Annotated in this window: 165 protein-coding genes, 2 tRNA genes and 5 pseudogenes (1 of these 172 running past the window's edge); 17 read left to right on the forward strand and 155 right to left on the reverse strand. The window is 50.2% G+C overall.

What is annotated here, in order from left to right; genetic code table 11:
* Positions 1–1,183, reverse strand: partial view of a trigger factor gene (gene tig, locus HW447_RS03175; RefSeq protein WP_176253886.1) — the 5' portion only. It extends 104 nt beyond the left edge of the window; the window shows 1,183 of its 1,287 coding nt (coding positions 1–1,183); the start codon lies at positions 1,181–1,183; its stop codon lies beyond the left edge, outside the window.
* A gap of 120 nt (positions 1,184–1,303) precedes the next feature.
* Positions 1,304–1,861, reverse strand: coding sequence for a DJ-1 family glyoxalase III (locus tag HW447_RS03180; RefSeq protein ID WP_176253887.1), 558 nt, complete (start codon positions 1,859–1,861; stop codon positions 1,304–1,306).
* Positions 1,862–2,033: 172 nt separating this feature from the next.
* Here HW447_RS03180 and HW447_RS03185 point away from each other — a divergent pair, with 172 nt between their 5' ends.
* Positions 2,034–2,507 (forward strand): CYTH domain-containing protein, encoded by a 474-nt coding sequence (locus HW447_RS03185; RefSeq protein WP_176253888.1) that lies wholly within the window; start codon positions 2,034–2,036, stop codon positions 2,505–2,507.
* Here HW447_RS03185 and HW447_RS03190 read toward each other — a convergent pair.
* From HW447_RS03190 to HW447_RS03230, 9 genes are all read right to left on the reverse strand, one after another.
* Positions 2,488–3,108 carry an InlB B-repeat-containing protein gene (locus HW447_RS03190; RefSeq protein ID WP_176253889.1) on the reverse strand — a complete coding sequence of 207 codons (621 nt, stop codon included), beginning with the start codon at positions 3,106–3,108 and terminating at the stop codon, positions 2,488–2,490. The two genes, HW447_RS03185 and HW447_RS03190, sit on opposite strands and share 20 nt — an antisense overlap.
* Positions 3,109–3,241: 133 nt before the next feature.
* The gene (locus HW447_RS03195; protein ID WP_176253890.1) at positions 3,242–4,321 is read right to left on the reverse strand and encodes a galactose/methyl galactoside ABC transporter permease MglC; all 1,080 of its coding nucleotides are present in this window, start codon (positions 4,319–4,321) and stop codon (positions 3,242–3,244) included.
* Positions 4,322–4,338: 17 nt separating this feature from the next.
* Entirely contained in the window at positions 4,339–5,841 is a 1,503-nt protein-coding gene (locus HW447_RS03200) for a sugar ABC transporter ATP-binding protein (RefSeq protein WP_176253891.1), read from the reverse strand.
* 92 nt (positions 5,842–5,933) lie between these two features.
* Positions 5,934–7,142 carry a galactose ABC transporter substrate-binding protein gene (locus tag HW447_RS03205; protein ID WP_243176185.1) on the reverse strand — a complete coding sequence of 403 codons (1,209 nt, stop codon included), beginning with the start codon at positions 7,140–7,142 and terminating at the stop codon, positions 5,934–5,936.
* Positions 7,143–7,318: 176 nt separating this feature from the next.
* Positions 7,319–8,368, reverse strand: a complete 1,050-nt coding sequence (locus HW447_RS03210; RefSeq protein WP_176253892.1) for a galactose ABC transporter substrate-binding protein — start codon at positions 8,366–8,368, stop codon at positions 7,319–7,321.
* A gap of 15 nt (positions 8,369–8,383) precedes the next feature.
* A complete protein-coding gene (locus HW447_RS03215) occupies positions 8,384–9,355 on the reverse strand; it encodes a substrate-binding domain-containing protein (protein ID WP_176253893.1) in 972 nt (323 codons plus the stop codon).
* Complete coding sequence (locus tag HW447_RS03220; protein ID WP_176253894.1) at positions 9,342–11,144, reverse strand: sensor histidine kinase; 1,803 nt, start codon at positions 11,142–11,144, stop codon at positions 9,342–9,344. Before HW447_RS03220 ends, HW447_RS03215 begins: the two co-directional genes overlap by 14 nt.
* Positions 11,145–12,782, reverse strand: coding sequence for a response regulator (locus HW447_RS03225; RefSeq protein WP_176253895.1), 1,638 nt, complete (start codon positions 12,780–12,782; stop codon positions 11,145–11,147).
* Positions 12,783–12,857: 75 nt separating this feature from the next.
* Positions 12,858–13,862, reverse strand: a complete 1,005-nt coding sequence (locus HW447_RS03230) for a pectinesterase family protein (RefSeq protein ID WP_408609673.1) — start codon at positions 13,860–13,862, stop codon at positions 12,858–12,860.
* Positions 13,863–14,194: 332 nt separating this feature from the next.
* On the opposite strand from HW447_RS03230, the gene HW447_RS03235 reads away from it, so the two are divergent.
* Positions 14,195–15,604 carry an amidophosphoribosyltransferase gene (locus tag HW447_RS03235; RefSeq protein WP_176253897.1) on the forward strand — a complete coding sequence of 470 codons (1,410 nt, stop codon included), beginning with the start codon at positions 14,195–14,197 and terminating at the stop codon, positions 15,602–15,604.
* 101 nt (positions 15,605–15,705) lie between these two features.
* Here the strand turns inward: HW447_RS03235 and HW447_RS03240 are convergent, their stop codons facing one another.
* From HW447_RS03240 to HW447_RS03315, 16 genes and pseudogenes are all read right to left on the reverse strand, one after another.
* The gene (locus HW447_RS03240; protein ID WP_176253898.1) at positions 15,706–16,206 is read right to left on the reverse strand and encodes a GNAT family N-acetyltransferase; all 501 of its coding nucleotides are present in this window, start codon (positions 16,204–16,206) and stop codon (positions 15,706–15,708) included.
* 157 nt (positions 16,207–16,363) lie between these two features.
* On the reverse strand, positions 16,364–16,999 hold the full coding sequence (locus HW447_RS18370) for a precorrin-8X methylmutase (RefSeq protein ID WP_408609674.1): 636 nt from the start codon (positions 16,997–16,999) through the stop codon (positions 16,364–16,366).
* Positions 17,000–17,110: 111 nt separating this feature from the next.
* Positions 17,111–18,697 (reverse strand): annotated as a pseudogene (locus tag HW447_RS03250) (cobyric acid synthase); the annotation flags it as partial.
* Complete coding sequence (locus tag HW447_RS03255) at positions 18,660–19,799, reverse strand: pyridoxal phosphate-dependent aminotransferase (RefSeq protein WP_176254048.1); 1,140 nt, start codon at positions 19,797–19,799, stop codon at positions 18,660–18,662. The gene HW447_RS03255 and the pseudogene HW447_RS03250, both read right to left, overlap by 38 nt.
* 100 nt (positions 19,800–19,899) lie before the next feature.
* Positions 19,900–20,904 (reverse strand): adenosylcobinamide-phosphate synthase CbiB, encoded by a 1,005-nt coding sequence (cbiB, locus tag HW447_RS03260; RefSeq protein ID WP_176253899.1) that lies wholly within the window; start codon positions 20,902–20,904, stop codon positions 19,900–19,902.
* 23 nt (positions 20,905–20,927) lie between these two features.
* Positions 20,928–21,404: a bifunctional adenosylcobinamide kinase/adenosylcobinamide-phosphate guanylyltransferase gene (locus HW447_RS03265; protein ID WP_176253900.1), complete on the reverse strand. Its 477-nt coding sequence runs from the start codon at positions 21,402–21,404 to the stop codon at positions 20,928–20,930.
* Between the two features lie 48 nt (positions 21,405–21,452).
* A complete protein-coding gene (locus HW447_RS03270) occupies positions 21,453–22,244 on the reverse strand; it encodes an adenosylcobinamide-GDP ribazoletransferase (RefSeq protein WP_176253901.1) in 792 nt (263 codons plus the stop codon).
* Positions 22,241–22,780, reverse strand: a complete 540-nt coding sequence (locus HW447_RS03275; RefSeq protein WP_176253902.1) for a bifunctional adenosylcobinamide kinase/adenosylcobinamide-phosphate guanylyltransferase — start codon at positions 22,778–22,780, stop codon at positions 22,241–22,243. The genes HW447_RS03270 and HW447_RS03275 overlap by 4 nt, the downstream gene beginning before the upstream one ends.
* 28 nt (positions 22,781–22,808) lie before the next feature.
* Positions 22,809–23,891 carry a nicotinate-nucleotide--dimethylbenzimidazole phosphoribosyltransferase gene (gene cobT, locus HW447_RS03280; RefSeq protein ID WP_176253903.1) on the reverse strand — a complete coding sequence of 361 codons (1,083 nt, stop codon included), beginning with the start codon at positions 23,889–23,891 and terminating at the stop codon, positions 22,809–22,811.
* Positions 23,888–25,294 (reverse strand): cobyrinate a,c-diamide synthase, encoded by a 1,407-nt coding sequence (locus HW447_RS03285; protein ID WP_176253904.1) that lies wholly within the window; start codon positions 25,292–25,294, stop codon positions 23,888–23,890. The genes cobT and HW447_RS03285 overlap by 4 nt, the downstream gene beginning before the upstream one ends.
* Positions 25,279–26,595 carry a precorrin-6y C5,15-methyltransferase (decarboxylating) subunit CbiE gene (gene cbiE, locus HW447_RS03290; RefSeq protein WP_176253905.1) on the reverse strand — a complete coding sequence of 439 codons (1,317 nt, stop codon included), beginning with the start codon at positions 26,593–26,595 and terminating at the stop codon, positions 25,279–25,281. The genes HW447_RS03285 and cbiE overlap by 16 nt, the downstream gene beginning before the upstream one ends.
* Positions 26,592–27,431, reverse strand: a complete 840-nt coding sequence (gene cobK / locus HW447_RS03295; protein ID WP_176253906.1) for a precorrin-6A reductase — start codon at positions 27,429–27,431, stop codon at positions 26,592–26,594. The genes cbiE and cobK overlap by 4 nt, the downstream gene beginning before the upstream one ends.
* Positions 27,428–29,011: a precorrin-4 C(11)-methyltransferase gene (cobM, locus tag HW447_RS03300; RefSeq protein ID WP_176254049.1), complete on the reverse strand. Its 1,584-nt coding sequence runs from the start codon at positions 29,009–29,011 to the stop codon at positions 27,428–27,430. The genes cobK and cobM overlap by 4 nt, the downstream gene beginning before the upstream one ends.
* A 33-nt stretch (positions 29,012–29,044) precedes the next feature.
* Positions 29,045–30,244: a cobalt-precorrin-5B (C(1))-methyltransferase CbiD gene (gene cbiD / locus HW447_RS03305; RefSeq protein WP_176253907.1), complete on the reverse strand. Its 1,200-nt coding sequence runs from the start codon at positions 30,242–30,244 to the stop codon at positions 29,045–29,047.
* A gap of 106 nt (positions 30,245–30,350) precedes the next feature.
* Positions 30,351–31,493, reverse strand: a complete 1,143-nt coding sequence (locus HW447_RS03310) for a cobalt-precorrin 5A hydrolase (RefSeq protein ID WP_176253908.1) — start codon at positions 31,491–31,493, stop codon at positions 30,351–30,353.
* Between the two features lie 183 nt (positions 31,494–31,676).
* Positions 31,677–31,901: a small, acid-soluble spore protein, alpha/beta type gene (locus HW447_RS03315; protein ID WP_176253909.1), complete on the reverse strand. Its 225-nt coding sequence runs from the start codon at positions 31,899–31,901 to the stop codon at positions 31,677–31,679.
* Positions 31,902–32,118: 217 nt separating this feature from the next.
* On the opposite strand from HW447_RS03315, the gene HW447_RS03320 reads away from it, so the two are divergent.
* Both HW447_RS03320 and HW447_RS03325 read left to right on the forward strand, forming a co-directional pair.
* Positions 32,119–32,856, forward strand: coding sequence for a LytR/AlgR family response regulator transcription factor (locus HW447_RS03320; RefSeq protein ID WP_176253910.1), 738 nt, complete (start codon positions 32,119–32,121; stop codon positions 32,854–32,856).
* On the forward strand, positions 32,857–34,221 hold the full coding sequence (locus HW447_RS03325; RefSeq protein ID WP_176253911.1) for a sensor histidine kinase: 1,365 nt from the start codon (positions 32,857–32,859) through the stop codon (positions 34,219–34,221).
* Positions 34,222–34,312: 91 nt separating this feature from the next.
* On the opposite strand, the gene HW447_RS03330 is transcribed toward HW447_RS03325, so the two are convergent.
* The 10 genes from HW447_RS03330 to HW447_RS03375 form a co-directional block, all read right to left on the reverse strand.
* A complete protein-coding gene (locus HW447_RS03330) occupies positions 34,313–36,334 on the reverse strand; it encodes a bifunctional 4-hydroxy-3-methylbut-2-enyl diphosphate reductase/30S ribosomal protein S1 (protein ID WP_176253912.1) in 2,022 nt (673 codons plus the stop codon).
* Positions 36,334–37,044: a (d)CMP kinase gene (cmk, locus tag HW447_RS03335; protein ID WP_176253913.1), complete on the reverse strand. Its 711-nt coding sequence runs from the start codon at positions 37,042–37,044 to the stop codon at positions 36,334–36,336. Before cmk ends, HW447_RS03330 begins: the two co-directional genes overlap by 1 nt.
* A gap of 118 nt (positions 37,045–37,162) precedes the next feature.
* The gene (locus HW447_RS03340; RefSeq protein WP_176253914.1) at positions 37,163–38,458 is read right to left on the reverse strand and encodes a BaiN/RdsA family NAD(P)/FAD-dependent oxidoreductase; all 1,296 of its coding nucleotides are present in this window, start codon (positions 38,456–38,458) and stop codon (positions 37,163–37,165) included.
* The gene (gene pap, locus HW447_RS03345; protein WP_176253915.1) at positions 38,451–39,986 is read right to left on the reverse strand and encodes a polyphosphate:AMP phosphotransferase; all 1,536 of its coding nucleotides are present in this window, start codon (positions 39,984–39,986) and stop codon (positions 38,451–38,453) included. Before pap ends, HW447_RS03340 begins: the two co-directional genes overlap by 8 nt.
* 190 nt (positions 39,987–40,176) lie before the next feature.
* Positions 40,177–41,496: an aspartate kinase gene (locus HW447_RS03350; RefSeq protein WP_176253916.1), complete on the reverse strand. Its 1,320-nt coding sequence runs from the start codon at positions 41,494–41,496 to the stop codon at positions 40,177–40,179.
* Between the two features lie 256 nt (positions 41,497–41,752).
* Positions 41,753–43,183 (reverse strand): helix-turn-helix domain-containing protein, encoded by a 1,431-nt coding sequence (locus tag HW447_RS03355; protein ID WP_176253917.1) that lies wholly within the window; start codon positions 43,181–43,183, stop codon positions 41,753–41,755.
* Positions 43,180–44,007: an ABC transporter ATP-binding protein gene (locus HW447_RS03360; RefSeq protein ID WP_176253918.1), complete on the reverse strand. Its 828-nt coding sequence runs from the start codon at positions 44,005–44,007 to the stop codon at positions 43,180–43,182. Before HW447_RS03360 ends, HW447_RS03355 begins: the two co-directional genes overlap by 4 nt.
* A 25-nt stretch (positions 44,008–44,032) precedes the next feature.
* Positions 44,033–44,824: an ABC transporter permease gene (locus tag HW447_RS03365; protein ID WP_176253919.1), complete on the reverse strand. Its 792-nt coding sequence runs from the start codon at positions 44,822–44,824 to the stop codon at positions 44,033–44,035.
* 4 nt (positions 44,825–44,828) lie between these two features.
* On the reverse strand, positions 44,829–45,590 hold the full coding sequence (locus HW447_RS03370) for an ABC transporter permease (RefSeq protein ID WP_176253920.1): 762 nt from the start codon (positions 45,588–45,590) through the stop codon (positions 44,829–44,831).
* 193 nt (positions 45,591–45,783) lie between these two features.
* On the reverse strand, positions 45,784–46,128 hold the full coding sequence (locus tag HW447_RS03375) for a TIGR04076 family protein (RefSeq protein WP_176253921.1): 345 nt from the start codon (positions 46,126–46,128) through the stop codon (positions 45,784–45,786).
* A 142-nt stretch (positions 46,129–46,270) separates the two neighbouring features.
* Between HW447_RS03375 and HW447_RS03380 the strand changes: the two genes are divergently transcribed.
* The gene (locus HW447_RS03380; RefSeq protein WP_176253922.1) at positions 46,271–46,660 is read left to right on the forward strand and encodes a winged helix-turn-helix transcriptional regulator; all 390 of its coding nucleotides are present in this window, start codon (positions 46,271–46,273) and stop codon (positions 46,658–46,660) included.
* A 114-nt stretch (positions 46,661–46,774) separates the two neighbouring features.
* On the opposite strand, the gene HW447_RS03385 is transcribed toward HW447_RS03380, so the two are convergent.
* Both HW447_RS03385 and HW447_RS03390 read right to left on the reverse strand, forming a co-directional pair.
* The gene (locus tag HW447_RS03385) at positions 46,775–50,551 is read right to left on the reverse strand and encodes a phosphoribosylformylglycinamidine synthase (RefSeq protein WP_176253923.1); all 3,777 of its coding nucleotides are present in this window, start codon (positions 50,549–50,551) and stop codon (positions 46,775–46,777) included.
* A gap of 143 nt (positions 50,552–50,694) precedes the next feature.
* A complete protein-coding gene (locus HW447_RS03390) occupies positions 50,695–51,462 on the reverse strand; it encodes a glycerophosphodiester phosphodiesterase (protein ID WP_176253924.1) in 768 nt (255 codons plus the stop codon).
* Between the two features lie 234 nt (positions 51,463–51,696).
* On the opposite strand from HW447_RS03390, the gene HW447_RS03395 reads away from it, so the two are divergent.
* Positions 51,697–53,175 (forward strand): DUF1846 domain-containing protein, encoded by a 1,479-nt coding sequence (locus tag HW447_RS03395; RefSeq protein ID WP_176253925.1) that lies wholly within the window; start codon positions 51,697–51,699, stop codon positions 53,173–53,175.
* Between the two features lie 81 nt (positions 53,176–53,256).
* Here the strand turns inward: HW447_RS03395 and preA are convergent, their stop codons facing one another.
* The 11 genes from preA to HW447_RS03450 form a co-directional block, all read right to left on the reverse strand.
* Entirely contained in the window at positions 53,257–54,465 is a 1,209-nt protein-coding gene (gene preA / locus HW447_RS03400) for an NAD-dependent dihydropyrimidine dehydrogenase subunit PreA (RefSeq protein ID WP_176253926.1), read from the reverse strand.
* Between the two features lie 19 nt (positions 54,466–54,484).
* A complete protein-coding gene (locus HW447_RS03405; protein WP_176253927.1) occupies positions 54,485–55,222 on the reverse strand; it encodes a maleate cis-trans isomerase family protein in 738 nt (245 codons plus the stop codon).
* Between the two features lie 7 nt (positions 55,223–55,229).
* A complete protein-coding gene (locus tag HW447_RS03410) occupies positions 55,230–56,675 on the reverse strand; it encodes an amidohydrolase family protein (RefSeq protein ID WP_176253928.1) in 1,446 nt (481 codons plus the stop codon).
* Positions 56,676–56,678: 3 nt separating this feature from the next.
* Complete coding sequence (locus tag HW447_RS03415; protein WP_176253929.1) at positions 56,679–57,422, reverse strand: nucleoside phosphorylase; 744 nt, start codon at positions 57,420–57,422, stop codon at positions 56,679–56,681.
* 23 nt (positions 57,423–57,445) lie between these two features.
* Complete coding sequence (locus HW447_RS03420; protein ID WP_176253930.1) at positions 57,446–58,399, reverse strand: ABC transporter permease; 954 nt, start codon at positions 58,397–58,399, stop codon at positions 57,446–57,448.
* 14 nt (positions 58,400–58,413) lie between these two features.
* Complete coding sequence (locus HW447_RS03425; RefSeq protein WP_176254050.1) at positions 58,414–59,454, reverse strand: ABC transporter permease; 1,041 nt, start codon at positions 59,452–59,454, stop codon at positions 58,414–58,416.
* 54 nt (positions 59,455–59,508) lie between these two features.
* On the reverse strand, positions 59,509–61,029 hold the full coding sequence (locus tag HW447_RS03430) for an ABC transporter ATP-binding protein (RefSeq protein ID WP_176253931.1): 1,521 nt from the start codon (positions 61,027–61,029) through the stop codon (positions 59,509–59,511).
* A 30-nt stretch (positions 61,030–61,059) separates the two neighbouring features.
* Positions 61,060–62,184, reverse strand: coding sequence for a BMP family lipoprotein (locus tag HW447_RS03435; RefSeq protein WP_176253932.1), 1,125 nt, complete (start codon positions 62,182–62,184; stop codon positions 61,060–61,062).
* Positions 62,185–62,232: 48 nt separating this feature from the next.
* The gene (deoC, locus tag HW447_RS03440; RefSeq protein WP_176253933.1) at positions 62,233–62,886 is read right to left on the reverse strand and encodes a deoxyribose-phosphate aldolase; all 654 of its coding nucleotides are present in this window, start codon (positions 62,884–62,886) and stop codon (positions 62,233–62,235) included.
* A gap of 376 nt (positions 62,887–63,262) precedes the next feature.
* Positions 63,263–63,892: a histidine phosphatase family protein gene (locus HW447_RS03445; RefSeq protein ID WP_176253934.1), complete on the reverse strand. Its 630-nt coding sequence runs from the start codon at positions 63,890–63,892 to the stop codon at positions 63,263–63,265.
* Positions 63,893–63,903: 11 nt separating this feature from the next.
* Positions 63,904–64,554 (reverse strand): sigma-70 family RNA polymerase sigma factor, encoded by a 651-nt coding sequence (locus tag HW447_RS03450; RefSeq protein ID WP_176253935.1) that lies wholly within the window; start codon positions 64,552–64,554, stop codon positions 63,904–63,906.
* A 177-nt stretch (positions 64,555–64,731) separates the two neighbouring features.
* On the opposite strand from HW447_RS03450, the gene HW447_RS03455 reads away from it, so the two are divergent.
* A complete protein-coding gene (locus HW447_RS03455; protein WP_176253936.1) occupies positions 64,732–65,607 on the forward strand; it encodes a LysR family transcriptional regulator in 876 nt (291 codons plus the stop codon).
* Here the strand turns inward: HW447_RS03455 and HW447_RS03460 are convergent.
* From HW447_RS03460 to mobB, 13 genes are all read right to left on the reverse strand, one after another.
* Positions 65,591–68,050: an ATP-dependent DNA helicase gene (locus HW447_RS03460; RefSeq protein WP_176253937.1), complete on the reverse strand. Its 2,460-nt coding sequence runs from the start codon at positions 68,048–68,050 to the stop codon at positions 65,591–65,593. The two genes, HW447_RS03455 and HW447_RS03460, sit on opposite strands and share 17 nt — an antisense overlap.
* 146 nt (positions 68,051–68,196) lie before the next feature.
* Positions 68,197–68,442, reverse strand: a complete 246-nt coding sequence (locus HW447_RS03465) for an HPr family phosphocarrier protein (RefSeq protein WP_176253938.1) — start codon at positions 68,440–68,442, stop codon at positions 68,197–68,199.
* A 289-nt stretch (positions 68,443–68,731) separates the two neighbouring features.
* Complete coding sequence (locus HW447_RS03470) at positions 68,732–69,172, reverse strand: NUMOD1 domain-containing DNA-binding protein (protein WP_176253939.1); 441 nt, start codon at positions 69,170–69,172, stop codon at positions 68,732–68,734.
* A 148-nt stretch (positions 69,173–69,320) separates the two neighbouring features.
* Entirely contained in the window at positions 69,321–70,601 is a 1,281-nt protein-coding gene (locus tag HW447_RS03475) for a DUF4317 domain-containing protein (RefSeq protein ID WP_176253940.1), read from the reverse strand.
* 232 nt (positions 70,602–70,833) lie between these two features.
* A tRNA-Trp gene (locus HW447_RS03480) sits at positions 70,834–70,904 on the reverse strand.
* A gap of 196 nt (positions 70,905–71,100) precedes the next feature.
* Positions 71,101–72,489: a DNA repair protein RadA gene (gene radA / locus HW447_RS03485; protein WP_176253941.1), complete on the reverse strand. Its 1,389-nt coding sequence runs from the start codon at positions 72,487–72,489 to the stop codon at positions 71,101–71,103.
* Positions 72,490–72,648: 159 nt separating this feature from the next.
* Positions 72,649–73,065 carry an endosialidase gene (locus HW447_RS03490; protein WP_176253942.1) on the reverse strand — a complete coding sequence of 139 codons (417 nt, stop codon included), beginning with the start codon at positions 73,063–73,065 and terminating at the stop codon, positions 72,649–72,651.
* A gap of 189 nt (positions 73,066–73,254) precedes the next feature.
* Positions 73,255–75,750, reverse strand: coding sequence for an ATP-dependent Clp protease ATP-binding subunit (locus HW447_RS03495; RefSeq protein WP_176253943.1), 2,496 nt, complete (start codon positions 75,748–75,750; stop codon positions 73,255–73,257).
* A gap of 15 nt (positions 75,751–75,765) precedes the next feature.
* Positions 75,766–76,809, reverse strand: coding sequence for an ATP--guanido phosphotransferase (locus HW447_RS03500; protein WP_176253944.1), 1,044 nt, complete (start codon positions 76,807–76,809; stop codon positions 75,766–75,768).
* Positions 76,806–77,468 carry a UvrB/UvrC motif-containing protein gene (locus HW447_RS03505; RefSeq protein WP_176253945.1) on the reverse strand — a complete coding sequence of 221 codons (663 nt, stop codon included), beginning with the start codon at positions 77,466–77,468 and terminating at the stop codon, positions 76,806–76,808. Before HW447_RS03505 ends, HW447_RS03500 begins: the two co-directional genes overlap by 4 nt.
* A gap of 38 nt (positions 77,469–77,506) precedes the next feature.
* On the reverse strand, positions 77,507–77,893 hold the full coding sequence (locus HW447_RS03510; RefSeq protein WP_176253946.1) for a GntR family transcriptional regulator: 387 nt from the start codon (positions 77,891–77,893) through the stop codon (positions 77,507–77,509).
* A 198-nt stretch (positions 77,894–78,091) separates the two neighbouring features.
* Complete coding sequence (locus tag HW447_RS03515; protein ID WP_176253947.1) at positions 78,092–79,117, reverse strand: threonine aldolase family protein; 1,026 nt, start codon at positions 79,115–79,117, stop codon at positions 78,092–78,094.
* Positions 79,118–79,119: 2 nt separating this feature from the next.
* Positions 79,120–80,292 carry a molybdopterin-guanine dinucleotide biosynthesis protein B gene (mobB, locus tag HW447_RS03520; protein WP_176253948.1) on the reverse strand — a complete coding sequence of 391 codons (1,173 nt, stop codon included), beginning with the start codon at positions 80,290–80,292 and terminating at the stop codon, positions 79,120–79,122.
* Positions 80,293–80,541: 249 nt separating this feature from the next.
* On the opposite strand from mobB, the gene asnB reads away from it, so the two are divergent.
* Positions 80,542–82,401 (forward strand): asparagine synthase (glutamine-hydrolyzing), encoded by a 1,860-nt coding sequence (asnB, locus tag HW447_RS03525; RefSeq protein ID WP_176253949.1) that lies wholly within the window; start codon positions 80,542–80,544, stop codon positions 82,399–82,401.
* A 114-nt stretch (positions 82,402–82,515) separates the two neighbouring features.
* On the opposite strand, the gene HW447_RS03530 is transcribed toward asnB, so the two are convergent.
* The 4 genes from HW447_RS03530 to HW447_RS03545 form a co-directional block, all read right to left on the reverse strand.
* The gene (locus tag HW447_RS03530) at positions 82,516–83,721 is read right to left on the reverse strand and encodes an FprA family A-type flavoprotein (protein WP_176253950.1); all 1,206 of its coding nucleotides are present in this window, start codon (positions 83,719–83,721) and stop codon (positions 82,516–82,518) included.
* 200 nt (positions 83,722–83,921) lie between these two features.
* Positions 83,922–85,487: a cadherin-like beta sandwich domain-containing protein gene (locus HW447_RS03535; protein ID WP_176253951.1), complete on the reverse strand. Its 1,566-nt coding sequence runs from the start codon at positions 85,485–85,487 to the stop codon at positions 83,922–83,924.
* Between the two features lie 55 nt (positions 85,488–85,542).
* The gene (locus HW447_RS03540) at positions 85,543–87,825 is read right to left on the reverse strand and encodes an SH3 domain-containing protein (protein WP_176253952.1); all 2,283 of its coding nucleotides are present in this window, start codon (positions 87,823–87,825) and stop codon (positions 85,543–85,545) included.
* Between the two features lie 150 nt (positions 87,826–87,975).
* Positions 87,976–89,298 (reverse strand): D-alanyl-D-alanine carboxypeptidase family protein, encoded by a 1,323-nt coding sequence (locus HW447_RS03545; RefSeq protein WP_243176188.1) that lies wholly within the window; start codon positions 89,296–89,298, stop codon positions 87,976–87,978.
* A gap of 152 nt (positions 89,299–89,450) precedes the next feature.
* On the opposite strand from HW447_RS03545, the gene HW447_RS03550 reads away from it, so the two are divergent.
* A complete protein-coding gene (locus tag HW447_RS03550; RefSeq protein WP_176253953.1) occupies positions 89,451–90,368 on the forward strand; it encodes an RluA family pseudouridine synthase in 918 nt (305 codons plus the stop codon).
* On the opposite strand, the gene HW447_RS03555 is transcribed toward HW447_RS03550, so the two are convergent.
* From HW447_RS03555 to nrdR, 27 genes and pseudogenes are all read right to left on the reverse strand, one after another.
* Positions 90,341–91,834, reverse strand: coding sequence for an RsmB/NOP family class I SAM-dependent RNA methyltransferase (locus tag HW447_RS03555; RefSeq protein WP_176253954.1), 1,494 nt, complete (start codon positions 91,832–91,834; stop codon positions 90,341–90,343). The two genes, HW447_RS03550 and HW447_RS03555, sit on opposite strands and share 28 nt — an antisense overlap.
* 116 nt (positions 91,835–91,950) lie before the next feature.
* Positions 91,951–92,355 carry a DUF6465 family protein gene (locus HW447_RS03560; RefSeq protein ID WP_176253955.1) on the reverse strand — a complete coding sequence of 135 codons (405 nt, stop codon included), beginning with the start codon at positions 92,353–92,355 and terminating at the stop codon, positions 91,951–91,953.
* Between the two features lie 211 nt (positions 92,356–92,566).
* A complete protein-coding gene (locus tag HW447_RS03565; RefSeq protein ID WP_176253956.1) occupies positions 92,567–94,456 on the reverse strand; it encodes a L,D-transpeptidase family protein in 1,890 nt (629 codons plus the stop codon).
* 51 nt (positions 94,457–94,507) lie between these two features.
* The gene (locus HW447_RS03570) at positions 94,508–95,866 is read right to left on the reverse strand and encodes an MATE family efflux transporter (RefSeq protein WP_176253957.1); all 1,359 of its coding nucleotides are present in this window, start codon (positions 95,864–95,866) and stop codon (positions 94,508–94,510) included.
* 32 nt (positions 95,867–95,898) lie between these two features.
* The gene (gene ytvI / locus HW447_RS03575) at positions 95,899–97,062 is read right to left on the reverse strand and encodes a sporulation integral membrane protein YtvI (RefSeq protein ID WP_176253958.1); all 1,164 of its coding nucleotides are present in this window, start codon (positions 97,060–97,062) and stop codon (positions 95,899–95,901) included.
* A gap of 36 nt (positions 97,063–97,098) precedes the next feature.
* Complete coding sequence (hisC, locus tag HW447_RS03580; protein ID WP_176253959.1) at positions 97,099–98,160, reverse strand: histidinol-phosphate transaminase; 1,062 nt, start codon at positions 98,158–98,160, stop codon at positions 97,099–97,101.
* A 2-nt stretch (positions 98,161–98,162) separates the two neighbouring features.
* On the reverse strand, positions 98,163–99,359 hold the full coding sequence (locus HW447_RS03585) for a pyridoxal phosphate-dependent aminotransferase (RefSeq protein ID WP_176253960.1): 1,197 nt from the start codon (positions 99,357–99,359) through the stop codon (positions 98,163–98,165).
* Between the two features lie 196 nt (positions 99,360–99,555).
* Complete coding sequence (locus tag HW447_RS03590; protein ID WP_176253961.1) at positions 99,556–102,135, reverse strand: DUF6449 domain-containing protein; 2,580 nt, start codon at positions 102,133–102,135, stop codon at positions 99,556–99,558.
* Positions 102,089–102,988: an ABC transporter ATP-binding protein gene (locus HW447_RS03595; protein ID WP_176253962.1), complete on the reverse strand. Its 900-nt coding sequence runs from the start codon at positions 102,986–102,988 to the stop codon at positions 102,089–102,091. The genes HW447_RS03590 and HW447_RS03595 overlap by 47 nt, the downstream gene beginning before the upstream one ends.
* Positions 102,954–103,379: a GntR family transcriptional regulator gene (locus tag HW447_RS03600; RefSeq protein WP_176253963.1), complete on the reverse strand. Its 426-nt coding sequence runs from the start codon at positions 103,377–103,379 to the stop codon at positions 102,954–102,956. Before HW447_RS03600 ends, HW447_RS03595 begins: the two co-directional genes overlap by 35 nt.
* Positions 103,380–103,575: 196 nt before the next feature.
* Entirely contained in the window at positions 103,576–105,180 is a 1,605-nt protein-coding gene (pckA, locus tag HW447_RS03605) for a phosphoenolpyruvate carboxykinase (ATP) (protein WP_176253964.1), read from the reverse strand.
* A gap of 308 nt (positions 105,181–105,488) precedes the next feature.
* The gene (locus tag HW447_RS03610) at positions 105,489–105,953 is read right to left on the reverse strand and encodes a YhcH/YjgK/YiaL family protein (RefSeq protein WP_176253965.1); all 465 of its coding nucleotides are present in this window, start codon (positions 105,951–105,953) and stop codon (positions 105,489–105,491) included.
* A 136-nt stretch (positions 105,954–106,089) separates the two neighbouring features.
* Positions 106,090–106,932: a cell wall hydrolase gene (locus HW447_RS03615; protein WP_176253966.1), complete on the reverse strand. Its 843-nt coding sequence runs from the start codon at positions 106,930–106,932 to the stop codon at positions 106,090–106,092.
* A gap of 508 nt (positions 106,933–107,440) precedes the next feature.
* Positions 107,441–108,322 (reverse strand): shikimate dehydrogenase, encoded by an 882-nt coding sequence (locus tag HW447_RS03620; protein WP_176253967.1) that lies wholly within the window; start codon positions 108,320–108,322, stop codon positions 107,441–107,443.
* A 19-nt stretch (positions 108,323–108,341) separates the two neighbouring features.
* A pseudogene (locus tag HW447_RS03625) lies at positions 108,342–108,875 on the reverse strand (shikimate kinase); the annotation flags it as partial.
* An 84-nt stretch (positions 108,876–108,959) separates the two neighbouring features.
* Entirely contained in the window at positions 108,960–109,760 is an 801-nt protein-coding gene (locus tag HW447_RS03630) for an RnfABCDGE type electron transport complex subunit B (RefSeq protein ID WP_176253969.1), read from the reverse strand.
* Between the two features lie 15 nt (positions 109,761–109,775).
* Positions 109,776–110,351: an electron transport complex protein RnfA gene (locus tag HW447_RS03635; protein ID WP_176253970.1), complete on the reverse strand. Its 576-nt coding sequence runs from the start codon at positions 110,349–110,351 to the stop codon at positions 109,776–109,778.
* A 13-nt stretch (positions 110,352–110,364) separates the two neighbouring features.
* Complete coding sequence (gene rsxE, locus HW447_RS03640; RefSeq protein ID WP_176253971.1) at positions 110,365–111,039, reverse strand: electron transport complex subunit RsxE; 675 nt, start codon at positions 111,037–111,039, stop codon at positions 110,365–110,367.
* A gap of 12 nt (positions 111,040–111,051) precedes the next feature.
* A complete protein-coding gene (locus HW447_RS03645) occupies positions 111,052–111,660 on the reverse strand; it encodes an RnfABCDGE type electron transport complex subunit G (RefSeq protein ID WP_176253972.1) in 609 nt (202 codons plus the stop codon).
* On the reverse strand, positions 111,657–112,598 hold the full coding sequence (locus HW447_RS03650) for an RnfABCDGE type electron transport complex subunit D (RefSeq protein ID WP_176253973.1): 942 nt from the start codon (positions 112,596–112,598) through the stop codon (positions 111,657–111,659). The genes HW447_RS03645 and HW447_RS03650 overlap by 4 nt, the downstream gene beginning before the upstream one ends.
* 15 nt (positions 112,599–112,613) lie before the next feature.
* Positions 112,614–113,939 carry an electron transport complex subunit RsxC gene (gene rsxC, locus HW447_RS03655; RefSeq protein WP_176253974.1) on the reverse strand — a complete coding sequence of 442 codons (1,326 nt, stop codon included), beginning with the start codon at positions 113,937–113,939 and terminating at the stop codon, positions 112,614–112,616.
* A gap of 403 nt (positions 113,940–114,342) precedes the next feature.
* Complete coding sequence (locus HW447_RS03660) at positions 114,343–114,969, reverse strand: flavodoxin family protein (protein WP_176253975.1); 627 nt, start codon at positions 114,967–114,969, stop codon at positions 114,343–114,345.
* Positions 114,970–114,992: 23 nt separating this feature from the next.
* Positions 114,993–118,163, reverse strand: a complete 3,171-nt coding sequence (locus tag HW447_RS03665) for a DEAD/DEAH box helicase (RefSeq protein ID WP_176254052.1) — start codon at positions 118,161–118,163, stop codon at positions 114,993–114,995.
* A 33-nt stretch (positions 118,164–118,196) separates the two neighbouring features.
* Positions 118,197–119,984: an arginine--tRNA ligase gene (gene argS / locus HW447_RS03670; protein ID WP_176253976.1), complete on the reverse strand. Its 1,788-nt coding sequence runs from the start codon at positions 119,982–119,984 to the stop codon at positions 118,197–118,199.
* A 127-nt stretch (positions 119,985–120,111) separates the two neighbouring features.
* Positions 120,112–120,669: an elongation factor P gene (gene efp / locus HW447_RS03675; RefSeq protein ID WP_176253977.1), complete on the reverse strand. Its 558-nt coding sequence runs from the start codon at positions 120,667–120,669 to the stop codon at positions 120,112–120,114.
* A 116-nt stretch (positions 120,670–120,785) separates the two neighbouring features.
* Complete coding sequence (locus HW447_RS03680) at positions 120,786–121,307, reverse strand: YqeG family HAD IIIA-type phosphatase (protein WP_176253978.1); 522 nt, start codon at positions 121,305–121,307, stop codon at positions 120,786–120,788.
* 18 nt (positions 121,308–121,325) lie between these two features.
* Entirely contained in the window at positions 121,326–121,778 is a 453-nt protein-coding gene (gene nrdR / locus HW447_RS03685) for a transcriptional regulator NrdR (protein WP_176253979.1), read from the reverse strand.
* Positions 121,779–122,143: 365 nt separating this feature from the next.
* Here nrdR and aroD point away from each other — a divergent pair, with 365 nt between their 5' ends.
* Positions 122,144–122,902 (forward strand): type I 3-dehydroquinate dehydratase, encoded by a 759-nt coding sequence (gene aroD / locus HW447_RS03690; protein WP_176253980.1) that lies wholly within the window; start codon positions 122,144–122,146, stop codon positions 122,900–122,902.
* A 258-nt stretch (positions 122,903–123,160) separates the two neighbouring features.
* On the opposite strand, the gene HW447_RS03695 is transcribed toward aroD, so the two are convergent.
* From HW447_RS03695 to coaBC, 8 genes are all read right to left on the reverse strand, one after another.
* Positions 123,161–123,424, reverse strand: coding sequence for a YlmC/YmxH family sporulation protein (locus HW447_RS03695; RefSeq protein ID WP_176253981.1), 264 nt, complete (start codon positions 123,422–123,424; stop codon positions 123,161–123,163).
* Positions 123,425–123,574: 150 nt separating this feature from the next.
* On the reverse strand, positions 123,575–124,477 hold the full coding sequence (locus tag HW447_RS03700; RefSeq protein WP_176253982.1) for a MetQ/NlpA family ABC transporter substrate-binding protein: 903 nt from the start codon (positions 124,475–124,477) through the stop codon (positions 123,575–123,577).
* A gap of 56 nt (positions 124,478–124,533) precedes the next feature.
* A complete protein-coding gene (locus tag HW447_RS03705) occupies positions 124,534–125,199 on the reverse strand; it encodes a methionine ABC transporter permease (protein WP_176253983.1) in 666 nt (221 codons plus the stop codon).
* 2 nt (positions 125,200–125,201) lie between these two features.
* Positions 125,202–126,251 carry a methionine ABC transporter ATP-binding protein gene (locus HW447_RS03710; protein ID WP_243176189.1) on the reverse strand — a complete coding sequence of 350 codons (1,050 nt, stop codon included), beginning with the start codon at positions 126,249–126,251 and terminating at the stop codon, positions 125,202–125,204.
* 413 nt (positions 126,252–126,664) lie between these two features.
* Positions 126,665–128,068, reverse strand: coding sequence for a Sapep family Mn(2+)-dependent dipeptidase (locus HW447_RS03715; protein ID WP_176253984.1), 1,404 nt, complete (start codon positions 128,066–128,068; stop codon positions 126,665–126,667).
* Between the two features lie 26 nt (positions 128,069–128,094).
* Positions 128,095–128,547 (reverse strand): GatB/YqeY domain-containing protein, encoded by a 453-nt coding sequence (locus HW447_RS03720; protein ID WP_176253985.1) that lies wholly within the window; start codon positions 128,545–128,547, stop codon positions 128,095–128,097.
* Between the two features lie 41 nt (positions 128,548–128,588).
* On the reverse strand, positions 128,589–130,193 hold the full coding sequence (locus HW447_RS03725) for a peptide chain release factor 3 (protein ID WP_176253986.1): 1,605 nt from the start codon (positions 130,191–130,193) through the stop codon (positions 128,589–128,591).
* Between the two features lie 58 nt (positions 130,194–130,251).
* Positions 130,252–131,454, reverse strand: a complete 1,203-nt coding sequence (gene coaBC, locus HW447_RS03730) for a bifunctional phosphopantothenoylcysteine decarboxylase/phosphopantothenate--cysteine ligase CoaBC (protein ID WP_176253987.1) — start codon at positions 131,452–131,454, stop codon at positions 130,252–130,254.
* A gap of 96 nt (positions 131,455–131,550) precedes the next feature.
* Between coaBC and HW447_RS03735 the strand changes: the two genes are divergently transcribed.
* Positions 131,551–132,318 (forward strand): type III pantothenate kinase, encoded by a 768-nt coding sequence (locus HW447_RS03735; RefSeq protein WP_176253988.1) that lies wholly within the window; start codon positions 131,551–131,553, stop codon positions 132,316–132,318.
* 411 nt (positions 132,319–132,729) lie between these two features.
* Complete coding sequence (gene sigG, locus HW447_RS03740; protein ID WP_176253989.1) at positions 132,730–133,506, forward strand: RNA polymerase sporulation sigma factor SigG; 777 nt, start codon at positions 132,730–132,732, stop codon at positions 133,504–133,506.
* Between the two features lie 61 nt (positions 133,507–133,567).
* On the opposite strand, the pseudogene HW447_RS03745 reads toward sigG, so the two are convergent.
* The 3 genes and pseudogenes from HW447_RS03745 to HW447_RS18375 all read right to left on the reverse strand — a co-directional run.
* Positions 133,568–134,335, reverse strand: a pseudogene (locus HW447_RS03745) (phosphotransferase); the annotation flags it as partial.
* Between the two features lie 8 nt (positions 134,336–134,343).
* A complete protein-coding gene (locus HW447_RS17925; protein ID WP_330588995.1) occupies positions 134,344–134,475 on the reverse strand; it encodes a hypothetical protein in 132 nt (43 codons plus the stop codon).
* Between the two features lie 22 nt (positions 134,476–134,497).
* Positions 134,498–134,959, reverse strand: a pseudogene (locus HW447_RS18375) (1,3-beta-galactosyl-N-acetylhexosamine phosphorylase N-terminal domain-containing protein); the annotation flags it as partial.
* 108 nt (positions 134,960–135,067) lie between these two features.
* Between HW447_RS18375 and HW447_RS03755 the strand changes: the two are divergent.
* Positions 135,068–135,220, forward strand: a pseudogene (locus tag HW447_RS03755) (AraC family transcriptional regulator); the annotation flags it as partial.
* A gap of 155 nt (positions 135,221–135,375) precedes the next feature.
* Positions 135,376–136,359, forward strand: coding sequence for an NYN domain-containing protein (locus HW447_RS03760; protein WP_176253990.1), 984 nt, complete (start codon positions 135,376–135,378; stop codon positions 136,357–136,359).
* A gap of 91 nt (positions 136,360–136,450) precedes the next feature.
* Here the strand turns inward: HW447_RS03760 and sigE are convergent, their stop codons facing one another.
* The 42 genes from sigE to HW447_RS03965 all read right to left on the reverse strand — a co-directional run bounded on the left by sigE (position 136,451) and on the right by HW447_RS03965 (position 186,207).
* Positions 136,451–137,191, reverse strand: a complete 741-nt coding sequence (gene sigE / locus HW447_RS03765) for an RNA polymerase sporulation sigma factor SigE (protein ID WP_176253991.1) — start codon at positions 137,189–137,191, stop codon at positions 136,451–136,453.
* A 41-nt stretch (positions 137,192–137,232) separates the two neighbouring features.
* Positions 137,233–138,084, reverse strand: a complete 852-nt coding sequence (locus HW447_RS03770; protein WP_176253992.1) for a sigma-E processing peptidase SpoIIGA — start codon at positions 138,082–138,084, stop codon at positions 137,233–137,235.
* A 229-nt stretch (positions 138,085–138,313) separates the two neighbouring features.
* Positions 138,314–139,642, reverse strand: coding sequence for a cell division protein FtsZ (ftsZ, locus tag HW447_RS03775; protein WP_176253993.1), 1,329 nt, complete (start codon positions 139,640–139,642; stop codon positions 138,314–138,316).
* Positions 139,643–139,833: 191 nt separating this feature from the next.
* Positions 139,834–140,565, reverse strand: a complete 732-nt coding sequence (locus HW447_RS03780) for a cell division protein FtsQ (RefSeq protein ID WP_176253994.1) — start codon at positions 140,563–140,565, stop codon at positions 139,834–139,836.
* Positions 140,566–140,573: 8 nt separating this feature from the next.
* Positions 140,574–141,881, reverse strand: coding sequence for a UDP-N-acetylglucosamine 1-carboxyvinyltransferase (gene murA / locus HW447_RS03785; RefSeq protein ID WP_176253995.1), 1,308 nt, complete (start codon positions 141,879–141,881; stop codon positions 140,574–140,576).
* 77 nt (positions 141,882–141,958) lie between these two features.
* Complete coding sequence (locus tag HW447_RS03790; RefSeq protein ID WP_243176195.1) at positions 141,959–143,083, reverse strand: FtsW/RodA/SpoVE family cell cycle protein; 1,125 nt, start codon at positions 143,081–143,083, stop codon at positions 141,959–141,961.
* Between the two features lie 343 nt (positions 143,084–143,426).
* Positions 143,427–144,785: a UDP-N-acetylmuramoyl-L-alanine--D-glutamate ligase gene (murD, locus tag HW447_RS03795; protein ID WP_176253996.1), complete on the reverse strand. Its 1,359-nt coding sequence runs from the start codon at positions 144,783–144,785 to the stop codon at positions 143,427–143,429.
* 39 nt (positions 144,786–144,824) lie between these two features.
* A complete protein-coding gene (mraY, locus tag HW447_RS03800) occupies positions 144,825–145,793 on the reverse strand; it encodes a phospho-N-acetylmuramoyl-pentapeptide-transferase (RefSeq protein WP_176254055.1) in 969 nt (322 codons plus the stop codon).
* A 79-nt stretch (positions 145,794–145,872) separates the two neighbouring features.
* Entirely contained in the window at positions 145,873–147,636 is a 1,764-nt protein-coding gene (locus tag HW447_RS03805) for a peptidoglycan D,D-transpeptidase FtsI family protein (protein WP_176253997.1), read from the reverse strand.
* 53 nt (positions 147,637–147,689) lie between these two features.
* Complete coding sequence (locus tag HW447_RS03810; RefSeq protein ID WP_176253998.1) at positions 147,690–150,023, reverse strand: peptidoglycan D,D-transpeptidase FtsI family protein; 2,334 nt, start codon at positions 150,021–150,023, stop codon at positions 147,690–147,692.
* Positions 150,001–150,531: a septum formation initiator family protein gene (locus HW447_RS03815; protein WP_176253999.1), complete on the reverse strand. Its 531-nt coding sequence runs from the start codon at positions 150,529–150,531 to the stop codon at positions 150,001–150,003. The genes HW447_RS03810 and HW447_RS03815 overlap by 23 nt, the downstream gene beginning before the upstream one ends.
* 62 nt (positions 150,532–150,593) lie before the next feature.
* Positions 150,594–151,538 carry a 16S rRNA (cytosine(1402)-N(4))-methyltransferase RsmH gene (gene rsmH / locus HW447_RS03820; RefSeq protein WP_176254000.1) on the reverse strand — a complete coding sequence of 315 codons (945 nt, stop codon included), beginning with the start codon at positions 151,536–151,538 and terminating at the stop codon, positions 150,594–150,596.
* A complete protein-coding gene (gene mraZ / locus HW447_RS03825) occupies positions 151,538–151,963 on the reverse strand; it encodes a division/cell wall cluster transcriptional repressor MraZ (protein ID WP_176254001.1) in 426 nt (141 codons plus the stop codon). Before mraZ ends, rsmH begins: the two co-directional genes overlap by 1 nt.
* A 274-nt stretch (positions 151,964–152,237) precedes the next feature.
* On the reverse strand, positions 152,238–153,122 hold the full coding sequence (lgt, locus tag HW447_RS03830) for a prolipoprotein diacylglyceryl transferase (RefSeq protein WP_176254002.1): 885 nt from the start codon (positions 153,120–153,122) through the stop codon (positions 152,238–152,240).
* 125 nt (positions 153,123–153,247) lie between these two features.
* On the reverse strand, positions 153,248–154,900 hold the full coding sequence (locus HW447_RS03835; RefSeq protein WP_176254003.1) for a nucleoside kinase: 1,653 nt from the start codon (positions 154,898–154,900) through the stop codon (positions 153,248–153,250).
* A gap of 47 nt (positions 154,901–154,947) precedes the next feature.
* Complete coding sequence (locus tag HW447_RS03840) at positions 154,948–155,757, reverse strand: Nif3-like dinuclear metal center hexameric protein (RefSeq protein ID WP_176254004.1); 810 nt, start codon at positions 155,755–155,757, stop codon at positions 154,948–154,950.
* Positions 155,744–156,526 (reverse strand): tRNA (adenine(22)-N(1))-methyltransferase, encoded by a 783-nt coding sequence (locus HW447_RS03845; protein WP_176254005.1) that lies wholly within the window; start codon positions 156,524–156,526, stop codon positions 155,744–155,746. Before HW447_RS03845 ends, HW447_RS03840 begins: the two co-directional genes overlap by 14 nt.
* Positions 156,527–156,619: 93 nt before the next feature.
* Positions 156,620–158,491 (reverse strand): DNA primase, encoded by a 1,872-nt coding sequence (gene dnaG / locus HW447_RS03850; protein WP_176254006.1) that lies wholly within the window; start codon positions 158,489–158,491, stop codon positions 156,620–156,622.
* A 38-nt stretch (positions 158,492–158,529) separates the two neighbouring features.
* A complete protein-coding gene (locus tag HW447_RS03855) occupies positions 158,530–159,537 on the reverse strand; it encodes a deoxyguanosinetriphosphate triphosphohydrolase (protein ID WP_176254007.1) in 1,008 nt (335 codons plus the stop codon).
* 171 nt (positions 159,538–159,708) lie between these two features.
* Positions 159,709–160,710 (reverse strand): 3-dehydro-L-gulonate 2-dehydrogenase, encoded by a 1,002-nt coding sequence (gene yiaK / locus HW447_RS03860; protein ID WP_176254008.1) that lies wholly within the window; start codon positions 160,708–160,710, stop codon positions 159,709–159,711.
* Positions 160,711–160,741: 31 nt separating this feature from the next.
* Positions 160,742–161,215: a YhcH/YjgK/YiaL family protein gene (locus HW447_RS03865; protein WP_176254009.1), complete on the reverse strand. Its 474-nt coding sequence runs from the start codon at positions 161,213–161,215 to the stop codon at positions 160,742–160,744.
* A 315-nt stretch (positions 161,216–161,530) separates the two neighbouring features.
* Complete coding sequence (locus HW447_RS03870) at positions 161,531–162,562, reverse strand: LacI family DNA-binding transcriptional regulator (protein ID WP_243176191.1); 1,032 nt, start codon at positions 162,560–162,562, stop codon at positions 161,531–161,533.
* A gap of 9 nt (positions 162,563–162,571) precedes the next feature.
* Positions 162,572–164,356: an ABC transporter ATP-binding protein gene (locus HW447_RS03875; RefSeq protein WP_176254010.1), complete on the reverse strand. Its 1,785-nt coding sequence runs from the start codon at positions 164,354–164,356 to the stop codon at positions 162,572–162,574.
* Positions 164,343–166,085, reverse strand: coding sequence for an ABC transporter ATP-binding protein (locus HW447_RS03880; RefSeq protein WP_176254011.1), 1,743 nt, complete (start codon positions 166,083–166,085; stop codon positions 164,343–164,345). Before HW447_RS03880 ends, HW447_RS03875 begins: the two co-directional genes overlap by 14 nt.
* Before the next feature lie 27 nt (positions 166,086–166,112).
* On the reverse strand, positions 166,113–166,970 hold the full coding sequence (locus HW447_RS03885) for a YihY/virulence factor BrkB family protein (RefSeq protein WP_176254012.1): 858 nt from the start codon (positions 166,968–166,970) through the stop codon (positions 166,113–166,115).
* A gap of 40 nt (positions 166,971–167,010) precedes the next feature.
* Positions 167,011–167,286 (reverse strand): acylphosphatase, encoded by a 276-nt coding sequence (locus HW447_RS03890; RefSeq protein ID WP_176254013.1) that lies wholly within the window; start codon positions 167,284–167,286, stop codon positions 167,011–167,013.
* A 95-nt stretch (positions 167,287–167,381) separates the two neighbouring features.
* Positions 167,382–168,323: a 2-hydroxyacid dehydrogenase gene (locus tag HW447_RS03895; RefSeq protein ID WP_176254014.1), complete on the reverse strand. Its 942-nt coding sequence runs from the start codon at positions 168,321–168,323 to the stop codon at positions 167,382–167,384.
* A 474-nt stretch (positions 168,324–168,797) separates the two neighbouring features.
* On the reverse strand, positions 168,798–170,321 hold the full coding sequence (locus HW447_RS03900) for a 4Fe-4S dicluster domain-containing protein (RefSeq protein WP_176254015.1): 1,524 nt from the start codon (positions 170,319–170,321) through the stop codon (positions 168,798–168,800).
* Positions 170,322–170,440: 119 nt separating this feature from the next.
* A complete protein-coding gene (locus HW447_RS03905; protein ID WP_176254016.1) occupies positions 170,441–172,399 on the reverse strand; it encodes an ATP-binding protein in 1,959 nt (652 codons plus the stop codon).
* On the reverse strand, positions 172,396–174,456 hold the full coding sequence (locus HW447_RS03910) for a DUF4118 domain-containing protein (RefSeq protein ID WP_176254017.1): 2,061 nt from the start codon (positions 174,454–174,456) through the stop codon (positions 172,396–172,398). The genes HW447_RS03905 and HW447_RS03910 overlap by 4 nt, the downstream gene beginning before the upstream one ends.
* A gap of 10 nt (positions 174,457–174,466) precedes the next feature.
* Positions 174,467–175,105 carry a potassium-transporting ATPase subunit KdpC gene (gene kdpC / locus HW447_RS03915; protein ID WP_176254018.1) on the reverse strand — a complete coding sequence of 213 codons (639 nt, stop codon included), beginning with the start codon at positions 175,103–175,105 and terminating at the stop codon, positions 174,467–174,469.
* A gap of 40 nt (positions 175,106–175,145) precedes the next feature.
* Entirely contained in the window at positions 175,146–177,200 is a 2,055-nt protein-coding gene (gene kdpB, locus HW447_RS03920; protein ID WP_176254019.1) for a potassium-transporting ATPase subunit KdpB, read from the reverse strand.
* A 28-nt stretch (positions 177,201–177,228) separates the two neighbouring features.
* Positions 177,229–178,956 carry a potassium-transporting ATPase subunit KdpA gene (gene kdpA, locus HW447_RS03925; RefSeq protein WP_176254020.1) on the reverse strand — a complete coding sequence of 576 codons (1,728 nt, stop codon included), beginning with the start codon at positions 178,954–178,956 and terminating at the stop codon, positions 177,229–177,231.
* A gap of 40 nt (positions 178,957–178,996) precedes the next feature.
* The gene (kdpF, locus tag HW447_RS03930) at positions 178,997–179,089 is read right to left on the reverse strand and encodes a K(+)-transporting ATPase subunit F (protein WP_176254021.1); all 93 of its coding nucleotides are present in this window, start codon (positions 179,087–179,089) and stop codon (positions 178,997–178,999) included.
* A 43-nt stretch (positions 179,090–179,132) separates the two neighbouring features.
* Positions 179,133–179,255 carry a hypothetical protein gene (locus HW447_RS18100; protein WP_279285650.1) on the reverse strand — a complete coding sequence of 41 codons (123 nt, stop codon included), beginning with the start codon at positions 179,253–179,255 and terminating at the stop codon, positions 179,133–179,135.
* A gap of 108 nt (positions 179,256–179,363) precedes the next feature.
* A complete protein-coding gene (locus HW447_RS03935) occupies positions 179,364–179,558 on the reverse strand; it encodes a hypothetical protein (protein WP_176254022.1) in 195 nt (64 codons plus the stop codon).
* A 150-nt stretch (positions 179,559–179,708) separates the two neighbouring features.
* Positions 179,709–180,626 carry a homoserine O-acetyltransferase MetA gene (gene metA / locus HW447_RS03940; protein ID WP_176254023.1) on the reverse strand — a complete coding sequence of 306 codons (918 nt, stop codon included), beginning with the start codon at positions 180,624–180,626 and terminating at the stop codon, positions 179,709–179,711.
* A 36-nt stretch (positions 180,627–180,662) separates the two neighbouring features.
* Positions 180,663–182,615, reverse strand: a complete 1,953-nt coding sequence (gene ligA, locus HW447_RS03945) for an NAD-dependent DNA ligase LigA (RefSeq protein ID WP_176254024.1) — start codon at positions 182,613–182,615, stop codon at positions 180,663–180,665.
* Positions 182,616–182,631: 16 nt separating this feature from the next.
* Complete coding sequence (locus HW447_RS03950; protein ID WP_176254025.1) at positions 182,632–183,441, reverse strand: pseudouridine synthase; 810 nt, start codon at positions 183,439–183,441, stop codon at positions 182,632–182,634.
* Positions 183,442–183,858: 417 nt separating this feature from the next.
* Positions 183,859–184,896, reverse strand: coding sequence for a tRNA preQ1(34) S-adenosylmethionine ribosyltransferase-isomerase QueA (queA, locus tag HW447_RS03955; RefSeq protein ID WP_176254026.1), 1,038 nt, complete (start codon positions 184,894–184,896; stop codon positions 183,859–183,861).
* 58 nt (positions 184,897–184,954) lie between these two features.
* Complete coding sequence (locus tag HW447_RS03960) at positions 184,955–185,998, reverse strand: hypothetical protein (protein WP_176254027.1); 1,044 nt, start codon at positions 185,996–185,998, stop codon at positions 184,955–184,957.
* 137 nt (positions 185,999–186,135) lie between these two features.
* Positions 186,136–186,207, reverse strand: a tRNA-Arg gene (locus HW447_RS03965).
* A 347-nt stretch (positions 186,208–186,554) separates the two neighbouring features.
* Between HW447_RS03965 and HW447_RS03970 the strand changes: the two genes are divergently transcribed.
* The gene (locus HW447_RS03970) at positions 186,555–187,466 is read left to right on the forward strand and encodes a DUF5688 family protein (RefSeq protein WP_176254028.1); all 912 of its coding nucleotides are present in this window, start codon (positions 186,555–186,557) and stop codon (positions 187,464–187,466) included.
* A gap of 153 nt (positions 187,467–187,619) precedes the next feature.
* Here HW447_RS03970 and HW447_RS03975 read toward each other — a convergent pair whose 3' ends face one another.
* The 5 genes from HW447_RS03975 to HW447_RS04000 all read right to left on the reverse strand — a co-directional run bounded on the left by HW447_RS03975 (position 187,620) and on the right by HW447_RS04000 (position 195,058).
* Positions 187,620–188,801 (reverse strand): N-acetylmuramoyl-L-alanine amidase family protein, encoded by a 1,182-nt coding sequence (locus HW447_RS03975; protein WP_176254029.1) that lies wholly within the window; start codon positions 188,799–188,801, stop codon positions 187,620–187,622.
* Between the two features lie 144 nt (positions 188,802–188,945).
* Positions 188,946–190,928, reverse strand: a complete 1,983-nt coding sequence (gene uvrB, locus HW447_RS03980) for an excinuclease ABC subunit UvrB (protein ID WP_176254030.1) — start codon at positions 190,926–190,928, stop codon at positions 188,946–188,948.
* Positions 190,929–191,213: 285 nt separating this feature from the next.
* Positions 191,214–192,500 carry a site-specific integrase gene (locus HW447_RS03985; RefSeq protein WP_176254031.1) on the reverse strand — a complete coding sequence of 429 codons (1,287 nt, stop codon included), beginning with the start codon at positions 192,498–192,500 and terminating at the stop codon, positions 191,214–191,216.
* Between the two features lies 1 nt (position 192,501).
* Positions 192,502–193,701, reverse strand: a complete 1,200-nt coding sequence (locus tag HW447_RS03990; protein ID WP_176254032.1) for a site-specific integrase — start codon at positions 193,699–193,701, stop codon at positions 192,502–192,504.
* Between the two features lie 862 nt (positions 193,702–194,563).
* Positions 194,564–195,058: a sigma-70 family RNA polymerase sigma factor gene (locus HW447_RS04000; protein ID WP_176254033.1), complete on the reverse strand. Its 495-nt coding sequence runs from the start codon at positions 195,056–195,058 to the stop codon at positions 194,564–194,566.
* 500 nt (positions 195,059–195,558) lie between these two features.
* Here HW447_RS04000 and HW447_RS04005 point away from each other — a divergent pair, with 500 nt between their 5' ends.
* On the forward strand, positions 195,559–196,095 hold the full coding sequence (locus HW447_RS04005) for a helix-turn-helix domain-containing protein (protein ID WP_243176192.1): 537 nt from the start codon (positions 195,559–195,561) through the stop codon (positions 196,093–196,095).
* On the opposite strand, the gene HW447_RS04010 is transcribed toward HW447_RS04005, so the two are convergent.
* The 3 genes from HW447_RS04010 to HW447_RS04020 all read right to left on the reverse strand — a co-directional run bounded on the left by HW447_RS04010 (position 196,054) and on the right by HW447_RS04020 (position 198,711).
* Complete coding sequence (locus HW447_RS04010) at positions 196,054–196,485, reverse strand: winged helix-turn-helix domain-containing protein (RefSeq protein WP_176254034.1); 432 nt, start codon at positions 196,483–196,485, stop codon at positions 196,054–196,056. The two genes, HW447_RS04005 and HW447_RS04010, sit on opposite strands and share 42 nt — an antisense overlap.
* Before the next feature lie 217 nt (positions 196,486–196,702).
* Complete coding sequence (locus HW447_RS04015) at positions 196,703–197,860, reverse strand: iron-containing alcohol dehydrogenase (RefSeq protein ID WP_176254035.1); 1,158 nt, start codon at positions 197,858–197,860, stop codon at positions 196,703–196,705.
* A 44-nt stretch (positions 197,861–197,904) separates the two neighbouring features.
* Positions 197,905–198,711: a dehydroquinate synthase/iron-containing alcohol dehydrogenase family protein gene (locus HW447_RS04020; protein WP_279285651.1), complete on the reverse strand. Its 807-nt coding sequence runs from the start codon at positions 198,709–198,711 to the stop codon at positions 197,905–197,907.
* A gap of 32 nt (positions 198,712–198,743) precedes the next feature.
* On the opposite strand from HW447_RS04020, the gene HW447_RS04025 reads away from it, so the two are divergent.
* Positions 198,744–198,945, forward strand: a 202-nt coding sequence (locus tag HW447_RS04025; RefSeq protein WP_176254037.1) for a transposase, incomplete at its 3' end; no start/stop codon positions are given.

Here is a 198,945-nt window from a genome sequence, read left to right on the forward strand (position 1 = left end):
TGTCAGCTTCCATCTTGTAAGACTCCGCCATCTTTGCGATCTCCTCGTCGATCTTCTCCTCAGAAACCTCAATGTTCTCAGCCTTTGCAACCGCCTCAAGAACCAGTCTTGTCTGAATGCGCTTTACAGCATCAGGACGAAGCTGATCCTTCATCTGATCAACATTCATGCCGGTGTACTTCATGTACAGATCCATGGACAGACCCTGGCTCTGCATACGGCGGGCTGTATCCTGAAGCATATTATCCACCTGAGCGTCTACCATTCTGTCCGGAATCTCCATGGTTGCATTCTCTACTACCTTAGCGACTACACGATCCTCATTCTGAGAAGCAGCTGCCTTCTCTTTTCTCTCCTGCAGCTTCTTCTCGATATCCTTCTTGTACTCGTCCAGCGTATCGAAATCAGAAACCTCAGATGCAAATTCATCATCCAGGACAGGAAGTTCCTTTGCCTTGATCTCCTTTACCGTCACCTTAAACATGGCAGGCTTTCCAGCCAGCTCAGCTGCATGGTACTCTGTCGGGAAGGTAACGTTGACCTCGCACTCCTCGCCGATGTTCTTTCCAATCAGCTGCTCCTCAAAGGTATCGATGAAGGAATGGGAGCCGATGGTCAGAGGATAATCCTCAGCTTTTCCGCCCTCAAAGCCCTTGCCGTCTACAAAGCCTTCGAAATCGATCACGGTCTGATCACCATCAGCTACCGGACGATCCTCAATAGTCAGAAGCCTTGCGTTCTGCTCCTGAACTCTCTTAAGCTCTGCCTCAACATCCTCGGCAGTCACAGAAGCATCTGCCTTCTCTACTTCCACGCCCTTGTACTCACCTAAAGTAACCTCCGGCTTAACAGCAACCAGGGCGCTGTAGATGAATGCCTGATCTTTGCCGATCTGCTCGATGGTAACCTCAGGTCTGGAAACGATATCCAGTCCGCTCTCCTTCATCGCCTCAGCGTAAGAAGCGTTGATCGCCTCATCTGCAGCGTCCTCATAGAAAACAGCCTCGCCGTACATCTTCTCGATCACTGCCTGGGAAGCCTTGCCCTTACGGAAACCAGGGATAGCGAAACGGTTCTTTGTCTTGTTGTAAGCCTTCTTGATCGCAGCCTTAAAATCCTCGGTGCTGACTTCAACGGTCAGCTTCGCCATATTTTTCTCTAACTTTTCTACCTGTACACTCATTATTACGGGTTCCTCCTTAAAATATATGTGATTCGCCCATATCCATGAGGGCGCTACACTTCAATGTAGCATTATACCATGGAGACGGGAAAAAGGCCAGCATTTTTTAAAAAAGTTCCTCTATTTCACCCGATCATACTGAATGGACGCCTTCACATTTCCTGCCTGCTGAGAACCCAGCAGCAGGCGGATCAGTTCGATGCCCAGATCAAGCGCATAGCCAAGGCCTCTGGCCGTAGTAATATTTCCGTCGGTCACAACTCCCTGGACCGTATAGGAAACCCCGTGAAGCATATCCTCAAAACCGGGATAGCAGGTGGCAGTCCTGCCCTTTAACAGATCCATCTCTCCCAGAATACTGGGGGCGGCGCAGATGGCAGCCAGCCTTCTGCCCTGTTTATTGGCGCAGCGGATAGCATCAGCCAGCCCCTCGTGGGCCTTTAAATGATTTGTTCCGGGCATACCGCCCGGCAGGAAAAGCACATCGGCATCATCCGTATTCACCTCTTCAAAAAGAGCGTCTGCAAGAAAGCAGATCCCGTGAGAGCCGGTAATCTCCCGTTTTCCGGTAACAGATATCAGGGTAGTCTCCACTCCGGCCCGTCTTAAAACATCCACCACCGCAAGACACTCCACTTCCTCCAGCCCATCTGCCAGAAATGCAAAAACCTTTGACATAATCATTTCTCCCTTAAATTTATGTTGCCGCCAGGGGCACGTCTTTTTGACATTATTTTATCATTTATCCCTTTTCCTGAAAAGAGATAAATGATATGATACTGTTTGACAAATCATTTAAAATATCAGTAAAAAGCACCAATACAATTCGTAAAAATCAGGAGGGTTCACGATGGAAATCGAACGCAAATACCGAATCGGCCGGTTAGCCGATCTGCCGAAACATTACACAAGCTTTCCCTGCCATGCCATAGAACAGGCATATCTGTGCACCGATCCAGTGATCCGGATCCGCAGGGAGGACGAGTCCTATTACCTCACCTATAAAGGAAAAGGACTCCTTGCCAGGGAAGAATACAACCTTCCCCTGACAAAGGAATCCTATGATCATCTTTTAAAAAAAGCTGACGGCATTATACTGACAAAGACCCGCTGGCTTCTTCCCGCAGAAGGGAATGAGGATCTGACTATTGAACTTGATATTTTTGAAGGCGTCTATAAGGGACTGATTCTGGCGGAAGTCGAATTTCCCACTCTGGAGGCAGCCCAGACCTTTTCCCCTCCGTCCTGGTTTGGCGAGGATGTAACATTTTCCGGCCAGTATCAGAACAGCCGCCTCTCCGACCCTACTCATAAACTGCAGTAAGAACGTGTTCCCCGGTCATAGTGACCCTGCTCTCACAGCTGATCATCTGGCCGCTGTAGATCCAGCCCTTAAAACGGTATCCTTCCTTTTTTGGCTCCGGCAAAACCCCATAGGTCTCCCCGTAGGTCACATATACGGGCTCTGCCTGATCCCTGCCGTCTACCGTTCCCCCGCCCAGATCAAACTTCACAAGAACAGAGGCCGGTTTCCACTGGGCCACCAGGGTCATGTCCCCCTTTACCTGATCATGGTCAAAGGCCCAGTCCCCCTCTGCTTCTTCCCGTTTCCAGGAGACAAATTCATATCCCGGCTTTACAGGATCTTGCGGGCGTTCTACCAGTTTCCCATACCGAAGCTTCTGAAAGGCAATCTCCCCTCCGCCCTGTGTGTCAAAGGTCACGCGATACCCGCCGTTTATGCTGAAAATAACCGTCAGCGCCACAGCCAGAATAATCATTCCAGCGATCAGGCCGTCCAGGATCCGAATGGGTACGTCCTTGCTGCCATAAATCCCCCGGCCAAAAAGCTTTTTCCTTGCCGGATCCGGAGACAGGCCTTCTCCTCCTGTCTCCGTTTCCGGCACTTTCTTCTGTTCGTCCATATACGGATCCTCCTGTATTTTAAAAATTGCTGTCTTTTATACACCAAAGGTGCCGCAAAGGCGGCTTTTCCGCCCTCACAGCACCCCTTTTTCAGCTCCCACAGCCTTAAACGGCCGCAGGGGACATTCCCTATTACTTTCTGACCAGATATTTTCTCATATCGATGGAGCAGGCCACCAGGATAATAAGACCCTTGATGATGTACTGCAGATTCTGGTTAATGGACAGGAAGTTCAGTGCCACGAAGATGATGCGCAGAAGGAACACGCCCATTACCACACCGCTGATCTTACCGGTACCGCCAACGAAAGACACGCCGCCGATTACGCAGGCTGCGATGGCATCGCACTCGTAGTTTAAACCGGTATTGGCCGTATTGGAGCCGATACGTGCAGACTCGATGAAACCGGTCAGGCCGTACATCATACCAGCCAGCGTATGTACCATGATGATGGTCTTATTTACGTTTACGCCGGATACGTTGGCCGCTTCCGGGTTGGAACCTACGGCAAACATATTCTTGCCGAATGCGGTCTTATTCCAGATAAACCACATTACGATGATGATAATGATGGCATACCATACATAGTTGGGGATCGGAATTCCTCCGATAGACAGTACGCTGCCGGTTACAAATTTCTTAAAAGAATCATCCAGGCCGGAAAGAGGCTGTCCGTTGTTGCCGTTGATCATAACATACATCAGCAGGGCGCCGTATACGATCAGCTGTGTGGCCAGGGTAACAATAAACGGATGAAGCTTAAACTTGGCTACGAAAAAACCGTTGACCCAGCCGACCACGCCGCCTACTACCATAACCAGCGGGATAACTACCCAGATAGGCATAACAGGAAGTCCGGGGAACATTCTTGTTGCATAGCTTAAAGACTGCAGCAGGGATGCGGAGATACAGGCAGTTAGGCCTACGACACGTCCGGCAGACAGGTCGGTGCCTGTCAGTACGATACAGCCTGCAATACCGCAGGCAATCGGAATATTAGCCGCTGAAAGGCTGATAATATTTACAATGGAGTTTCCGGAAAGGAACTTGTGGTTCTGTGAATAGGTGTAAATGATGGCAATGATCAGCAGGATATATAATGCATTGTTGATCAGAGTTTCTTTCCAGTAGGTTTTCTTATCTTTTGCATCCAGATTCTTGTAGTAATCGATCTTTCCCTGGATGGCTGCAAAAATATTGAGTCGGCTCATTGGTCCATATCCCCCTTTTATACATATTTAGCTGCAAGTGTCATGATCTCTTCTTGAGATGTGTTTCTGGCGTCCACCTCTCCCGCCAGCTGTCCTCCGGACATTACCAGGATACGGTCGCAAACGCCTAAAAGCTCCGGCATCTCAGAGGATACCATGATGACTACCTTGCCCTCGTTTGCCAGGTCAATGATCAGTTGATAGATCTCATATTTCGCCCCTACGTCGATTCCGCGGGTAGGTTCATCAAGAAGCAGCACCTCTGGCTTTGTAAGAAGCCATCTTCCTAAGATGACCTTCTGCTGGTTGCCGCCGGAAAGGCTGCGGATCTTCGTTCCCTGGGTAGGCGTTTTGGTGTGCATGGCATCAATGGACCACTGGGTATCCTTTTTCATCTTCTTATCATCCAGCATTACCGGAAGCGCCTTTCCCCGGTAATTTTTAAGGTTGGAGATAACCGTATTCTCACGGATATCCAGGATCCCGAAGATGCCGGTGGCACGCCGTTCCTCGGTCAGAAGCGCAAAGCCGTTTTTGATGGATTCCCGTGCATTGCGGTTTAATACCGGCTTACCGTCCAGGCGGATGCTACCTGATTTTCTGGTTGCGATGCCGAAAATATTTTCAAGCACCTCTGTCCGTCCGCTTCCGTCCAGTCCGGCCAGTCCGATGATCTCTCCCTTGCGGACATTGAATGAAACATCATGCAGCAGAGAATACTGGCCGCTTAGATGCTCTACCTCAAGAGCTATCTCTCCTGCCTTGTTGGTCTTTGGCGGGAACTGGTTGTTCAGCTCCCGTCCTACCATGAGCTTGATAATCTTTTCTGTAGTCAGCTCTTTTGCCGGCTCCGTGGCAATCCAGGTGCCGTCGCGCATGACCGTAACCTCATCGGAAATGCGCAGGATTTCTGCCATCTTATGGGAAATGTAGATGATGCCGCAGCCCTTATCCCGGAGCATATTGATAATCTCAAAGAGGTGCTCTACCTCCTGCTCCGTCAAGGATGAGGTGGGTTCGTCAAATACGATCACCTTTGCATCATAGGATACAGCCTTTGCAATCTCCAGCATCTGGCGCTGGGAAACTGGCATGGTGCTCATGATCCTTCTGGGATCTACGTCGATGCCAAGGTCATTGAAAAGTTTCTTTGTATCCTCATACATTTTGTGTTCGTCAATCATAACTCCCTTACGGGGATAGCGTCCCAGCCACAGATTGTCCATAACACTGCGCTTTAACGCCTGATTCAGCTCCTGATGCACCATGGCAACGCCATGCTCCAGAGCCTCTTTTGAATTTTTAAAACTGATCTCGTTGCCTTCCAGGTAAATATGCCCGCTGTCCTTATTATAGATGCCGAACAGACACTTCATCAATGTAGACTTTCCGGCACCGTTCTCACCCATAAGAGCATGAACCGTTCCCCTTTTTACTGTCAGGGAAACTCCGTCTAACGCCTTTACGCCCGGAAACTCCTTGCATATATCTGTCATTTGCAGCAGCACTTCTTTATCCATGCAGCTCCCCTCCCCGCTTTCTTAAATTCGTATGCTCTTTCAAAAAGCGGCCCTGCCTTAAGGCAGAGGCCGCTTTTAAAATCAGACTCTCATCATTCGCCTGTATAAGCAGCGTATGGGATATAAATCTTGTTGCTTACCTTATCGGAGATGTTGAAGCTGTCCGTTCCATCCATTACCGCTTTGCCCTCTGCCACGTTCTGTGTCAGGAAGGAAATTGCCTGTGCCATACCGTCAGCATCCTGCTTGATGGTACCGGTCATCTTGCCGTCAGCAATCAGCTGCTTTGCTGCGTCGGTTGCATCTACGCCGAATACAGGAATCGCAGTGCTTGTGCCGTCACCCAGATTATAGCCCTTATCGTTTAATGCGGAGATCGCACCCTCTGCCATACCGTCGTTGTTGCAGATTACAAGCTCGATCATATTGTTGTTCTCTTTGTTATACTGAGACAGGTTGGTAGTCATGTAGTTATTGGCAGCCGTTGCGCTCCAGTTGCCGTCCTGATCAACCTGATAGCAGTCCTTGTTGGAAGAATCAAAATATTCCAGTTCAGGCTTTCCGGCCTCGGTCAGAATCTTGTTGGCATCCTCCACGCTGTACTGCGTACGGTAGATCGCCTCTACGTTTCCTAACTGACCCATGAACATCGCATAGCTGATCTTTCCGTCGCCGTTTAAGTCTACGGCGTCATAGTTCTCTACCAGATACTTGCCGATCATCTCGCCCTGCATATGGCCTGCCTCAGGCGCGTCCGTTCCTACGAATGCGCACTTGTCATAGCTGCCAAGTACCTTGCCCTCTTCCTCGTCAGACTCAACGGCACGGTTAAAGAAGATAACCGGGATACCTGCTGCCTGAGCCTTGTCTACGATTGCCTGAGAAGCGTCTACGGAACCAGAGGTAACGATATTTACAATCAGGAGGTTAGCGCCTGTACTGATAGCTGTATCGATCTGCTCGTTCTGCGTGGTCTGGTTGCTGTTTGCGTCGTAATCCTGAAAATCAATTCCGGCTGTCTTTAAGGATTCGTCTAAAGCGGTACGTACGCTGGAGATATAGGTATCGCTGTATGTATAGTAGAATACGCCGACCGTCATATCCTCTAACTTCTTGCCTTCCTTCTTTGCTGCCTCGGTAACTGCTTCGCTTACCTTATCTGCTTCAGATCCGGCTGCGGCTGTATCATCTTTCGCTGCTTCTGTTGCCTTGGTCTCAGTAGCGCTGCTTCCGCATCCGGTTGCAGAGAATGCCATCATAGCTGCCAGTGCAGCGGCTGCGGTTCTTCTAAATTTTCTCATAGTTGTAACTCCTCCCAATCTTTTATTTGTCTTGGATACTATGTCCTTCTGACAAGTGTAATTTTAGTTATTTTTTATGCATTTTTCAATGCATTTTTATTTTCCCTATTATCGATTTTCTTTGATTTCTCTATTTTTCGACATTTTATTATGATTTTTTTATTGTTTTTCTACTCTTATTCAGCTTTTGTCCTGATTTCTCCCTCCGGTCTTACCACCGGATAAGAAGGGCATCTGAAATACACACCTTTTTCCAGGGAAATATCCTCCGGCGCTTTCCCCGTCTGCGCCAGGGACAGGGCCATACGGATCATGGTATCCCCATAAGCCTCCCGGTCAATACTGACAGTACCAAGCATATCCGAGGACTGTACAGCCTCCAGGCCTGCGGGAACGCCGTCGATTCCCACCACACAGATCGGGCGTATCAGCCCCAGGCGGCGGATGGCGTCTATGGCTCCCAGTGCCATGTCGTCATTATTGCCAATAACAAGCTCGATCTGTTCGGGAAACTGATCCAGCCACTGCCCCATAAGGGCATCTGCCTGACTTCTCTGCCAGTTGGCTATGCCTCCGGTCAGTTTTTCCACATCTACCCCCCGATCCTTCAGCGTCTGCACCGCCCATTCGGTCCGCATCTGGGAATCCTGGTGTCCCCTCTCCCCCTCCAGGATCACATAGCTTACCTTCCCGTCACCGTCAAGATCCAGGACAAACGGCTCCTTCTCATAGGCGTCTGCCATCATATTTCCCTGGCAGATCCCTTCCGCCTTTGGATCCGCCCCTATATAAAAGAGTTTCTCCCACCGGCTTATATCCTCCTCCACCGGCTCCCTGTTAAAGAAGATTACCGGCACATCCTGATCCATGGCCTTGTCAATGATCACAGACGCCGCAGACCGATCCACCATATTAACGCAGATCACGTCACAGCCCAGGGTCAGAAAACGGTCTACCTGGCTGTTCTGTGTATTCTGATCTTCCCTGGCGTCTACTACATCCAGGATGATCCGTATGCCTGTGTTTTTTTCATATTCCTTTGCCTTCTCCTCCAGCACACGGCAGATAGAATTAAGAAAGGTATCATCCTCTCTGTAAAGGGTAATACCGATGCGCACCTGACTGGCCTCATCCCTTTCCTTCCCCTGTTTTAAAAAGCAGCTATAAAGCGCAAAAACGGCAAGGATGGCAAGAACGGCTCCCATTCCATATCTGTATCCTTTCATTCCGTCTCCTCCTGTTTAATCCATCGGATATAGCATTTTCTCAAACTTCCGGCTGCGGATATCAGGGCGCTCAATATAAAAGGACTCAAGGAGGATCCTCTCTTTTTTCATCCCCTGGCGAATCCCCTTTACCGCCCGTTCCACAGCAAGATACCCTTCATTATAGCAGTTGTGAACCACCAGCCCCCGGATCAGCCCTCTGTCCATCTGATTCAAAAGATAAGCGGTGCTCCCCACGCCGAATACGCCGGCCAAATGACCCGTATAATGGTTGTCACTGTTTAAGATCTGGGCCAGCTCTGTCAGACTTTCAGGATCCAGGGCTGCCACCGTGGCCTTCCCGCTTCCCGGATAGAGCACAGCGTCCAGAGCCGCCTTGAAATCCGCTCCCTCCCTTTGACTGCACAGGATGGCCTCAAAACCATTTTCCCTTAATTTTCCCGTAAACCCCTCATAAATCTCCTGATTGTTCCCCAAAGACAGCCCCTTCGTAAATACATAGACGGGAGAGATACTGTCCGCCTGGGCCGCCACTGCCTGAGCCAAAAGTTCTCCCTCTCTGGCATAATCCCGCATCACTGAGGTAACAGGAAGTTCCTCAGATGGCTGATCCCCCAGAAGGATCAAAGGGCAGGAATAGGCGTAAGATCCCAGTTCCTCTTGTGTTGAATTTTTCTCTGCGGGAGCCAGCACCACGGCTTGAGCTCCGCTGTCGATCTCTCTTGCCACCAGTTCTTTCTGCTGCTTTGCCTCTCCCTCCTGATACAGCGTCACATAGCGGACATCGGCATTAAAATCTCCGGCCGCCTTTTCCACCCCTTTTTTGAAATTGGTATAGCAGGTGTCTGAGGTGGAATCAAACACAACAGACACAGAGTAGATCTCTGCCTTTTTTTCCTTAATGATCAGGTCAGTAGAGGAAAGGAGGAACAAAAGGCCCAAAACAGCACCAAAGATGCACCAGATTATTTTTTCACGCTTTGTCATATTCCTCCCTTTCCCGGATCCGGGAGTATTCCACTGCCGGCAGACGAATGGTCACAACCGTTCCCTCATCCGGCTCCGATTCAATGGAAAGTCCGTATTCTCCGCCAAAATACAGCCGAATCCGCTCATTTACATTTTTCACCCCTATCCCGGAGCCTCTGGATGAGCCGGTATGAGGCTGGTCGGAAAACAGCCTCTTTATCTGCTCCTGCGTCATCCCAAGCCCGTTATCCTCCACCTGGAAATACAGCTCCTTATCTTCCCTCCATGCACGGACCATGATCTCTCCGTCCCCGTCCATAAACTCCATGCCGTGATAAATAGCATTTTCCACCAGAGGCTGGAGCATAAGCTTTAAGCTTGCCAGATCAAGAATCTCTTCCTCTGCCTCAATAGTGTAGGTGAAACGGTTTTTAAAACGCATATTCTGGATCATCAGGTAGTTGCGGACGTGCTCCAGTTCATCCCTTACCGTGATGATGCTCCTGCCTCTGCTTAAGCTGATGCGGAAGAAACGCGCCAGTGCAGTAACCACCTTTACTGCCTGATCCGGCTTTTCATTTTCAATCATCCATACGATGATATCCAGGGTATTGTACAGAAAATGGGGGTTGATCTGGGACTGCAGGGTGTCAAACTCCTGTCTGCGCTTTTTCTCATGCTCCGAGACCACATCCGCCATCAGCACCTGTATCTGCCTTGCCATGCTCTGGACAGACTGACTCAGATGGCGGATCTCGTAAGAGCCCTGCGCATCCACCACTGTATTCAGGTTTCCCCTTTCAATTTCATTGACCGACCGTTCCAGATTCCGTATGGGAACTGTGATCCTGGATGATATATAGGAATTTGTGATCGTCATAAGGGACAGGATAAGGGCCGCCGCAAAGACCACTAAAAGCTGGGTCTTTAAACGGTTTAAGGACACAGCCTGCTCCGGCGCCACACCGATCAGCTTCCAGCCTGTATAGCCTACGCTCTTGACCGTTATGACCCGGTCTTTTCCCTGAAACTCTTCCCGGTAGACACCGTCCCTGTATCCGGCCACCTGACGGTTGTTTTCCTGCTCCATCCCGGAATCGATCAGCTGGGCCCTTGGATGGAAAATGATCTCTCCGTTTCCGTCGGTCAGGTATATATACCCCCCGTTTCCCAGGGTAACGCCGTCCAACAGAAGCTTTAACCCTGTATAATTTAAATGGAGCAGCAATACCCCCTGTCCCGTATCCGTCCCTCTGGTGATCTCCACCGCCCTTGTCATGGGGATCACCCAACGGTACTGGCTGCCGCTGCTTTCAAAGAGCTGCTGCACCTGAGGCAGGAAAAAATGCTGGTTTTCTGTTTTCTGAAGAGTGCAGGAGAACCAGGACTCCTTGGTCACGTCCAGATTATTTCTCACCCGCAGGGCCGGCACTGCCTCCAAAAGCTCCCCATCCTCGGAAAAGAGGGCAATACTGTCCGTCTGGTCCATATTCGTTTCATAAAGAAGGTTGAAATTTGCGTTGACCGATGGGTCTGACAGATCGGCGTCCTTTATGACGCCGTAATAGAGGGAATCGGAAAGCTTCATTACGGTTTTCAAGTAATTTTCCACAGACCGGTTCACCTGATCGATAAGAATCTGATTTTCTTCCATTACCGTCTCCGACACCTGTCCCGACATCCTGGTATACAGGGAAATGCCGATAAAAACACAGGCTGTCACAGCGGTAACAGTAAAATACAGGAAAATAATGGAGCGTATGCTGCCGTTTTGGAACGGCAGCCTGCGCTGGTTAAAAAGCTTCATTTACTTCGCTCCCCTGAATTTCGTGGGCGATACCCCGAAACGTTTCTTAAATACATAACTGAAATAGTTCTGCTCCTGATAGCCCACCTTGGCGGCGATCACATATGTCTTGTCATCGGTCTTGTTAAGAAGCTCCACTGCCTTATCCAGACGCACCTCTGTCAGATAAGCCACATAGGTTTTGCCGGTTTCCTTCTTGAACATGGTGGAAAAATAAGCCGGGCTCATATGGAGATGGCTGCAGATCTTCTCCACAGAGAGCTCCGGCTCCTGGTAATGCTCTAAAATATACTGTCTGGCCTCTTTGATCACCTGTTTCATGGTATTATCCCGCTCCCGGTTCATGGCCTGGTGGATATAGAGGGCCGTATTTAAAAGCCAGACAGAAAAATCCTCTTTTTTCTGAAGGCCGGGCAGCATTTCCAAGGCTCCGTCTTCCTTCAGTTCCCCGTTAAACACCGCCTCCGTATCCAGATCATACATCTGGAGAAGCTGGATCATGGCATTTGCCACTCCCAGCATATAGACCTGCTGCTGCCGGAAATGAACCTTGGCGTCATTCATCCGAACCATGATCCGGCCTGCGGCCTCTTCAATCTTCTCCCTGGGGCCAAACTTGACGGCGGCAATCAGTTCCGCCTCTTCTTTCCCGTCCAGCTCCAGCTTTCCCCGGTTCACCGGCTCCATATCATTGATGTAAATGGTGCTGCCGCTTCCCACGATGGCCTTATAGCCCAGGGAGTTGACGGCCTCCTTGTAGGAGTCGCTGATCCGCCACAGCTGGGCCGAATTATTTCCAATCCCAATGGTGACCGGCACTGCCAGGATCCTGCGCGTCTCCCTGCAGATATCTCCCAATACACTGATGACCCCCGTCTGACTGTTGTCCTCATCAATGGCCGCAATCACGGAAAGCCCAGTTTCTCTCGCCCCGGAGGCATTAAACAGGGCAAAGCGGCAATACTGTCCCAGCTTTTCCTCCAAAATCTGCATAATCGAAATAGGGATCAGATCCTTTTCCCGGTGAATGGCAAGCTCTCCCTGCAGGCCTGTTTCCGGTTCCTCAATGTCAATAGCAGCCGCGATCCATTTCCTGGCTCCCAAAAGATCCAGATCGTACTCCCGCATCCGGCCTTCCACTGTCTCAGGCTCCATATGGCGGCTTATCAGTTCATTCAGGAAATTCTCCCGGAGGATGGGGAGGCTGCGGATATAATTTTCCCGCAGAAGGCTTACGTTTCTCTTCTGCTCGATCTCCTGATCCAGATTCACCTTGATCCGTTTCAGGATAGCCGTCAGTTCTTCCACATTCACCGGCTTTAAGATATACTCGGTCACATTCAGCTTAATGGCCTGTTTGGCGTATTCAAAATCATCATAGCCGGAAAAGATCACAATCTTCATAGAGGGGTATTTCTGGCGGATCCGCTCCGCCAGAGTCAGGCCGTCCATATAGGGCATACGGATATCCGTCAGCACCACATCCGGCTCTAAGGCCTCGATTTTTTCCAAGGCGTCCTCTCCGTTTTCCGCATCCCCGGCCACCTGAAAACCAGCCTCCTCCCAGCCGATTTTGCGGACAATGCTCTTTCTCACTTCTTCTTCGTCATCTACCAGGATGATACGGTACAATTCCATATGTAAACCCCTTCTCTTTTGCGGCTCCCTTACAATACCTCCCGTTTCCGGCAGCATCACTCAGGGGCGGTTTCTTTACCGGCCGCTCATCCAGCCGTCTTTTCCTCCCAGAACACGCGCTCTGGAATAGGGCGTAAGCTCATCCTCATTCAGGAGCGTCACCCACTCCGGACGTTCCTCCGGTACGGCTCCGGGGCCTGTGCTGCCTGCCTCTGCAAAATACAGGGTGTCGTGAGCCTCTCTCTTGCCCCAGTCATGCCAGCCTTCTCTGCGGATGTGCTCCTCCATGCGGCAGTGCAGCAGCACAACCCTGGCGAAATTTCTCCATGGGCGGCCCAGATATACGCTTCTTGGCGGACAGTTTCCCGTAAAATGGCAGCCTTCAAACACGTAGCCGTATTCCTGGCCTTCAGGTGTGGACGCTGCGGTCACATAGCCGTTGATCTCCCGGCCGGTATCCTGAGAATACAGCTCACAGTTCTCAAAATACGCCGTGGCGCTTCCAAAGATAAAGTCGATATCTCCCCGGATAAAACAGTCCTTATAATAGTGGCGGCCATTGATCCTGGGGGCGTACTGCTTGGGACCGATAAAGCCGTTCTTTTCGATTTCTTTCGGCGGAAGAGGGCCTGTAAAGATGGTATCCTGACTGGCGAGCATCCGGCAGTTGTCAAAAAGGATCCGATCTCCGTCCACATAGAGAGCCAGAGCCTGACCCACCACAGCTCCGGGGCCTGCACTGTTTTCAAAGGTCAGATTCCTGGCCGTAAAATCATGGGTATCAATAAAGACAGAATAGGTTCTGAATGTGCCTCTTTTGGTTCCGTCCTCCATCTCCATCCGTGCGCCCAGGTTATAGGTGATCACCGTCTCCTGGGGATCCTCCCCCTCAAAGGTAAGAAAGGGGCGGCGGATAGTCAGGCGCTCCTTGTAAATACCCCTTTTAATATAAATAACGGCCGGACGGATATCATCCTCTTCCAGCGTGTTCAGTGCCTCCGTGATGGTGGAAAACTGGCTGGTGCCGTCCTTTGCCACAATCAGAGTGATCTGCGCCTGCATATTTGCTGTTTCTGTCATTTCTGCCATATAGGTTCTCTCCTGTCTGATCAATATTTCGTCTTTTTATCCTTTGTACTTTGGATTATTATACTATGTTTTTCCATTTTTTGCAATTGCGGCAAAGGTTTATGCAAACCTTACGTTCCTCCCCCTCTTAAAGCATTTTTCCTGTATATCTTATATGTTTTATAAGTATATATAATAAATAATCCCTATTGTGATTCTATTCTAATATATGCTATGATACATACAGCAGAGCTCCTTTGATTCTTCGGAGCTGCGTTTTGCGAAAACGGCGGCTGCTTATCTTTATTCTTTATCTCCATTTACAGAAAGGAAAATGATCTCTTATGGGCGGTTTTTTCGGAGTAGTTTCTAAAAAAAGCTGTACGCTGGATTTGTTCTTCGGCGTAGACTATCATTCACATCTTGGAACCAGGCGGGGCGGCATGGCCGTATATGAAAAGGGACGCGGCTTTGAAAGAGCCATTCACAACATTGAAAATTCCCCCTTCCGCACCAAGTTTGACGGCGACCTGGACGAACTCACCGGCACCATGGGTATCGGCTGTATTTCCGATAACGATCCCCAGCCTCTGCTGATCCAGTCCCACCTTGGCAGCTATGCCATCAGCACAGTGGGAAAAATCAACAACGAGGCGCAGCTGACCCGCTCTGCCTTTGAAAATGGGCATATCCATTTTATGGAAATGAGCGGCGGACGCATCAATGCCACCGAACTGGTAGCCGCTCTGATCAACCAGAAGCCTACCATCACTGAGGGCCTGCGCTACGCCCAGGAGCAGATCGAGGGTTCCATGAGCATCCTGCTGCTGACAGAGGAAGGCCTCTACGCCTCCAGGGACCGGTACGGACGCACCCCTATCGTGATCGGACAGAAGGAGGACGCCTTCTGCGCCTCCTTTGAAAGTTTTGCCTATATCAATCTGGGCTACACCGACTTCAGAGAGCTGGGGCCGGGCGAAATCGTAAAAATCCACGCAGACGGCGTAGAAACCTTAAGCGCGCCGAAAGACGAGATGAAGATCTGTTCCTTCCTCTGGGTTTACTATGGCTATCCTACCTCTACCTACGAGGGCGTCAATGTGGAAAAGATGCGCTATGAATGCGGCAAGCTGCTTGCCAGAAGAGACGAGGCACAGCCGGATATCGTGGCCGGCGTTCCAGATTCCGGCATTGCTCATGCCATCGGTTATGCAAACGAATCCGGCGTTCCCTTTGCCCGCCCGTTTATCAAATATACTCCCACCTGGCCCCGGTCTTTTATGCCCCAGAACCAGAGTCAGAGAAATCTCATCGCAAGGATGAAGCTGATACCCGTAGACGCCCTGATCCGCGGAAATAAGCTTTTGCTCATCGATGATTCCATCGTTCGGGGAACGCAGCTGGGTGAGACTACAGAATTTCTATATCAGAGCGGAGCGAAAGAGGTCCATATCCGCCCCGCCTGCCCGCCGCTGCTCTTTGGCTGTCCCTATCTGAATTTCTCCCGATCTTCCTCTGAGCTGGATCTGATCACCCGCCGCATCATCCGCGACCGGGAAGGGGATAATGTTTCCCAGGAGGTTCTGGACAGTTATGCGGACCCTGACAGCGAAAACTATAAAGCCATGATTGAAGAGATCCGAAAGAGGCTGAATTTTACCACACTGCGGTTCCACCGGCTGGATGATCTGGTAGAATCCGTAGGAATCTCGCCCTGTAAACTTTGCACCTATTGCTGGAATGGAAAGAAATAAACCAAAAGAAAGCAGGAAACATAAAAAGCAGGAAAGCCGCCTTGTAGGACAGACTTCCTGCTTTTTTATACGAAAGAATCATCTCCTTTGCAGACCGGGTTTTATTTTACCTTTCCGTAAATACACAGATCATATGTATTCTCTCCCTTTGTGACCGCTTGTTTCATGATTCCTTCCAGTGCAAATCCATTCTTTTCCAGGACTCTGCGGGATCCCCTGTTAGGTTCATATACCAGACCTGTGATGCGTATGATATCCAGTTTCTTAAAAGCAATTTCACAGATCTGCCTTACCGCCTCCGACATGATCCCCTTAGACCAATGCTCCGTGTCAAGCAGATAACCAATCTCCGCATCCTTACAGTAAACGTCCCCCTTCTGCTCCACTGAGATATTTCCAACGATCTGCCCGTCCACTGTAACAGCACGGAAAATCCCGTCCGCCCCCTCATGCTCTTGAGCCTTCCCCAGCCACCAATCAGCGTCTGTTTCTGTATAAGGGAAGGGAATCCGATTGGATAAATAAGTCCTGTCCGTTGAATTGCACAGTGCGGTTAAACGTTCCCTGTCCTCTAAAGCCCATTTCTTTAATTCAATGTGCATATTCACTGCCTCCTTCTGTCCAAAAAATACCCCTGCTTTGTGAGCGCCCACAGCGTTTGTGTTTTCACTATATCACAGTGAAATTTACTTGTCGACCACTTTATCAGCTGCAGTTTTATACAGTTACACACGGCAATTAGACAGACTCCCTCCCCCTCTACTGTTTAGTCTGATACAACAGTGCATTGCACAAAGCGGCCGCCACATTGCTCCCGCCTTTCCGGCCTCTGGCCACAATATAGGGAGTGTCAGGGAGCGTCAGGATCAGTTCTTTGGACTGGACTACATTTACAAACCCCACCGGGGCGCCGATAATGAGAGCGGGCCGTATTTTCCCATCCCGAACCAGCTCGTAAAGGCGGATCAGCGCCGTAGGGGCATTTCCAATGGCAAAGATACAGGGGCGGGGAGCCATATCACTGCAGAGCCTTGCCGCCTTATCCATACTGGCGACCGCTCTGGTAGAACCGGCCGCAGCCGCCTGAGACGCTACGTCCTCATCTGCCATGAAGCAGACTGCTTCTCCTCCCAGAGCCGCCAGTTTTTTCTTGTTTATCCCGGACCAGGCCATATTGGTGTCAGTAATGATAACGGCTCCGCGGCGCAAAGCCTCCTTTCCCGCCTCTACGGCCCCCTCTGAAAATACCAGCTGATCCGCATAATCAAAATCGGCTGTGGTGTGGATGGCGCGGCGGATCACAAGATCCTGCGCCGGATCAAGCACCTTTCCCATGTCAGCCAGCTCTTCTTTGATAATCTCAAAGCTCCTGCTTTCAATCTCTGCGGGGAGCACCTCCTCCAGTTGGATGTGCGCTGTGTCTGGCTGAATGGTTTTTCTATCTGTGACGTTTTCATCTGTGCTGTTCCTGTTTTCCAAATTCGTCTCTCCTTTCGCCTTTATCCCCCGCTCCGGTCCATTCTGTCCCGGCCCTTCAAGCCCCATAATTTCATAGATCCGTTTCATGTCCAGGGACCGGCGAAGCCCTTCTGCCAGCCGGTCATACTGTCGATCGCGGTAAGCGCTGTAGTTCTCACCGCTGTCTGCATCCAGCGTTATTCCCTTTTTATTTGCCAGCACCTCTGCGATGGTATGGGCGATTCCCGGAGCATCAAAAATACCGTGAACGTAGGCTCCATAACAGTTTCCACGGTTCCAGCCGTCCGCCTGGGCCTGCTTTGTATTCCCTTTCAGGAGATAGCACATGGGCCGGCAGATTTCCGGTTCTTTCCTTCCCCTGGTCCTTCTGGCCGTTCCGGCAGGTCCCTCCTGACAGGCGATCCTGGTGCGGCCCATATGGATCTCATAACCGGAAATACATTTGCCGGAAAGAGCAGCCAGCAGACCGTCCAGTTCTCCGAAAGCCCCCTCGGACCGGGTTCGTATCTTCTCTTCCTCAAAGTCAGTCTCAAGAGGCAGAAGGCCCATTCCCCGGATCCTGCGGCACTGTCCCGATTCAACCCCTTCCTTATCTGAAATTTCCTCGCCCATCATCTGATAACCGCCGCAGATGCCCCAAACCGGCACCTGACGGGCCGCCAGCTTAAGAACGGCCCCCTCCAGACCGTTCTGACGCATCCACAGAAGATCGCTTATGGTATTTTTCGTCCCTGGCAGGATTACCATATCCGGCGTACCAAGCTCAGATACCTTTGTGACATACCGCACCGATACTCCGGAAATACCGTAAAACACATCCAGATCCGTAAAATTGGAGATCCTTGGAAAATGAATCACAGCCAGATCCACCAGCCCCTTTTCCCCGCATGAAAGTTTTCCGCTGAGACTGTCCTCATCCTCTATATCCACATCCATATAGGGAACTACTCCCACCACCGGCAGACCGCACAGCTGCTCCAGCTGGCGGATTCCCGGCTCCAAAATAGAGGGGTCTCCCCTGAATTTATTAACGATCAGGCCGCCGATCCGATCACGCTCCCTTTGCTCCAGAAGAGCCACTGTCCCATAAAGCTGGGCAAAAACGCCGCCCCGGTCAATATCCCCCGCCAGCAGCACCGGCGCATCCACCATGTCTGCCAGCCCCATATTTACGATATCATCCTTTTTTAAATTGATCTCCGCCGGACTTCCTGCTCCCTCGATCACAATAATGTCATACTCTTTTGATAGCCGTTCATAGGCTGCCAGAATCTCCGGGATCAGCCGGCGCTTATAGGCAAAGTAATCCCTGGCGCGCATATTTCCTATGGAAGTGCCGTTTACAATCACCTGAGAACCTACGTCTGTCGTAGGCTTTAAAAGAATGGGGTTCATGTCCGCCGAAGGCTCGATTCCTGCCGCCTCCGCCTGAACCGCCTGGGCCCGCCCCATTTCCAGACCGTCTGCCGTGATGTAGGAATTCAAAGCCATATTCTGGGATTTAAAAGGTGCCACCCGATAGCCGTCCTGCGCAAAAATCCTGCAGAGTCCTGCTGCAAGAAGGCTCTTTCCCGCATTAGACATGGTTCCTTGTATCATAATCGGCCGTGCCATCATTTTTTCCTCCTGTGACTGTGATTATTTCCTTCATTGTTTCCAGAAACTGGTCATTTTCCTCCCTGGTCTTGACACAGATCCGATAAAAGGAGGGATCCAGACCGGGATAATTGGCGCAGCTTCGGATCAGGACCCCCTCTTTCAGCAGACGGTCATAAAGAACCGGTCTGCTCTCCCCCTTGTTTTTCCGGTCTCGAAAAAAAATATAATTGGCCTGCGAGGAAAGTACCTGAAAGCCAAAGCTCTCCAGCCGGCCTTTCATCCGCTCCCGCTCCGGCCCGATCAGCCGCGCTGTCTCCTTTAGATAGTCCTTCTCCCTTAAAGCAGCAATTCCGGCCCGCTGGGCCAGCCCGGAAACAGACCAGGGCTGCCGGACCTGCTCCAGCCTGCGGTTTAATTCAGGATCCGGGCAAAGGCTGTAGCCCAGGCGCAGTCCCGCCATGGCATAAATCTTTGTAAATGCCTTCAGCACGATCACATGGCCCAGTTCCTTCAGATCAGGGATCAGGGAATGTTCTGCCGGATGATCCAAAAAGTCACAGAAACACTCGTCCGCCGCCAGCCATGTACCCAGGGCTTTACATTTTTTCCCAATTTTCACCATATCTTCACGGCTCACCGATCGCCCAGTGGGATTATTGGGGTTACACAGAAAAAGAATATCGTAGGGACGTCCCTTCTTCTGAGCCTCATGAAGGGTCTGGCAGAGCCGGACCGTATCAATGTCAAAGCCGTCCTTCTCTTCCAGAGGAAAAAAATCAATCTCGCAGCCCCACTGAGACAGAGCCTGGCTGTATTCCAGGAAGGACGGAGCCGGAAGAAGACCGCGCTTAGGCCTGATAGCCGCTGTGAGGGCAAAAATCAGATCGGCTGCCCCGTTTCCGCAGCTGATCCATTCCTCCGGCACCTGGTGATACGCTGCCAGGGCCTTTTTTAACGCACGGCAGCCGCTGTCCGGGTAGATAGCGCAGACATTTTCCCGCAGGCACTGCTCCAGTTCTCTTTTTACTCCCTCCGGCAGTCCCAGAGGGTTTATATTAGCGGAATAATCCATCCGGACCGGATGGCTGTAGATATCTCCGCCGTGTGTATAGGGGATTTTCATTGATCTGTCTCCTTTTATACAGGCCGTCCGGCCATATCTTTTCTTCTTTGCAGGTCCTTTTTATTCACAGGCAGCATCAGGGCCGCCGATCCATTTAAAGCATGAATATAAGCGCTGCCAAAACTGCCATCAAGAGCTGCTCTGACCCAAACATCAGACGGCTGACTCCGGCAATGTCATCAGGACATATAGGCCGGTCATCATCACCGATATACGGCTTTTTATGAAGGGTTCCAAAATACCAGGCGTCTCCCGCCAGCCTCAGATGCAGAGCGCCTGCGCAGGCCGCCTCGCCATGGGCCGAGTTGGGGCTTGCATGATTAAAACGATCTCTTTTAAAGATCCTCCAGGCATTCTTTCCATCCATCCCCGGTATAATCCAGGCAGCAGCCGAAAGCAGAATACCGGAAATTCTGGCAGGAATGAAGTTTACTCTATCATCCAGCTTTGCCGCGCCGCGCCCAAACTGAATGTACCTGTCATTTTTATATCCCACCATGGAATCCATGGTATTGACTGCCTTATAAAAGAAACCGCCCGCAGGGCCAAACACCGCCATAAAAAGAAAGGGGGCGATAACTCCGTCTGAGGTATTTTCCGCTACCGTCTCCACCGCGGCCCTGGCGATCCCGTCTTTATCCAGCACCGCCGTATCCCTTCCTACGATCATGGAGACGGCCCTTCTCGCCTTTTCTATATCCCCTTCCTTTAACGCATACGCTACCTTCATGCTCTCAGCCCGAAGGCTTTTGGCCGCCATAAGCTGCCCGCAGAAGAAGCTTTCCGCCAAAAAAAGAAGACCCAGAGCCCAGCTTCCCTTTCTTTCAGGCAAAGTCAGACATATCTCCATGCCTCCAAACAGCACGGCAGGAACCAATGTCCAGAAAAAGCACATACATACTGCAAGGATCCGCCCCCCGAGAAGCAGATTCCCTTTAAAACGTTTTCGCAGCCTGTTTTCCAGTCCGCTTATCATGTGGCCCATCCAGCGCACCGGATGGGGAAGCCAGCAGGGATCCCCCATGATCCAGTCCCAAACACAGCCCGCCAAAAGGGCCAGACTGTGAAATTTCCATAGCTGCATCAGCGTCATCGTCAAAATCAATCCTCCTGCCGCAAATGTTATTTGATCCTCTGCCCCAGCCCGCAGCTTACCCGCCAGACCTCCTTTGCCTCTGCCGCAAGCAGGCAGCAGATCCGCCCTGTCTCCTCCCGGTACTCCCTCTCAAAGGGATCCAGGGGAACGATCCCGTATCCGATCTCGTTAGTTACGAGCACACGGTCCGGACAGGCTGCAAGAAGCTTAGAAACAAGGCCATGGCGATCCGGCAGACAGCAGCCACTTTTACGTTTCCTTCCCCCCTGGATACCGGCCGGGGCGTGAAGGGAAGGATCCGCCGCCAGAAGTCTGCGGATAAAAAGGTGAAACTCACAGACGTAAGCTCCCTGTAAAAATGTCTCCCAGGAAGCAAGACCTCCCTTAACCCATGAAATGCCTCCCCTGTCTTTAATTTTTTCTGAAATATTCAGGCTCTGAGCCCATTTTTCTTCTGCAAAGGCCCGTTTTCCCTGGGCCTCTCCGCCAATGATCAGGATCATGTTTGTTTATCCTCTCTGAATTTCTCTGTGTTTTAACCGGACGAAGGCCTACCTCCTTAACGCCAGAAGCGCCACAGACGCGCTAAGACAGACCAGCTCTCCTGCCTGAAGATAAAAACCGGCCAGATCTCCGGTAATTCCTCCGAAATGCTTCAGGCTCCACCGGTAAAACCAGCCAAAGAGCGCCGCAAGCAGGATCAAAAAGACCAGTGCTGCCTTAAGCCACCAGCTGCCGCCCAAAAGCCCGGCCGCCGCAGGAACTGCCAGCAGCCAGGCGGTCATTCCCAGCCGATCGGTCCGTTTTTCTGCTGCCTCTGCAAAGGCAGCCGCCAAGCCATCCTTTTTCGCAGAAGGAAAGAGCAGCACCGACAGGCCGCTGAGTCCCCGCTCCATAGTCATAAACAGGACAGGCAGCAGATCGTATTTTCCTGCCGTCCGTACCGTAAATTCGTAAAAGACGCCTGCATACAGGAGGATATATACCATCCCATAAATCACCGCAAAAGCTCCCAGATGAGGATCTTTTAAGATTGCCAGTTTCTTTTCCCTGTCTCCAAAGGAGCAGATCCCGTCCATGGTATCAAGAAAGCCGTCCAGATGGATCCCTCCGGTCACAAGCACCGGAAGAGCAGTCCCCCACAGAGCGGTCATTGCCGCAGAAAGCCCCAGCACCTCCCTTGCAAGCCACAGCCACAGGGCCAGAAGCAGTCCCTGGATCAGGCCCACCAGGGGAAAAAAGCACATGGAATGTTTCATCCGTTCCCTGCTCCACTGGATCTGAGGCATGGGAAGCCTGGAATACATGGAAATTGCTATAATACAGGAACTAAGCAGTTTCATCCCTCTGTTTCTCCTTTCAGCACCACCGGGATCCCATAAACCACTTCCACTACCTGGGAGGCTTTCTCAGCCAGAAGGCTATTCAGCCGTCCCATAAGCCGAATATACTCCATGGTTTCCCAAGCGTAAACCTCTCCGTCTGCCCCCACTTCATTGGTAATCACTGCCAGAAAATCCGCCTGACGATCCAGAGAGAGGATGTCCTCAAACAGCATTCCGGCCAGTTTCCCGCTATCTTTCATCATGTTTTTCCCAGAAAACATGGCATTGGCGGCGAGATTGGAAACGCACTCCAGGAGAACGGCATTTTTCCCGTGTTCAGGAATACGCAGCCCTCCCAGTTCCCTTGAACGCTCTATGGTCACAAATCCCTTTCCGGCCCGCATTTTTCTGTGACGCTCCACTTTGCGCCGTCCCTCTTCTCCGTAAACTTCCATGGTTGCCACGTAAAATTTCTGTTCTGTTTTCTCAGCCATGAGCCGGCTTTCCCCGTATGCCGACTTGCCGCTTCCGCTGCCCCCTGTGATCAGGATCATATATCTGCTCCCTCCTGCGGCCTCTGTTTTATGTAAAATGCTGATACTGCTCTACATGAATCTCCTGAAAGGAATCCATATTCCAGTATACAGCGGCTGCCATATCAAGAAGCGGAAAAAGGGCCGCCGCTCCCGTTCCTTCCCCCAGGCACATCCCTGCCTGGATGGCAGCCTTTAGTCCAAGGGCCTCAAGGGCCATGATTCCTGCCGGTTCCGCAGATACGTGGGAGGCCAGCAGATAGCCGGATACTGCCGGACAGATCCGCACTGCCGCCAAAGCCGCTGCTGCTGTGATCAGCCCGTCTAATACCACCGGAATCCGATACAGGGCACAGCCGATATAAAAGCCTGCCAGCGCCGCCAGATCAAAGCCTCCCACCTTGGAAAGAACATCCAGGCCGTCTGCCGGATCCGGGCGGTGAAATGCAATCCCATCCTTTATGACACGGATTTTGCAGGCTAAAGCCGCATCAGAAAGCCCGGCTCCCCGTCCGGTAACAGCCTCCGGCTCAGCCTGCAAAAGCACGGAGAGAACAGCGCTGGAGGTGGTGGTATTTCCAATGCCCATCTCTCCGCAGCCAGCCAGGCGGCAGCCCTTTTTTCGCAAAATACCTGCAGTTTCAATCCCCGTCTCCATGGCCTGTTTTGTTTCCCTTAGGGTCATGGCCCGGTCTTTTAAGAAATTTTTTGTGCCGTATGAAATCTTCCGTTCCAGTACCCCTGTACCGGTCATATCCGAAGCGATTCCCACATCCACCGGAAGAACACCCGCTCCCGTCCTTGCCGCCATCAGGCAGACACAGGAGATCCCCTTTGCCATATTTTTTGCCACAATGGACGTTACCTCCTGGCCTGTCTGTGTGACGCCTTCCTCTACGATCCCGTTGTCGCCGCACATCACAGCAATCCATTTATGATCCAGAGAAAATGAGGATGTTCCCTGAGCGGCCGCGATCCGCACCAGATCCTCTTCCAAAACCCCAAGACTGTTTAATGGTTTTGCCACCTGATCCCAGCGCCTCTTTGCCTCCCTGGCTGCTTCACAGCTGACAGGGAGGATTTTCTCTATGGCGCGCTCCAGGGTGACCTTTCTTTCTGTATTCTGTATCATGATTCTGCCTCGTTTCTTTTCTGTCTGTAGGATATGCAGGTTTGTGCAAACCGGGCTGCAAAAGAGGGACAGGAAGGATAATACAGATGAGGAAAACCAGCCAGCGTATTTTTCTCTGTCCGAATACAGGGCCAGCTCCGGTTTCCTGCAGGTTTTTGAGCCATCATTACCAGTTCATCTTCGGGAACCGCGCAGTCCCAGTAGTGAAATTCATGCCCTCGGATTGCCTCTTCAGGCCTTAAATAAAGCCCCTCTTTCTCCGTGTGGATCTGAATATAGCCAAAACGGCCGTTTTTCCCTCTCCTGTAGCCCTTTCCCCTGAAAATGCCTGCCATGGGCCAGAAGTGCCCTTCAGGATCCTCCAGCTCATCTAAAAGATAGAGATATCCGCCGCATTCTCCCAGAATGGGAAGCCCTTTTTTTGCAGCTTCTCTGACCGCTGTTCCCATGGCTTTGTTTGCGGAAAGTTCTTTTGCATAGAGCTCTGGGTAACCGCCTCCAAACAAAATACCGTCTGTTTCTTCCGGAAGGTTTCTGTCCCTGATCGGACTAAAGGGCACCAGTTCTGCTCCCAGAGTCTCCAGCAGTTTCAGATTATCCTGATAATAAAAGCAAAATGCCTCATCCATGGCGATGCTAAGACGAAAGGACGGGACCAGGCCATCCTTTTCCTTCATCCCAATCGCACCGTTTCCGGCTGTTTTTTCACACGGGCGTCCTTCCTGCCTCCCCAGTTCTACCAGAAATTTCCAGTCAACCGTCTTTTCCAGACACTCGCCCAGACGTCTCATCTGATCCTTAAGGCCCGGTACCTCCTCTGGAAGAACCAGCCCCAGATGACGGCTCCCCACCTTCAGAAAATCCAGCTCCGGCACAAATCCGGCGGCCTGGATCCCGGTCTCACACTCCACAGCCTCACGGATCCTTGGATAGAGCATGGGGGACATCCGGTTAAAGATCACCGCCCGGATCTGACGTCCCCTGCATTGTTCAAATTCTATGAATCCCTTCACCACAGCAGCCAGGGACAAACTGGCTCCTCTGGCATCCACCGCTAAAACCACCGGAATATCCAAGATATGGGCAATCTCCCAGGAGCTGGCCTTTAAGGTATCTCCCCCAAGACCGTCAAAGTACCCCATCACTCCCTCTACCACCGGAAGGTGCTTTTCAGCGCAGCGTCTGTATTTTTCCCGAAGGTGATCCGGTTCCTCAAAATAGCTGTCCAGATTGGAGCCTTCTACTTCCAGGATCCGGCGGTGAAACAGGCCGTCAATGTAATCCGGCCCGCATTTATAGGCAAAGGGGTTATAGCCCTTTCCCTTTAACAGTTCCAGCAGACCGCAGGTGATCATGGTCTTTCCGCTTCCGCTCCCCGGGGCAGCAATCATAAATCCTGCCATTCCAGTTCCTCCACATCTTCTCCCGGATGCTGCATCACCGCAATATACACCGGATTCTGCGCCTTTGGCATATGGTAGCTGCCGACCTGCTCCACCGGCGATGCCTGGATCTGAAGAAGTTCTCCCTCCTCAAAGCCGTACATTCTCATACATTCCAGAATTTCCGCCACCGTTTCCAGTGTAATGGCATTTGCCACGATCCGCACACGTGGATTGGCTTTTAAAAGCCAGCCCACGATTTCCTTCATCCGTCCGCCGCTGCCGCCGATAAAGGCATGGGTAGGCATCTCAAGTCCTTCCAGAGCCTCCGGCGCTTCCCCTGCTATTATGCAAAACCCCTGCCAGTCTCCGAAAAACTTCCTGAAATTGGCGTCAATTAACTCCAGGGCCGCCTCATCTCTTTCGATGGCGCAGACACGGCCGCCTCCGCACTGACGGCGGATGGCAAGTCCCATTTCCACTGCCAGCGAACCGGTGCCTGCGCCAATGTCAAAGCAGACTGCGTCTGCGCCGATGCGAAGCTTTTCCATGGACAGGCGGCGTACACTCTCCTTTGTCATGGGAACCTTTCCCCGAATAAAATCAGTATCTCTTGGATAAATGGCCGGATATATTTGAGATTTTTCCGCATGAGGATTTTCCACAATCGCACAGGCCAGATTTCCGAAGGGATGGGTCTCCTCCTCCATCAAAAGCTCTGCCGGTTTCATCTCACAAAGAATCCTCTCTTCTGCATATGAGAAATTTTCTCCAGCCCATACAGTCACGTATCCCAGGCCGCTGCTTACCAGGCGGCGGCAGAGTTCCGACATACTGCCCTCTTTCCCCAGAAGAATGAAACAGGCTTTATGGCTCCTTACCCAGGCTGCCACATCACAATCTCTTCCGTGACTGCTGATGGGATATACGTCCTGCCAGCTGCGCCCGATTCTGGCACAGAAATAGGACAGGCTGGAAATTCCGGGAATATACTCTACTTCCCATCCCTCCCGGCTAAAGGCGCGGGAGGCCGTTTCTGCCCCGCTGTAAAATCCCGTATCTCCCGACAGAACCAGAGCCGCCTCCATCCATTCAAAGGAGCGCAGCCACTGGATCATATCGCTGGGCTTATAGGCAGACAAAACAGGTTTTCCCTGAATATATGCCTCCACGCTGTCTAACATCCGGCCCGCTCCCATCACTGCCTCTGCTGCCTCCAGCCGGTCGATGGCCTGCCCTGTCAGCTGGTCCTCGCCGCCCATGCCAATGCCTATAAGATAAACAATGGGGTGTTTCTGTGCGTACTGCTGGTTGTCTGTCATTGCCTGTTCCACTCCTTTACTTCATTTTTCACCTGTTCCAGGCTCATTCCCTGGTCTGCGGGCCGCCGGATCACTACTGTCTGAGCGCCGGCCCTTCGGGCCGCCTCCAGTTTTTCTTCAAAGCCTCCCGCTCGTCCGCCGTCCTTTGTCACCAGAAACCGGCAGTTAAATTCTTTCAGCACTGCTTCATTCATTTCTGCTGAAAAAGGCCCCTGCATGGCGATAATGTGCCTCCCGCCATATCCCTGGTCTCTGCACAGCCGCACCGAGTCCTCTAACGGCAGCACCCGGACATAGACCCGCTCTTTGTAATCCGGAATCTGCGAAAAAGGCGCTAATTCCTTGCTCCCTGTGGTCAGGAAAATATTTCCTTCCCGCTCTGCCAGCCAGACGGCCGCCTCTGAAAGGGACGAAACGCAGTGTACGCCGTATTCTTGTTCCGGTCCGGCTGCCTTGGCCCAATGTCCCGTTTGTTCATAGGGCTCCCCTTCTTCCCTCAGGCACCGCAAAAGCCGAACGCCCCTGTTATCTCTACAGGCCTGACGGATATTGGCCGTTGCCTGATCTGCATAGGGATGGGTGGCGTCGATCACCAGACCGACACCCTCTTCCCGGATCAAAGCCCCGATCCCCTCTGTATCCAGACGGCCGCTGCGGATCCTGATGCAGCTTTTAGCGCCGTTTTCTTCATTTGACCTTTCCTCATCGATCAGCTCTGCCCCGTATTCCGTGGCTGTGCATATCACAACGGAAATTCCTTCCTGCTCCAGCCATCGGGCCAAAATCCTTCCTTCCGTAGTTCCTGCAAACAGAAGCAGACTCTTTTGCCGCCTCATTCTGCTGCGGCTCCTTTTCGTTCCATTTTTTTCCGGTGATATCCTCTGGGCGTTACCATACGCCCCCTAAGCTTTTTTGTATCGGAATTTCCAATATACACAGTGGTAAACATATCTGCCTCAGCCTCCATCAGTTCCCTCAGCGTCAGGACTTCCATCTCCTCCCCTGGCCTTCCGATCTGCTTTGCAAAGCCGCAGACTGTTTCCGGGCCGCGGTACTTCATAATCCTCTGGCAGGCCTGGCGCAGATAATCCGGCCGTCCCTTGCTGCGGGGATTATAGATACAGAGTACAAAATCAGCGGCGGCGGCTTTCTCTACCCGCTCCCAGATGGTTTCTATGGGCGTCAGACGGTCGCTTAAGCTGATCACGGCAAAGTCGTGCATCAGAGGGGCTCCCAGCACAGCAGCCCCGGAGCAGGCCGCCGTCACTCCCGGAATCACCCGTATTTCCACCTGTGGGTATTCCTGCGCCAGTTCAAAAAGCAGCCCCGCCATTCCATATACGCCGCCATCTCCGCTGCAGATCATCGCTGTATCCTTTCCTCGGCCGCAAAGTTCAAGCGCCATACGGCAGCGTTCCTCCTCCCTTGTCATGGGAGTGGTGACATATTCCTTATCCGGAAATGCGCTCCGCACAAGATCCGCATATACGGTATAGCCGGCGATCACCTGGCACTGCTCTAAAACCCGTCTGGCCTCTATGGTCATTCCTTCCACTGAGCCGGGGCCGATTCCCACAACATAGAGACAGCCCGGTATGCCGCCCTTTTGCTCCGCAGTCCGGGGGGAAGAGAACGTGTCTGGCAGTCCTGCGTTTTCTTCCTTCTCTGCCCTCCGATACTCCGTCTCAAAGCCCGGATCATATAATTTAGAGCGCTCATATCCCTTCTGTCCTACTGCATCTCCTACTACAATCAGCGCCGTCTTGGTGATTTTCTCTCTGGCAGCCGCCTCCGCCAGGTCATTGATCTGACAGCGCACCACCTTTTCCTCCGGCCATGTCGCTTTATACACAATCGCCGCCGGTGTATCCGCGGGATATCCGCCTCTTATAAGCTCCTCTGACAGCTCCTTGAGCATTCCTGCGCTTAAAAACACGGCCATGGAGGCTCTGTGCGCCGCAAAGGATGCGATGCTCTCCCGCTCCGGTACCGGCGTCCGGCCCGCCATCCGGGTGATCACCACGCTCTGGGAGATCCCCGGCAGCGTATATTCCATCTGAAGGGCTGCCGCAGCACCGCAGAAGGAGCTGACTCCGGGACAGATCTCATAGGGTATTCCCTCATGATCCATGGCATCCATCTGCTCACGGATCGCCCCATAAACACAGGGATCCCCCGTATGAAGCCGCAGGATCTCCTTTCCTTCCTTCCAGCCCTTTTTTATTACCTCCATGACCTGCTCCAGGGTCATATATGCGCTGTCATAAATCTGCGCATCTTTCCTGGCCAGTTCCAGCAATTCCCTGTTTACAAGAGAACCTGCGTAAATGATCACATCCGCCTCCTTTAAAAGTCTGGCTCCTCTCACTGTAATCAGATCTGCGGCCCCCGGGCCTGCTCCAACGATATGTACCATACTGTATCCTTTCTTTCTGTCTGCCATCCTGCCTCATCTGTTTTCTGCGCTGTTTTGAAATCGTTCCAGACACGCGCGCGCGCCCGGTGTCTCTCCAAGAATCCCCCGTTCATTGGTAAACATAATACATTCTATCTTTAATTTCTCCCCCGCCCGTTTCTTCAAATGCTCCCAGGCGCGTTTCATCACCTGCTCCATAACAGCCTCCCGAAGGCCTGTCTGCTGTTCCAATATCAGCAGTCCCTGATCCACCGTCACAGCCTCCAGGATCTTTATGACCTGCTCCCTGGACGCTCCCAGGGCAGCCCCCCAGGCAGCCAGCACCTCCATGCGTCCGTCCGCAGCTGAGGAATGTGTATTCATCACTCCCGCAGCCAGCTTTACCAGTTTTCCGCCATGGCCCACCAAAAGGAGCTCTTTCATTCCCTCCTGTGCCGCCATATCCAGCGTATCTCCGATAAAGTTGCTGCATTTTACCGCCTGTTCCAGATCTATATTCAGCTGGCTGCGCAAAAACGCCTCTCCGTAGTTTCCCGGTGTCAAAATCAGACGCCGGTTCCCTGCCAGATGCTTTTGATGCATCTCCAGCCGTATGGTTTCCAAAAGAGCTTTTTCGCTCATCGGCTCCACCATTCCGCTGGTTCCCAGAATGGAGATACCGCCCAGGATCCCCATTCTGGGATTAAACGTCTGTTTTGCCGTCTCTTTCCCCTGGGGGACGGATATGCAAATCCCAAGAGTTCCATGAAAACCATATTTTTGGCAGGCTTTCTCCACCTCTCCAAAAATCATGGAACGGGGAACGGGATTGATGGCCGGTTTCCCTGCCGGGCAGCTTAACCCCGGTTTCGTCACCATTCCCACGCCGTCTGCAGCAGTCAGTTTCAGATACAGACCATCTCCTTCATATGCATAGCCACATTCAGGCTCCATCCGTTCCTTCTCCATCTTCGCGTATCCCACAGTGGAATATACCAAAAGTCCGTGGGTCGCGTCAGGATCATCCCCCCCATCCTTGCGCACAGCGCAGGAAACCCAGCCGTTTCCTGCCTGGATATCCTCGATTTCCAGTTCCAGTTCAATCCCCTTAGGTACGGTAAGCCTTACCTGTACGATTCTTTTTTTTCCCAGCAGCATGAGAGCAGCGGCCAGAGAAGCCGCTGCCGCACAGGTGCCTGTGGTATAGCCCCACCTTAATTTCTTCTGGTTTTTATATGCAAACATCTCTTTCATGGAAACACCTGATATTCCTCTGTTCATTACTCGAAAAAAAGTATACCATATCACATTTTAATGCACAACGGAAAAATCCTGATCCCTGTTGCCTCCGCGGGTTCTCCTAATCCTTACGGCCAAAACCACAGCTGCTTTTAAGCGGCGGGATCTCCTCCAGTGCTGCCGCTACTGTCACACCGTTTCCTGCGGTTTTCCCAAAAATCAGGCGTCCTCCCTCCCCGCAGGCCGCCCGTTCGCACACATTTCCAATTCCTACCGTATTTTCCACAAAGGGGGATTCAAAAAACGTTCCCTTCACTTTTTTAAGTTCCTCTGCTGTATAAAACTGCAGATTTATTCCTTCTTCTGCGCCAAGTGTCAGGATGGCAGGTTCATCCTTTTTAAGGTCAATGGACGCTATCCGCTTCACCCCGCGCCAGTCGATGCCCGCCTCTGAAAGAACGGTCTTAACCTGTATGCGCAAAAGTTCAGGCGGCACCCCCCGGCGGCACCCGATTCCCAGGACCACCGCTTTGGGAACCAGCCGGAGTATGCCCGCAGACTCTGAAGTTTCTGTACACCCCTCTCCCGGACGGCTATCCCTTAAAATCCCGCAGGGCCAGTCCCGCTGCCCCCCCTTTTCTGTCAGGCCGGTTCTGACTGTTACCCATATATTGTGCCGATGCCAGGTCTCTTCACATCCCCTGGGTATCTGATCTACCTGGAAATCGCTGAAAAATCCCACCGGCTCTCCCTCTAAGATCCGGGCGGAAATCTCCTTTGCCTCCCTGCGGTCTGTGATCTCAAGACCGTTGCCCGCCGCAAAAAGATCTGCCGCAAAGAGACCATTTACATCTGTAGCAGTAGTAACCACAGCCGCTGCCCCCAGCTCATCCGCAATCTCAAGAGCCAGTTCATTGGCCCCTCCCACATGGCCGGACAAAAGCGGCACGCAAAACCGCCCGGCCTCATCGACTGCCACCACCGGAGGATCGCTCAGCTTGTCCTTTACCCAGGGGGCAATCGCCCGCACGGCAATCCCTACAGCCCCCACAAAAATAACTGCATTCTTTTCCTCAAACTGTCTGCCGGTCCACCAAGACAATTCTTCCGCTTGACCGCTCATTCCATCTTTTTTCCATTCTTCTTTTAAAAAGCGTGTGGGAACACGGGTTACGCATTCCACTCCTCTGCTGTTAAAATATGTATACAGACGCCTGCAGATCAACGCGCCTCTTTCTGTAAAACAGACCACTGCAAATTTCACCTGTTTTCTCCCTCTGCTGATCGTATTCTGACATGACAGATTCCCAGAACATCCTAAATCAGACCTGCTCCGCTCTGTCAAACCCCGGCGTGCCGCAGCCGGCATTCCTGCGGCCGGCACGCCTCCCTTTGTCCCGGACTGTGTTTCCTGATGTTATCAGTATAACCCACTCGTTTCCATCTTTCAACCTTCCGAATCTCTCTCCTTAAGCGCCTCTGCCTTAAGCTCCCGTTTCTTTCTTGTCATGATCCCCCCAATCCTTCCGCTTTCTTTGGCTGTCAGGCTGCGCCAGCCCTGTTCCAGTACCTTTTTATCCAGCCCCAGTTCCTGGGCGATCTCAAATTTCAGCTGCTCCTGAGGGCTCATATTGGCAGGATCAAAGGGCTTTTTGCTTTTATTTTTTCCCATATTTTTACAACTCCCTTCGTTTTTCCATATTTATGAAATCTTTCAAGAGAAGTCTGCCCATATTTTTACAATATATACCGATTATCCTTGCTTTTTACTGTTATGTATATTATACTGGATATGAAGGAAATATATCGTTTCATATTAGAATATGAAAAAATTTTTTACCTGATTTCCAGAATACAACCGGTCCCAGCGGCCGGGAGAAGGGGTTACTTTGAATATTGCAATCGTTGACGACTGCCTCCAGGACAGCCGTCATTTGGCTCAGCTTTTAAGCAACTACTGTTCTGTCTGTTCTCTGTCCCTGCAGGTATCAGCGTTCACCCATGCGTCGGATTTTCTCAGATCATGGAAATCCGGCGTTTTCGATTTAATCTTTGTTGATATCTTTCTTGACCAGGATTCAGACACAGCGACCGGCATCCGGCTGGCGGAGCATATCCGCAGAGAGGACACCGGCTGTACCATCATTTTCACAACCGTCAGTCCCGACTATGCCTTAAAGAGTTATTCTCTAAAGGCGCTCGACTATCTCATCAAGCCCATTTCCCAGGAAGATTTTTCCCTGACCATGGACTACTATCTTTCCATGAGAACCCACCGCTGTTCCCACTACATAGAGGTAAAGGAAAGCAGGGTCATGGTAAAGATACTTGTGGACACAATTTTATATACAGATTATTTCAATCACTACATACAGATCCACCTGGCTGACCGGATCATTAAGACGTATATGCGATTTGAAGAATTTTCAAAACTGCTGCTCTGCTATCCGCAGTTTATCAGCTGTTATCGCAACTGTATCATTAACCTTGACAAAGTGATCCGTCTGGAAAAGACGTCCTTTGTCCTTACATCCGGTGAGCATCTGCCTATTACACGAGGTCTAAGACTTCAGATCCATCAGCAATATGCGGATTATCAGTTCCGGAAGATAAATGGAGGACTTTAGATGAACCGTTTCAATCTCCAGTTAATTTCTCTGCTGGTTCTGGATCTGCTGTCAGTGAATCTTCCTTTTTTGTGGATTTTTCATTCGGAATGGCGCTATCATGCCCGCAAGACCGCAGGCATCCTTTTGGGATACCTGATTATGGCCTGCGGGCTCTTTCTTTTTGCAGCCCGGCTCCACACCGGCCTTTCCCGCCACAGCCTCCTGTGGGCTCTTTCCCTGATGGGCAGCTCTTTCTTTTTGTGCCTTTTTCTTACAAAAGTAAAGTTTCAGGCCGTAGCCTATACCCTGTTCCTTTTTAAAAATGTTTCTGACTCAGCCTCCCTGCTGTCCCGAATGATGGCTATAGGGATTACCCATAGAATTTCAGGACTTTCGGAACAGGTATTTACCTGTTTCTGGGAACTGGTTCTGATCCCCTCTGCAGTGGCCATCATCACCGCCGTTATCGGCCCAAGACTGAAAAAAGCAGTCCACTATACCCGATTTCTCCCCGTGTGGCGGCGAATGCTTCTGATCCCTGCGCTTTTTTTCATCATGTTTTACATTGATCTGGGATTAAAGTACAGTCCCTACCTCTATCCTCCCTCCCACAACTACAGTGTCCTCTTCATCACCATTTTCTGGCTGATCTGCGTCTATATCGTCCATATTACTACGCTGCAGATCCTGTTTCTTCTGACCCAGAGCTTTGCGCTGAAAGAGGAGTACCGAACCATGAAGCTGATCTCTGACGCTCTTACCTCCCAGACTGCCAACTTACAGGCCAGCCTGGAACAGCTTCTAAAGGCCCGGCACGACTTCCGGCATCATCTGGTAATCCTGCAGGGACTCATGACCCAGAGTCAGTATCGCAGCGCTGCTGATTACATTGAACGTTATCTTGGAAACAAGGATATCTGCCCGGTTCATACCTACTGCGCCAATACAGCGGTAAACGCCCTGTTAAACTACTATCTTCAGACCGCCAGAGAGCACTCCGTCCATGTAACGGCCAGCATCTGTCTGCCTAAATCATTTTCCATGCCGGATGTAGATTTCTGCACCATCCTTGGAAACCTCCTTTCCAACGCCCTGGAATCCTGCCTGCGCCAGGAAAGCGGAGTCCCGGCCATCTCCGTCAACATCAGTCCCGCCGGCCAGTCCATGATTACCCTGTGCATCCGCAACTCCTATTCCCACGAGATTCGGGAACAGGACGGCCAGTTTATCTCCTCCAAGCGCGGAGACGTAGGCATCGGAACGTCCTCTGTCCGCTATCTGACGGAGCGCTACCATGGCTTTTTAAATTTCCGTCACGAAAACGGTATTTTTGAAGCATCTGTTTTCCTAAATCCTTCCATGGATACGGCCAGCGCATCCTAATCGCCCCTTTGCCCGGCAGCTTCGCCGTCTTATAGAAATAAGGCCCTGCGTACAGTCACGCAGGGCCTTAACTTTGTCATGCCTTATTGGCTTATTTGGAATAGGAATCGATGTCTACATCAGCAACATCCTCGTTCTGAGGAGCTGCCAAGAGAGCCTTTACACTTAAGCTGATCTTGTGATCATCCTCGTTGAAATCAACGACCTTGGCCTCGATCTCCTGACCGATCTTTAATACGTCAGATGGCTTTTCGATATGCTCTCTGGAAATCTGGGAAACGTGCAGCAGTGCGTCTACGCCTGGCTCTAACTCAACAAATGCGCCAAAGTCGGTCATACGTGCCACGCGGCCGCTTACCACGTTGCCTGCCGCATACTTCTCAGCTGCCTGTGCCCATGGATTAGCCTCAGGGAACTTTAAGCTTAACGCGATCTTCTCGCCCTGGATGTCCTTGATCAGAACCGTTACCTTATCGCCGGACTTGAATACCTTCTTAGGATTCTCCACACGGCCCCAGCTCATCTCGGAGATGTGAAGGAGACCGTCAGCGCCGCCCAGATCGATGAATGCACCAAAATCGGTTACGTTCTTTACAGTACCCTCTACCTTGTCGCCTGGCTGGATCCGTGCAAATAATTCTTCCTTCAGCTTTGCCTTCTCAGCCGCTAATAACTGCTTTCTGTCGCCAATGATGCGTCTTCTCTTAGGATTGAACTCTGTGATCACAAACTGGATATCCTGTCCTGCGTACTTGGACAGATCCTTCTCATATGTGTCAGATACAAGGCTGGCAGGAATAAATACTCTTGCGCCCTCAACCTCAACGCTTAATCCGCCGTCTAATACCTGAGTTACCTTGGAAGTCAGAACTTCCTGATTCTCAAATGCCTCCTCCAGACGCTTGTTGCCTCTGTCGGCTGCCATACGCTTGTAAGATAAGGAAACCATGCCTACGCCGTCATTTAATTTAATGACCTTAGCTTCCATCTCTTCACCAATCTGTACCTTTGTAGTCAGATCTACATTATTATCGTTGCTGTACTCATCACGGGTGATAATGCCTTCGGACTTGTTGCCCGCGATGCTCAGAATGATCTCATCTTTGCTCACTTCGATGACCTGACCGGTGACTATCTCTCCTGTACGTATTGGTTTGGTTGATTCTTCCTCTTCCTTTAATAACTCTGCAAAACTCTGCTCTGCCATTCTGGTATGAACCTCCTCAATAATCTTTTTTGGGGTGGATGCCCCAGCTGTAATACCTACGCTGCGCACAGAAGATACACTGTCAGGATCTAAATCGCCGAGTGTCTGAATGTAAAAGGTATTCTTACATTCCTTGAGGCAGATTTCGTAAAGCTTCTGGGTGTTGGAAGAATGTCTGCCGCCGATGACGATCATGGCGTCCACCTCAGAGGCGATCTTCGCTGCCTCCACTTGTCTTTCCTGTGTTGCATTGCAAATCGTATTTAAAACACTACTATCATAACCCTTTTTTAAAATTTTTTCAACTAAATCTTGAAATTTGTTGTAATTAAATGTCGTCTGGGACACTACACACAGCTTTTTGCCCTCCGCCACCTCATATTTTTCAGCTTCCGCCTCATTTTCAATCACTGTGGTGTACTCATTTCCCCAGCCTCGGATGCCCTCCACCTCCGGATGGGCGGGACTTCCGATGATGACCACCGCTTCTCCTGCTGCCGCGTGCTCATCCACAATCCGATGGATCTTCTTTACAAAAGGGCAGGTAGCGTCTGCCACGGCCACGCCGCGCTCCTTTAAGATCTCGTAAATATGACGGCTGACGCCGTGGGAGCGGATGATAACTGTGCCCTGGCCTTTGGGAAGACGTTTCAGATCCTCCTCCGTGTCTATGACCCGCACTCCCTTTTTTTCAAGGTCGCTCACTACCTGCTCATTGTGGATGATCGGTCCGTAGGTGTAAATAGGGCCTTTAGCGGCTCCTTCCTTCACCGCACGGATCTGCTCATAGACCCGGTCAACCGCCCGCTCCACCCCAAAGCAGAAACCGGCCGTTTTTGCTACGGCAACCGTTCGGCTGGACAGGCTCTCCTGCAGGGAGGCTCTGCTTTTTGCTGCCTCGTCCATTACTGCTCCTCCTGTTCCCTTAACGCATGGGCCGCCGCCTGGCAGCCCCGCTCTGCCGCCGCGGCAAAAATCCTCCTTACCACCTCTTCCAGAGTCATCTCAGAGCTGTCCAGCAATATGGCATCCTCTGCCTGCATAAGAGGCGAATGTTCCCGGTGCATATCCCGGTAGTCCCGCTCCTCTATATCTCTCTCAATTTCCTTTATATCCGCCCGGACTCCCCGATCTGCCAGTTCTTTATAACGGCGTCCGGCACGCACGCTTACGGATGCGGTAAGATAGATTTTTACTGGTGCTTCCGGCAGGACGCAGGTACCGATGTCCCGGCCGTCCATGATCACATTTTCCCGTTTCGCCAGTTCCTTCTGGAGTTCTACCAGCTTTTCCCTTACCGGGAGATATCCGGAAATGGCGGAAGCCATATTTCCCACCTCCTCGGATCGGATCAGGCCGGAGACATTTTCTCCGTTTAAGAGCACCTGCTGGACGCCGTCTTTGTAAGTAATCGTCACATCCACCCCGGCGCAGGCTGCGCCGACTGCCGTCTCATCTTTGGGATCAATGCCCTCTCTTAAGAAATGGAGCGCCATTGTGCGGTACATGGCCCCCGTATCAACATATACGAAACCAAGGCGCTTTGCTGCCAATTTTGCGATGGTGCTCTTTCCTGCCCCTGCAGGGCCATCGATTGCTATATTAAAATGTTCCATATTTTCTGTTCTCCTGTTTTTATCGGTGCGGCGTTTCAGCCTTCCCTGTATTCTCTGCCGGCGCGCAAAAGGCGCTGACGCGCTGCCCGTATTTTTAAGCGGTATGGCGCTTTTGCACCTATTCCGGATGCCGGGCCGCCGCCTTTCCTGCCTGCCAGCCGGTAGACCATGCGATCTGCAGGTTAAACCCTCCTGTTACTGCATCCAGATCCAATAGTTCTCCGGCAAAATACAGTCCCCCTACCCGCTTTGACTCCATGGTGGAGGGATCGGTATCCTTTACGCTTATGCCTCCCTGGGTGATAATGGCCTCCTTAAAGGGGCGAAGACCTGTCAATGTGAAGGACAGGCCCTTTGTAACCTCTGCCAGCCGCTGGCGCTCCTGTCTTGTGATCTCATTGACCTGTTTTTCCGGATCAATGCCGCTGCGGCGGATGATCTCTGGGATCAGCTTGGCAGGATACAGGTGGTTTAGGCTGTTTTTAAACTGCTTATTCTTTGCCTCCGCAAAATCCTTTAAAATCCGCTCGTCCAGCTGTTCGGCGGAAAGGGCCGGCTTTAAGTCGATCATCAGCTTCAGCGGCCCCCTGGAAACAGCTTTTGCACAGAAAGAGCTTGCGCTTAAGATCACCGGGCCGCTGACGCCAAAATGAGTAAAGAGCATCTCTCCAAAATCACGGTAAAGCTCTTTTTTGCCGTTATATACCGCAATCTCAATGTTTTTAAGAGAAAGCCCCTGAAGGGCCTTTACCTCCTCCTTTTCCTCAGCCTCAAAGGGCACAAGGGCAGGAAGAAGTTCTGTCACCTTATGGCCCAGCTGCTCTGCCCACTGCTGCCCATCTCCCGTTGAACCGGTAGAAGGATAAGACAGGCCGCCGGTGGCAAGGATCACCGCATCAGCTTCCACTGTCTTTAATTTTCCACCGAATCCCTCCAGAAGAACGCCTCGGCAAACCGGTTTTTCCTCCCCCGTCTCCGGGTCGTTTTTCCGCTGGATGGCCAGCCCCTTTATCTCATGTCTTAAATACACCTTAACCCCCTCCTGACGCATCATCCGCTCCAGGGCGGCGATCACATCCGAAGAATGGTCGGAGCAGGGAAATACACGGTTCCCCCGCTCGACCTTAAGGGGAAGCCCCGCCTGTTCAAACAGCTCCATCACATCCTCATTGGTAAAACTGTAAAAGCTGCTGAACAAAAATTTGCGGTTGGTAACAACCGCTGCAAACAGCTCCTCCATATCGCAGGCATTCGTCACATTGCAGCGGCCCTTTCCCGTGATAAACAGTTTTTTTCCCAATTTTTCATTTTTTTCATACAGACTGACTCTGCAGCCCTCTCTGGCAGCGGCCACAGCGGCGATCATGCCCGCTGCACCTCCGCCTGCCACGATGATATGTTTCTCTTTATCCATGAATCCTCTCTTTTGTGCTCCTATGTTTTTTCCCGCTTTCTTTTGCGGCGATTTTCCTCTCCAGGGCCTCTACCACCGTCTCCAGTACACGAATCCTCGCATAGCGCTTGTCATTTCCCTCTACCACAATCCACGGCGCCCAGGTAGTGGAGGTACGTACCAGCATTTCATTCACTGCTTCCTCATACTGATCCCATTTGGACCGGTTGCGCCAGTCCTCATCTGTAATCTTCCAGCGCTTGGCAGGGTTATTTTCCCGATCCCTGAATCGGCGCTCCTGCTCATCCTTATCAATGTGAAGCCAGAACTTTAACACCACCGCTCCATCATTGGCCAGATGAGATTCCATCTCGTTGATCTCCTGATAAGCCCTTTTCCACTCCGTTTCCGTACAGAAACCCTCGATCCGCTCCACCATCACCCGTCCGTACCAGGTCCGGTCAAACACCGCAATGTGCCCTGCTTTCGGCATATGGTTCCAGAACCGCCACAGGTAATGATGAACCTTCTCAAGGTCATTGGGGGCGGCCGTGGGATTTACCTGGTATCCTCTGGGATCCAGACGGCTGGTCAGCCTTCTGATCACCCCTCCCTTTCCTGCGGCATCCCAGCCCTCAAAACCGATCACCACAGGGATGCGCAGGCGGTAGATCTGGCTGTGAAGGCAGGCCAGACGCTTTTCCAGCTCTTTTAACCTTGTCTTATATTCTTTTTTTGAAAGGGTCTTTGAAAGATCTATGCCGGACAGAACCTCATTGGAAACCGTCTTTTTAAGAGATGTTTTATCCCCCTGCCCTTTCGTATCCCCACCGGCCCTTCTTCCTTCCAGTTCGCATTCCAGACGGCGGATGACCGTATCCGCGATCTTTAAAGCGGCATAATCCTTATCCAGGGCCTCGATGATCGTCCACGGGGCAAAATCCGTGTCCGTCTGCTCCAGCATCTCCTCGTTGATCTGCAGATACCGGCCAAATTCCTGATTTCTTCTCCAGTCTCCCTTTGTAACCCGCCAGGCAGTATCCTTAGAAGCCTCCAGCTTTTCAAACCGTTTCTTCTGTTCCTTCTGGTCAATATACAGGAAAAACTTTATGATTACCGTTTTGTCGTCTGCCAGCTGATTTTCAAAGGAAAGGATATCCTGATAAGCCCCCGGCAGTTTTTCTTCTGACACCAGGCCGTCAAAGCGATCGATCTGGACGCTGCGGTACCAGCTTCTGTCAAAGACGGCAATCCGTCCCCTGGCCGGCGTCTTTATCCAGTAACGCCACAAAAAGGGCCGCAGCCTTTCATCCTCTGACGGGCGGCCGCAGGCGTATACGTCAAAGCCTCTTGGATCCAGGTTCTGGATCAGACGGTTGATCTGGATGCCTTTTCCCGCTGCACCCATGCCCTCAAACACCAGGATCACGGGGATCCCCGCGCTCCTGCACTCCCGCTGCAAAAATCCCAGTTTCTCTCCCGCTGCCTTCATCGCAGCCTGGTACGTTTCCTTGTCCACTGTCCTGTTCAGATCAATCTTTTCCAGCATAACGATCCAGCTCCTCTCTGCCGCAGTGCGTTTTTGTGTGCTGGAAATAAGTATACCACATTTTCCCATCAAATAAAACGGCCCGAACCAAAAATCCGGCTCAGGCTGTTTTCTGTCCGTAACGATTCAGCCATGCCAAATTGCCGCATGGCTGAATCGCTGCTTCTGTTCTGGTAGGATCACGGCTGATTTACAGATCAGCCAGCACGAAAATGTCATAGATGGCGCGTATGGCCTTCTCGAAATCATCGTTTTTGACACCAATAATGATGTTCCATTCACTGGAACCCTGATCGATCATTTTTACATTCACCCTTGCATGGGCCAGGGCGGAGAAAACGCGTCCAGCCGTTCCCTGATTGGCGCGCATTCCTCTCCCAACTACCGCCACCAGAGCCAGATCTGACTCCAGTTCCACCACATCCGGCGAAACAGCCCTGTGGATTCCGGCGATCACCGACTGTTCGTGATCCTCAAACTCAGACTGGTGGACGAAAATCGTCATGGTATCAATCCCCGAAGGCATATGCTCAAAGGAGATGCCGGACTGCTCAAATACGCTTAGAACCTTTCTCCCAAAACCAACCTCGGTATTCATCATGGCCTTTTCAATATTGATGGCGCAAAAGCCTTTCTTCCCGGCTACGCCGGTAATGGTGTGCAGAGGCTTGCGGCAGGTGGTCTCCACGATCAGCGTTCCCCGATCCTCCGGACGGTTGGTATTGCGGATATTGATGGGAATTCCCTCTTTTCTCACCGGGAAAATGGCATCCTCATGAAGAACGCTGGCGCCCATATAGGACAGTTCCCGCAGTTCCCTGTATGTAATCGTCTCAATCACCTCCGGATTATCCACAATCCTGGGATCGGCCACCAGAAATCCTGACACATCTGTCCAGTTCTCATACAGATCCGCATGAACCGCCCTTGCTACGATGGAGCCTGTCACGTCAGAGCCGCCTCTGGAAAATGTCTTTACGCTTCCATCCGGGCGGGAACCATAAAAACCGGGTATCACAGCCCGCTCCACATGGGACAGGCGCTCGGACAGCTCCCTGTTTGTCAGCTCGGCCTCAAAATTCCCCTGCTCATCAAAGAAAATCACCTCTGCGGCGTCTATAAACTCGTATCCCAGATAATGGGCCATCACAATGCCGTTTAAATATTCGCCTCTGGAAGCTGCATAGTCCTTTCCTGCCTTTGCAAGAAAATTCTCCTCCATTCCGGCAAATTCATGATCCAAATTCAGGTTCAGCCCCAGGCCTTCGATGATCTCGTCATACCGGCCGCGGATCTTCTCTAAGATCTTCTTATAGGAGCGTCCCTCTGACGCCGCATCATAACAGGCGTAAAGCATATCTGTTACCTTTTCATCCCTGTCATTGCGCTTTCCCGGCGCAGAGGGAACTACAAACCGTCTGGACTTATCCGCCCGAATGATCTCTCCCACCTTTTTAAACTGCTTTGCACTGGCCAGCGAACTGCCTCCGAATTTAACCACTTTTTTCATAATTGTATGATCTCCTTGCCACATTTTCGAGGGTAATGCTTTTTGGAAATGATATCCCACTTCTATAGAAATGTCAATAGTTTTCGGGGAAATAATTTGCGTACAGTGCACATTTGTACGTGTTGTGCGGACTTTTGAATTCTTTTATTTGCAGTACAGGCAGTCAGGAGATAAAACACATGACATTTAAGGCTTTGAAAAATCAAAAATAGTATATGCACGGCGTGCTGTTCACTTAGATGAACGGATCCAACATTTACAGAAATTCTGTCTGAAACAGGCCTGCCTGACGAAACCTGTTTCGTATTCCCCTCTCTATCCGGCAGATTTTTCTGTACTCTCCTGTCCCAAGACCAAGATCACGGACTGTTTCTTTTAGCTCGCCTTCGTTAAGCCGGATCCACGATCCGTCTTTCATCCGCACTGCCTCCAGAAACAGCTTTTCAAAAGACAGCCTGATCCCCTCTGCTGTCCTTTGAACATTTAAGTCTCTTATCACCATGAAATGCTCCCGCGCAACAGATCCGTCTCTGTCTGCGACCTGAAATACGCACCAGTTTTCGCCCCTTGGAAAGACCATCCTTCCTCCCAGACGTTCCTGATTCCAGCGGATTATGAGCTTCTCCTGCCGGACAGAAAGCTCCTGCGGCTGATGCAATCCTGTCTTTTCACTCTGTACACAGCGCAAGGGAAAGGACAGATATTCCCTTTCCTTCCTAAGGTCTATCCCATAGCCTAAAAGCCTTCCCGCAGGCAGCGCTCCTTCTCTGATTTCATAAGCATGGTATACTGTTCCTGTGGGAAAACCATAATCCGGATATATAAACCGGCACCTTCCCGTCCTTTGGCCGTCCGGTGCCTCTTCCGGTGTCAGCCTTCGTTTTGTCATCTCCCACCGTCCATCCAGCACCTCATCCAGCCGTTCAAAAAGACTTGCAGACCAGGCATCCTTCTTTCCCAGTTCAACAATCCCTCCAAACATGGCCAGAGCTACATCATTTCCCTCATAGCGCACCCGTTCGCCATTTCGTTTCAAGATACGCTCCGCCTGACCCAGAACCGTTTCACAGTCCTCTGATACTGCTAAAAGCGCAAATTTATCCCCCGCAATGCGAAACAGACGATCCCCCGTTTTCATTTCCCGTTCGATTCTCTGCAGGCAGTCTAACACAAAACGTTCTCCTCCTTCTCTTCCGAACGCTGTTTTCAGACATCGGATCCCAGGCGCCTCCATGTCAAAGCAGACCACCCAGGTATGCTCGCGGCATTCCAGCATTTTCCTCATATCCTCCAGATCAAAGCGTCTCCTGAACACGCCGCAGTCGTCGCAGAAAAAGTCCTGTCTGGGGAAAAGCTGCCAGAACGTTCGATTTTTTCTAAATACTGCCGGCGGTTCCTGCCACATTTTCTTAAAAGCTCTTGTAAATACCTCCTGAGACTCAAAACCGTATTCCATGGCAATATCGCAGACCCTGCGTGAAGTAAACAGAAGCTCTTCGGCCGCCTGGGTCAGTTTCCGCCTGGCCACATATTCCATCATCCCATACTGAAAGACTTTCTGGAACAATGCCTTTGTATTGGACCTGGAATAGTAGCAGGCCGCCGCAATCTCTTCTGCCGATAATGGCTCTTTTAAATGTGTCTCTATATACGCAATGACATTTTTTAATCCCTGTTCCTCGTTCATGTCCACCCCCTGAAGCTGTTTTCATAAAGACTTCGCACCATTTCGTCTAAGCCTGCCTTTTCCTTCCCGCAAACTTTTCTGCCGATACAGTAAAAGTCCTCCAAAGATTCATCTAACATCTTTTTTCCCCGATCAATCAGGATCACCCGACTGCAGATTTCGTCTATATCCGTCATGTCATGACTGGTTAAGAGTATGGTAGTCTGCTTTTCACGGTTTAGTTCCCTTAAAAATTTCCGAATGCGATCTTTTGCCACTACATCCAGTCCCACTGTTGGTTCGTCCAGAAATAAAACCTCTGGATCATGAAGCAGGGATGCCGCCAGTTCGGCCCGCATCTTCTGACCCAGACTTAAGCTGCGCACCGGTTTCCTCAGAAATTCTCCCATTCCCAAAATTTCTGTAAAACATTTCACATTCCGCTTAAATACGTTGTCAGGGATCCGGTACATCTTTCGATAAAGTTCAAAGGTGTCCTCCATGGGAAGCTCCCAGTTTAACTGAGACCGCTGGCCAAAAACCACTCCCATATGCCAGGCATTTTCTTTCCGGTTTTTCCATGGAATCCGACCGCCGCAGTCAAGCCTTCCATTATCTGGTACCAAAATCCCGCAGAGCATTTTGATCGTAGTAGATTTTCCCGCACCATTTGGCCCAATATATCCCACCATCTCACCCTTTTCAATGGAAAATGAGATTCCATCCACCGCCTTTTTCTCCGTATACTTCCTGCGGATCAGAGAGCCAAGCATTGCCCTGGCTCCCTTGGGACGTTCAAATACTTTAAATGTTTTTTGCAGATTCTCTGCCTCTATATATGCCATAGATGTTCTCCTGTTTATGTTTTTATCAGGATCCTGTCCCGCTGTAAGCCCGCAGCCCCAGCTGCCAGAATATCCGTGAAAGAAAAAATGCACCGCAGCCCACCGCTGGTGTCAGATATCGGAATATGCCGGAGCAAATCCCCTCCTGGCGGCTGATAAAAAGCTGCACAGGGTAATAGCTGATGAACGCATATGGCAGTACAAACGTTAGAAGTTCTCTGATCCCTCTATGATAAATAGACAGGGGGTATTGGATAAATTCCGTGAGATTTTTATACAAAAGGCGGTATAAGCCTTCGCTGTCCCCGATCCAGAAGGCCGGAACTGCCGTAAACACAAAGCCTGCCGCCTGAATAAGAGAGGCTCCCGCCAAATCCGCCGCCAGCCAGAAAACATTGGAGAGCGTTATGGGGATTTCCAGCCGGATCATACAGATCAGAAGCACCGCGCCGCCAATCAGATAATTGCTCGTATATCCGGCACTCACATGAGTGGCGGCCAGATATAACATCGGATCCGTCGGTTTTGTCAGTACACAGTCCAGCTCTCCCTGACGGATCAGCCGGTATAATTTTCCAAAAGATCCCATAAAAAAGGTAGCTGCCACAGAATACGACAGCACATCAAAAGCATACAGGAGCAGGATCTCCTCCCGATTCCATCCGCCGATCTGTCCAAACCGTTTCAGGAGAATCAAAACCATAATAAGTCCCGTGGACCAGCCCATGATCTTTGCCAACATCCGCATGGCGTATTGCCCCTTATGAGTCAGCTGCGTTAAAAAACCATTTTTAAGAAGAGCTCCATATACTCTCATTTCTTTAACCCCCCTGAATCTCAAGCACTGCCCCGATCCGTTTCCACACTGCCCGCTGTAAAGCCGCTGTCACCAAAAGCCAGCCAAGCTCCAGAAAAATCAGCCGTATGCACTCTGCATCTGTATATCTGCCGAGCCAGATACAGACCGGCTCATACACAGTGAGACGAAAAGGCAGATAACGGCAGATGTTCTCAAGCCACGGCGGATAAAACCACAGGGGAATGGAAAGCCCGGAAAACAGGGTGAACAGACTGTCTGTCATCATCCGCGTGTAAGTTCCGTCCTTCATCCAGAATACCAGCAGACCAGCCGTGTATTGGATGCTGTAGCACAAAACCACCGCCAGCGCTGCAGCTATACTTCCAAAGCATATGGACTGAACCGAGGGAAAAGGAAGTTTCCAGAGCCAGACAGCAGCGGGAATCAGTACCGCTCCTTCTGCCAGAAATCGAAGGAGATTTTCTCCCAGCTGATCAAAGAAAAAGTACCATTTTAAAGAAACAGGGCGGATCAGATCCACCGCAATCATCCCGCTCCTTACCCTGTCCGCCAGTTCCCCGCTGATTCTTGTATCCGTAAGTATTAAAAGCATGAGACTTGCCAGGGTATACGCTGCCGTTTCCCTAAAATCATCCCTTAAAAGAGCCAGCCAGATACAGCCCTTAACATACAGCCGCAGCATATCACCTGCCAGCCTGAGTGCCATTCCCGCCCGATACTGAATCTGGCGCTTCCATCCAAACTTTAAAAGCGCTCCGTACATCTGATTCACCGCCTTACTATTTACTGTGCTCCAACTGATTTTTAAATCTTCACCGGCCCATGTATCTTCGGAGATTTAAAAGAGCACGCCCATGTGTTTCAGTATACTACGGCAGCGCTGCCAGTTTCTTGATGTTTTGGACAAAAACAGAATAAAACGTACCTTCTGGCACTTTCCTTTATACCTGCCCTCATCAGCGGGTCGGTGTGTAGTTTATCTTCGCCTCTTCGTCCACCGCCTCCAGTTTCATGATAACCGGCCTCAGGCCATCGTTGCAGCTGCAGATCGCCACATTGGGCTTATCGATCCAGTCACCGTAATAAAACAGCTCCTTTCCGCAGCCATGGGCCAATGCAAATACATACTGATAGACAGCTTTCCAGGCCTCATCGCAGAATCCATCGGGCTTTGCGTAATCAGCATAAAAAACCTGTCCCTTCTCCATCATCGGACAGGCTGTTAAGTCTTTAACGCCATACTCCTTTGCAAGTTCTGCGTCTAAGGTTGTTTTTAAAATCGTAATCTTCACTTTCTTCATTTTCATATACTCCTTTTGCGCTTTGTTTCCTGACTTCAAACGATTGTGTCCTCTATCCTTTTATGGTATTATACAGGCACAAAGCAGGAACATAAAGTACGCACTTTAATGACATATACTATCTTAAAAGGAAGTGTCAGATATGAGCATGGAAGAATATATAAAAAAGATCCGTTCCCTGACGGATACCCCCTTTGGCTACACGCTTTCAATGATCGGAGGCAAATGGAGGCTGGTAATTCTGTACTGGCTTGTAGAATACGAAGCCATCCGCTTCAACGAACTTCAGCGCAAAATAGGCACCATCACCTATAAAACGCTCAGCAGCCAGTTAAAGGAGATGGAGGCAGACGGCCTTGTTATCCGAACGGAATACCCCCAGATTCCTCCCAGGGTTGAATACAGCCTGTCAGACAAAGGACGGTCTTTATACCCCATAATGGAGGCCATGTGCCAGTGGGGCAGGCAGTACAAAGAACAGCCTCCTGTTTCCTGCCGGGAGCAGGAGCAGAGCAGTTCAGCTTCAGAATAAAGGAAATGATTTCTGTGTCTTTCATACCACCTTTTTACGCACGCAAAAGACGGCCCGGTCTGGGAAAACCGCGCCGTCTTTTGATATGTCTGTTTTCAGCTGCTTTGGCTGTTATCAGAGTTTAAAATACTTCACGCCGGACTCAAAGATCTTCATATCCTGCTCGCCGTAGATATTCACTGCCACAGCCTCTCCCCGTCTCTCGGAGTGAGCCATCTTGCCAAGGATACGTCCGTCAGGGCTGGTAATGCCTTCAACAGCCATATAGGAACCATTTGGATTCCAGTATTCGTCCATGGTCACATTGCCCTTATCGTCTACATACTGGGTGGCAACCTGGCCGTTTGCCATCAGGCGGCGCAGCCATGCCTCATTTGCCACGAAACGCCCCTCTCCGTGGGATGCGGGATTGCAGTACACGCCGCCAAGTTCAGCTCCTGCCAGCCACGGAGATTTGTTGGCAACCACCTTTGTATAAACCATCTTGGAAATGTGGCGTCCGATGGTATTCATTGCCAGGGTCGGGGAATCTGCCTTCTGCTCTATAATCTTTCCCTCCGGAACAAGGCCCAGTTTAATTAACGCCTGGAAACCGTTGCAGATACCCAGCATCAGACCGTCTCTTTCATTTAAAAGCTTCTCAATCTCTTCTTTAATCACCGCATTGCGGAATACAGTGGCAAAGAACTTGGCAGAGCCTTCCGGCTCATCACCGGCGGAGAAACCGCCTGGGAACATCACGATCTGGGCCTTTGCAATCTCCTTCTTATACGCCTCTACAGACTGGCGGATATCCTCTGGGCTCAGATTCTTAAACACCCGCGTTACCACCTTCGCGCCGGCTCTCTCAAAGGCTTTCGTGCTGTCGTATTCGCAGTTGGTGCCTGGGAATACAGGGATAAATACAGATGGCTGTCCAAGCTTGTGGTCACAGATATACACGGCATCTGTACGGTAAAGCTTCTCCTCTACCCTCGCAGCCTCCCCTTCCTTTTCTTTGCCGGTCACGGTGGGGAATACAGTCTCTAAAGTGCCTGTCCATGCCTTTAATGCCTCGTCCATGGAAATACGCACATTTCCATACTCAAAAGCGCCCTGATCGGTTACTTCGCCGATGACAGTATATGGAATGGATAACTCGCCCAGCTTGCCCTCTGCCACCTCGCAGACAATATCGCCCCATGCGGCGGCAAAGAAATCTCCCGGATCTACATTGTGCTCGATCTTCACACCAAGCTTATTTCCAAAGGCCATCTTGCTCACTGCCTCAGCCGCTCCGTGCCCCTCTACCGCATATGCAGACAGGATCTTTCCGGCCTTGATGTCCTCAAATATCTTATGATAGCCGTCCATAATCTGGATATAATCCGGCAGATCGTAGCCGTCCCTTGCCGCCTTAAATACCACAATCCGACTGCCTGCCTTCTTAAACTCCGGCGTAATGATGTTTTTGCTGCTGTTTACATCCACTGCAAAGGATACCAGCGTAGGCGGAACATTGATCTCGCCCTTTTCATCATCAAATGTTCCGGACATACTGTCCTTGCCGCCGATGGAAGGCAGTCCGAAGCCCATCTGTGCGCTGTATGCACCGAGGAGAGCTGCAAACGGCTGGCTCCATCTGGCAGGATCCCCGCTCATCCGGCGGAAATACTCCTGGAAGGTAAAGCGGATCCTGCTGTAATCGCCGCCTGCAGCCACAATCTTTGCAACAGAGGAAACGACGGCATATACGGCTCCGTGGTAAGGACTCCAGCTGGACAGATAGGGATCAAAGCCGTAACTCATCATGGTTACGGTATCCGTATGGCCCTTTAACACCGGAAGCTTGGCTACCATGGCCTGGGTTTCCGTCAACTGGTATCTGCCGCCGTACGGCATAAATACGGATCCAGCCCCGATGGAACCGTCAAACCGCTCTACCAGCCCTTTCTGGGAGCACACATTCAGGCCGGAAAGCATGGTAAGCCACTGGCTCTTTACATCCCCTGCTTCCCTGCGGCCAAAGAGATTGCCCTCACGGCCCGGAATCTCCAAGGTAACGTCTGCTTCCTGATGAGCACCGTTGGTATCCAGGAAAGCGCGGCTGATATCTACAATGGTCTTTCCGCGCCAGTTCATCACAAGTCTTGGACTCTCTGTCACTACCGCTACGGTTACAGCCTCCAGATTTTCCTCTGCCGCATAAGCCAGAAAACGATCCACGTCTTTGGGATCCACCACAACTGCCATACGCTCCTGAGACTCGGAAATGGCGATCTCTGTACCGTCCAGGCCTGCGTATTTCTTAGGAACCCGGTCTAAATCGATCTGAAGGCCGGCAGCCAGTTCGCCAATGGCAACGGATACGCCGCCTGCGCCGAAGTCGTTGCACTTCTTTATAATAGAGCTGACCTCGGGGCGGCGGAACATTCTCTGGATCTTCCGCTCGGTAGGCGCGTTGCCCTTCTGTACCTCAGCGCCGCAGACCTCAATGGATGCGGTGGTATGAACTTTGGAGGAACCAGTGGCGCCGCCGATTCCGTCACGGCCGGTCCGCCCGCCTAAAAGGATAATGATATCGCCCGGATCAGAGGTTTCACGGATCACATATTTTCTGGGAGCCGCGCCCATCACAGCGCCGATCTCCATGCGCTTTGCCACATAGCCCGGATGGTATAATTCCTTTACGTAGCCGGTTGCAAGGCCGATCTGGTTTCCGTAGGAGGAATATCCCTGAGCCGCACTGTTTACAATCTTTCTCTGAGGAAGCTTTCCCTTTAACGTCTCATTTAAAGGCTTCGTAGGATCAGCCGCACCGGTTACACGCATGGCCTGATATACATAGGTACGTCCTGACAGCGGGTCGCGGATTGCTCCGCCAAGACAGGTGGCTGCGCCGCCGAAGGGTTCGATCTCTGTAGGGTGGTTGTGGGTTTCATTTTTAAAGTTCACCAGCCACTCCTCAGTCACTCCGTCGATCTCAACAGGAACCACAATACTGCAGGCATTGATCTCATCAGAGATCTCCATATCCTCCAGCTTCCCCTCTTTTTTCAGCTTTTTCATGGCTATCAGAGCAAGATCCATAAGGCAGACATACTTATCGTCCCTTCCTTTATAGATCTCCTCTCTGTCAGCCAGATACTGCTTGTAGGTATCCTCAATGGGCTTTTTGTACTCGCCCTCTGTAAAGGTCACATTTTTAAGTTCGGTGGAAAAGGTAGTATGACGGCAATGGTCAGACCAGTAGGTATCAAGTACACGGATTTCCGTCACCGTGGGATCCCGGCGTTCTTCTTGTGCATAATACGTCTGAATATGAAGGAAATCCTTAAAGGTCATGGCCAGATTCAGGGTATCATAAAGATCTTTTAAATTCTTCTCAGAGGCAATGGCAAAGCCCTCAAAGCTCTTGATATCCTCCGGCGCTTCAAACTCCGTTACCAGTGTCTCAGGCTTTGTTTCCTCTGCCTGACGGCTGTCCACCGGATTGATGCAGAAATGGCGTATGGCCTCCTCCTGAGCCTGGGTTAGAGGCGCAGTAATCACATAGGTGGTTGCAGTACGGATCACCGGCTCCTCATCTTCTTTCAGAAGCTTTACGCACTGCTCTGCGGAGTCGGCTCTCTGGTCAAACTGGCCTGGCAGGTACTCTACGGAAAATACAAGGTCGTCTGGATTCTTTGGGAACTCCTCCTCGTATACCTTATCTACCGGCGGCTCTGAGAAAATAGTTACCAGGGCCTTTTTATAGGTTTCTTCCGACAGATTTTCAATATCATAGCGGATCAGTACCCGCACATTTTTCACACCTTTTATATCCAGGTAGCTTTCCAGTTCTTCTCTCAGCTCACCGGACTTTACTGCATAGTCGGGCTTCTTCTCTACGAAAATTCGTCTTACGCTCATTTAAAACCTCCTGTTGTTGGCCATAAATCCGCCCCATGAAACCGGGACGCCGAATCGTGCATCATCATTGATTTATTTATATCATAACACAGGCGGTATAAATTAGTAAAGTTAATATATCTAATTATTATTATATTTACACCTTATAAATAGGTTATTTTATTTTTCTCTTCTTCTGCCCCGGCTCCCTTCGCCTTCCTCCACCGGTCCGGCAGTTTTAGATCATTGGTAATCAGGCCATTGCAGCCCCAGCGAACGCATCGATCCATCCCCTCCAGATCATTAACCGTCCAGACATTCACCCTGACTCCCTTATCCCTGCATTCCTTTACCACGGCCTCATCCAGGCCGTGAATATCCGGGTGGTAATATTCCAGCCCAAATCGGCTGCAGTAAAAACCGGCATTTCCAATTCCTTCTTTCTCCACCAGGGCGCCGCAGGGAATTTCGGGCGCAAGTTCCTTCATTTTTACCACAGACAGATGATTAAAGGATGAAAAAATAATCCGGTCTGCCAGTCCGTATCTGCGCACCAGCTCCAGCGTCTTTTCCTCTATATTTTCATAATAATACACCCCTGTCTTTAACTCCACATTTGTGATCAGGGGCGTACCTTTTACCCACCGGCAGTATTCCTCAAAAGTAGGGATCCGCTCAAAGGCAGCTGCTTCACTGCGAATACTGGCTGCATTAAATCCTGAAAGCTCTTCATAGGTATAATCCCTCACAAATCCAGTTCCGTCCGTGGTTCGGTCGATCCGCTCGTCATGGATCACAACCACTGTCCCCTCTTTTGTCAGCTGTACATCCAGTTCAATACCGTCGGCTCCAGCCTCATATGCCTTTTTAAACGCAAGCATGGTATTCTCCGGGTATCTTTCGCTGTATCCTCTGTGGGCAAAAATTTTCATTTGCAGTTCCTCCTTAAGTGTATCATTAAAAGCGTTCTGCTTCTCTCTGAACGTCTACTATACGCAGCATTGCCATTGAAAACAAGCAGGGAAATGTCAAATGTTTTTAAAGTTTGTGCGGGATTTCAAAAACACACTCTGGCACAGCGCACCGAACTGTGCTATACTGAAAAAGATTGAGCCCGCAGTCTGTTGCGGATCATAAAGAATAAATCATCGGGAGACACAAAAGACATGAAGATCGGATTTGATAATGATAAGTACCTTTCCATGCAGTCTGAACACATCAGAGAACGGATCGGCCAGTTTGGAGATAAGCTCTATCTGGAATTTGGCGGAAAGCTTTTTGACGACTACCACGCTTCAAGAGTCCTTCCCGGCTTTGCTCCGGACAGCAAGCTCCGTATGCTTCTGCAGCTGGCCGACCAGGCAGAGATCGTCATTGCCATCAGCGCGGCAGATATCGAAAAAAATAAGGTACGCCAGGATCTGGGGATCACATATGATGTGGATGTTCTGCGTCTGATCCAGGAATTCCAGAATAAGGGCCTCTATGTGGGAAGCGTTGTCATCACCCAGTACCAGGGACAGGGCAGTGCGGATCTTTTTAAGACAAAATTAGAGCATATGGGCATCCGTGTATACCGCCACTACTGTATTGAAGGCTATCCCAGCAACGTGCCTCTTATCGTCAGTGACCAGGGATACGGGAAAAATGATTACATCGAGACCAGCCGTCCTCTGGTGATCATCACGGCTCCCGGCCCTGGAAGCGGCAAAATGGCTACCTGCCTGTCCCAGCTGTACCACGAAAACAAACGGGGCATCAAAGCCGGCTATGCCAAATTTGAGACCTTCCCCATCTGGAACCTGCCCTTAAAGCATCCGGTCAATCTGGCTTATGAGGCGGCAACAGCCGACTTAAACGATGTCAATATGATCGACCCCTTCCATCTGGAGGCATACGGGAAAACTACGGTTAACTATAACCGTGACGTAGACATTTTCCCGGTACTCAATGCTATTTTTGAAGGAATCTACGGCAGCAGCCCCTATAAGTCTCCTACTGATATGGGTGTCAATATGGCTGGTTTTTGTATTTTTGATGATGCAGCCTGCTGTGAAGCCTCCAATCAGGAGATCATCCGCCGCTACTATCAGGCCTTAAACCGTCTGGCAAAGGAACAGGGCAATTCCGAGGAAGTCTATAAGCTGAATCTGCTGATGAAGCAGGCAAAGATCAAACCGGAGGACCGCAGAGTCGTAACCCCCTGTCTGGATCGGGCAAAAGAGCAGAACGCCCCTGCCGCTGCCATGGAGCTGGCCGACGGAACCATTGTAACCGGAAAGACCAGCGGACTTTTGGGAGCCTCGGCCGCCGTCCTGTTAAATGCGATCAAAATGCTGGGAAAAATCCCTCACGATACCCATCTGATCGCCCCCTCTGCCATCGAGCCCATTCAAACCTTAAAGACCACCTATCTTGGCAGCAAAAACCCACGTCTGCACACAGACGAGGTGCTCATCGCTCTGTCCATGAGTGCAGCCACGGATCCGGCGTCAAAGAAGGCCCTGGATCAGCTTCCCAAGCTGCGCGGCTGCCAGGTGCATACTTCTGTGATGCTTTCCAATGTGGATATCAAGACATTTAAAAAACTGGGCATAGACCTGACCTCTGAACCGGTCTATGAGCACAAAAAGCTGTATCACTAAACAAAAGGAGGTATTTTCCATGGGTAGAATTCGTGGAAAATACCTCCTTTTATGTTTACGGAAACGGTAGTTCAGGTAAGCTTATGAACGCTTTACTTCCTCCATTCTAATGGCCCACGCAGGACACACGATCCGGCACAGGCCGCAGCCAGTGCACCGTTTCGTATCTACAAAAGCCTTTTTATCTTCTGTCATAGAAATCGCCTGTTTCCCTCCGTCTCTGCAGGAAATCACGCATCTATTGCATCCTATGCAAATTCCCGGATCAATTTTTGCTGCAAGCTGCTGCTTTAAAGACAGGTTTCTGGCCGCCGGGACCATATGGTCCAGCGAATGGCCTCTAAAATCCTCAAGTGATGAGCAGCCCTTCTCTTCCATGAATTTTTTCAGATACCTGAGCATAGGATCAATCAGCCCATATCCCTTATACATCACTTCGGTGGCGCTCTGAAGAATATGGGCTCCCAGAGATAAATACTCCACTCCATCCAGGCCATTGCAGATTCCTCCGGCTGCTGCAATCTGGAACGGTTGTGTCTTTGCCGCGAGCGCTATTTTATATACACAGTGCTCTGCCATAGGCTTGATAAAAGAACCTGACAGGCCCATGGGTGCACTTTTTCCCATAATATTGGGAATATGCACCATTGTTTCCGAATCCAGCGGCTCGATACCGTGGATTGAATTGATAGCTGTTACAGCTGCCGCTCCTGCCTTGGCGGCGCACACTGCCATATCTCCAATATCGTTGACATGAAGCGACAGCTTTGCGATGACCGGCAGGGAGACTTCTTCTTTTACCCACTGGATTACCTGCGTCATAAGCGCCTTGTCCTGGCAAAGCATAACGCCAGCCTCACTGTCAATACACGACAGGCATAATTCCAGCGCATCAGCTCCCGCCTGCTCTGCCTTCCTTGCCAGACGTTTCCAGTCCTCTTCTCTGTAATGTGCTTTAATGCTGACAATCAGCATATTTGTCGGATATCTTTTTTTCACCTGTGCGAAATCTTCAAATGCGTCATCTACCCTTTTATCCATTACAAAATCAATGTTTCCCATACCGGTCACGACCCGTGAGCCAGCTGTGGATACAGGAAGCATACGCGGCGTTAGGCTAAGAGTCGTCTCATCCTGCAAAAATGAAATGCTCTTTGTTACAGCTCCCGCCCATCCAGCTTCAAATGCCCGTCCAATCATCTCGCCGGACGCGCTTACCGGCGAGGAGGCAAGGAAGAACGGGTTTTTGCATTGAAATCCGCAATAGTTCGTTTCCAAATTGAATGCCATCTAGGTCTCCTCCGTCTCTTTATAGATCCAGTAATGTTCCAAAGCCAGGCAAGGACAGATCGGTAAGACCAGTCAGCCTGAGAGCCTCTCTGATTGCTGCAGTTACAGAATCAAACAAAACTGCCCCTGTTTTCTTTTCAATGGCCTCTGCCCTCCAGGCTGCCGCCAGGTTTGTGCATACAACTGCAATTCCCTCCCCGGCTTTTGCACCTGTACGGCAGCACAAATCCTCCATCTGTCCGGCAGTCACACTGCCTATGTCTGTATTTTTTGTGATTCCAAGCCCTGTGACACCCGAAATCTTCAATCCCAGCGCCTCATATTCCCTTATAATTGCATCATTGATTTCTTTTATATAGGGAGTAACTAAATGAAGGCATTCCACAGGAAAATCACGGCAGCTGTTTACAAGTCCCAGGGAAGCGGTGCTCGTTTTTATTCCTGTTTCCTTTTCGATCCTGCGGCAGATTCTTCGGTCACGTTCAATCCCAAGCCAGCTTCCGGCCGTACCATTCCATACGATGGCATCGGCATTTGCCTGGGCCAGCTGCATGGCCGCGCGAACCATGGCGTCTGAGGTAAACTGCCTGGCAGACCCCTCATCCAAAGAGACGTTTATTACCTCCAACCTGGCATAATGCACTGTTATCTGTGCTTCCATACCCGCAAACAACCGGCTGCAGATAGGTTCTACCACTGTATTGGAAGATGGCACAATCATCCCGATCCGCCTGGGCAATCTTTTTTTTTCCATCATGGCTGCCTTACACCTCCCACTTTGCGTAGTCAATCCCCGTCTTTTCTTTTACCTGGTGCAGAATACGCTCTGTAGCACGATTTGCATCCTCCGTAATCTGACGCAGGTCTCCGGCCAGAAATACCCCATTTTCAATCAGGACGTTTCCGTTTACAATGGATGTGTCCGCCAGATGGTTATTTCCGCAGTACACAAGAGCACCTCTTGGATCCGTGAGTGCGCCAGCATACCCCGGCTGAATCATGGAAAACAGCACCACATCCGCGGCCATGCCTTCTTTAAGCATACCAATATCATCTCGGTTGAGACATTTCGCTCCATTTACCGTTGCCATCTTAAATACTTCTTTTGCATTCAGCCATTGCTCCGGGCCATATCCCGGATGGCTGCCGTCAATCCGGTGCACATACATCATTGTCCTGAGCTCTCCCAGCATATCTCCGCTGTCATTGCTAGCTCCGCCGTCTACGCCGATACTGACAGGGATCCCTCTTTCATCTGCTTCCAGAGCCGGGGCAACCGGGTATCCCAGCCTCATGTGACAGGAGGGCGACTGGGTCACACAAGCGCCGTTCCTTGCCAGAATATCCAGTTCGTCCGCTGTATGGCGGCTGATGTGTGCAAAGGAAACATTTTTATCCATCCACCCAATGGATTCCAGCCACTGATGAGGACGCATATGGTACGCCTCATCGCATTTTTTCATTTCATCCGGTCTGGGATGAAGGTGTGTATGGCACAAGCCTTTATACCGGTCTGCCATGGCTTTGAGCTCCTTCATAAAATCCGGGTTCTCAAAGACCACCGTGGTCGGCCCCACACCTACGCGCGTCATGGAAAAGCGGCTGCTGTCATGGTATTTCTGAAAGGTGCGGTCACAGTCTTCCAGGATGTCATCATACGTTTCAATAAGACCCGACGCATCAATTCCCAGCTGCTCCTTCAGCTTCACCGGCAGATCTCCTTCCATCACAGGCATACATCCCCTGAATCCATGGAAACGTAACCCCAATTTCTGGACTTCCTCAAATTCTGCATCCATCAGTCTGTGCCTTCCATGAGGGAAGAAATACATGAAATCCATGGATGTAGTACAACCGGTCATCAGCAGTTCCGCCACCGCCAGCCTGGCTGCCGCTCTCACATCCTCCTCCTGCATATTTTCCCATGCTCCATAAGAATACAGGAGCCATCCCAGAAGATTTCCCTTCTGCATAACAGGAATATTCCTTGTAATATTCTGATAAAAATGATGGTGCGTATTTACAAAACCCGGCAGAGCCAGTTTCCCGGCTCCATCGATTACTCTTATCCCATCTGCCAGTATCCTCAGATCTTTCCCAATCTGCTTTATCACATTTCCTTCTATATAAATATCTGTATGCTCCAGAAAGGTGTCCGCTTCATCCATACAGTACACATAACGAATATCCTTGATCAGTAAACGTTTCATCCTCTATCTCCCCTGCTTATCTTCCTCGATCAGTATCCGCAGGCCTTCAATAGCCGTTTCCATGGCAGCCTGTAAATTCACTTTCTTATAGGCCATTACAGCAGATGCACGGCAGCCGCGGATGGATGATACAATAAAAATTGCGGCCGCTTCCATTTCTGAGCACATTACATTGGATTTTTCCCATGCAGCCCAGCGTTCCTTTACATATGATCCATTAGGCATTGTATCCGGTTCGATTTCTCCATAAAACGCATCCTTGGAATGAGTGATACCCTCTGCGAAATTATATCCCAGTTTCTTTGCTGCCCGCGAAAGCGCATCTACCACATGGCGGTCGGCTACGGCCGGGTACGCCAGAGGAACATAGGAAATAGTCGTTCCCTCATCTCTGACTGCCGCTGTGTTAATCACCCCGTTCAGAGACGTATCCCAAGATCTGGGGCATACCCTTCCCGAGGTGCCTACCCGAATAAAGGTATCTGCTCCGCAGCGGATTAGTTCTTCTACTACAATGGCAGTGGATGGACTTCCCATTCCGGTGGAGGTCACTGAAACTTTTTCACCATTCAAGGTTCCTGTCCAGGTTTTGCACTCCCTGTTGTGGGCTACCAGCTTTGCATCATCAAACATAGATGCAATGATATCCGTTCGAAAAGGATCGCCGGGAAGCAGAACATAACGCCCCACATCTCCTTCCTTACAATTTATATGGTACTGTTTTCCTTCTTCATTTAAAAACGGCATAGTATTCCTCCTGTAATTATATGTCATCTTGCACCTTTATCATATGGGATTCCGGACGCTCTGGGCGCCTGGGATCCTTTTGTATTGAACGCTAAAACGATCAGCGTTGCCAGATACGGAATCATTTTATAGACGCTGCTGGGAATCCCCAGATCAGCCAGCACCGGAATACCGGAATAGGCAGATGAAATGGTTTTCATCATTCCAAAGAACAGGGCAGCCAGCATGATTTTTCCTGGTTTCCACTGACCAAAAATCAATACTGCCAGAGCAAGAAACCCGTAACCGGACACAGATGCATTAAAGCTTGTGGAGGTTGGTATCACATATACCAGGCCGCCGATCCCAGCCAATGCACCGGAAATCAACACTCCCATATATCTCATCCTGTATACGCTGATACCTACAGAAGCGGCCGCCTGGGGATGTTCCCCGCAGGAACGAAGCCTGAGCCCAAATCTCGTTTTATACAATACCACACAGGATACTGCCAGAATCAGGATCCCAAGATATGTAGTAATATACGCATTCTGGAAAAACATTTCTCCAATGACCGGAATATCGCCCAGAATCGGAACCTTTTCGATACGGAACTGGTTTTCAAAGGGGATCTGCTGTACATTGCGGATTACGCGTGCCACAAAAACTGCGAAAGCGGGAGCAAACATATTGATTGCCGTTCCGCTGATACTCTGATTGGCTTTCATATTAACAGATGCGTAGGCATGAACCAGAGATATTACCATACCTGTTGCCGTTGAAATCAGGAGGGCAATAAGTAAAATGGGCTGTCCGGGAAGAACCTCCTGAAACAGGTTGATAAACAAAATTCCCGTAAAACCTCCCAGTACCATAATTCCTTCCAGCGCAATGTTAATTACACCGCTTCGCTCACAGAACATTCCTCCCAGTGCAACGATCAGCAGAGGGATTGAAAAAAGCATCATTTGCTGCACCAGAAAATATAACAGACTCATTTTTCATTCTCCTCTCATTTTGACTGATCCGCTGTTTTTTTTAGGAGTTTTTTGATCACACCCTGGAATACAAGAGCAAAGGCGCTGAAATAGATGATCACGGAAATAATAATATCGATTACTTCCGGTACAAAATTATACAGCTGCATCTGATCTCCTCCTACTTTCAAGTATGCAATAAACGCGCCGGAAAAGATAATTCCTACTGGATGGTTCATTGCCAAAAGCGCTACAGGAATACCGTTAAATCCCTCAGCTGCCAATGTATCCACTACCTCAATCCCATTTCCGGAACCGGCCAGATACAAAAGACCTCCTCCAAGCCCTGCCAGCGCCCCGGCAATCGCCATAGATGACACTATATTTCTTTTCTCATTCATACCCGCATACCGGCCTGCTTCACTGTTGTAACCACAGGCTTTTAATTCATATCCGAATACGGTCTTTTGAAGGATAACAAAAATTGCGATGCCTGCCAATACCGCGATTATAAAGCCTGCATTTGCGCTTGAAGGACGGTTATGGTAGCGAAACAGAAGATCAAATCCCATTTTAGGAAGGACGGCCGTATCTGCCACTGGAAGAGACTGGCTCTGGAGAGGATCGTAGATCAGCCCGCTTACAAGAGCATTTACCGTATACATTCCGATATAGTTCATCATGATACAGCCAATAACCACATTTACATTGCGGAATGCCTTTAACACACCGGGAACCATTCCCCAAAGTGCGCCGCAGACCGTCGCGGCCATGAGAGCTGCGATCCAATGGAAGGCTCCCGGAAGAAATGTGCACCGTACGCCCACAAATACTGCAGCAAATGCACCTACAATAAACTGCCCCGATGCTCCAATATTAAACAGGCCGGTTTTGCTTGCAAATCCCACCGACAGACCGGTCATGATCAGCGGTGTCGCGTAATAAAGTACCTGCCCCACATTCTTCATATTAGACACACCGCCAAACAGGATTGCCGCAAATCCATTGGAGGCCTGAGACGGGTTGCTTATGACTAATATTACCAGCCCCACAAACATTCCCAAAAGGATTGCCATGACAGAGGCTAAAAAACTTGAAACGCCTGATGGAAAAGTTTTTCTTTTCACCTTTTACTCCCTCCTTTTAGACCCTGCCATATAGAGTCCCAGTTCCTGTACTGTCACATCTTCCGGTCTCAGATCGGCAACGATCTCACCTTCATACATAACAAGAATACGGTCACTGATGCTCATTACCTCATCCAGTTCCAGAGATACAAGCAGAACTGCCTTTTTTGCCTTTTTCTGCGCCGCCAGCTGATTGTGAATATATTCGATTGCACCCACGTCCAGTCCTCTGGTAGGCTGGACGGCAATCAAAAGTTCCGGATTTCTGTCTATCTCTCTGGCTATAATAATCTTCTGCTGATTCCCACCGGACATACTTCTTGCAATCGTCTTTCCTCCCTGTCCGCATCGGATGTCAAAGCCTTTGATCAGGCCATCAGCAAACTTATAAATTTCCCGTTCCTTTAAAAATCCATGCTTTTGGAAACGCTTATCAAAATAACTCTGAAGAACCGTGTTGTATGCTAGATCATAATCCAGCACGAGACCATGCTTATGACGATCCTCTGGAATGTGGCCGAGACCGTGGGTGTTGCGTTCACGAATACTCATATGAGTAAAGTCCTGTCCGGCAACATGAATGGATCCGCTCTCTGACGGCATAAGTCCGGTCAGTGCATATACCAGCTCGCTTTGTCCATTTCCATCAATTCCAGCGATACAGACTATTTCCCCCTCTTTTACATCAAAAGACACATGGTTGACAGACAATTTTCCGCTGAATGAGTTCCTGACGCTTAAATCCTTCACGGAAAGCACACATTTGCCCGGATGGTACTCTCCCTTGTCAATATGCAGATTGACCTTTCTTCCCACCATCATCTCGGACATTTCCTCTTTGCTGGCAGAAGCCACATCCACCGTTCCTACATATCTTCCCTTTCTCAGCACGGTACACCGATTGGCAGCTTCCTTGATCTCATTGAGCTTATGGGTAATAAACAGAATGGATTTCCCCTCTTCTGCCAGATTTTTCATAACTTTAATCAGTTCTTCGATCTCCTGGGGCGTTAATACTGCAGTAGGCTCATCAAAAATCAGGATTTCGTTCTCACGATAGAGCATTTTGAGAATCTCCACTCTCTGCTGCATTCCTACAGTAATATCAGAAATCAGTGCATCCGGTTCAATTTTTAAGCCATATTTTTCAGAAAGCTCCATCACCTTCTTACGGGCCTCATCCATCTTTAAAAACCCTTTATTTGTACTTTCTACCCCAAGAATGACATTTTCCAGAACCGTGAAATTATGCACTAACTTAAAATGCTGATGAACCATTCCAATCCCCAGCTTATTGGCATCATTCGGATTTTTAATATGTACGGTCTGCCCGTTCTTTCGTATTTCCCCAGCTTCCGGCTGATACATTCCAAACAGCACGCTCATCAGCGTGGACTTACCCGCGCCATTTTCTCCCAGCAGCGCATGAATCTCGCCCCGTGCCAGCTGAAGCGTTACATTATCATTTGCGACTATTCCCGGAAATTCCTTTCGGATTCCCACCATCTCGATTACATATTCCATTTTCTCTCCCGCCTTTATGTATGACGTCTTTTACTTTACTTCTGTCACCTGAATCGTTCCATCAAAAATCTGATCCAGCGTATAGGAAGTTCCGCCCTCGTCTACATCACGCAGAGGCTTATATGTACCATCAGCCAGTTTCTTGTATACTTCATCGTAATTTTCCTGAATGAAGGTTTTAAAGCGTGAAGTTTCCATGGGAAGCTCTATCCCCTGATTGGATGCATCCATCACAATATTCTGTCCGCCGGGGAATGAACCGCTGTAAGCCTGATCAAGCATCTGATACACAGTCCCGCTCAAATCCTTCATAGAAGAAGTGACAACTGTCTCCGACTCCTGAGCCCAGTCAATATCAACGCCAATGGTCTTTCCAAAACCGGAGGCGTCGGCTGCCGCCATCACAGACTGTCCTACGCCGGAACCGCAGGCAAAAATAATTTCTGTACCATTCTGATACCAGGTTGCCGCCAGGGTCTGAGTCTCAGGTGTTGCATCAAATGTCCCTGTATAATAGTAATTCATCCGCACATCTGACACCCCTCGTTCCTTTGCCGCCGCCTCTGCTCCCTGAATAAAGCCATAGCCGTAGCGTACAACTGCCGGGGTGGCTACTCCGCCCATAAAGCCCAGATTCCTGTACCCGTCTGTTACAGCCGCATATCCTGCCAGGAAACCAGCCTGCTCCTCCGCATACTGAATCCCCACCGCATTTTCGGCCGTCTTTGTTTCCTTTCCGTCGCCCGGAACGCCATCCAGCAAAATAAATTTAAGTTCTGGCCATGTGTCCTGAGCAATATACATCGCTTCTGTAAAGCGGAATCCGGGAGCTACGATTATCTTCGCCCCACCCTCAATCGCCAGTTCCATGGCTGAGAGATATGCATCTGTAGTTTTTTCTACCGGTTTATAATATTTGTAAGAAATCCCTTTCTCTTCACCGTATAGCTTTACGCCCTCATAGGTTCCCTGATTAAATCCCCGGTCATCAATGGTTCCTCCGTCAGCAATCATGGCGATCTCTGCTCCCCCGTTACCTGCGTCATCTGCAAAAGAGCTGTCTGCTTCGCCTCCCGCAGAACCGCATCCTGCCGCTACAAGTACCACAACTGCTGCCAACATTGCCGTGCTGATTTTCTTCATCATTTTTCTCATGATCCTTCTCCTTGTATGTAAACCTTCCCACTTTGTAGCTTATTTGTTTTACTGCCCCTTACTCAGGATATGAATAGCTGAACTGGTCCCAATCCGGCTGCAGCCTTCTTTAAGGAACTGTTCTAAGTCCTCTCTTGTCCTTACGCCGCCGGCTGCCTTCATCTTCACCTGCCCTGTCAGATGCTTCTTAAAAAGACGAATGTCCTCCATGGTTGCTCCCGCGGTTCCAAAACCGGTAGAGGTCTTAATATAATCAGCTCCGCCTTCTGATACACATCTGCACAGCCGGATCTTTTCTTCTTCCGTCAAATAGCACGTTTCGATAATTACCTTTAAAATCTTATCTCCCGCGGCTTTTTTGAGAATGGCTATTTCCTCTGTAACACGGTCAAAGTCTCCATTTTTCACATCCCCCAGATTGACTACCATATCTACCTCGCAGGCCCCTTCTGAAACTGCCTGCTCCGTTTCTGCCTTCTTTACTTCCGTGGTATTATATCCCAGTGGAAAACCAATTACTGTACAGATAGCCAGCTTGTCCCCATATGCCTCATAAACCCTTTTTACATAAGAAGGCGGGATACATACAGAAGCCATGTGATATTGAATTGCTTCCTCACATAAGATCTGAATCTGTTCCCAGTCAGATACTGCTTTTAAAAGTGTGTGATCGATGTGCTGATAGATAAATGCTGTTTCCATAAGTCCTCCATACTGATTGTTTGATTAACAGGTTTCCATTTGTTTTCAAAAACAATATATTCCAAAAAGCACATACTGGGCTGCGCTTTCTTGGTTTCGTGCCCTTCAGAATAGATATCTGCCATATTAAACAAAAAAAGCCAACCGAAACGGCTGGCTTTTAGGCTCATCAACGTTATATGTTTGATATTTAATTTATATAGATTGTAGCAAGTTATTGCATTTTTGTCAATTAAATCCCGTAATTTTGTGTATTTTTGTCATTTGTTACAATCAGGGGTTTTTTTCTTATCTTTCCATTCGGAGTCCTATCCCTGGTTTTGCCTATATAAAACTGCTGTTTTGCAGTTTTATACTTTATCCTTTCATTTCCATATTATTCGGTAAAATTGCACAAAAATCTTAAATGCCCGCACTCATCAAACCCAGTCAGCCGGATCTCGCCTGTTTCCGGCTGGTACTCAAAGGTAGTGATGCTCGCATTATGTACTACCCGTTCCCCTCCACCATCCTCGCCGCTGCCCTTTAGCAGCTGCTCCATAAAATGGGCCAGCAGTCCGCCATGAGACACGATAGCCGTATCGCCCTTCATCCGGCTTCTGATCCAATCCCAGGCGGCCGCACAACGGGCGTCCACCTGGGCCACGGTCTCCCCTCCGGGAGGCGCTACCTCTGCCGGACGATCCCACCAGGCTTTGTAGCGGTCCCCATCTTTTTTTAGGAGTTCTTTCGCCGTCTTTCCTTCCCAATCTCCGTAGTTAATCTCCATTAGCCAGGGCAGGGTCACAACGGGAATGGGACGGTCTCCTGCTACAGCGCCGGCGGTTGCATAGGCTCTGATCTGCGGACTGGTGTAGATAGCGTCCAGCTTCTTTTCCTTCATAGCCTGTGTAAGACAACGGGCCTGGGCGCGTCCGGTATCATTTAAGGGGATATCCTGCTGCCCCTGTATCCTCTGCTCAATATTCCAGTCTGTCTGGCCATGGCGTATCAGATATAGCTTCATCTGTTTTTCTCCTAACTGTTAAGATCCCAGCCGTCCCGCATAGGGTCATAACCAGCGGGCCGTCTCCCGCTTCTGCCGTATCCGTCCCTGCGGGGAATAAAGGAAGGCTCTGCCTCATCCTCTTCACCGCCGTCAGAAGCCGCGGCACCTTCGCCGTTGACCGTAAGGGCATCCAAGGCCAGTTTCATAATCTCCTTGATCTCATCCGGCGTCATTTTCATCTTCTCTGCCAATTCATCCACAGTTGCTTCACGGCCCAGCTCCTTTGCCATGACCTGGGATACGGTTTGAAGGACATTCACTCTGGCTGCCATATTTTCCTCAACCTCAGCTTCTGCCCTCTGCTCTTCAAGAGCAGCTTCTATCCCCTGGCGGATCCGTTCTTCCAGGACTTCCCGCCAGTTCCGGCTGCCGTCATACTCCGCCGCCGCCATCATCAGCGCCATATTTGCCTCCTGAACCAGATCGGAAACAGGAAGCTCCCTTCCCTCATACTCCCTGGCAAATCCAAGGGCCGCCGCCAGATATCCTTCTACCAGCCTGTTTCTGGCCTCCTTCTCTCCCCTGGCTGCGGATGCCAGGACAGCTCTCTCTTCTTCATGATCCAGAGGACGGATCTGCTCCATTTCCTCCAGATACATTTCATAAAAATTCTCTGCCATAAATGTTTTCTTTCCTTCTTTAAAAAAATACAGTTTCCTGTTTATTAAGAATAGTCGATCCTCCGCTTTAAGTCAAGTCCTCCGATCCCCCGGTTCATCTGGTACCCAACCAGAATACCGCTTTACAAAGCTGCTTAAAACTGTTAATATAGAAGCAGTTATAAGGAGGACTTAATAATGGATATAAATTATGAATTATATAAGGTGTTTTATCATGTTGCCGTCACGCTCAGTTTCTCAGAAGCTTCCAAGCAGCTGTTCATCTCACAGTCTGCAGTGAGCCAGTCCATTAAAGTCCTGGAAAAAAAGCTGAATCAGCCTCTTTTTATACGCAGCACCAAACGGGTCCAGCTTACGCCGGAGGGAGAGATTCTCTTAAAGCATATCGAACCAGCCATGAACCTGATCCGCAAGGGAGAAAATCAGCTGCTTGAGGCCCATACCCTGAACGGAGGGCAGCTGCGCATCGGAGCCAGCGACACCATCTGCCGGTATTATCTGGTTACTTATCTGAACCAGTTCCACAAGGCTTTCCCAAATATCCATATCAAGGTTACGAATCACACCTCGATTGAATGTGCCAAGGCCCTGGAAAACGGCCAGTGCGATTTCATCATCGCCAATTATCCCAATTCCGCGCTTACCGGCGGGCTGTGCACCCGGATCATCAACGAGTTTTATGATGTTTTTGTGGCCAGCCGCCAGGCTTTTGACCTGGAGGGAAAGACACTGACCCTAAACCAGCTGTTGGACTACCCTATTATGATGCTGGATCGGAAAAGCACCACCAGCGAATTTCTCCATCAGATTTTCCAGAAAAACCGGCTGGATCTGGTGCCGGAGATCGAGCTTTCCAGCAATGACCTGCTGATTGATCTGGCCAGAATCGGACTTGGCATTGCCTTTGTTCCTGATTTCTGCATCCCGGCCAATGATAAAGACTTATTCATCCTGGAGCTGTCTGAGACGCTTCCCAGACGCCAGATGGTAGTGGCTTACAATGAAAGCCTGCCGGTATCCCAGGCAGCCAAGCACTTTATGGATATGCTGTAAATCCCTTTCCCTCCGGGAATTGTCCCCAGAAATCTTCCAAAGCCAGAGATACGTTTCCACGGTCTACCACTGTATAGGTTCCCCATTCCCTTGGGAAAAGGGCCACATACTCCGACCGCAGGAACCGGTCGTCCAGCAGGGCGATCACTCCTTTGTCATTAACCGTACGGATCACGCGGCCGGCAGCCTGCATGACTTTATTCATACCGGGATACTGATAGGCATAGTCAAAGCCATTCCCTTCACGCTCATCAAAATACTCTTTTAGGATCTCCTGCTCCGGGTTTACCTGGGGCAGTCCGGTTCCTACGATCACTGCGCCTATGAGGCGTTCTTCTTTTAAGTCAATCCCTTCCGAAAAAATACCTCCCATCACGCAGAGAGCCGCAAATGAACGGTTGTGTTCCTCCTCAAACCGGGACAGAAACCCCTCCCGTTCCTCTTCTGTCATACGGCCCGACTGACAGACCCGGTCAAACCCCAGAGGCCGCAGCTTTTCCCGCTCCTCTAACACTTTTTCCATCTGTTCCAGAAACTGATAGGAGGGAAAAAACACCATATAGTTTCCTTTTCTGCCTCGAATGATGGTTTCCAGATAGTCGGCGATCCGCTCATACTGGACTCTTCCCCGCCTGCTGTAACGGCTGCTTACATCCGAAGCCGCCAGCACCAGACGGTTTTTTTGCGGAAACGGCGATGCAGCATAAACGGCATACGCCTCAGGATCCCCGCTGAGCAGCTCTTTATAATACTTAATGGGAAGAAGGGTAGCTGAGAAGAACACGGTGCTCTCGCTCTGATCCAGACAGTTTTTGAGGCACTGGGAAGGATCCATGCACATAAGCTTTACCATAAATTTCCCCTCCTCAATCACCCTGGCATAGATCCGGTAATGATCATCCAGGCGATCGTGGATATTCAGGAAATCGCGAACCTGAAAATAAAGCTCCAGCACCCGATCCCGGTCTGTAAATTCTCCATTTTCATTCATAAAGACTTCCAGTTCTCCAAACATCGCCATCAGATCCAGGGCAAGCAGCTTCACATCCCCCAAAAGCTCATAATCCGCCCCAAGTACCTTCCGGTGGCGGATACCCTCCTCTTCTTTCCCCACGCCGTAGGCCCGTTTCAGTTCCAGCATCCGCCGGTTGCAGCCGTCTAAAAGGGAGAGTACCCTCTCTGCCCCGGACATACCCTTTAAAATGCGTCTGGCAAGCAGAAGATCCTCCTTGATCAGGGATGCGCTGTACATTTCTCTGGCTCTGGGAACCAGGTTATGGGCCTCATCCACCAGAAAAAGGTAAGAGCCTGCCGGTTCCCCCTCTGCAAAATACCGCTTCAGACGGACATTAGGGTCAAACACGTAATTATAATCGCAGATGATCCCATCAACCCAGCTGCTGATATCCAGGCAGAACTCAAAGGGGCAGACCGAGAATCGCTCTGCGTATTCCAGCACCTTTTCCCGTGTGATCCCTTCTTCCTCATGGAGAATCTCATAAACCGCGTCATTGACCCGGTCAAAATGTCCTCTGGCTCTGGGGCAGTCCAGTGGATTGCAGCTTGGATGCTCCAGAATGCAGAGCTTTTCCTTTGCCGTAATGGTTACAGTATTAAAATACAGATGCCTCCTGCCACGCAGAATCTGGAAGGCTTCCTCTGCCACGCTTCGGGTAATGGTTCTGGCAGTGAGGTAAAAAAGCTTATCCCCGTATCCCTCCCCCATGGCTTTTAAGCTGGGAAATATGGTAGAGAGGGTCTTTCCTACCCCTGTGGGAGCCTGGATATAAAGATTTTTCCCCTGGGCAATGGTTCGATACACACAGGCTGCCAGTTCCTTCTGCCCTTTTCGGTACGCATAGGGAAATTCCAGTTCCTTTAAACACGCCTGCCGGCGCAACCTGTGATGGTATAAATATCTGGCCCATTTCACATATTCGTGGATCAGACCCGAAAACCAGCTTTCCAGCTCCTCTCTTGTCTTTATCTCCTGAAACCGGCGGATCTCCTCTGTCTCTATATTGCAGTAGGTAAGCTGGATGCCGATGGTTTCCAGCCCATGAGCCGCCGTATACATATATCCATAGCAGAGCGCCTGGGCCAGATGCGCCGGCTCCGGTCTATCCATCCGTTTCAGATCCATGTAAATACATTTGATTTCATCGATCGTCACTCCTGCTGGCTCTGTGATAATGCCGTCGGCCCGCCCCTCAATCAGAAGCTCAAACTCATCTTCCTTTACCCCGTGTTTCAAAATCACCTCTGCCTGATATCCCGCCCCCATGCGCCGTTGGATCTTCCGGTGGAGGCGGCTGCCGGCCTGCATGGCCTCCTTCCTGGCTCCCGCCGTTCTCCGGTCGTCCAGATCGCCGGAACGCATCACAAATTCCACAAGATTCCGCACCGAGATCCGTACCAGCGACAAAGACTCCTGCTGTGCCATCCCTTTCCTCCTGTAACTGCAGATGCACGTGGATCGTGCACTTTTTTCTAATTATACCAGCATACCACAAAAAGAGGCGGATTGCAAACCTATGTTCGCATCCAGCCTCTTAAGTCGTCTGTTTTCAGTTTTTAAAACAGCTTGTTTTATGCAACGTTTCTTACAGCTTCCGGTGAGATCGTTTCCAGGTACGCCTCAAACGCCTCATTCCCGCCGTTCATCTGTACAGTCAGAACCCTTGCAAGATCCAGGCTTAAAACACCAAGGATGGACTTTGCATCAATCGTAAAACGGTTATAAAATACATCAATATCAAAGTCACACTTGGAAGCCTCCGCTACAAATCTCTTTGCCTCATCAATAGATGTCAGCATAATTTTCTTTTCTTTCATTTCAAAGACTCCTTTTGGATATAACAGTGTGGTAATTTTCGTTGTGGTATATTTATATCACTATTATTCCCGTGTGTCAAACTTTGTTTCATTCCCCGTATTTTTTCAAAAGAAGGCTCATTTTTGTAACATATACCTTTTTATCTCAAAATACAGTCGTTTTTTTATACAAAAAACAAATATTTTTTCCATTTCTATGGTAAAATATGCTTTGTTCTTATTTAAATACATAATAATACAGGTGATTTTTCGTAAGAGTTTTTCAGAAAAAACGCCTCTTTTGCCAGCTTTATTTCTTCTCCTGATTGTCCCCTGTCTCCTCTGTTTCCTTCTCCTTCCAGATATATCCTCCTGCCGTTTTTTGAGCGCCTGTAACCGCGCAGGAAAGACTTCTTCTGCTGATCCCCAGACTGCGGCTGGCATGGGCAATGGAAATAAATTCGGCAACAGGTTCACCCTCCAACGTCATCTGAATCAGCGGCCGCTTATCGTGGTAGCCGATCCTGCTGGTCAGATCGACACAGATGGGATCCTTCGGTGCATCCTCAGGCACTACGCGCCAGAGAAAACCGCCTCCTGTTTTGCGCTCGCCGTGAGCAGCTCTGGCAATGGAACCCAGAGAAATGCCGGTTGCCTCATAAGCCAGTCGGGAACTTTTATAATCCGCAATATACATCCCGTCACGGGAATACTGACGGTATACATGACCTGCTTTAATTGTACGACTCATCTGTAACTTCACCCTTCCTTTTTGTGTTGTTGTAGTCATTATAACAACTATTATCTGTTTTGTCTATACAACATAATGTGTGTATATTTTGCCTGACATTGGGTGTACACAGACCGGAAAACAGGCCGGATATCCGGAATGTCAGGGTCTATTCTTCTATCGCCCGAATCCCTGAAGGAACCGGAGTCACAGCATCCTCCCCGCAGGCGGCCGCCTGCAGGGCTGCCGTATCAGAGAGGCTCTCCTGTTCCCCGGATGCAGCCGTCAAATCAGCCAGAGCGGATCCTCCTCTTTCCTGAACGGAAACAGGCCGGCAGGAAATACCATTGATCTCCACGTGCTCATTGATAGCGATCACGATACAGGGCCGCCCCTCGATCATCCGGTTTTCCACCAGATATGTCTTATCCGGCGCTACCTTGATCGTCACATCCGGGGTTTTGATCTCAAAGCTCTTTGTATTTACCACATTGGCAGCCACAAAACTGGTATTGGGCGTATTTTCCACATCCTTATACCGTTCTTCAAACTCCTGAAGCTTCTCCGGGGTGGCTCCGTTATTTTCCAGCAGCTTCTTCACCTGGTATTTGTCCAGAGTAAGAGGCACCGGCTCGTCCTTTGTCTCCTCCACCAGTTCGCTTAAATTTTCGTGAATGTTTTTTACTGTTTCAAAGTCGCAGTTTTCCCCCAGAGTCTCTTCTACAATGGCCTGGAAGGTTTCTTTCTGGCTTTTGGCAGACATGGGAATCTGGCAGCCTAAGACCTCGTCAATCAGACCGTCGGGCAGCTGCTCCGGGTTCTTTGCATAAAAGAGCAGGCTGTGGATATCTGTGTTCCGATCGTTAAAGGCCGGGAAGATGAAACTGTTTACGGGAGCTTCCACCAGCCAGTCCCTTGTACGGTTCTCGATCACATTTGTCATGGAGTTATAGCACAGGCCGGCCTTTGACAGCTTCACCGGACAGATGGTGCACTGGATAAACTCATAGACATAATCGGAGGCGTCAAACATCTCCGAGCCGTCCGTGGCCTTGGCGGGAATATCATAAGCACAGTGGATCAGGATAATGTAATAATTTTCGCCGTAGTCAAAATGGGCAATGATCTTATCGTAAAATTCCTCAATCAGTCCTTCGTCCTTAAGCTCGCTGTCTCTGAGTTTTAAAAGGAAGTTCTGAGCGCCTCCCTCCTCTTCTGTATGTAAGGGAAACTCCATATTTAAAAGATTCTTTCCAACCGTCCCGGACAGACCGTTTCTGAAAATGGTAAAATACTTAAAGGCCTCTTCTTCCGGCAGAGATAAAAATGCCTCTTTTAATTCTGTTTTCTTGTTCTTCTCAGCATCCACATAGCAGCCGCAGATCCGGCTGATGGCGCAGTTGGCGGGAGTAAAAAGCTTTTTGATCTCATTACACTCTTTTTTATTCATGTTTTTAAGACTCTCCTGTTGTGATTGTATTTATAGTAGAACAGAACGGGCGGGAAGTCAAGAGCACCGGCCCGAATGCTGGCGAGACTTTTTTAAGCGCGCCGACCATCCCAAACAGACACGCTAAGGAATGGCTGATGCTCCCAACGGGCTGACATACAACAAAAAGCCGGAACACTGTCTGAAGTATTCCGGCTTTTCTGCGGGTTGGGCTATTCGTTAAAATAGTCAACAGGGGAAGAGGGGCTCGAACCCCCATCTACGGTTTTGGAGACCGCTGCTCTACCATTGAACTATTCCCCTATTTAGCTGTTTGTCTTGCTGTTCTCTCGAACCTCAGTTATAATACCATAGCCGTCAGAAAGTGTCAACTGTTTTTTTAAAGTTTTTTAAACTATTTTTGGAAGGGCCGCAAATCGTTTAAATCTCTCCTTTTTCGTCGGCTATTAGAGGGAGCCGGTTCGGTTTTCCTCCCCGCTCCCGTTTATGCTGCAGATATTTACAGCAGTCCAATGGCTTCCCGCACATTAGATACCCCAATCATGCGCAGCCCCTTTACAGGTTTCATCTTATCCAGACATACCTTTGGCAGCACGCAGGCGGTAAAGCCCATCCTGGCGGCTTCCGCCGCCCGTTTATCCGCCTGGGAAACGGCGCGTACCTCGCCGGAAAGCCCTACCTCTCCGAATATAAGCATCCCCGGATCTACAGGCCTGTCCTTATAGCTGGACATCAATGCCATAACAATAGCCAGATCCAGAGCCGGCTCATTCATACGCATACCGCCTGCGATATTTACATAGGCATCCAGCCGGGACATCTCATAGCGGCAGCGCTTTTCCAGCACTGCCATCAAAAGATTTACCCGGTTATAGTCTGTCCCGGCAGCAGTGCGTCTGGGCATACCAAAGTTTGTTTCTGCCACCAGGGCCTGAACCTCCAAAAGGATGGGGCGGCTTCCCTCCAGGGAACAGGATACCACTGCCCCGGAGGCATTTTCCGGGCGGCCGTCCAGCATATATTCGGAAGGGTTTTCTACCTCTGCCAGCCCTTCCTCCCGCATTTCAAAGACGCCGATCTCATTGGTGGAGCCGAAACGGTTCTTTACGCTTCTTAAAATGCGGTAAACGGCATTTCTGTCTCCCTCAAAGTAAAGCACCGTATCCACCATATGCTCCAGAACTCTGGGGCCTGCTACCACACCTTCCTTTGTCACATGACCCACCACAAAAATGGCAATTCCCCTGCTTTTGGCAATCTGCATCAGAAGCCCTGTGGACTCTCTTACCTGGCTTACGCTGCCAGGCGCGGATGAGATCTCCTCCCGATACATCGTCTGGATGGAGTCAATAACCGCAATCTGAGGTTCTTCCGCCCCGATCGCCTGCTCGATGCGGTCTAAATTCGTCTCACATAAGAAACGCAGATCCCCTGTTACCTCTCCGATCCGGCTGGCCCGCATCTTGATCTGTTTTAGAGATTCCTCCCCGGAAATATAGAGAACCCGACGCCCGTCTGCTGCCAGGCGGCGGCAGACCTGCAGCAAAAGGGTAGATTTTCCGATTCCGGGATCGCCTCCCACCAGCACCAGGGACCCAGACACAATGCCGTCTCCCAGCACACGGTCCAGCTCATTAAAACCGGTAGGAATCCTGTCCTCTTTCTCCAGGCGGATCTCCGACAAAAGAGAGGCCCTGGCCGCTCTGCCGGATGCGCCCAGGCCTCCCGCCGTCTGACGGCCCGACGGGCTGACAGCGCCAGACGTCTTTGATACCGGTTCTTCTACCATGGAATTCCAGGCCTTGCAGGCCGGGCACTGGCCCATCCACTTTGAGGACTCATATCCGCATTCCCTGCAGAAAAACGCCGTTGTTTTTGCTCTTGCCATTGGCTTATCCTTCCTTTCCATCCCCTGTATATCCTGTTTTCCAAATATGCAGCAGACCGCAAAAAGGGCCGCCTTTATGGCGGCCCCATAATCCGTCTGCAGAATATACAGCCAGGAACTTTTATGGTCTGCTTTTACTTATAAAGCGCGTTGTTCCCCTTATACTCTCTTTACTGCCTTTACTGTTACAGCCGTGCCTTCCTCCAGCTCTACGCTGATGCTTAGCTTTCCGCTCATGTTGGTTTTCATGCTGCCCACTGCCGCGCCGTCTACATATACCTCATAATCGGTATCATCCTCCAGCTGTACGGTGATCTGGGCATCCTTTGCACCCTCTACCAGAAATTCCACGCCTTCATCGGACACCTTAAAATGCTCTGCCACCGTACCCGGCACAGACTCATACACAAACATATCATTGCGCTCCAGCTTTGTGATCCCATAAAAGGTCTTTACCTTATAGATATCTCCCTCATATTCAAAATCAGACTTCTTTGCCTTCTGTCCTAATGTGTAATTTCCAAAACTGATGGTGCCATCCTGCTCTGCGCGGATCAGCTCTTCAACAACCGGCATCTTCTTATCCTCCTGTTTCTTCGCCTGGGCCCCGGAGCGCTGCCCCGGCGGCCTGTCTTTTATCCCTGTGGGTATCCCGGCCGCAGACAAAAGCTGCTGTTGTGCGGACGGCGGGATTATCTGTAATCCGATTATACAACAAACCTTCAAAAATAACCAGTGAATTTTTTATGACTGCGGCGCAGGCTTTCAACTGTTTTCTAAGGTTTTTGCCCCAGCCGTTTTCCTGCGGGGCGCCGCCTTTTTCTTAATAGAAAATGTAAGTTTCTCCCCGTCAAAGCCCACCTCTACCTGGGCATTTTTGCGGACTGTTCCGTCTAAAACCGCCTCTGCCAGCTTATCCTCCAGCATATTCTGGATAGTTCTTCTTAAGGGCCTTGCTCCGTACTTATCGTCATAACCCTTGTCAATCAGGTGGTCTTTAGCCGCCGCATCTACAGACAGGGCGATTCCAAGCTGATCTCTGCTGCGCTTTGCAATTCCCTGCAGCATAATATCAGCGATCCCCTTCATGTGCTCTCTGTTTAGCGGGTGGAACACGATGATCTCGTCGATACGGTTTAAGAACTCCGGCTTAAAAAGATGCCTTACCTCATCCATCACACGGCCTTTCATAAAGCTGTAATCGGCCTTGGCGTCCGTAGCAATGCCAAATCCAAGGCGCTTGGGGGAAATGATATTCTCCGCCCCTGCGTTAGAGGTCATGATGATAATGGTATTCTTAAAGTCGATTCTGCGCCCCTGGGCGTCTGTGATGTGTCCGTCGTCCAGCACCTGCAAAAGGATATTGAATACATCAGGATGAGCCTTCTCGATCTCGTCAAACAGGATCACAGAATAGGGATTCCTGCGGACTTTTTCGCTGAGCTGTCCGCCCTCCTCATAGCCTACATAGCCTGGCGGGGAGCCGATCATCTTGGATACACTGTGTTTCTCCATATATTCGGACATATCTACACGGATCAGGGAGCTTTCCGTGCCGAACATGGCCTCAGCCAGCGCCTTTGATAGCTCTGTTTTCCCTACACCGGTAGGGCCAAGGAAAAGAAATGAGCCAATAGGGCGTCTTGGATCTTTTAATCCCACGCGTCCCCTGCGAATGGCCTTTGAAACAGCCGTCACCGCCTCTTCCTGGCCTACGACCCGCTCATGAAGGATTCCTTCCAGGTTTTTCAGCCGCTCAGATTCTTCCTCTGCCAGCTTCTTCACCGGGATTCTGGTCCAGCCTGCCACCACATCGGCGATCTCATTTTCACTGACAGTCAGCTTTCTGGTCTCCTTATCCTTCTGCCACTTTTCTAAGAGAATACGGATCTTTTCTCTCAGCTTTTCCTGCTTTTTCTTGATCTCGCCCGCTTTTTCATAGGCTTCATCCCTGATAGCGGCTTCCTTATCATCTTCCAGCTTTTCAATCTGCTCTTCCAGCTCCCGAACCTTTTCCGGCCGGGTGTAGTTCATCAGGCGCACCCGCGAGGAGGCCTCGTCGATCAGGTCAATGGCCTTATCCGGCAGGAAACGGTCATTGATATAACGGCTGGAAAGCTTCACAGCGGCCTCCAGGGCATCATCTGTGATCTCAACTTTATGGTGCTCTTCATAGCGGCTGCGCAGCCCCTTTAAGATGGCCACAGACGCTTCCTCTCCCGGCTCGTCTACCGTCACAGGCTGGAAACGGCGCTCCAGGGCAGAATCCTTTTCAATGTATTTGCGATATTCGTTGATGGTAGTGGCTCCAATCAGCTGCAGTTCTCCCCTCGCAAGGGAGGGCTTTAAAATGTTGGAGGCATCCATAGCCCCCTCTGCCCCTCCTGCACCGATGATGGTATGGATCTCGTCGATAAACAGGATCACATCTCTGGACTCTACCACCTCCGCGATCACCTTCTTGATCCGCTCCTCAAACTCGCCCCGGTACTTGGAGCCGGCCACCATGCCCGACAGATCCAGCGTCATAACCCGCTTATCTGCAATGACGTCCGGCACATTTCCCGATGCGATCATCTGGGCTAACCCTTCTGCAACGGCCGTCTTTCCCACGCCCGGCTCGCCGATGAGACAGGGGTTATTCTTGGTGCGGCGGCTTAAGATCTGGATTACCCGCTGGATCTCATTTTCACGGCCGATCACAGGATCCAGCTTTCCCTCTGCCGCCATTTTCGTAAGATTCCGGCTGTAGCTGTCCAGGGTGGGAGTGGCATTTCCCCGCCGTCCCGTCCTGGCGCCCTGCATCTCTTCTTTCACAGCAGGCGCGTCCTCTCCCATGGCGGCCAGAAGGTCAATATAAACCTTCTGGATGCTGACACCGATGGTGTTTAAAAGGCGGCTGGCCACACAGTCCCCCTCACGCAGAATCGCAATCAGCAGATGCTCCGTTCCGATCTGGGCGGCTTTAAAGCGCACAGCCTCCCGGTAGCTGTTTTCTATGACCCGGCGGGCTCTGGGGGTATAGGAGGCTGTATCCGCCGTCTTAAGGGTAGGATTTGGCGCAATCAGCTGGCTCACCAGCTCAATGACTTTATTCTCCTCTACCCCGTTCTCCTCCAGCACTTTGGCCGCAACGCCTGTGCCCTCCTGCAAAAGGCCGATGAGCAGATGCTCCGTTCCCACATAGCCGTGGTTTAAACTCTCTGCCACGCCCACCGCAAGGCCTAAGGCTTCCTTTGCCTGTGGTGTATATCGTTCCATAAATCTATGTCCTCCTTATGCGCTTTCGATGATTCTGGGCAGCCTCTCTCTGATATAGGCGGCACGCACGCAGTCTGCCTCATCCTTATCCAGAGGCCTGCTGGCCCACAGCGCCAGATTGGCCGGTTTGATGCCGATCATCAGGCTGTAAAGGCTTCTCTCCTTTTCAAAGGAAATGACCCCGTCCTCTTCTCCCGCCATCAGCTGGGATAAAAAGATCCGGGCGTCCTTTTCCGTGATCCGCCTGGCGTATTTGAGAATGCCGTAGGACTTCCAGGTTTCATCCTCCCGTTCCAGCCGTCTGGCCCCAAGAGCCGCATTTCTTACCCGAAGCTCCTGGTTGTTTAACTGCGCCGCTGCCTTGGCCACCTGTTCAATGATCTCCTTTTCCGACTGACCCAGGCTTCTCTGATTGGAAAGCTCATACATATTTCCATAGTTTTCGCTTCCCTCGCCGTAAAGCCCGCGGATGGCCGTTCCCAGCCGCCCCATATCTCCCACGATGCTCTGGAATTTGCGCACCTGAGAAAGCATGGGAAGGTGGAGCACCACACAGGCTTTTAAACCTGTGCCAACATTGGTGGGAAAGGTGGTGAGATAGCCGTATTTTTCATCAAAGGCATAGGAAAAACGCTCATTGATGTAATCATCCAGCTCATCTGCCGCCTTCCACAGCTGTTCTAAATCCAGGCCCGGAGCCAGCAGCTGGAGGCGGATGTGGTCATCCGTCCCCAAAAGCAGGCTGCAGCTTTCATCCTCCGAAAGATAAAGCCCTCCCGGCCGGCTCATCTCCACCGCAGTCCGGTTTAAGATCCTGCGTTCTCTCAGCGCCTGCTTTTTCGCCCCGTTCATCGTTTCCAGGGCATACCAGGAAAATATCCCGCCGTCCCTGGTTGGAGCGTCCTTTAAGCCTTCTTTTAAACGTTCCACCAGCTGGCGGCTTCCTGCCTCATCCAGTCTGGATGGAAATACGCACTCATCCCAGTTTCGAGAAAGGCGGATCCGGCTGTAAATGATGTTGGAACGCTCCTCATGGATTCCTTCATACCATCTGCTCACTGCGCTTTTCCTCCTTCCGGCCCGGAGGTTTCCGGCGTTTTTTCCTTCAGTGCACGCAGCTCATCCCGGTATCTGGCGGCGCTTTCGTAATCTTCTTTTGCCAACGCCTCTTTTAAGGCCTTCTGAAGGCGCACGGCCTGCAGCCCCATGCCGCCCGGATGAGCACCCAGGCCTTCCCTGACCGATCCGTCAGAGTCCCCCCCGGGCCCTGCAGCTCCCGATACATCCGGCTCCTCCCCGAAGGCCTTTATGGCATCCGGGTGCTCTTTTTCAAATTTGCTCCTGAATCTGGGATGTTTGCCCTTGTGGCTTTCGCTCCCCTGGAGCTGCTTAATCTTATCACTGATAAAAAGATCAAAAACGCCGTAGCAGTCGGGACAGCCGAACCGGCTGTTCTCCACAAAATCATCAAAGCTGGCGCCGCAGGTGGGACACACCACCGCCGCCCTCTCATCCGTCTCCTCATCGTCCTCCTCAAGGCCCAAAAGCCCTGATAAGAGCCGCCCCAGCGGAAACTCTCCGTCTAACACAGCGCCGTACTGGCCGAAATCCATCTCTCTGGCGCAGTGGGAGCAGAGGTTGTGCTCTGTCTTTACTCCGTTAATGATCTCCGTATATTTTATGTTTGCTTCCCGTATCTTACATTTCTCACATAACATACTGCTCCTCCATCCGGGCGCTCGCCCATTCACAGGCCTTACCTGCTCACAGAAGGCCTTGTGTATCTGTCATAAATCTCGTCTACCAGCTGATGGACCTCATTCCGGGAAATATCCCTGCAGATGCCGCAGGCCAGCACCACGTCCAGGTTCTGGCGCATCTCTTCGATGGCCTGGATCTTATCCACATCCAGGGAAACCACCGCGCCTCTTCTCCGGTCCAGCTTTACAAAGCCCTCCTGCCGCAGAACGGAATATGCCTTATTTACTGTATGCATATTGATGCCAATGTGATCGGCCATCTGCCGCACCGAGGGCAGGGTATCCCCTTCCCGTATCACATCCGTAGCGATACCCATAATGATCTGATTGCGAAGCTGAATATAAATCGCCTCGTCGCTGTTAAAATCAATCTTTAATACCATACGCACACCATCTTTCGTTCTATGACTCATACCGGAACAGACTACCGCAGTCTGAGCACCAACGTTATATCTGTTCTACAGGCAATATAACACCTGATGCTATTACTATAACAGGGAAATGAAGATCCGTCAAGAACCTCCCGAAACCGGAGATTATTTCCTGACGAATCCATACATTGCTGTGGCTGTGAAATTTTGCTACAGCTTTGCCACCAGCTGGTCTACCATCTCTGCGGTGGTAGCCCAGCTGGTGGCAAAGCGCACTGCGGTATGGTTTTCATCCACCGGCTCCCATACACTAAAGCCCACCTGGAAGCTCAGACGTCTGAGGGTATCATTTTCAAGGACTGCAAACTGCTGGTTGGTAGGGGAATCAATGAGGAACGGGATTTTCTTTTCCTTCAGGCCTTTTTTCAGCCGGTCTGCCATGAGGATAGCCTGGCGGCTGATGGTAAAATAAAGCCCGTCCGTAAACAGGGTGTCAAACTGCAGCCCCAGGAGGCGTCCCTTTGCAAGCAGGGCTCCGTGCTGCTTGATCTGAGTGACAAACTGTCTGGGCGCGTTATTTTTTGTAAATACCACCGCCTCCCCAAACAGCGCTCCCACCTTGGTTCCTCCAATGTAAAATACGTCGCAGAAACGGGCGATATCCTCCAGTGTCACATCCGTATCCAGGCTCATAAGGCCATAGCCCAGGCGGGCCCCATCTAAATAGAGAGGAATCTTATATTCGCCGCAGACCCTGGAGAGAGCCGCAAGCTCTGCCTTCGTGTAAAGAGTTCCAAGTTCCGTAGGATGGGAAATATAGACCATACCGGGAAACACCATATGCTCATGGCTGCCGTCTTCATAAAAGGCTTTCAGATAGGCGCTTACAGTTTCCGCCGCAAGTTTCCCCTCCTTTTGAGCAAGGGCCAGAACTTTGTGGCCCGTAAGCTCAATGGCCCCGGCCTCATGGACGTTTACATGGCCGCTCTCTGCCGCCACTACGCCTTCGTAATTCTCTAAAAGGGAATCAATCACCGTCTGATTGGTCTGGGTGCCTCCGGTAAGAAAATAGATATCTGCCTCCGGGCAGCGGCAGGCAGCGGCGATCTTTGCCTTCGCCGCTTCACAGTAGGGATCCGCTCCGTATCCCGGCGTCTGCTCCCTGTTTGTTTCCACCAAACGTTTTAAAATGGCCTCATGGGCCCCTTCTGTATAATCGCTTTCAAATGACAGCATGACTATCTCTCCTTTTTATTTTTTTGTGCCGGACGGTCCATAAAGCCTATGACAAGCTCCAGAATAAAATCCATGTCTTTAAACCCCAAAACCGGAGGCGCTTCAGGCCCTGCGGAAGCGTCCTGTCTATTGATGTTCCAAATATTTCCTTTCTTTTCATCTGCCCAGTCAGCCACATAGGCCAGCACCGTCTCCGGCCTGCATACCGGCTGGACAGAGATTGCGCTTCGCAGCGTCTCAAGCTTTGGATAAGCGGAATATTTCTGTCCTTCTAAAAGGATCAGGTCTGCTTCCGGAAAGAATGAAAAGAAGTCATGGACTTCCTTTTTTTCTTCTTTTATGACGCTGAACCGACGGTCAGAATAGACCGCCGTCCCACAGGCTCCGGCAGCTTTCATACGATAGCTGTCCGTGCCGGGGACGTCAGGGATAAAATCGTGGCCGTCGTGTTTGATCACGGCTGTTTTTAAGCCCCGACGGGAAAGTTCTTTTACAATCGCCTCCGCAAGCGCCGTCTTTCCTGTATTTTTTCGTCCGCTGACAGCCAGGACAGGCGGGGTCTCTCTTACCTTCAGGTTTTCATAGGCTTTGGGGCTGTTGACATTGGAAAACCAGCTGTCTGGGATATGTACAGTGTGGGTATCCAGGATACGGACATTCAGCCGGTCAAGAAACTCTCCCATCCGAAAGTGCCCTGCCTTCAGCCTTTCTTCCAGAACAGGAATGGCCCTTTTGCTGTAAAAAGCACAGACGGGATGAAGCCGTCCGTCTCTGGTGCGCCAGACCACAGCATCCTCTTCTTTACAGGCCTTTGCCAGATACAGAGCCATTTCCCTCCGGAAAAAGGGCATATCGCACGGAACGAAAAAAAGGCCGTTCAAAGACTCCCTCTCCCCGCAGCACTCCCGCAGGCAAGACCAGATGCCTCCCATAGGGCCTGCGGGAGTAAAAAGGGAAAGCTGGCTTATCCTGTCTGGAATAGACGGCCAGGAGCCCATGCCCTCTGCCTCCCCCTCCGCCTCCGAAACAAAACATGGCTTTCCAAGGGCCTTAAGTTCTCTTTGAATCCGGCTTCCAAAGGTCTCCCCCTGCCAGAGCAGCTTTGATTTATCCTGGTTTCCCATGCGGCTTCCGCTTCCGCCCTTTAAAAGGACGCAGCCCCATTCCATTGTCATCTTCTCATTCTCCTTCACCATAAGCACAGCCAGATGCCAAAAGACATCTGTCGGTGGTGTTCCTCTTTTGCTGCTGATGGTAAGCATACCAGTTTATGGGGCCAAAATCAATCCCGGCATGAATTTTCTGTCTGTTTTGTTTTTTGACACATGGTATCCGCCATGCGCATATCATAATCATTGAGATTATGTGCTTTCCATCCGCGGCTTTGGATGGAGGGTATCCGTTTCACACCGGGAGGACGGATTATGTGCGGAATTGCAGGATTTTTTCATCCGAAAGGGATCTATCAGAATAACAGCCTCAGGTTTAAGGAGCGGCTCAGCGCTATGGGCGCTGCCGTAAAGCGGAGAGGGCCGGATGATGAGGGGATATGGCTTGGAAACTTTATGGGACTGTCCCACCGCCGTCTTTCCATCATCGACCCCGAAGGGGGCAGACAGCCCATGGCAAACGCTTATAAGGATGGCTTCTGTGCCATTGCCTACAATGGGGAGCTTTACAATACAAAGGAAATTAAAAAGGATCTGCTTTCAAGAGGCTGCCGCTTTAAGACTTCCAGCGACACAGAGGTGATCCTGGAGGGGTACATGGAATACGGAACCGATTTCGTAAAACGCCTAAACGGCATTTTCGCCATTGCCATCGCCGACACCTCCTGCCAGACCCTGTTTCTTTTTCGGGATCGGGTGGGAGTAAAGCCCCTGTTTTATACCGTAACCCATGAGGGTGAAGTCATTTTCGGCTCTGAATTAAAGGCTCTATTTGCCCTGCCGGAAATCAGCCCCAGGCTGGATATCGCCGGGGCCAATGAGATCTTTTCCCTTGGACCTGCAAGAACCGACTGCTGCGGTGTATTAAAAGATATTCGCGAGGTGCGGCCGGGGCATTTCCTTACGGTCAATTCCAGCGGGCTTTGTGAGGAGACCTACTGGAAACTGGAAAGCCGTCCTCATACAGACTCCTGGGAACAGACCGTGGAAAAGACAGCCTTTCTCGTCACTGACTCCATCCGGCGTCAGATGGTCTCCGACGTCCCCATCTGCGCCTTTCTCTCCGGCGGCCTGGACTCCAGTCTGGTATCCGCAGTCTGTGCCGCAGAGCTCAGGAAGAACGGAAGAAAATTTACCACCTTTTCCTTTGATTTTACAGGCAATGACCTGTATTTCCGCTCAAACGATTTTCAGCCCACCAGAGACCGGCCCTATGCGGAGGAAATGGCAGACTATCTGAAAACAGATCATCACTTCCTGGAATGCGGCAGTCTGACTCTGGAAAAACGGCTGTCTGATTCGGTGCTGGCTCATGACCTGCCCGCCATGGGAGATATTGACTCGTCCCTGCTCCAGTTCTGCTCCATGGTAAAAGATCACTGCAAGGTGGCCCTTACGGGAGAATGTGCCGACGAGATCTTCGGAGGCTATCCCTGGTTTCACAAAGAATCCTGTCTCAGGGCCAATACCTTCCCCTGGACCATGGATCTTGCACCCAGAAAGCTGCTTTTAAAGGATGATTTTCTGGCTGTACTCCACATGGACGAATATGTAAAGAACGCCTATGAGCATTCCCTGGCCCGGACTCCCCGGTGCCCGGAGGATACGCCTTTGGAGGCCAGACGCAGAGAAATCTCATGGCTGAACCTAAACTGGTTTATGAGAACCCTTTTAGAGCGGATGGACCGGACCAGTATGTACTGCGGCCTGGAAGCCAGGGTGCCTTTTGCCGACCATCGGATCATAGAATATCTCTGGAATGTTCCCTGGGAAATGAAGGCAAAGGACGGCGTGGCCAAGGGACTTTTGCGCCATGCGGCAAAAGGACTTCTGCCAGAGGAAGTGCTGTGGCGAAAAAAATCTCCCTATCCCAAAACCTACGATAAAAAATATGAGGTTCTTCTGGCCGGCCAGATCCGTGAGCTGATCCGTGATCCCAGTGCGCCTGTGATGGAATTTCTGGATCAGAAGAAGGTGGAAACCTTTCTTAAGTCCCCCTCTGATTACGGCAAACCCTGGTACGGACAGCTGATGGCCGGGCCTCAGATGATGGCATATATTCTGCAGGTCAATTTCTGGCTGTCACATTATGGCATAAAAACCCTTATTTCCTGATCTGAATCTGTCCTTCCCCAGAGATATCAGAAAAAAATCCCCTCTTTTTAAGAGAAACGCAGGGATTTTCCATACTGCGTTCCTTCCAAAATAAGAGGGGAATATCAGAACCTGTTATAAAGCAAGGGATGCTGCAATAGCGTCAGCCAGCGCTTCAATGTCTGCTTCCTGACCTGCTTTTAAAGAGGACTTAATGCTAACGGTAGGCTCAAGAATCTCCATATTCTTCATGCCTGCGATCATGTCCTTCATCTGTCTGGCAGCTACCATGCCCCAGGAACCGTTTTCTATCACTGCCACTGTGCGGTTCTGAAGAGCGTGGGCCTTTAAGTCGCTTAACACCCGCTCCATGCTGGTAAAAATACCGCCGTTGTAGGTTGCGGAGGCAAATACCAGATGGCTGCAGCGGAACGCCTCAGCTACCATGACAGACGGGTGCGTGGAGGAAACATCATATACGGCAATGTTGCAGATGCCTCGGTCAGCCAGCCTGCAGGCCAGAATATTGGCCGCATTCTCTGTATTTCCATAGATTGAACCATAGGCGATCATAACAGCCTTCTCTTCGGGGGCATAGCTGCTCCAGGTCAGGTATTTATCTACATACCAGCCTATATTTTCACGCCATACAGGTCCGTGAAGCGGGCATATCATCTGGATATCCAGTCCGGCAGCCTTCTTTAAAAGCGTCTGTACGGACGCGCCGTATTTTCCAACAATGTTCGTATAATATCTTCTGGCATCATCCAGCCAGTCACGTTCAAAGTTTACCTCATCTGCAAAAAGGTTGCCGTTCATAGCTCCGAAGGTGCCGAACGCGTCAGCAGAGAACAGGATCTTATCTGTGGTGTCGTAGGTGACCATAACCTCCGGCCAGTGCACCATGGGAGCCATCACAAAGGTATATGTGTGCTTTCCGGTGCAGAACGTATCATTCTCCTTAACGATCACGGCTCTGGAATCAATATCAAAATCGAAGAACTGCTTGATGATGTCAACGGTCTTTGCGTTGCACACAACCTTTACTTCCGGATAACGTCTTACCACATCTTCCAGAGTAGCACAATGGTCAGGCTCCATATGGTTCACGATCACATAATCCAGAGCGCGTCCTCCTAACACTGCCTCCAGATTCTCGAAAAGCTGGCTGCTAACAGCCCAGTCTACCGTATCAAAAAGGACAGTTTTTTCATCCTTTAAAACGTATGCATTGTAGGAAACTCCTCTGGGAATAGGGTACGCATTTTCAAATAAAGCAAGACGGCGGTCCGTCCCGCCTACCCAGAACAAATCATCTTTAATCTTCTTAACGCAGTACATCTTTTATCTTCCTTTCCAAAATAATTCGTTAAAATTCCCATGATTTTTACCGTAGACAGTATAGCATATTTTTTTTAAAATGTCACTGTATTATTTGACAAACACAACGCATTTCAAACCGGAATCCGGCAGCTTTTTCAGCCCAAAATGCAAAGAACCCCCGGAGCGCCGGGAAATATCCCAGGCTCCGGGGGAAGATCCTACAGATCAAAAATCTCAAAATCGTCGCTGTTATTTTTAGAGGAGCTTTCCTGTTCTTTTTGACGGGATTTGTGAACCGTCTCTTCTTCCGGCTCCGGGAAAGCAGGTTCTGTGTATACCACATTCTCATCTTTATCTTCCGAAAAATCCACGAAGGTGAGCTCCGACTCTTCCTCCTGAGCGCTCTCCCCGTTCTCTTCTTCGTAAGAATCAAAGGTTTCCCCGGAATATGCCGGTTCTTCTGTCTCTTCCTTAAAGTCCGTCATATCCTCCGGTTCTTCGCCGGCCTCCTCTGTTTCCCAGACTTCATCTGCCTTTTCGTCCTCTTTATCTCTCTTTTCTGCAGGCTTCTTCCGGCCAGACACTCTCTCTTTTGTGCGCCTGTCCTTCTTTCCTGCTGCGGAAAGAATCAAAAGCACTACCAGAATCAGAGCGATTACGATCACCGCAATCAGCAGCGTGCGGAACAGATTGTAGTCTTTTCTTAACGAGTCGTACTGCGCTGCCAGCTGGTTGTATACGTCGGCTGACACTTCCTGGGAACCGCTGTCCGTGAAATACCGCTGAATGGTGCGCTCACTGCTCTTTACGTCATAACGGTACAGGCCCTTTTCGCCGGATTCGTTCATAGCGTAGATCACACAGTACTGCGGATCCGTATCTCCCTCTGCTACCCAGCCAGTCACCTTATTGCCGTCGATCGTAATCGTGGTTGGAACCAGGCCTTCAGGCACTTCCACCGTATCATCCGGCTCCATGACGGTAAAGGTGCGCTTTGAGACATTCATCTCAAAGGATTTCTGCTCAGCAGGAGTTGTGGAGTCTGCACTTGCTCCGCCTTCTTCCTTGGTCACTACGATGGTATATTCTTTTGTTGTCTCACCGTCCTGAGCTGTTACCTTTACAGTAACGCGGTTTTCTCCCATCTGCAGTCCCTCATCTCCGGATACAGAGGTAGCCGCGCTGCTGTCAGCAGGCTCGGCGCTGACTACCAGCTTATCCACGTCCGTTCCCACTGTTACCGCGTAGGTATCTACATCTGCAGAGAACTCCGGTGACAGCGTGCCCGGTGATACCTGAAGGGATTTTAATGAGGCATCCTTGGAGGTGCCTGCCGCTGCCGCCACCGTGACCTTTGACTGCCCCTGCTGGTCAATTGTCACCAGCTTGGAGTTGCTGTCATAGACTTCCTGATCCTTGACTGTGATCTGGGAAGTTCCCGCTGTCAGCGCCTTAAAGGTCAGTTCATAGGACAGGGTGGTCTGGCCGTTTGCTCCGGCATCCCCATGAACCCTGACAGCTCCGTTGCCGCCGTCGGCGTCGGTTCCGCTTACAAATTCCAGACTCGCCGAGTCATATGACAGCATAATATCCGCTGTAGACAGGGCCTCGCTGCCGGTCACCTTCATCTTTACGGTAAATTCGCTTCCTACCGCTGCGGAAGGGTCAGAAAACGCGATCCGCCCGGTTGCTGCATAGGCGGTCATTGCGTACCATGGAAGCAGCACAGCCATTACGCATATAAACAGTAATGCCGCCGCTTTCTGTTTCATTCCTTTTATCATTTTCATTCCTGCTTTCTGTTCTTATTCATATCCGGCAGACGCCCCGCGGCGGCCCTTACGGGCTTACGCCCACAATGGTCACATTGCTGCCGCCGGGGGTGCTGCCGCTGCTTTGGGTGCTGCCCGGTCCGCCGGAGGCGCCCGGTCCTGCCGGGCTGGAAGCGTTTTCACTTCCTCCTGAGGAGTCAGAAGAGCCTCCTCCCCCGGATGAAATGGGGCCGCCGTCCTGTTTTGCCACATGGATCGTGTACGTTCTTGTGCTGCCGTTTTCAGCGGTAACTGTGACGGCAATATCCACGGAGCTTCCCGTCAGCGCGATGTTTCCAGCTCCGGATACCGTTGCCTTGGAATCGGCTGCCTGGGCATTGACCTGTATACTGGAAACCGAGGTATCCACGATCAGGCTGTAGCTTTCTGTATCCTTTCCAAAGGAAGGCGTGAGGCTGTAGCCTTCTGCCGTCAGGGTGGAGAGCTTATTGTTGGGACTTCCGTCTCCCACCGGGGCCACACAGGCCGTCTCCGGCATATTGTTGTATATGGGGATCTCAAATTCCAGGGCCGAATCCTTTACGCTGCTGTAGGCCTTTGACAGGCGCTCCGCCTCGGAGGCCGCTCCCTGAATATTGGTCATATACTGATGCTTGTACAGATTGGAACCCTGTACATTGAATTTTTTTAAGTAAAACGTATTCTGGCCGGCCTTTACATAGTTATCCCCATAGTTCTTAGCACCGCCGATAATAGATTTTTCTACTGTATTCCAGGGACGGCCGTAGGAGCCGGACTGGGAGGCATAGCGAAGGCCCGTCTGGATGGCTGACATGGAGCCGGACTGATAGGCTTCTACATTAAAAAAGTTATAGTATCCCTCGTAGCCGGAATATTTTCCGGAAATCAGCGGGGAGGTGCCGCCCGTTCCCTGCTCCTGAAGGATCATGGCCGCCAGAACGTAGGGGCTGACACCAGACTGCGATGCCGCATCCATAATAATGTCTATATAAGAGCGGTTGGAACCAGGCGCTGTGGTCTGACTGCCGCCGGAGGAATCCGATGTCTGACCGCTGGTTCCTCCCCCAGGGCCGCTATTTCCCGAAACGGTACTTCCCTCTCCAGGGCCAGAGGTCTGGCCGTTTGAGGAGGCGTTTGTCCCCGGAGCCTGGCCTACACTTACGCTTGAATCGCCCCCGCTGGTTCCAGAAACAGTTCCCGGACCGCCGGAAGTGCTGCTGCCAGAAGCAGAAGCGCCTGCAGACTGTGTCTCCAAGCCGGAACCTGAAGGCCCCTGAGACTGTGTTCCCGTATTAGAACTGCCTGCTCCCGGCGCCTGCCCTACACTTACACTTGACATAACCAGATTATGTTCCCTTGGAGTAACGGAGGCGTGGGGGGCCTCCAGGCTGACATTCCCCGTCCCGCCGGAGGAGCTGCCCCCTGTTTTCCCCGTTACGCCGGGGCCGTATTCTGCATCCTCATCACTGCCCGAACTGCCTCCCGGACCGTCTTTTGAAACACTGCTGCCGGAAGAAGAGGAGGTTCCCGATCCGCTGTCTGTGTTTCCCGACCCAGTGGAACTGGTCGTACCGGAAAGGAAACTCCCCTCTACCATCTTTGACAGCCCCTCTCTGGTCTGGGTACCAGAGTTATACTCATGGGAAAGAAACTGGAAAACATAGGTATCATCCAGGAAATTTCTGGGATCCATATAGTAGCGTATAATATCCTCTGACGCTGCGACCCAGTTGCTGCCGTCAAAGCCGGTCCAGGTACTGTTATCCCAGTTATAGGCGCCGCTTTCAACGGATTTCCAGGAGGAAATACTGCCGGACGACACCAGATTTCTTCCCAGAAGAGCCTCATTTTCAATGACGGTGCTCCAGTCAAGCCCCGTCTTTTTTGCCTTAAAGATCCAGTTTGGATACTGGGCATGGAGCTGCCGCAGTCCGTCTTTGTAGCTCTCCGGGAACCCTTCTGAACTCAGCTTTGCCTCAAATGCTGCATCTGTGGTATACGACACAGGAAGGCGAATGTATGCGGCTGACACATATCCCGTCTGCTGCGCCCCCCCTGTACCGGAAAAGCGGATTTGATACCAGGTATTTCCGTCTGTGCCGGTCTGTTCTCCAAGAATCTGAATGGAAGCGCCCGCCGCCAGACGTCCTACGGCCTGATAGCCCGTTCCTGCGCCGCTGCGGACATTGAGAGAGGACGCCTTTACCGTGGCAGCTCCCGTATAAGCATAGGAATCCAGCATATGGAAGGGGACAGAGCCAGGAAGCTGGACAGCCAGAGCCAGGCCCAGCATCACCGCCAGACCCCTTTTGTATTTTTTTACCTTCATGTGTATATGTATCTCCTGTCATGTTTTCCATAAAGGAACAGCTAAAAACAGACCTTCTATGGCATTTTCTCTATTATAATGACAAATATCGCCCTGTGTCAACTGCCACACAAAAAGTTCACACATCCCCAAATGAATCGTAAGAAAAGCTTAAAAAATGAAAAAACCCCCAAGAAGATGCGCCCAGGCTGCAGGCAGGGTAAGGGGCAGAATATCCCGGTCCGCAAAGAGGCCGTATTCCCCCAGTTTCTCATCGCCCAGAGTATACTCCACCCGGCCGATTAGATCTCCCTTTTTTACCGGTGCTGTAAGGCAGTCCGGAAGAAACACACGGCGTTTTACGTTTTCCTGCTCTTCTTTGCTTAAAAGAACCACCAAGCGGCTGTCCTGCTCCTTTTCTGCCATAACGGCCTTTACGATCCCCTCTTTGTTTTCTCCCCAGCAGATCCCGTTCTCTGTCCTGACCGTCTGATCTGGTTCCCTCATAAAAATGTCCGTAAGCTCATATTCCTGTATGCCATAGTTAAAAAGCGTTCTGGCATCACTCCATTTATAGGTCTTGTGAGGAGGCCAGCCACAGCCTAACAGGGCTATGATATAAAGTCTTTCTTCCTTTTTTAATGCTCCCGTATAACAATAGCCCGCTCCCCCCGTAAAACCGGTCTTCCCTGTCAGCGCCCCGTCCATCATAGTCAAAAGAGCATTGTGGTTGCGGCAGGAGAAGGAGCGTTTTCCCGACTGATCCGTAAAATAGTGGTCTCCTGCGCCGGTGATGGCAAGAAATTCCTCCCGCTTCGGAGATTGAGTTACACAATACCGCAGGATCAGGGCCAGATCGGCTGCCGTTGTGGAGTGAATATTCTCCTTTCCCTCACGATCCTTCTCCCTGCCGTCCAGTCCGTTGGGGGTGATAAACCAGGTATCCCGGCAGCCAATCTGGTGGGCCTTTTCGTTCATCCTTACCGCAAACTCCTCCACAGAACCTGCAATCCCCTCAGCAATCATCACCGCGGCATCGTTGTAGGATTCCAGCATCAGGGCGTAAAGAAGATCCTTCAAAAGATAAGACTCCCCCGCTTTCACTCCCATGCGCACCTGCGGCTGGGAAGCAGCTTTTTTGGAAGCCTCAAACCACGCATCTGTGTTTCCTGCCTCCAGAGCCAGAATACAGGTCATAATCTTGGTTGTGCTGGCCATGGGCCGGCTGAGGCGCTCATTCTTGCCATAAAGAATCCGCCCATTGGAGCCGTCCATAAGAACCGCGGACTGGGAATAAAGCTTCAGCTCTGCAGAAACGCTCTGTGTTTGGGATACAGGAACCACCGGGGCGGCCGTTTCTTTTAAGAACTTCCCATCCGGCCCCATATCCCCGGCAAGATGCAGACACAGGCCCAGCTGCCCTGCAAGACACAGTGCTGCCAGCACCTGTCTCACCCGTTTTTTTCCTGTCTTTTCTCCCCTTTCCATACTCATGTTCCCATCTTTGCCCCATTTTCTTCCTCCTATCCTATTCACAAAGAGCCTGTAATATTCTTGCGCAGGAACACACCTTCTGGTATGATGATACCAGCCAGAAACAAAGACAGGCTGCAAATGTTTTTGAAATAAAGAAAGGTTGGCATATCATGATCAAAAAACAGCTTTCCTATCTCATTTCCCCCGAAGACGCAGGTCAGACCGTAGAACAGTTCCTGCGAAAAAAAGGCTATTCCCATCGCCTGGTAGTTCATCTGAGGAATACCCCTCTGGGACTTTCCATAGGCAAGGAAACAGCCTATACCAGCCATATGCTAAAACCAGGAGAAATACTTCTTGTCACCCTAAAGGAGGAAGAAAACTCGGAGCATATCGTTCCCACCAGGCTTCCTCTCTCCATTGCGTATGAAGACGAGGATATCCTGGTAGTAAACAAAGCCCCCGGTATGCCCATTCATCCTTCCCAGGGCCATTTTGAAAATACTCTGGCAAACGCTGTGGCCTGGTACTATCAGAGCTTGGGGGAATCCTTTGTCTACCGGGCTATTAACCGGCTGGACAGAGATACCTCCGGCCTGCTGATCATCGCCAAGCATATGCTCAGCGCCTGTGTTCTCTCCGATCAGATGGTAAAACGTCAGATTCACCGGGAATACAGGGCCATTGTCTGCGGCCAGACACCGGAATACGGTTTAATAGACCAGCCCATTGGACGCGCCCCCGGCTCTACGGTTCTGCGCAGAATCGACTGGGAGGAAGGCGAAGCAGCCAGAACCCATTTCTGGCGGCTCTCCTATGATGAAAAACGGGATCTGTCCTATATCCGCCTCAGCCTGGAAACAGGACGAACCCATCAGATCCGGGTTCATATGGCCTCCATAGGCCATCCTCTGCCGGGAGACTTTCTCTACCACCCCGACTGCCGCTGGATCAGCCGCCAGCCGCTCCACTCCTACCGTCTGGACTTTATCCACCCCGTAAGCGGCAGGGAGCTTTCCTTTACAGCTCCCCTTCCTGAAGATATGGCCTCTCTTGTACCCTACATCCACCGCAGCCCCTTGGGATAATGGTTTTTCAAAATCCCTCCTGTCAGCTTGCACCACCCAAGGCTCCAGCCGTCTGTGCACATCAGCACCCAGCCTTTTTCCGCTCCGGTCAGCTGCTCCGGCTGACACGCCAGGGCCTCTCCTTTTAAATAAGAGATCACCTCCCGGCCGTCTGACGCCATCTCATACACATTTTTCGCTTCCCCCGGAAGCAGAGTCAGCGCAAGGGCATGGGACGGCTCAAAGCGGTTCTTTTTCACCGTTCCCAGATGAAGCCCCGGACGCAGCACCCGCATTCCCTTAAAGTCAGGCATCTGGGGCGGCAGAAGGTAAAGCTGATCCTTAAACATCACATATTCCCTGCGTTTGAACCACACCTTCCAATCTTTTAAGGTTTCCTTTAAGAACGATTCCAAACACGCAAATACCTCCCGATCCTTCCCATGCTCCAAATAAGCCGGAGACTTTCTGCGGGGTTCTCCCATTCCCGGATCTTCTCTGCGCTTTAACACCGCAATAAAATGGCCTTCTCCTTCCAGACGGTGGGGCAGCAGCCGGAACGTCCGCTCTATATGATAATAGTCTCCTTTTTCTTCGCGTGGTTTTTTCTCATCATATCCAAATCCGGCCCATTCCCGTTTTCCACGAGAAAATTTCTCGCATCCCTTCTCATCTTCAAGAGAAAATTCCTCATGTCTTTCCAGAAAATCCAGAATCGCCTGTTCATTCTCCTCAGGTGCAAAGGTACAGGTAGAATATACCAGTCTCCCTCCCGGGCGTATCATCCTGGCGGCCTGATCCAGAATCTGCCCCTGGCGGGCTGCGCACATCTTCACATGATCCGGGCTCCACTGGCTGCGGGCCTCTTCATCCTTACGGAACATCCCTTCCCCGGAGCAGGGGGCATCCACCACAATCCGGTCAAAAAATTCGGGGAAATACTCTGCCAGCCTGCCAGGCTCTTCGTTGGTCACCACACCGTTTTTCACTCCCATCCGTTCCATATTCTGAGAAAGGATCCTGGCTCTGGCCGGGTGGATCTCATTCGAGAGAAGAAAGCCCTGTCCCTTGAGCCGGGAGGCAATATGGCTGGACTTTCCTCCGGGCGCCGCACACAGATCCAGCACCCGCTCTCCTGGCCTGGGATCCAAGAGTTCTACTACCGCCATGGCGCTGGGCTCCTGGATATAGTATAATCCTGCCTCATGGTAGGGATGCTTGCCTGGTCTGGCCTCCGCCCCATAATAATACCCCTCTTTTGCCCACAAAACAGGCGAAAGTTCCGTGCCGAGCCGCTTTTCTACAAGAGCCGCCAGCTTTGGCACACTTCCCTGCTCCCAGTCCTCTTCTTTCCCCTCTTCTGATTTTAGGCTGTTAAACCTCAGACCCTGAACCCGCTCCTTCTCATAGCTGGCCTCAAAGCGGTCATACTCCTCTCCCAGCAGTTCTCTCATACGCACCTTAAAAGCTTCCGGTAATGTTATCATTCTTCTCTCTCCTGTATATAAAATGGATGCAGCGCATCCGATCCTGTTAAAAAGACCGGGCCTCCGCTTTCCTTGGGGGTCCGGTCCTTAAATGCCTTTTATATCAGAGCCGCTTCTTACAGCAGGATCTTGTAGTCATCCGAAGGCTCGCCATTTACAACATAGTACGCCGCATTCTCCTCTGCTACGATGTACAGCTCAAATTCTCTGACCGCTGCATCTTTGTGGTTCTCTTTAAAGTGTTCCATTGCAGCTGCCAGAACTTCCTTCGCAGCCAGATCCTTTCCATTATACTGAAAATGTACGCTGGTCTTTGGCTCAGCGGCTTTCTTTGCTGCAGTCCTTTTGACAGGAGCCTTTTTGGCCGCCGCCTTTACTTCCTCAACCGCCTCCTCTGCCGCTTTCTTTACAGTAGCTGTCGTTGCTGCCAGAACCTCTTTTGCTGCGGGGGCGGCCTCCCTTACTGCCTTCTTTGCCGCAGACGCGGTAGATGCTGCCCTTGTAGTTCTCTTCGTTGCCATGATAACCTACCTCCCTATGATGTTGTATCCGATCCTTCCGATTGCCCAGCCAGACGGCCTCCGTTAAACATTTTATTATGTAAATCCCAGATGTATTAAAGAAATTATAGAATGATTTCCTGCTTTTGTCAATGTGCATACCATCCCAAAAACGGCGAAAAATCTTCAAAGCAGTTAATCATTATATAAAACTACCGGCGTGTCTGTTCCCTTATGAAACCGGCTGTATGACCACCCCGGCCGTTTGACCGCTGTCTGCCGGAGCAGATTCAGAAGTCTGGGTCTGAAGGGCTGTCTGGGAAGGCGCTGTCTCTTTAGACACACCCGGACCGCCCTGAGAAGCCTCCTGAGAAGCCTGAGAAGAAGCCATGCCCGGACCGCCATTTTCTGAGATTTTATCTCCCGCGGCGCTGGTTTCTCCTGCTCCATTTCCCTGACCTGTTTCAGGAACCTTTGTCTCCTCGGGAGTCTGTGCCGCCGTGGGTGCCTGGGACTGCGTTTCTGCAGGAGTCTGAGGCTGTGTCTGCGCCGGAACGGATGGGGCAGTCTGCACCGGAGTCTGCGCTGCGGGCTGTGTTTGTGCCTCTGCCTTTCCGGAGGCCTTGCTGGTCTCCTTGCTTTCTGTACCCTCCAGATTATAGCAGATCACCGGCATTCCCTTATAAACATTCTCATACAGCGTCTTTGCCGCCTCATAAGGCATATTGACGCAGCCATGGGAGCCATTCTTTTTGTAAATGGTTCCGCCAAAGGTATTTCTCCAGCTGGCGTCGTGAAAGCCAATGCCGCCGTTAAAGGGCATCCAGAACTTAACCGGACTGGCGTAGCCCTCCCCCTTTAGCACCGCATCTCTCTGCTTATAGGTCAGGCTGAACAGTCCCGGCGGTGTGGTATAGCCCTTTGACTGATTGCCGGAGACAAAATCTGATTCCAGGATTTTCTTACCGTCCTTATAGAAGAACAGATGCTGGGCGGTGAGATTGACCTCTGCGTATGTAGTTCCGTAATCGTTTCCGTCCCGGCTGGCCGCTGTCTGCATATAAACCGGCTCTCTGGTCACGCTTTCTCCATTTAAAATGTCAGCCTTCAGCTGCGCTGCTTCTGCTGCCCCATCGATCCGCCAGCCATAGACGCCTGCTACTTCCACCTCAGGGCCGTAGCTGGTCTTAAACTTCCGTTTGGTATAGGCGGTGTTGTATTTGGACCCCAGTTTTTTTACAAAGGCCGCAATCTGTTCATCGTCAAAGACGGGCTGGCCATTTTCATCATAGGACACCCACTGGCTGATGGTTCCTCCGTCCAGCACCTCGCTGCGGCTTCCAAAGGTATATGTCACAGACATGGCCGCAAAGCGTTTGATTTCCTCCAGGCGTTTTGCCAGCGCCTCGTCATCGGCCCTAACTTTGGGTTCCTCATAGCACCCCGCCTGATCCAGATCCAGTTCTGTCTTTAATTCATGAACAGCACCGCATACAGCCTCTTTTGTCCTGGCAGCATTTAAAAGCGTGCCCTCTGTCTCCGGCAGGATAGAATATCCCTCTCCCTGCTGAAATTCCGAAAGCGCTGCATCGGACGGCGCCCTGGCAATCGCGGGATCCAGCTGGGGAAGCCCCGACAGCGCCTGATCCAACTGATCCTCGTCAAAGCTTATGAGGGCCTTTATATCATACTCCGGCCCTCTGGCCAGATAAAGGGGCCATGCGTAGGGATCCTGCTGGCGCAGGATTTCTTCTAGACTCCCGTCAAACTCCGCTTTCAGGCTGATCTCACTTCCTGAAATTACCGCGCTTTCATCCTCGCGCATGGAAAGCTTCAGTTCGTAGGCTGCCGCTCCTGACGCGATCATCTCCTTTACCTCATCTGCAGTCTTTCCCCCTACGTCCATTCCATTGATCGCAGTATGAGGAAAATAGGCTGTCTCATACCGGCCAGCCTGCCAGATATATCCGCCGATGCAGATCACAGCCGCAGCAGCCGCGCCGATTCCCACTGTTTTCCAGGGAAAGGGGCTGTCTTTTGAATTGCGGGCCTGCTCCCGCATCCGCAGCTTAAACGCCTCCTTGCTGCGGCTGACCGGCTTTTTCTTCTCAGTTTCACTCATTGATCTTAACCTTTCTGTCTCTGTTATTCATCCACTGATACAAATCCCCCTTTAAATACGCCTGCCGTCCTTTAAAACCTTTCCGCTGAAAACCATATATACCGCTATTGCCGCGGCGCTTGCAATCACGTCGGATACCGGCTCTGCAAAGAATACATTTTCCACTCCCAAAAACGCCGGAAGCGCCAGCATGGACAGCAGATACAGCGTCTTTCTGAACATGGACTGGCTGATGGCAAGGCCTGCGGCCCCCATCCCTGTAAATCCGTCCACTACCTCATACTGAATAGCCAGAGGGATGATTCCCAGGGTACTGATCCTGATGGCCCGAACGCTCATATCCACATAGGCACTGTCTCTTGTAAATATCTCTGCAAAGTACCCGGACACCGTCATGGCAATCACAAACATAATGGCAGTAAACACGATTCCCAGGGCGACGATGTGTTTCTGAGCCCTGCGGATCCGGTCGGCACGGCCCGCTCCATAATTATAACCTAAAATCGTCTGTGTTCCGCCGGTAATTCCTCCCAGCGGCATGGTAACCATAAGCATAAAGCTCTGAACAATGGTATTGCAGGTCAAAAGCACATCCCCCGTCTCCCCCGCTCCATAGTGTCGGATCACCATATTCATAATAATGATCAGCCCGCTGTCAGAAGCTGTGATCAAAAAGGGCGACAGTCCCAGTGTCAGCACCCTGGCCATCAGCCTTTTATCGTATCCTCCGAAGGTAATCCGCACCAGAGGCTTCTTCCCAAACAGGAAAGCCAGAACATAGGCGCAGGAAGCAAGCTGGGACAGCACCGTAGCAATAGCCGCTCCCTTTACCCCCATATCAAATACAAAAATGAAAACAGGATCCAGCACAATATTGCTCACAGCCCCCAAAAGCACAGATTTCATACCGGTCTTTGCAAAGCCCTGACAGATAATAAACTGGTTCATGCCCGTGGCAAGAAGGGCAAAGGCCGTTCCTGACAGATACCAGCTTAAATATTCATCTGCATAGGGAAAAATCGCTTCGCTGGCTCCAAACGCCATCAAAAGCCGGTCTTTAAACAGGTAAATTACGGCCATGAGCACCACTGACATAACACTTAAAAGCACAAAGCAGTTGGCAACCACCTTCTCTGCTGCCTTTTCATTTTTCTGTCCCAGCCGGATGCTCATAAGAGGCGCTCCGCCAATCCCCACCCAGCTGGCAAATGAGGTGATCAGCGTCACCACCGGACCGCACACTCCCACCGCCGCCAGGGCCGGAGCGCCGATCTGAGGGATATTTCCTATGTACATACGGTCTACAATGCTGTATAAAACGCTGACAAATTGAGCCAGCATGGAAGGAAATGCAAGCTTCCATACCAGCTCTCTTATGTGATCTGTATCCAGATTATTTTCCAGTTTCACAATAATCTCCTTATATCATATCTTTTCGTGTATCATCGGTCCGTTTTTCCCCGAAACCTGTTTATCTCCCCCGCCAGTTCTTTCATGCTCCCAAGCATACTGTCAAAGGCTCCGAACCTGTACAGGCTGGCTGCAAAAAGCCCCAGCGGCACTGCCAGAATCATTCCCGCCAGCCCTTTTATTTTAAAGCCCAGATAGAGAAGGAAAAGTGTCAGAAGGGGATTTAATCCCAGAGTATCCCCTACCAGCTTAGGCTGCACCAGCTGACGGATCACCTGAGTCAGGATATAGATCAAAATCAGCCCCGCCGCAAAGGCGTATTCCCCTCCCAGTATCTTTATCAGTCCCCAGGGAATAAGGGCCGTGCCCGTGCCGAACACCGGCAGGAAATCAAGCAGGGCGATCAGCAGAGCCCACAACGGCCCATAGCTTACTCCCAGGCTAAAAAATCCTGCGCCCAAAATCAGCCATACCACGAACATGATCTTAAACTGCGCCATAAAATATCCGCCGATGAGGCGGCGGGCTTCTCTTCTTAAATGATCCGAATACCGCCCGGTCCACTCCGGCAGATGGCTCCTTAAGGCTGTCACGATCCGATCCCGGTCTGCAATAAAGAAGTACGCCGAAAGGATGATCACCACCGAATACACCAGCACCGCAGGGATCCCCTTTGCCACTGTTCCGGCTGCCTCCATGGTTGGGGATGCGATGGATTCCGCCAGCTTTCCGATATAGGCTCCCACATTATCCCCCAGCGCCAGCCAGGATTCCCGCAGATTCTCCGGCATAAAATCCATCAGGCGGGTCAGCTTTAAAAGGCTGTTCTGCACATCCCCCTCGATTCCCGCATACAGCGCCGGCAGATCCTGGATAAAAGATCCCATAAAACGGGCCGTTCGGGAGATCACAAGGTAAAGCAGGCCGATCACCAGCGCCAGCGCCCCTGCCACAATGACAATAGAGCTGTGACGGCGCACCAGTCTAAGTCTGCGCTCCAAAAAACGCACCAGCGGGTTGGCGATCATGGCGATGATCCATCCTACAACAAAGGGCATGAAAAATCCCAAAAGCTTTGGTCCCATAAAGCAGAGGAGAAACCACCCTGCCGCTGGAATCAGTATATTAAGAACCAGGCGCAGAATATGCTGCCATCTGGGTTCCTTTTCCTTCTGTCCTGTTTCGATTCCGCTCAAAGCGCTTATTCTCTCCTTTCCTGGATAGGAGGTTTCTTAAACCTCTTTTATGATCCGCTCCAGCTCTTCAAAGAGCCGGTCCATCTCTTCATCCGTGCCAATGGTGATCCGCAGGCTGTTGTTAAGCCCCGGAGTCTTAAAGTACCGCACATAGATCTGTTTTTCCTTCAGCGCCTGAAAAATCCCTTCCGCCCCCGCCTTCCTGTGAGTGACAAAAATAAAATTGGCCTGGGAATCCGGAAAGGTAAAGCCAAGCTTTGCCAGCCGCTTTTTGGCCCTCTCTCTGGAAGCCACAATCTGTTTTACCCTTTTTTCAAAATAAGCCCGGTCCTTTACCGCCTCCGCTCCCAGAATCTGGGAAGGCAGGTTCATCGTATATGAATTGTAGGAATATTTTACATCGTTTAACGCCCGGATCAGATCGGGATGGCCCATGGCAAAGCCGATCCGCAATCCGGCCAGCGACCGTGATTTGCTGAAGGTCTGGATCACCAGAAGGTTTTCATAGCGGTCCAGAAGGCTTAAGGCCGAAGGGCCTGCAAAATCGATATACGCTTCGTCCACCATGACCACCGCATCCTGATTGTTCCTTAAGATCTCTTCCACCTGATCTAAGGGCATATATACACCCGTAGGGGCGTTTGGGTTCGGAAAAATAATTCCGCCTGTGTTTCCATGATAATCAGCCGGGTCAATGGTAAAATCCTCTCTTAAAGCCGGCGTTTCATAGGGGATTTTAAAAAGCTCTGACCATACTTTATAAAAGGAGTAGGTCACCTCAGGAAATCGAATGGGCTTTTGTGCGTTAAAAAAGGTCATAAAAGCCATGGCGATCACATCATCAGAGCCGACCCCCACAAAAATCTGATCCTCTTTCAATCCGTAATACTCTGCCAGAGCCTCGGTCAAAACAGACGCCGCCGGATCGGGATATTTGCGCAGCCCATCCGTATTAAACTCTTTTAAAGCCTTTATCACGCCGGGGGCAGGGGGATATGGGTTTTCATTTGTATTTAATTTAACCAGGTTTTCACCCTTCGGCTGCTCTCCCGGAACATAAGGGGTCACCCGGCGGATCGTATTTTCCCAAAGTCTCATGATCATTCTCCTCTCAGCCCATACGCCTTTGCGATTCTCTTAAAGCCCGGCAGGGAACGCCGGATCTGGTCATAGGATACACAATAGGATATCCTTACATATCCAGGGCAGGCAAAGGAGCTGCCCGGCACCACCAGGATACGCTCCTGCCTGCAGGCCTCGCAGAATTTCTTCTCATCCGGTTCCGGTGATTTCACAAACATATAAAAAGCTCCCTGAGGCTTTACACATTCAAATCCAGCCTCCCTAAGCCCCTGATACAAAAGATTCCTGTTTCTGTCATATGCCTCAAGATCCGCCTGCTCATCTACACAGCGCATAATCACCCGCTGCATAAGAGAGGGGGCATTAACGGAGCCTGTGACCCGATTGGCAATCACAGCCGCGTTAAATACCTCGCTGCTATCCGTCAGCTCATCCGGGATCACCAGATAGCCGATGCGCTCGCCGGGAAGAGACAGGGATTTGCTGTAGGAATAGCAGACCACTGTATTATGATAAAATTTTGTTACATAGGGCACCTCAGCGCCGTCATAAGCCAGTTCTCTGTAGGGTTCATCAGAAATCAGCACGATCTGGGTTCCAAAGGCCTTCTCTTTTTCCTCTAAAATCGAGCCAAGACGGGTAAGTGTCTCGGCAGAATAGATCACGCCGGTGGGGTTGTTGGGCGTATTGATGATCACGGCCTTTGTCCGCTCTGTGATTCGTCTGGAAAGTTCTTCCAGATTCGGCTGAAAGGTATCTGTATCCGGCAAAACGACCTCCAGTATGCCGTCATAATTGCGGACATAATTTCCATATTCCACAAAATACGGGGCAAAGGTGAGAACCTGGTCTCCCGGATCTAACAAGGTCTTGAGAATTACATTCAGGCCGCTGGCCGCTCCCACGGTCATCAGAATATTTCCCATATGAAAGGCCGTATGAAAGCGCCGGTTTAAGGAAGCTGCTATGGCTTCCCTTACATCCTCAAAGCCTGCATTGTTCATATAGCCGTGGACCAGTGCAGACGGTTCCTCCCTGACAATGTCGCAAATTGCCTGGTTCACTGCCGCCGGAGCGGGCACATTAGGGTTTCCCAGGCTGAAATCGAATACGTTTTCCGCCCCGTACACGGCGGCCAGACGTTTCCCCTCCTCAAACATGGCGCGAATAGCTGAATTATTGTTTACGAGCGGGGTCATTTTTTTTGAAATCATACTCATGTCCTCTCTTTCCGGGCAAAAGCCGGCGCATTGTCCGCTCCGACCGCTGTCCTGCCGGCACAACGCAGCGGTTTTTGCCGATTTATGACAGCGAAAAACGCAGCGGAGGCTGCTCACTTGATTGTATCCTTGATGGTAAGGATTGTCAATACAAGGAGTAAATTTCTCCGCTGCGCCGTATGGGCATTATTTACTGCTGTGCCGGGCGCCCCGCCGCTTCTGCTATTCCTGCAAACAGGGCTTCTATTTCCGGAGTAATGGCGTCGGGCCATAGCGTCGCGGCAATGTCGCTTCCATCTTTCATAAGCACAGAAACCGGCATGGTGTATCTCAGCTCTTTTTCCGGCTTACAAAGTCCGTTCATATCCGCCAGATCACGATTTCTTAAAGCCGGCATCAGCGTTTCAATGTCCTTCGGAGCATCAAACAGCAGACTGCCTGTTTCCTGATAATGAGGATTCTCTCTCTGAAGCGCCGACAGCGTTTCTCCTTGAGGCAGTTCCTCGCTTACACCATACTCATCCATAAAAGCAGATGAGACGTCTATGGAAATACTGACTGTGTTTTCCGGTACAAAATATGTTTCCGGTCTCTGCCCCAGTGTTTCCAGAACCTTAAGCGTATTCGTAAAGGAGGGATAGACCGGCCAGTGTATTGCGGCGTCGGTCAGATAATCCCCCATTTTCTCTGCCGGAGGGACGGCTCCCATAACCCCCTCTCGATCCAGCCCCAGGGCGATTCTCACCTTCTCTTCATAGCAGGCAGACGCTCGGTTCGCAAGTTCCCCCTGATGCTCTGCCATATACCGGCAGACATCCTTTCGCACAAGCTGCAGAGATGCCACCGGATCCTCCTTCCTGCGCTCCTTAATCGTCTGAGCCATGAGATCCTGCTGATAAGCGGTCAGCAGCCTCTCTATCTCATCCCTCTCTGTGGTTCTTAGGCTGTCGATGGCCCCGGCCTGACAGGATGCATATCCGATCTGCTCCGGTGTTTCCGTCAAAATCGGATACAGTCCCCTCTTATAGGCCTCCTGATCATAAACAGTCTCATAAGCCTTATAAGCCTCTGACGTATCCTTCAGATTCACCCAGTATTGCCGGCGGACGGTGCGTCCGTTTTTTAACGTATAGGATACGGTCACTTGAGAACCGTATATATTCATATGGTCAGCCCCTTCCTTTGCTGCCACAAAAACCGATGCAGGCCCGTCAGCTCCGCCGATTACGGACACAGCCGTTCCATCGGGATACACATCAGAAACCGCAGACAGTCCGGCCTCCCCAGGATCCAGTTCTTCTTCCCATCTGGCAAGATTCATTTCCCTGCTCTCTTTTACGTAGTCACAGCCTGCCTGAGCAATGGCCAGCACGGCCTCAGAGTCAGTAAGCTTCATATGCTCTCTTACATATTCCCTCGGCGTCCTGTATTTTATCTCCTTCCCTTCTTCTTTCTCCTCCACCATAGGCTCTGATACAAGAAAACGGCTGTCGTTTGAGATCTCCAGACTGGAATATTCAATCTCCTCTGCCTTTGGCATATAGGAATCATATCCATACCAGTCATACCGGTAGCCGCAAAAAACCAGCACGCCGGCCGCCAGGCAAAAAGCCAGCTGAAGTCTGTGGGAAAAGAGCTTCTTAAAGTCAAGATGATATATAATCTCTGTAATACAGTGAGTAAGCACAATCCCCACTGCAATCCCAAAAATCCCCCATTTTACCTGGCTTTGAAGGGCCCAGAAGAAAAGTCCTCCTCCCAGTCCGCCAAGAAGGACCATCAGGACGCGGATCGGCGCCATGGTTCGTTTAAAAGCCATGGCTCTTCCCGCCGCCTCCAGAGGACGCAGGCGGTAAAGCTCCAGAGATACGCCAGTCAGCGCCAGCCATGCAAACGCCGTTTTTACCGCTTCCTTCAGATATCCGCCTCTATTCTCCCCGGCCACGGCGGCGGACCAGATATAGGCTCCTAAAGGCGACAGCCTGCGGAGCATCCATGTATAAGGCGACTGACTTATATTCCAGACATCATCCGGCGCCGTCACAAAAAAGGTACTGGCATAATTTGCAAGAATCCATGCCGCCAGAGGAAAGAAGGCAAAAAAGACCGTCGTCCCCAAAAGCCCCACTGCCACATTTCCCGTCATCATCATGGCAGCCGTAACAGTGCCGTACAGCAGGCTGTAATATAAAAGGTTCATCCCAAATCCAACCGCCATCTGTCCTATAAATCCATCCGGCGAAACGCCGTAGGCTGCCGCCGCCGCCACAAACAGAAGGCAGCCCGTCAGGTAAGCCGCCGCCGGAATCAGGAGGCCGTTCAGATACCGCGCCGCGAATATCATTTCCCTTCTCACCGGAATACTGTGGTAAAAATCCACCTTTTTCCTGTTGTGAAGATAGGAAAAGCCGGTTACTCCCACGATCACTGCAGCCGCCAGAAACAGCGTGACCATTGCTCCGTTTCCGTAAGAGACCTGATCCAGCACGGCTTCTGTTTTACATATTTTCACAAACTCCTGATACTGCTCTGGGGTCAGCCCCTTCTTCTGCATAAAATCAAGCAGGCTGTATGCTGAATATCCGGTGCGCTGAGCATTTTCCAGCGTAAGGGCAAGATTGACCGGCATAGCAAAGAAAAATATCAGAAGAAGCAGGGCGATCACCCAGACCCGCCGCTTCATATCCTCCTTCATCAGTCTCCAAAGCTTCGCAAAAACGCCTTTAGAACACAAGCTTTTTAATGTCATATCCAGCCACCTCCGTTTCACTGATAAAGATCTCCTCCAACGTCAGAGGGATACATTCAAAAAATACCGGCTCATAGGCCTTTATCTTCTCCTCCACCTCTTCTCTGGTTCCCCGGACAGTCAGGGTAAGCAGTCTGCCCCTCTGCTCGGATGACAGACACTTAAGGGTCACCAGATCCTCAGGCCCCATACCTGGCTGCAGGACACACTGGATCTTGTGGATGTTTAATTTCATATCATCAAGATCCCTTGAAAGCAGGATGCCGCCCTTGTGGAGCAGGCCCACATGGTCGCAGATATCCTCCAGTTCCCGCAGATTGTGGGAAGCAATGATAGGGGTTAAATTTCTGTCCTCCATATCAGCGGCAAATATACTTTTTACCGCCTGGCGCATCACCGGATCCAGGCCGTCAAAGGTCTCGTCGCAGAAGAGGTACTCCGTGTTGGCACAGATCCCGCAGATCACCGACACCTGCTTTTTCATACCCTTTGAAAATGTATGGATCCTGCGCTTTTCATCCAGGCAGAAGCTTTTCATCAGTCGGTGAAAACGCTCCCTGTCAAACCGGTCATATACCCTGGAATAATAGGTCATCATATCAAGGGGCGAAGCGTTGCTGAAGAAATACATCTCATCAGAGATATAAAAGAATTTCTTCTTTGCCTCTGTATTTTCATAGATCTCCTGACCGTCGAGGGTGATCTGCCCCTCATCAGGCTTTAAAATACCGCTGGCAAGACGCAAAAAAGTAGATTTTCCCGCGCCGTTTGTACCGATCAGCCCAAATACGCTCCCCTCCTGGATCACCGCGTCAATATGATCGACCGCCAGAATATCCTCAAACCGTTTCGTCAGCTGTACTGCCTGTATCATGTTCCATGCCCCCTTCTCTCTTATTTTCCTTCTTATCCAGCACCCGTTCCATCCTCTCCCGGATCCGGTCTGCCCCGATACCAATCTGAAGCCCTTCCTTTACCGCCTCGTCAAAGCGCATTTCCCACTCCTTATGGCGGCTGCTCCTTAACCGGCTTCCCTCAGCCACGAAACTGCCCTTTCCCTTGACGGAATAGATATATCCTCTCCGCTCCAGCTCCACATAGGCCCGCTGGATCGTGTTGGGGTTGATGGAAAGCTCCGTAGCAAGACTGCGGACCGAAGGAAGCTTCATATCCTCTGTCAGAACTTCCTGGAACATCAATTCTTCAAACCGTTCCGTGATCTGCTCATAAAGAGGCCTCCGGTCCCTGTAATCCAGCACGATCATAGAGATCTCTCCTTTCTCTGTCTCAACTGTACTAATATCGTTAATACAGTTATCCTGAGACCAGAGTACCATGGGCCGTTCCAAAATACAATAACAATTTTCTTACGATTTTCTTTTCCGGCAGATAAACGCAAAAAGGCGCGGCATAAAGCGCCGCGCCTGAATCATATCAATGCTGGTAAAACATATTTGGTTTTTACTTCTGAGGGCCAGCGGATACCAGTGCCTTTCCAGCTGCGTTGCTCTCGTACTTGGCGAAATTCTTAATGAATCTGCCGGCCAGATCCTGTGCCTTAGCATCCCACTCTGCAGCGTCTGCATAGGTATCTCTTGGATCCAGGATCTTTGGATCTACACCAGGAAGCTCTGTGGGAACTTCAAAATTAAAATATGGAATGGTCTTGGTAGGAGCATTTTTGATATCCCCGTTTAAGATCGCATCAATAATCCCGCGGGTATCCTTAATGGAGATACGCTTGCCTGTACCGTTCCATCCTGTATTTACAAGGTAGGCCTTTGCGCCGCTTTTTTCCATTCTCTTAACCAGCTCTTCTGCATACTTGGTTGGATGCAGTTCTAAGAAAGCCTGGCCAAAGCAGGCGGAGAAGGTAGGAGTAGGCTCTGTGATGCCGCGCTCTGTACCTGCAAGCTTTGCTGTAAAGCCGGACAGGAAATAATACTGTGTCTGCTCTGGGGTCAGCTCAGAAACAGGAGGCAGTACGCCGAAGGCATCTGCGGACAGGAAGATCACGTTCTTTGCTGCAGGGCCTGCTGAAACAGGGCGAACGATCTTCTCAATATGTTCAATGGGGTAGGATACACGGGTGTTCTCGGTTACGCTCTTGTCATCGAAATCGATCTTGCCCTCTGCATCCAGAGTAACATTTTCAAGCAGAGCATCACGGCGGATGGCATTGTAGATATCTGGCTCAGACTCCTTATCCAGGTTGATTACCTTTGCGTAGCAGCCGCCTTCGAAGTTGAATACTCCGTTGTCATCCCAGCCGTGCTCATCATCACCAATCAGCAGTCTCTTTGGATCTGTGGACAGAGTGGTCTTTCCAGTGCCGGACAGGCCAAAGAAGATAGCGGTATTTTCACCATTCATATCAGTATTTGCGGAACAGTGCATTGCGGCAATGCCCTTTAACGGCAGATAGTAGTTCATCATGGAGAACATACCCTTCTTCATCTCACCGCCATACCAGGTATTGATAATAACCTGCTCACGGCTTGTGATATTGAATACCACGGCTGTCTCAGAGTTTAAGCCCAGTTCCCTGTAATTCTCCACCTTTGCCTTGGAAGCGTTGTAGACAATAAAATCAGGCTCAAAGTTCTCTAACTCCTCATCCGTAGGCTGGATGAACATATTGGTAACAAAGTGTGCCTGCCACGCCACCTCCATGATGAAGCGGATTGCCATACGGGTGTCCTTGTTTGCGCCGCAGAATGCGTCTACCACATAAAGCTTTTTATTGGACAGCTCCTTTTTGGCGATTTCCTTTACAGCCTTCCATGCTTCCTCCGATGCGGGATGGTTGTCATTCTTGTACTCGTCAGAAGTCCACCATACTGTATCTTTGGAGTTCTCATCTACCACGATGAATTTGTCTTTGGGAGAACGGCCGGTGTAGATGCCTGTCATAACATTGACTGCACCAAGCTCACTGACCTGTCCCTTCTCGTAACCTTCCAGTTCTGGTCTGGTCTCTTCTTCAAATAACAGTTCGTAAGAAGGATTGTGTACGATCTCAGTTGTTCCGGTAATGCCATACTTGCTTAAATTGATCTCTGCCATGTTACATTTACCTCTTTTCTTTCCTGTGATATGATGTGAAATGATGTAGATGTGAATCATTGGTTTATAAAACCAAATTCATGTTTATTATCTCACCTAATCGTTAAAAAGTCAACAATTCCCAATTAACAAAATCATAATTTTCTCATATTTTCACACAATAGTATCCAATTCTTTCGCCATACCCTCTGCTTATATGACAAATATCACATATTTCTCCTGTTTTCAGTCTGTATAAAACAAATACCGGCTGCCGGGCAAAAGCCCGGACGGCCGGTATTTATCCATGTGTATAAAAGGACTGCTTCTTAGTCCTCCTTGATCTTTACGATGACCTTCCGGATCGGAGCAGGCTCACCGTCTGCTGCCTTCGGCTTGTGCGCATCCCACGAATGGAAGATCATATACTGATCCGCCTTTACAACCGCCTGAAGGCCAGGAACCGTATTTTCATAAAGCGTTACATCCTTATCGGGATTATAAGGCGTCTTTACCTCCATCTCATGTACGGGCGCATAGGTCATAACCTCGCTTCCCTCAATGACATACTGAATATCTGTGTAATGCTCATGAGACTCATACTTTGCCTCTTCCCACGGGATGGTAGTGTAGGAGGTTACATTGGCGTATACGTCTTTTCCGTCAATCTCATGCTTGCCATCCTCCAGTGCTGCCAGGTCCGTATTCATAAGAAAATCAACGGCCTTTGCGTAACGTTCCCCGATTCCCAAACTGCGGTAAAAATTAAGATTTTTCTTCTCGTCAAAAATCATGATCCTGCTCTCCTTTGCCTTCTGTATTCAACAGTGTTCTGTCCATTCACAGTATACGCCAAAGGAAGAGGAAACTCAACCCTTTTATTCAGATGTATCCCCTGTACTCAAGTACGAGTACCTTTCTATAAGACGGCTATTTAAAAAATTCATGGCCGCCGTGTGCAAAGAGATAGGTAAGACTTGAATCAAACCATGAGGCCTGTCTCCCCGATGCCTGACGGTTCATAAAGTAAAGGGCTCCGTTTGAATAGTCCTCACCGTCTAAGGCACGATCTACACACCGGATTGTATCAGGCGTTACCTTTACGGAATTAATCCTGCCGTTGGATACAGGCTGGAACTGGGAACGCTGGTACACAACCCCCTTTACCGTATTGGGGAAACGCTTTGACAGCACCCGGTTGATGATCACATCCGCCACCAGGATCTTTCCCTTGTCATCGCAGATGCCGGCTTCCGCCTGGACAATGCGAAGGAGGATCTGATAATCCTCGTCTGAAATCTGGATCCTTCTTGCGGCCCGTCTCTGCTCTTCTGCCTTTCTTCTGGCTTCCTCCTCTTCCTTCTCTTTTAAAATCTGTTTCTGCAGGGCTTCGATCTGTGTCTGGGCCGCTGCCTCTTTTCTCTGTTTCTCCCGGACATCCTGTTCCAGAAGCGCGCCGGCCAGATGCTGGCTTTCGCTGTCTGTATTTAAAAGTCCGAATTGTATTTTTGCTTCCGTAACAAAGCTGCTTCCTCCGGATATCACTTCCTCTTCCGGCTCCTCAGATTCTTCTGTGCTCTCCTGGATTCTTGGAGCTGCCAGGGCATTTTTGCCGCTGCCTCCGAATCCGCTTGCGCCAAAGGCTACAACGGCAATAACCACAGCCCCCGCCATCATAACAGAAGAAGTGCGGTACTGCTCTTTTTTCACCTTAACTGCCAGTGACTTTACAAAGAGAAATACCGATTGGAGGAACGAATGCAATGTAAGCATACATACTCCTCTTTTCTTTCCTGGGATCCAAAGGGATCCCATATGTCGACAAGTTGCTTCAGATCAGGTTGATAAGGGGGGATCCCCCACTTTGAACCTGTTTTGCTGGGATGTACGGGTATTATATGGGATTTGGTCTCTTTCGTCAACAGAACTTTTACAACTTTGTTACATTTTTTTCTTGTCTGGAAATGATTTTTCATTGCATTGTGGATTTTGTATGTTTTATTACAATTTTTTGCTGTTTTTTCTGCGATATGGTGATTTTATTTTTACATTTTTATTACATTATTGTTAATTTTTATTTTTGTCAATTTATTGTCAAATGCGCTTTTTAGTTTTATGTAAACTATTTTTACAATTTTTTTATGGAATATCCCTGGCTGCAGCCTGATTTTCCCCTCTGTCGAACAAGCGCGAAATATGGGAGTGTTCCCCACTTGTAACACTTTTGTAACAAAAAAGGAAGCCCTGTTTTCAGGACTTCCCATATGTCCGAAGAGTTTTCTCACTCTTCTCCCTGTTCTTTTAAATAGGCCTGATACTCTTCTACCGGCATCTCAAGCCCCGTATACAGCTGGTAGGCCGCTGCCCCCTGCCACAAAAGCATTCCTTTTCCGCCCACTGTCTTGCAGCCGACCTCCCTGGCCTCGCGAAGAAGTCTGGTTTCCAGCGGATTATAGACCACATCCGCCACCACCAGCTCTGGCCGAAGCATGGTAAGATCCGTAATCAGAGTGGTCTTTGCGTGAGGTTTCATACCAGCTGAGGTGCCGTTTACCAAAATATCCGCCTGGGCGATCTCTCTGCGAAGGCTTTCTGTATCATCCATAGCGAATACCTGTACCCTGCACTCCGGTGTCTCCGTTTCAAGCATGGCTGCTGTATGCTTTGCCCGCTCAAGAAACGGATCCCTGGGATTAAAGATGGAAATAGAAGCTGCTCCGTCCAGAGCGCACTGAACCTGGATGGCTGTGGCAGCGCCGCCGGCGCCCAGGATGACCATTCTGCTGCCCTTTACCTCTACGCCGTTGGCCCTTAAATTATTTACAAAGCCTACGCCGTCGGTCATATGGCCGGTGAGACGGCCATTGTCATTTACAATGGTATTGACTGCTCCCACAATCCTGGCAGCCGCAGACAGCTCATCCATGTATTTTACCGTCTCATTTTTACAGGGCATGGTCACATTGCAGCCCCGCATCCTGAGAGTGCGGACCGCATCCATGGCCTCCCCCACCTGATCCTCTTTGATATCAAACGCCAGATAGGCATAATCCAGGCCATGGTAGCGAAAGCAGAAGTTATACATATCCGGAGACCCGGAATGTCCGATGGGGCTTCCAATCAATCCCATCAGTCCTGTTGTTCCCTTGATCCTTTGTTCCATTTGTCTCATCCTCCTGTAATCATCTGGACGCTTCTTCCTCCATGCGATGAAGCTTTTCCACTAATTCTCTGCAAATTTCTTCCCCCGTTTTCCGGTCGGTCTCGATCACAAGATCCGCGGCTGCCATATATCTTTCCCTTCGCGCCTCCATCAGGGCCGAAATTCCTTCTACTGTCTTATTGTTTTCAATAAGAGGACGGTCATGATTGTCCTTTACCCGTTCCAGAATAGTCTCAGGATGGGCCGTAAGCAGAACCACCCGGCCGTTTTTCTTCATCTCAGCTACATTTCTCTCCCGCATGGGGACACCGCCCCCGCAGGAGATCACCGCATTGGATCTGGCCTGCAGTTCAATTAAAAGCTCCGTCTCCAGATCTCTGAAATAAGGCTCACCCTTCGTCTCAAATATCTTTGAAATGCGCATTCCTTCCCTTTCTTCAATCAGGGCATCCATTTCAATGCGCTCCATCCCCCAGCCTGTTCTTAAGAGTTCTGCAATGGTGCTTTTTCCGGCCCCCATAAAACCGATCAGCACAACGTTATAGTCAAACATACTCGCTCTCCCTTTTAAAATTTCCCCTGGTCCCAGAAGATTTTCCTCCGGATCCAGGGGATTTTTCTCACGGCAGAAACCGTCCTATTCCTGTTCCAGGATAACCTTTGCAGGACACTTGGCGGAGCACTTGCCGCAGTTAGTACATTTTTCATAATCGATCACAGCCAGATTGTTATCCATATGGATTGCATCTGACTCACACTGTCTGGTACACAGGGTACAGCCGATACAGCCGGCCTGGCAGGCAGCCTTTACATCTTTTCCCTTGTCATGGCTGCTGCACTGTACCAGATGCTTTGCGCTGTAAGGCACAAGCTGGATCAGGCCCTTGGGACAGGCGGCCACACATTTGCCGCAGGCCACACATTTTTCCTTATCTACTGCCGCCACGCCGTCTATTACATGGATGGCATCAAACTGGCAGGCCTTCACACAGGAACCAAAGCCCATACAGCCGTAGCTGCAGGCCTTGGGGCTGCCGCCGGGAACTACCGTTGCCTTGGCGCAGTCTTCTATACCTGTGTATGTATAAAGCGTCTTTGTCTGACCGCAGCTGCCCTTGCAGCGCACAAAAGCCACCTTCTTCTCAGCCGCATCTGCTGATACGCCTAAGATAGCGGCAATCTTCTCCCCTACGGGAGCGCCTCCTACCGGACAGGCATTCGCAGGAGCCTCTCCGGCCGCAATCGCCTTTGCCAGTGCGTCGCAGCCTGCGAAACCGCAGCCGCCGCAGTTATTGCCTGGAAGTTCTTCCCGGACAGCCAGTTCTTTTTCATCTACTTCGACCTTAAATTTCTCGCCAAAAAGGCCCAGGCCGATTCCTACTACGATACCCACCACCGCAATCACAGCGGCGGCTATGATAATTGCCATAATATTCATCTTCGTCTCCTCCTTTTACAGCAATCCGGAAAATCCGAAAAATGCAATGGCCATCAGCCCGGCTGTTACAAGAACGATAGGAGATCCCTGGAAGTTGTATGGGATGTCATTTCCCTCGATACGCTCGCGTATACCAGCTAAAAGCACGATGGATACCGTATATCCTGCAGCCGTGGCAAACCCGTTTACCACGCTCTCAATGATACTGTAGTTATTCTGCACATTCGTCAAAGCCACGCCCAAAACGGCACAGTTGGTAGTGATTAACGGCAAAAACACACCCAGAGCGTTATACAGAGACACCATACATTTCTTCAGGAACATTTCCACAATCTGCACCAGGGCGGCGATTACCAGTATAAAGACAATGGTCTTCAGGTAATCAAGACCCAGGGGCTCTAAGATAAACTTATACAGCACGCTGGCCGTGACGGAAGCAATGGTAATAACAAAGATAACCGCACCGCCCATACCCGCTGCCGTCTCTACCTTCTTTGATACGCCGACGAAGGAACAGATGCCAAGGAACTGGCTTAAGACCACATTGCTGACAAACGCGGAGCTTACGGCTATTACAAGTAATTCTTTCATCTACTCTCTCCTCCTATTCTTCCGTCTTTTCTTTACAGCTTGCACAGTCGCCGCAGCAGCCGGTTTTCTTCTTATCCTTGTTGGAACCGTTGGTCGCACAGGGCAGCTTGAGCTTATTCTGCAGGGCGGTCAGGCAGGCCAGAACGAAAAATGCGCCGGGAGCCAGGATGAAAATGGAGATAGGCTCATAGGAAGCAGGCATCACCTGGAAACCAAAGATAGTTCCGGCTCCCAAAAGTTCTCTTGCGCCGCCGATTAAAATCAGGGCTATGGTAAAGCCAAGTCCCATCCCAAGACCGTCAAAGGCAGATACCAGCGGCTTGTTCTTCATTGCAAATGCCTCAGCCCGTCCCAGGATGATACAGTTTACAACGATAAGAGGAATATAGATCCCCAGAGCGCTGTAAAGAGAAGGAGTGAATCCCTCCATCAGCATATCTACAATGGTAACCAGGGAAGCTACCACTACGATCTCGCCGGGCAGCCGCACGCGGGCGGGGATAATATTGCGCAGGGCAGAGATCAGGATATTTGCCGCAACCAGAACCGCGGTGGTGGAAAGGCCCATGCCCGCGCCGTTGGTGGCGGAAGTGGTTACTGCTAACGTAGGACAAAGCCCCAGCATCTGAATAAAGATGGGATTCTCTTTCCATACGCCGTTATAAATTCGTTCGGTATATTTATTCATCTCTCACGCCTCCTACTTTCCTATGCAGTTTTCTACGAAATAGATCGCCGCATTTGCAGCGCCCGTCACTGCCTTTGAGGTATAGGTAGCGCCGCTGATGGCCTGGATCTGGTTATCGGAAGAAGGCGCTGTTTTTGTGACCTCCAATGTCTGGGCCTGCTTTCCTGTAAACTGTCCCTTAAACTCTGGCTCCTCTGCCTTCATTCCAAGGCCCGGCGTCTCGCTGATGCTCAAAAATCCAATTCCTGTCAGGGTTCCCTCGGTGGTAATGCCTGCGGTAATCTGGATCAGGCCGTTATAGCCGTCGGTAGAACTGGCAGTAATCAGATAGCCTAACAGCGTGCCGTCAGCAGCCTCTGCCTTCTGAGCCGCGTCAACGGTCACATTTCCAAAGCCCTGCTCTGCGATCTTGGCCGCGCTGGCGGTTACAGCCTCCTTTAACTCATCCGTCTGTTCAAAAGAGGCAGCTTCCGGAAATACCTCTTTATAGGTGGCCGTATTGGCAGCCAGCTGAGCTTTCTCTATCGGCCCTAACGTCACCTCATGGACGGTGCCCAGGCAGGCGCCTGCCACAAGGGTAATGACAAAGAGAAGAAATGCGTCTTTCATGATACCTTTCATGCCTTTTTAGCCTCCTTTCCGAATGCTTTTGGAAGGGTCACGCGCTCGATCATGGGCACGAAAAGATTGCTTAAAATGATTGCGTAGGAAACACCCTCAGGAGATGCGCCCCACAGACGGAAAATACCAGTCAAAAGGCCAAGGATCACACCGAATACGATCTGTCCCTTGGGAGTAATGGGGCTTGTCACATAGTCGGTGGCCATAAAGAAGGCTCCAAAGATCAGTCCGCCTCCGCATACCTGGCAGATCACATAATTTAAGTCAAAGCCGCCGAAAATAAATACGAATACAGCTAAGGTCAATATGTAGGTTACAGGGATCTTCCAGCTGATGACCTTTTTTACGATCAGGTAGATGCCGCCGATCAAAAGGGCAATCACAGAAACCTCGCCGATGGTTCCGGGGATCCGTCCCACTACCATGGCTGCCAGATCCACACTGCCGCCGGCCCGCATGGATGCCAGGGGCGTTGCGCCGGAGATACTGTCAAAGCCCAGCTTTGCAGATGAGAAATCATTCATATGACCTGCAAAGGAAATCAAAAGGAAGCATCTTGCCGCCAGGGCCGGGTTCATGAAATTCTGCCCCAGGCCGCCGTACAGCTGCTTTACCACGATAATGGCAAATACACCGCCAAGCATGGGGATCCAGACCGGGATCTCCGGCGGCATATTTAACGCCAGGATCATACCTGTTACCAGGGCGCTGCCGTCCATAATGGTGATGGGGCGGTGCATCAGCTTTTCATATACATATTCGCTCGCAATACAGGCAGCTACTGTTGCCAGGATCACAAGCAGCGCATAGAAGCCGAAATTATATACCCCGAAGGCTGCTGCCGGGAGCATGGCGATGGCCACGTCCAGCATCAGGCTCTGGGTATCCACGCTGCATCTCACATGAGGAGATGAAGATACATTTAATAATTTATTCATGACTTTTGTACCCTCCTACCCTTTCTTCCTGCGGTTCGCCGCAACGGTCTTTCTCATTTCCTTAAAGGCCTGAGTCAGAGGACGTCTGGCTGGACAGATGTAGGTACAGCTTCCGCATTCCATACATTCCATGCCGTTGACCTTCTCGAAGCGCTCGCAGTCATTTCTCAGTGCAGCCTGCATCATCATCACAGGGACAATACGGCTGGGACATACGCTCACGCAGCGTCCGCAGCGGATACAGGCCGTAGACTCCAGGGCAGATACCTGATCCTTTGTAAAGCAGGTCAGCGCGGATGAGGTCTTGCTTACGGGGATGTCCACTGTGAAAAGGGCCTGTCCCATCATGGGGCCTCCAGAGATGATCTTTTCCGGCTCTTCCTTAAATCCGCCGGCCGCTTCGATAAGCTCCTGGTAATTCGTACCCAGTTTTACGTTAAAATTGCAGGGCGTATGTACCGCATCGCCGGTGATGGTGATGATCTTGCGCATCAGGGGCGTGGTCTTGCAGACTGCCATGTAAACAGAAATAACCGTATCCACATTGTCTACGATACAGCCCGCGTCTGCGGGAAGCATAGAGGAATTGACCTTTCTTCCTGTAACCGCGTAGATAATAGACCGCTCTCCGCCCTGCGGATACTTGGTAAGCAGAGGACATACAGTGATACGCGGCTCATCCTTTACAAGCTCCTCCAGCTTCTTAATCGCCTCAGGCTTGTTGTTCTCCACCGCGATTACGCCCTTTGCATGGTCAAAGAGCTGAAGAATCACCTTTAAGCCTCCGATCAGCTTTTCCGGCTCCTCGATCATCAGACGGTAATCACTGGTCAGATAAGGTTCGCACTCAGCGCCGTTTACAATGACATAATCAATAGCGTTCTCATCCTTTGGCGTCAGTTTTACGTGGGTCGGGAAGCCTGCGCCGCCCAGTCCTACGATACCCGCCTCTTTTACAATAGAACGGATCTCTTCTTTTGACAGTGTCTTTGGATCCCTGTCATTTCCCAGACCTTCTATGGTCTCATAAGTTCCGTCATTTTCAACGATTACAGACGGAACCACAGCGCCGTTGGCCGTACGCCTTGGCTCTACCGCCTTTACCGTACCAGATACGGAGCAGATCACATTCGCAGAAATAAAACCGCCTGCCTCTCCGATCTTCTGTCCCGCCAGAACCCGGTCGCCCTTTGCCACCAGTGGCTTTGCGGGAGCGCCTATGTGCTGAGACATAGGATAAACCAGTTCGCCCTTCGGAAGCAGGACCTGAATCGGTTTGCTTTCAGACAGTTCTTTCCCTTCGTATGGATGGATACCGCCTTTAAAAGTCGCCAGACCCATAGATTTTTCCCTTCTTTCTTGTACTTTTCTCGTTTTAGCAAATCTTTTACAGCCTTATCAGTATAGCATAAATAAAGCGTGTATACAACATGGAAACCTATCGTTAAAATATAAACTATTTGTAACTGTTCAGGACGGCGGGAAAACAGGTGCAAAAACAGGCGTTAAGCTTGCTTATAAGCATGATTTTGCACCTGTTTTCACATCGGAGGAACCTCCGATGCTTCTTGAATGACCAAAGGCATTCAAGAAGATGCCCCATCCTGAATCATTACAATTACACTGTTTATCTTTTTATCCATTCCGGATTGTACTAAAAAGGCAGCAGATGATTTCAATCTGCCGCCTTTTAGACAAAACAATTTTTTTGTCGGAATGTGCCTTATTTCCGGCTCATACCGTATTACCGTATAAAGTTGGTGCGCTTTCTCTCTGTCTCCGCCGCCGGGATACAGACTCCGGCCCTTTTCCCGGCTTCAATACATTTTAAAAGCCAGGCCATATTCCTGCCCAGAGTACGCATGATCTGCATTCCCTCTTCATCCTCTGCCGTCTCCTGCGCCGACGTTCCATGAACCATATTCCAATACTGAGAGGAAACCACAGGCATCTGGTTAATGGTAAAATATTTGTTCAGCTGATCCAGTGCCGCCGTGGTTCCTGCTCTCCTTGCAGATACAACGGCCGCTCCCGGCTTATGAGCCGCCGCCGCGCCGCCGCAGTAAAAGAAACGGTCTAAAAATGAAGTGATGGCCCCGCTGGCAGAAGCATAGTGAACCGGAGAACCCACAATCAGTCCATCACATTCTTTCATCTTTGCTACTGCAGTGTTTACCAGATCATCGTCATGGACACATTTTCCCAGCCTGGCGCAGGCGCCGCAGCCCATGCAGCCCCAGACCTGGCGGCCTCCCACATGAAGGATCTCCGTCTCGATTCCCTCTTTTTCCAGCTCCTTTGCGGCCTCGCATAAGGCAGTCCAGGTGCATCCCTCCTTGTGAGGGCTTCCGTTTAACATCAATACTTTCATTTTTCACATCCTCCTTGATTGATTCATCCGATTCCGTCTCCAGACATTTCTCCGATACAGCCCAGAAGATCTTCCTTCGTAAGTTTTGCCAGAGAAATCCCCTCTCCTGTTACCACCTGATCCGCCAGTTCCCGCTTTGTTTCCTGAAGCTTTAAGATATTTTCTTCAACGGTGTTCTGGGTAATCAGGCGGTAAACCGTGACCTGTTTTTCCTGGCCGATGCGGTGGGCCCGGTCAGTGGCCTGATTCTGGGCCGCCACATTCCACCATGGATCATAATGGATCACAATATCTGCCGCTGTCAGGTTAAGCCCCGTACCGCCGGCCTTCAAACTGATGAGAAACACGGGGACTGTATCCTTTGAAAACAGGGATACCAGCCGGAGGCGCTCTTCCTTGGACACCGCCCCCGTAAGCTTATAACAGGCGATCTTCTCTTTTTCCAGCCTCTCCCCTATCAGTTCCAGCATGGAGGCGAACTGGGAAAACACCAGGATTTTGTGCTCTCCCTCTACCCCGCGGCGAATCAGATCCACACAGGTCTCCAGCTTGGCGGAGCCTGCCCTGTAATCCTTTAGGCACAGCCGGGGATCACAGCAGATCTGGCGCAGGCGCATCAGCCCCGAAAGGATCTGGAGTTTCCCTCCCCCGTCTGCACAGCCGCCGCTTTCCAGCTCCTTTTTTAATTCCAGGGCTTTTGCCGCATACAGTGTCCTCTGTTCCCCTTCCAGATGTGAGTATACCACCTGTTCCACCTTATCGGGAAGCTCCTTTAGTACATCTTTTTTCACACGGCGCAGCACAAAGGGATCAATCAGGCGTTTCAGCCTCTCCAGTGTCTCCCTGTCTCCCTCTTTTACAATGGGGATCTCATATTCTCTGCGAAACACCCCGGGGCCAAAGAGAAATCCGGGCATTACATAGTCGAAGATGCTCCACAGCTCACCCAGCCGGTTCTCCACCGGAGTGCCGGTAAGGGCAAACCGCGAGCGAACGCGTAGAGCCTTTACTGCTCTGGCGCTCTGAGTGGCGGCATTTTTTATATACTGTGCCTCGTCTATGATCTGAAACCGAAATTCAATTCCCTCATAAAAAGAGATATCCCGCTTGAGCAGGTCATAGGAGGTAACGGCGATTTCACAGGCAGAGGGGTCGTTTTTAAGCGCCTGTATCCTTTCCTCGCGATCAGCTCCGTTTCCCGCAATGGACCAGACCTTCCGATCCGGTGCAAACCGTCGGATCTCATACTCCCAGTTATAAACCAGAGACGCCGGACATACTACCAGGGTTGGAAAGCGCTCTCCCTGCTCATAAGCATCCTCTAATAGAGCGATAACCTGCAGTGTCTTTCCCAGTCCCATATCGTCTGCCAGAATCCCTCCAAAACCGCAGTGATCCAGCATCTTAAGCCACCGGTATCCCGTTTTCTGGTATTCCCTAAGCACATCCTTTAAACGCTCCGGCACCGGCTCTTCACTGTCCTCCACTGACTTGATGCCGCGAACCACCGCCTTAAACAGCTGATCTCTGTAAAATGCCACTCCGGGCTCTTCTTTCAGTATATGATCCAGATACAGCGCCCGATAAGCCGGCAGACGCATTTTTCCTTTTTCCAGTTCTTTTTTACTGATTCCCAATTCGCCGGCCAGCCGGGTGATGGTATAGATTCCCCCTTCCTCCAGTCTCAGAAACTGGCCGCTTTTGAGGCGGTAATATTTTTTCTTCTGACTGTAGGCCGTCAGTATCTTTGCCAGCTCACCGGCTGCAAATTCTCCCGGATCTACCGTCAGTTCCAGCCAGCCAGATACCGACTGCACTGAGGCCCTGATCTTAAGAGGAGGCAGAATCCTCCAGTTTTTCATATTTTCTGCCAGATATACCTCCCCCAGGGCCTTAAATTCTTCCATACCTTCATTCAGGAGACGATAAAGCCCTTCTTCGTCTTTTCGGATCACCAGGCGTCCGTCCTGACTGTCCTTACACTTAAAATACTTACTGATCACCTGGCTGATCTTAAACTCTCCCGGCACATCACGGCACACCGTCCGGGACAGCTCCTCATCCTCCACAGGATGAAACCTGTATTCTCCATATGACAGGCATGGCTCCATATATAAAGCTCCATCAGACCCGCCTTCAAAGAAAAACTCTGCCCTCAAAGGCTCTGTACTGTAGGCGTCAAGGTCTACTCCCTCCTGACGAATCTTTCCAAACGTTTCCAGAGCCTTTAAAACCCGTTGAGAAAAGAGAGGGATATCCCGTTCCGCCACCATCACCTCCTGTTCTCGTTCCCTGCGGATCTGCTCCAGGAAAATACCCGCCGCCTGCAAAAACCTTTCGCTGCACTGGTAAATATACCTTCCTGCCACAATATAGAGGTGGCGTTCGCCCTTAAAGGCCGCCTGAATAGCCTGGGTCTGCTCTGTCCGTTCCAGGATTCCCTCCAGACGCACCCGTATGCCATCTCTCCCATATTTGCCTGCATGGATGGAAAGAATGGGATCCTCCCTTACTACCCGGAACAGGCCTTTTGCGTTTCCCGGAAGGCGCATCTCTATCATCTGCCCCTCTTCCGTTTCCGGGAGGGCCTCAAAAAAGCGGTCCCTGTCCATACGGCCAAGGGTCAGTTCCCGAACCGCCTTCTGCTTCTCTCCAATGGTTATAATCAGCGATAAAAGCCTTCTGCTTTCCGGTTCAAAGGCCGTTTTCTGATGGTGGAAGGCAAGTTCCCGTCCATAAGACACAAACGCGCCCGTCTCTACTGCCCCGCAAAACGCACCCAGATCCCGCAGCGTATAGAACCTGCTTTTTCCGATCTTACACTCCATACGCACCTGGCTGCCCTCCAAAGACAGCACCGGTATCAGACGCACTCCGGTTTCCTGCTCTCCCAGGATATCCGCCACGGCCCGGTTCGTATACTCCCGAATCATTGCATGGGCCTGAGAAGAGGTGTGAACCGGCGGCATTAAGGTTTCCTTCTGGTATTCCTTATAATACGCAAAAAGGGCCTCCCCATGGGCGCAGATGCCCCTATAAGAATTCCCTTCTGCACAGGTACAGGAATAATCCTTCACCTGACCATTTTTCAGATACAGCTGCACCCGAAAGGTGCGGGCCTGGTCCTCCACCAGGCCCTTTACACCAGCCTCTCCCTTCCAGAAGCTGCTGGTCTCCATTTTTACGATCTTCATTGACATGAAATGTACCCTGCTCCTACAGGCTGACTACATCCGCTCCGGGGCCTCGATTCCCAAAAGACCGATACAGGTTTCCAGCACCCGTTTGGTCAGGGTGATCAGGCCGATGTAGCTGTCCTTCTGCGTCTCATCCTCCTCGGAGAGGATCTTGGTATCATGATAAAAACTGTTAAATGCGTTAGCTGTCTCATAAATATACTGACAAATCTTATGAGGAGCCGTCTCCGCAAAACTGTTCTCAAGCACTTCACTGTATTTTGCCAGCTGGAGCATCAGAGCCTTTTCCGAAACTCCCTTTGCAGGCAGAATCTTCTTTTCCGCCGCCAGACTGCTTACACAGCCGCCGTTGTCCTTATATTTTCCGAGAATGGATTTGATTCGGACAATCGTATAAAGGATATAAGGACCTGTATTTCCCTCAAACGAAATAAACCGGTCAATATCAAATACGTAGTCCTTGGATGCCTGATTAGACAGATCCCCGTACTTTAAAGCGGCAAGGCCAACCACCTTGGCGGTCTCTCTTGCTTCCTCTTCCGATACGGTGCGGTTTTCCATGATCCGGGCAAATACCGCTTCATCAATGTCTGCGATCAGCTTCTCCAGACGCATCACGCCGCCCTCTCTTGTCTTAAAGGGCTTTCCGTCCTTGCCGTTCATGGTACCGAATCCCAAAAAGATCATCTTTGTATCCGGCTTAACGATACCGGATTTTCTGGCTACGCGAAATACCTGTTCAAAATGCATGGCCTGGCGCTTGTCTACCACATAGATATAACGGTCCGGACAAAAATCCTGCTCCCGCTCCACAATAGTGGCCAGATCAGAGGTGGCATACAGGGAAGCACCGTCGGACTTGCGGATCAGGCAGGGCGGAATTTCCTTTGTATCGCTTTCCTCCGCTACATCCACAACCAAAGCGCCCTGGCTCTCATAAGCAAGGCCCCTTTCAGTGAGCATCTGGACCATATCATCAATGTAAGGCTCTGCGTCGCTCTCGCCCTTCCACAGGTCGAAATCCACATTCAGACTGGAGTAATTCTTCTTAAGATCTGCTACGGACACCGCCAGAATGTGATCCCAGATAGCCCTAAAGGGCTTATATCCCTTTTGAAGCTTTAAGGTAGCCTGATGCGCTCTTTCTTTAAATGCCTCATCCGCCTTTGACTTGGCGCTGGCGGCCGGATAAATCTCCTCCAATTCGCTTATGGTAAAGGGAGCCTCTGTGGGATATTCACCGGTATATGTCTCATCAAAATACACAAGCTCCGGCTTTCTGTCTCTTAACTCCTCAATAATCAGGCCCATCTGCAGCCCCCAGTCACCCAGGTGCACATCGCCGATCATCTCATAGCCCATGAACCGCCCCATGCGCTTGATGCTCTCGCCAATGATGGCGGAACGCAGATGGCCTACATGAAGGGGCTTTGCCACATTAGCTCCGCCATAGTCTACAATAATAGTCTCCTTTTTCTCCGGCTCCTCCAGTCCCAGCTTGTCGGCCGCTGCCATGCCGGCCATATAATCCGCCAGAAAGGTTTCCGACAGCTTCAGATTGATAAAGCCGGGCATCACAGCCACTGCCTCTTCAAAGACAGGCAGTTCCTTAGGCGCCGTCAGCTTCTCTACCACTGCATTTGCAATATCAATAGGCTTTGTACGGTAAGCCTTCGCCGCCGCCATGGCTCCGTTGCACTGGTATTCGCACAGATCCGGCCGGTTAGAAAGAACCACTCTGGCAAATTTCTCCTCATAGCCGCAGGCTGTAAAAGCAGCCCTTAATTCCTGTTCCATCAGTTCCAGAATCTTTTTCACTCTATGTTTCTCCTTCCCGCAGACGTATAGAATCTCAGAAAAAGCAGCTATTCTGCTCTGCTGTAGATGAAAACTGCCCCGGCGGTAGGGCCGGAGCAATCCTTCTGTTTCTCAGAAATAAAATAAATTATACACGGGACAGATACTCACCGGTTCTGGTGTCGATCTTGATCTTGTCTCCGGTCTCTACGAATAACGGAACGCTCACAACTGCGCCGGTTTCTACGGTAGCAGGCTTGCTTGCACCGGTTGCTGTATCGCCCTTAAAACCTGGCTCTGTGTCTGTAACCTCCAGTTCTACAAAGAGAGGAGGCTCTACAGAGAATACACTGCCGTTGTAGGAGCAGACCTTACAGATCTCGTTCTCCTTCACAAACTTTAATGCGTCGCCGATCAGATCCTGATTCAGCGCCACCTGCTCATAGTTCTCTGTGTTCATGAAGTTGTACAGATCGCCGTCTGCATACAGATACTGCATATCCACACGGTCAATTCTTGCTGCAGGGAACTTCTCAGTGGGACGGAAGGTACGCTCTACCACACCGCCGTTAATCACGTTCTTTAATTTGGTACGCACAAAAGCAGCGCCCTTGCCTGGCTTAACGTGCTGGAATTCAAGGATCTGTACTACCTGTCCGTCGATCTCCAGTGTAATTCCGTTTCTAAAATCGCCTGCTGATATCATAAAGATATTCCTCCTTAAGTTCTTTATATACTCCAGGACGCTTCTTTCTTAAGCGTCCGCCAGGGCTTTATCCGCTTTGATCAGTCCCCTGCATATTTAATCTTTTATATTCTATACTATGTGTCCATGTTTTTCAAGTTCTTTTTACGGCTTTTTCTGTAAAAATAGAGCAGAGGACGCTCCAGGTATCGTTTAAGGACGATCTGGATCTCCTCTTTCGGATCAATGGGTTTTACCAAAATGCTCTTTAAACCCGCCCGGTTTGCTCCATAGATATCCGTAAACAGCTGATCCCCTACAAACAGGGTGTTTTCCCGGCAGGTTCCCATCTGTGCCATGGCATTTTCATAGCCCTTTGCGGCAGGTTTACCTCCTTTATAGATATAGGGGCTTTTTACCTGTTCTGCAAAGGGTTTGACTCTGGCCTCTTTATTATTGGAAAGGAGACAGGTCTTTAATCCCAGCGCCCTCAGCTGTTCAAAAAGAGCCTCAGCCCGTTCATCCGCCGCAGCTCCATGAGGCACCAGGGTATTATCAATGTCAAAGATCACGCCCTTCACTCCCCTGTCCTTCCACCGCTCAAAAGGAATCTCATAGGCAGAATCCCAGAGTTCACCGGGATAAAATATTTCCAGCATCGTATATCAGCCTTTCTCTTATTTCTTAAGAAGCTTTCCCAGCTCCTCCATAAAGGTGCTCACATCCTTAAATTCTCTGTATACAGAGGCAAAACGCACATAGGCCACCTCGTCCACCTGTTTGAGTTTCTCCATCACAAGTTCGCCGATCACAGCGGTAGAGATTTCCTTTTCCTCCCTGTTAAAGATCTGATTTTCGATTTCATCAATCATAAGGCCTATCTGCTGTGGAGATACGGGACGCTTATGGCAGGAATGGATCATGCCCGCCTCAATCTTGGAACGGTCATAAGCTTCTCTTGTGTTGTCTTTCTTAATCACCATCAAAGGCATAGTCTCCAGTTTCTCGTACGTTGTAAAACGCTTTCCGCAGCGCTCACACTGACGCCGCCTGCGGATGGAACTGTTATCCTCCGCCGGACGGGAATCGATTACCTTTGTATCTGCTTCATTGCAGTAGGGGCATTTCATATCATCTGCACTTCCCTTCTATCGTTTAATACATAACCTTAAGGCCGCGACGTATCCTGACCGTAATATAGGGTATATTTTTCATTTATTGTAACCGAAACAGACCTTAAGCGCAAGAACTTTGTGTATATCCCAACGCTTGCCTGCGCCGGTTTTAAGTCCTCCCTCCTTTGTATTTATGGTTTTTTTACAGATTATAGGGAAATCAATCTCTTCCTTGATGCAAAATCCCAAGCAAAGAACAAAATCCCATTCCTGACGGACAAAAGGGAGGCTGACGTTTCCAAAACTCCTTGGAGGAATGTATTTTTTTTGTTATAATGACATCAAGACCGTACACATACGGAAACGAAAGGCGGATCACTATGAATTTTGTACCTGTAAGAAACCTGCGGCTTGGGGAAGGAACTCCAAAAATCTGTATCCCCCTTGTAAGCCCATCGGATGAAGCATTGTTTGAAGAGGCAAAGGCTCTTTCCTCCTATCCAGCTGACCTTGCGGAATGGCGGGCCGATTATATGGAGGATATTTTCAGGGAAGGCCGGTTACATGAGATTCTCCCCCGCCTTCGGGAAATCCTGGGAAATACGCCTCTCATTTTCACCTTCCGCACCACAAGAGAGGGAGGGCAGCAGTCTGCCTCCCCGGATCAATATAAGAAACTGGCTAAAGATGCTATCCTGTCCGGCTGCATAGATCTGGCAGATATCGAGCTGTTCTCCCAGCCGGATTCCATAAAAGAACTGACTGCCCTTGCAAAGGAAAAGGGGGTAAAAACTATTTTCTCCAGCCATGACTTCTACTCCACCCCCTCCTGCGGAGAACTTTTATCACGCCTGCGCCAGATGGAAAAGCTTGGAGCAGACATTGCCAAAATTGCCGTGATGCCCCGCTGCCCGGAGGATGTGCTTATCCTTCTTACAGCTACAGTTACGGCCCGCCGTCAGCTCTCCTGTCCTGTCGTCACCATGGCCATGGCCGGAACCGGCCTCATCAGCCGCGTCTGGGGCGAGATCTTCGGTTCCTGTCTTACCTTCGGCACTGCTGGCCGCGCCTCCGCTCCGGGACAGATCGATGCCAGGGAATTAAAGTGTGTGCTGGACATCCTCCATAATAATCTGTAGCCCATGGGACAGGTATTTTGCACCGTTCTTACTGTAATGGTAAATTGATTTCATTTTCAGTAATGCCCCTTCCCTTTCAGCAGAAAATATGGTAGTTTTCAATTAGTGTTTCCTTACGGAGCGCCGGTTCATTCCCCCAACAGCGCCGACGCTCCCTTCCGATGATGAATACTGGCCGCAGACGGCCCCCTATACTTTTTCATACATACATTCTCTTAAAAACAGCCCCGCTGCTGACTGCAGAGCGGGGCTGTTTTCTTAGGGGCACTTCACCTTTTCCTCTACCTTTTTTTCCTTTACGTCCACCAGAATAATATCGCTTCCCACCTGGCAGATATCGCAGAAAGGAATAACATACTCCTTCTCTCTTCCCAAAAATCCGCAGATGCACCCAGGCCCCGGCACTATAATAGCAATCATGCAGCCCGTTTCCATGTCAAAATCCACATCTCCCACAAAGCCAAGACGTTTGCAGTCATTTATATTGATGACTTCTTTCTGCTTGAGATCGCTGATCCTCATCCCCGCTCCTCCATACGTTCATCCCGTCCCCGCCTTCCAGCCCTGTGGGATCAGGGCGGTTATTTCTTACCCATATATATGCAAAAGGAGCCAGGAGTATTCACTCCCGGCTCCCTTATAAGGGGAATCCTGCCTGCGCGCCTGTCTATCTTAGAACAGAGGAACTACCGCACCTGCGTATGTCTGCTCCATAAATTCCTTTACCTCAGGACTGGTAAGGGCTTCAACTAATGCCTTTGTCTTGGGGCTTTCTTCCTCTCCGGCCCTTACGGCGATCACGTTTCCATAGGTCTGGGCAGCCAGAGACTCTGCATCCTCTGTTGCCAGTGCGTCACTTACCTTTAAGCCTGCCTCAATGGCATAGTTGCCATTGATAACAGCTACGTCGCCGTCCTGCAGGGAACGGGGAAGCTGGGCAGCCTCGATCTCTACGATATCCAGATTCTTAGGATTCTCAACAATGTCATTCTTAGTCGCTTCAAGACCTGCGTCCTCTTTTAATTTAATCAGTCCCTGAGCCTCTAAGAGAAGCAGCGCTCTCGCCTCATTTGTCAGATCATTAGGAACAAGTACCGTTCCCTTATCAGGAATGGCGTCTAAAGAAGCGGTTTTTCCGGCATAGATGCCAAAGGGCTCATAGTGGATCGCTGCCACGCCCACCAGATCAGTGCCGTTCTGTGCATTGAAGGAATCCAGATATGGCTGGTGCTGGAAATAGTTGGCATCCAGATCACCGGAATCCAGCGCATTGTTTGGAAGTACATAGTCTGTATATTCCACAACCTTCAGGTCATATCCCTTGGAAGCCAGCACCTCTCTTGCCGCCTCTAAGATCTCTGCATGGGGAGCAGGGCTCGCGCCCACGGTCAGTTTCTCCAGCTTGCCATCTGCCTTCGTGTCCTCTGCCTTTGCCTCTGCAGATGTTTCTGCAGTCTCCTTCTGGTCTGCCCCGGAAGCAGCAGTTGTCTCGTCTGCTTTTCCTGAGCATCCTGCCAGCAGGGATGTGGCCAGAGCGGCAGCAATAACTGCGGTTTTTAATGCCTTTCTTTTCATAATATGTTCCTCCTCATTTTCGGGCCAAAGCCCATATATTGATTCAAGGCTCCTTTTTATCGGATCCTCTTATCGCTCTTTCTGGAAATTCGCATGAATACTTCCTGAATGATCTGCACAATGATCACCAGGAGCACTACGGTGATAAGCATCATATCTGTCTCATACCGGTGGTAGCCATAGCGGATGGCGATATCTCCCAGACCGCCCGCTCCCACAGCGCCCGCCATGGCGGAGTAGCCGACGATTGTAGTGATGGAAATAGCTGCTCCTACCAGCAGGGACGGCTTTGCCTCAGGCAGAAGCACCTTCCAGATGATCTGGCCGGTGGATGCTCCCATGGACTTGGCTGCCTCGATTACGCCTGCGTCCACTTCCTTTAAGGAAGATTCCACCATGCGGCTGATATAAGGAAAAGCGGAAATCACCAGGGGGACCACCGCCGCATTGGGACCGATGATCTTTCCCACGATAAGCCTTGTGACAGGGATCACCATTACAAGAAGGATGATAAAGGGAACTGAACGCAGAAGGTTAATCACAACGCCCAAAACCCGGTTAAACAGCGGAAACGGCCGGATCCCGCCCCGGTCTGTAACTACCAGGGCAATTCCCAGAGGAATACCGATCACATACGATAATAAGGAAGAAAGGAATACCATATATACGGTTTCCCAGATCCCGTTTAAAAGCATATTTATGGTTGTCTGATCAAACGTCATAATCACCGCACCTCCTCAAATGCTACTCCGGCCGTCTTGAGATAATTGCAGATGCGGCCCGCATCCACCTCATCCTCCGGCAGCTGCAGCAGCATCTGCCCCATGGCCTTGCCTTCGATGTCCCTGGTATCGGCGTGCATGATATTCACCGGTGCCTTGCAGGCCAGAATCATGTTGGCGATCACAGGTTCCGAAGATTCTCTTCCATCAAAGATTACACGAATCAGCCTGGAATTTCCAAAGTTTTCCTTCTGCCCTGAGGCATCTCCCAGGATCAGCTGACGGCCGATATCGGATTTGGGGCCGGAAAAGATCTCAGACACCTTGCCCGACTCCACAATATGACTGTGATCAATGATGGCTACCCGGTCACAGATGGCCTCGATCACTGCCATCTCATGGGTAATCATAATGACGGTAATGCCCATTTCCCGGTTAATCTTCTTTAAAAGTGCCAAAATCGCCTTCGTGGTATTTGGATCCAGGGCGCTGGTAGCCTCATCACAGAGCAGCACCCTGGGGTTGGTCGCCATGGCTCTTGCGATGGCTACTCTCTGTTTCTGACCGCCGGAGAGCTGAGCCGGATATGCCTTCATCCGCTCCTCCAGCCCTACCAGCTTAAGCAGCTCCTTTGCCCGCTCCTTTGCCTTTCTGCTGTCCATATGAGCGATTTCCATGGGAAAGCACACGTTCTGGAGCACATTTCTCTGAGCCAGCAGGTTGAACTGCTGGAAAATCATCCCCATGGACTGTCTGGCCAGACGTTTTTCCTTCTCCTTCATGGCCGACAGATTTTTTCCCTCAAAGATAACGCGGCCGGAGGTGGGTTCCTCCAGATAGTTGATGCAGCGCACCAGGGTGCTCTTTCCTGCGCCGGAAAGGCCGATAATGCCGAATATCTCGCCCCGGCGGATCTCCAGATTGATATCATCCAGAGCCGTTACCGTACCGTTTGATGTGGCAAATTGTTTTCCGAGGCCTTCCAGGCGGATAATGGCCTCTTCTTTTTTCTGATCCATGCTTTCATTCCTTTCTTTGGTCCGATCCCACATATCTGCTCTCCTGACGCCGGCACAGACGGCAAAGCTCCTCAGGAAAGTCTGCCGCGGCTTTTCGCAATCCTGACAGCAAAAACGGGGCTGCGATCCTGCACGGACCTGCAACCCCGAAATATCATCTCTTCTATCCCTTTTATATCATGATCCCAAATCCATGCAGATGTTTTTGATTCAGTTTTCAAAGCATACAGATACACAGCACATATAGATGCTGTTCATCATATCCATATTCATCTGCATGGCTCTGAACTGATTCATGAAAAACCTCCTGCTCTGACCGATGATCATTTCCTATTATTCAGCTGGAAATAATGTTAGTTTTAAAGATACATCACTTATATCGGTTTGTCAAGCAGTTTCTTTTTGCAGACTCCCTAAAACGTAACTGTGTTTATCGGAATGGTGCGCTAACAGCACAGATCCGCGATTACCTGGGCAAAGATCTTTGCGCTGGTTAAAAGCTCGTCGATCACCGCAAACTCATCGGCTCCGTGCATCTTATTGTCTGTCCCCGGCATGGAAGCGCCGAAGGCAACGCCGTTCTTTAAATGGTGCACATAGGTGCCTCCGCCTGTAGACTGGCAGCTTCCCTTCAGGCCGGTATATTCCTCATATGCCTTTAACAGCGTCTTTACGAAATGGGAATTGCCGTCTACATGGTGGGGAGGCGTCATCTGGTCTGCATTTAAGGTAAGGCCCTCTTCTGCCATCCGGGCGCGGATCACGTCCAGACTGTTCTCCTCTGTGGCGCACAGGCAGGCACGGCAGTCAAAGGCGCCCTCTAAGTGGGTATCATCTGCGGTCAGCATATCAAGAGCCAGGGTTAAGGGGCCGGAAAGCTCATCCTCCATGGCAATCCCCACAGCCTTCCCTCTGGTGTCGCCGTGGGGGAAGAGCGTTGCAAGGCTCCTGATGGCCGTAAGCTGAGGACTGTCTGCAAGGGGCAGGCTGGTAAGGTATAAAAGCAGGCCGGTAAGGGCATTAACCCCCTCGTCCGGCGTAGATGCGTGAGCGCCCTTACCCTCAGCGGTAATCTGCATACCGCCTTTTGTCTCTCCGAAGGTGAAAGAAACGCCCGTCTTTTTCTCTGCCTCATCAGCGGCAGCCGTAAGCACATCCATATCCAGACCGGCTACCACTGCCTTAGCCTTGCCCGGAACTACGTTTACCTTGATTCCCGCATCAATGGAAACAATCTTTGGAAGCGCCTCAGAAGCCGCAAAGGACGCGGTAAATCCGCCGGGGATCCGTCCCTTTTCAATATTGATCACAGGAAAAGCAGCATCCGGTGAAAATGTCATTGGCGCTTCCTGCTCCCTTTTGTAATACACCTCAATATCGCTGCTTCCGCACTCCTCGTCCGTTCCCAGGATCAGACGGACATTCTTCTTTACCGGGATATTTAACTCCTTAATGGCGCGCATGGCGTAAAGAGCCGCCACAGCCGGGCCCTTATCGTCAGCCGTGCCGCGGCCGTAGAGCTTTCCGTCCTTTTCCACCGGCTCAAAGGGCTCGGTAACCGTCCAGCCCTCTCCTGCCGGAACCACATCCAGATGAGCCAGAATATCCAGCTGGCGTTCCTTGTCATTTAAATCAGCCGTACCTACATAATTGTCATAGTTTGTGATGGAAAAGCCATACTCCTCCATCATTGCCAGAGCGGCATGAAGAGCGTCAAAGGCTCCCTCGCCGTAAGGCTTTCCCTCCGTATAAGGCATTTTTTCGCTGTTGATCCGACAGAGCTTGCAGATGTCCTCGATCATCTCCTGTCTGTGAGAATCAATAAAACCCTCTATCTCTTTTCTGTACATATTGTCCTCCTTTTGCCACCCGTTATTTATGATTCGTTCAGCATACCTGCCAGGGTTTCATTTACCGTTTTCCCGTCTGCCTTTCCCTTGACTCTCGGCATCAGCGCCTTCATAATAGCGCCCTTATCCTTCTGGGAAGGCGACTCCAGGCCAAGCTCTTTTAAGACCTCGCCGATCACTTCCCGGATCTGATCCACGCTCATATCCTCAGGAGCGAACTCCTTATAAACAGCCAGTCTTTCTGCCGCCTCTTTCCTGATATCCTCCCGGTCCGCGGGAGCCAGATCGTAGGTTTCCTGGGTCTGCTTGATCTCCTTTTTTACAATGGCATTTTCCTCTGCCTCTGTCAGGGGCTCTCTCTTGTCGATCTCCGCGTTCTTTAATGCGGAAAGCAGCATGGAAAGGGAGTCCTTTCTTGCCTTATCCTTTGCCTTCATAGCCTGAACCATAGCGGCTCTTACTACTTCTACCTTTGACATATTCAAAAACCTCCTTATATATGACGGCGCCTTTCCAACAGCTAATTGGTGCCGAATTCGCTTAATTTAAGTCCCGGATTGCGGTCTAAGACCATACCCACGCTCCAGCTGTTGATAAATAAAAGCAGCGGATTATCCTTTAAGTCCTTGATCCGCTTCATATCGGATGTACCCATAAGCCTGGCCACATCCACCTCCTGAGGGTTCTCGACCCAGCGGATGTGCTCGTAAGGCAGTTTTTCCAGAATCACCTCTACGTTGTACTCGCTCTGCAGACGGTAGGTCAGCACCTCAAACTGCAGCACGCCCACCACACCTACAATGATCTCCTCCATTCCTGTATTAAACTCCTGGAAGATCTGGATCGCGCCCTCCTGAGCGATCTGGTTCACACCCTTGATAAACTGCTTGCGCTTCATGGTATCCACCTGACGTACTCTGGCAAAATGCTCAGGAGCGAAGGTGGGGATGCCTTCAAACTCAAACTTTTCGCTGGAGGTGCACAGCGTATCTCCAATGGAGAAAATCCCCGGATCAAAGACGCCGATAATGTCGCCGGCATAGGCCTCCTCCACGATCTTGCGGTCCTGGGCCATAAGCTGCTGCGGCTGGGTCAGACGGATCTTCTTGCCTCCCTGGACGTGATTTACCTCCATGCCCGCCTCAAACTTGCCGGAGCAGATACGCATAAAAGCGATCCTGTCTCTGTGGGCCTTGTTCATGTTGGCCTGGATTTTAAATACAAAGGCAGAGAAATCGCTGCGGAAGGGATCGATCTGCCCGGTCAGTGTTTTCCTTGGAAGCGGCGGGGTGGTCATTTTTAAGAAATGCTCCAAAAAGGTTTCTACACCAAAGTTTGTCAGGGCAGAGCCAAAAAATACCGGTGATAAATCTCCCCGCTGTACCCGGTCCATATCCAGTTCATCACTGGCTCCGTCCAGAAGCTCAATATCATCCAGAAGCTGCTGGTGATAGATGGAGCCGATCACAGACTCCACATCAGCGTCGGCCGCGTCAAACTCTTGGGTAGCTACCTCCTTTGCTCCTCCCATGGCAGCAGTAAACGTGGAGATCTTCTTTGTAAACCGGTCATACACGCCCTTAAAATTCTTCCCGCAGCCAATGGGCCAGTTGACGGGACAGGTTCGGATGCCCAGCACGTCCTCGATTTCATCCAGCAGCTCATACGGATCTCTGGCTTCACGGTCAAACTTGTTTATAAAGGTAAAAATAGGAATATGGCGCATAACACAGACCTTAAAAAGCTTAATCGTCTGCGCCTCCACACCCTTGGAGCCGTCGATGACCATGACGGCAGAATCCGCCGCCATAAGCGTGCGGTAGGTATCCTCTGAGAAGTCCTGGTGTCCCGGTGTATCAAGGATATTGATACAGAAACCGTCATAGTTAAACTGCATGGCAGAAGAAGTAACGGAAATACCTCTCTCCTTCTCGATGTCCATCCAGTCGGAAACCGCGTGCTTTGCCGCCTTGCGTCCTTTTACGGTACCGGCCAGGTTGATGGCGCCTCCATAAAGAAGAAATTTCTCGGTCAGTGTGGTCTTACCTGCATCGGGATGGGAAATAATGGCAAACGTCCTACGCTTTTTTATCTGTTCTATCATCTGATCATCTGTCTGTGACAATGGTCGTTTCCTCCGTTCCTGGTGATTGTATGATTTTTCTTAGCATATTTTATTATGATTAAAGACCAAAGTCAAGACGGTTCCTGATCTCATCCAGCAGCCGGTCTGCCACTTTTTCTTTGGTCATTTTGGGAAGCTCGGTCTGGCCCTCCTTTGTAATCAGCGTCACCAGATTGGTATCCGTCCCAAAACCGGCCCCTTCAGTTTTTAAGCTGTTGGCCACGATCATGTCTGCATTCTTCTTTTCAAGCTTGGCCCTTGAGTTTGCCAGAAGATCTCTCGTTTCCATGGAAAAGCCGCACAAAAACTGGCCCGGTCTGCGGTGACTTCCCAGCCATCCCAAGATATCCTTTGTGCGCTCCAGGGCGATATCCATGTTCCCGTCGGCCTTCTTGATCTTATCCTCTGCCGTCTGGGAAGGGCGGTAATCCGCCACCGCAGCCGCCTTGATGATGATGTCCTGAGCCTCTGCCGCCGCTGTAACCGCCTCATACATTTCCTCTGCACTCTCAACCGGCACCGTATTTACAAAAAGAGGCGGCTTAAGCGCCACCGGCCCTGTAACCAGCGTCACCTCTGCTCCCCTGTAAGCGGCGGCCTTTGCGATGGCGTATCCCATTTTCCCGGTGGAATGGTTGGTGATATAGCGCACCGGATCAATGGATTCGCGGGTAGGACCAGCAGTTACTAAAATCTTCTTTCCCGCCAGGTCCTTAGGATATCCGGCGGCGCGAAGGATATACTCAAAGAGCGTCTCCGGCTCCGGCATCTTCCCGGCTCCCGTATCGCCGCAGGCCAGATAGCCGTCGGCTGGCCGGATCACCTCAATGCCGTAGTGCCCCAGCGTTTTTAAATTATCCTGCAGGATATTATTTTCATACATCCGCGTATTCATGGCTGGAGAAACCAGTTTCGGACAGGTGCAGGCCATAAAGGTAGTTGTGAGCATATCATCCGCAATTCCATGGGCCAGCTTTCCGATCACATTGGCTGACGCGGGAGCAACTAAAAAAAGATCCGCTGCCTTTGCCAGGGACACGTGCTCTACGCTGAACTCAAAGTTCCGATCAAAGGTATCCACCAGGCACTTGTGGCCGGTCAGCGTCTCAAAGGTAATGGGATTGATGAAGTTCACGGCGTTTTCCGTCATGATAACGTGAACGGACGCCCCTGCTTTTACCAGGGCGCTGGCAAGGCCGGCAATCTTATAGGCCGCAATGCTGCCGGTAACTCCAAGGAGTATTGTTTTTCCTTTTAACATAAGCTTCCTCCGGTTGTTTTTCCGTTTTTTCTATGATACAATCATAGCACAATTTTTCATTGATGAAAATACCTGTGGCAGAAAGGAGTCTTTTACATGATTTTAGCCATTGATATGGGAAATACCAATACCGTGATCGGAGGAATCGACGAAGAAAAGACCTATTTTATTGAACGGGTCACCACAGACCAGAACCGCACGGATACAGAATATGCCGTTGCTATTAAAAATGTGCTTGAAATGCACCAGATCCACAGCGATTCCATCGAGGGCGCCATTCTTTCCTCTGTGGTTCCCCCTTTAAATTCCACTATCCTGCGGGCAGTGGAAAAAGCTGTAGGCGTCTCCCCCCTTCTGGTGGGTCCCGGCATCAAGACCGGCGTCAATATCCTTATGGACAACCCCAAAACCGTAGGCAGCGATATGATCGTAGATGTGGTGGCTGCCAGCCACGAACACCCGCTCCCCCTTGTGGTGATCGATATGGGTACTGCTACGACCTTAAGTGTGGCGGACAAGCACGGAAATTACATCGGCGGCGTTATCCTGCCGGGCCTTCGGGTGTCTTTAAATTCCCTCAGCGGAAAAACCGCCCAGCTCCCCTATATCAGTCTGGAAGTTCCAGATAAGGTAATTGGTAAAAATACCATTGACTGCATGAGGGCCGGGATTATTTTCAGCAATGTAGATATGATCGACGGAATCCTGGACCGGATGGAAAAGGAGCTGAAAGAAACGCCCACTGTAATTGCCACCGGAGGACTGGCCCGGTTTATCACGCCGCTTTGCAGGCACAGGATCATTTATGATGATGCGCTGCTGTTAAAGGGGCTTTTAATCCTGTACCGAAAAAATACACAGTAAACGGATCCAGCAGCCCTTACAAGGCTTTCTGGGGTTGATTTAGACCGCCAGACTGGATAAAAAGCCGTGCTTGAGAGAAGATCATCCTCTCAGCACGGTTTTTTGTCTGACAGCTGTTTTCGGCGTCCCTTTCCCATTCCCGGGCCTCATCACGCTTAAATATCCTCAAAGTATAATCCGATTCTTGTTCTCTCCGATCCAGCTCAGGTTCTATGGTATATTCCATGACTCGCAGCCAGACATTCCCAAGAAAATTTCCCGCTATTTTCCATCTTCCATCTGCCAGTCCGTTCTTCTGGATAGAAAAGGAAGTATAAAACCTTCCCGTTCCGTCCATCATTCTTTTATAACCAGAACAAAAAAGCACAGCCCGTTCCCGTGCGTACACTCAAATAAATGGAGGTATGGACCATGTCATGCTATAAGGTTGAAATCTGCGGCGTCAATACTGCCAGGCTGCCGCTCCTTAGCAGTGAAGAGAAGGAAGAATTATTTTCACGGATCTTAAAGGGAGATAAGGAGGCCAGGGAACAGTATATCAAGGGAAACCTGCGCCTGGTCTTAAGTGTCATCCAGCGCTTTTCCGGAAATCAGGAAAATATTGACGATCTGTTTCAGATTGGCTGTATCGGCCTTATCAAGGCCATCGATAATTTCGATATCACTCAGAATGTAAAGTTTTCCACCTACGCAGTGCCTATGATCCTTGGCGAGGTGCGCCGCTATCTGCGGGACAATAATTCTATCCGCGTAAGCCGCTCTCTCAGAGATACCGCCTACAAAGCCCTCTATGCCAAAGAGCAGCTGACGCGGCGTCACTCCAAGGAACCCACCCTCATGGAGATTTCCCAGGAAATCGGCGTCCCCGGAGAGGAGATCACCTACGCCCTGGATGCCATCCAGACACCGGTAAGCCTTTATGAACCAGTGTATACCGACGGCGGCGATCCCCTCTATGTGATGGATCAGATCAGCGACAAGAAAAACCTGGAGGAAAACTGGGTGGAGGATCTTTCCTTAGTGGAGGCCATGAAACGTCTCCCTGACCGGGAACGCCACATTATTGATATGCGTTTCTTTGAGGGAAAGACACAGACTGAAGTGGCAAAGGAGATCCACATCAGCCAGGCCCAGGTCTCACGGCTGGAAAAAAGCGCTTTAAAGTCCATGCGAAACTATCTGAACTGACCGTCCCCTCAGAAGCTGAGGGAACACACGCCCTGGTCCCGTTTTCCAGCATCAGAATCGATCAGCGTCCGCAAAAAGATCGCTCCACTTTCTCAACGATTTCCTCCATTTGTTTCCATTTCCGCTCCATATCCGCCGCCAGCGCAAACTGGGTGCGGCAGCGATCCAGGTTGTGATTTTCTCTGACAAGCTTAAAGTACGTATCTCCTGAGAGTTAATCGGTCAAGAAACGCATCCCGCACTCCAGGGTCATCAGCCTTGCTCCCTGGGGCAGCATCCGCACCTCTGCCTTTGTCAGACTTCCGGCGCAGCCTTCTAAAAATCCTCTGGTATAGATCTCAAAAAGAGGAAGCGACAAAGACACCTTTGCAGCATCTACCTCATCCTCCTCTGCCGTATTGGCCCCGAACCGGATAGAATCACCGAAATCAAAGACAGACAGGCCCGGCATCACTGTGTCAAGATCAATGATGCAGATGGCCTGCCCTGTTTTATCATCAATCATGATATTATTCAGCTTGGTATCATTATGAGTCACGCGCAGAGGAAACTCGCCGGCTGCCAGTATTTCCATGGCAATCCCCCTATCCTTTTCCCGGTCTAAGACAAACTGGATCTCCTCTCTCATGGCACTGGCTCTTGCGCAGACATCCCCGGCCATCGCCTTTTTAAAGACCTCAAACCGTGCCAGCGTATCGTGAAAGCCCGGAATCGTCTCGGTCAGCTCCCTGGCCGGATACTTTGCCAGAAGCCGCTGAAAATGCCCGAACACTTTTCTGCTCTGATAAAAATCCTCTGGTTTTTCCACCAGGTTATAGCAAGTAGCTCCCCACAGATTCATGGAAACAATGGCGGAAGCTGGAAGCTCTTCCCAGGTCTGGCCCCGTCCTCACTAAACTCGGCCCTGCCGCCGTGCTTTCCGATCCGGGTTCGCTCTCTGATATCCGTCAGATAACCGCGATCGTCCATGCGGCATACTCCCCTGGTCGCAGAACCATACCGTATACTCGTGAAACGGCTTTGGATGGGGCAAAATGACCCGCATGGCACAGGTGTTTCCCACCCCTTTAAATTCTTTCCCGCCTCCAAATCCCTGAGGCATGGCGGCACCTGTCAGTTCCCATTCTTCTGCCGGAACCGGCTCCCCCGTCGTCCGGTCCATGGACCTCCCACCACATTTTGGGGTCATGATAACAGTCCGGTACCACCTGCTGACTGAAATACTCTTCCATAAAATCCATTTCCAGCCTGCCTCTCACAGCAGTAAAACGCCAGAACATCAGGTAAAGCTGCTGGCACTCCTCCATATGCTTTTGGGCAAACTCATTGTGTCCGTTTGGTTCCGTCGCTGTCGCGGATGGCATCAGCTCCCCCCCTGGTCCATCAGTTCCTTTGTCTGTCTTAAAAAGCCAGATTCGCTTGGAAGGGTTACTCTGCCCCTTGTTTTTGCCATATGATCTCCTCCTTCTGCCGTCCGGTTTCCGCTGTCTGCTTTGCAGATCATACGCTGTCGGAGACGGTCGTTATACCCACAGTATAGCGGAAAATCCCATTTTCCTAACTTGAGTTTTTCTCCATGATGAAGGTCGGCACTGCCCGGCAGATGATACGCGATAACCAGTTAAATTTCACCCAGATTGCTGACCGTCTGGGCTACAATTCCATCCGCTACTTTTCCCGGCAGTTTAAGCAGCTGACCTCCATGACGCCCTAAGAATACGCAGCCTCGATCCGCAGGCTGTCGGATAAGCCCTCACAGAACCGGGAGATTTTATAAATGTCGAACAAACCTTCTTGCCCCCTGGGCTTTCATATGGTACACTGATGATATGATAGTCCTATCCTAACAGAAAGCGGCAGACATAGTATATGGAACAGAATGAACGCAGATTTGCAGTATTGATCGATGCAGACAATGTATCGCCAAAGTATATCAAGTATATCCTGGATGAGGTATCCGATATCGGGATCGCAACCTACAAACGGATCTATGGTGACTGGACCGATAACGAAAAAAGGGGCTGGAAGAATGTTCTTTTGGACTGGTCCGTCAACCCTATCCAGCAGTACAGCTACACCACCGGCAAGAACGCTACCGACTCTGCCATGATCATCGACGCCATGGACATTTTATATTCGGGAAATGTAGATGGTTTCTGTCTGGTGTCCAGCGACTCAGATTTTACCAAGCTGGCCCAGCGGCTGCGGGAGGCCGGTATGTTCGTCATGGGTATCGGAGAGCAAAAAACACCCAAACCCTTCCGGGCAGCCTGCGATACCTTTAAGCTTCTGGAGATTATTTCCTCAGAGGATACGCCGGAGGCGGTTCCCACGGCCAGGGGACGGGTAAATGCCATGGCGGCGTCCAAGACCGAGGTGCCCTCCATTGACGAGATACAAAAAACGATCACTTCCATCGATGAGATCCAGAAGGCCATCACCAAGCTTCTCATCGAGAACAACAGCCAGAACCAGCCTATTATCCTTGCAAAGGTAGGAAATTTCCTAACTAAGCGTTTCTCCGACTTTGATGTGAGAAATTACGGCTATTCCAAGCTTTCCACCTTCCTTGAAAGCTTGGACAACAGCGATTTTCAGGTGGTAAAGCTTCATGGGGGCTATTTTGTCCAGGAAAAATCCGCCTCCACTTCAAAGGCTGACATCGAAAAAGAAATCATCCGCCTGATTCAGAGCAACAAAGGCCATGTTGATAATTTAAGCATTATCCACGAGGAACTGAAAAAGAAGTTTCCCAACTTTGATATCAAGCAGTACGGTTTCAGCCGGCTCTCCAGCTTTATACGCAGCTTCGGCACCTTTAAGATCAAAGATAATATGGTGCAGCTGCGGTAAAAACACCCTTAAAAAATACGCCGCACTCTCCGTTTTGCTTCTCACGGAAACTGCGGCGTATTTTTATGCGCACTGTCTGTTCTCCTGCCATCTACTCGAACCGGACGATCTCCTTTTTCAGCCTTTTCATAATCTTTTTCTCCAGCCTTGATATGTAAGACTGAGAGATTCCCAAAAGATCCGCTACCTCCTTCTGGGTCATCTCATCGCCGTCCTCGTTTGTGAGGCCATAGCGCAGCTCTACGATCCGGCGTTCTCTGGGCTCCAGATGGCTGATGGCAGTATTTAAGAGATCCTTTTCGATCTCATCTTCAATGCCATGATAGATCACGTCCTCATCCGTTCCCAGAATATCGGATAAAAGCAGTTCATTTCCATCCCAGTCCACGTTTAAGGGCTCGTCAATCGACACCTCCAGGCGAGTCTTATTGTTTCGTCTCAGGTACATGAGTATCTCATTTTCAATGCACCGCGAGGCGTAGGTGGCCAGCTTGATATTTTTATCGGGTTTGAATGTATTGATGGCTTTTATGAGGCCAATCGTACCAATCGAGATCAGATCCTCTACTCCAACGCTGGTATTGTCAAATTTTTTTGCAATATAAACTACCAGACGCAGGTTATGCTCGATCAGAGAGGATCTGGCATGATGGTCCTGATCACTCCCTAAAAGGCCGATCATCCGGCCTTCCTCCGCGGCCTCCAGAGGCGGCGGAAGGATATCTGCCCCTCCGATATAATGAACTTCCCCCTGTTTTTGAACCAGCATAGTCCGGAAACTGGGAGCCGTTTTAAACTGAAAACGGTTTGGTATGGATACTCTTACAATCATTTTATTTCCTCCCGCTTACATATCGCCCCCAAACGCCATGGTCAGGAGGCTGTATCTGAATCCTGTATCAGCACCTCATATTCTCCGGCAGGAGAAAGGGGCTGCTTTGCCACAGCCACCAGAGGCTTTATAAGTGTATAGCAGGTCCCCTCCTGCTCCACTTTTATTTCATCCAGCGTAACTGCCGCAAGAAGGCCTTCTCCGCCTACACTGCGGTAGGGCACATAGGTGATTCCTTTTACTTTTGGACATAGTTCTTCCATGACGCCCCGCCAGGCCACATGAACCGGACGGCCGCTGACCGGTTCTCTCAGGCGATTTCCCGTATCAATCAGTCCAGCGGTGGTAAGCGTCTTATCCCCCTGCCGAAGAGTCACCCTGCACAGCGCCTTTTTCCTGTGAAATGAATCTGCCAGTCCGCGGATCCACCGGGCTGCCCCAAAGGAGAAAGCTGCTCCGCCCAGAACTAAAAAACACCATGTTCCCACAGGCCTTCCGAGTATCCTCTCCTCATTTAGTATTCTGGCTGCACCTTCCAATACACCTCCAGGGCCCATCTGCTCTGCAAAGACCATCATTACACCTCCCAGAATCACGGAAGCCAGATAAATACCTGCCACGGCACGAAAAACTTCCCTGATCCGGCGGATTCCAAAGGCACACACTGCCATAAGGGCTCCAACAGCCAGATACGTTCCGGCCGCTCTGCATATGAAGGGCATTCCAGGAAACACCGCCGTTACACAGGCCCAGACCGCCCCCAACGCCGCACCCCTCACGAGCTTTGCGGTTTTGGCCCGGTAACAGAGCACCCGGTTCACTACCGTCAGTACGATCAAATCCATCGCCATATTTACGGCAAATACTTCATCTATGTAGACCCGATAAACCACTTTATCCCGGCCTCACCTCCTTTATCAAGCTGTCCAATAGACATTATAACTGTTCTTAAGTGCAAATGCTGTCGAAGGGAGAGGGAAAACCAAAAGAAGTTTTCGACAGGATATGACCTTACACCGGCAGGCAGCGCAGAGGGATATAAAAAATCCGCAGAACAAATGACATATATTGTCACCTGTTCTGCGGATCTAATTTATATGGGTTCTAAAATACCTGATTCAATTATCGCTTATTCTTCAGGAAATCAGGAATATTGATCTGCATTTCCTTATTGGCAGTGGGACGGAAAGACGGCGCTGCGGGCTGGGGAGTTCCAGAACCGTTGGAGGCCTGCGCTGCACCCGTATTCCCGTTGGAACCTGCGTTTTCCGTATTCTGGCCAAACCGCGGAATATTCAGGCTGGGAGCCGGAGTGTTAGTCTGCTGCTGTCCAAAGCCGCGGACGAACGCAGACTGAACCGGCTTTGCAAAACCGGCGGAAGCTGTAGCCGCAGCCTCCGGAGCTGCCGCACGCTCAGGCTGAGTTGCCTGAGGAGCCGGGGACTTTGCCTTAAAGTTGGTAAAGCCTGCCATAGCCTTCGTCACGGAGGAAGTAGCGTTGTGCTCGTCCAGTCCGGTGGCGATTACGGTGATGCTTGCCTCATCCTGTGCATTTTCATCATACATGGCACCGAAAATGATATTTGCATTGTCGCCTGCCAGCTCCTGTACATAGCTTGCGGCGTCATTTGCCTCAATCAGGCTGATGTCGCCGGAGATATTGATGATCACATGGCTTGCGCCCTCAATGGTGGTCTCAAGCAGCGGGCTGGATACAGCCTGCTTTACAGCCTCAATGGCCTTGTCATCACCCTTTGCCTTACCAATACCGATATGGGCGATTCCCTTATCGATCATGACTGTCTGGATATCTGCAAAGTCCAGATTGATCAGTCCAGGAACATTGATCAGATCGGTAATGCCCTGAACAGCCTGCTGAAGAACCTCATCTGCCTTCTTAAGGGCATCCGGCATTGTGGTACGGCGGTCAACGATCTCCAGGAGACGGTCATTTGGAATCACGATCAGCGTATCCACTGCCTGCTTTAAACATTCGATGCCGTTTAAGGCGTTGGTCATACGGGCTTTTGCCTCAAAACGGAACGGCTTTGTCACTACGCCTACGGTCAGAATCCCCATATCCTTGGCAATCTTTGCAACAACGGGAGCCGCTCCGGTTCCGGTTCCGCCTCCCATACCGCAGGTAACGAATACCATATCCGCTCCCTTTAACGCCTGGGAAATCTCCTCAGAACTCTCCTCTGCAGCCTTCTCACCTACGTCTGGTCTCGCGCCTGCGCCCAGTCCTTTAGTCAGCTTCTCGCCGATCTGCATCGCTGTAGGAGCCTTGCAGAACTGAAGAGCCTGCTTATCCGTGTTGATGCCGATGAATTCCACTCCGGCGATGTTCTCGTCAATCATACGGTTTACTGCGTTATTGCCCGCACCGCCTACGCCTACTACGATGATTCTTGCGGCATTCTCTGACTCATTTATCTTAATCTCTAACAAGATACTTATCCTCCTTATCCGTTCCATGCACCCCCGGTTTCAGAATCTAATGGTTCAGGAATGCATCTGTCCTCTTTTCAGGTATTTCTTTATTATAATGTCACTCTTTTAGCCTAACTAATACTATATTTGATTTTATAAAAAAAATCAACCCCGAATTTTGTATTTTTGTCAAACCCGGCCTTTCCGTTTCATTTCCTTTTAAATGTAATCCCCGCCCGGTCATTGGTCTCGTTATACTCGCTCAGTTCCAGGGTTCCTCTGATGTCCTTAAGCTGGGGCTGATCCTTTAAAATGTCGTTTAGCACAGATAACTTGCCGTCTATATTTCCCGTATCGCCAAGAGGCACCTCCATCTGGCCAATGGTAAGGGTAGGCTGGTTATAGGCATTAAATCGGATCTGGTCTACGGAAATCTGGTACAGGGAAAGCTGCTGTGTCAGGTTTAATACCTCCTCAAAGATCCGGCTGTCTTTCACCGGAAGAGGCTGATATAGAACCACCCGGCCAAGATCCATGCCTGTGATCCATGGAATCCCCGCAAGCTTGCTGCCGGAGCTTTCCACCACAATCCCCTCCCTGTCAAAATACATATAGCTGCTCATATAGGAAACGTAGCCCACAATGCTCTTGTCATAAATAATGACCTCTGCCTTAAAGGGGCCATGGAATACGATCTTATAGTCCTCTACAAACGGGATCTGTCTGTGAGGCTGAAACCGGTCCTTTACATAGGCGATGGCTGAATTTTTTCCCAGACGGCCGGAAAAAAGAAGCTCCTCCACCTGCTTTGCGCTGTAGCGGCTGCTGCCGGATACGGTCACTTCCTGGATTCTTACCGACAAAACAAGGATAGCCGTAAGCAGAATGGCTGCCACGGCAATCCCCAGAATCATATGATGTTTTTCCTCTTTTTTTCTCATTCTGTGCATCACTCTCCTATCCAGCCGATCCCCGCCCCCAGGGCCGACAGATCTCTGCAGATATCTTCATACCCCCGTTCAATGTGGCCGCAGTCTTTGATGATGGTTTCTCCCTCCGCAGCCAGGGCCCCGACTACAAGAGCGGCCCCTCCCCGCAGATCCGCCGCCTTTACGCAAGCTCCCCTTAAGGGGTACTTCCCGCATATGACAGCCGTTTTCTCTTCAATACGGATGGATGCGCCCATTTTCACAAGTTCTCCCACTGTGCCAAACCGCTCCTCAAACACCCGTTCCTCAATCCGGCTGGTTCCCCTTGCGGCCGCCAGAAATGCCATAAACGGTGACTGAAGATCGGTGGGAAACTCAGGATAGGGTCCTGTTTTAAGGTTTAATGGGCCCGGACGCCCTTCCCTGCGGATTCGAATTCTCCCCTCCTGCTCCCAACCGATGCCGGTGGCTGAAAGCGTTCTTCCCTCTTCTGCGCAGTCCACCTCTGCGCCTGCCTGTTCAAGCAGCATCAGCGGAAGACGCAGAGAGGAAGGCCGGATGCCTTTTAAAGTTATATCTCCTCCGGCCGCCATCACGGCCGCCCCATAGGTACCGGCCGCGATCCGGTCGCCTTCCACCCTAAAGGTGCTGTCCTTCAGGCATTGTACTCCCTGAATCATCAGGGTCGACGTACCTGTCCCGCAGATCACCGCACCCATATTATTAAGGAAATGACACAGCTGACTGATCTCCGGTTCCATGGCAGCTCCCCGGATCACAGTCACCCCGTCTGCCAGAACAGCAGCCAGAAGAGCCTGCTCTGTGGCTCCCACACTGGGATAGGCAAAAAGAATCTCCGTTCCCTCCAGACCCTTTTTCGTTCTGGTCACAGCTTTTATAATACCTTCTTCCTCACAGATCTGTGCCCCCAGACTTTTAAGGGCCGCCAGATGCAGGTCAATAGGTCTGGCTCCGATGAGACAGCCTCCCGGATAGCAGCAGCTCCCCTCTCCCAGCCGTCCCAAAAGAGCGCCAAGCACAATGATGGATGAGCGCATGGACCGGACGTATTCTTCCGGTATTTCCGTCCTTTGTACTTCCCTGGCATCCATAAAAATACTGCTGCCCCGGCAGATGCAGGCACAGCCCAGATGTTCCAGGATCCTGGTCATACAGGCCACGTCACGAATCTTCGGCACATTGGTAAGAACTGTCAGGCCTCTGTGCAGGAGAGCGGCCGCCATCATAGGAAGGACCGCGTTTTTGGAGCCCTGTATGGATATTTCCCCTTCTAAGGGCAAAAGGCCGGTTACACGGATCGCAGACAAAAGACCACCTCCGCAAATATCTATACGAAAGTATATGCCCTTTTGCCGCCTTTTGTGCAAAAAGGCGGCCTCTTCTATCAGACCACCGCCTTGATCTGGTTGGAAACACTTAGGACGATTCCCATCTCCACCATAAGAAAGAGCACCGAGGTGCCTCCGTAGCTGATAAATGGAAGGGTGATTCCCGTATTGGGAATGGTGTTGGTCACTACGGCAATATTTAATATCACCTGGATCGCAATATGTCCCATGATCCCCACCACCAAAAGAGCGCCGAACAGATCCGGAGCGTCATTGGCAATCATCACAAACCGATAGATCATAAGGAGAAACAGCATGATAACCGCCACTGCCCCAAAAAGCCCCAGTTCCTCGCAGATAATGGCAAAGATCATATCGTTTTGAGACTCCGGAAGAAATCCCAGTTTCTGGATGCTCTCTCCCAGTCCCTGGCCCATAAGTCCGCCGGAGCCGATGGCGTAGAGTCCCTGAAGAACCTGGAAGCTCTTTCCCTCAGGATCCAGCTCCGGGTTCAGCCACGCCTCGATCCGGCGGAACTGGTATGGCTGAAGGAGATGGATATTTAAAAGAAACGTTCCAATGGGTCCGGCGGCCGCCAGCGTCCCCAAAGCCAGGCCTCCCGCCGCAAAAAAAGGCCATTTTACCTTGCACGCCACAAAAAGGACCACAAATCCGATTCCAGCAAGAATGATGCCGGTACTTAAGTTATTGAGCGCCACGACGGCAGCGATGGCCAGGGCCAGGAGAAATACCTTCCCCATGGTTTTCCACTGGTTAATCTTGCCTCCCAGTTTCGTGATCACCGCCGCCAGCATGATAATCAGCGCGATCTTGGCAAATTCCGCAGGCTGAAAACTGAACGGCCCCACACCCAGCCATCTTTTTTTTCCGTTTACGTCTTTACCGACGATGCTTACCAGGATCATCAGCACATAGGACAGCGCATAGGAGGGCACTGCCAGCCGATAAAGCCAGTGATAATCCATCTTGGATATGAACAGCATAAGCACAAAGCCGCCTGCCGCAATAATGCCCTGGCGGCGCATAAAATACGCGCTGTTGTTTCCAAATTCCTCACTGATCTGAGCCGTATAGGAGCTGGCGCTGTAGATCATCACCAGACCGAACACGGTAAGGGCCACTACAATAAGCACCAGGGTCAGGTCATAAAACCGGCGCACCTTCTTCTTTTTCGGTGGGTTCTGAGGCTGATAGGCCCTGGCGTCTCTGCTTTCGTAGGACTGAGCCGGGCGGGCTTTCTTCCTGTTTCCTGCCGCCGGATACCCTAAATCCGGCCTCCTGTCTGCCGCTGGTCTGGGCCGTTGTGCTGTCTGCTTCTGGCCTTCTGAAACCTGTCTGTTTCCTTCCTGTCTTACATTCCCGGAAACCGCCTGACGTTTGCCGGACTGGGTTCTTCTTCGTTCTGCTGTATTGTGCCGCGCCGGCACTCTGGCCGGCGCTGTCCCCGTCATTCCTCCCGGCCTTCCCGTCCGGCGCTTGTTTCCAGCCATTTCTTCTTACCTCCTACAGGTCCATGACGCTCTTCTTAAAGACACGTCCCCGTTCTTCAAAATCCTTAAACATCCCCCAGCTTGCGCAGGCGGGACTTAAGAGCACGCAGTCCCCGGCATCGGCGTAAACCGCACATACCTGCACTGCCTCCTCCAGATCCTCCGCATACATGATTTCGTTAAACCCGTGCTCCTTGGCACAGGCAGCGATCTTATCCCGGGTCTGGCCGATCAGAACCAGATATTTTACCCGGCCTGCAAATTCCCCGGCCCAGGCGCTGTAATCGCTGTGCTTATCATAGCCTCCCGCAATCAGAAGCACCGGCCCGGGCATGGCCCGCAGAGCCCGTATAGCCGCATCGGGGTTGGTTCCCTTGGAATCATTGTAATAACGCACGCCCGTACGCTCCCGCACAAACTCAATCCGATGCTCTACCGGCTTAAATTCCTTCACAGCCTCTGTGATTTTCTCAAAAGGCACGCCCATGGCCAGCGCCACCGCAGCTGCAGCCATCACATTTTCATAATTGTGCTGTCCTAAAAGCTGTAAATCATTTACATTTACAAGTACCTGCTCTTTACCCTCTTTTGCGTAAACAATATCCCTGTCCTTAAGGAAAAAACCGTCCTTTAACGTTTCTTTTGAGGAAAACCACACTGCCTTGGGTTTCAATCCTTCTTTTTTGCCGAATTCCTTTAAAATGGGATCGTCAAAGTTGAGAACCACTGTATCCTCGCTGGTCTGGTTCATGGTGATGCATTCCTTGATCTGCGTATAGGCCTCCATAGTGCCGTGACGGTCCAGATGGTCGGGCGTAATATTCAAAACAGCACTTACATTGGGATGAAAATCCATGATCGTTTCCAACTGGAAACTGCTGATCTCAGCCACAGTAACCGATTTTTCCGTCATCTCTGAGGCTCTGGCTGTATAAGGTTCCCCAATATTTCCCACAACAAAGGTTTCCTCATACTGTTTCTTCAAGATCGCGCCCGTAAGAGCCGTGGTCGTGGTCTTTCCGTTGGTGCCGGTGATGGCGGCCAGCTTTCCGGCGCTGCACTGATATGCCAGTTCAATCTCACCCAGGATCGGGATCTTCGCTTCGTCTACCACCGCTACAAAAGGGCTTGTGAGAGGGATACCCGGACTGATAATGCAAAGCTCTACTCCCAAAAGATCTGAGCGCTTGATTTCACCCAGAACCACATTTACCCTGGCCCCCTCATCAAACTGTTCCTTAATCTCTGTCTCGTTTAAGGCCGTATTTCCATCATAGAGTACGACCTCGCCTCCGCGGCCTAAAATCAGCTTTGCTGCAGCGATGCCGCTTACGCCGGTTCCCGCAACTAATACTTTCTGACTTTGATCCATTCGTGGTTTAACCTCCTTTTTCGCCGGAATACCGGCAGCTTACAGTCCCAGATACGCGATCATGCACAGGATCGCCGTAATAATGGAAAATACAGCTACGACCCTTGTCTCAGACCATCCGCACAATTCAAAATGATGGTGGATGGGAGCCATTTTAAAAATCCTCTTTCCCCCGGTCTTTTTAAAGTATGTTACCTGGATAATAACGGAAAGCACCTCCGCCAGGTAGATCAGGCCGATAATAGGGATAAATAAAGGCAGACGCATCATATAAGCCGCAGACGCCACAAAGCCTCCCAGGGCCAAAGACCCTGTATCTCCCATAAAAACCTTGGCCGGATACACATTAAAGAGCAGAAAGCCCAGAAGGCTTCCCACAACTGCCCCCGTAATCGGGCTGATGCCCATGTCCTCGCCGATTGCCACAATGGTTAAAAAGGTGGCCACCAGGATCGTCACGCTGGTACACAGACCGTCCAGGCCGTCTGTGAAATTCACCCCATTGTCAGTTCCCAGAGTCACAAAAAACAGGGCCGGAACAAACAGGATGCCAAGAGACAGGAACTTTCCAGCCTTAAAGCCTCCGGTAAAGGGAATCAGCATATCCGTTCCCACCTCTCCGCTGTGGACGATGTACCAGGCAAAGATGCCGGTGATCACAAACTGTCCTGCCAGTTTCTGGATAGGGCTTAGCCCCTCAGAGCGCTTCATGATGATCTTGATATAATCATCCAGAAAGCCGATGATGCCAAAGCCCGCCGTCATAAAAAGCACCGGGATGATCTTCGGGTAGGACGGAATATAAAACAGGGACGTGATAATGATGCTGGATAAGATAATCAGCCCTCCCATGGTAGGAGTTCCCTGTTTTTTCAGATGGCTCTGGGGGCCGTCATCCCGAACCTGCTGGCCGAATTTCAGCCTGTGCAGAAAGGGGATGATGATCGGGCACAGCAGAGCGCTGATGGCAAATGCAATAATAATCGCTAATATCGTCTCATGAATCATAAGGCACCTCAATCTCATATGTATTCTGCCGGACGAAAGCCGGACAGCAATAATAGTATACGTCTTTTTTTAAGAATAATCAACCGGCTTTGCGTTCCCGGCTGATTCCCATATATGGAAGGATATTTTCGAACAGATCACCGATCACCGGAGCCGCAATAGTGCCGCCATAGTAGATCCCTTCCGGCTCATCAATGGTAATAAGCGCCATGACCTTTGGGTCATCTGCGGGTGCAAAGCCCAGAAAAGAGGAAATATATTTTTTCATGCTTCTTGGAAGTTTTTCGGAGGTAGCAGTCTTTCCGCCGATGCGAAAGCCCTCTACAGCCGCCTTTTTGCCGCTTCCCTCTGCCACCACCTGTTCCAGCACATACCGCATGGCAGCGCTGGTCTTGGGAGACAGGATCTGATCTCCCAAAGGATAGGAAAGCTCTTTGACTGAAGCGCCGTCGGCGCTTGAGACACGGAGGCCAAAATGAGGCGTGACCCTGCGGCCGCCATTTACGATAGAGGCCGCTGTAGTGATCAGCTGGATGGGAGTAATCTGAAAGGACTGGCCAAAAGATACCGTAGCCAGTTCCACCGCCCCCATTTTCTCCTTTTTATGCATAATTGTGGCCGCCTCTCCCGGAAGATCAATTCCCGTTTTCCCCTTTAAACCGAACTGGGTAAAATACTGGTAATACCGGTCTACCCCCAGCCGCTGGCCTACGTCGATGAATACAGGATTGCAGGAATTCATAACCCCCTGCAGAAAGGTTTCCGACCCGTGGCCGCCTGCCTTATGGCAGCGGATCCTCCGGTCCTCTACCACCCTGAACCCCGGACAGCTAAACCGATCCTCCAGTGTCACAGCTCCCGACTCCAGACCTGCGGCGGCGGTGATGATTTTAAAGGTTGATCCCGGCTCATAGGTATCGTTGATACAGGTGTTTCTCCACATCCCATTCAGCCGGTCCTGAAGACCCATTACAGTTTCCTGCGCAGCCGCCTGCTCCCGCAGGCTTTGGCTGTTTAAATTCTGATCCGGGGTAAATGGGTCATTGAGATCAAATTCAGGAGCATTAACCATAGCAAGAAGCGCCCCGTCCTGGGGATTCATCACGATGACAGAAACCTTTTTGGCATTTTTCTGCTCCATCACCTGATATGCCAGCTGCTGGGCATATTTCTGGATATTTACATCAAGGCTGATCTGAAGATCATTTCCTGCAATAGGCTCGATCCGATCCTCAGCCGCCTCTTTCAGCTCCACGCCTTTTGCATCGGTCAGCGTCAGGATCACTCCGTTGGTTCCCTTTAAGTATTTTTCATACATGACTTCAAGGCCTATGATCCCCTGATTATCTCCTCCCGTAAATCCCAGAACCTTGGATGCAAGGCTGCCCCATGGGTAATACCGTTTATAATCCTCATCCACCTTGACTCCGGGAAGTCCCAGCGCCCGGATCCGGTCGCCGGTCTCCTTATCCACATTCGTCTTTATGATCTCCCTGGAACTGCGTTTTTCTACCTTTTTTCTTACATTCTCCTCAGAAAGCCCCAGGATATCGCAAAGAGCACAGATCACTTCTTCACGGTCCTCTACCTGGCTGTAAATCACGGAAATCGTGCAGACCGTGCGGTTATCTGCGATCACCGTTCCATTCACGTCCAGTATCCGTCCTCTGGCCGCCTTGATGGTACGCTCCCTCTCGTGGAGTTCTTCTGCCATCTGGCTGTAATGATCCGCCCGGACCAGCATAAGAAAACCAAGCCGCCCTAAAAGTCCGGTCATTGCCACGGCAATGAGCAGGCCCAGGACGGCTATGTTTTTTCTGTGCTTTGTTAAATTCGGATTCATACCACACTTCCCCGTCCGCCATTGGTACTAAATATACGGATCAGGAAGTAATTTTATTCCGATGAAGCCTCTGAGGAAGCAGCCGTTTCCGCTGTGGAACCCTCTGTGGATTCTGACGCGCCCACGCTGCTGCTTTCTGATACCTGGCTTTGTGTCTCCCCAGCTGCGGCTGAGGACGCATTTGGATCAGCCGGCACGGCGTCGGGAACACCGCTGTTATACCCTTCATCAATATATTCATCTGTCTCATAAGCCTTGGTTTCTGCCGGTGTCTCATCCTGCCCCTGTGCCTCTGTTTCAGATTCAGAGGGTGCATTGATTCCCTCCTCTGCCGTCTCACCGGCGCTGTTTTCACCTTCTGTCCCCTCTTCCGGGAACACATTCATATAAGGAAGGGCATCCTTCATGATCTTTGCAAAAATACCGCTTGCAAAGGAGCTGTGGGCCTGCTGTGGGCCTGGCGGATAGTTGGGAACATCCACTACCACATACACAAACAGCTGCGGATCCTCTACCGGAGCAAAGCCGGCAAAGGAAAGAAGGTAATTCTTGGCGGATCTGGGCTGTTTCTCTGCCGTACCCGTCTTTCCGCCGATGTGATAGCCCGCTACCTTGGCCGCGCCGCCGGTACCGGTCTCCACCGTTTCAAACATGGCCTCTCGGAGAAATTCTGCCGTAGAAGGCGATACAGTCTCGCGCACCAGCACCGGATCCTTTGTCTCTACCACAGACCCCTGGTCATTTAAGATCTGCTTTACCACATGAGGCTCATAATAGGAACCGCCGTTGATTACAGAGCAGAGCGCAGCCGCCATCTGGATCATGGTACAGTTATAGTTCTGACCGAAGGCGTTGGTTGCAAGCTCGGTAGGCCCCATCTTATCAGCTGTATATACCAGACCTGCCGCATCTGCCTCACCGGGAAGATCCACCCCTGTTTTCTGCCCCATGCCAAAGATCGCCTGATATTTTGTAAAAATACTTTTTCCCATCATAGCGCCGATGCGCATCATGGCCACATTGCAGGACTGCATAATAGATTCCTTAAGGCTGATAGAGCCGTGTCCTCCCTTGCGGTAGGCAGTACATTTAATATCCCAGCCTCCCACGTTTAAAAATCCGTCGCACTGGAAATACTCATTCCCCTTTAATATGCCTTCCTCCAATCCTGCCGCAACGGTAAGGATTTTGGAGGGGGATCCCGGTTCAAATGTATCGCTGACGCAGAAATTTCTCCAGATCTGGTTCCAGACGACCTGGCGTCCGTATGAGATCACATTGTCGCGGGGCGTATCCGCAACCATCTGTTCATCTGTCAGCTTGGCATCCGGGTGTTCTTTCTTATAAACGGACACCGCATCCTTTTTTCCCAGCTCATAAAGCTGATCGTCTGTGTATCCGTCGATCTTTCTTGGATCGTTCAGATCGAAGGTATTGGTTGTAGCCATACCCAGGATCTCACCGTTTTTTGGATTCATGGCAATGGCTGCTGTAACGTGGCTTCCTACGGTAGTCTGCCACTCGTCAATGTATTTCTGAAGAATGTTCTGGACATTTAAGTCAATGGTGGAAACAATAGTTTTTCCGTTTGCCGGCTCTTTTAACACTCCCTCCAGATTGTTCTCCTCGTCCAGATAGCCGTACTCCCGGCCGTTCACACCTATCAGCTCGTCGTTATAATACTGCTCGATGCCGCCGGTGCCAACGGTGCCGTCCGCGCTGGAAAAGCCGATCACATTGCAGGCTGCGGAGCCGTAAGGATAAACCCTCCGGTACTGATCCTCAAACCATACGCCCATGACGCGCAGACGGGACTGAGTCTCATCCTTGCTGGAATAGTAGGCCGCATTGCGCTCCTTGCGCATAGTCTCAAAGGCCACTTTCTGATCATAGCTCAGCTGTTTGCCGTTTTTATAGGGCACGTAGGCTCTGCTGCTTTTTTCCTGGATGATGCTGCGAAGCTCCTCAGCGTCAAAGCCGAAACAATCTACCAGGGCCTGAATAGTAGGCTCCAGGTAAAGATCTGGCTTTTCCATGATCTGCTGCGGATCCAGGATCAGATTGTAGACCTTTTCACTGGTAGCCAGATAAGTGCCGTTTCGATCCACAATATCTCCCCGCCGGTACGGGAGGGTACGGCTGGAAAATTCCTGCTGCCTCTGGGACAGGACGATTTTGCTGTACTGGTCATTATTATCCTTAATGATTCGGTAGATAACTGCTATAAGTGCAAATAAAGCCAGCGTGATCACGATTGCCGTGATTGCCAGCTTCCCCCTCATATATTCACTGAATACGCGTTTGTTTTGGCCGCCCGTTGTCCCCTTTTTGCGGCCCTGAGGCCGGTCCCCCTTAGGGGACGGCCTAGTGTTCCGGGATGTCCTCATACTGTCTTACATACTCGCTTTCTGTCTTGTCATATAAAAGCACCTGATCCTTTTTCGCATAGACCATGCCCAGCTCCTTGGTGGCAATCTCATAGATCTTATTTAAGTCAATGCTGGTATTGATGCTCGTCTCCAAAGCGTCATTTTCCGTCTTAAGCTTCTCAAATCTGGCCTCTAACTGCTCAATATTGTGCATTCTGGCAGTAAGATCTGACTGAAGCTGCAGATAGCTGACGCAGATATAAAGCGTACAGATACAGGCAGCTGACAAAAGGATCACATATGGCAGATCCAATGCCATGGCCCGCTCCTGGTTGCGGCGTACCTGCTGCCTCTTACGCAGGCCTGTCTGCTTTCTCCGTTTTGGCCGGGCCTTGCTGGGCTGGCGCTCCGGTTCTAATTTTGGCGCTTCCGCACCGCCTATATAGGAAATACTGCGAGCCGCTCTTCTGTTATCTGCCGCGCTTTTTCTGGCTGAGGCCGCCGGCCTTCCCTTTTTCTGGGCCATGATCCTTTCCTCCCTTCCTGCGGTCTGTCGCTGCACACCGATCCTCTATGATACGTCAAACATTACTCTCCCCGCTCAAATACCCTTAATTTTGCACTCTTTGAGCGGCTGTTTTCCTCCAGTTCCTCCTCTGAGGGAAGAATAGGCTTTCGCGTAACCACCTTTCCCAGACTCTTTCTGCCGCACACGCACACCGGAAAATCGGGAGGACAGATACAGGGATCCTCATTCGTCCTGAATCGGTTCTTCACGATGCGGTCCTCCAGCGAGTGAAAGGTGATGATGCTTAAGCGGCCGCCGGGGTTAAGCAGCTTTATCATACCGTCGATGGACTCCTCCAGCACATCCAGCTCATGGTTCAATTCAATACGGATCGCCTGGAAGGTGCGCTTGGCGGGATGGCCGCCGGTAGCTCTTACCTTGGCCGGAATGGCCGCTTTTATGATCTCACAAAGCTCGCCTGTGGTTCTGACGGGCTTTTCCTCTCTGGCCCTTACAATGTGCTTTGCAATATTCTTGGCGAAACGATCCTCTCCGTAGTCTCGGATAATGCGAAACAGCTCCATCTCGCTGTATCCGTTTATAATGTCAGCGGCCGTCTCCTGATTTCTCTGATCCATCCGCATATCGAGAGGTGCATCCTCCCGATAGGTAAATCCTCTGGATGCGGTGTCTAACTGGTAAGAAGAAACCCCCAGATCCAGATAAATCCCATCCACCTTCGGAATCTCTAATTCCTTTAAAACAGCAGCCATGCTGCGGTAATTGCTCCTGACAATGGTAACCTTGTCCTTAAATGGAGCCAGACGGCGTCCCGCTGCCTGAATGGCATCCGCATCCTGATCGATACCGATGAGCCTTCCGCTTCCCAGACGTTTGCAGACCTCATATGCGTGTCCGCCTCCGCCTAAGGTGCCGTCCACATAAATGCCTCCGGGCTTTATATTCAGACTTCCTACTGTCTCATATAAAAGCACGGACTTATGTACAAATCCATGTTCCTCCATTAAATACCCAAGCCTTCCATATGTTCTGCGATTTCTTCCATATCATCAAAGGTGTTGGCCTGCGCCCACTTATCCCTGTTCCAGATCTCAATGCGGCTTCCAACGCCTACTAATACGGCATCCTTTTCAATACCGGCAAACTCTCTTAATACAGACGGAAGGAGGATCCTTCCCTGCCGGTCGACTTCACAGGTGGCGGCGCTTCCCAGAAGGAAACGGGCAAACTTTCGCCCTGCGGCATTGGTAAGAGGCAGGGAGCGAAGCTTCTCTTCCAGTGCTGTCCACTCCGAATTATCATACACAAAAAGGCAGTTATCGAGCCCCTTCGTAATCACGAACTCATCCCCTAACTGCTCTCTGAACCGCGAGGGAACGATAAGACGCCCCTTCGCGTCAATTGTATGATTGTATTCACCCATGAACATAGCTTATCACCCGCTGTACATCCCATGGCAAACCAGCGCGGCATGGGGAAGACAGATCTTCCCCACTTCATCCACGCAACAACCATTCTTTACCACTTTGCACCACTTTCTACCACTTGTATGTCCATAATAGTACAGAAACTGGGAATTGGCAAGGATTTTTTGCGTTTTTATTCCAAAAACGCAAGGGAAATTTTGGAAAAAAAGAAAGGGCAGATGCGTTAAATCATCACGCATCTGCCACGGAAGATATATTTTCCCGCTAATTTAATTTTTAAACCGTGCCGCTGTTCCCTTTTTGGCCCAATTTTCGGTAATAATAGGTCAAAGCTCCCACAGCGGCTCCCACCAGGGCTGCGGACAGCAGCTGGGATACTGCAAGGGAGGTTCCCGGCAGCTTCAGCTGATCCGTGCGCAGGCCCTCAATCCAGAAACGGCCCGCGCCATAGCCCAGAAAGTAGATCCAGAGCATCTCTCCGTCAAAGCGCTTGCGTTTCCTGTACCAGAGCATAAAAAGAAGTACACAAAGATTCCATGCTGATTCATACAGGAAGGTGGGATGAACCTGGATATAGGCTACGCCGTCCTCTATGATGCGGTGGTCGATGAGATCCTGGGAGATCATGGACGGATTTACAATGCTTTCCCTGATCCGCATGGCAAAAAGGCCGTCCGTATAGCCTCCAAAGGCCTCACAGTTAAAGAAATTCCCCCACCGGCCAATGATCTGCCCGGTGATCAGTCCCAGGATCCCCGTATCGGCCATAGAGAAAAAGGACTGATGACGTACCTTTGAAAATACGACCAGAGTGATCACCGCCGCGATGACGCCTCCGTAGATGGCAAGTCCTCCGGCCCTCAGATTAAAAATCTGAAGAAGATCATTCTTGTAATTGTCCCACTCAAAGGCCACATAGTAGATTCTGGCCCCGATGATGGAAAACACAATAGCGTAAAGGGCAAAATCCAGATACAGATCCGGATCCTGACCTCTGCGCTTTGCATCTGAAAATGCCACTGCCATACCAGCTAACATCCCAAGGCCGATAATGATGCCGTAAAAGGCGATCCTAAACCCAAAAACGGAAATGCTGTTTGGCAGGTGGGTAAAGGTGATCCCAAGATTCACAAAACTGAGATCTGCTCCTGTTGCTTCCATATATATACTCCCTTCCCGGCAGGGGCGGTATCTGTTCTGCGCTTTCCTGCCTTATATGTGGGATATTTTAATACGGATAGGGCAAAAATGCAAGGGAAAGGCATTCTCACTCCTGTTCCCCGTCTTTATACATCCAGGCAGCTTCCACCGATAAATTCTCTGACAATGGAATTTTTTGGCACATCTTCGCTGCTGACTCCGATAAAATAATCCAGAAACTTAAGCAGCCGTTTTGCCTCCACATATTCCTCGCAGTCCCTGGGAATCCCAAACAGCAGCGGCTCCGCGTACTGCTTTAATACCGCCAGTTCATATGCCAGGGCGGAATTAAACATGGCGTCCGCCTCCTCCTGATAGGGAAAGATATTGTTCTCCTCTCCCCTGCGCACCGAAGGCCACATACGTATGGTATCCCTGGCAGATGCCCCTCTTGTCCTGGCATCCCGGACCATGCGGCGCAGAAGACGGCCGTCGGTGGTTGGGATTCGATTGTGCTCGTCAATGTTCAGCTGCGTCAGGGCGCTGATATAAATCTTAAACCTGCTCTCCCTTGGCAGGGAATAGGACAGCGCGTCATTGAGGCAGTGAATCCCCTCGATCACAAGGATATCCTCCTTTCCCAGCTGCAAAAAATCTCCTTTATATTCCCGCTCTCCCTTTTTAAAGTTATAGCAGGGAAGCTCTACCGTTTCTCCCGCCATCAATGCCTTCATGTCGCGGTTGAACTGCTCTGTATCCAGACACTTAAGGCTCTCATAATCATAGTTTCCTTCGGCATCCCTTGGGCTGTTGATCCGGTTTACAAAATAATTGTCCACTTCAATAGGATGCGGCTTAAGCCCGAGCGCCTCCAGCTGTATGGACAGGCGATGGGAAAACGTGGTCTTTCCAGAAGAGGAGGGGCCGGCAATCATAACAAACTTGGCCGTCTTTTCTTGAGCAATCCTGGCGGCGATCTCTGCGATCTTCTTTTCCTGAAGCGCCTCCTGAATCAGGATCAGGTGGGCCATGCCTTTGCAGGCAATGGTGTCATTTAAGGCTCCCACCGTCTCCAGATCCGCCTGCCTTCCCCACCTTGAGGACTCCGCCAGTGTGGCAAACAGCTTATCCTGAGGCACAAAGGGCGGGATCTCCCTGGGAGCCGTCATAGTTGGAAGCAAAAGCACAAACCCATACTGGTAGAGCTTTAAGTCAAAATATTTCAGGTACTTTGTATTGGGCACCATATAGCCGTAATAGTAATCCTCAAACCCATCAATGCTGTAAATATTCACCCTGGACACCCGGCGGTAGCGAAACAGTCTCTCCTTGTCATACATCCGGTGACGGTGAAACAGTTCCACTGCATCGTCGGTGGATACACTGCGTTTTTCAATGGGAAGTTCCTGATCTACATACTCCCTCATCTTCGCCTTTACGCGGTCCAGGAACGGCTGGTCTATGGAAACGCTGCCTCTGGCCTCCACAAAGAAGCCCTTTCCCACAGAAAAATCCACCACTGCCTTTTCGATCTGTTCCGGGCCGGCTGCCGCATAAAGGGCTTTCAACAGCAGCAGTGTAGCGCTGCGCTGATAGGCAGACATACCTGGTTTCTCCTCTGCAGTGATAAAATGTACATTTCCGCTCCGGACAGTCTTGTGAAGTTCCTGCAGCTTTCCGTTTATCTGAACAAGAAGAATGTCATTTTCGTACTGCTCCTGGTACTGCGCTGCAACCTGCGCCCAGGTTGTACCCTGAGGAAATTCTTCTGTTTCAGTTCCTATCGTTACCTGCACCATCTGATTTACCTCCCTGATCAATCTGAAAAAAACGGAGCATGGATTGCTTATAAAAGCGCCGCAGGCCATGCGGGAGGCGCCTGGATAATGGTTATCCAGTCTCCCAGACGTTCCTGCAAAGCCTCTGCCATATGGCTGATAAAGATATGCTCCATTCCATAATGGCCCGCATCAATCACCGCCATTCCTCTGGCAGCCGCGTCCACGCCCGGATGATGGCCGATATCTCCTGTGATTAAAACCTGGGCCTCTTTCTCAAGGGCCGTCTCTATCACGCTGCCCCCGGATCCCGGACAAAGAGCGGCGGTTTTTACCTCCGATTCCATAAGCCCCTCACTGTAGACCAGGACAAAGGGCAGGCCAAACGCTTTTTTCACCTGCTCTGCCAGAGCGCGCACCGTACAGGGGGAACTCAGTTCTCCCAACGCTCCAATTCCGTAAGATTTTGATACCCCATCTTTTTCCATTTCTCCCATATATTCCAAAGGGCGCACATTCTGCAGCTTCAGCCGGGAGGCCGCCAGATCCGCCATTCCTCCGGGAGCGGCATCAAAATTAGTGTGCATGGCATACAGGGAAATATCTGCCTGAATCAGTCTGATCAGACGCCTTGTGATAAAATTCTCATCATTTACCTTTTTTAACGGGCGAAAAATAAGAGGATGGTGAGTAAGCAGCAGATCTGCGCCCTCTCTGACCGCTCCCTCTACCGCCTCGTCAGAAGCATCCAGGGCAATATAAATCTTCTTTACATCCTTATCCCTTCTCCCCGCCAAAAGTCCAGGATTATCCCAGTCGCAGGCGCAGCGCGCCGGAGCGAACTCCTGTAATATCTCTATGATCTCACTGCATTTCATATTCTGCCTCCCTGATCCACGATAATTCTTCCAAAAGGGCGATTCTGGCTTTTTTCTGTCCCGGTGTCTGCTCTGTATCGTTTTCCCGGGGCAAAGCTGCCAGGATCGAGCGGATCCGATCTCTTTCTTTTCCCAGATACTCCTTTAAAACAGGATCCTTCTGCTTCAGAAGAAGCTTTCCGTAACGGTATTCACAGGTCTTTTCGTATTCCATCGAGCCATGAATCACACTCATAACCGTATAGTATTTCCCATCCTCCCGGAGCATGGCTTCCTTTTCAATCTGAAATCCATTTTCCGCCAGAAAACGGCGCACCTTTTCCAGATCCGACTGGGGCGAAAGGATGAAGCGGTCAATGGTGTTCCAGAGATGCTTTCCATCACGCAGGATCCGCAGTTCCAGTTCTCCCCCCATACCGGCGACAATGACTGTATCTGCCTCTCCCGGCTTCAGCTTTTGAAGCCCGTCGCTTAGGCGCGTCTCTATGGGAATATCTGAGACAGCCGCCTCTTTTATATGGACGGCCGCCCGCTCCAAGGGGCCTTTCCGCACATCCATGGCAAGAGCGCTTTTTATACGGCCCTGTTTAGCCAGATAGATCGGCACAAAACCGTGATCCGTCCCTATATCTGCAATCCGGCTGTCCTGAGGCACAAAAGCCGCTATCAGCTTTAACCGTTGGGACAGATGGGGAAGGCTTAAGGTGCTGTAAGCCTCCTCCTTGGCAGCCGCAAACGCTGCGGTTTTATTTACTTTATATCCATTCATACTGTCTGTTTCGTCATCCTTATCCTTATTTGCTGCAGCGATTCAGAACGGATTTCAAAAAGATAACCCATTCTGAATCGTTACAATTTACTTTTAATCCAGGGATATATGAAGCTGTTTTAAAGCTGCCTGCTGCTTTATAATCTCCTGGAGCTGCGCAATATCCTTCGCATTGCGGCTGGCTGTATCCAGACTGTTTTTCCTCACCTTGAGAACCGTCTCAGCAAAGGCTTTTTTCTGTTCCTCGTTGCTTAACGATTCTTTTAAGCTGGCGTTAAACAGGGCCGCCACCTCCTTATACTGGTCATCATCATTGATAAAACGGCTGAGGATGGAGGCAGGATTTAAGTTTCCCTGTGCATGGCCCTCAAAAACCATGACGGCTACCTGATGGTACAGTTCCTCCACAAAATCATCTGCCGTTATAATTCCCTTTATCTTGTCAAAGAGGGAATCATCCTCAATCAGCCAGGTAAGGAGAAGCCGCTGGGAACGGCGGATGCCATTTTCCCGGTCAGGGCGGCGGGACGGGGCGGGACGGGATGCCTCATTATAGCTGCCGGTTTCTGGAGATTTCCCTGTACCTGTTTTCTCATATTCCTCTTTGTCTCTTCGGACAGCCGTATTTTCTCTTCCCCTGGCATCCTCTCTGTAGCTGTCGCCGGCTTTTAGGCCGAACTGCATTCCCATGCGGTTTACCAGCTGGCGGAGTTCATTTTCCTGGATCATATGCTCCCTGGCAACGGCCTGAAGATAATTTTCCCGCTCCAGAGGTTCTCCAAACTGCAAAAGCTTCCTTGCTGTCTCCTGATAGAACTTCGTTTTCTGTTCCGGATCCTCCATGGAATATTCCCGTTTTAAAACATCAATCTCAAAAAGGAAGCTGTTTCTTGCCTGATCCATCCTCTCCCTAAAGGCCTGCGCTCCCATATTCCTGATAAATTCATCAGGATCCTTATGAGGCTTCATATTCAGCACCTTGGCGGAAATGCCTGCATCTCTCAGAATGGGGATGGCGCGCAGAGCAGCCTTTACACCGGCCCTATCACTGTCATAGGTTAAGATCACCTGATCGGTATATCGTTTTAAAATACCGGCGTGCTGGCTGGTAAACGCCGTTCCCAGTGAGGCCACCGCATTGGAAAAGCCAGCCTGATGCAGGGAGATCACATCCAGATATCCCTCGCAGATCAGCATACACTTCTCTCTGGACGTTCTTGCGTAGTTCAGTCCGTAAAGATTGCGGCTCTTGTCAAAAAGCCTGGTCTCCGGGGAATTCAGGTACTTTGGTTCCCCATCTCCCATCACACGGCCGCCGAAGCCGATCACACGGTTGTTCACATCCATGATAGGGAACATAACGCGGTTCCAGAACTTATCCCTTCCGCCCCGCTCCTCAACGGTCACAAGGCCCGTTTCTTTTAAAAAGCTGTCCTCATAGCCCTTTTCCCGCAGATACCGGTACAGATCGTCACTTGTTTTATTGGCATATCCCAGCCCGAAACGGATGATCGTCTCGTCTGACAGCTGTCTCTTTTCTCTGAAATAGTCATAGCCCTGTTTTCCCTGGGGCTGTTTTAGCTGATAGTAAAAGTAATTGGCAGCCAGCCTGTTCACTTCCAAAAGCCTGGCCCGCAGTTCTGCCTGCTCTCTGTTCTCCCTGTTGTACTCCATTTTGGGAAGGCTCACTCCGGCACGGTCGGCCAGGGACTGCAGCGCCTCCTGAAAGGTATAGTTTTCATACTCCATCACAAAGGTCAGCACATTTCCGCCGGCTCCGCATCCAAAGCAGTAATACATCTGCTTGCCCGGAGAGACAGAAAAGGACGGCGATTTTTCATTGTGAAATGGACACAGGCCAAAGTAATTGGCCCCTTTTTTCTGTAGCTTTACATACCCTGAGATCACATCTACGATGTCATTTTTCATTCTGACTTCTTCTATGACTTCATCCGGATAGTACACACATATTCCCCCTTCCGGTCGTTTCGTACATTCTTCATTCAATATATATTCCAACGTTTCGGCACAAAAAGCGCCTCAAACTGATCGATGGCGTAAATGTCGCTCATACCTGCAATATAGTCGCAGACTACACGGGATTTTTTCTCACCGTTCACCATTAAAAGAACATACTCCATAGGCAGCTGATCCACGTGCTTCATGTAATATTCGTAAAGCCGGGCGATCATCTCCTGGGCCTTACTCTCCTCTGCCTTGGGTATATCATTTTTATATACGTGTTCAAACATCCACTGCCGCAGCCCCTTCATGGCTTCCTCCATACCTGTGGACATAAGGATCTGAGGCTTATCCATACTGTTCCGTATAATATCGTGGATCATCCTGTTCAGCCGTTCCCGTACGCTGTGTCCAAGCACATCCGTATATCCAGCCGGGAGCTCTTCTTCCACAAACATCCGCGCCCGTATGGCATCATCAATATCATGGTTGATATAGGCGATCTTATCCGACAGCCGGACAATGGCTCCCTCCAGCGTAGAAGGACGGCCAGCCGTCCTGTGATTTAAGATCCCGTCCTTTACCTCCCAGGTCAGATTCAGGCCTTTCCCGTCTTTTTCCAGAATCTCCACAATCCGGACACTCTGCTCATAGTGGGTAAAGCCATCCTCGCAGATCTGGTTTAAAATGTATTCCCCAGAATGGCCAAATGGCGTATGGCCCAGATCGTGGCCCATGGCTATGGCCTCTGTAAGGCTTTCATTCAGCCGCAGGGACTTTGCTATGGTCCGGGCGATCTGCGCCACTTCCAGAGTGTGTGTCAGCCGGGTGCGGTAATGATCTCCCTCCGGTGCCAGAAACACCTGGGTTTTATGCTTCAGCCTTCGGAAGGCCTTGCAGTGAAGGATCCTGTCACGGTCCCTCTGGTACTCCGGCCGTATGTCGCAAAGGGGTTCTTTGCGTTCCCGCCCTCTGGTTTCAGCTGAAAGAGACGCATAAGGGCTTAAGGTCTCTCGCTCCAGGTTCTCTAAGGATTCTCTCACATTCACTCCGCCACCTCTTTTCTGCCGCGCGATCCACTTAACTGCCCGTTTTTCTGCGGATCAGGCAAAGCATCCGTTTCATAAACAAAAGCACCGGCCGCCTTTTTTGGCAGTCGATGCTTTTATTATAACATAAGTCAAGACTTATATATAGTCCCCAAAATTCTGTTTATCCTGTTACATCGCAAGCACTTCGTTCCATTTTTCCTCAACAACCGGGATTCCGTTTTCCAGATTGTCGCGGATGCTCCTGAGTTCCAGCTCGCCCGGATAGAATACCTCGCCGCCCTCTTTTTCCGGAACAGAAGATTTAATGTCATTTACGATCTGGTCTACAATGCTGTCTGTAAGTTCTGTCGTGTTTGCTTTACCGGGATCGATTGCGATCATAACCTGGGTCAGGCCTACCTCATCGCCAAAGGTTCCGATGGTCTGTACGGAATTTCCGTTAGACAGAACCGTGGCGATCAGATCCAGTGCGATGGAGATGCCGCTTCCCTTCCAGTAGCCCATAGGCAGTACGCGCCATGTCTTTTCAATCTCTCCGGGATCGGTGGTAAGATTTCCGTTTGTATCATAGCCGCCGGGAACCGGAAGCTGCAGGCCCTTTAAGCGGCAGTCCTCCAGTTTTCCGTAAGAAAACTGGGATACCGCGCAGTCGATTACCACATGGTCGCCGTTGCTTCTGGGAACCGCCATAATCAGAGGGTTATTGCCGATCTTGCGGTCTGTGCCGCCCCAGGCAGGCATATTAGGACAGGTATTGGACCAGCAGATTCCGATACAGCCCTCGTCTGCAGCCTGCCAGCCATAGGTGCCGCCGCGCATCCAATGGTTGTTGTTGCCCAGGGCTACCACACCGATGCCAAACTCCTTAGCAAGCTGTACAGCCCTTCTCATGGCCTGACGGGCATTTAAGGGGCCAAACCCGCGGTGTCCGTCCCAGCGTTCAAACGCACCGAAACGCATGGTGCACTCTGCCTTCACTTCAGGATCGATCTCTCCCTTACGAAGGTACTCGATCACTCTTGGGAAACGGTTTAAGCCGTGAGAAAATACGCCGGCCAAAGAGTTCTGCGCGAAAATCTCCGCCGCATCCGCCGCACGCTCCGCATCAAATCCGTACTTTTCCAGCACTCTTTTAAATTCCTTAACCATCTCATCATATTTTACTCTCATGGTATTCACTCCTCCTGCTCGTATTCTGTATTTACAACGTATCTACCCGTATCTTCAGCACAATCTTTTTCACATCCTCCGCCTGGCCCATCTGACAGCAGGGACGGTGTACATCTTCCGGGAAAAAGATCGCATAGCAGCCGTCTGTCATGGGAAGCATGATCTCGTTTACGGAAGCATCCTCTTTGTAAAAGAGAACATCATTTTTATCTAACTGGTCCTCCAATACCTCCACCTTTTTCTGATCCGGATAAAAACCAATATACTCATGGCCATGAACCATATACTGGACATCGATATATTTTTTATGTACCTCCGGACGTTTTGTCTCCTTAGGACCTGTGGTGATCTCATTGATCTGAAGGATCAGACGCTCCCCGTCCAACGGGTATTTGCCATGGTGCATATCCGTTACATCCGTCTCTTTTAAGATCTGAATCGCTTTCTGGATTGTCTCTGAATAGGCGCTGCTGCTTTCCGGCGCATGGATATTTCCGTAGATCATTGCTCATATCTTCCTTTCACATGGTTTGCATTTCATTTCAATCTCTGTATTTCCGTTTTGCAATCGATTGCTGATTGTATTATTAGAATAGCAGAGATATTTTGAAAAATCAACCTGCTTTTTCACCAGTTTTCGTCCCATATTTTTGTGTATTTTTTATATTTCAGTATTTTTCTTTCACTTTTTTTGAAATCGATTGCAAATCAAAGAAACAGCTTATAAACATACGAAGCGATTTAATCAGCAAAAAACACCCGGTCATCTGGATAATATGACCGGGCGAACATAGCAGCACATATTACAATGGTTCATACTTCAGGTTGTCTCACGCTCGATGATTTCAGTCAAGAGGAGGATCTGGCGGGGATCGGCATTTCCCTCCAGTGCGGAAAGGAGCACGCGGGAGGCGTTTCTGCTTACCTCCACTAATTTGTTATCCAGCGTCGTAAGCTGCGGAGTGCAGATTTTCCCATACAGCGTATTGTCTGCGCCGATGACCGCAATCTGCTGCGGAACCCGGACTCCCCGCCTGCCCATGGCTTTTAAGCCTCCTATGGCCAGAAGATCTACGGAATAGATGATCCCCTCCGCCTGGGGAACCTGCTCTAATATCTTCTCTGTGATCTCATCCCCCAGATTCATGGTGCGCTCCGGATCCAGATCCTTTTCCCAGCCCGCATGGGCGTAATAAACCGGCTGTTTTTCCTGCGGTATTCCCAGTTCTTCCATCCCCCGGCGGTAGCCTCTCAGCTTGCTGCGGTTGGAGGGCGTATCCTGATCCTGGACGTATACGATCATCCGCTTCCCTTTTCCCGCAAGAAGCTGGACGCACTGCTCCATCCCCCGTTCTTCATCTGCTATGACGGAATATACCCCCGGCAGATCCAGCCATCCGTTCACAATGGCTGTCGGCACATCGGGAAGGTGTTTAATCAGGCTCTCCCTGACCTTTGGGGTTCCAAACATGGAGCCCATCAGAATAACGCCCTCCACGCGCCGCTGCTCCAGGATACGGATATAATCCGCTTTCTTTTTCGGATCCGTTCCTGTGCTGAGGGTGATACAGGTATATCCCCGGCGGGTCATCTCCTGCTCGATCACATAAGCCGATTCCGTATGGTGGGATACCCGTATATCCTCGATCAGTATCCCTATGATCCTGGAGGCCTGCGTCACCAGGCCTCTGGCAGCCTCATTGGGGATGTACTGATACTTTTCAAGCAGCTCTGCCACCTTTTTTCTGGTTTCCTCACGGATCCCCGATTTATGGTTCACAACCCTGGAAACCGTGCTGGCCGACACTCCGGCCTCTTTTGCGATGTCGTAAATTGTTTTTATCGTTTCCATGCTTCTGGTTTAAACATCCCCTTCCGCTGCCGCAAACTGACTGTTATAGATCTCTGCGTAAAATCCGCCGGCTTTAAGCAGCTCTTCATGACGGCCTTGTTCCACAATGCGTCCCTCCCGCATCACAAGGATCACATCCGCCTCCCGGATGGTGGAAAGCCTGTGGGCTACGATAAAGCTGGTGCGTCCCTCCATCATCCTGGAAAATGCCTTCTGAACCTGAATCTCTGTTCGGGTATCAATGGAAGAGGTAGCTTCGTCCAGAATCAGCATGGGCGGCAGACAGAGCATGACTCTGGCAATGCATAAAAGCTGTTTCTGGCCCTGAGACAGGTTTCCTCCATCCTCGCGGATCACCGTGTCATACCCCTTTGGCATACGCATGATAAAGCTGTGGGCATGGGCCTCTTTTGCCGCCTGGATGATCTCCTCCTCTGTGGCCTCCGGCCGGCCGTAGGATATGTTCTCCCGGATGGTGCCGGATTTTAACCAGGTTTCCTGAAGGACCATGCCATAGCTGGCTCTGAGGCTCTCCCGCGTCACATCCCGGATATCGGCGCCTTCCACGCGCACAGCGCCCTGATCTACATCGTAAAACCGCATAAGAAGGTTGATGACTGTGGTCTTTCCGCAGCCGGTCAGGCCTACAATAGCCACCCGCTGGCCCGGCTTTACTGTAAGGTTTAAATCCTCGATCAGGGGCCGGCGGGGCGTGTAGGAAAAACTTATATGGTCAAGTTCTACATTGCCCTCTACATTTTTTAATTCCACAGCATTTTCCCGGTCTTTCGGAATGGTCTTTTCATCCATGAGTTCAAAGACTCTGGCGGCGGAAGCCAGCGCATTCTGCAGTTCCGTTACTACTCCGGAGATCTCGTTAAACGGCTTTGTATACTGGTTTGCGTAGCTTAAAAAGCTGGTGAGCTGGCCAATGGTAAGAATCCCATGAATAGCTCCCAAAGCTCCGGTGATTCCTACTGCCGCATATACCATGCTGTTGACAAAGCGGGTGGCCGGATTGGTGACGGAAGAAAAAAAGGTAGCTCTTAAGGTATAGCCTGCCAGACGGCCGTTGATCTCCTCAAAGCGTTTCTGCGCCTCCTTCTGGTAGCCAAAGGCCTGGACTACTTTCATATTTCCCAGCATCTCGTCTGTCAGGGTTGTAAGCTCTCCCCGTGTTTCGGACTGGCGCTTAAACATCACAAAGGTCTTTTTTGCAATAAAGCTTGCTACAAACAGCGAGATCGGCGTCAGCACTACCACTGCCGCTGTGATAAGCGGCTGAATGGATATCATGAAGATCAGCGTTCCCAAAATAGTCAAAACACCTGTAAATAACTGGGTAAATCCTAACAGCAGGCCCTCGGTGAACTGGTCGATGTCTGCGATAATCCGGCTGATGATATCTCCCGCCGGATGGGAATCAATGTAGCTTAATGGCAGGATCTCCAGCTGGTTAAATGCTCTGGTTCGGATATCCTTTGATACCCGGTAAGTAATGGTATTGTTAATGTGGTTCATCAGCCACTGGCTGACCGCCGTCAGGGCCATTGTGACCAGGATGGTGCGGATGATGCCAAACAGGCTGGAAAAATCCACCTGTCCCGCGCCAATAATCTGATCCACTGCCCGCCCTGTAAGAATTGGGATATAAAGCGTCAGAGCCACCGTAGCTACGGCTAAAGACAAGGACAGCAGCACCGCAGGCCGGTAGCCTTTTATATACTGGAGAATCCTCTTAAGGGTCTGTATGTTCTTATTTTTATCGGGCTTTATCTGTTTACTGCTGCTCATCCCGTTCCACCTCCTCTTTTGAAAGCTGGGACAGACAGATCTCCCGGTAAACCTCACAAGTCTTAAGAAGCTCCCTGTGTGTTCCCATGCCGGCCAGGCGGCCGTCATCCAGCACCAGGATCTGGTCTGCGTTTCGGATGGCAGAGGCTCGCTGGGATACGATAAACACTGTCATGTCCTTTGTCCGGCTGCGGATGGCCTTTCTCAGCCTGGCGTCTGTTGCAAAGTCCAGGGCGGAGGCGCTGTCATCCAGAATCAGAATCTGCGGGCAACGCACCAGAGCCCTGGCGATGGTAAGGCGCTGGCGCTGACCTCCGGAAAGATTATGTCCGCCCTGATCAATGGGAAGCTCCAGCCCCTGGCCTTTCTGGTCTACAAAATCCCTTGCCTGGGCTGTTTCCAGCGCCGCGTAAATTTCTTCATCCGAAGCATCCGGTTTTCCCCAGCGCATATTTTCCCGGAGCGTCCCTTTAAAGAGCACCGCCTTCTGGGGCACGGTGCCGATCACCGAACGAAGCGTTTCCATGGAATATTCTCTTACATCTGTGCCGTCCACCAGAACCTGACCTTCCCCGGCGTCATAAAACCGTGGGATCAGGTTTACAAGGCTGGATTTGCCGGAGCCTGTGCCTCCGATGACGCCGACGGTCTGTCCCCTCATGGCCTTAAATGAAACACCGGAGAGAGAATCTGACTTGGATCCTCCATAGGCGAAACTTACATTTGCAAACTCTACCTTGGGGAAGGCCGGATGATCCTGTGAGATTTTTTCTCCATCCTTCAGGCTGCTCTCCATCTGAAAGACTCCGTCTACCCGTTTCATACAGGCCACCGCCTTGGAGATCAGGATGATCAGGTTTGCCATCTTAATCAGCTCCACCAGGATCTGGGACATATAGTTTACAAGCGCAATCACCTGTCCCTGGCTGATGATGCCAGAGTCCGTCTGCTGTCCGCCCACCCAGATCACCACCACGGTAGCCAGGTTAATAATCACATAGGTAACAGGATTCAGCAGGGCAGATATCTTTCCTACAAAGACCTGCATCTGCACCAGGCCGCTGTTTTCCTTCTCAAACTTCTCCTTTTCGCTGTCCTGCCGGTTAAAAGCCCGAATCACCCGGACGCCCATGAGATTTTCTCTCGTAGTAAGAAGAACCCGATCCAGCTGTCTTTGGACGGATTGATATAAAGGCATACTGACCAGCATAATGCCAAATACGATCACACACAGCACCGGTATCGTCACTGCAAAGACCATAGCGGCTCTTACATCTACCGTAAAAGCCATGATCATGGCTCCAAATACCACAAAGGGAGACCGCAGCAGCAGGCGCAGCGTCATATTGATACCATTCTGCACCTGGTTGATATCACTTGTCATGCGGGTAATCAGCGTGGAGGCGCCTATCTGGTCGATTTCTGTATAAGACAGACCGGCTATATGAGAAAAGAGATTATTTCTCATGGCCGTAGCCGCCCCTGTGGCCGCCCTGGCCGCAAAATACTGCGCCGTCAGGGAGCAGGCCAGACCGATGATCCCAAGGAGCACCAGAATCCCTCCCATCCGCAGCACATAGGATACGTCCCGGCCGCGGATACCCACATCTACCATACTTGCAACCACTAAAGGCACAAGCAATTCAAAGCTGGCCTCCAGCATTTTAAAAAGAGGGCCCAGGAGACTTTCCTTCCTGTAAGCCTTCATGTAACTGAGCAATCGCTTCATTGCCACTTCTCCTGTCTTAAAATTTTGTTACGGGATCTGCTCCTCTGCCCTGCCGTCCATAAATTCCCTGTGTTCTGTCCAGAAATAATTGATCTCTGCGCCCAGAAAGAGAATACACAGGCAGAAATACAGCCATAAAAGCAGAAGGACGATGGCTGCCAGGCTCCCGTACATATAGGAATATCCGCCGCCTCCCATCCGGTTAAAATAGATGGAAAAAGCAAAGGAAAAGAGCAGCCACCCCAGGGTGGAAAAAAGAGCGCCGGGAATCTGATCCCTGACCCTCAGCCGTTTCTCCGGCACAAAGGTATATATCCCCAGAAAGAACACAAACAGCACCAGAAAAAACCAGATGGCCCGCAGGTCGATAAACGTTCCGGTGATGACCCCCACAAAGGGAAAATGAGCCTCCAGAAAGCCCTGCAGGATCTGTCCAAAGACCAGAAGGATCAGTGAAAGAAGGCACACGGCCACAAAAACGATGGTATAGCCGCAGCAGATCAGACGGCTGATCACATACCAGTACTTATCTTCCTTTCCCCAGACCCGATCCAGCCCCCGCGCCATGCTGAACATCCCGCGTCCTGCGGACCACAGCGCCGTCACTGCCGTAACAGAGATCATGGTGGCTGGAGATTTCAAGGACAGATCATTTACAATGCGAAAAGCCAGGGACTTGTAATCTGCCGGGGTCAGTTCTACCACCAGTTCCAGAACTTCCGCCTGGGAGATAGCGGGGATCATCTGGACTGCGGTCAGAAGCAGCATAATAAAAGGAACAAAGGACAGCATCACAAAAAAGGAGACCTGAGCCGCATACACGGTCATCTCATCCGTCTTATATTTATCATAGATCTTTTTTCCTCTTATGATCCATGCCATCATCCTCATCCCCCTTTCTGACCGAACCCATTTTAAAAACAGGCTACCAGGTCTCACGAAACCCGCTCTCTTTCGTCTGAACCGGAAGCTCCTCTGTTTCCATATCCTCAATCTGGATATAGCGTCCTTCTTTTAACCGCAGGATTAAAAGGTCAATATAGTCCTCCGTTCCCTGAACCTCCATCTCTACTCTCCCGTCGCAAAGATTTTTCACCCAGCCCGTCAGGCCCAGATGGCTGGCCAGATAGCAGGCTGTAAAACGAAATCCCACCCCCTGTACCCGGCCGGAGAAATAAATATGTCTGCGGATCTGTTTCATATCATATGTCCTTTCTTTCTCATCTGTGACAAAATGCCCAGGATGCAGATAAAATTCTCAGATGATGCATATCGTCTTAAGCAGACTTTTATGGTTTACATCACATTCTGCGGTGTTCCCTTTAAGTACAGTTTCACATTTTCAAACACCGTCACCGCCCGTTTTACCATAGCTTCCCTGGTTGCAAAGGCAATGTGGGGAGTGACGATGGTGTTGGGAGCCGAAAAAAGGGGATGATCTGCTGCCACTGGCGGCTCATTTTCAAATACATCCACGCAGGCTCCTGCAATTCTTCCCGCCTTTAAAGCTTCTGACAGCGCGTTAGCGTCCGTCACCGGCCCTCTGGCCGTGTTGATGAGCACAGCACTTTTCTTCATCTTTTGAATCTCTTCCGCTCCAATCATGCCTCTGGTAGCGTCATTTAAAGGCACATGGAGAGAAATGATATCGCTTTCCTCTAAAAGTGTATCCAGCTCCACATAGGTTATGCCGGGGATCTCCTTAACCGTCCGGCTGAAGGCAAGCACCCGGCAGCCAAAGGCCTGTGCGATGGCTGCTACCCGCAGGCCGATCGCACCAGTGCCGATAACGCCGAAGGTCTTTCCCTCCAGTTCAAAACCCACCAGGCCATCTTTTGTTCCCCCCCTGCGGCAGACGCTGTCGCAGGGGATAATATTCCGGTACAGGCTGATCAGAAGGCCGAACACCAGATCTGCCACCGCGCAGGTGGAATAGCCGGCACAGTTGCACACGGTAATCCCCCGCGCTCTGCAGGCTGCCATGTCGATATGATCTACCCCTGTAAATGCCACTGATAAAAGTTTCAGATTCCTGCATCCCCGGATAACATCTCCATTTAAGGAAAGATTAGACACCACGATCACATCCGCGTCCTCTCCCCTTTGGATCAGCTCGTTTGTATCCGTTGTCCTTGTATCATAATATACAATCTCCATCCGGCCGCTTAGTGCCTCCTGTGCCATGGAAAGCAGCTTTTCCTTTTCTACGCCCAAGGGCTCAATAATCACCAGCTTCATCTTTTATGTACCTCCATTAAAATGACCCGGCCATACAGCCGGGTCGTATCGCGCTTTCTTGATTATATAGCAGGCGGAAGATTTTTACAAGTATCAGCCTTTTTATCTTCCTCAAAAAGCAGGCGCAGTTTCCTTCCAGAAAAGCCTTTTCCTTCTCTCGTAAAATAGGGGGTGCCATGGGGACCGACCTCATAATACTTGTTTGACAAATGCACACTCCAGGCTGGATCCTCCCGATCCATCTCTGTAATGGCATAATCCAGCCATTTTAAAAGCTCTGTATCCTCTTTTCAGAGCATTACATAAAAAGGCTCATTCCCACTTTCTCCTTCTTACTAATCATTATAAAGTAATTTTCTTTCCAGTGCAACTGGGCGGAAAATCTATTTTCTAATTGCACAGGTACCTGATATTTCAATAAAAAAAACCTCCAAAGCCGCAAATCTTCGCGGCCCGGAGGGTTTTTTGTGCTGCTTAGTATACAAGCTTATCCAGCTCTTTTACGTGCTCTGTTTCATTAGAGTTCTTATGATGCGCCTTGGAAGCGTAAAGGTTTACCGCTGCCTGGGACTTCTTTACTGGCTGCATGGTTCCGGCTCCGGCTACACAGCCGCCGGGACAGGCCATACCCTCTAACAGATAGCCGTTGTATTTTCCAAGAGTGGCCATCTTAAGAAGCTGACGGCATTCCTTTAAGCCTTCCGCGTTTGCGATTTTTACCTCGCGATCCGGGTATTTTTCATGGATCACATCTGCAACAGACTTGGCAACGCCTCCCGCTACCGCAAAATTTCTTCCATCGGCAGAAGCGTCGTTTACACCGTCGGGATCTTCCTCGATGTTTTCAATATCCACGTGCTTTGCATCAAAGATTCCATCCATCTCCTCAAAGGTAAGAACAAAATCCACCTCGCTGCGCACAGACTTTCTCATGGCCTCCAGTTTCTTTGCGGCGCAGGGGCCGATGAACACGATCTTAGCGTCCGGATGCTCCTGCTTGATCAGTCTGGCAGTCAGCACCATGGGGGTCAGGGCCATGGAAATACAGTTGGCGTGCTCTGGGAAAAGCTTCTTTGCCATCACTGACCAGGCAGGACAGCAGGAAGTAGCCATAAATGGAAGCTTCTCTGGAACCTCCTCTATAAAGTCATTGGCCTCCTGGGTCGCGCACAGGTCAGCACCGATGGCTACCTCAAATACATCCGTAAAGCCCAGAGCCTTCATAGCTGCGCGAAGCTTTCCGGGGGTTACCTTTGGCCCGAACTGGCCTACAAAAGCAGGAGCAACGGCTGCATAAACCTTCTCACCGGACTGGATGGAACGGATCACCTGGAAGATCTGGGACTTGTCCGCAATGGCGCCGAAGGGACAATTTACAAGACACTGGCCGCAGGAAACGCACTTCTCATAGTCAATATCCGCCTTGCCGTTCTCGTCTGAATGAATGGCGTCCATACCGCAGGCAGCTGCACAGGGGCGCTCCTGTGTGATGATGGCCTTGTAGGAACAGACAGTGGCGCACTTTCCGCACTTGATGCACTTGTCTTCATCAATATGGGAACGGCCATTGGTGCGGTCTAAATGAATAGCGTCCTTTGGACAGACTTCCACGCAGGGGTGTGCCAGACAGCCCTGGCAGCCGTCAGTTACATAAACTCTCTTTTCCTTGCAGGCATTGCAGGCAAACTTGATCACATTGATTAAAGGCGGGGTGTAATAGGTCTCTGCCTTATCTGCTGCCTCAATATTATCAGAAAGAGGCGCGTGCTCTGCAGCGCTGCGGCTGGGAAGTCCCATGGCAAGGCGCAGTCTCTCACCTACGATGGCACGCTCCAGAAATACATCGTTGCGGAAATTTCCCACCTCACCGGGAATAATTTTATATGGAAGTTCTTCAATCCGCTTGTCTACCGGCCATTCGGTGTGGTAAGCCATACGGGCAACTTCACGGAAAATTCTGTGGCGGATCTCCTGGATCCTGGTCTCTACTCCTCTCATGTTATGTATCCTCACTTGTCTATTTTTTGTCAAACTACATTATATGCAGTAAAAAAGGCGATTGCAAGCCTTTTTCTGCATACAATCGCCTTGTACCGTTAAAAATACACGTTTGACGGTCACTCCGTCAGCCGTACCTCTTCTGCTGGCAGCGTAAACGTAAACACAGCCCCATGGGGCACGTGATCGCTGATGGTAATGGTTCCTCCATGTGCGTTTACAATGGATTTGCACAGAGAAAGCCCAAGTCCCAGACTGCGCCTGCTGTCTACGATCCGATTGGCCCCGCTGTAAAACATATCAAACAGCTTTTGCTTGTTTTCGTCGGGAACGCCGGGGCCGTCGTCTGCTACCGCGATCACTGCCCACTTTCCGTCTTTTCTGGTTGCAACAGCAATGTGAGATCCCGCAGGGGTATACTTAATAGCATTATTTACCAGATTGATCACCACCTGAACGATCAGCTTGGCATCCATCCGGGCCAGGAGAAACTCATCCTCATGGCTGACGGTAATGGTATGCTCTGAGCTTTTCCGGTCTACGTGGTTTAAAGCCTCCTTTACCACCTCATCCACCAGCTCTGCAGACATATTCAGATTCAGTCTGCCCTCTTCCAGACGCGTAACAGAAAGGAGGTTCTCCACCAGATTGATCAGCCACATGGAGTCATCATAAATATCCTGATAGAGGCTCTGTCTGGTAGCTTCGTCGAAGGAAGGGCTGTTGGAAAGCAGGTTGCTGGCATTTCCTGAAATCGAAGTAAGCGGGGTGCGCAGATCGTGGGAAATGGCCCTTAGAAGCTGAGAACGAAGCTGCTCATTTTTTGCCAGCAGGGCCGCCTCCTGCTTTTCCCAGGCATTCTTTTCATTTTCCAGCGCCAGAGCGCACTCGCCCAGAATGGAAAGAAGGATGCTGTTCTCAAAGGCTGCAAGCGGCTGATTCCCGATTACAATGCCCACCACCCCATAAACCGTATCATTGACCCGCACAGCCAGGTACAGACAGCTGGCGTGAGACAGGTTCCGCGTCGTGGCTCCCGCATGGCGGTTATTATCAAAGGCCCACTGGGCGGCCTTTTTCTCCTCCAAAGACGTATAGGCCTCCGGTATATCATCTCCCTCTGTCCGAAAAACCTTCGGAGTCCCCAGCTTTCCATCCTTTACCAGATAAAAGATGATATCCCGGTCCAGAAGCTTAATCAGCTGATGGGCCGTGGCGCTGACAATCTCATTGCGGGTCTTTTTCTGCTGCAGAAGCTGATTGGTTTCAAAGAGGACTCTTGTCCGAAAGGCTACATGAGCCAGCTGCCTGGAACTTCTTTTCATTCTGGACGCAAGGGTGCCTGTGAGAAAAGCCGCTACAAACATGATGAGAAATGTAACCGGATATCCCCGGTCATAAGCCACCAGCGTATATTTAGGAGCTGTAAAAAGGAAATTAAACACCAGCACACTGACAATGGCTGCAATCAGGCTGTAGATCTGATTGCGGATGGTAACGGAAATAATCAGCACCGCCAGTACAAAGACTGTGATAATATTTGCCTCATCAAACCCAAGCTGTTCAAACAGGGTTCCAATACAGCTGGCTGCCGCCAGTCCCAGAATACTTTTTGTGATGTCTCCCACAGACAGCACCAGAGCGCTCTGTATGTTTTTGCGGCTGAAACCGGCCGTTTCCGCCATCTGACAGGGGATGATATAGATATCCATATTGGGAGCATTTGCGATCAGCTGTTCCGTCAGGGGCTGCTTTCCCCAGAAATGGCTGCGCTCCGTTACACTTCTTCCGATCACAATCTTGGTAATACCGGACAGCCGGGCAAATTCTGAAATCTGAAACGCAATATCATCCCCGCAGGTTGTCTCGATCTTGGCTCCCAGTTTTTTTGCCAGACGGACGTGACTGCGAAGCCTGCTCCTGTCTTCTTCATCCATCCTCTGAGACTGAGATGTCTCAACATACAGAGCTGTAAACTCCCCCTTGAACGCTTCCGCCATCCGGGCTGCCGCCTGGATAATCGTTTTGTTTGCTGGAGAAGAGGACAGACATACCAGAATATGTTCCTGCTGCGTCATAGCTCTTCACCTTTCCTTTCTTTCTCTTCGTGAACCGCCGCCATCATTTCCATACGGTCAAACACCAGTCCCGTCTCATTCAGCATGGCGGTAATAAGGCTGTATTCAAAAGGCGGTATCTCCCTGCGCTCCTCCAGCGCGATTCCCACCACGCCGTATACCCGGTCGCCGCTCTTTACAGGGAGATAGATGGCTTTGGCATCTGGAAGGGTATGGGTACAGGCTCCGGCCCTCTTTCCACGGACAGCCGTCCACATGGCCACTGCCCGTTCCTGCTGGTTTAAAAACTCCTCAACCTGCATATGACCTTCGCCGTCTGCCGGAAGGAAATACGGTCCCTCCAGCCCGCCATCTGAGTAGAGATAAAAAAGCACAGGCAGTCCCAGCATCTTCTTGATCTGCCCGCTTACCTCTTTCACCACTTCCTTTTTCTCCCGAACCCGGCGGAGCCTGCGGCTGTTATCCAAAAGGATCTCTGTGCGGTATGCCTTTTTTGCCATCTCCTTTGAATGGCTGCGAACCTTGCTCATCAGAGAAGAGGTAATTAACGCCGCTGCCAGCATGACAGCCGCCGTGACCGGATATTCCCTGCCTTCCATCTGGAAACTGTAAAAAGGCTCTGTAAAGCAAAAATTAAACAACAGCACACTGAGTACAGAGGCAACCACCAGACAGATGCGCCGGGATGTATTCATGGCAGCCAAAAGGATTCCCAGAAGATAAAGCATAATAATGTTGGATTCTGACATTTTAAAATACTGAAAGATCATTCCGACTGCCGTAGAAACGCCCAGAGCCAGAATACATTTCAGCCAGTCGCCCCCGATGCCCTGCATGAAGCGTTCCGGCTTATCTTTTTTCTTTTTTCCATATCCCGCATAGAATCCCCGTTTTTTGCGTATTCCTCCGTTCTCTATGTCCGGTATGATATAAATGTCCAGACGCGGGGCATACTGAGCCACCCGGTCTGCCAGAGAACCCTTGGTCTGTCCAAAGAGAATCTTATGGTTGGTTCTCCCCAGCACTACTTTTGATACATTGCTGAGCTTGGCGTATTCTGCAATCTGCCCTGCAATATCTTCCCCAAATACCGTGGCGATTTTGGCTCCCAGGGCCTTTGCCAGATGGATATTTTCCTCCACCATCCGCTTTGTCTGGGGATCCGCCTCCTGAAGAGAAGGCGTCTCTACATATAGAGCCGTAAATTCTCCCCTGAAAGCGTAGGCCAGCCTGGAAGCAGTCCGAATCACCTTCGCACAGGTAGGAGACGGCGAAATACAGGTCAGCACGTGCTCACCTGTATGGTAATCCGCTCCTCCTCTGTTTTCCCGCTCCAGCACAGCCAAGCGGTTTACCCGGTCTGCCGTGCGCCTTAAGGCAATCTCCCTTAAAGCGATCAGCTTTTCCTCCGCGAAAAAATGATCCAGTGCCCGCTCAGCCTGGGCTGCATGATAGATCTTGCCTTCCTTCAGCCTCTGTAAAAGATCTGACGGTTCAATGTCAATGAGCTCCACCTGATCCGCCTGGTCAAAGATCCCATCCGGAATTCGTTCTCTAACCCGGATTCCCGTTATGCTTCCGATCTGGTCATTCAGACTTTCCAGATGCTGAATATTCAGCGTTGTATACACGCTGATCCCGGCCTGAAGCAGTTCCTCCACATCTTGATACCGTTTCTCGTGGCGCAGTCCGGGAGCATTGGTATGGGCCAGCTCATCCACCAGAATCAGTTTCGGCTTTCTCTTTAACGCCTCATCCAGATCAAACTCCCTCAGGCGGATTCCCTTGTATTCAACCATAAGAGGCGGAAGGTTCTCCAGCCCTTCCGCCATAGCAAGTGTTGCCGGGCGGTCATGAGGCTCGATATAGCCGGCCACCACTTCCCCGCCCTTTTCCCGGATCGTCTGAGCCGCTTCCAGCATGGCGTATGTCTTGCCTACGCCGGCCGCATATCCCAGAAAAATCTTTAATTTTCCCTTTTGCTCTTTTTTTCGCTTCTCTTCTTCCTGCCTGATCTTCTTTAAAAGAAGCTCCGGATCCGGCCTGTTATCTTCCATGGCAACCTCCTTATGCTGTGATTCCCAGTTTCTTTGCCAGATCCAGGTTCAGCTCCAGCACATTGACTCTTTCCTCGCCGAAGATGCCAAGCAGCTTGTGCTCTGTATGCGCCTCTACCAGCTTATTTACTTCCCCTTCATCAAGGCCTGAGGCAGCCGCCACAATCGGAACCTGGATCCGTGCGGCTGCCGGGCTGATATGGGGATCCAATCCAGAGCCGGATGCTGTAAAGAGGTCTGCCGGAATCTCCTCCGTCAGTTCCTTTCCGGTAGCTTTTTTATACTCCTCCTTAAAGGCGGCTACCGCTTCCTCCACTCTGTCAGTCAGTTTCTCATTGGTAGGGCCGTAGTTGTAGGTTCCGGAAGCTACGCCTGTGTAGCTTCCATTTTCCTTTTCCTCATCCGTATAAACATTGTAATTCACAGATGAAGGTCTTCCCTTAAAGAACCGTGGATCCTCCCATTTTTGTCCAACCAGTTCTGAACCAATGGCCGTTCCATCTGCGTAGATCAGGCTTCCATTGGCCTTCTCCTTAAAAAAGGTCTGGGCCAGTATGGTAGTGACCGCCGGATATACCACGGAGCTTAAGACAGCCATAAGCACTGTCAGGATTACCGCTCCCTTTAATGTCTTTAAAAATTGTTTCATGCTCCTGTTCCTCCTCATTCATAGCCTGCGGAAATGACCTTTACAATCCCATCATTCCAACAAGCGGAGCGATCAAAAGATCAATGATCTTGATTCCAATAAAGGGCACGATAATTCCGCCCACTCCGTAGATTCCCATATTCTTAAGCAGCATACGCTCAGAGCTCATGGGCCTGTACTTCACTCCGCGCATGGCAATGGGAATCAGACCGGGAATAATGAGGGCGTTAAAGATCAGCGCAGACAGGATCGCGCTGTAGGGGCTGGAAAGTCCCATAATATTCAGCCTCTCCATCTGGGGGATCACCATCATAAACATAGCGGGAATGATTGCAAAATACTTTGCCACATCATTTGCGATACTGAAGGTCGTCAGCGAACCGCGGGTGATCAGCAGCTGTTTTCCGATCTCCACCACTTCCAGAATCTTGGTAGGGTCTGAATCAAGATCCACCATATTGGCTGCCTCTTTTGCTGCAGCGGTTCCGGAATTCATCGCCAGGCCGACATCTGCCTGCGCCAGAGCCGGAGCATCATTGGTTCCGTCGCCAGTCATTGCCACGATTTTTCCTTCCAGCTGCTCTTTCTTTATGGCTTCAATCTTATCCTCCGGCTTGCACTCTGCGATGAATCCGTCTACTCCAGCCTCCTTGGCAATAGTGGCCGCTGTCAGAGGATTATCGCCTGTACACATAATCGTCTTAATACCAATCTGGCGCAGCCGCTCAAACCGCTCGGTCAGTCCCGGCTTTACTGTATCCTTCAGATAAATCACGCCGTAGATCACATTTCCCGCGCATACTACCAAAGGAGTGCCTCCCAGCTTGGAAATCTTTGTTACAATCTCTTCCAGATCCTCCGGGATAGTTCCGTTCAGTTCTGCTACACGGGCCTTGATCGCTTCCGAAGCTCCCTTTCTCACTTCCATTCCATTTGAAAGGTTGACGCCGCTCATCTTAGTCTGAGCCGTAAACTCAACAAATTCCATCTGATCTGCAGTGGAAGGATCGATCCGGGTTCCCATGGTATCTGCCAGTTCTACTACCGATTTTCCCTCCGGGGTACTGTCCTTTAAGGACGTCATGACCGCATAGTCGATCAGATCCTCCTTTGAGATTCCCTTTACGGGATAAAACTCTGCCGCCAGACGATTTCCGTATGTAATGGTTCCTGTCTTATCCAGAATCATGGTATCCACGTCTCCGCAGGCTTCTACAGCCTTTCCGCTCATGGCGATCACGTTAAACCGGGTCACACGGTCCATTCCCGCAATACCGATGGCGGAAAGCAGGCCGCCGATGGTAGTGGGGATCAGACACACCAGCAGGGCGATTAGTGTAGAAATCGGAATCCGTGTCTGAGTATAGTCTGCAAAGCAGTGCAGCGTTACAACTACAATCAGAAACACAATAGTCAAACTCACAAGGAGCGTATTTAATGCGATTTCGTTGGGAGTTTTCTGTCGGGATGCACCCTCTACCAGAGAAATCATCTTATCCAAAAATGACTGTCCCGGTTCTGAGGTGATCCGAATCTTTAACCAGTCTGATACAACGGTGGTTCCTCCTGTTACAGAAGAAAAATCTCCGCCTGCCTCTCTTGTCACAGGGGCAGACTCACCGGTGATGGCTGACTCATCTACAGAGGCAATTCCCTCAATGACCTCACCGTCATTTGGAATCAGTTCTCCTGTCTTAACAAGCACCACATCCCCCTTCTTTAACTGAGAAGCCGGAATGACGGTATCCTTTCCGTTTTTGTCCAGCAGACGGGCCGTGGTATCCTTTTTCGTTTTTTTAAGGGTTTCCGCCTGGGCTTTTCCGCGCCCCTCTGCCACGGATTCTGCGAAGTTGGCGAACAGAATCGTCACAAACAAAATAACCGTTACTACTATATTATAAATCCGAAGGTCAGATCCGTCTCCAAAAACCGTTGGAAAAATACTCAGTACCAATGTAATAAAAAATCCGATCTCTACCACGAACATCACTGGATTTTTTATCATGTACCTGGGATCCAGTTTCTGAAAAGCTCCTTTTATGGAGCTGTCCAGAATGTCCTTCGTAATAAATTTAGTCTGTTTCTCTCTTGCCATAGGAATTCCTTTCTACCTGATGTTCCGTCTACATGGGGAACCACAGGATCAAATGCTCTGCGATCGGTCCCAGAGCCAAAGCCGGGAAAAAGGTCAGAGCCGCGAAAATATAGACAATAAACACAAGGGTCATGGTAAAGATCACATTATCCGTACGCAGGGTGCCTGCACTCTCGTTCATGCGGCGCTTTGCAAACAGGCTTCCCGCAATGGCCAGCTGGGCGATAATGGGAATATATCTTCCTAAGAACATTACAATACCCGTTGTGATATTCCAAAATCCTGTGTTGTCTGCCAGTCCCTCAAAGCCGGAACCATTGTTTGCCGCTGAAGAGGCAAACTCATACAGCACCTGGGTCAGACCGTGAAAGCCTGGATTGGTAATTCCTGCAAGTCCTGCCTGGTTTACTACTGCCAGGGCAGAAAAGCCCAGGATCAAAAGGGGATGAAGAATGAGCACGATTACGATCAGCTTCATCTCTCTGCCCTCGATCTTCTTTCCCAGATATTCCGGTGTACGGCCGATCATCAGGCCGCAGAGGAATACCGCCAGAATAGCATACATGATCATATTCATAAAGCCCACGCCCTTACCGCCAAATACGCAGTTGAGCATCATATGCAGCAGCGGTACCATACCGCCCAGAGACGTCAGCGAATCATGCATATTGTTTACAGTACCTGTGGTAAAGGAGGTTGTGACCGTAGTAAACAGAACCGACTGATCGATTCCAAAGCGGACTTCCTTTCCTTCCATATTCCCCATGGCCTGGCTTAAACCTGCGTGCTCCAGAAGCGGATTTCCCGCCTTTTCTGCAAAAAAGCATATGGACAGGCCGATCAGGAACAGAATTGCCATTGCTCCGAGAATCGGTCGTGCCTGATGTCCGATGAGCGCACGCATCTTCTTTGCCTCTGCACCATTCTCTTTCTTTCTGTCATGAAACATCTTTCCAAATACGATCACACAGGCTCCCGGCAGAATCGCCATGGCGTACATCTCTACCAGATTGGTAAGAATCGTCGGATTCTCCAGAGGCGTTGCCGAATTTGCTCCCAGAAAGCCGCCGCCGTTGGTTCCCAGATGCTTAATGGCTACCAGGGCCGCCATAGGTCCCATGGCAATGTCCTGGTTCTTTCCCTCCAGCGTATGCAGCGTAAGGTTGGCTGTATAATTTTCCGGTGTTCCCTGACTTACCAGGATCAGAGCAATAATAATAGAGAAGGGAATCAGCACGCGGGTGGTAATGCGGATGAAATCCTCATGAAAATTTCCCAGATGTGTTCCGCTTCCCGTGATGCCGCGGATAAAAGCCATGCAGGCCGCATATCCTGTGGCAGCGGATGTAAACATCATAAAAATGATGACCAGCGTCTGACTCAAATAGGAAAGTCCCGACTCTCCCGCATAATGCTGGAGGTTTGTATTGGTCATAAAGCTGATAATGGTATTAAAAGCCAGGGTCGGCTCCATTCCTTCAATTCCATTAGGATTTAAAAACAGACTTCCCTGAATACGCAGGATCAGATATCCCGCAAAAATCATCACTGCATTCGTCGTCAGCAGGCTGGCCACATACTGTTTCCAGTTCATCCCCTGTCTATTTATCCCACAGATCTTATAGATCCCGTTATCGATCCTGTTAAATACAGGATCCGCAAATGTTTTTTGGCCTGACGCTATGTGATACAGGTACGTTCCCATGGGAATCACCAGGGCGATATAGATCACAAGCGCCGCTATAATCTGCAACATAACACTTTTTTCCTCCTGTTTGTCATTTATGTGCTGATTTTCACAGCTTTTCCGGGTACACCAGCGCGTACACCAGATACCCGGCAAGTCCTGCCAGGATCAATCCTAAAACGACCATTCCTGCCATATCCATTTCCTCCTTCTGTTTTCTTAACCGCAGCTGAAGAAACGGCCTTTTATCCTTTTTTACCGTTTTCTCCTTCTGTCTGGTCGATACACCAGCCAAGAAAAAGCCTCAGCAGTCCAAAACCGGCCAACAGAGTTCCTATCATTAAAGCGTCCATTATCAAAATGTCCATTATCTATTTCCTCCTTTTGATCCTCAACAGATTATCACAGTTATAATAAAATAGGCGTTAAATATTTAACTCCCAATATTAAGATTGCATTAAGACCTTCCTGATCCCTCATAATAATCCAAACAGCATCGCCGCCGGCAAAGCCGCCAACAGTGTCAGCGCTGAAACCGCAGCCAGCATAAGAAGCGGCACAGCTATAAACATAATGACCATGGTAAGATATGGATGACGGAAGGTAAATCTCTCTGCCCTGCGGTCTAAGGCGGCTTCCACTCTTGCAATTACTCCTCTTCCTGTGCTCATAATATGCTCCTCCTTCCCAGATTTGGATCCAGGGCCTCTTTGCCCCATCCACTGTATGTATCATAGCACGGAAAGGATTAAGAGGGTAAAAGAGTAGGAGGGCTTAAAATTAAGATTTTGTTAAAAGCAGCAGGGGACAGATCTGCTGTTTTACTCCTCGCAGTCTAATAAATAAGGCGTAATCTGATAAACGTAGAAGTTCAGCCAGTTCGTATACAGTGTGTTAGATGTATTTCTCCAGGTCAGAACCGGCACCGAAGAAGGGTCATTGCGGTCATAATAATTACATGGCAGTTCCGGCTTTAGGCCCTTATCCTGATCTCTGTGGTACTCATTATTCAGAGTCATTCTGTCATATTCCGGATGGCCCTGAACGAAAATCTGACGGCCGTCCCGGCTCATAACCAGGAATACTCCGGCCTCATCTGATTCTGCCAGGATGATCAGCTCCGGATGCTTTAAAATATCCTCCCTGCGAACCTCTGTATACCGGGAATGAGGCGCCAGAAAGAAGTCGTTTAAGCTTCTTACCAGAGGCACCTTCCGATCCAGTACCCTGTGGTTGTAGATCCCGGACAGCTTATTTTCCCGCCTGTATTTTGGAATGCCGTAATGGTAGTAGAGCCCGGCCTGCGCTCCCCAGCAGATATGAAGGGTGGAGGTTACATGGGTTTTGCTCCATTCCATGATAGCGGCCAGTTCCGGCCAGTAATTCACTTCCTCAAACGCCAGATTCTCCACCGGCGCGCCTGTGATAATCATACCGTCAAACCGGTTTCTGCGGATGCTCTCAAAGCTCACATAGAACTTATTCAAGTGGCTTGCGGAGGTGTTCTTTGACACATGGGTGGATAACATGAGAAAGGTGCAGTCCACCTGAAGAGGTGTATTAGACAGCGCCCGAAGAAGCTGTGTCTCCGTCTCCTCCTTTAATGGCATAAGGTTTAAAATCAGGATCTCCAGCGGCCGGATATCCTGCCTCATCGCCCTGTCCTCATCCATGATAAAAATATTTTCTGATTCCAGGATCGCCTTTGCAGGCAGATCCCTCTGTACTTTAATGGGCATATAAAACCTTCTCCTTCCCCGCCCGGCGGCGCTGCGTTAAAGCATTTTCAGAAATTCCTCCTCTGATATAATCGGAATCCCCAGATCTTTTGCTTTCTTATTCTTTGATGAATTTGACATAGTATCATTGTTGATCAGATAAGCGGTCTTTGAGGTCACGGAACCGGCCGCCTTCCCCCCCTTGCTCTCGATCAGCTCCTGCAGTTCCTTGCGGTTGGCAAAATGCTCCACCGAGCCTGTAATCACAAAGGTCAGTCCCTCAAACGGTTTCTCGCCCTCTTCCATCGGCTCCTGCTCAATGGTAAGCTCCCCAAGAAGGCGATCTACCACAGCGTTATTTTTTTCATCTGCAAAATAATCCATCCAGGCCTGAGCCAGCACTCCGCCGATACCATCTGCCGCCGTAAGCTCCTCTTCACTGCTGCTGCGCATCTTTTGAAAATCATACTGAAAATGACGGCAGAGCATCTTGGCATTTGCCAGCCCGATACCGGCAATCCCCAGCCCGTAAATCACTCTCGGAAGCGTTGTCTCAGAGGCTTTCTTCACAGATGCAATAAGATTGTCATAGGATTTTGGCCCGAACCCTTCCATTTCCACAATGGTTTCCCTGTGATTCTCCAGATGGAAGATATCTGCAAACTCATGGATAAAGCCCATGCTGATAAATTTTTCCAGGGTAGCCTCAGACAAGCCGTCTATATTTAAGGCGTCTCTGCTGACAAAGAGGGTAAAGCTCTTTATCTTCTTGGCCTGACAATCGGGATTCGTGCAGTAAAGGCTCTTTACGTCATTGATCCGGCGGATCTTTGTAACCCCGCCGCAGACCGGACATCGATCGGGGATATCTCTGACGCCGCTGCGAGTCAGGTTTTGGGCAATCTGCGGGATAATCATATTCGCCTTGTAGACCGTGATCCTGTCTCCCGCTCCCAGTTCCAACCCTTCCATAATGCTGATATTATGGACGCTGGCGCGGCTCACTGTGGTGCCCTCCAGTTCCACCGGCTCAAATACCGCCACCGGATTGATAAGCCCCGTTCGTGAGGCGCTCCATTCTATATAGGAAAGCGTTGTCTCACGCACCTCGTCCTGCCACTTAAAGGCAATGGCATTTCTTGGAAATTTGGCTGTCCGCCCCAGAGAATCTCCGTAGGCAATATCATCGAAAAGAAGAACCAGACCGTCAGAGGGAATATCATTGTGCTCCGCTTCCCTGCCAAACCATTCCACTTTTTCGGGCAGCGTCTCGTCTGTCACCTCTTCGTGATACACCACCTCAAAGCCCTGGCTCTTTAACCATTCAAACTGGCATTTCCTGGAATTGTTAAAATCCACGCCCTCGGCCCGTACCAGGGCAAAGGCCTCAAAGTGAACATTGCGCTCTGCCGTAACCTGGCTGTTTAGCTGGCGCACCGAACCGCTGCAGAGATTTCTGGGGTTTTTGTATTTGGCATCCGCATCCCCGATCTGGCTGTTGATCCGCTCAAAATCCGAATACGTAATCACTGCCTCGCCCCGCAGCACCAGCTGTCCCTTGTAGGCAATGTTTAAGGGGATATTGGAAAATGCCCGGGCATTGGCTGTGATGACCTCCCCGATTTCACCGTTTCCTCTGGTAACCGCCTTGGCCAGAATACCGTTTTCATAGGTCAGTACAATGGTCAGGCCATCCATTTTCCAGGATAAAATACCCTTTTTGTCACCCAGCCACTGCTGCAGATCCTCCACACTCTTTGTCTTGTCAAGAGAAAGCATAGGCGTCTCGTGGGTTTCCTTCGGCAGTTCACTTAAAACCTCATATCCCACCTGCTGCGTAGGGCTTCCCGATAAAATCACGCCAGTGGCCTTTTCCAGTGCTGCCAGCTCGTCATAAAGCCTGTCGTATTCAAGATTGCTCATAATCTCCCGGCTCTCCTGATAGTAAGCCTTTGCAGCCTCTCTCAGAATAGGGATCAGTTCTTTCATTCTTTGAATCTTTGTTTCCATAGTCTCTCCTGACTTCTCACTTTTTTATATCAAGGTTGGCGGGTATAAAATGAGTTTTGACGTTTCTTCTCATATCCAGATCCTTCGCAGACAGACTGTTTGAACCCTCAAGCTGACGCAAAAGTTCCTGATATTCCTCCTTTCTGACCTCTCTGCAGGCGCCCTCCTCAAGGCCGTTCAGACAGATGTTCATGATCCGCACACGCTTAAGGCTCTTTACCTGACAGCCGCAGGCGGCGCACATCCGCCGGATCTGACGGTTTAATCCCTGAGTAAGGATAATGGAAAAGGTACGCTCCTCCAGTTTCTTTACCTTACAGGGCAGGGTTTTTCGCTCCAGATCAGGCAGCCACAGGCCAGCCGCCATTTTTTTTACAAACCCATCCGTAACAGGACGGTCCACGGTAACAATATACTCCTTTTCATGAGCATTTCCGCTGCGCATGATCTTATTCACCAGATCACCCTGATTCGTCATAAGCAGCAGTCCCTGGGAGTCCTTATCCAGCCGTCCTATGGGATAGACCCTTTGCGGGTATCCCAGAAAATCTACGATATTTTCCGCCCGATCCTTGTCCGAGGTTGTGCATACAATACCTTTTGGCTTGTTGACTGCTAAAAGCACCGGTCTGGGGAGCTCTTTCTCCTGTCCCACCCTTCCCGCTGCCCGGCCGCAGCAGACTACAGTCTGGCCCTCTGACACTTTTTGTCCGGCTGCTGCCCTTTTTCCATCTACCAGAACCTTTCCCTCTTCAATCAGACGGTCTGCTTCCCGTCTCGAACAGACCCCCATGCGGCCAAGCCATTTGTTCAGACGCTCTTCCACCAGGCAGTCCTCCTTTTTCACTTCATTTATGATTTTGTCTTTTCATTTTTTACTTTGTCTGCACAGCAGGCAGCCTAAAAATCATGTGCTGTTTCTGTGCTGATCTAGTATATCATCAATTTTGCATTCAGGCAATAAAAGGCGCATTCGCCTCCCTCACTTTTTTTGTTAAAATGCTGGCATATAAAACAAGGGTGATAAACCGACAAATGAACGCAAATCAGCAGTTTATTCCAAACAGACTGCAGGCTCCTGCCAGACGGACGGGGCAGTCCATACAGGAAATCAGACAGTGGCCTATCTGGGCAGTGTATAAAGAAGTTTCCTTTACATTGTCCGCATAATCCAAAAGCGTCCATGGGCCTAATCACCTGGACGCTTTTTTCTGAAATGTTTCAGACGGGACAGCTCTCCCGTTTATTTTTCACTGTCAGTAATGAGCATGGCATCCCCAAATGAAAAGAACCTGTATCGCTCCCGAATAGCCTCCTCATATGCCTTCAGGATATGCTCTCTTCCTGCCAGAGCGCTGACTAACATCACCAGCGTAGATTCTGGCAGATGGAAATTGGTAATCAGAGAATCCAGAATCTTAAACCGGTATCCCGGATAAATGAAAATATCCGTCCATCCCGTCTTAGCCTGAAGAATACCGTCCGCTGTTGAGGCTGATTCCACAGTACGGCAACTGGTGGTGCCTACGCAGATTACCCTGCCTCCTGCCGCCTTTGTATCATTGACTTTCTTTGCCTCCGATTCCTCCACCATATAAAACTCCGAATGCATATGGTGCTCCTGCACATTTTCCACCTTTACAGGACGGAAGGTACCAAGCCCTACATGGAGCGTCACATGGGCAATCTTAACCCCCATTTCCTCGATCTGCTTTAACAGTTCTTTTGTAAAATGAAGGCCTGCTGTGGGTGCAGCAGCAGACCCCTCATGGACTGCATACACCGTCTGATAACGGTTCTTGTCCTTTAACTGGTGGGTAATATAAGGCGGAAGGGGCATCTGGCCCAGCCGGTCTAAGATCTCTTCAAAAATACCTTCATAGGAAAACCGGATCAGGCGGTTTCCATCATCTACTGTCTCCAAAACCGTTCCTGTCAAAAGGCCGTCTCCAAAATCGATCACAGTGCCGGGCTTTGCTTTTTTTCCAGGCTTTACTAATGTCTCCCAAATATCATTTTCCCGCCGCTTTAACAAAAGCAGTTCAATCTTTGCCCCGGTGTCCTTCTTTACACCGAACAGACGGGCCGGAATCACCTTTGTATCGTTGATCACCAGACAATCGCCTGGTCTTAAATACTCGGTGATATCCTTAAAAATACGGTGTTTCACATCACCCGTTTTCTTATCAAGCACCAGAAGCCTTGATGCGGACCGATCCTCCAGGGGATCCTGGGCAATCAGCTCCTGGGGCAGGTCAAAATAAAAATCCTTTACATCCATGATCTGTCGTTCCTCCCGCGGCGCAGTCCTCTGCGCCGGTATTTATGCGTGTTTATTTTTATTCTGCAGCCGCAGCTGAGGCAGTCTCGGTCTGGCTTTCCTCCCGCGCTGTCTGGGCTGGATCTGCGGCTGACTCAGACTGGGACGTATCCCCTTGTGCTCCGGCCTCTGTTGTTTCTGCCTCTGAGTTTTCTGCCTCTTCGGAAGAAATCGCGCCGTCCAGGATCTGTACCTGGCTGTCCGTATCCGTTCCATCTCCGGAAATATCTCCTGTGACAACGGCCCCGTTGCTCAGGCCCTTATAGATTCCAGCCAGCAGACTGTCTGACTCAATAGCAGCCTTTAATTTGGCCTTTACCTGGCGGTTTAAAAGGCGTACTCCTTCGGTCTGATTCTGCTCTGCCACATAATCTGCTTCATCACCAATGACATTTTCACGGATCACATACCTGCCGTCGTCTCCCTTTACCACATAGCACCACATAATTCCAGGTGCCAATGTATCCACCCTACGGAATTTCACATCATAGATTACATAGACCAGATAAGAATCCTCTGTCAGCCCTTTCCGAGTGTAGCAGGTCACATCCTCATAATCCTGGACATAAGCCGCCTCCGCCTTCAGTTCCTTCCGGTAAAAATCCATATTTCCATCATCCGCTTTGCCGAATACCTGATAGAGAGCCGCCGGATCCTGATCAATCTTTGCCTGGAAATAGGCGCCTATAAGCTCATTTACCTGAGGGTACGCGTCCTTCTCCAGATCATAGGAAGAAAAATCCGTGATCTCCTGCGTCTCATCCGTTCCTTCATCATCCGCTGCTGTGCTGTCAGAGGAAACTTCCTGATCAATCTCTCCGTTTTCCTCCGGTTCCTGCGTCTCTGGCTCCGAAGTCTGGCTGTCACTTTCCTCATCCTCACCCAGAATCTCAATAACCCCCTCCTGATCCCTGGCCGCTGTTCCAGCAAAATGGGATACAGCAAACGCTCCTGCAATCAATACCGCCAGCGCAGCCCCGGCTCCCACTCCTATCCGGATCCGTTTCTTCTTATCATCATCCGGCCCTTTATAGCCTGATTTCCATCTGACCTTACGCGCCATAATTTTATCCTCCGTTCTATGCCCACAGGGGCCGTATCTTCGCTCTATTCTAGCAAAAAGACCTGCAAAATGCAACAGAAAAACCAGGAGGCCATCCCCCTGGTTTCTCTGTGTAATGCAGAATAAGGTATCAAAAATGCGTCTGATAGGAATCGAACCTACGCACGCGGCTCCGGAGGCCACTGCTCTATCCACTGAGCTACAGACGCATCTCCTTTATATTACTATACTTTTCCAAAAACTGCAACCATTTTTTTGATTTTAGAAAATTTCTGTAACGATTCAGCAGGCGTCTTGATTGCTTTCCCAAGATTTTTGGCTGAAAGACTTGTTTTCTCTTGACAAATCCCCAGTTTGCCCTTATTCTGTTTTTAGATTCATTTTATTTCTGGACTTTCATTTTCCAACTATTCTGTAACCGCTTCAGGATTTTCTTAGAATTTTCTTTTCGTCATCTCCCTGAAAGGCTGCCTTATACAGACGATCATTATTTTATAACCGCTATGGAACTGCATTGCCAGTTTACATAAATTCAATGTATGAAGGGGGTATACATTTGGTATACGACACATTTTTAAACAAGGTAAAATCGGGAATGGAGCAGGCTTTGGGACAGGAATATGAGCTTACTCTGCGCAAAATTCCAAAAAACAACGGTCTTATCCTGGACGGTCTGTGCATCTCAAAGGGCAGGGATTCAGTAGCGCCCACGATCTATCTGAATGACTGCTACCGTCAGTATCTGGAAGGAACCTCCCTTACAGAGATCACCTCCCATCTTTTAGAGCTTTACCGCTCCAATGAGATCCCGCCTCTTATTCACCCGAATGTCCTTTCTGATTACAAAGCTATGGAATCCCGAATTGCCTGCCGTCTGGTAAACACGGCCTCCAACGAAGCCATGCTGAGGGAAATGCCCCACATTCCCTGGTTAGATCTCTCCATTGTATTCTATCTTTTTCTTCAGGAAGATGATACCGGCGTCATGACAGCTGCGATCCACCATTCCCATCTAAAGACATGGGGCATCCGCCCGGAGGAACTGTTTCATACAGCTCTCAACAATGTTTCCCGTCTCTTTCCGCCTTCCATTACAGATATGGCCCGTATTCTTGAGGACGCCGCTGGAAACTTTGCAGCATCCGATCCTTCCTTCACCGCTCCCTTTTATGTTCTGACCAATACCAGCGGCGTCAACGGTGCAGTATGTATGCTCTATCCCAATGTACTAAAGCATTTCTCAGAGGGCATTGAACAGGATGTAGTAATCCTCCCTTCCAGTATTCATGAGGTCCTTCTTTTAGCTGATGAAGAAGGCATCTCCTATGACGAACTGAGCCAGATGGTAGCACAAATCAATACCTCCGAGGTTCTCCCACAGGATCGTCTTTCCAATCAGGTCTACCGCTACAGCCGTAAATCAGATTCTATCGAGCTGGTTTCCTCAACCCTTCTTCCCCTGAACTAAATTTGGGGATTGCGCACTGCTGTCCAACTCCGCTGCCCCAGCAGGCATCCCACAGCCTTCATCTGATCCGCTGTCTGAGGGGAAGAGGAAACGCACTGTAAAAAGCTGCTGTCTGAGCAGATTTCTCTGTCCAGACAGCAGCTTTTTGCAATCCTACTGCACCCAGGCTCCGGAACCGTCCACATATCTGCCATCCGGCGTCCATGTGTTCGTATACATCACTCCATTTCCGCCCATATAGTACCATCTTCCGTTTATGGACTGCCATCCGGTAGTCATGGCACCACTTCCGTCCAGATAATACCATTGCCCGTTCTGCTGCAGCCAGCCGGTCTGCATGGCTCCGCTGTTGTTCAGATAGTACCAGCGCCCGCCTACCGACTGCCAGCCAGTCTGCATCTCACCGCTTCCGTTCAGGTAATACCATACCCCATTTACGTTCTGCCAGCCGGTAGTCATGACCCCGCTTGGATTGAGATAATACCACTGGCGGTCTACTTTCTGCCATCCAGTGAGCATATAGCCGGAATTATCAAAAAGATACCAGGTGCCACTAATCTGTTTCCATCCTCCGGAAGGATATCCGCCGCCTGCATAGGAATACCACCAGCGATTTCCGTCCTGAATCCAGCGACCGCTTCCATTGTAGGTACCGGCCTCATCTTCGTCAATATAGAGAGAAGAGGAATCTTCTGACCAGTCACCTGTTTTATTGTTATAGCTGGCAATCGCCCTTACACGGAAGGTATAGTCGCCTTCCTTATTAAAATATCCAGAAAAATCAAAATAATTATTAGTCGTATTTACTGTAGTCACTGTCTTGTCGTCTCTTAAAAGCTTTACATCATAGCTTTTAGCGCCTTCTATCTCATCCCACTCAGCGGTATGGTCATTCCAGTCCAGGTTCGAGGTTCCTTCCAGCCTTCCGCCAATGCGTTTTAGTTCAACGGTCACTTCCATATAGTCACCATCATCATAAATCTTGGCTTTCTTAAACTCTGCATCACAGCCGGATACCTTAAAATGGCTTTTGCTGGTATAGGAAAAACGATAGCCCTCTCTGGCGGAAAGTTCTATCTTCACCTCAGGCACATCCCCTACTGTCCAGGTATCTTTATCCTCTGTATTTGTATACTCTGCCGATTCCACATCGTAGGTGTTATCCCCGGCGCTCACATGGATATCTCCGATATCCTCTCCTGTCTCCGGCTCCTTATCATAAGAAAACTGCAGCCGTACCGTATCAATCTTTTCGTCTGCTGCATAAGCCGTGAAAACAGACATGGCCGATAATAAGAACGCTATTGCCAGGGAAACCATTTTCTTTGTACGCATAACCACTCCTCCTCCTATTAAAATCCACTTTGTTCTTTTTGTATGATTTTATTATAAATGAAAGTTTTAATTTATGCAATTTCATAATCCTTACAAAGAGTTTACAATTCCTGAGATTTTCAGAAAAATTCTGTAATTGTTCCCCTAGTCCATCTCCAACAGCATTTTTTTAATCTCCACCATCCGGTCACGCAGTCTGGCTGCCTCCTCAAAGTTCAACTCTGCCGCCGCCTGACGCATCTTCTTTTCCAGTTCCTTTGCCAGTTTCTTAAGCTCCTTCTCATCCATGGACTCTGGATCCTTCACATCAGAAGAATGGTCATTTTCTACTGCCTTTGAAATAGCAATCAGATCCCTTACCGCCTTTTTGATCGTGGTAGGAGTGATGCCATGAACCTCATTGTACTGCTGCTGGATCTGACGGCGGCGCCTCGTCTCCTCAATAGCGGACCGCATGGAATCTGTAACAGTATCTGCATACATGATCACATGACCCTCGGAATTTCTGGCCGCACGGCCGATGGTCTGGATCAGAGACGTCTCTGAACGGAGAAATCCTTCCTTATCTGCATCCAAAATCGCTACTAAAGTAATCTCCGGTATATCCAGGCCCTCACGCAGCAGGTTTATGCCCACCAGCACGTCAAACACATCCAGACGCATATCGCGGATAATCTGTGCCCGCTCCAGGGTGTCGATATCAGAGTGGAGATATTTTACCCGTATTCCCACTTCGCGCATATAGTCCGTCAGATCCTCGGCCATCCGTTTTGTCAGGGTGGTAATCAGCACCTTATGGCGGCCCGCTACCTCCTTATTGACCTCTGAAATCAGGTCATCAATCTGCCCCTCCACCGGACGCACAAATATTTCCGGATCCAAAAGTCCCGTAGGCCGGATGATCTGCTCCACCCGCATCAGTTCATGCTCCTGTTCATATACCGAAGGAGTGGCTGAAACAAACATCATCTGATCGATCTTCCCCTCAAACTCCTGAAAATTCAAAGGCCGGTTATCCAGGGCTGAGGGCAGGCGGAATCCATAGTCCACCAGGGTCATTTTCCTGGAGCGATCTCCTGCGTACATTCCCCGTACCTGAGGAAGGGTAATATGAGACTCATCTACAATAATAAGGAAATCCTTCGGAAAATAGTCGATCAGCGTACAGGGCGGTTCTCCCGGCGCAGCGCCGGTTAAATGTCTGGAATAATTTTCAATGCCGGAGCAAAATCCCGTCTCCCGCATCATTTCCACATCAAAATTTGTCCGTTCAGAAATCCGCTGTGCCTCTAAAAGCTTATCTTCGCTCTTAAAAAATGCGACCCGTTCCTTTAACTCCTCCAGAATATGCTCTGTAGCTTCCATCATTTTCTCCTTGGGAACTACATAATGGGAGGCCGGGAAAATGGCAATGTGACCCAACTGAGCCTTTACCTCTCCTGTAACTGTATCAATCTCCATGATCCGGTCCACCTCATCCCCGAAAAATTCGATGCGAAAAGCCTCGGCGTCAGAATATGCGGGATAAATATCCAGCACATCTCCTTTTACCCGGAAACTGCCGCGTTTAAAGTCCATGTCGTTGCGGTCATACTGGATCTCAATCAATTTCCGAATCACGTCATCCCGGTCTTTCTCCATCCCCGGACGCAGAGAAATAACCATGTTCTGATAATCGATGGGACTTCCCAAACCGTAAATACAGGAAACCGATGCCACAATGATCACATCACTCCGCTCAGACAAGGCCGCCGTGGCAGAATGACGCAGCTTATCAATCTCGTCGTTAATGGCGGAGTCTTTTTCAATATAGGTATCTGTAGAAGGGACATAGGCTTCGGGTTGGTAGTAGTCGTAGTAGGAAACAAAATATTCCACGGCATTCTCCGGGAAGAACTCCTTAAACTCACCGTAAAGCTGTGCGGCGAGAGTCTTGTTGTGGGCGATGATGAGGGTCGGCTTCTGCAACTGCTGGATTACATTGGCCATGGTAAATGTCTTGCCAGAGCCTGTAACTCCCAGTAAAGTCTGGCATTGATTGCCTTCCTTGAAGCCGTTTACGAGGGCTTCGATTGCCTGGGGCTGGTCGCCGGTGGGGCTGTATTCTGAGTGTAATTTGAACTCCATAATGTGTTTTTACCTCCTTAGTGACCACTGAAAAAGTTCGTCTATTAGGCAGAAATTCGTAAAATAGAGTAGTTTCAGCCTGCCTAATAGTCGAACTTTTGCTATTTTACGAATGAAAGTCACTAAAACCTCTTTTTCAGGACGCCGCAACACTAGATAAAACCTAGCGGAATTGGCATTTCTAAAAGTCACTAAAAATTATAACATGAACCAGTAGAAATGTATAGCCATAAGATAGAACGCGCGTTCTTTTCTTATGGCTATGTTACATTTCTCTATTCCATATTATATAAGGTAATCTTCTGCTGAAATTACCACATCTATACACTCAGATATAAATGTTTTTTCTTCCTTGGAATCTGGTAAAACTTCATCAATGAACGGCTGGATTTCATCTACGCAGTCAGCAATGATTTCCCGTTTATCCCCATAAACATCCATGGTGATTAATTCCTTGGCATGGCCCATCAGCTTGGAGACTGCTTTTGGATTAAAATTATTCTTCAACAGAAGCGTACAAAATGTGCTCCGCAGGTCATGCCAACGAATATCAGGCAATTCATTTTCCTGTAAAATCTGTTTATAATATTTCCAATGGAAATCCTTACTCCTCGGTTTCCCATAATTAGAACAGCATATATAACCTGCATCTAAAAACTGGCTTTTTCTCCGACTTCGGTTCTTCTCATACACTTTCCGCTCCTCTAAAATTGCCTCAAACACATAATCCGGTATGGGCAGCGTGCGGTAGCTGGACGGAGTTTTCAATCCTACTTCCTGCTTCGTATAAGTATCAGGCGCAAAATCCTCTTTCCTTGAATTGAGTTTCTTTCCGAGCTGCCGCTCTACTCTCAATGTCCGGTTGATATAATCCACGTCTGAATACTTTACTCCATTGATTTCTCTCCGCCTCAAACCCATCAGCACATTAAACAGTACCTGCATATGGATGTGAGTCCCTTTGCTGGCTTCCAGCAGAGTCAGAATCTGTTCCATGTTCATGGTTTTCTTCGTGTCAATGGTTCTGGTATGATACTGCTGTCTTTTCACCTTTTTCGGAAGTCCGATTCCCTGTGCCGGGCTGTCTGAAATAATTTTCTTATCTACGGCATACCGCATAGAAACATTCATTACAGTTTTCACCAGCTTTGCCACAGAAACTGAGTATTCTGTCTTTTCATTATAAAGTTTCTGAATATCTCCCCGGTTCAATTCCGACATTTTTTTGCTTCCCAGAATGGGAACTACGTGGTTACGGACATTGGATTCAAAGGTGTCATAAGTTTCACTGCTGCCCACACGATTCCGTATATCTTCTTCCAGCCAAAAATACAGGAAATCTTTCACCCGGACATTGGTATAAACGATATATTTTCCGGAATGTAACTCCCCCACGGTTTTATCTCTGACGGCATTAGCCTCCTTTTCCGTTTCAAACCCTGCTTTCTGTTGCTGACGGCTGGAACCATCCATATACTTTAAAATGACACGATAACCGTATTTGCCTTTCAGGGGCATGACATTGGTTACTTCCCATTCCACATATTGCTGTAAGGTCAAATCCAATTTCATATCAGGCCACCTCGTCTGTATCTACCGGGACAAATGCCTGGTTCATAAATGCAAGGATATTTTCATTCTCGTCCATAACATCACAGTAATACTCAAAGGTGGTATGTACAGATCCATGTCCCAATAGAGCTGATATTTTAATCAAAGGCACTCCCATTTCAATCAGAATCGTCGCATACATATGGCGAAGTCCATGAACCGTCACATGGGGCAGCCCGTTTCTGCTACAAAGTTTTGTAAGCGCTATATTCATTGCCGTCAGACTATGCAGTCTGCCATTCTCCTGACAGCTGATATAATCCCTGTCCAGGTATTTACTCTCCTGCTTTTCCTTATTCAGCTGGATCACTTTTCTCCGCTTCTCCAGTTCCCGGATTACAATCTCCGGCACCCTCAGCGTCCGGAAGCTGTTTTCTGTTTTAGGATCCCGTTCCACCAAGCCATACTCCTCAATTCTGCTTCCGTTTCCTTTGCTAATCTTCGGGTCAGACGCAATCTGTCGGTTAATAAAAACGGTCCGCTGCTCAATATCAAAATCACTAAATTTCAATCCCAATATCTCACCCTTACGAAGCCCACAAAATAGTCCTAACAACACTTCTAAATACCAGTTGCTCTCCTGTGCCGCTTTCAGTAGTATCTTAATTTTTTCCTTTCCAAGAATGATGATTTTGGGTTTCTGACGCTTGTAAGGCCTGGTCCCCGTCACTGGATTATGCTTCACATATCCCTCAATCAAGGCTTCCTTAAAGGCAAGATTAAGCATTTCCCGTCCTTTATTTCCTGCGGATGGACTGATCTTAGCCACTTTCTCCAACAATCCATCAAGATAATCGGAATTTACATATTTCACTTTGATGTCATAGTCCATCTGCGGTAAAAGCAGGTTATAGATTGCATAGGCTCCTACCATTCTTGTAGTAGATTCCACTCTTCTTGAAAATACTTCCTCAAACCAGTAGATTAAGTAATCTTTCAACATGACCTCCGTATTTACCTGATGCGCCAGCTGATAGACCCGATATGCCTCTTTAAATTCTGCTTCATGCTTATCATAGCTTTTATCTGCTTCCTTACTGGTGGCAAATCCGCCCTTCTTGCTATAGCTGACTGAGCCATCTTCCTTCAGCGTCTTGGTGCGGTGATACCATGAGCCATTTTCAAAAAAGGATTTACTTTTCTTTGGATTTTCTTTCTTCAATCATTTCACCTTCCTTAACTGATTCCATTCAGCCAGTTGTCAAAAGATTGCTTGGGTACCCTGAAAAGCTTTCCAATCTTTATAACCCGGAACGGCTCCTGCTTCTGATATACCTCTTCCAAATAGGTATATACTTTGCTTCTTCCAATTCCAAGCAGTGTCTGAATTTCTTCTGCACTATATACTTTTGTTTCATTTCCTAGAGTCTCTATGGCCAGCTGCCTCCTTTCCGCCCACAGGCATTTGGGGAGGTGCTGTATGGCCTTATGATACCGCCAACGCTTCCTCCCGTCTACGATGCCAACTTTTCAGCAGCATCCTTGACATTTTCAAAATGGCTGTTCTCAGCTTCTTTTGAAACATACAACAAAACATCTCTATTTTCAGCCAAATCTCCTCTTGTATGTTCCAAAAAAACAGCTGTACCAGATGTCTGACTTACATTACATCATAAAATCGGCACAGCTGTTCTTTGAAAATGCTTTTATTCTATTTGCCACGCATCCCGAATGAGGGAATATTACAGGCCGCTGTCGGCACAGCTGTCATAACTCCGCAGCGTCGTTTTACTCGTGCGCCGCAGGGTTCCCCCTCTAGTCCGTGGGAGGTCGTGAGAAAGTATCATTATCCCCCACACTGTCATCGCAAACCGGATTGCCGCTCCGGGTCTAAGGTTTCCGTTCATCGCTCCGGCCGTCTGTCTTTACCACCTCCTTCAGACTGCCCTCATCACGCCGTACCTTATGCTGCTCATCATGTGGGTTTCGTACCTGTAATATTGTATATTCAATTTTCAATGTTCCCGAAAATAACTAACGTTGCTTCATCACTTACGAAATATCCTGCGGTTTGGCACCCTGTTTTACAGCTTTTTCAAAAATTTTTTAATCTTTTTTCTGGCTGCCAAAAGGCTCTTGGAAATGTTCTGATGGCTTACTCCTTCTGCAACAGCAATCTGCTCCACAGACATTCCCTCTGCATGGTGAAGCCAGAAACGCCGGAACTGAGTTCGTGTCAGCGCCTGCCGGATTCCTGCAATCTGCCGCTCCGCCTGTTCGGCCCTGAGCATTTCCTGCTCCATCCGCTCCAATTCTTCAAAGAACCGTTCCTCTGCCGATACAACCGGATTGATCGCATCCGCTGCTTCTTCCCATGGGATTCCGTAATCATAAAATTTCCGCATCACCTTTTCTGCTTCCTGATAGTCCTTGTCTGACCATTCCTTCCACTTCTGAAATTCTTCCTCACTGGAAAAATCCTCTCTCGTCAGCCGGATATAGGTGCCTGTTACACTTTTACATACGATTGAATCTGCTTCTCTCTTATTGATAAAATAATCATTTTTCTTATCAAACATCTGATTTCCTCCATTCGATTCATGAGTTGTTTCATAGGAACCGAATGGAGGTGGCGGCGAGCGTGCCTGGCAAAGCCTTTTGCCGTCCGTTCTAAAAATCAAAAAAATGCCAGGTAGCCCTATAAGCCATCTGACATTTCTCCATACTAATAAATATGATTGATAGATACCGCATTGTACGCTTAATAGTGCGTATCCCTGCCCATGGATGAGCCGTTGATTCGGTGGGATTTTTTTAACAATTCACCAGGAATTGTACCTCCGGCCAACACATAAAAATATCCACTCATCACTGCCCCTCTCCCAGCAGCCATAAGTGGAACGTGGTTAGAAACCCTGTCATAGATGCCGTTTTTTTTAAGACACCCAGCAAGGTTCTTTATATCCCCTTACTACGCAGTATCGTGCATATAATCACGCAGTATAGGGGAATGTAAAATACGAACACGCACGATAGAATATACTTGAGGTGAACGATAATGCAGGATCTATATTTATACGTGGGACAGCTTGTATATGAAGCAAGAAAAAAAGCAAAACTTACTCAGCAGCAATTAGCCGATCAAACCGGTATGGGACTGCGGCATATCCAAAATGTGGAAAACGGTCATGTCAATCCATCTTATGAAACTCTTTATTTCCTGATTCACCGGCTTGGTATCTCCGCTGAAACGCTGTTTCATCCGGATATGTCCGATGAAGAAAAGGAAACACAGAATTTCCTTGGAAAATACTGGACCTGTACGAAAGAAGAACGGCAGGTCATGCTTCGCACTATGGAATGTATGGCTGATGAATTTATCAAACAGCATGACAGACCAGTCAAACAAAAAAAAATCCAAATAAAACCGGCAGACGAAAATCCAAATGTCTGTCGGTTTTTCTGTGTCTCTTCTATTTTAAAATTCCCCAGCCCAATTCCATGGCAAAAGCGACCTAAAACCATCCTAATTTTGGAAAAAATAAGCAGCCAGGATTTTTTTGTTCCTAACTGCTCATTCTTCTTTTATAGGTTCTGCCGCGAAAACGTATCCTAAATTGGAAACGGTCTGTATGTAGATGGGGTGATCTTTATCTGGCTCTATTTTCTGCCTGATTCTGCTGATGGTGTTGGATATGGCGGTCAGACAGCTTTCGCTATCTGAATGCCAAACGTTTTGGAAAATCTGTTCCTTGCTGCAAAGCCAGCCAGGGTGCTGAGCCAGAAAGACCAGGACGCCATATTCGTATTTTGATAATCTTACATTTACTCCGTCCCGCAGCACACGTCGTTGATCCAAGCGGATTTCTAAGCCCGGATAGCGGAGAATGGGGGATGTAAGGGGAAATTCACGCCACCCACCTGTGTCTTGCCATACCATCAGTGAATTTTCAAGAGAATCTCCGTTGTCGTCTGTTATCCGGGCGATGATTTCTATTCTTTTCATTTCTAGCAATTCATCTCCCAATACTTTCTTTCAAGAATCATTTTTACAATTATTACATCTATCGCTTATTTTACAAAATCACTCCACATTTCTACCAAAACAAATCATAGAGCTGATCGTCAAGACTGCTTTCTCCCCACGATAGAAAACAAGGACATGGTTGCTCATAGTATAAATCATTTCATTTTCAATCGTAATATTTATCGTCCTTTCATTCTTACAAGCACTGATTGAGAATGTTGATAACATCTTCCTTTTCCATTGGAATCCATGTATAACGGAGTCCTTCTGTCTCTACACCATGTTCCGCCATTTCCTCAAATTTGCTGCTGTCAATTCCAAGCTCTGTCAAGGTTGAGGGAATTCCAAGGCTCTTAAAGAAATCTTCCAGTTCCCCGATCATGGCCTCCGCCGCTTGACGGTCATCTTCTTCTGTGATCCCCCACACAGCCCTTCCTAAATGTGCAAATCTCTTTTCTGTTTTCTCGGACAGGATATAGCGCATCCAGCGAGGCGTAATAATTGCCAAACCAACACCGTGGGTTGTATTAAAGGTGCCGGACAGTTCGTGCTCAATACCGTGGCAGCTAAAGGCTACCAGCTGATTGCCATTGCACAGCGTTGCATTATCTGCAATCGTACCTGCCCACATAAGCTGTGCGCGTGCCTCATAATTATCCGGTTCCTGAACTGCAATCGGTGCGTAATGGATAACCGTTTTCATAACGCTCTCCACCAAAAGATCACTTAAAAATGTGGATTCCGGTACAAAATACTGCTCCATCAAGTGTGAGAGTATATCTGCGGAGCCTGCCGCCGCCTGATTTGCCGGAACAGTAAAAGTATTTACCGGGTCCATAATCGCGTGCTTCGGATAGAGTAGAGGACTGAACAGTGACAGCTTCTCACCTGTTTCCGGGTTACGAATCACCGCCCCTGCATCAGCTTCACTTCCGGTAGCGGCAATCGTCGGAATTGCAATAATTGGCAATGCCTCTTTGATTTCCGCATGGCTTGTTATCATTTCCCAGGGATCGCCATCATAGAAGCATCCTGCTGCAATCGCCTTTGAACAGTCAATGACACTGCCGCCGCCAACTGCCAAGATGACATTCACCTGATGCTCTCTGCAAATGCGAATACCCTCTCGCACACTGTCGATCAGAGGATTCGAAGCGATACCGGAAACTTCATAAATTTCCCAGCCAGAAAGCAGTTCCTTGATTTTATCGTAAAGCCCCGTCTTTTTCATGCTGCTGCCACCATAAGTCAAAAGAACATTTTTCCCATAGGCTCCTACGATTTCCGGCAGATGTTCCATCTGGCCCTTTCCGAATAAAATATTAGTTGGAATACAGAATTGAAAATTTTGCATATAATTTTTCCTCCTTAATTGTTATTTTCTAATCGTTTTTAATATCATCGAATCCCTTCTATGGCCTCCAGTAAAATTTCCTCAATTTTCTCTGGGGTAAATTCCATGTACTGAGACGGCATCTCTCCATATTCCCGGATCAACTCCCGCAGGCGGTTCAAATTCAGCGGTTTCTCAACCAGCTCATTATAACAGACAGCAATTCCCAGCTTTCTGTAAATATCGAAAATGGCATCCAGACCTTCCTTCAAAAATTCCCCTGCGGTCTTTCCTTTTCGACTTACCCCAAATACATTCTCAAAATAAGAGGTAAAGACCGGATGATCCCGGTAGATATGTTTAAGCCAGTAGGGGAACATAACGGTAATTGCCTTGGAGTAGCCGATACCATAGTATGTCTGCATCAACCCTTCCAGTGGAATCAGTGTCCAGTCATATCCTTTTCCCAATCCAAAAATCCCAGTGGAATTAAGGGCGCTTGCCAGCATCAGATTTTTATATGCCTCCTGCTGATTTGTCTGTTTCATGCAGCTTTCCAAATTGAGAAGTAAAGACTTTATTATGGCCTCTGACACAGATTCCGCCATCTCGGAGCTTTCCAGGCTTAAATAACCGGTAGAAATCTGCGCTACTGAAGTCATCGTGCCATAGACAAGGATCTCCTTTGGAACAGAAGCTACGTATCGAGGATTCAGCCATGCAAACGTAGGATAAATACCGGACAAGCCCATATGAACGTGAGTTTCGTCATCATCAATCTGAGCCGAGCCGTCCATCTCGGATCCAGACGAAGGATAGGTAACAATGATATGGTATAAAAAAAGTTGACAGCTTGTTCTCAAGGATTTCATAATAAAATCAAGAGAACAAGGAGGTATTCAAAGTGGCACATAAATATGACCAGGAATACAAAGTACAGGCAGTAAAACTTGCCAAAGAAATTGGTGGCACTAAAGCCGCGAAAGAATTAGGAATCCCTGAAGGAACCATCCACACATGGTTAAAAGCCGTAAGAAACGGTAAACTGGATATCGGGGAAGGTTCCCATACCCCTGCCAGTGCAATGAGTCTTTCAGAAGAAATTA

This window comes from Enterocloster alcoholdehydrogenati, from assembly GCF_013282095.1.
GTDB classification, from domain to species: Bacteria; Bacillota; Clostridia; order Lachnospirales; family Lachnospiraceae; genus Enterocloster; species Enterocloster alcoholdehydrogenati.

Excerpts from the sequence above, each read along its gene's own strand:
- HW447_RS03180 (WP_176253887.1), bottom strand. The coding sequence starts at position 1,861 with ATGTCAAAGGTTTTTGCATTTCTGGCAGATGGGCTGGAGGAAGTGGAG.
- HW447_RS03185 (WP_176253888.1), top strand. The coding sequence starts at position 2,034 with ATGGAAATCGAACGCAAATACCGAATCGGCCGGTTAGCCGATCTGCCG.
- HW447_RS03190 (WP_176253889.1), bottom strand. The coding sequence starts at position 3,108 with ATGGACGAACAGAAGAAAGTGCCGGAAACGGAGACAGGAGGAGAAGGC.
- HW447_RS03195 (WP_176253890.1), bottom strand. The coding sequence starts at position 4,321 with ATGAGCCGACTCAATATTTTTGCAGCCATCCAGGGAAAGATCGATTAC.
- HW447_RS03200 (WP_176253891.1), bottom strand. The coding sequence starts at position 5,841 with ATGGATAAAGAAGTGCTGCTGCAAATGACAGATATATGCAAGGAGTTT.
- HW447_RS03205 (WP_243176185.1), bottom strand. The coding sequence starts at position 7,142 with ATGAGAAAATTTAGAAGAACCGCAGCCGCTGCACTGGCAGCTATGATG.
- HW447_RS03210 (WP_176253892.1), bottom strand. The coding sequence starts at position 8,368 with ATGAAAGGATACAGATATGGAATGGGAGCCGTTCTTGCCATCCTTGCC.
- HW447_RS03215 (WP_176253893.1), bottom strand. The coding sequence starts at position 9,355 with ATGACAAAGCGTGAAAAAATAATCTGGTGCATCTTTGGTGCTGTTTTG.
- HW447_RS03220 (WP_176253894.1), bottom strand. The coding sequence starts at position 11,144 with ATGAAGCTTTTTAACCAGCGCAGGCTGCCGTTCCAAAACGGCAGCATA.
- HW447_RS03225 (WP_176253895.1), bottom strand. The coding sequence starts at position 12,782 with ATGGAATTGTACCGTATCATCCTGGTAGATGACGAAGAAGAAGTGAGA.
- HW447_RS03230 (WP_408609673.1), bottom strand. The coding sequence starts at position 13,862 with ATGACAGAAACAGCAAATATGCAGGCGCAGATCACTCTGATTGTGGCA.
- HW447_RS03235 (WP_176253897.1), top strand. The coding sequence starts at position 14,195 with ATGGGCGGTTTTTTCGGAGTAGTTTCTAAAAAAAGCTGTACGCTGGAT.
- HW447_RS03240 (WP_176253898.1), bottom strand. The coding sequence starts at position 16,206 with ATGCACATTGAATTAAAGAAATGGGCTTTAGAGGACAGGGAACGTTTA.
- HW447_RS03265 (WP_176253900.1), bottom strand. The coding sequence starts at position 21,404 with ATGATCCTGATCATTGGCGGAGAGGCCCAGGGAAAACGGGCCTTTGCA.
- HW447_RS03270 (WP_176253901.1), bottom strand. The coding sequence starts at position 22,244 with ATGAAACTGCTTAGTTCCTGTATTATAGCAATTTCCATGTATTCCAGG.
- HW447_RS03275 (WP_176253902.1), bottom strand. The coding sequence starts at position 22,780 with ATGATCCTGATCACAGGGGGCAGCGGAAGCGGCAAGTCGGCATACGGG.
- cobT (WP_176253903.1), bottom strand. The coding sequence starts at position 23,891 with ATGATACAGAATACAGAAAGAAAGGTCACCCTGGAGCGCGCCATAGAG.
- HW447_RS03285 (WP_176253904.1), bottom strand. The coding sequence starts at position 25,294 with ATGGCAGGATTTATGATTGCTGCCCCGGGGAGCGGAAGCGGAAAGACC.
- cbiE (WP_176253905.1), bottom strand. The coding sequence starts at position 26,595 with ATGACAGACAACCAGCAGTACGCACAGAAACACCCCATTGTTTATCTT.
- cobK (WP_176253906.1), bottom strand. The coding sequence starts at position 27,431 with ATGAGGCGGCAAAAGAGTCTGCTTCTGTTTGCAGGAACTACGGAAGGA.
- cobM (WP_176254049.1), bottom strand. The coding sequence starts at position 29,011 with ATGGTACATATCGTTGGAGCAGGCCCGGGGGCCGCAGATCTGATTACA.
- cbiD (WP_176253907.1), bottom strand. The coding sequence starts at position 30,244 with ATGAAAGAGATGTTTGCATATAAAAACCAGAAGAAATTAAGGTGGGGC.
- HW447_RS03315 (WP_176253909.1), bottom strand. The coding sequence starts at position 31,901 with ATGGGAAAAAATAAAAGCAAAAAGCCCTTTGATCCTGCCAATATGAGC.
- HW447_RS03325 (WP_176253911.1), top strand. The coding sequence starts at position 32,857 with ATGAACCGTTTCAATCTCCAGTTAATTTCTCTGCTGGTTCTGGATCTG.
- HW447_RS03330 (WP_176253912.1), bottom strand. The coding sequence starts at position 36,334 with ATGGACGAGGCAGCAAAAAGCAGAGCCTCCCTGCAGGAGAGCCTGTCC.
- cmk (WP_176253913.1), bottom strand. The coding sequence starts at position 37,044 with ATGGAACATTTTAATATAGCAATCGATGGCCCTGCAGGGGCAGGAAAG.
- HW447_RS03340 (WP_176253914.1), bottom strand. The coding sequence starts at position 38,458 with ATGGATAAAGAGAAACATATCATCGTGGCAGGCGGAGGTGCAGCGGGC.
- pap (WP_176253915.1), bottom strand. The coding sequence starts at position 39,986 with ATGCTGGAAAAGATTGATCTGAACAGGACAGTGGACAAGGAAACGTAC.
- HW447_RS03350 (WP_176253916.1), bottom strand. The coding sequence starts at position 41,496 with ATGAAAAAAGTGGTTAAATTCGGAGGCAGTTCGCTGGCCAGTGCAAAG.
- HW447_RS03355 (WP_176253917.1), bottom strand. The coding sequence starts at position 43,183 with ATGAACGAGGAACAGGGATTAAAAAATGTCATTGCGTATATAGAGACA.
- HW447_RS03360 (WP_176253918.1), bottom strand. The coding sequence starts at position 44,007 with ATGGCATATATAGAGGCAGAGAATCTGCAAAAAACATTTAAAGTATTT.
- HW447_RS03365 (WP_176253919.1), bottom strand. The coding sequence starts at position 44,824 with ATGAGAGTATATGGAGCTCTTCTTAAAAATGGTTTTTTAACGCAGCTG.
- HW447_RS03370 (WP_176253920.1), bottom strand. The coding sequence starts at position 45,590 with ATGTACGGAGCGCTTTTAAAGTTTGGATGGAAGCGCCAGATTCAGTAT.
- HW447_RS03375 (WP_176253921.1), bottom strand. The coding sequence starts at position 46,128 with ATGAAGAAAGTGAAGATTACGATTTTAAAAACAACCTTAGACGCAGAA.
- HW447_RS03380 (WP_176253922.1), top strand. The coding sequence starts at position 46,271 with ATGAGCATGGAAGAATATATAAAAAAGATCCGTTCCCTGACGGATACC.
- HW447_RS03385 (WP_176253923.1), bottom strand. The coding sequence starts at position 50,551 with ATGAGCGTAAGACGAATTTTCGTAGAGAAGAAGCCCGACTATGCAGTA.
- HW447_RS03390 (WP_176253924.1), bottom strand. The coding sequence starts at position 51,462 with ATGAAAATTTTTGCCCACAGAGGATACAGCGAAAGATACCCGGAGAAT.
- HW447_RS03395 (WP_176253925.1), top strand. The coding sequence starts at position 51,697 with ATGAAGATCGGATTTGATAATGATAAGTACCTTTCCATGCAGTCTGAA.
- preA (WP_176253926.1), bottom strand. The coding sequence starts at position 54,465 with ATGGCATTCAATTTGGAAACGAACTATTGCGGATTTCAATGCAAAAAC.
- HW447_RS03405 (WP_176253927.1), bottom strand. The coding sequence starts at position 55,222 with ATGATGGAAAAAAAAAGATTGCCCAGGCGGATCGGGATGATTGTGCCA.
- HW447_RS03410 (WP_176253928.1), bottom strand. The coding sequence starts at position 56,675 with ATGAAACGTTTACTGATCAAGGATATTCGTTATGTGTACTGTATGGAT.
- HW447_RS03415 (WP_176253929.1), bottom strand. The coding sequence starts at position 57,422 with ATGCCGTTTTTAAATGAAGAAGGAAAACAGTACCATATAAATTGTAAG.
- HW447_RS03420 (WP_176253930.1), bottom strand. The coding sequence starts at position 58,399 with ATGAGTCTGTTATATTTTCTGGTGCAGCAAATGATGCTTTTTTCAATC.
- HW447_RS03425 (WP_176254050.1), bottom strand. The coding sequence starts at position 59,454 with ATGGCAATCCTTTTGGGAATGTTTGTGGGGCTGGTAATATTAGTCATA.
- HW447_RS03430 (WP_176253931.1), bottom strand. The coding sequence starts at position 61,029 with ATGGAATATGTAATCGAGATGGTGGGAATCCGAAAGGAATTTCCGGGA.
- HW447_RS03435 (WP_176253932.1), bottom strand. The coding sequence starts at position 62,184 with ATGAGAAAAATGATGAAGAAAATCAGCACGGCAATGTTGGCAGCAGTT.
- deoC (WP_176253933.1), bottom strand. The coding sequence starts at position 62,886 with ATGGAAACAGCATTTATCTATCAGCACATCGATCACACACTTTTAAAA.
- HW447_RS03445 (WP_176253934.1), bottom strand. The coding sequence starts at position 63,892 with ATGAAGCTATATCTGATACGCCATGGCCAGACAGACTGGAATATTGAG.
- HW447_RS03450 (WP_176253935.1), bottom strand. The coding sequence starts at position 64,554 with ATGGCAGAGAATTTTTATGAAATGTATCTGGAGGAAATGGAGCAGATC.
- HW447_RS03455 (WP_176253936.1), top strand. The coding sequence starts at position 64,732 with ATGGATATAAATTATGAATTATATAAGGTGTTTTATCATGTTGCCGTC.
- HW447_RS03460 (WP_176253937.1), bottom strand. The coding sequence starts at position 68,050 with ATGGCACAGCAGGAGTCTTTGTCGCTGGTACGGATCTCGGTGCGGAAT.
- HW447_RS03465 (WP_176253938.1), bottom strand. The coding sequence starts at position 68,442 with ATGAAAGAAAAGAAAATTATGCTGACATCTATTGATGAGGCAAAGAGA.
- HW447_RS03470 (WP_176253939.1), bottom strand. The coding sequence starts at position 69,172 with ATGAGTCGTACAATTAAAGCAGGTCATGTATACCGTCAGTATTCCCGT.
- HW447_RS03475 (WP_176253940.1), bottom strand. The coding sequence starts at position 70,601 with ATGAATAAAAAAGAGTGTAATGAGATCAAAAAGCTTTTTACTCCCGCC.
- radA (WP_176253941.1), bottom strand. The coding sequence starts at position 72,489 with ATGGCAAGAGCAAAAACAACGGCGTTTTTCTGCAGGGAATGCGGATAT.
- HW447_RS03490 (WP_176253942.1), bottom strand. The coding sequence starts at position 73,065 with ATGCCGGTTGTTGAAGAGCTGATCCGCGCAGAGCAGGATGGCACCATC.
- HW447_RS03495 (WP_176253943.1), bottom strand. The coding sequence starts at position 75,750 with ATGGAACGATATACACCACAGGCAAAGGAAGCCTTAGGCCTTGCGGTG.
- HW447_RS03505 (WP_176253945.1), bottom strand. The coding sequence starts at position 77,468 with ATGTTATGTGAGAAATGTAAGATACGGGAAGCAAACATAAAATATACG.
- HW447_RS03510 (WP_176253946.1), bottom strand. The coding sequence starts at position 77,893 with ATGGTATTAAAGATTGATTTTAACAGCGACGAGGCGATTTATATTCAG.
- HW447_RS03515 (WP_176253947.1), bottom strand. The coding sequence starts at position 79,117 with ATGCTGTCATTTGAAAGCGATTATACAGAAGGGGCCCATGAGGCCATT.
- mobB (WP_176253948.1), bottom strand. The coding sequence starts at position 80,292 with ATGACAATGGAATGGGGCTGCGTCCTTTTAAAGGGCGGAAGCGGAAGC.
- asnB (WP_176253949.1), top strand. The coding sequence starts at position 80,542 with ATGTGCGGAATTGCAGGATTTTTTCATCCGAAAGGGATCTATCAGAAT.
- HW447_RS03530 (WP_176253950.1), bottom strand. The coding sequence starts at position 83,721 with ATGTACTGCGTTAAGAAGATTAAAGATGATTTGTTCTGGGTAGGCGGG.
- HW447_RS03535 (WP_176253951.1), bottom strand. The coding sequence starts at position 85,487 with ATGATAAAAGGAATGAAACAGAAAGCGGCGGCATTACTGTTTATATGC.
- HW447_RS03540 (WP_176253952.1), bottom strand. The coding sequence starts at position 87,825 with ATGAAGGTAAAAAAATACAAAAGGGGTCTGGCGGTGATGCTGGGCCTG.
- HW447_RS03545 (WP_243176188.1), bottom strand. The coding sequence starts at position 89,298 with ATGAGTATGGAAAGGGGAGAAAAGACAGGAAAAAAACGGGTGAGACAG.
- HW447_RS03550 (WP_176253953.1), top strand. The coding sequence starts at position 89,451 with ATGATCAAAAAACAGCTTTCCTATCTCATTTCCCCCGAAGACGCAGGT.
- HW447_RS03555 (WP_176253954.1), bottom strand. The coding sequence starts at position 91,834 with ATGATAACATTACCGGAAGCTTTTAAGGTGCGTATGAGAGAACTGCTG.
- HW447_RS03560 (WP_176253955.1), bottom strand. The coding sequence starts at position 92,355 with ATGGCAACGAAGAGAACTACAAGGGCAGCATCTACCGCGTCTGCGGCA.
- HW447_RS03565 (WP_176253956.1), bottom strand. The coding sequence starts at position 94,456 with ATGAGTGAAACTGAGAAGAAAAAGCCGGTCAGCCGCAGCAAGGAGGCG.
- hisC (WP_176253959.1), bottom strand. The coding sequence starts at position 98,160 with ATGAGACTTTGGGAAAATACGATCCGCCGGGTGACCCCTTATGTTCCG.
- HW447_RS03585 (WP_176253960.1), bottom strand. The coding sequence starts at position 99,359 with ATGATTTCAAAAAAAATGACCCCGCTCGTAAACAATAATTCAGCTATT.
- HW447_RS03595 (WP_176253962.1), bottom strand. The coding sequence starts at position 102,988 with ATGATACAGGCAGTACAGCTGACGAAACGGTTTGAGGATATTCTGGCG.
- HW447_RS03600 (WP_176253963.1), bottom strand. The coding sequence starts at position 103,379 with ATGATCGTGCTGGATTACAGGGACCGGAGGCCTCTTTATGAGCAGATC.
- pckA (WP_176253964.1), bottom strand. The coding sequence starts at position 105,180 with ATGGCAGAGATCAATTTAAGCAAGTATGGCATTACCGGAACAACTGAG.
- HW447_RS03610 (WP_176253965.1), bottom strand. The coding sequence starts at position 105,953 with ATGATTTTTGACGAGAAGAAAAATCTTAATTTTTACCGCAGTTTGGGA.
- HW447_RS03615 (WP_176253966.1), bottom strand. The coding sequence starts at position 106,932 with ATGCTTACATTGCATTCGTTCCTCCAATCGGTATTTCTCTTTGTAAAG.
- HW447_RS03620 (WP_176253967.1), bottom strand. The coding sequence starts at position 108,322 with ATGGAACAAAGGATCAAGGGAACAACAGGACTGATGGGATTGATTGGA.
- HW447_RS03630 (WP_176253969.1), bottom strand. The coding sequence starts at position 109,760 with ATGAATATTATGGCAATTATCATAGCCGCCGCTGTGATTGCGGTGGTG.
- HW447_RS03635 (WP_176253970.1), bottom strand. The coding sequence starts at position 110,351 with ATGAAAGAATTACTTGTAATAGCCGTAAGCTCCGCGTTTGTCAGCAAT.
- rsxE (WP_176253971.1), bottom strand. The coding sequence starts at position 111,039 with ATGAATAAATATACCGAACGAATTTATAACGGCGTATGGAAAGAGAAT.
- HW447_RS03645 (WP_176253972.1), bottom strand. The coding sequence starts at position 111,660 with ATGAAAGGTATCATGAAAGACGCATTTCTTCTCTTTGTCATTACCCTT.
- HW447_RS03650 (WP_176253973.1), bottom strand. The coding sequence starts at position 112,598 with ATGAATAAATTATTAAATGTATCTTCATCTCCTCATGTGAGATGCAGC.
- rsxC (WP_176253974.1), bottom strand. The coding sequence starts at position 113,939 with ATGGGTCTGGCGACTTTTAAAGGCGGTATCCATCCATACGAAGGGAAA.
- HW447_RS03660 (WP_176253975.1), bottom strand. The coding sequence starts at position 114,969 with ATGAAAGTATTGATGTTAAACGGAAGCCCTCACAAGGAGGGATGCACC.
- HW447_RS03665 (WP_176254052.1), bottom strand. The coding sequence starts at position 118,163 with ATGAAGATCGTAAAAATGGAGACCAGCAGCTTCTGGAAGGGAGAGGCT.
- efp (WP_176253977.1), bottom strand. The coding sequence starts at position 120,669 with ATGATATCAGCAGGCGATTTTAGAAACGGAATTACACTGGAGATCGAC.
- HW447_RS03680 (WP_176253978.1), bottom strand. The coding sequence starts at position 121,307 with ATGCTGGAAATATTTTATCCCGGTGAACTCTGGGATTCTGCCTATGAG.
- nrdR (WP_176253979.1), bottom strand. The coding sequence starts at position 121,778 with ATGAAATGCCCCTACTGCAATGAAGCAGATACAAAGGTAATCGATTCC.
- aroD (WP_176253980.1), top strand. The coding sequence starts at position 122,144 with ATGAATTTTGTACCTGTAAGAAACCTGCGGCTTGGGGAAGGAACTCCA.
- HW447_RS03695 (WP_176253981.1), bottom strand. The coding sequence starts at position 123,424 with ATGAGGATCAGCGATCTCAAGCAGAAAGAAGTCATCAATATAAATGAC.
- HW447_RS03700 (WP_176253982.1), bottom strand. The coding sequence starts at position 124,477 with ATGAAAAGAAAGGCATTAAAAACCGCAGTTATTGCTGCCGCTCTGGCC.
- HW447_RS03705 (WP_176253983.1), bottom strand. The coding sequence starts at position 125,199 with ATGACGTTTGATCAGACAACCATAAATATGCTTTTAAACGGGATCTGG.
- HW447_RS03710 (WP_243176189.1), bottom strand. The coding sequence starts at position 126,251 with ATGTGGGATCGGACCAAAGAAAGGAATGAAAGCATGGATCAGAAAAAA.
- HW447_RS03715 (WP_176253984.1), bottom strand. The coding sequence starts at position 128,068 with ATGTACAGAAAAGAGATAGAGGGTTTTATTGATTCTCACAGACAGGAG.
- HW447_RS03720 (WP_176253985.1), bottom strand. The coding sequence starts at position 128,547 with ATGTCAAAGGTAGAAGTAGTAAGAGCCGCTATGGTTCAGGCTATGAAG.
- coaBC (WP_176253987.1), bottom strand. The coding sequence starts at position 131,454 with ATGTTAAAAGGAAAAACAATACTCCTTGGAGTTACCGGCAGCATTGCG.
- HW447_RS03735 (WP_176253988.1), top strand. The coding sequence starts at position 131,551 with ATGATTTTAGCCATTGATATGGGAAATACCAATACCGTGATCGGAGGA.
- sigG (WP_176253989.1), top strand. The coding sequence starts at position 132,730 with ATGTCATGCTATAAGGTTGAAATCTGCGGCGTCAATACTGCCAGGCTG.
- HW447_RS17925 (WP_330588995.1), bottom strand. The coding sequence starts at position 134,475 with ATGGACGATCGCGGTTATCTGACGGATATCAGAGAGCGAACCCGGATC.
- HW447_RS03760 (WP_176253990.1), top strand. The coding sequence starts at position 135,376 with ATGGAACAGAATGAACGCAGATTTGCAGTATTGATCGATGCAGACAAT.
- sigE (WP_176253991.1), bottom strand. The coding sequence starts at position 137,191 with ATGATTGTAAGAGTATCCATACCAAACCGTTTTCAGTTTAAAACGGCT.
- HW447_RS03780 (WP_176253994.1), bottom strand. The coding sequence starts at position 140,565 with ATGAGAAAAAAAGAGGAAAAACATCATATGATTCTGGGGATTGCCGTG.
- murD (WP_176253996.1), bottom strand. The coding sequence starts at position 144,785 with ATGGATCAAAGTCAGAAAGTATTAGTTGCGGGAACCGGCGTAAGCGGC.
- mraY (WP_176254055.1), bottom strand. The coding sequence starts at position 145,793 with ATGATTCATGAGACGATATTAGCGATTATTATTGCATTTGCCATCAGC.
- HW447_RS03805 (WP_176253997.1), bottom strand. The coding sequence starts at position 147,636 with ATGAATCCGAATTTAACAAAGCACAGAAAAAACATAGCCGTCCTGGGC.
- HW447_RS03810 (WP_176253998.1), bottom strand. The coding sequence starts at position 150,023 with ATGAGGACATCCCGGAACACTAGGCCGTCCCCTAAGGGGGACCGGCCT.
- HW447_RS03815 (WP_176253999.1), bottom strand. The coding sequence starts at position 150,531 with ATGGCCCAGAAAAAGGGAAGGCCGGCGGCCTCAGCCAGAAAAAGCGCG.
- rsmH (WP_176254000.1), bottom strand. The coding sequence starts at position 151,538 with ATGGAGGAACATGGATTTGTACATAAGTCCGTGCTTTTATATGAGACA.
- mraZ (WP_176254001.1), bottom strand. The coding sequence starts at position 151,963 with ATGTTCATGGGTGAATACAATCATACAATTGACGCGAAGGGGCGTCTT.
- lgt (WP_176254002.1), bottom strand. The coding sequence starts at position 153,122 with ATGGAAGCAACAGGAGCAGATCTCAGTTTTGTGAATCTTGGGATCACC.
- HW447_RS03835 (WP_176254003.1), bottom strand. The coding sequence starts at position 154,900 with ATGGTGCAGGTAACGATAGGAACTGAAACAGAAGAATTTCCTCAGGGT.
- HW447_RS03840 (WP_176254004.1), bottom strand. The coding sequence starts at position 155,757 with ATGAAATGCAGTGAGATCATAGAGATATTACAGGAGTTCGCTCCGGCG.
- HW447_RS03845 (WP_176254005.1), bottom strand. The coding sequence starts at position 156,526 with ATGAATGGATATAAAGTAAATAAAACCGCAGCGTTTGCGGCTGCCAAG.
- yiaK (WP_176254008.1), bottom strand. The coding sequence starts at position 160,710 with ATGAGAGTAAAATATGATGAGATGGTTAAGGAATTTAAAAGAGTGCTG.
- HW447_RS03865 (WP_176254009.1), bottom strand. The coding sequence starts at position 161,215 with ATGATCTACGGAAATATCCATGCGCCGGAAAGCAGCAGCGCCTATTCA.
- HW447_RS03870 (WP_243176191.1), bottom strand. The coding sequence starts at position 162,562 with ATGGAAACGATAAAAACAATTTACGACATCGCAAAAGAGGCCGGAGTG.
- HW447_RS03875 (WP_176254010.1), bottom strand. The coding sequence starts at position 164,356 with ATGAGCAGCAGTAAACAGATAAAGCCCGATAAAAATAAGAACATACAG.
- HW447_RS03880 (WP_176254011.1), bottom strand. The coding sequence starts at position 166,085 with ATGAAGCGATTGCTCAGTTACATGAAGGCTTACAGGAAGGAAAGTCTC.
- HW447_RS03885 (WP_176254012.1), bottom strand. The coding sequence starts at position 166,970 with ATGATGGCATGGATCATAAGAGGAAAAAAGATCTATGATAAATATAAG.
- HW447_RS03890 (WP_176254013.1), bottom strand. The coding sequence starts at position 167,286 with ATGAAACAGATCCGCAGACATATTTATTTCTCCGGCCGGGTACAGGGG.
- HW447_RS03895 (WP_176254014.1), bottom strand. The coding sequence starts at position 168,323 with ATGAAGCTGGTGATTATTGAGCCCTTGGGCGTAGAAAAGGAAAAGCTG.
- HW447_RS03900 (WP_176254015.1), bottom strand. The coding sequence starts at position 170,321 with ATGAGAGGAGTAGAGACCAGGATCCAGGAGATCCGCCACAGAATTTTC.
- HW447_RS03905 (WP_176254016.1), bottom strand. The coding sequence starts at position 172,399 with ATGACGCAGCAGGAACATATTCTGGTATGTCTGTCCTCTTCTCCAGCA.
- HW447_RS03910 (WP_176254017.1), bottom strand. The coding sequence starts at position 174,456 with ATGGAAGATAACAGGCCGGATCCGGAGCTTCTTTTAAAGAAGATCAGG.
- kdpC (WP_176254018.1), bottom strand. The coding sequence starts at position 175,105 with ATGAAACAATTTTTAAAGACATTAAAGGGAGCGGTAATCCTGACAGTG.
- kdpB (WP_176254019.1), bottom strand. The coding sequence starts at position 177,200 with ATGGCAAGAGAGAAACAGACTAAATTTATTACGAAGGACATTCTGGAC.
- kdpA (WP_176254020.1), bottom strand. The coding sequence starts at position 178,956 with ATGTTGCAGATTATAGCGGCGCTTGTGATCTATATCGCCCTGGTGATT.
- kdpF (WP_176254021.1), bottom strand. The coding sequence starts at position 179,089 with ATGGATATGGCAGGAATGGTCGTTTTAGGATTGATCCTGGCAGGACTT.
- HW447_RS18100 (WP_279285650.1), bottom strand. The coding sequence starts at position 179,255 with ATGGACATTTTGATAATGGACGCTTTAATGATAGGAACTCTGTTGGCC.
- HW447_RS03935 (WP_176254022.1), bottom strand. The coding sequence starts at position 179,558 with ATGAGCACAGGAAGAGGAGTAATTGCAAGAGTGGAAGCCGCCTTAGAC.
- metA (WP_176254023.1), bottom strand. The coding sequence starts at position 180,626 with ATGCCCATTAAAGTACAGAGGGATCTGCCTGCAAAGGCGATCCTGGAA.
- ligA (WP_176254024.1), bottom strand. The coding sequence starts at position 182,615 with ATGGAAACAAAGATTCAAAGAATGAAAGAACTGATCCCTATTCTGAGA.
- queA (WP_176254026.1), bottom strand. The coding sequence starts at position 184,896 with ATGGATGTAAAGGATTTTTATTTTGACCTGCCCCAGGAGCTGATTGCC.
- HW447_RS03960 (WP_176254027.1), bottom strand. The coding sequence starts at position 185,998 with ATGGCGCGTAAGGTCAGATGGAAATCAGGCTATAAAGGGCCGGATGAT.
- HW447_RS03975 (WP_176254029.1), bottom strand. The coding sequence starts at position 188,801 with ATGCGTACAAAGAAAATGGTTTCCCTGGCAATAGCGTTCTTATTATCG.
- uvrB (WP_176254030.1), bottom strand. The coding sequence starts at position 190,928 with ATGGAGTTCAAATTACACTCAGAATACAGCCCCACCGGCGACCAGCCC.
- HW447_RS03985 (WP_176254031.1), bottom strand. The coding sequence starts at position 192,500 with ATGAAATTGGATTTGACCTTACAGCAATATGTGGAATGGGAAGTAACC.
- HW447_RS04000 (WP_176254033.1), bottom strand. The coding sequence starts at position 195,058 with ATGTTTGATAAGAAAAATGATTATTTTATCAATAAGAGAGAAGCAGAT.
- HW447_RS04010 (WP_176254034.1), bottom strand. The coding sequence starts at position 196,485 with ATGAAAAGAATAGAAATCATCGCCCGGATAACAGACGACAACGGAGAT.
- HW447_RS04015 (WP_176254035.1), bottom strand. The coding sequence starts at position 197,860 with ATGCAAAATTTTCAATTCTGTATTCCAACTAATATTTTATTCGGAAAG.
- HW447_RS04020 (WP_279285651.1), bottom strand. The coding sequence starts at position 198,711 with ATGAAATCCTTGAGAACAAGCTGTCAACTTTTTTTATACCATATCATT.